The following is a 200,960-nucleotide window of genomic DNA, read 5'->3' as shown; positions in this document are numbered from 1 at the left end:
CCCACCGCTTCACCGTCCGCGCCCGCGACGCCCCCCGCAACACCACCCCCCCCCGCCCCCCCCGCCCCCCCCCCCCCCCCCCCCCCCCCCCCGCGCCCCCGCCCCCCCCCCCCCCCCCCCGGGCGGCCCCCCCCCGGCCCGGGCCGTGTGCTGTCCCTGCGAACCGATCCGGATACTTACGGTGCCGAGTGACCGACAGGCCCGTCCTTCGTTCACCCGTACGGGGGAAAACCCCTCCGTACGGAGGGACACAGATCGGATCGACAGAGGTGTACGCGATGGCCCCACCGGACAACGACGTGCTCTGGGCGCGTTCCCTGCACTGCACCCTGGGCGGCACGGAGGCCCTCAGCGGCGTCTCCCTCGGCGTCCGCGAGGGCGAGATCCTCGCCCTGACCGGTCCCCGGGGCAGCGGCAAGACCACCCTCCTGCGCTGTCTCTCCGGCCAGCTCGTCCCCCGGGAGGGCGAGGTCTGGTTCAACAGCGGCCCCGTGCACACCCTGGCCCCCGCCCAGCGCGAACGGCTCCGCCGCGAGCGCTTCGGCTGGATCGGTCCCGAGCCCGACCTCGTCCCCGAACTCACCGGCTGGGAGAACACCGCCCTGCCCCTGCTGCTGCGCGGGGTCTCCCGCCGCGCCGCGAAGACCACCGCCCTGGAGTGGCTGGACCGGCTCGACGCCGGGGCCTGCGCCCGCAAGCGCCCGGGCGCCCTCACCCGGGCGCAGGGCCAGCGGATCGCCGTCGCCCGCGCCCTCGTCACCACTCCCCCGGTGCTCTTCGCCGACGAGCCCACCGCCTCCCTGCACCGCGCCGACGGCGCCCAGGTGCTGCGCACCCTGACGGCCGCCGCCCGCTCGCACGGCATCACCGTGGTCCTCGCCACCCACGACGCCGAGGTCGCGGCGCTCGCCGACCGGACGGTCGCGCTCCTCGACGGGCGCCGGACCGGCACCGTACCCCCGGCGACCGGGGCGGAGGGCGTCGCCGCGTGCTCGCTCTCCGTCTGACCCGGGGCACCCACCCCCTCGTCCTGGCGCGCCGGCTGCTCGTCGCCGCCGCGTCCGCCGGGGTGGGCTTCCTCCTGCTCTGCACCCTCGGCCACGCCCTCGGACACCCGGAACAGGCCTCGGCGCTCCGGCTCCTCTGGTGCGTCCTGCCGCTCGCCGCCACCGTCCAGTTCGCGGTCGCGGTGGCCCGGACCGACCCCAGCACCCGGCCGCGCCCCGGACTCTCCGCGATCGGCGTCGGACCGGCCCGGCTCACCCTGCTCGCCGCCGCCTCGACGGCCGTCACCTGCGCGCTCGGCTCGGCGGTCGCGCTCCTGCTCTACCTGCACCTGCGCGGCGACCTCACGGGCCTGCCCTTCGACGGGGCGGCCTCCGGACTGCTCGCCGGCGACCAGCCGGTGCCGCTCGCGGCCGTCCTCACCCTGCTCGCGGTCGTCCCCGTGACCGCCTCCGCGGCCGCGGCCCTGGCCCTGCGCCCGCGCCCCGCGCCACCCGTGGAGGACGTCGGGGACGAGGGCATGCCGTCCGGACTTCCGTGGGGCGTCGCCCTGGTCGCGATCGGCCTCGCGGTCGAGACGTACGCGGGCCGGGGCGGCGGCGGGGACGGCCTTCCGCTGCCGGGCCGGTTCGACGGCGGCCCGGCGGCCGTCCTGGTCGGCTGGGTCCTCACCGCGATCGGCCTCGCGACGGCGGGCCCCGCGCTCGTCCACGGCTGCGGGCGCCTCCTCCAGGCGGTCCGCCCGGGCGCCGTCCGGCTGCTCGCGGGCCGCGTCCTGATGGCCGAGTCCCGCCGCATCGGCCGGCCGCTCGGCGTGGTCTGCGCGGTGCTCTCCGGCCTGCTCGCGGCGGCCTCGCTGTACGGGTCGGACAAGGGCTCCGACGCCTTCGGGCCGCTCACCGGCCTGGGCGCCACCCTGATCCTGGCCTGCACCTGCGCCACGCTCCTGACCGCGGCCCTGGAGTCCCGGCAGGGCCGCGCGCCCGTCGCCGAGGCCCTCCTCCGCGTCGGCGCCCCGCCCGCGGCCCTCCGCACGGCGGCCCTCGTCCGCACCGGGACCCTGCTCGCCGTCTTCCTCCCGCTGACGTGGGCGGTGGCGGAACTGGCGGCGCTGCCGCTCAGGAGGTGACCCGGCCCCGTACCGGCGGCGGCGCCCCTCACGAGGTGACCCGGCCCCGTCCGGGTCCCGCGCTCACCTCCGCCAGAACAGGTGGTGCGTGACCGTGCCGCCCGGGCTGGGCACGACGTCGCGGTGGTAGCGGCCGAGGAGTTCGTCGGGCGACTCCCAGAGCCGCGATCCGGCGCCCAGCACCACCGGCGAGACGGCGACGTGCAGGGTGTCGACGAGATCCGCGTCGAGGAACGCGCGGAGGGTGGCCGCCCCGCCGCCGAGCCGCACGTCCTTGCCGTCCGCCGCCTCCCGCGCCGTCGCGAGGGCGGTGGCCGGGTCGGCGTCGAGGAAGTGGAACGTCGTGTCGCCGAGCACGATCGGGGGGCGCGGGTGGTGGGTCAGGACGAAGACCGGGGTGTGGAACGGCGGCTCGTCGCCCCACCAGCCGCGCCACTCGTGGTCCCGCCAGGGCCCGCGCTGGGGCCCGAACTTGTTGCGGCCCATGATCTCGGCGCCGATGTTCCGCCCGTAGTCCCGCGTCAGGTAGTCGTCGAGGCCCCGGCTGCCGCCGGGGTCGGTGCGCCGGGGCCAGCTCGCCGTGGCACCGGCCCAGGCGAACATCGCCTCCGGATCCGCGTGCCCGAAGGGCCGTTCCAGGCTCTGGCCCTCCCCGGCGCCGTAGCCGTCGGACGAGACGTTGAAGTTCTGGACCCTGAGCAGCTGCCCCATGGTGTTTCCTCCCGTGCGGTCGGCGGAGAGCGCCGTACGCGGCCGTATGCACAGGAGACTCCACCGGCGGGCGGAACTCATCGGTCCGGCCCGTGCCCTACGGCGTGTCGTCGCCCAGCACCACCACGTCCTCCGCCCGGAAGGCGATGCCCGTCCCCGCGCCCTCCTCCGGCGCGTCCCGCAGCGGGAGCTCGGCCTCCAGGGGCGGGCCGTCGGCCGGGCGGAGCCGTACGACGACGTGGCTGCCCCGGAAGGTCCGGGACTCCACCGTCCAGGCCGGCGCCTCCCCGGCGGGGACCGGACGCACGCCGCCGGGGCGCACCAGGAGCCGTCGCTCGCCCTGCGGGGAGCCCTCCGGCACCGGGACCCTCCCCCAGGCGGTCTCCGCGACCGTGCCGGAGACCCGGGCGGCCACCACGTTGTCGAAGCCGAGGAAGCGGGCGACGAACTCGGAGGCCGGGCGGCGCCACACCTCCACGGGCGTCCCCGACTGGGCGATCCGGCCGTCCCGCATGACCACGACCCGGTCGGCGAGCGCGAACGCCTCGCCCTGGTCGTGGGTGACGGCGAGGACCGTCGTCCCGAGCCGCCCGAAGAGCTGCCGCAGCTCCACCACGAGCCGCTCCCGCAGGCCCCGGTCGAGCTGGCCGAGCGGCTCGTCGAGCATGAGGAGCCGGGGCCGGGGCGCGAGCGCCCGGGCCAGCGCCACCCGCTGCTGCTCGCCGCCGGAGAGCGCGGCGACGGACCGCCGCTCGGCGCCCGGCAGGCCGACGAGGTCGAGCAGCTCCCGCACCCGCTCCGTCCGCTCGTCCCTCCCGTCCCCCCGCATCCGCAGGCCGAAGGCGACGTTGCCGCCGACGTCCCGCTGCGGGAAGAGCTGGTGGTCCTGGAACATCAGCCCGACGCCCCGCCGGTGCGTCGGCACCCCGGTCTGGTCGGCGCCGTCGAGGAGCACCCGGCCGCTGTCGAGCGGCCGGAGGCCCGCGACGGCCCGCAGCAGCGTGGACTTGCCGCTGCCGCTGGGGCCGAGCACGCACACGGTCTCGTGGTCGGCGACCTCCAGGTCCACGGCGTCGAGCACGGTCCGCGCCCCGAACCGCACGGTCGCCCCGTCGAGTCTCAGCATCAGAACTCCCCGGAGGTCCGGTCGGTGCGGAGCCGTTCGAGCAGCAGCAGGGACACCGCGCACACCACCATCAGAATCGTCGAGAGGGCCATCGCCTGGCCGTAGTTGAGCTCGCCGGGCCGGCCGAGCAGCCGGGCGACCGCGACCGGCAGCGTCGGGCTGTCGGGCCGGGCGATGAACACGGTCGCGCCGAACTCGCCGAGCGAGACCGCGAACGCGAATCCGGCCGCGATCAGCAGCGCCCGCCGCACCAGCGGCAGGTCCACCTCCCGCCAGGCCCGCCACGGCGAGGCGCCGAGCACGGCCGCCGCCTCCCGCAGCCGCTCGTCCACCGCGCGCAGGACCGGCAGCATCGTCCGCACGACGAAGGGGACGCCGACGAGGGCCTGCGCGAGGGGGACGAGGATCCAGCTCGCCCGCAGGTCGAGCGGCGGCTCGTCGAGCGTGATGAGGAAGCCGAAGCCGACGGTGACGGCGGAGACCCCGAGCGGCAGCATGAGCAGCGCGTCGAAGCCCCGGACGAGCCGTCCGGCCCGCCGGGTGAGGGCCGCCGCCGCGAGGCCGCCGATCACGACGGCGACGGCGGTGGCGGGCACCGCGTACCGCAGCGAGTTCCCGATCGCCTCCAGGGGTGGCACCAGGAAGGTCCCGCCCTCGTCGAGCGAGCCGAGCGCCCGGTAGTAGCCGAGCCCGTACCCTCCGGGGCCGGCGAACGACCGCTCCACGAGCACGCCGAGCGGCAGCAGGATCAGCAGCGCCACCGAGACGAGGACGCCGCCGAGCAGCGCCCACTGCCCGGCGCCGCGCGGCCGGCGCGCGGTCCGCTCGGGCGGTACGAGCCGCAGCGCGGTCTCCCGCCGCCGCACCGTCCACGCGTGCAGCCCGAGGATCGCGCCGACCGCGGCGAACTGCACGAGGGTGAGGACGGCCGCCGTCGGCAGGTCGAGCAGCCGGGCGGTCTGCCGGTAGATCTCCGCCTCCAGGGTCGTGTACGCGTCCCCGCCGAGGATCTGCACGACGCCGAAGGAGGTGAAGGTGAAGAGGAAGACCATCAGGGCCGCCGCCGACACGGCCGGGACGAGCGCGGGCAGCGTCACCGTCCGCCAGGCCGTGAGGCGCGAGGCGCCGAGGACCCGGGCGGCCTCCTCCTGGCGCGGGTCGAGCTGCGACCAGAGGCCGCCGACGGTCCGGACGACGACCGCGTAGTTGAAGAAGACGTGGGCGAGGAGGATCGCCCACACGCCGGTGTCGAGCCGCAGTCCCCACAGCTCGTCCGTGAGCCCGTTCCGGCCGACCAGGGCCAGGAACGCCGTGCCGACCAGGACCGTGGGCAGCACGAACGGCACCGTGACCACGGCCCGCAGGACGCTCTTGCCGGGGAAGTCGAAGCGGGCGAAGACGTAAGCGCCGGGCAGCGCGACGAGCAGGGTGAGGCCGGTGGAGGCGAGCGCCTGCCAGGCGGTGAAGCCGAGCACGTCCAGGATGTCCGGCCGGGACAGCACCTCGCCGATCCGGCCGAACCGCCAGTCGCCGCCGGGCCGCAGGCCCCGGTCCACGATGGACACGACGGGCCACGCGAAGAACACCGCGAAGAACGCGACGGGCAGGGCCATGAGCCCCAGCCGCGCCGCGTCCCCGCGCGGGTCGCGCCTTACTTCAGGACGAGCGACGACCACTGCTGGATCCACGCGTCGCGCTTCTCGGCGATCTTCCCGGGCTCCATCGTCTCCGGCTTCTCCACGACCACGCCGTGCTTCGTGAACAGCTCCGGCAGCACCGCGTCCTTCGCCACCGGGTTGACGAACATCTGGAGCGGCATGTCCTCCTGGAACTTCTTCGAGATCAGGAAGTCGATCAGCGCCTTGCCGCCCTCGGGGTTCTTCGCCCCGTTCAGCAGGCCCGCGAACTCCGTCTGCCGGAAGCAGGTGCCGGTGGAGACGCCGGTGGGCGCGACCTTCGGCTGCGGCTCGCCGTACAGCACCTCGACCGGCGGACTGGAGGCGTACGACACGACCAGCGGCCGGTCGCCCTTGGCCTGCTTGCCGCCGGCCGAACCGGAGAACTCCTGGTTGTAGGCGAGCTCCCAGCTGTCGACGGTCTTCACGCCGTTCGCCCTGAGCTTCGACCAGTACGCCTGCCAGCCGTCGTCCCCGTACTTCGCCGCCGTGCCGAGCAGGAAACCGAGCCCCGGGGAGGACCGCTCCGGGTTCTCGACCACGAGCAGGTCCTTGTACTCCGGCTTCGCCAGGTCGTCGAAGGTCACCGGCGGCGCCAGCTTCTTGTCGGCGAAGTACTTCTTGTCGTAGTTGACGCAGATGTCGCCGGAGTCGATCGGCGTCACCCGGTGCTCCTCGTCCAGGTGGTACTCCGCCGGAATCCGGTCGAGCCCCTTCGCCCGGTACCCGACGAAGATCCCGTTGTCGAGGGCGCGGGAGAGCAGGGTGTTGTCGACGCCGAAGAAGACGTCGCCCTGCGGGGAGCCCTTGGTCAGGATCTCCTTGTTGACGGCCTCGCCGGCGTCGCCGGCCTTGAGGACCTTGACGGTGAAACCGGTCTGCTTCGTGAACTCCGCCAGCACCTCCTTGGAGGCGTTGAACGAGTCGTGGCTCACGAGGGTCACGGTCTTCGGCGCGGGCGCGCCGGACTTGCCGGCGCCCTCGCGGACGTCATCGGTGCCGCAGGCGGCGAGGGCCGTGACGGCCAGCGCCGCGACGAGCGCGACGGCGGCCGTCTTCTTGGTGCTCACTGAGATTCCTCCTGGGGGTGACCAGGAAGAGACGCGGCCCTGCCCACGACCGGCGGACCGGACGCGGGCAGGGCGCAACAGCTCGAGTTACGACCGAACTTCCTACCCAGAATGACCTGGGCGAGGTTCAGAGGGTCTGCGGTCTGACGGACACCGCACTCTCAGCGCTGTGGCGCTCCCCTGTCGGAATATGGAGATGTGTTCGAGCTCAGGGTACAAGCTCAGCGCTCGGCGGCGGCCAGCTGTCCACAGGCACCGTCGATCTCCTGGCCCCGGGTGTCCCGCACGGTCACCGGCACGCCGTGGCGGGCGATGGCCTCCACGAACGCCTTCTCGTCCTCCGGACGCGACGCGGTCCACTTCGAACCGGGCGTCGGGTTCAGCGGGATCAGGTTGACGTGGACCCGCCGGCCCTTGAGCAGTCGGCCGAGCAGGTCGCCGCGCCAGGCCTGGTCGTTGATGTCCCGGATGAGGGCGTACTCGATGGAGATCCGGCGCCCGGACTTCTCCGCGTACTCCCAGGCCGCGTCGAGGACCTCCCGGACCTTCCAGCGGGTGTTGACGGGCACGAGGGTGTCGCGCAGCTCGTCGTCCGGGGCGTGCAGGGAGACCGCGAGGCGGCACTTGAAGCCCTCGTCGGCGAAGCGCAGCATCGCGGGCACGAGTCCGACGGTGGAGACGGTGATGCCGCGCTGGGACAGGCCCAGGCCGTCCGGCTCGGGATCGGTGAGGCGGCGGACGGCGCCGACGACCCGCTTGTAGTTGGCGAGCGGCTCGCCCATGCCCATGAACACGATGTTCGAAAGGCGGGCCGGGCCGCCGGGGACCTCGCCGTCGCGCAGGGCGCGCATGCCGTCCACGATCTGGTGCACGATCTCGGCGGTCGACAGGTTCCGGTCGAGACCGGCCTGCCCGGTCGCGCAGAACGGGCAGTTCATCCCGCAGCCGGCCTGCGAGGAGATGCACATGGTCACCCGGTCCGGGTAGCGCATGAGCACCGACTCCACGAGCGTGCCGTCGTGCAGCCGCCACAGGGTCTTGCGGGTGGTGTCGTCGTCGCACGAGATGTGCCGCACCACGGACATCAGGTCGGGCAGCAGCTCCCCGGCCAGCTTCTCCCGCGAGGCGGCCGGGATGTCGGTCCACTCGGCGGGGTCGTGCGCGTACCGCGCGAAGTAGTGCGTGGACAGCTGCTTGGCGCGGAAGGGCTTCTCGCCGATCGCGGCGACGGCCTCCTTCCGCTCGGCGGGCGTGAGGTCGGCCAGGTGCCGCGGCGGCTTCTTGGCTCCGCGGGGGGCGACGAAAGTGAGTTCTCCGGGCTTGGGCATGGTGCTACCAGTGTCGCAGAGATACGAAGAGGGGCCCGCCGTCCTGTGGACAACGGGCCCCTCGTACGAAGAAGCGCAGGTCAGCCGGTGCCGACGAACAGTGCGAGCAGCAGCCACACCACCGGAGCCGTCGGCAGCAGCGAGTCCAGCCGGTCCATGATGCCGCCGTGGCCGGGCAGCAGCGTGCCCATGTCCTTGATGCCCAGGTCACGCTTGATCATCGACTCGCCGAGGTCGCCGAGCGTCGCGCTCGCCGCCACCGCGAGACCGAGGATCAGGCCCTGCCACCAGGCCCCGTCGTCGATCATGAACTGCATGCACAGCGCGCCCGCCGCCATCGCGAACGTCACCGCGCCGACCAGGCCCTCGCGGGTCTTGCCGGGGCTGATCCTCGGCGCCAGCTTGTGCTTGCCGAAGCGCCAGCCGACCGCGTACGCCCCGGTGTCGCTGACCACCGTCAGGAGCAGGAAGGTCAGCACCCGCCACGGGCCGTCGTCCGCGGCGAGCAGCAGCGACACGAACGTCGCCAGGAACGGCACGTAGAACGCGGCGAACACGCCCGCCGTGACGTCCTTGAGATAGCCCTCGGGCGGCTCCGTCATGCGCCACACCAGGATCGCGAGCGCCGTCAGGGCCGTCGCGACCCAGGCGCCCTCGGCACCGCGCACGTAGCCGGCGACGACCATCGCCGCGCCGCCGACCGCGAGCGGCACCAGCGGCGCCTTGATCCGCTTGCGCTCCTGGAGCCGGGAGGTCAGCTCCCACAGCCCGACCACCACGGCGATCGCGACCACCCCGACGAAGGCCGCCTTCCAGATGAACAGCGAGGCGATGATGACGGCGCCGAGACCGACCCCGACCCCTATGGCCGCGCCCAGGTCGCGCCCCGCGCTCTTCTTCTGCCGTGGCGCCGGCGGCGCGGGCGGCGGAGGAGGCGGGGTGCGGCTGGACATGGGCTCCTGCGGGTGCTCGTGCGGGGTCTCGTCGCGGAACAGGGGACCGCTCGGATGAGCGGCCCCCCGGCCGTGACCGTCCTGGAATCCGTCGGCGGGAACGTCGGGCACGATGGGCATGGGGCGAGTCTGCGCCGCCGGGCGCCCCTCGTGGGCGGGACCCGCCGGGGCGGGCCCCTGGTGGGGTCCCCCGCGGCCGGAACCGGCCGGGGCATCCCAGGAAGAGTCGTTCATCAGACCTCGAGCAGCTCGGCTTCCTTGTGCTTGAGCAGCTCGTCCACCTGCGTGACGTACTTCGCGGTGGTGTCGTCGAGCTCCTTCTCCGCGCGACGGCCCTCGTCCTCGCCGACCTCGCCGTCCTTGACGAGCTTGTCGATGGACTCCTTGGCCTTGCGGCGCACCGAGCGGATCGAGATCTTCGAGTCCTCGGCCTTGCCCTTGGCGACCTTGATGTACTCGCGGCGGCGCTCCTCGGTCAGCTCGGGGAACACCACCCGGATGATGTTGCCGTCGTTGCTCGGGTTGACGCCGAGGTCCGAGTCGCGGATCGCCTGCTCGATGTTGCGCAGCGCGCTCTTGTCGAACGGGGTCACCACGGCCATCCGCGGCTCCGGGACGGAGAAGGAGGCCAGCTGGTTGATGGGGGTGATGGCGCCGTAGTAGTCCGCCACGATCTTGTTGAACATCGCCGGGTGCGCACGGCCGGTGCGGATCGCGGCGAAGTCCTCCTTGGCGACCACGACGGCCTTCTCCATCTTCTCCTCGGCCTCGAGGAGGGTCTCTTCGATCACCACTTGCTCCTGCGTGTCGTCGCGTTGTGTCCTGCACGGTGTACGACCGGCAGGGCTCTGTCCATCCCCTTGCGGGGCGGTTCCCGGTTCGGGTCAGGCCCGGGTGCCCTGGTCGCTCACGAGCGTGCCGATCTTCTCACCCTTCACCGCGCGCGCGATATTGCCCTCGGCGAGCAGTTCGAAGACGAGGATCGGGAGGTTGTTGTCCCGGCACAGGGTGACGGCGGTGGCGTCGGCGACCTTGAGGTCGCGGGCGATCACCTCGCCGTACTCGAGCGCGTCGAACTTGACCGCGTCGGGGTTCCGCTTCGGGTCGGAGTCGTACACGCCGTCGACGCCGTTCTTGCCCATGAGCAGGGCCTCGGCGTCGATCTCCAGGGCGCGCTGGGCGGCGGTGGTGTCCGTGGAGAAGTACGGCATGCCCATGCCCGCGCCGAAGATGACGACGCGGCCCTTCTCCAGGTGGCGCACGGCGCGCAGCGGGATGTACGGCTCGGCGACCTGGCCCATGGTGATGGCGGTCTGGACGCGGGAGTCGATGCCCTCCTTCTCCAGGAAGTCCTGGAGGGCGAGGCAGTTCATCACGGTGCCGAGCATGCCCATGTAGTCGGAGCGGGCCCGGTCCATGCCGCGCTGCTGGAGTTCGGCGCCGCGGAAGAAGTTGCCCCCGCCGATCACGATCGCGATCTCCGCGCCGTCGCGGACGACGGCCGCGATCTCACGCGCGATGGCGTGCACGACATCGGGGTCGACGCCCAGGCCGGTACCGCCGGAGAAGGCCTCTCCGGACAGCTTCAGCATGTAGCGGCCGGCCTTTTTGCCGTTGTTGTCGTCGCCCTGTACGGCGCCCTGATTCATGGAGCTCTCCTCGTGCACATACGAAGGAGGCCATTGCCCTGGGTCCTCGCGGTATCCCGTGCGGCAATGGCCTCCTCGTCAGATCTGCGGTCGTCCTGCGCGGGCGCGGACGACTGCTTCAGACCCTACCGGGGTCCGGTGTCCGTCGCGTTCGCGACCGGACTCAGATGCCGACCTTGATGCGGCTGAAGCGCTTCAGGGTGACGCCGGCCTCGTCCAGGATCTGCTGGACGGACTTCTTGTTGTCCAGGGCGTACGGCTGGCCGAGCAGCGTGGCGTCCTTGAAGAAGCCGTTGACGCGACCCTCGACGATCTTGGCGATCGCGGCCTCGGGCTTGCCCTCGGCGCGGGTGGTCTCCTCGGCGATGCGGCGCTCGGACTCGACGACCTCGGCCGGGACGTCCTCACGGGTGAGGTACTTCGGCGCGAAGGCGGCGATGTGCTGGGCGACGCCCTTGGCGACGGCGGCGTCGGCCTTGTCGAACTCGACGAGGACACCGATCTGCGGCGGCAGGTCGGGCATCGTGCGGTGCATGTACGCGGAGACGTAGCCGTCGGCGTACTGCGCGAAGCGGTCGAGGACGATCTTCTCGCCGAGGTTGGCGTTGGCCTCGTCCACGAAGGCCTGCACGGTCTTGCCGGGCTCGATCTCGGAGGCGAGGAGGGCCTCGATGTCGGCCGGGGCGGTCGCGGCCACGTGGGCGGCGAGCGCGTTGGCGACGGCGAGGAACTTGTCGCCCTTGGCGACGAAGTCCGTCTCGCACTTCAGCTCGACGAGGACGCCGGAGGTGTTGTCGTCGGCGATGAGGGAGACCACGGCGCCGTTCTCGGCGGAGCGGCCCTCACGCTTGGCGACACCCTTCTGGCCCTTGATGCGCAGGGCCTCCACGGCCTTGTCGACGTCGCCGTCGGCCTCGTCCAGGGCCTTCTTGCAGTCCATCATGCCGGCGCCGGTGAGCTCGCGGAGCTTCTTGACGTCAGCGGCGGTGTAGTTCGCCATGAGTCTGTTTCTCTCTCGAAGTCTGAAAGATCGGGCGGATCCACGGGAGGACGGCGGGGGCTTCGTGGGCCCCCGCCGTCGTCACCCGAGGATCTGGGTCCTGAAGGGTCAGGCCTGCTCGGCGTCCGCGGCCGGGGCGTCGGCGACGACCTCGGCGGCGACCTCGGACTCGGCGTCCGCGACCTTCTCGGTCTCGGCGGAGGTCTGGACCTCGGCGGCCTCGGCGGCGGCCGGGGCCTCGTCGGCCTTCTTCTCACCCTCGAGCAGGTCGCGCTCCCACTCGGCGAGCGGCTCGCCCTGGGCCTTCTCGCCCGGCTTCGAGTCGCCGGTCGCGGCGCCGGAGCGGGCGATGAGGCCCTCGGCGACGGCGTCGGCGATCACGCGGGTGAGCAGGGTGACGGAGCGGATCGCGTCGTCGTTGCCCGGGATCTTGTAGTCGACCTCGTCGGGGTCGCAGTTGGTGTCGAGGATCGCGACGACCGGGATGTGGAGCTTGCGCGCCTCACCGACGGCGATGTGCTCCTTCTTGGTGTCGACGATCCAGACGGCGCTCGGCACCTTCTGCATCTCGCGGATACCACCGAGGGTCTTCTCCAGCTTGGCCTTCTCGCGGGAGAGGACCAGGAGCTCCTTCTTGGTGAGACCCGAGGCGGCGACGTCCTCGAAGTCGATCTGCTCGAGCTCCTTGAGGCGCTGCAGACGCTTGTAGACGGTGGAGAAGTTGGTGAGCATGCCACCGAGCCAACGCTGGTTGACGTACGGCATGCCGACCCGCGTCGCCTGCTCGGCGATGGCCTCCTGGGCCTGCTTCTTCGTACCGACGAACATGATGGAGCCGCCGTGCGCGACGGTCTCCTTGACGAACTCGTAGGCGCGGTCGATGTACGACAGCGACTGGAGCAGGTCGATGATGTAGATGCCGTTGCGCTCGGTGAAGATGAAGCGCTTCATCTTCGGGTTCCAGCGACGGGTCTGGTGACCGAAGTGGACGCCGCTCTCCAGCAGCTCCCGCATCGTGACGACGGCCATGGCCGTATCTCCTTGGGTTTCTCGGTTGTGTTCCTGACGCCCCGGCGCGCCATGCCCACGAGGGACCGAAAGGCGCTGCCACCGCCTGAGGACCGTGGCGGGGCGTGCGAAGTCGACCCGGTGTCCCGAGTCGCCATAGGAAGTGTACGGGACCCCGGGGGCGGCGGGTGACGGCGCTGTCCACAACCGGTGAGTAGTCCACAGAAACCGTCCGCGGGCCCCACGAACCGGACGCCGGGGAGAGCCTTCCCCCATGCGCTTCGCGACGACCTGGCTCACGACCCTGCTCCTGGCCCTCGGCCCCTTCTGGCCGGTGGGCGGCCCGCCCCCGCCCGAGATCGTCCGCGGCTGGCAGCCCCCACCGGGCCCCTACGCCGCGGGCCACCGCGGCGTCGACCTCGCCGCACCACCGGGCACTCCGGTCCTGGCCCCCGCGGCGGGCACGGTCACCTTCGCGGGTCCGGTCGGCGGCCGGGGCGTCCTCACCCTGGCCCTCCCGGGCACGGGCTCTCCCCCGCTGCGCACGACCTTCTCCCCGGTGACCCCGCTGGTCCCGGCCGGCACCACCGTCGCCGCGGGCACCCCGGTCGCCCGGGTCGCCCCGGGCACCCACTGCCCGGAGACCTGCCTCCACTGGGGCCTCCTCAAAGGCGACCGGTACCTGAACCCGCTGCTCCTGACGAAACGGGGACCGTCGCGGCTGCTGCCGCTGGGGTGAGTTCGGGGTGGGTTCGGGGTGGGGGGGGTGGGGGCGGGGGGCGGGGGGGGAGGGAAGCCCCCGGTTTTTTCGAGCGGTCAGGCCGGGGAGCCGTTGACCCCGTGGAGGGCCATCGTGACCGCCGCCTCGGTGATCTCCGCGGGGTCCTCGGCCGCGCCGAGTTCGAGGCGGCGGACGGCCGCGTCGACGACGCCCTGGAGGAGCATGGCGCCCAGGCGGGGCCGGGGCTGTCCCAGGGCGGCGAGGGCTTCGACGACCATGGTGACGAGGCCGCCGTGGGCGGCGCGGATCTTCTCGCGGGCGCCGTCGTCCAGCTCGCCGGCGGAGATGGCGACGACCGCGCGGTGGCGCCGGTCCCCGACCAGCTCCAGCTGCTTGCGGACGTATGCCTCGACCTTGTCCTGGGGCGTCTCCGCGTCGGCCATGGCCAGCTCGACCTCGGCGGCCCAGACCGGGAAGTCGACGGCGCACAGCTCCTCGACGACGGCGGCGCGCGATCGGAAGTACTCGTAGACCGACGAGCGGGCGAGGCCCGTGCGCTCGGCGAGTGCGGGGAAGGTCAGCGCCTCCGTCCCGCCCTCGGACAGCAGGGAACGCGCGGCGTCCAGCAGGGCGCCGCGCTGCATCGTCCGGTGCTCGGCCACGGAGGCCGCTCGAATCCTGGGCACGGCTCCACTGTACGACCGGACCGCGGCGCTCAGCGTCCCACGTCGGCCAGCTTGGCCCGGAGCTGGAGGACGGATTTGGTGTGGATCTGGCTGACGCGGCTCTCGGTGACGCCGAGGACGTGGCCGATCTCGGCGAGCGTGAGGCCCTCGTAGTAATAGAGGGTGACGACCGTCTTCTCGCGTTCGGGGAGCGTATTGATGGCGCGGGCGAGCAGGCGGCGCAGCTCGCGGTCCTCGGCGATCTCGACGGGGTTGTCGGCGGCCGTGTCCTCCAGCGTGTCCATGAGGGAGAGCCGGTCGCCGCCCTCGCCTCCGACGTGCAGCAGCTCCTCCAGGGCGACCACGTTGGCCAGGGACAACTGGCTGAAAACCGAGTGCAGTTCCTCCAGCGTGATGTCCATCTCCGCGGCGACCTCGCTCTCGGAGGGGGTGCGGCGGAGCTGGGCCTCCAGGGTGGCGTAGGCGCGTTCGACGTTGCGCGCCTTCTGGCGGACGGAGCGCGGGATCCAGTCGAGGGCGCGGAGTTCGTCGATCATGGCGCCGCGGATGCGGGTGATGGCGTACGTCTCGAACTTGATGGCGCGCTCGACGTCGAACTTCTCGATGGCGTCGATGAGGCCGAAGACGCCGGAGGAGACGAAGTCGGCCTGTTCCACGTTGGACGGCAGCCCGACGCTGACCCGTCCCGCGACGTACTTGACGAGGGGCGAGTAGTGCAGGATCAGCTGCTCCCGCAGCCGCTCGTCGCCCGTGTCCTTGTACGACCGCCACAGCTCGTCGAGGGAGGTCGGTGCGGGCGGTCGCACGGTGCCCCGGGCTGCTGGGGGCACCGCAGCGCGGTCAGACCCGGAGGTGTGCTGGGGCATGCGTTGCCTTGAGCCGTTCTGCTGTCGGGTGTGTCGGGGTGGGTGCGGGGGTCGTGGAGGGAATCCCGGTGAGCGTAGCGTGAGTGCGCCGTCGCGGTGAGCGAACAACGGTGGATCGCGCCGCTCCGGGTGGACGCCGTCGACCGCATCTTCGAACGGGGGCCGTGGCGCGGGTCGGCCCCTCGGGTGCGGCCGAGAGGGCTCGGTCGTTCATCGCCTTCACCTTTTCACCCGAATGCTCCGGGTCAAGTACCGCCTCGCCGCGCGTTCGACGCTTGTGTGGCGGTGTTCGTCAACCGCCATCCGTCTCCGTACCGTTCGACGAAGCCGAGGGAGTGGAGTTCGTACAGCTTGGCGAGGGTCTCGTCGGGATGGGTGCCGGCGCGGCGGGCGATGGCGGTGGTCGCGGTCGGACCTCGGGCGGGTACGGCCTCCAGGACGTGTGCCGTGGCGGGGGCCAGGAGGTCCCGGGGCAGGACGGGTCCCCGGCGCTCCGGGGCGAGCTGGCCCATCTCCCCGACGAGTTCGACGATCTCCTCAGCGTCGGTGACGAGGGTGGCGTCCCCGCGCAGGAGTTCGTGGACGCCCGCGGAGAGCGCGCTGGTGACCGGTCCGGGCACGCCCATGGTGTGGCGGCCGAGCCGGGCGGCGGCGCGGGCGGTGGAGAGGGAGCCGCTGCGGTGCTGCGCCTCGACGACGACGGTCCCGCGGGTGAGGGCGGCGATGACGCGGTTGCGGAGGATGAAGCGGCTGGGGGTCGGATGGCTCTCGGGCGGCAACTCCCCTACGACGAGGCCCTGTTCGGTGATGCGCCGGATGAGCCGGTCATGGCCCCGGGGGTAGGGGGCGTCGACGCCGCAGGCGAGGACGGCGACGGTGGCGCCGTCGGCGGCGAGGGCTCCCCGGTGGGCGGCGCCGTCGATGCCGTAGGCGGCCCCGGAGACGACGACCCAGCCCTTTCTCGCGAGGCCGGTGGCGAGGTCGGTGGCGGTGTGGGCGCCGTAGGGGGTGCAGGCGCGGGCGCCGACGAGGGCGACGGAACGCAGGGCCCAGGTGCGCAGGTCGGCGGGGCCCCGGAGCCAGAGGCCGATGGGGCGGGCGTCGCCGAGGTCGTCGAGCTGCCGGGGCCATTCGGTGTCGCCGGGGACGAGGAAGCGGCCGCCGAGGGCGTGGACGGTGTCGAGGTCGCGGGCGGGTTCGGCGGCGGTGGCGCGCAGACGCCAGGAGGTGACGCGTTTGCGACCGGTGCCGGGGAAGGGGTCCTCGCCGGATCGGGAGCCTCCGGGGCAGGGGCATCCGGGGCAGGCGCCGTCGGGGTGAGCGGCGTCGGGGCGGGGATCGCCCGTGGAGCGGGAGTCGCCCGCGTGGCGGGGGCGGTCGCCGGTACGGGTGTGGTCGCCGGTACGGGTGTCACCGTGGGTACGGACGTCGCCGTCGGGCCAGGTGCCGTCGTAGGGGCGGAGGAGTCGTTCGAGGAAGCCGACGGCTCCGTACCGGCGGATCCAGCGGCCGGCGTGCTCGTCGCCGGGTTCGACGGTACGGGTGAGAGCGGCGCGGGCGAGCCGTTCGTCCAGGGGCGCGGTGGAGGCCGCGGGCGCGGTGGGGATCATGCGCGGCCCCCCGTTCCGACGGGCACGCCGCGGGCGACGCCGGTGCGCATCTCCAGGGCGAGGGCGACGTCCCGGCCGTCGGGCCGGTCGTGTCCGGCCAGGTCGGCGACGGTCCAGGCGACGCGCAGGACGCGGTCGAGGCCGCGGGCGGTGAGGAGTCCGCGTTCGATGTCGCGTTCGGCTTCGGCGAGGGCTCCGGGAGCGGCGTGGTAACGGGTGCGGAGCTCGTGGCCGGGGATCTCGCTGTTGACCCTCCAGGGGGTGTCGGCGAGGCGGGCGGCGGCCCGGTCGCGGGCCTCGCGGACGCGCGCGGCGACGGCGGCGGTGGTCTCTCCCCTGCCGCCCTGCCCGAGGAGGTCGGCGCGGGTGACGGGCTCGGCCTCGACGCGGAGGTCGACCCGGTCGAGCAGGGGCCCGGAGAGGCGCGCCTGGTAGCGGCGGACGAGCGAGGGCGGGCATTCGCAGCCGGCGCCGTGCAGGGTGTGCCGTCCGCAGGGGCAGGGGTTGGCGGCGAGGGCGAGGAGGAAGCGGGCGGGGAGGCGGACGACGCCGGCGGCGCGGGCGATGACGACGTGCCCGGATTCGAGGGGCTGGCGGAGCGCGTCGAGCGCCTTGCCCGAGAATTCGGGCGCTTCGTCCAGGAAGAGGATGCCCCGGTGGGCGAGGGAGACGGCGCCGGGCCTGGGGAGGCCGTTTCCGCCGCCGACGAGGGACTGCATGGTGGCGGAGTGGTGGGGCGCGCAGTAGGGGGCGCGGCGGACGAGGGGTTCGCCGGGCGGGAGGATGCCGGCGACGGAGTGGACGGCGGTGACTTCCAGGGACTCCTGCCGGGTGAGCGGCGGGAGGATGCCGGGGAGGCGTTCGGCCAGCATGGTCTTTCCCGCTCCGGGCGGTCCGGAGAGCAGGAGGTGGTGGCTGCCGGCGGCGGAGATCTCCAGGGCGCGGCGGGCGTGGTGCTGGCCGGCGACGTCGGCGAGGTCGGGTCCTTCGGCGGGGTCGGCGGAGAGGCCGGTGCCGATGCCGGCGCCGGGGACGAGGAGGCCGGCGAGCATGGCGTCGGGCCGTCCCTCTTCGGTGGGTTCCTCGTCGGGGACGGGTTCGTCGGTGAGGACGGCGATCAGCTGGCGGAGGCTGCGGACGCCGAGGACGGAGACGCCGGGGACGAGCGAGGCCTCGCCGGCGGTCTGTTCGGGGACGACGACCTGCCGGTATCCGGCGTCGGCGGCGGCGAGGACGGCGGGCAGGATGCCGCGGACGGGGCGGACGCGGCCGTCGAGTCCGAGTTCGCCGATGAGGACGAGGTCGGCGATGGTGCGCGGGTCGATGCGCTCGGCGGCGCCGAGGACGGCCGCGGCGACGGCGAGGTCGAAGCCGCTGCCGCCCTTCGGGACGGATGCCGGGCTGAGGCCGACGGTGAGCTTCTTCTGGGGCCATTCGGCGCCGGAGTTGACGACGGCCGCGCGGACGCGGTCGCGGCTCTCGGTGAGGCTCTTGTCGGGCAGGCCGACGAGGGCGAAGGCGGCGACGCCGGGTTCCAGGTCGGCCTGCACTTCGACGACGACGCCCTCGACGCCGACGAGGGCGACGGAGCAGGTGCGGGCGAACCCCATCTCAGGCCACCCCCCGGGCGTGGGTGAGGACGGGGGCGCCCCGGCGGGGCAGGACGACGCCGACGAGGTCGATGCGGACGCCGCCGGCGGGTGCCAAGGTGCCGCTGCGGTCGAGCCAGCAGTCGGCGAGGCGGCGGAGCCGTTCGGCCTTGCGGGGCGTGACGGCGGCCATCGGGTGTTCGTAGGCGCCGTGGCGCCGGGTCTTGACCTCGCAGATGACGAGGGTGTCGCCGTCGTGGGCGACGATGTCGATCTCGCCGGTCCGGCCGCAGCGCCAGTTGCGGGCGAGGACGCGCATGCCGGTCGCGGTGAGCCGGCGGGCCGCCAGCTCCTCCCCGTACCGCCCGAGCGCGCGGGTGGCGCCGGTTCGGGCGATCGTGCCCGTCGCGCCGGTCGTATCAGCCGTATCAGTCGTGTTCATACGGACCACCTCCGTCACCGACTGTGACGGGGTGGGGCGTTCCGTGTGCGGCGCTGTGGACAGGCGAGGGGCTGTGGAGAACTCCCTCACCCGTGGGGGTGACCCATGAGAGGCCCCGTGGGGATGGTCTTTCTGCGGCGCTGCCGCCGCGGTCCTCAGCTGCCGGGGAGTTCGAGGTCGCTCTTGTTGAGCTCCTCGATGTTCACGTCCTTGAACGTGAGCACGCGGACCTGCTTGACGAACCTGGCCGGCCTGTACATGTCCCAGACCCAGGCATCGGCCATGCTGACCTCGAAGAAGACCTCGCCCTGCACCGAGTGCACCTGCATCTCGTAGTCGTTGGTGAGGTAGAAGCGCCGCTCGGTCTCGATCACGTATTTGAACAGGCCGACGACGTCGCGGTACTCCCGGTAGAGCTTCAGCTCCATCTCGGTCTCGTACTTCTCGAGGTCCTCGGCGCTCATGGCATGTTCCCCTTCAGCCGTGCGTCCCCCCATTGTGCGCCAGTCGTGCGCGCCCCTAGACGATTTCCGGGGCGAGGACGACCGGTGCGGGCGGAGGTCCCTCGTCGAGCAGCGTGCGCAGCAGCTCGGCGAGTCTGGTCGGGTACACCGTCTCACGGGCGGCCGACAGTTCGGCGGAGGTCCACCATCTCAGGCCCGAGAGGCTGCGGGTCTCCAGCTCCGTGAGGGTCCGCGGACCGGGCGCCGCACCGGTCCCGCGGGTGCGGGCGAGGTAGTACCACTCGTCCTGGTCCCAGCGGCGCCCGTCGAAGGGGAAGGAGCAGTGCCGGGTCCAGAGGACGGGTCCGAGGTCGACGTCGGTGATGCCGGTCTCCTCCGCGAGCTCGCGCAGCGCCGCCCTGTCCCGGGTCTCGTCGCCCTCCAGGCCCCCGCCGGGGGTGAACCACCACGAGAGGCCGGGGTCCTCGGGCTCGTGGCCGTGCAGCAGCAGGACGCGGTCGTCGGGGTCGAGCAGGACGACCCGCGCGACCTTCCGCACCACGGTCCCCGCATCCACGTCGGCCCGCACCACGGTCTTCCCGTCCGCACCGGTCCGCACCACGGTCTCCCCGTCCGCGTCGACCCGTCCCACGGTCCCCGCGTCCGCACCGGCCCGCACCACGGTCTCCCCGTCCCCGGTCGGCCCCGGCCCCGCCCCCGCACCTCGTATCCGCTCCGTCACACCCCTGTCCTCTCCCCGGCACCCGCACCGGCACCGGAACCGCCACCGGCCCCGGCCCGCCGTCCGCCGGGTCGTCGGCCCAGGAGCCGCGCCACCGGGCCGTACGCGGCCCCCGCGAAGACCAGTATGCCGCCGGCCGCGATCACCGCGAGGAGGGTCGTGAACGGTCCCGGCGCCGAGAGGCCGCCGGGGAAGCCGGCGAAGCCGGCCGGGCGGTCCAGGAGGCCCTTGGCGGGCCAGACGACGGCGTCGACCCGGGCGACGACCGTGGAGCGGGGCACCGAGCCCTGGCCGGCCTCTTCGAGGTGGGTGCGGGAGTCGAGGGAGGTGTGCCGGTCGTCGCCGAGGAGGAAGAGGCCGTCCCCGGGGACCGTCACGGAGAACTCCTTGTCGGAGGCGGTCTTCCGGCCGTCCATGCCGGGCCCGAGGTACGGCTCGTCGACGGCCCTGCCGTTGACGGTGAGCCGGCCGTCCCCGTCGCAGCAGGCGACGGTGTCGCCGCCGACGGCCACGACGCGCTTGACCATGGGCGAGGAGCCCCACAGGGGGTCGTTGAAGACGACGACGTCGCCGCGCTTCACCTCGGACCCGTCGACCCGCTCGGCGAGTACGCGGGAGTTGACGTCGAGGGTGGGGGTCATGGAGTCGGTGGGGACGGTGTACGGCCGGTAGACCAGGGCTCCCCAGACGAACCCGCCGAGGAAGAGCGCACAGCCGACGGCCACGGCCAGCCCCGACAGCACGCTGCCGAGGCGGCCGTGGCCGTCCTTGGTCCCTATGGTTCCGCTCATGTGCACCCCAGAGGTCTGTCGACGGTCCGGGACGGCACACTACCCGCGGGTGGTTACCCGGCGGTATGACGCGCGAGCTGCTTCTTCCGGCGCCACAGCACCAGCGGGAGCGCTCCGGCGACGCTCGCCGCGCCGAGCGGGGCGGCGGCCACCGCCTTGTTCAGGGCGGGGTCGTCGAAGATGCCGGGCACGGGGAGCGTGGCCCAGCGGGTGACCGGCCAGGCGACGACGACGGCGCGGCCCACGACCAGGTCCTCGGCGACGGTGCCGCCGCCGGGGAGCTCCTGGTGGAAGCGGGAGTCCAGGGAGTTCTGGCGGTTGTCGCCCATGACCCAGATGCGGCCCTCGGGGACCTTGATCGGCCCGAAGGAGTCCTGGCAGGGCACGGAGCCGGGGTAGAGGTACGAGGTCTCGTCGAGCGGCACCCCGTTGAGGACGACCTTGCCGCCCTCCTTGCAGGAGACGGTGTCGCCGCCGACCGCGATGACCCGCTTGATGAGGTCCTTCTCCTCGGCGGACGGCATGAGGCCGATGAAGCTGAGGAACTTCTGCACGACGTTCGGCCTGGGCGTCTCCGCGGTCTCCAGCCAGCCGCCCGGGTCGTGGAAGACGACGACCTCGCCGCGCTCGGGCTCGGAGCCGAACCACGGCGTCAGCTTGTCGACGAGGACCCGATCGCCCTTCTTGAGGGTGTTCATCATCGATTCCGAGGGGATCGAGAACGCCTGCACCAGGAAGGTCTTGATCAGCAGCGCGAGCACCAGCGCGATGCCGACGAGGAGGGGCAGCTCCTTCCAGAAGGAGCGCTGCTTCCTGGGAGCCCTGCCGGACCCGCCCGGCTCGTCGTCGCGCGGCGCGCCGTCGCCGTGCGGCACCCTGTCACCGGTCACGTCGTCACCCGTCACGTCGTCGCCCCTGGCCTCGTCGGCCCTCTTCTCGGGCTCATCGTGTCCGGATCGTGCGCCGACGGCCACATCCCCCACATCCACTCCTCAAGTCCGTGCGAACGCCCGCCCCGGAACAGGGACAGGCCCACCACTCCCATAACGAGCAGAAGTTCCGCAGGGGTCGGGAGCCCGGGCAATCCGTTCAGATTCCGCTGGGACACACTATGCGACGGACCGGACGCCCCACCGGAACCCGCACGGGCGTCCGGAACTCCGGCGAAGACGTCCCGCTCCTCCAGGCTCCGCCAGTGGCCGACGGGCCAGGCGATCACCACGGCGCGCCCCACGACCTGCTCCTCCGCGACGGTGCCGTGGTCCTTCTCGTCGAGGTGGAAGCGGGAGTCGGCCGAGTCCGAGCGGTGGTCGCCGAGGACGAAGATCCGGCCCTCGGGCACCTTCACCTCGAAGGGGATGGTGGACGGCGCGTTCCCCGGATGCAGGTACGGCTCGTCCAGCGGTACGCCGTTGACGGTGAGCCGCCCGTCCTCGCCGCAGCAGCGGACGGTGTCGCCGCCGACGGCCACCACCCGCTTGATGAGGTCCTGTTCGTCGGCCGAGGGCAGCAGGCCGATGAAGGTCAGGGCCTGCTTGGCCTGTTTGACGCCCACGGGGTCGTCGGCGGGGGGCACGGGGTCCTGGTGGAGCCAGTTGCCCGGGTCCTTGAAGACGACGACGTCGCCGCGCTGCGGGCGGGAGCCGAACCAGGGGGTGAGCTTGTCGACGAGGACCCGGTCCTGGATCCGGATCGTCTGCTCCATGGAGCCGGAGGGGATGACGAACGCCTGGACGAGGAAGGTCTTGAGGACGAGGGCGATGAGCACGGCGACCGTGACCAGGATCGGGATCTCCCGGATCGCGGAGCGCTGCCGGCGCCGCTTGACCTTGCGGGCGAGCTTGCGCCGCTCGGCCCGGCCGGGCAGTGCGGGCCCCTGCTCGGGCGCGTGACCGGCCCTGCCGGGCGGCCGGCCCCGGCTACCCACGGCTCCCCGTTCCCGGCGCCGCCGGTCCCGTCGGGTGTCCGCCGGCCGGTGGCGCCGGCACGGCGTCGAAGGCGTCCGTGCCCGCCACCCCGCTCCAGCGGCCGAAGGGCCAGGCGATCCAGTCGGCGCGTCCGACGACCTTGTCGACGGGCACCATGCCGCCGCCGGGGCTGCCCAGGTGGTCCCGGGAGTCGCTGGACTGGCTGCGGTGGTCGCCCATGACCCAGAGCCGGTCCGGGGGGACGACGATGTCGAAGGGAACGCTGGAGGGCTGGTCGCCGGGGACCAGGTACCGCTCCGTGACGACGGCGCCGTTGACGGTGAGCCGGCCGTCCTTGTCGCAGCAGACGACCCGGTCGCCGCCGGTGCCGACGACCCGCTTCACGAAGTCGGTCTCGGCGGGCTCGGCGAGTCCGAGGGCGGCCGCCCCGTCGCGCAGCAGGCCGGTGACGGGGTCGCCCCCGGGCTCCTCCCGCACGAAGGAGCCGGTGCCGTCGAAGACGACGACGTCGCCGCGGCGCGGCTCGTCCCCGAAGCGGTACGCCAGCTTGTTCACCAGGATCCGGTCGTCGACCCGGAGCGTCGGCTCCATGGAGCGGCTGGGGATCAGGAACGGCTGCGCCACGAAGTGGCTCAGGAGCAGCAGGAAGACCACGCAGGCGCCGCCCACGAGCGCCGTGCGCCGCCAGGACGGCGCGCGGTCGGAGTCATCGGAGTCCTCGGAGGGCTCGGAGCCCCCGGGGGCTTCGGAGGGGGCGGGGTCCGCGGAGGCCTCGGAGCTCCCGGAGACCTCGGAGCCCTCGGAAACGCGCGCGGAGCGCGGCCCCTCCTCCGTACCGGGAACCCTGTCGGGTTCCGCGTCGGAGGAGGGGCCGCGCTCCGTGTGCTGTGCTTCGGTGTCCATCGCCGGGCAAGCCTATCCGGCCTGCCTGTGAGGGGAACCGGAAGCGCGGTGCGTGCCGGGAGCCGGGGCTCAGCGGTCGCGCTTCTCCTTGATCTTGGCGGCCTTGCCGCGCAGCTCGCGGAGGTAGTAGAGCTTGGCACGGCGCACGTCACCGCGGGTCACGAGCTCGATCTTCTCGAAGATCGGGCTGTTGACCGGGAAGGTGCGCTCGACGCCGACGGAGAACGAGACCTTGCGGACCGTGAAGGTCTCGCTGACGCCCGAGCCCTGGCGGCGGATGACGACGCCCTTGAACTGCTGGATGCGGGAGCGGTTGCCCTCGATGACGCGCACGTGGACGTTGACGGTGTCGCCCGGACGGAAGGCGGGGAGGTCGGAGCGGAGCGAAGCCGCGTTGACCTGGTCGAGCAGGGAGGCCATGGAGGTCTCTTTCCTCGCTGATGCCACAGGTCATCAGCGGTACGTTCGAAGTGGTTTCCGGGGCCGTGCGCTCCTGGCGGCGTCGTTCCCCCTGTGGCAGGGGCGCGCGCCGGACGGACGGCAGCGGCCTATTCTTCCACGTCCTCGACCCTGCGCCAAAATCGGCCGCCGGGCTCGGGTGCCCACCCCATCATGGAGAGGATCTCCCGGTCCTTCTTGTCGAAGGCGGCCGGGTCGCAGCGCTCGATGAGGTCGGGCCGGTGGGTGGCGGTGCGCCGGAAGGCCTCGTCGCGCCGCCAGCGGGAGATCTTCCCGTGGTGGCCGCTGAGGAGGACGTCGGGGATGCCCCGGCCGCGCCACTCGGGGGGCTTGGTGTAGACGGGGCCCTCCAGGAGGTTGGCCATGGCCCCGGGGGCGAAGGAGTCGTCCCGGTGGGACTCGGCGTTGCCGAGGACGCCGGGCAGCAGGCGGGCGACGGCCTCGGTGACGACGAGGACGGCGGCCTCTCCGCCGGCCAGGACGTAGTCGCCGATGGACACCTCGTAGACCGGCATCCGGGTCGCGTACTCGTCCATGACCCGGCGGTCGATGCCCTCGTAGCGGGCCGGGGTGAAGATCAGCCAGGGCCGCTCGGAGAGTTCGACGGCCAGTTCCTGGGTGAAGGGCCGGCCGCTGGGGGTGGGGACGACGAGGGCGGGGCCGTGGGCGCCGCCCTCGTAGCCGTCGGCGAGGGCCTGGTCGAGCGCGTCGCCCCAGGGCCCGGTCTTCATGACCATGCCGGGGCCGCCGCCGTACGGAGTGTCGTCGACTGTGTTGTGCCGGTCGTACGTCCACGCGCGCAGGTCGTGGACGTGGACGTCGAGCTGTCCGCGCGCGCGTGCCTTGCCGACGAGGGAGACGTTCAGCGGTTCGAGGTACTCGGGGAAGATCGTGACGACGTCGAGCCTCATGCCCGCTCCTCGCCGGACTCCTCGGAGGGACCGGCCCCGTCCTCGCGGGAGGAGGCGATCTCGGCGCGGTCGTCGATCAGGCCGGGCGGCGGGTCGATCACGGCCCGCTGCTCCTCCAGGTCGATCTCGGTGACGATCTCCCCGACGAAGGGGATCATCAGCTCGGTGCCGTCGGGGCGTTCGACGATGAAGAGGTCCTGGGACGGCAGGTGGGAGATCTCGGTGATGCGCCCGATCCCGGTGCCGTCGGCGAGGACCACGTCGAGGTCGATGAGCTGGTGGTCGTAGTACTCGTCCTCCTCCTCGGGCATCTCCGTGGGGTCGACCTCGGCGATGAGGAGGGTGTTGCGCAGGGCCTCGGCGGCGGTGCGGTCGCGGACGCCCTCGAAGCGCAGCAACAGGCGGCCGCTGTGGACGCGGCCGGTCTCGATGGTCAGCGGCCCGGTGGAGGCCGGGTCGGTGAGCAGGACGGCGCCGGGGCCGAGCCTGAGCTCGGGCTCGTCCGTGCGCACCTCGACGGTGACCTCGCCCTTGATGCCGTGGGCGCGCCCGATCCGCGCGACTACCAACTGCACTGCTTCACTCTCTCCTGTCACACGGCTCGTACGACAACGGGCCGGGGCGGGCTCGTAAGCCCTCCCCGGCCCGTGCCGGCACAACTCAAGGTGATGCTGCCGAACTTTTCAGCGGACCTGGTCCACGTCGACGAGGTCGACCCGGATCCCACGGCCGCCGATGGCCCCCACGACGGTGCGCAGCGCACGCGCGGTGCGGCCGTTGCGGCCGATCACCTTGCCGAGGTCGTCGGGGTGCACCCGGACCTCCAGCACGCGGCCCCGGCGCAGGTTGCGCGAGGCGACCTGCACCTCGTCGGGGTTGTCGACGATGCCCTTCACGAGGTGCTCGAGAGCCTCCTCGAGCATGATCAGGCCTCGGTCGACTCGGTGGACTCGGCCTCGGCCTCGTCCGCCTTCTTGTCGGCCTTCTTGGCCTTCGGGGTGATGGCCTCACCCTTGTCGTCGCCGCCCTCGAGGGTCTTCGCGAACTCGTCGAACGAGGCGCGCTTCGCCTCCTTCGTGGCGGGGACGAGCAGGGCCTTCTCGGGGGCCGGGAGGCCCTTGGCCTTCTGCCAGTCGCCGGTGAGCTTCAGGATGGCGAGGACCGGCTCGGTCGGCTGGGCGCCGACGGACAGCCAGTACTGCGCACGCTCGGAGTCGACCTCGATACGCGACGGGTTGTACGTCGGGTGGTAGAGGCCGATCTCCTCGATCGCGCGACCGTCACGGCGGGTGCGGGAGTCGGCGACGACGATGCGGTAGTGCGGCTGGCGGATCTTGCCGAGGCGCTTGAGCTTGATCTTGACTGCCACTGGAGTGGTGTCTCCTGGTCTTGACGTGGTTGGGCACTTGAGATGCCACGTGGGGTTGCGGTACTCGGATGCCCGATGGACGCGTCAGCCGGAGGAGAGAGGGGTCCTGTGCGACTGTCGAGTACAGCTAGCCATTGTGCCACACGCCGCGGGGTCAGTTGGCGGCGCCCACCGTCTCCGGGATGCGGAAGGGCTTGCCGCAGCCGCCGCAGACGATCGGGGCCTGGGCCAGCACCGACGGCACCACGCGCACGTTGCGCCCACAGTCGCAGACGGCCTTGACCCGCACGCCGCCGCCCGAGGAGCCGTGCCGGGCGGCCGGTCCGCGGAAGGAGCGCTTGGTGTCGGCGGCCGTGGCGACCGTGTGGGCCTTGAGGGCGCGCTGGAGCCGTTCGATGGTGGGCCGGTAGCGCCGCCTGGCCTCCGCGTTGAGCGTGACCAGGGAGAAGCCGCTGCTGGCGTGCGGCTCCTCGGGGTGGTCGAGGCCCATCTCCTCGGCGATCGCGAGGAAGCGGCGGTTGTGGTAGCGGCCGGCGCGGGAGGTGTCGCGGACACCTCTGGCGGCGGCGATGCCGTGGACTGCCTCGTGGAGGAGTCGTTCGAAGGAGAGCTCGGCGCCGCAGGCGGACGAGGACTCTCCGATGAGGGATTCGGGCGCGGCAAGGTCGGGCAGCTCGGGGTGGTGCCGCTGAATGTCGGCCCACGCCTGTGCCAGCTCTGCGGCGAGAACAGGTGGTGTCGTGCTCACGTCGGGTACAACGAGCCGGGGTGCCCCCGGGTTCCATTCCGGGGCATCCCAAATATTTTGCACTTACCAGTCAGTTTGCGGGTGATGCGTCCCGACGAGGGCCAGTGCGCCGAACTGCGGAGAAGCCGCGCGGGAGGCGTCAAGCCCGTACGTAGGGGCGCATACGCCCCGGCGCGCGGGGCGTCTGCGCACCGCCCCCGCCCGAAGGGCCCCGGCGCGCGGGCCCTCCTTCGTTCGAAGGGTCCGGGCCCGTGCGCCCTCCCCCGTTCGAAGGAGCCGGGCGCGTGCGCCCCCTCCGTCCGGAGGCCCGGAGCGGGCACGAAGTGTCACGGGGACATTACCGGGTGCGCGTGCGCGGGCGCACACCGCCCCTCCCCCGGACGAATCGGCCCGCCCTGACCACTGGACGCGGCCCCCGATGCGCAGTTCCCTGACTACGGGGGGCTGTCGTCCGAGCACTGATTGGGGCGCTTATCCATGACACCTACGCTCGTCCCGCACCACCCCGCGCGCGACTGGGCCGAGATCCAGGAACGGATGCTCGTCCCCCTCTACGACGCGGTGTACGACCGCCTCGGCGTGGGCGGGAACTCCCGGGTCCTGGGCCTGGGCTGCGGCTCGGGCCTGGCCCTCCTCATGGCGGCCGCGCGGGGCGCCCGGGTGGCCGGCGCGGACCGGGACCACGCGCGCGTGGAGCTGGCCAGGGAGCGGCTCCCGGAGGACGTCGCCGTCACCGACGGGCCGCCGGAGTGCGCCCCGTACGACGTGGTCACCGCCTTCCACGCGACGGACGCCCTGCTCCCGGAGCTGACGGCGGTCACCCGTACGGCCCAGCCGGGCACGACCGTCGTCCTCGCCGGCTGGGGGCCGCCCGAGCGGTGCGCCACGGAGCCGGTCCTCCGGGTCGCGGCCCGGCTCGCCGACCGCCGCCCCTCCTCGGGCCTAGGGCCCGACCTGGACGCGCTCGTGACCGCGGCGGGGCTGCGCCCGGCCGGTTCGGGCCGGGTGGCCTGCCCCTTCGGATACGCCGACGAGGGCAGCGCGGTGCGGGGACTGCTGTCGACGGGCGCCTTCGACGAGGCGGTCCTGGCGACCGACCCCTCCCAGGTGGAGAAGGAGATCGAGGAGGCGCTCGCCCCGTACGTCCGCCCGGACGGGACGGTGTGGATGCCGAACGTCTTCCGGTACGTGATCGCCCGCACGCCCTGAGACCCGTGCGGGCCGCTCCCGTCACGCCCCCGGCGGCTCCGGGTTCGGGCCCGCCCCCGGCTCGGGGCCCGGGGACGGGCGGGCGATGCCGGCCGCGCGGTAGGCCGCGTCCTCCTCCAGCGTCTCGTTCGCCAGGAGGGCCTCGGCCAGGGCGTCCAGCCTGTCCCGGTGGTCGCCGAGCTGCCGCAGCGCCACCTCGTAGCACTCGTCGACGATCCGCCGCATCTCCCGGTCGACGGTGTCGAGGGTCGCGGGGGCCGCCGACAGGCCGTACGCCTGCTGGGCGTCGCCCGGGACGGCGGTGAGGCGGCCGACGCTCTCGCTCATGCCCCAGCGTCCCGCCATGCCCCGGGCGATGGCGGTGACCTGCTCCAGGTCGCTCTCGGCGCCGGTGGTGATCACCCCGAAGACGATCTGCTCGGCCGCCATCCCGCCGAGGGCCCCGACGATCCGGCCGCGCAGGTACTCCTCGGTGTAGGCGTACTTGTCGGCGTCGGGGGTCGACAGGGTGACGCCCAGGGCCCGGCCGCGCGGCACGATGGTGATCTTCCGGACCGGGTCGGCGCCGGGCTGGAGCATGCCGAGCAGGGCGTGGCCGCTCTCGTGGTACGCGGTCCGCCGCCGCTCCTCCTCCGGCATCACGAGGGGCCGCTCCGCGCCGAGCTGGACCTTCTCCAGGGCGTCGGACAGGTCGGACTGCGTGACGGCCTTCCGCGCCCGCTTGACCGCCAGGAGCGCGGCCTCGTTGGCGAGGTTGGCGAGTTCGGCGCCGGTCATGCCGGGGGTCGTGCGGGCCACCTGCGCCAGGTCGACGTCCCCGGCGAGCGGGATCTCCCGGGTGTGGATGCGCAGGATGGCCTCCCGGCCGCCCCGGTCCGGCGGGTTGACGTGGACGATCCGGTCGAAGCGGCCGGGCCGGGTGAGGGCGGGGTCGAGGACGTCGGCGCGGTTGGTGGCGGCGAGGACGACGACCCCCTCGGAGCCGGTGAAGCCGTCCATCTCGGTGAGGATCTGGTTGAGGGTCTGCTCGCGCTCGTCGTGGCCGCCCATGCCGGAGCCGCCGCCCCGGGCCCGGCCGATGGTGTCGATCTCGTCGATGAAGACGATCGCCGGGGCGACCTTGCGGGCCTCGGAGAACAGCTCCCGCACCCGGGAGGCGCCCACGCCCACGATCATCTCGATGAACCCTGAGGCGGAGGCCGAGAAGAACGGCACCCCGGCCTCGCCCGCGACGGCCCGCGCGAGGAGCGTCTTGCCGGTGCCGGGAGGCCCGGCGAGGAGCACGCCGCGGGGCATCTTGGCGCCCATCGCCCGGTAGGCGTCCGGGTTCTTGAGGAAGTCGACGACGTCGTTGAGCTCGCCCTCGACCTCGTCGATGCCGGCCACGTCGGCGAAGGTGGTGCGCTTCCCGGTCTCCAGCTCCACCGGCTTGGGCGGCTGTTTGCGGCCCAGCATGCCGCCGGCGCCGCCCATGCCCGCGCTCATCCGGCGGGCGATGAACACCCAGAGCAGGACGAGCAGCAGCATCGGGGCGAGCGAGAGGAGCAGGTTGGCGAGGAAGCTGCGCTCCTGGACGACCGGCTCGGCGGTGACGACGACGTTCTGCCTGCTGAGCTGCGCCCACAGGTCGTCGTCGGCGAAGGCGGGCCGCTGGGTGGTGAACTTGGTGTAGTCGCCCTCGCCGTCGGGGACGGGCCGCTTGTCCTTCAGCTGCCCCTGGATCGCGTCGCCCTTGGAGTAGATCTTGGTGACGTTCCCGGCGGCGACCTGCTTGTCGAACTCCGTGTACGAGATCGTCGGGCCGTCGCCGTCGTTGAAGAACGACAGGACGATGTTGGTGATCAGGTACACGACGAGGGCGGTGAGGATCAGGCCGCCCCAGCCGCCCGGCATCCGCTTCTTCGGCGACGGGGGCGGCGGGGCCCCTTCCGAGCGCCAGGGCTGGTCGGTCCGGTCGCGCGGGGGTGCGGGGTCGGCCACGTGACTCTCCTCGGGGCGGCAGTGGCCCCAGTATCGGAGACCGGGAGGAACCGGGCATCGCGGGCGGTCCGGAGGGATGAGAAGGGGCCCGGGGCGGTTTCGCGCCGCCCCGGGCCCCTTCTCGTACGGGTTGTCAGCCCATGAACTTCTTGAACTCGTCCGGCAGCTCGAAGTCCTTCGGGCTCTGGCCCGCCCCGGGCAGACCGAAGGCGCCGCCCTGCTGCGCCTGCTCACGGCGCTCGGCGGCGGCCTGCTCCTCGGCCTTCCGCTTCATCGGGTTGCCGCTCTTGCGCTTGCCCTTGGCCTGCTTGACCTGCTTCTTCTGCCGGCCGGGGCCGCCACCCATGCCGGGGATGCCGGGCATGCCCGGCAGGCCGCCGCCCTGGGCCATGCGGGACATCATCTTGCGGGCCTCGAAGAACCGCTCGACCAGGCCCTTGACCGCGCTGACCTCGACGCCGGAGCCCTTGGCGATGCGGGCGCGGCGGGAGCCGTTGATGATCGTCGGGTCCTGGCGCTCGCCGGGGGTCATCGACTTGATGATGGCGGCCGTGCGGTCGACGTCCTTCTCGTCGATGTTGTTGATCTGCTCCTTCATCTGGGCCATGCCCGGGAGCATGCCGAGGAGCTTCGAGATGGAGCCCATCTTGCGGACCTGCTCCATCTGGGCCAGGAAGTCGTCGAGCGTGAACTCCTGGCCCTTCTTCGACGCGAGCTTCGAGGCCATCTTGGCGGCCTCTTCCTCGTCGAAGGTCTGCTGGGCCTTCTCGATGAGGGAGAGCATGTCGCCCATGCCGAGGATGCGGGACGCCATGCGGTCCGGGTGGAACGCGTCGAACTCGTCCAGCTTCTCGCCGTTGGAGGCGAACATGATCTGCTTGCCGGTGACGTGCGCGATGGAGAGCGCGGCGCCGCCCCGGGCGTCGCCGTCGAGCTTGGAGAGCACGACGCCGTCGAAGCCGACGCCGTCGCGGAAGGCCTCGGCGGTGTTGACCGCGTCCTGGCCGATCATGGCGTCGACGACGAAGAGGATCTCGTCGGGGCTGACGGCGTCGCGGATGTCCGCGGCCTGCCGCATCAGTTCCTGGTCGATGCCGAGGCGGCCGGCGGTGTCGACGATGACGACGTCGTAGAGCTTGGTGCGCGCGTACTCGACGGAGTCCTTGGCGACCTGGACCGGGTCGCCGACGCCGTTGCCCGGCTGGGGGCCGTAGAAGGCCACGCCCGCGCGGTCGGCGACGACGGAGAGCTGGTTGACGGCGTTGGGGCGCTGGAGGTCGCAGGCGACGAGCAGCGGGGAGTGGCCCTGGCCCTTGAGCCAGAGGCCGAGCTTTCCGGCGAGGGTGGTCTTACCGGCGCCCTGGAGACCGGCGAGCATGATCACGGTGGGCGCGGTCTTGGCGAACCGGAGGCGGCGGGTCTCGCCGCCCAGGATGGAGACCAGCTCGTCGTTGACGATCTTGATGACCTGCTGGCTCGGGTTCAGAGCCTTGGAGACCTCGGCCCCGAGGGACCGCTCCTTGACGTTCCGGATGAACTCGCGCACGACCGGCAGGGCGACGTCGGCCTCGAGGAGGGCGATACGGATCTCCCGGGCCGCGCTGTCGATGTCCTGCTCGGAAAGGCGACCCTTGCCCCGGAGGTTCTTGAAGGTCGCGCTCAGGCGGTCGGAGAGAGTATCGAACACGGCGCTCGTCGGTCCTTGAGGTCGGGGGCGGAGAATCGCCCTCCAGGGTATCCGGCCCGGCAAAGGAATCGCCCCCGCCCACCGGGAACCGGTGGACGGGGGCGCGTCCCCGGGTCACCCCAGCGCCGTCTCCAGCGTCCTCGCCAGGTCCACCGCCTCCTCGGGCGGCAGCAGGGAGCCGTCCGGGCGGGTCACGTACAGGGTGTCGACGGCGTTGGCGCCCAGGGTGGAGACGTGGGCGCTCCTGACCCGCACCGCCGCTCCCTCCAGGGCGCGGCCGACGCGGTGGAGGAGGCCGGGCGCGTCCTGGGCGCGGACCTCGATGACGGTGGCGAGGCGGGAGTCGGCGGCGGCGACGGTGACGCGGGGCGGCGGGGCGGCGAGGCCCCGGCGCCGGGGGTAGGCCGCCTCGCGTTCGGCGAGGCGGGCGGGGATGTCGAGGGAGCCGTCGAGGGCGCGGACGAGGTCGGCGCGGAGCCGGGCGGCCTCGGGCAGGGAGCCGTACTCGGCGGCGACGCGCCAGTCGAGGACGAGGACGGAGCCGGTGCCGAGGCCGGTGGGGAGGTCGACGGCGCGCAGGTCGGCGGCGCGGACGGTGAGGCGGTGCAGGGCAAGGACGCCGGCGACGGCGGGCAGGACGCCGGGCTGGTCGGGCAGGGCGATGACGAGTTCGACGCCGACGGGCTCGGGGGCCGTGTCGTCCCCGTCGCCCTCCGTCCGGCGCTCGGCCTGGGTGTGGAGGGCGAGGACGGGTTCGCCGGTGCGCAGGGCCTCGACGGCGAGGCGTTCCTGTTCGGCGCTGGGTGCGGCGGCCTCGGGGTCGGGCAGGGGTTCGCCGGCGAGGACGCCCGCGACCCGTTTGACCAGGTCGGCGACGAGGGAGGCGCGCCAGGAGGACCAGGCGGCGGGGCCGGTGGCGAGGGCGTCGGCCTCGGTGAGGGCGTGCAGGAGCTCCAGGGTGCCGAGGGTGCCGACGGCGGCGGCGACGGACTGGACGGTGGCGGGGTCGTCGAGGTCGCGCCGGGTGGCGGTCTCGACGAGGAGGAGGTGGTGGCGGACGGCGGTGGCGACGGTGGCGGTGTCGGTGCGGTCGAAGCCGACGCGGGCGGCGAGGTCGCGGGCGATGGTCTCGCCGGCGACGGAGTGGTCGCCGGGCCAGCCCTTGCCGATGTCGTGGAGGAGGGCGGCGACGAGGAGGAGGTCGGGGCGGCCGACGCGGCGGGTGAGCGAGGCGGCGCGGACGGCGGTCTCGACGAGGTGGCGGTCGACGGTCCAGGTGTGGACGGGGTTGCGCTGGGGGCGGCAGCGGACGCGTTCCCAGTCGGGGAGGAGCCGGGTGACGATCCCCTCGGCCTCCAGGGCCTCCCAGACGGGGACGGTGGCCTCGCCGGCGCCGAGGAGGGTGACGAGCTCCTCGCGGGCCTCGGCGGGCCAGGGCACCGGGAGGGGCTTGGCGGTGGCGGCGAGCCGGCGCACGGCGTGCGGGGAGAGCGGCAGGCCGGACTGGGCGGCCGCGGCGGCGGCGCGCAGGGGCAGGACGGGGTCGCGCTCGGGCCTGGCGGTGCGGGCGAGGACGACCTCGCCGTCCATCTCGACGACGCCCTCGGCCAGCGGGGTGCGTTCGACCGGGGGCTTGCCGCCGGAGCGGCCGAGGAGGGACCGGAGCCGGGGGCGGGCCGAGCGGGCCTTGAGGACGCGGTTGACCTCGCGCCAGGTGACGTCGGTGGCGTACGAGATGGTCCGGGCGGCCTCGTACACCTCGCGGAGCAGGGTGTCGGCGTCGAGGAGGCCGAGTTCGGCGGCGACGGCGTCCTGTTCCTGGAGGGCGAGCCGGTCGGTGGCGCGGCCGGTGGCCAGGTGGAGGGCGTCGCGGGCGTCGAGGAGGGCGCGGCGGGCGCGGTCGAGGCCTTCGCGGGGCGCGTCGGCGAGCCAGGAGGCGGCGACGGCGCGCAGGGCCTGGGCGTCGCGCAGTCCGCCGCGGGCCTCCTTGAGGTCGGGTTCGAGGAGGAACTGGAGCTCCCCCATGCGTTCGGCGCGCTCGCGGCAGAGCTCGTCGAGTTCGGGGAGGCGCTTGGGGGCCTGGTTGCGCCAGTCGGCGAGGACGGTGGTGCGCAGGGCGGCGACGAGTCCGGCGTCTCCGGCGAGGGGCCGGGCGTCGAGGAGGCCGAGGTGGGCCTTGAGGTCGTCGGCGGCGGTGGCGCGGGCCTCGGCGGGGGTGCGGACGGAGTGGTCGAGGGCGAGGCCGAGGTCCCAGACGGGGTACCAGATCCGGTCGGCGAGGGCGGCGATCGCGGCCTTGTCGGCGGTGTCGTCGTGGAGCAGGAGGAGGTCGAGGTCGCTGCGGGGGGAGAGTTCGGAGCGGCCGTAGCCGCCGACGGCGACGAGGGCGGTGCCGCGGGGCGGCGCGGCGGCGGCGAAGAGGCCGGCCAGCCAGTCGTCGGTGAGCCGGGCGAGGGCGGTGCGGCGCGGCGGCCCGGACCGCTCCTTCTCGTGGAGGAGGAGCAGCCGGGCCGCCGCGTAACCGCCGGGTCCCGAATCTTCGTTCTGTGCGCTGACTTCGAGGCTCGTCACCCGGCGGCTCCTCACGTGTTCCTACAGTGCGTCCGGACCGCGCTCGCCGGTGCGGACCCGTACGGCGGTCTCGACCGGCACGCTCCACACCTTGCCGTCCCCGATCTTGCCGGTTCGGGCGGCCTTGACGACGACGTCGACGAGCTGTTCGGCGTCCTCGTCCTCGACGAGGACCTCGATGCGGATCTTGGGGACCAGGTCGACGGTGTACTCGGCGCCCCGGTAGACCTCGGTGTGGCCGCGCTGGCGGCCGTAGCCGCTGGCCTCGGTGACGGTGAGGCCGTGGACGCCGAACGCCTGGAGGGCCTCCTTGATCTCGTCGAGCCGGTGCGGCTTCACGACCGCGGTGATGAGCTTCATGCGTCCACCTTCTTGTTCTGCGTGACGGCCGGGGCGGGGGCGGCGGCGGTGGTGCGGGAGGAGGTGCCGCCGCCGGCGCCGCTGAAGTCGTACGCGGTCTCGGCGTGCTCGACCTGGTCGATGCCGGAGACCTCGTCGTCCTCGCTGACCCGCATCCCGATCGTCCTGTCGACGATCAGGGCGAGGACCGCGGAGACGATCAGAGAGTAGGCGAGGACGGCGAAGACGCCGACGGCCTGCTTGCCGAGCTGCTCCAGGCCGCCGCCGTAGAAGAGGCCCTTGGCGTCGGACTGGACGCCGCCGGTGGCGAAGAGGCCGACGAGGAGGGAGCCGACGACACCGCCGACGAGGTGGACGCCGACGACGTCGAGGGAGTCGTCGTAGCCGAACTTGTACTTGAGGCCGACGGCCATGGCGCAGAGGAGGCCGGCGACGGCGCCGACGGCGATCGCGCCGAGGGGGCTGACGGAGCCGCCGGCGGGGGTGATGGCGACGAGGCCGGCGACCGCGCCGGAGGCGGCGCCGAGGGTGGTGAAGGAGCCGTGGCGGATCTTCTCGTAGGCGAGCCAGGCGAGCATGGCGGCGGCGGTGGCGACCTGGGTGTTGACGAACATCACGGCGCCGACGCCGTCGTCGTTGCCGAGCCAGGAGCCGGCGTTGAAGCCGAACCAGCCGAACCAGAGGAGGGCGGCGCCGAGCATGACCAGCGGGAGGCTGTGCGGGCGCATCGGGTCCTTCTTGAAGCCGACGCGCTTGCCGATGACGATGATGACGCCGAGGGCGGCGGCGCCGGCGTTGATGTGGACGGCCGTGCCGCCGGCGAAGTCGATGACGCCCATCTCGAAGAGCCAGCCGCCGGAGCCCCAGACCCAGTGGGCGACGGGGAAGTACACGACCGTGGCCCAGAGGGTGATGAAGAGGGCCCAGGCGGTGAACTTGACGCGGTCGGCGAGGGCACCGCTGATGAGGGCGGGGGTGATGACCGCGAACATCAGCTGGAAGACGGCGAAGACGTAGACCGGGATGGTGTAGCCGTCCCACAGTTCGGTGATGCCGATGCCGCTGAGGCCGACGTAGTCGGAGGACCAGCCGACGACCGAGCCGACGTCGGTGCCGAAGGCGATGCTGAAGCCGTAGAGCACCCACAGGATCGTGACGATCCCGAGGCTGACGAAGCTCATCATCAGCATGTTGAGGGTGGACTTGACGCGGACCATGCCCCCGTAGAAGAAGGCGAGTCCCGGGGTCATCAGCATGACCAGGGCGGAGCAGATGAGCATGAACCCGGTGTTGGCGGCGGACAGCGCGGGGGCGTCTGCGGCCAGGGTCGTGATGGCTGGTGCCATCGGCGTCTCCTCGTCGTCGGTACGGCCTGTGCGGGGCGGGGCCGGAGAGCGGCCGGCCGTGAGGGGTGGCCGGTTATGGGCCAGAGATTCGCGCAGCGCGGTTTCCGGCGGTGCCGCTCGATGTTTCGGAGCCGTGACGAAGGAGTGGGGCGTGTTACGCGACCGTGAACACCCGGGTCACGGGCGGGTAACGGCGTACTCTCCGCGCGTACGGCGCGGGGCGGGCGTCCGGTGCGGGGCGTGGGACGCGAACCGGCCGCGCCGGCGTCCGTGTGTCCTTGCGGCGGGGGAGCCGAGTCGGGCAGTACGGGACGTCCGGCGCGGCCGGGGTCCTGGGCGGGGCCCCGGGGGCCCGGCGGGAGGGGTCAGACGGCTTCGGCGGCCTCGGGGAGGAGCTGGGCGAGCCGGTCGGTGAGCTGGACGACCTCGGCGACGTCGCCGAAGCCGCGGGCGGCGTGGTCGACGGTCTTGCGGAGCCGGGTGTTGACCCGCTCGGAGCGGATGCTGCGGGCGACGCCGAGGGCCTTCTCGGCGAGGACGACGGACTGCTCGGGCTCGCGCTTGAGGAGGTGGACGGTGGCGAGGCCGATCAGGTTGAGGGCGTACGAGCGCTGGTGGTCGGCGTCCTTCTCGAAGAGCTCGACGGCCCGCTCCATGAGGGGCTCGGCGAGGGAGGCGTACGTCGGGGAGCGTCCGGCGACGTAGGCGAGGTCGCGGTAGGAGTGGGAGTTCTCGCCGTTGAGCTCGGCCTCGGAGAAGAACCCGATCCAGTCGGGCTCGGGCTCGCCCTCCAGGCCGGCGTCGGAGAAGGTGTCCTCGGCCATCCGGACGGCCCGCTTGCACTTGGAGGGCTGGCCCATGTTGGCGTAGGCGCGGGCCTCCATCGCATACAGCATGGCCTGGGTGCGGGCGGTGGCGCAGTCCCGGCTGCCGTACTGGGCGAGGTGGATGAGTTCGAGGGCGTCGTCGGGCCGGCCGAGGTGGATCATCTGGCGGCTCATGGACGACAGGATGTACGAGCCGAGGGGCTTGTCGCCGGCCTCCTTGGCGGCGTGCAGGGCGAGCACGAAGTACTTCTGGGCGGTGGGCTGGAGGCCGACGTCGTAGCTCATCCAGCCGGCGAGTTCGGCGAGTTCGGCGGCGCAGGTGAAGAGGCGCCTGGAGACGTCGGCGGGGTGCGGCTCCTGGAGGAGGTCGGTGACCTCGTGGAGCTGTCCGACGACGGCCTTGCGGCGCAGCCCGCCGCCGCACTGGGCGTCCCACTTGCGGAACATGGCGGTGGTGGACTCCAGGAGGTTGAGCTCGACCTCGGAGAGCCGTTGGGGGCGGCGGGCGTCGGCGAGGGGGACGGGCCGCTCGGCCTCGCCGGCCGGGGTGGGCACGAGCCAGCGCTGCATCGGTTCGATGAGGGAGGGACCCGCGGCGAGGGAGAGGGAGGAGCCGAGGAAGCCCCGGCGGGCGAGCATGAGGTCGCTGCGGGAGAACTCGCTGAGCAGGGCGACGGTCTGGGGACCGGCCCACGGGAGGTCGACTCCGGAGACGGAGGGCGACTGGTGGGCGGCGCGCAGACCGAGGTCCTCGACGGCCACGACGGATCCGAAGCGCTCGGAGAAGAGTTCGGAGAGGATCCGCGGGATGGGCTCGCGGGGCTGCTCGCCGTCGAGCCAGCGGCGCACGCGCGAGGTGTCGGTCGAGATGTGGTGCGCGCCCATCTGGCGCGCCCTGCGGTTCACCTGGCGCGCCAGTTCGCCCTTGGACCAGCCGCTGCGCACGAACCACGAGCCCAGCCGCTCGTTCGGGCGCTTGCCGGCAGTCGTACCGTCTGCGCCGTTGCCGCCCACTGGAACGCCCCCATCCACCTGATTGCCTGTCGTGCGAACCCTTATCAGAATGCCGCCTCTCGCGGCATCCGTCCGGCGTTCGCGCTCCTTCGAACTGGAAACCGGGTTGCCACCGGCATACCCACGCGTGCAGTGCGGCCCACGGTTCGAGTACCGAAAGTAACCCTACGATCACCCCTCTACGAGGGGGAAGCAAGAAACGCCACCATTCGCCACCCCTTCGAATGAACCCACCACCCGTGGAACGCGCTTGACTTGACATGCGACGAACCGGAGTCGGCGGACGGGCGCACGGAGAGGCGCGTGTCCCGGCCCGCGCCACCCCCCGCACGACCGTGCGCCACCCTCGGCCACAGAGCGTGACGGGGTGTGAGGGAGCCGCTCCCGGTCGTAACCACCGGCGCGCTCGACCCGTTGGAGGGGACATGGGTTTCACGATCGGCGGCATTCGTGAGATGCGGTCCGGCGCACGCCGCCGCGGACGCGCCACGGAGTGCACCGCGGTGGCGGAGTACACGGGGCTGTGGGGCTGGGACGTGGTCCCCGGGGCGCGGGCCGTCTCCGGCCGGTGCTCCTGCGGCGATCCGGTGTGCGCGGCCCCCGGGGCGCACCCGCTGTCCTTCGCGGAGCCGGTCCCGGCGGGCGCCGGGCTCGACGACGCCGTCAAGGCGTGGTCGGAGTACCCGGGCGCGGCGCTGCTCCTCCCGGTGGGCCGGGCCTTCGACGTGATCGAGGTGGCGGAGGCGGCGGGCCGGCGGGCCCTGGTCCGCCTGGAGCGCATGGGCCTTCCGCTCGGTCCGGTGTGCGCGACCCCGACCGGGCGGGCGCGGTTCTTCGTGGCGCCGGGGGCGGCGGCCGAGCTGCCGCGGCTCCTGTACCGGATGGGCTGGGACGACGCCGGCCTGGACCTGCACTGCCTGGGCCCGGGCTCGTACGTGACCGCTCCCCCGTCGGACCTGGGCGGCCTCGGGCCGGTGCGCTGGCTGCGGCCCCCGACCCTGGACACGGCGGGCGCGCCGCCGCAGGCGCGGCTGCTGCTCGGCACCCTGGCGTACATCTGCCACCGCACGCACTTCTGAGGTCCGTCCGCATTCCCGAGGTCCCTGCATACTCCTGAGGCCCGTACGCACTCCTGAGGTCTCCGCATACTTCTGAGGCCCGTACGCGCTCCCGAGGCACGTACTCCCGAGGTGCGCACTTCCGCCGGCCGTACGCGAGAGGGCCCCCGCCGATTCCCGGCGGGGGCCCTCTCGCGTGTGCGCGTGGACGCGCGGTCAGTCGCCGATCAGGGCGTCGACGAAGGCGCCCGGCTCGAAGGGGGCCAGGTCGTCCGGGCCCTCGCCCAGGCCGATGAGCTTGACCGGGACGCCCAGCTCGCGCTGGACGGCGACGACGATGCCGCCCTTGGCGGTGCCGTCGAGCTTGGTCAGGACGATGCCGGTGATGTCGACGACCTCGGCGAAGACGCGGGCCTGGATCAGGCCGTTCTGGCCGGTGGTGGCGTCGAGGACGAGGAGGACCTCGTCGAGCGGGCCGTGCTTCTCGACGACGCGCTTGACCTTGCCGAGCTCGTCCATGAGGCCGGTCTTGGTGTGGAGGCGGCCGGCGGTGTCGATGAGGACGACGTCGGCGCCCTCCGCGATGCCCTCCTTGACCGCGTCGAAGGCGATCGACGCCGGGTCGCCGCCCTCCGGGCCGCGGATGGTGCGGGCGCCGACGCGCTCGCCCCAGGTCTGGAGCTGGTCGGCGGCGGCGGCGCGGAAGGTGTCGGCGGCGCCGAGGACGACGGACTTGCCGTCGGCGACGAGGACCCGGGCCAGCTTGCCGGTGGTGGTGGTCTTGCCGGTGCCGTTGACTCCGACGACCATGACGACGCCGGGGACGTCCGCGGGGCTCTCGGTCTTCACCGTGCGGTCGAGGTCGGGGCCGAGGAGGGTGATCAGTTCCTCGCGGAGCAGGCCGCGCAGCTCCTCGGGGGTGCGGGTGCCGAGCACCCGCACGCGCTCGCGCAGCCGCTCGACGAGCTCCTGGGTGGGGGCGACGCCGACGTCGGCGGTGAGGAGGGTCTCCTCGATCTCCTCCCAGGTGTCCTCGTCGAGGTGCTCGCGGGACAGGAGCGTGAGCAGCCCCTTGCCGAGCGAGTTCTGGGAGCGGGCGAGGCGGGCCCGGAGCCGTACGAGACGGCCGGCGGTGGGCTCGGGGACCTCGATCACGGGGGCCGGGGGCTCGGCGACGACCGGGTCCTCGACGGCGGTCGGAGTGCCGGTGGCCTCCTCGGCCGTGGGGAGCTGGACCTCCTCGACCGTGCGGCGTGGTTCTTCCCGCGGTGTCTCCGCCTCCTCGCCGACGTGCGGTTCGGCGGGCGGAGCGGTAATGGTCGGCGGGGTGGACGGCGGCTCGGCCGGGGGCAGCTGCTTCTTCTTGCGGCCGCTGACCACGAGCCCGCTCGTCACGGCGACCGCGACGACCAGAGCGATGACTACAGCAAGGATGAGTTCCATAACGGGTCCAGTATGGCGTCACCCCGGCCGCGGCCCCGGTACTCCCCGTGGGGCACGCCCCCGCGTGCGGGCCGGTCCGCCGTTCGGCGGTGCCGCGCACGGGAACCGCCCCGGTCCGGGGCGCGGGCCTCGGACCGGGGCGGTCTCGACGGACGGGGGAGGGACGGCGGGGGCGGGGCCTTCCGGCCCCGGTCCGCCGGGCGGGCCCCTAGCCCATCTCCTCCAGCGCCTTGCCCTTGGTCTCCTTGACGTACCGGAGCACGAAGGGGATCGAGAGCACGGCGAAGACCGTGTAGATGATGTAGGTGCCGGAGAGGTTCCAGTCCGCGAGGGACGGGAAGCTGGCGGTGATGGCCCAGTTGGCGATCCACTGGGCGGAGGCGGCGACGCCGAGGGCGGCGGCGCGGATCCGGTTGGGGAACATCTCGCCGAGGAAGACCCAGACCACCACGCCCCACGAGAGGGCGAAGAAGAGCACGAAGACGTGGGCGGCGACGAGGGCCACGACGCCCTGGGTGTTGGGCAGCTTGCCGTCGACGAGGTCGGCGGAGAAGGCCCAGGCCTCGAAGGCGAGGGCGATCGCCATGCCGGCGGAGCCGACGAGGGCGAGCGGCCTGCGGCCGACGCGGTCGACCAGGACCATCGCGATCACGGTGCCGATGATGTTGATGATCGACGTGGTGAACGAGTAGAAGAACGAGCTGGACGGGTCGATGCCGACGGACTGCCAGAGGGTCGCGGAGTAGTAGAACGCGACGTTGATGCCGACGAGCTGCTGGAAGACCGAGAGGCCGATGCCGACCCAGACGATGGGCAGGAGCTTGAAGCGGCTGCCGGTGACGAACAGGTCCCAGAAGGTCGACTTGTGCTCGCGGCGCATGGCCTGCTCGATCTCGTTCACCCGGTGGTCCAGGTTCACCTCCTTGCCCTCGACCTCGGCGAGGACCTCCTTGGCCTTGTCGATCCTGCCGACGGAGATCAGGAAGCGGGGGGACTCGGGGATCGCGAAGGAGAGCAGGCCGTAGAGGAGGGCGGGGACGACCATCACGCCGAGCATCCACTGCCAGGCCTCCAGGCCGCCGATCTTGCCGCGCTGGTCGCCGTCGGCGAGCTGGAGGATGCCGTAGTTGACCAGCTGGGAGATGGCGATGCCGATGACGATGGCGGCCTGCTGGAAGGAGCCGAGGCGGCCCCGGTACGCGGCGGGGGCGACCTCGGCGATGTAGGCGGGGCCGATGACGGAGGCCATGCCGATGGCGAAGCCGCCGATGATCCGCCAGAAGGCGAGGTCCCAGAGGGCGAAGGGCAGGGCCGAGCCGACGGCGCTGACGGTGAAGAGGACGGCGGCGATCTGCATGCAGCGGATGCGGCCGATGCGGTCGGCGATCCGGCCGGCGGTGGCGGCGCCGATGGCACAGCCGATCAGGGCGATGGCGATGACCTGGGCGAGGGTGCCGGAACCGATGTCGTACCGGTGGCGGATCGCTTCCACGGCTCCGTTGATGACGGAGCTGTCGTAGCCGAAGAGGAAACCGCCCATCGCGGCGGAGGCCGTGATGAAGATGACGTGACCGAGGTGGTCCGGGTGGGCGGCGCGGCCTTCGGAGGGGGGCGGCGTGGACGCCGGCTCAGTGCTGGTCACATGGACTCCTGGATGCTCCGGCAGCGTTGTCGGGGCGTGGGGGGCGAGCCCTTCAAGTGGCGCACAACTTCGCGCCGCCCACCACTTGAAGGTAAAAGCAACGTTGCAGAGACTATGCCTTCAAGTTTCGAAGTCAAGGGTTCCCCTCCTGTGAATTTGAGGCCAGGGATGCACCCTTTAAGTTCAACTCTTGAAGACGTCTCGACGGTGGTCGGACACGGATCCGCTAACGCAGCCTTTGGCTGATGACCTTGGATACCCCGTCGCCCTGCATGGAAACGCCGTACAGCGCGTCCGCGACCTCCATGGTCCGCTTCTGGTGCGTGATCACGATCAGCTGCGAGGACTCCTGGAGCTCCTGCATGATCCGGATCAGCCGCTGGAGGTTGGTGTCGTCGAGCGCCGCCTCGACCTCGTCCATCACGTAGAACGGGCTGGGCCTGGCCTTGAAGATGGAGACGAGCAGCGCCACGGCCGTCAGCGAGCGCTCGCCGCCGGAGAGCAGCGAGAGCCGCTTGACCTTCTTGCCCGGCGGGCGGGCCTCCACCTCGACGCCGGTGGTGAGCATGTCGTCCGGGTCGGTGAGGACGAGACGGCCCTCGCCGCCCGGGAAGAGGCGCGAGAAGACGCCCTCGAACTCGCGGGCCGTGTCCCGGTACGCCTCGGTGAAGACCTGCTCGACCCGCAGGTCGACCTCCTTCACGACCTGAAGCAGGTCGGCCCGGGTCTTCCGCAGGTCCTCCAGCTGCTCCGAGAGGAACTTGTGCCGCTCCTCCAGGGCCGCGAACTCCTCCAGGGCCAGCGGATTCACCTTGCCGAGCCGGTGGTGGGCCCGCTCGGCGGCCTTCAGCCGCTTCTCCTGCTCCGAACGGACGAACGGCCGGGGCCCGGCGGGCTCCCCGCCCTCCTCCCCCTCGACCACGGGCGGCGGGGGGACGGGCTGGTCGGGGCCGTACTCGGCCACCAGGGCGGCCGCCCCGACGCCGAACTCCTCCAGGGCCTTCGTCTCCAGCTGCTCGATCCGCAGCCGCTTCTCGGCACCGAGGACCTCGCCCCGGTGGACGGAGTCGGTCAGCTTGTCCAGCTCGGCCTTGAGGTCCCGGCCCCGGGCCCTGGCCGCCGTGAGCCCCCGCTCCCGGTCGGCCCTGGCCGCCTCGGCGACCGCCCGCTCCCGTTCGGCGCGGGAGAGCGAGACCTCGACGTGGGCCAGGAGCGTGCGGGCCCCGGCGGCGACCGCGCCGGCGACCTCCGCCTCGTGGCGGAGCCGGACCCGGCGCCGCTCGGCACGCGCGCGTGCCTCCCGTTCCGCGCGGGCGGCCCGGTCGAGGGAGTCGGCCCGTCCGGCGAGCCCCCGGACCCGCTCCTCGTGGGTACGGACCTGGAGCCGGGCGTCCATCTCGGTCTGGCGCGCCCGGGAGCCGTCGGCCGCGAGCCGGTCGCGCGCCGAGGTCTCGGGCTCCTCGTCCCCGCCCTCGTCCGCGGCGGCCTCCTCGGCCACCAGGAGCCGTTCGGCCAGCTCCTCGGCGTCGGCGGTCGCCCGCTCCAGGGCCTCCTGGGCGCGGGCGGCGGCCGCGGCGGCCCGCTCGGCCTCCCCCGCCGCTCCCCTGGCCTGCCCGGCGAGCCGGCCGAGCCGCTGGGCGACGGCGGACTTCTCGCGCTCGGCGGTACGGCGTCGGGCGTCGAGTTCCTCGACGAGCGCGGCGGCGGCGCGGCGGCGCTCGTCGGCCTCCTCCCGGGCGGCGGCCAACTCCTCGCACCGCGCGCCGAGTTCGTCGAGCTCGGCGGCGGCCTCGGTGACGGCGGCCTGGACTTCGAGGAGGCTGGGGGCGCCGGCGGAGCCGCCGTGCGCGAGGTGCGCGCCGAGCAGGTCGCCCTCGGCGGTGACGGCGGTCAGCGCGGGCCGGGTCCTGACCAGGTCCGCGGCCTCGTCCAGGTCGTCGACCACGACGACGCCGGCGAGGAGCCGGCGGACGGCGCCCATGAGGTCGGCGGGGCCCCGGACGAGATCGGCGGCGTACGGGTGTCCGCCGGGCGCGGGGCCCACCGGGCCGGGTCCCCGGTCGTGGTCGGGGTCGTGGTCCGGGTCGTGGTCCGGCTCCTGGGCCCCGGTGAGGAGCAGGGAGGCGCGGCCCGCGTCCTGCTTGCGCAGTAGGCGGAGGGCCTCGACGGCGGCGGCGGGCCCGGCGGCGACCGCGTCGGCCGCCGTGCCGAGGGCGGCGGCGACGGGGACCTCGTACCCGGGGGTGATCGTGAGGAGGTCGGCCGCCGGGCCGAGGAGGCCGGTGAGTCCGGCGGCGAGCAGGGCGCCGGTGCCGTCCTTGCGGCGCAGTCCGAGGGCGAGGGTGTCGTGGCGGGCGCGGGTCGCGGCGCGGCGTCGCTCGGCGGTGTCGAGTGCCTCGCGGGCGGCGCCCAGGGCCGCCTCGGCCCCGGCGAGCCCGCGGCGGGCGGCCTCGTGCCGTTCGGCGTGCCCGGTGTCCTCCGCGTCGAGGCCGTCGACCTCGTCCTTGAGCCGTTCGTACTCCTCCTGGGCGGCGGCGGCCCGTTCGGCGGCCTCGTCCCGGGCGGCGGCGAGCCGGTCGATCTCGGCCCCGGCCGCGGAGGCGCGCGAGCGGGCCGCGTCGACCCGGCCGTGGAGACGGGCCAGGCCCTCGCGCCGGTCGGCGAGGGCGCGGGCCGCGTCCTTGAGGCGGCGTTCCTCGTCGGCCAGGGCCCGCTCCAGGTCGGAGCGGTGGGCGACGGCGTCCTCCAGGGCGCGTTCGGCCGCCTCCAGGGCGGCTTCGAGTTCGGCCTCCTGCTCGCGGACGCGGACCGCCTCGCGCTCCAGGTCCTCGGGGTCGCGGCCGCGCCGCTCCTCGGGGGGTGCGGTGGTGGCGCTCTTCACGCGTGCGTCGGCCAGGGAGACGGTGCCCCGGACGCGCTCGGCGAGCCGGGAGAGGTCGTACCAGGTCTGCTGGGCGCGTTCCAGGCGGGGCACGAGCGCGCGTGCCTCCGCCTCCAGGGCGGCCTCCCGGGCGAGGGCGGCTTCGAGCGCGGTCCCGGTGGCCTCCTTGCGGGCGAGGAGGGCCGCTTCGTCGGCGACCTCGGCGGTGAGCGCCGCCCTGAGGTGGACGAGGTCGTCGGCGAGGAGGCGGAGGCGCGCGTCGCGCAGGTCGGCCTGGATGACGACGGCCCGGCGGGCGACGGCGGCCTGCCGGCCGAGCGGCTTGAGCTGCCGGCGCAGTTCGTCGGTGAGGTCCTGCACGCGCGCGAGGTTGGCCTGCATCGCGTCGAGCTTCCGCAGCGCCTTCTCTTTCCGCTTGCGGTGCTTGAGGACGCCGGCGGCCTCCTCGATGAAGGCGCGGCGGCCCATCGGGTCGGCGTGCAGCACGGAGTCGAGCTGTCCCTGTCCGACGATGACGTGCATCTCGCGTCCGATGCCGGAGTCGGAGAGCAGGTCCTGGAAGTCGAGCAGGCGGCAGGTGTCGCCGTTGATCTGGTACTCGCTGCTGCCGCCGCGGAACATGATCCGGGTGAGGGTGACCTCGGCGTAGTCGATGGGCAGGGCGCCGTCGGAGTTGTCGATGGTCAGCGAGACCTCGGCGCGGCCGAGCGGGGGGCGCCCGGTCGTGCCGGCGAAGATGACGTCCTCCATCTTGCCGCCGCGCAGCGACTTGGCGCCCTGCTCGCCCATGACCCAGGAGAGGGCGTCCACGACGTTGGACTTGCCCGAGCCGTTGGGGCCCACGACACAGGTGATTCCCGGTTCGAACCTCAGTGTGGTGGCCGAGGCGAACGACTTGAATCCGCGGAGCGTCAGGGCCTTGAGGTGCACGTCGGGGACTCTACCGGGGCCCGCGCGTTTCACCCGCGAACGTGCAGGGCAGATCCTCGGATGAGGAAGGGGGAGACATGGGGGACTCCGGGGAAACGGCGGGTGAAAGCAAGAAGGGACGCCGAAGCGCCCCTTGCGTGTTCAGCCGACATGCGTCGAGCTCCATATGCGGCTGTGTGGCGGTCGGCCGCGCCGACCTGTGTGTTTCCCACCTGGCCCCTCGGGGCTGGGTTGTCAGGTGAGCGCAGGCTCCGCCTGGGGTACGTCGAGGTCGATGCTGTCGAGCAGCGACTCTCCCTGGTGCTGAGCGGCGGCAGCGGCGAGCGCGTCGTTCTCGGACTGGATCCGTACCAGCTCGGATTCGAGGTCCTGGACGCGCTGCTGGAGCCGTCGCATCTCGGCGAGGAGTCGCGGGTCGGAGCCGCCGACGTAACCGAGAAGCGCCTTTGCCATGATGGATGGTCCTCCACAATGAGTGACCGACCGAAGCGGTGTGGGTCGTGAGGGATTCGCACCCGCGGTGTTCGGCAGTGACTTGTTGTGCCGGTTCCACTGCCAAACAACTAAGGTGCGCGGGGCTTCCAGAGTCTCACCAAAAAGTTTGACGGTCAACACGATCACGCCCCGTCCGAAGGGACGACCGGGGAGTCCACGGCCGCTCAGGGGGCGGTCGCGCCTCTCGACCCGGCGCTTCGGGGCGTCGCGCTCGATCTCATCGGGCAGCCTTCCACGGTGGGCGATTCTTGGCAACCACCAGGGGCTTTCCCCTTCACACGCCCGTTACGGCGCGTTCGCGCGAGACCCCCGCGGGTCACCGGGAGGGGTCTCGGAGAGTGATCGTCAGCGGATGGCGAATCCGCTGTAGCCGCCGCGCGGGGTGTCCCAGATCTCAGTGACTCCGTCCACGCGTCCGGGTGTGTCGTCGGAGCGGAGCCAGTCGAGCAGACGGTGGCAATTCTCACGCGCCCCTTCGGCCACGACCTGCACCCGGCCGTCGTCGAGGTTGAGGGCGAAGCCCGTCAGGCCGCCGATCTCCAGGGCGTTTGCCCTGGTGAACCAGCGGAAGCCCACTCCCTGTACCCGGCCGCGCACCCAGGCGGTCATCCGTACGTCGTCGCTCATGGCTGCACGCTAACGGGCATCCCGTTCGACGAGCACATCGCCCCCCGCTTCCCACTCGCGTACAGTCCCGACGAACGCGTCCCACCCGTTCGGGCGCGCACCGTTCGGCTGTCGGACCTCGACGGTACCGACCGCAAAGATCAGCAAAGGTCAGCAGGAAAGACCAGCAGGAGGGCAGAGCAATGGGACGCCACCGTCGCTCCGGCGCCGCACCCGCCGCAGAAGACTACGCGGCCGGTACGGGCCGCCGGCACCGGGGTGACCGCCGCAGGCGGCCCGTGCGCACCGGTCTGCTCGGTGCCTCCGCGGCGGTCGCGGTCGGCGCGGCCCTGGTCGCCTCGGGCCTCCTGCCCGGCGGGGACGTGCTGACGGTCGGCAGCACCGACACGGCCGAGCAGCGGTCGGCGTCCCGGCAGGCCCCGCAGCTGACGACGCAGGGCGGGACGACGGGCCCGGCGACCACGGGCGCGGGCTCTGGCTCTGGTTCTGGCTCTGGGAAGTCGTCCACGGCGCCGAAGCAGAGCACGAAACCGGGCGCGGAGCCGAGCCCGAAGCCCTCGAAGACCACCGCCTCCCCGCATGCGAAGCCGAGCGCGAAGCCGAAGCCGAGCGCGACCCCGTCGGCCGGGGCGAAGCCGAAGACCGCGAAGACGGCGGCCCCCCGGCCCGCGAAGACGGCGGGCGCGAAGCCCGCCGCTCCCGAGCCCGCGGCCCCGAAGACCTCGGCCGCGCCCACCACCGAGGCGCCCGCGCCCCGGCCGAAGCCGACCGTCAAGGCGCCGACCCGCAAGGCCGCCGCCTCCACCGCGAACCGGGGCGGCGCCGCCGAGGCGGAGGTCCTGCGCCTGGTCAACGACGAGCGCGCCACGGTGGGCTGCACCCCGGTGACCGTCGACGCGCGGCTCGCCTCGCTGGCGGGCGCGTTCAGCGCGGACATGGCCGCCCGCGGCTTCTTCGACCACACGGACCCCGACGGGGACACCCCGTGGGCGCGCGCCCGGCAGGCGGGCGTCTCGACCCTGGCCGGCGAGAACATAGCCCGCGGCCAGGCGGACGCGGCGGCAGTGATGAAGTCCTGGATGAACAGCGACGGCCACCGCGCCAACATCCTGAACTGCGACTTCAAGACGATGGGCGTGGGCGTGCACTTCGGCGCCGGCGGCCCCTGGTGGACGCAGGACTTCGGCTACTGACCCCCGCTCACACCGCGACGACGCGCGGCGGGCGCTGGCAGCGCGGGCAGAAGTAGCTGGAGCGGTTCATCCAGGCGCGGCGCCGCATCGGGGTGCCGCAGCGGCGGCAGGGCTCGTCCTCGCGGCCGTAGGCGTCCAGGGAGCGGTCGAAGTAGCCGGACTCGCCGTTGACGTTCACGTACAGGCTGTCGAAGCTGGTGCCGCCGACGGCGAGGGCCTCGTTCATCACGTCCCGGATGTGTCCGAGGAGTTCGGCCGAGCGCGGCCGGGTCAGGGTGGCGGTCGGCCGGTCGTAGTGCAGCCGCGAGCGCCAGAGCGCCTCGTCGGCGTAGATGTTGCCGACGCCGCTGATCAGCGACTGGTCCAGGAGGGCCCGCTTGATCGTCGTGCGGCGCAGGCGCAGCGCGCCCTGGAAGGCGGCGTCGTCGAACTCCGGGTCCAGCGGGTCGCGGGCGATGTGCGCGATGACGTCCGGGAGGCCGTCGGGGCTCTGGTCGTGGAGCGAGAGGCCGCCGAAGGTGCGCTGGTCGACGAAGCGGAGTTCGGTGCCGGCCGTGTCGTCGAAGCGGACCCGGATCCGCAGGTGCTTCTCGTCGGCGGCGTCGTGCGGCCGGACGAGGAGCTGACCGCTCATGCCGAGGTGTCCGAGCACGGCCGTCCCGGTGTCGGCCAGCGGCAGCCAGAGGTACTTGCCGCGCCGCCGCGCGCCCTCGACCCGCTGCCCCTTCAGCCGGGCCGCGAAGTCCTCGCCGCCCGCCGGGTGGCGGCGCACGGCCCTGGGGTGCAGCACCTCGACCTCGGTCACGGTCCGGCCGGCGACCCAGCGCTCCAGACCGCGCCGTACGACCTCGACCTCGGGCAGCTCGGGCACGGTGTTCCTCCGGAGTTCTTCGCCGTCTCACGGCTTCTTGGGCGGCCGGATCCACCCTACTGCCGTCCGGACGGGGCGCGGAAAGACGGAAACCCCGCCCGGGGGCGGGGTTTCCCGAAGGCTCGGAAGACGAGCGGGACGAGGGATCAGGCCGAGGCCCGGTCCTTGGCAGGAGAGGGGTCGGCGACCGCTCCCGCCTCGGCCGCGGCCTTCGCCGCCGCCACCCGCTCGTCCGCGGCCGCGCGGATCGCGCGCCACGCGGACTCCGCCGCCTGCTGTTCCGCTTCCTTCTTGCTGCGGCCGGTGCCGGTGCCGTACGAGACACCACCGACGCGGGCGGCAGCGGTGAAGGTCTTCTCGTGGTCCGGGCCCTCCTCGGAGACGAGGTACTCCGGGACGCCCAGGCCCTCGGCCGCGGTGAGCTCCTGGAGGCTGGTCTTCCAGTCCAGGCCGGCACCGAGGTTCGAGGACTTCTCGATCAGCGGGTCGAAGAGCCGGTGCACCAGCTCGGACGCCGCGTCGAGGCCCTGGTCGAGATAGACCGCGCCGATCACCGCTTCGAGGGTGTCGGCGAGGATGGACGCCTTGTCCCGTCCGCCCGTGCCCTCTTCGCCCCGGCCGAGCCGGATGAAGGAGCCGAGTTCGAGTCCGCGGCCCACGTCCGCCAGCGCACGAGAGTTGACCACCGCGGCCCGCAGCTTGGCCAGCTGGCCCTCGGGCAGGTCGGGGTGGGTGCGGTACAGCGTGTCGGTGACCACCAGGCCGAGCACGGAGTCCCCGAGGAACTCCAGGCGCTCGTTGGTGGGCAGACCGCCGTTCTCGTACGCGTACGAACGGTGGGTCAGCGCACGCACCAGAAGGGCGGACTCGAGCCGGTAGCCGAGCCGCCCTTCCAGAAGCGTGTGGGACGAGGCATGGTCCGTCTTGTCGTCCGTCTTGCGGGACTCAGACATTGCGCCTCTCACCAGCCCAATCAGACCGAGAGGACCTGGCGCTTGTTGTAGGTGCCGCAGCTCGGGCACGCGATGTGCTGCAGCTTCGGCTCCTGGCAACGCTCACACGAAACCAGGGTGGGGACCGCAGCCTTCCACTGCGACCGGCGGTGGCGCGTGTTGCTGCGCGACATCTTCCGCTTCGGAACAGCCACGGCTACTTCTCCTGCTTCTCGGCGGCGCTTCGGACGTCCCCGTCAGAGGCTTTGCCGCTCATGTTGTCCTTCTCATCGGTTCCCAGCGAACCGGCGAGTCCCTGCAGTGCCGCCCAACGGATGTCGACGGCGTCGTGGTGGTGGTCCGGGTTCTCGTTCAGGTTGGTCCCGCATTCGGAACACAGACCCGCACAGTCCTCCCGGCACACCGGCTGCATCGGCAGTGCGAGCACCACCGCATCGCGCAGCACGGGTTCGAGGTCGAACATGCCGTCCTCGAGGGGGATCATGTCCTCGCCGTCCTCGGCCTCGTCGTCCGCGGCCGCCCTGGAGCGGCCCCGGTCGTCGGAGTCGGGGTACGAGAACATCTCCTGGAAGTCCACGTCGAGCTCCAGCTCGACGGGCTCCAGACACCTTACGCACTCCCCCTCGGCCGACGCACGGGCGGTGCCTGTGACAAGCACCCCTTCCATGACCGACTCAAGACGGAGATCGATGTCGATCGGCGCGCCCTTGGGCACTCCGATCACTCCTTCGACGCCCATGGCCGCGGGGGCCTCGACCGATCGCGAGATCCGCTGGAGGGCACCAGGACGCCGCCCCAGCTCGTGCGTGTCGAACACGAGGGGGTTGCGGTGGTCGAGGCGCGTGCTCAGGGCTCTTCCTGCTTTCGGATCGTTCTGCGTCGGGGAAGGTTCGTGGGCTGCCGGCCGTGGGCAGCACGGGTCACGGGCATACGCGTGACCGAAGAGCCAGGATACTGGACGCTTCGCCCAGGGCCCAATCCGGGCCCTTCGCCCCCTTCGCGCGCGCCCGCTCCCCTACTGCTGGCCCTGGTCGTACTGCTGCTCGTACCGGCGCAGCTGGTCCAGGTCGATCATGCTCGTGTCGAAGAAGCTGGTCTCGTCGAGCGCGGCGGCCTGCTGGGGCTGGTGGGCCGGCGGGGCGGGCTGCTGGTACGCGTAGGGGTCCTGCTGCTGGTAGGCGTACGGGTCGGCCTGCTGCTGGTACCCGTAGGGGTCCGGCTGCTGCTGGACCTGCTGGTACGCGTAGGGGTCCTGCTGCTGGTACCCGTACGGGTCGGGCTGGTGCTGCGGCGGGGCCGGGACCTGCGCCTGGGCCTGCGCCGGGATCTGGGGGGCGGGCGTCTGCGCCGGCGCGGGGTCGGAGAGCTCCGCGAGGCCGGCCAGGTAGTCGGCGTCGCTGGTGTGGACCGTGCCGCCGAGCCCCTCCTGGGCGGCCATGTGCTCGCCGAGGGCGTCGCTGGCGATCCGGCCGTGCAGCTTCTGCCGGCCCCGCCCGACGGCCTCCAGGGTCTTGCTGAGGACCGCCTCGAAGGCGCCCAGCTTGGCGGCGATGAAGTCATCGGCCCCGCCCTCCCGGTGGATCAGCGTCTGCGGGTCCGCGCCGTCCTCGTCGGCGTACCCGTCCGGACCGATCCCCGGGCCGCGGCCGAGGAGCTTCTCGCGGCCCCGGTCGACGGAGCCGATGGTCTTGTTGAGGACGACCTCGAAGTTGGCGAGCTTGGAGTCGACGTAGTCGTCGGCCTCGGCGCGGACCTCCTCGGCCTCGCGGCGGGCCTCGGAGAGGATCCGGTCGGCCTCCTCCCGCGACTCCCGGGCCACCTGGGAGTCGGAGACGATCGAGCCCCGCTCGGCGTGGGCGGCCTCGATGATCCGCTCGGCCTCCTGGCGGGCCTGCTCGACCATCTGCTCGCGGCCGCCGATCAGCTCCCGGGCCTGGGCGAGGGAGCCGGGCAGGGCCTCCCGCACCTCTTCCAGCAGGGCGAGCAGCTCGGCGCGGTTGACCACGCAGGATGCCGACATGGGCATGGAGCGGGCGCCCTGCACGGTCGCCACGATCTCGTCGAGCTTCTTCTGCACGTCCACCTGGTGCTCGCCACTCTCTACAGCCGATTGGAGAAGGACGGGACGACTGTAAGGGCAGTCGGCGCCCGTCCGACACCAGGTGACGGAGCGTCAGCGGAGGTGGCCGCGCGTCACTTCCGCGCGAGCCGCTCGGTCAGCTGCCCGAGGACCAGCGGCGGGACCAGGTGGGAGACGTCTCCGCCCCAGGCCGCCACCTCCTTGACCAGCGAGGAGGAGAGGAAGCTGTACGTCGGGTTGGTGGGGACGAAGAGGGTCTCCACGCCCGAGAGGCCGTTGTTCATCTGGGCCATCTGGAGCTCGTAGTCGAAGTCGCTGACCGCGCGCAGGCCCTTGACGATGGCGGGGATGTCGCGCTGCTTGCAGAAGTCGACGAGCAGGCCGTGGAAGGACTCCACCTCGACGTTGCCGAAGTCGGCGGTGACCTCGCGGATCAGTTCGATCCGCTCGTCGACCGTGAAGAGACCTTTCTTCGACTGGTTGATCATCACGGCCACGTGTACGACGTCGTACAGCTTGGAGGCGCGGGCGATGATGTCGAGGTGTCCGTTGGTGATGGGGTCGAATGACCCCGGACAGACGGCGCGGCGCAACGTGGGTCCCTCGCTCTCCGGTCCGGTCATCGTGCGTCTTCGCACGTAGAGGCGGCGCGACCGTACCAAAACGTTCCCTCGCCGTAACGACGGGCCCGCAGTGGCTCGAAACCGGCCGGCCAGCCGAATTCCCCGCCTCGGGTGCTGCGCTCCACGGTGACGAGGGCATCCTCGCTCAGCCACCCCTCCGCGCGCAGTGTGAGGAGAATCTCCCGCAGGTCCGCGTCCCCGACGGCGTACGGCGGGTCGAGGAAGACCAGGTCGTACGGGTCGGCGGGGGCCGGTCCGGTGACGATCTGCTCGGCCTTGCCGGTGCGGAGCTCCGCGCCCGGCAGGCCGATCGCCCGGACGTTGTCCCGGATGGTCCTGGCGGCGCGGGGGTCGGCCTCGACGAGGAGGGCGTGGGCGGCGCCCCGGGAGAGCGCCTCCAGGCCGACGGCGCCGGAGCCCGCGTACAGGTCGGCGACCCTGGTCCCGTCGAGGGTGCCGTGGAGCGCCTCCCAGGTGGAGAAGAGGCCCTCGCGCGCCCGGTCGGAGGTGGGGCGGGTGCCGTTGCCGGGCGGCACGGCCAGGCGCCGGCCGCCGGCCGTACCGGCGATCACGCGGGTCATCGGTGTCCTCGTCCTGCGTCGTCCAGTGCGTACGTCTCAGGATATGGCCGCGGTGGGACCGGTGGGCGGTCAGCCCTTCTCCAGGTACTCCTCCCGGTCCTTGTCGAGGAGGGCGTCGAGGGCGGTGCGCAGGCCCGGCTGGGTGGCGAGGTCCGGGTCGGCGAGGACGAGGGCGGTGGCCTCCTCGCGGGCGGCGGCGATGACCTCCTCGTCGTCGATGACGGTGAGGACCCGCAGGGAGGAGCGGACGCCGGACTGGGCCTGGCCGAGGACGTCGCCCTCGCGCCGCTGTTCGAGGTCGATGCGGGAGAGTTCGAAGCCGTCGAGGGTGGAGGCGACGGCGCCGAGGCGCTGCCGGGCGGGGCTCGCCTCGGGCATCTCGGTGACGAGGAGGCAGAGGCCGGGGGCGGAGCCGCGGCCGACGCGGCCGCGGAGCTGGTGGAGCTGGGAGACGCCGAAGCGGTCCGCGTCCGTGATCACCATGGCGGTGGCGTTCGGAACGTTGACGCCGACCTCGATGACGGTGGTGGCGACGAGGACGTCGAGGTCGCCGGCGGCGAAGCGGCGCATGACGTCGTCCTTGTCGTCCGGGTGCATGCGGCCGTGCAGGACGGCGATCCGCAGGCCGGCGAGGGGGCCGGCGCGGAGCTTCTCGGCGACGTCGAGGACGGCGAGCGGGGGCCGCTTCTCGGCGTCGTCCCCCTCGGCGGACTTCGCCTTGGAGGCGGCCTTCTTCCGGTCCTCCTCGTCCCCGATGCGGGGGCAGACCACGTACGCCTGGTGCCCGTTCTCGACCTCCTCGCGGACCCGCTCCCAGGCGCGCGCGAGGAAGTGCGGCTTGTCGGCGGCGGGGACGACGTGACTGGCGATCGGGGAGCGGCCCGCGGGCAGCTGGTCGAGGACGGAGGTCTCCAGGTCGCCGAAGACGGTCATGGCGACCGTGCGCGGGATGGGCGTCGCGGTCATGACGAGGAGGTGCGGGGGCTGCTTGCCCTTGCCGCGCAGGGCGTCGCGCTGCTCGACGCCGAAGCGGTGCTGCTCGTCGACGACGACCAGGCCGAGGTCGTGGAACCGGACCTTGTCCTCGATCAGGGCGTGCGTGCCGATGACGATCCCGGCCTCGCCGGTGACCAGGTCGAGGAGGGCCTGGCGGCGGGCGGCGGCGCCCATGGAGCCGGTGAGCAGGACGACCTTGGTGGCCCGGTCCGCGCCGCCGAGCATCCCCCCCTCGGCCAGCTCGCCCATCATCTCGGTGACGGAGCGGTGGTGCTGCTGGGCGAGGACCTCGGTGGGCGCGAGCATCGCGGCCTGCCCCCCGGAGTCGACGACGGCGAGCATGGCGCGCAGGGCCACCATGGTCTTGCCCGAGCCGACCTCGCCCTGGAGGAGGCGGTGCATGGGGTGGTCGGTGGCGAGGTCGTCGAAGATCTCCTTCGAGACCTTCAGCTGGCCGTCGGTGAGGGTGAAGGGGAGTTTGGCGTCGAAGGCGCCGAGGATGCCGTCGGGGGCGGGCCTCCGGGGGACGGCGGGCAGCTGGGTGTCGGCGTGCCGGCGGCGGGCGAGGGCGACCTGGAGGACGAAGGCCTCGTCCCACTTGAGCCGCTCCCGGGCGGCGGCGATGTCGGCCTTGGTGCGGGGCCGGTGGATCATCCGCAGGGCGTCGGGCAGTTCGGCGAGGCCGCGGCCCTCGCGCAGGGCGTCCGGGAGCGGGTCGACGGCGTCGGTGACGCCCGGCAGGACCGCGTCGACGGCCTTGGCGATCTTCCAGGACTCCAGTTTGGTGGTGGCCGGGTAGATCGGGATGAGGGCCCCGGCCCAGACGTCCACGGCCTCCTCGCGGTCGCCGCGCAGGAGTTCGTACGACGGGTGGGCGAGCTGGAGGCGCCGGTTGAAGAGCGAGACCTTGCCGGCGAACATCGCGCGGGTGCCGGGCAGCAGGTCCTTGTGCGGCTTGTGCACGCCCTTGCCGAAGAAGACCAGCTGGAGGCGGCCGCTGCCGTCGGTGATGGTCACTTCGAGGCGCTGGCCGCGTCCCTTGGAGCCGTTGAAGGTCAGCACGCGGGCGTCGGCGACCTGCGCGACCACCGTGACGTGCTCGTCGAGCGGCAGGTCGGAGAGGGTGGTCAGCTCCCCCCGCTCGGCGTACCGGCGGGGGTAGTGGTGCAGCAGGTCCCCGACCGTGTGCAGGTCGAGCGCCTCGGCCATGACCTTGGCGGTGGCGGGGCCGAGGGACTTCTTGAGTGGTTCGTCGAGCGCGGGCACGCGTTCCATTGCACACCACGGGACCGACAGTCGGGGCGGGGGCTGTGGACGAACCCCGGAACCGGGCCCTATTCCACCCCGATGAGCAGCGGCGGGGCCTCCGCGCCCGCGTGGTACGTGGTGGTGTCGACGGCCAGGTAGCCGCGGCGGACGTGGTGTTCGAGGTCGGCGGCGAGGCCGGGCGGGGTGTCGTCGGCGACGACGAGGGTGACGAGTTCGCCGCCGGCCGAGAGCATCCGGTCCAGGACGGTGCGGGCGGTCTCGGTGAGGTCCTTGCCGATGACGGCGACGTCGCCCTCGATGAGGCCGAGGACGTCGCCGGCCTGGCAGACGCCGGCCGAGGTGAAGGACCGGTGCTCGGCGATGGCGAGTTCGGCGTAGCGGGTGGCTCCGGCGGCGGCGGTCATGGCGACGACGGCCTCGTCGAAGCGCCGGTCGGGTTCGTGGACGGCGAGGGCGGCGATGCCCTGGACGGCGGCCCGGGTGGGGATGAGGGCGACGCGGACGCCCTCGGCCCTGACGCGTTCGGCGGCCGCGGCGGCGGTCTCGCGCAGGTCGGTGTCGTTGGGCAGCAGGACGACCTCGCGCGCGTGCGCCCGCCGGACGGCCTCGACGAGCTCGTCCTCTGCGGGGGGTTCGCCCGGACGGGCCCGCACGGTGGTCGCGCCGGCCTCGGCGCAGAGCCCGGCGAGGCCCTCGCCGGGGACGACGGCGACGATCGCGCGCGGGACGCGTTCCCCGCGTGCAGCGTCGTCTCCGGTGCCGCACGCGGGCGCGTGCCCGTCGCCCTCGGCGCCGCACGCGCGTGCGTGCCCGTCGCCGTCGGCGCCGCACGCGGGCGCGTGCCCCTCGCCGGTCCCGTGCCGGTGCACGTGCGCGCCGTCGGACCCGTGCCGGTCGCCGGACCCGTTCCCGGTCCCCCGCGCGGGGCCGCGTCCCGGCGCGGGCGTCGCGGCGGACGCGAAGTGGGTGATCCGGATGCGGTGGGGCCGGCCGGCCTCGACGCCGGCCTCGACGGCGGCGCCCGCGTCGTCCACGTGCACGTGGACGTTCCAGAGGCCGTCGCCGCCGACGACGACCAGGGACTCCCCCAGCGCGTCGAGTCGGGAGCGCAGCAGTTCGACGGCCGGCCCGTCGGCCTCCAGGAGGTAGATCACCTCGTAGGCGGGGCCGTCCTCGCCGGCGCAGTCCTCGCGGGGGGCGGGCGGCGGGAGCGGCGCGGCCCCGGGACGGTCCGGGGTCCGCCCGGTGACGGTCTCCAGGAGGGCGCCGAGGACGGCCACCAGGCCCTGTCCGCCCGCGTCCACGACCCCGGCGCGTTCGAGCGCGTCGAGCTGGCCGGAGGTGGCCGCCAGGGCGGTCGCGGCCCCCTCGTGGGCGGCGCGGGCCACCTCCACGAGCGTGCCGCCCGCCGCACAGGCCCCGGCGGCGGCGCTCGCCACGGTGAGGACGGTGCCCTCCACGGGGCGGGCGACGGCCCGCCGGGCCTCGCGCGCGGCCTCGGCGAGGGCGCGGGCGAGGTGATCACCGTCACATCCGTCGGCGAGGACGGCCGCCATGCCGCGCAGGAGCTGGGAGAGGATGGTCCCGGAGTTGCCGCGGGCGCCGAGGAGGGCGCCGTGGGCCATGGCCCGTACGGTCTCGGCCGTGTCCGGGGCGGAGGCGGCGAAGACCGCTTCGACGGCCCGGTGGGCGGCTTCCGCCGTCAGGTAGAGGTTGGTGCCGGTGTCCCCGTCCGCGACCGGGTAGACGTTGATCGCGTCGATCTCCTCGCGCTCCCGTGCGAGGGCGTCGAGGGCCCTCGCGCACCAGGTCCGGACCGCTTCGGCGTCGAGCTCGACGAGCTCCTCGTCAGGCTGAAGGGCTCGCGACAACGGGGGGTCCTCCTTCGGCGGTGAGCTCACCGCAGGGTAGACCGGAGGTGTCCCGGGCGTGACCGGGGCCCGGGGCGGGGCCGGCGGGGAACATGGTAGTTTCGTTCCACCGAGGCAGTCGTTGTATGCTGCTTCGGTTGCCCGGTTCAGTCCGGGCCGTTCCCCGGCAAGCCACTTCAGACTCCTGATTCCGGTGCGCCGGATTTCACTGTAATTCTGAAGTCTTTGGAGTGACCCGTGGCTGCCAACTGCGACGTCTGCGGCAAGGGGCCGGGCTTCGGCAACAACATTTCGCACTCGCACCGCCGTACGTCCCGTCGCTGGAACCCGAACATCCAGCGCGTGCGTGCCGTGGTCGGTCGGACGCCGAAGCGGCTCAACGTCTGCACCTCGTGCATCAAGGCCGGCAAGGTCTCGCGCTAACCGCGACGTTCCGTCGTAGCGCAGCCCCTGCGGTTGCCTTGAGAGGCCGGTCCACCTCGGTGGACCGGCCTTTTGCCTTGCCCGGAAACGGGATCGGACTTGAATTCGGACCGGGATCGGGACCGGATTCAGACCGGGGTTCGGATCGGGTCCGGACCGGGACCGGGATCGGATTCGGGTCCGGAGGCGTGTGACGCCCCCGGACCGGCTCAGTCCCTGAACCGCCAGCCGTGGTCGACCGGGCCTATGCCCGCGCCCAGGGCGAATCCCGCGCCGATGGCCCCGGTCACGTACTCCTTGGCCTCCCGCACCGCCTCCGGCACCGTGCGCCCCTTGGCGAGCCCGGAGGCGATCGCCGAGGCGAGCGTGCAGCCCGTCCCGTGGGTGTGCCGGTTGTCGAGGCGCGGGGCGCGGAACCAGTGCTCCTCCTCGCCGTCCGTGAGCAGGTCCACCGCCTCCCCGCCCGCGGGCAGGTGCCCGCCCTTGATCAGGACCCACTCCGGTCCGTACGACAGGATCCCCGCGGCGGCGTTCCTCATGTCGCCCTCGTGCACGACGTGCACGCCGACGAGCTGCGTCACCTCGTCCAGGTTGGGCGTGGCGACGGTGGCGAGGGGCAGCAGTCCGGTGCGGACGGCGTCGAGCGCGGACGCGGCGAGGAGCGGGTCGCCGTGCTTGGAGACCCCCACCGGGTCGACGACGACGGGCGCGCCGCCGGTGTCCGCGAGGAGTTCCGCGACGGTCTCCACGAGCGGGGCGGTGGCCAGCATGCCGGTCTTCACGGCCTGGACGCCGATGTCGTCGACGACGGACCGGTACTGGGCGCGCACGGCCTCCACCGGCAGTTCCCAGACGCCCTGGACGCCCCGCGAGTTCTGCGCGGTGACGGCGGTGAGGACGCTCATGCCGTGGACGCCGAGCGCCAGCATCGTCTTCAGGTCGGCCTGGACGCCCGCGCCGCCGCCGGAGTCGGACCCGGCGACCGTGAGGACCAGCGGCGGCCTCACTCCGTCTCCCCGAAGTGGTCCCAGCCGCCGGCCGCGTGCCAGGGCGCGCCGTCCACGGTGACCTGGGGCAGCGCCGAGGGGTTGAGGACCTCGCCGATGACCTTCCAGCGGGCGGGCAGCTTCACGTCCGGCGGGAAGGTGGCGACGATGGCGTGGTCCTCCCCCCCGGTGAGCACCCACTGCATGGGGTCGACGCCGACGGCCTGGCCGATGTCGTTCATCTGGGTGGGGATGTCGATGAGTCCGGAGCGCAGGTCGATGCGGACCTTGCTGGCCTCCGCGATGTGGCCGAGGTCCGCGATGAGGCCGTCGCTGACGTCGCACATGGCGGTGGCGCCGAGGCCGGCGGCGGCCGGGCCCGCGTGGTACGGCGGTTCGGGCCTGCGGTGGGCCTCGACGAAGGCGCGCGGGGAGCGGAAGCCGCGCGAGAGGACCGCGTATCCGGCGGCGGACCAGCCGAGCCAGCCGGTGTAGGCGACGACGTCGCCGGGCTGGGCGCCGCCCCGGGTGACCGGGTCGTGGTTGCGCAGGTCGCCCAGGGCGGTGATGGAGACCATGATCGTGTCGCCGCGCACGACGTCGCCGCCGACCACGGCGGCGCCCGCGACCTGACATTCGTCGCGCAGGCCGTCCATGAGTTCGGTGGGCCAGGTGACGGGGAGTTCGGCGGGGACGACGAGGCCGAGGAGGAGCGCGGTGGGGACCGCGCCCATGGCGGCGATGTCGGCGAGGTTCTGCGCGGCGGCCTTGCGGCCGACGTCGTACGCCGTCGACCAGTCGCGGCGGAAGTGACGTCCTTCGAGGAGGATGTCCGTGCTGGCCACCACGCGCCGGTCGGGGGCGGAGACGACCGCGGCGTCGTCGCCGGGCCCGATCCGTACCGCCGGGGTGGAGGTGAGCCGGGACGTGAGCTCCCTGATGAGCCCGAACTCGCCCAGCTCTCCGACTGTGCCCTTCACCGCGTCTCACCTCGTGTCTTCGTGCCGGCCGGCGGGCGGGGGCGCGTCTGGGCGCGCCGCGGGTCGCGGGCCGTCACCGTGCTGGGTACCGTCAAGTAGACCGTCAACTTCTGTCCTGCGTACGCCACGCCCCGGGTGTCCCCGGACGCGCGGGTCTCCCCGCGGCCCGCGGCGACGCGGTACCGTGGCGTCCCTTTCTCCCACAAGATCCTCGTGGTCGCCCTGGAGGTTCCGTGGTACAGGCGTACATCCTCATTCAGACCGAGGTGGGCAAGGCGTCGACCGTCGCCGACACCATCTCCAAGATCCCGGGGGTGATCCAGGCCGAGGACGTGACCGGTCCGTACGACGTGATCGTGCGCGCGCAGGCGGACACGGTCGACGAGCTGGGCCGCATGGTGGTCGCCAAGGTCCAGCAAGTGGACGGCATCACGCGCACCCTCACCTGCCCGGTCGTTCATCTGTAGCCCCCGTCTACGCTTGGCCGGTGATGTCTTCCCACCGGCCCTTCGGCCTGCCCGCCGCCGTCGCGGCCGCCGTGCTGCTGCTGGCGTCCGCGGGCTGCTCCCCGTCGGGCGCCCCGGCGTCCGTCGCGGTGCCCAGCCCTCCGGCGGAGGAGGCCGCTCTCTGCCAGGCGCTGGCGAAGGAGCTGCCCGACACCGTGGCGGGGCTGGAGCGGAGTGACCCGGAGCCCGGCTCCGAGTTGACCGCCGGGTGGGGTGACGGAGCGATCGTACTGCGCTGCGGGGTCCCCCGGCCCGAAAAGATGAGCGACGCGAAGGCGCAGGGCGTCTCCGCGAACGGCGTGCGCTGGATGCTGGAGCGGCCGGAGGGCTCGGGCCCCCGGTTCACCTCGGTGTACCGGGAGACGTACGTCGAGGTGGACCTCGACGCGCGGTACGAGCACGACGCCGGACCGCTCGCCGATCTCGCCGCCCCCGTGGCGAAGTCGGTCCCGTGCGCGCTCGAACCGGAGTGCTCCTAGCCGTCTTCCGGCGGGGGCCTTCCGGCGGGCGTCTTCCGGCAGAGGCCTTCCGGCAGCCGTCCTCCGGCGGGCGTCCTCCCGGAGCCGGCCGCGTCCGTGCGCGGCCGGCCCGGCACCGGCTCCGCTAGCGCAGGCCCGTGGAGCGGGTCAGCGCGGCCTGGAGGAGGCGGTCGACCAGCTCGGGGTAGCTCACGCCGCTCTCCTGCCACATGCGCGGGTACATGGAGATGGGCGTGAAGCCCGGCATGGTGTTGATCTCGTTGATGACGAAGTCGCCGTCCTCGGTGAGGAAGAAGTCGGCGCGGACCAGGCCCTCGCAGGAGACGGCCTCGTAGGCGGCGACGGCCAGGCGCTGGATCTCGGCGGTGGCCCCGTCCCCGATGGGGGCGGGCACGATGCCGGAGGCGGAGTCGATGTACTTCGCCTCGAAGTCGTAGAAGTCGTGGTCGGTGACGGGCGGGATCTCGGCCGGCACGCTGGCGCGCGGGCCGTCCTCGAACTCCAGGACGCCGCACTCGATCTCGCGCCCGCGGACCAGCGCCTCCACGATGATCTTGGGGTCGTGGCGGCGGGCCTCCTCGATCGCCTCGTCGAGGCCGGAGAGGTCGTCGACCTTGGTGATGCCGACGGAGGAGCCGCCACGGGCGGGCTTCACGAAGAGCGGCCAGCCGTGGTCGGCGGCGAACTCCACGATCTTCTTGCGGGCGGCGGCCGGGTTCTGCTCCCACTCGCGCGGCCGGACGACCTCGTAGGGGCCGACCGGGAGGCCGAAGGAGACGAAGACCCGCTTCATGTACTCCTTGTCCTGGCCGACGGCGGAGGCGAGGACGCCCGCGCCGACGTAGGGGACGCCGGAGAGCTCCAGGAGGCCCTGGAGGGTGCCGTCCTCGCCGTACGGGCCGTGGAGGACGGGGAAGACCACGTCGACCTCGCCGAGGGCGCGCGGCACGGTGCCGGGCTCGGCGAGGACGACCTCGCGGTTGGCGGGGTCGACGGAGAGGACGACGCCGCCCTGCTCGGACTCGGCCAGGTCGGCGACGTTCGGCAGCGCGCGGTCGGCGATGGCCATCCGCTCCGGGGCGTCGGCGGTGAGCGCCCAGCGCCCGTCCGTCGTGATGCCGATGGGCAGCACGTCGTACTTGTCCCGGTCGATGGCGCTCAGGACGGCGCCGGCCGTGACGACGGAGATGGCGTGCTCGGAGCTGCGTCCGCCGAAGACGACGGCCACGCGCGGCTTGCGGGGGCTCTGGGTGTTCTCGCTCATATCGCGATGAGGGTACCTTGCGGTTCCCGAACTCCTGAGCGCCCCGCCGCGCGCGCGTCCGGGTCGTCGGAGCGCGCGCGGGGCCCGGACCGGCCCCGGCTCAGCGGCGTTCGGGCTTCGCCGAGCGCGACATGAGCTCCTTGAGGGCGACGATCGGCGGCTTGCCCTCGTGGACGATGGAGACGACGGTCTCGGTGATGGGCATGTCGACGCCGTGGCGGCGGCCCAGATCGAGCACCGACTCGCAGGACTTGACGCCCTCGGCGGTCTGCTTGGTGGCCGCGATGGTCTCCTGGAGGGTCATCCCGCGGCCGAGGTTGGTGCCGAAGGTGTGGTTCCGGGAGAGCGGCGAGGAGCAGGTGGCGACGAGGTCGCCGAGGCCCGCGAGGCCGGAGAAGGTGAGCGGGTCGGCGCCCATGGCGAGGCCGAGGCGGGTGGTCTCGGCGAGGCCGCGGGTGATGAGCGTGGCCTTGGAGTTGTCTCCGAGGCCCATGCCGTCCGCGATGCCGACGGCGAGGCCGATGACGTTCTTGACGGCGCCGCCGAGCTCGCAGCCCACCACGTCGGTGTTGGTGTACGGGCGGAAGTACGGGGTCAGGCAGGCGGTCTGGAGCCGCTGGGCAACCGTCTCGTCGACGCAGGCGGCGACGGCGGCGGCGGGCTGCCGGGCGGCGATCTCCTTGGCCAGGTTGGGGCCGGTGAGGACGGCGACGCGCTCGGCGGGGACGTCCGCGACCTCGGTGATCACCTCGCTCATCCGCTTGGCGGTGCCGAGTTCGACGCCCTTCATGAGGGAGACGAGGACGGTGTCGGGGGCGAGGAGCGGCGTCCAGGCGGCGAGGTTGCCGCGGAGGGTCTGGGAGGGGACGACCAGGACGGTGAAGTCGGCGGCCTCGGCGGCCTCGGCCGGGTCGGCGGTGGCCGTGACCGCCGCGGGGAGTTCGACCCCCGGCAGGTAGTCCGGGTTGGCGCGGGTGGCGTTGATCTCCGCGGCGAGCTCGGCGCGGCGGCCCCAGAGGCTCACCTCGCAGCCCGCGTCGGCGAGCACCATGGCGAAGGCGGTGCCCCAGGATCCGTTGCCGAAGACGGCTGCCTTGGTCACTTGGTGCCCCCTTCGGCGGCCTTGCGCCGTTGTTCCAGGCGGGCCCTGCGGTGGTCGTACGGTTCGGCGGGCGCCTTCTCGCCGCGGACCTCCTCCAGGAGGGCGGTGATGGCGGCCATGATGGTCTCGGTGGCCTCGCGCAGCACCTCGGGCGTGGGTTCGAGCCCGTGGAAGCGGGAGAGGTCGACCGGCGGTCCGGCCTGCACGATCAGCGTCTTGCGGGGGAAGAGCCGGACCTTGTTCTGCTTGGCGTACGGCGGCACCGCGAGGTTCGCGCCCCACTGGGCCACCGGGATGACGGGGGCCTTGGTGAGGAGCGCGACGCGGGCGGCGCCGGTCTTGCCGGCCATGGGCCACATCTCGGGGTCGCGGGTCAGGGTGCCCTCGGGGTAGAAGGCGACGCACTCGCCGCGCTCGATGGCGTCGACGGCGGCGCGGAAGGCGTCGAGCGCGTCGGTCGTCTCGCGGTAGACGGGGATCTGCCCGGTGCCGCGCAGCATCGTGCCGACGAAGGAGCCCTTGAAGAGGGCGGCCTTGGCGAGGAAGCGCGGGACGCGGCCGGTGTTGTACTGGTAGTGCGCGTAGGAGAGCGGGTCCAGGTAGGAGTTGTGGTTCACCGCGGTGATGAATCCGCCGTCGGCCGGAACGTGCTCCATGCCGCGCCAGTCCCGCTTGAACAGAACCACCAGGGGGGGTTTGGCGATGACCGCCGCGAGGCGGTACCAGAAGCCGATTCTGCGGCGGGGCACGCGGACACCTTTCTCCGGGACGGGCTGGCAGGGGGTCAGTGTCGCCCCATGCTCCTGCGCTGTCGAGTGACACCGTACGCCCCGGCCCCTCGGGCGGGCCGCACGGGCGGGACAGAATGGTCCGCGATGAACACCGATGCGGACGACGGCTGGTCCCTCGTCGTACCCCTGAAGCCCCTTGCCCTGGCGAAGAGCAGGCTGGCCGCGGCGGCGGGCGCGCGGCTGCGGCCCCGGCTCGCGCTCGCGTTCGCCGAGGACACCGTGGGGGCGGTGCTGGACTGCGCGCGGGTGCGGGAGGCGGTGGTGGTCACCGACGACCCCGCGGCCGGCGGGGTCCTCGCGGCGCTGGGGGCGCGGATCGTGCCGGACGCGCCGGCGGCGGGGCTCAACGCGGCGCTCGCGCACGGGGCGCGGACCGTGCGGGCCCGGCGTCCGCACGCGCGCGTGGCGGCGCTCAACGCGGACCTCCCGGCGCTGCGCCCGGCGGAGCTGTCCCGGGTCCTGGACGCGGCCCGGGCATTTCCGAGGGCATTTCTCGCGGACGCCGCCGAAATCGGCACGACATTCCTCTCGGCTGCTCCGGGAGTGGAATTGGCACCGGCATTCGGGGGCGCGTCGAGGCTGCGGCATTTGTCGTCGGGGGCGGTGGAAATCCGGCTCGCGGGGGTGGATTCCGTACGCCGGGACGTGGACACCGGGGAGGATCTGGCGGCGGCGGGGGAGCTGGGGCTCGGCCCGCGGACGGCCGCCCAATGGCTGCCGGCGGCCGGATAGGCTGCGGTCCATGCAGGCGACCGCGTACACGTACGACCCCGAGACCCGCAGCGGCAGCGTGCTGCTCGACGACGGCACCCCGGTGGAGTTCGGGGCGGAGGCCTTCGCGGCGGGCGGACTGCTGCTGCTGCGGCCGGGCCAGCGGGTGCGGATCGAGACGGAGCCGGGCGGCCCGGGGGGCGGCCCGCGGATCACACTGGTGACGCTCCAGACCTTCTAGGCCCTTCGGGTTCCGGGGCCTTCCGGTTTCAGGTCTCCCGGTCCCCGGGTGTCCCTGTCTTCGGGTCTCCCTGTCCTCGACCCGCCCGGTCTTCGGGTTTCCCTGCCTCGGGTCTCCCTGTCCCCGGGCCTTCCGGTTTCAGGTCTCCCTGTCCTCGGGTCTCCCTGTCCTCGGCCCTCCCGGTCGTCCGCGCCACCGGTCTCCCTGTCCTCGGCCCTCCCGGTCGTCCGCGCCACCGGTCTCCCGGTCTTCGGGTCTCCCGGTCTCCCGCACCCCGGGTCGTCCGCGCCCCGACCCCCCGCGCCCTCCGGCCCTCGCGGGACCTCCCGGTCCGGGCCGGGCCCCGGACGCGCCGCGGGCCGGGCTCCTCGGAGGGAGCCCGGCCCGGCGGATCGTTCCCGCACGTCCTACTTCTTGGCGGCGGTCTTCTTGGCGGTGGTCTTGCGCGCCGTCGTCTTCTTGGCGGGCGCCTTCGTCGCCGTGGCCTTCTTCGCGGCCGGCGCGGTCTTCTTGGCGGCCGAGGTCTTCTTGGCCGAGGCGGCCGTGGTGGTCTTCTTCGCGGCGGCGGAGGTCTTCTTGGCCGCGGCGGTGGTCGCGGTCTTCTTCGCCGGGGTCGCCTTCTTGGCGGCCGCCGTGGTGGTCTTCTTCGCGGGGGTCGCCTTCTTGACGGCGGCCGTGGTGGTCTTCTTCGCCGGGGTCGCCTTCTTCGCGGCGGCCTTCTTGGCGGTGGTGGCCTTCTTGGCGGCGGCCTTCTTCACCGTCGCGGAGGCACCGCCGGTGAGGCTGCCCTTGGGGGCCTTCTTGACGGAGACCTCGCCGCCCTTGGGGAGCTTCTTCGAACCGCTGACCAGGTCCTTGAAGCCCTGACCGGCGCGGAAGCGGGGGACGGAGGTCTTCTTCACGCGCACCCGCTCACCCGTCTGCGGGTTGCGGGCGTAGCGGGCCGGCCGGTCGACCTTCTCGAACGAGCCGAAACCCGTGACGGAGACCCGGTCGCCCCCGACCACGGCACGCACGATGGCGTCGAGCACGTGGTCGACGGCTTCGGCGGCCTGCTGGCGACCGCCCATCTTGTCGGCAATCGCTTCTACGAGCTGCGCCTTGTTCACGTCTTCCCCTTCGGAGACATTGCCAGAACGAAAGTGTTCAAGCTTTTTCGCACGTTAGGCATGTATATACCGCAAATCAAACACGAAACGGTCTAATCACCCTAGTGCCGCAACGCGGAAGAGCCGTTGCGGAGTTCCTGGTGTCAGTCGTCCTCTGGGAATCGGCCCTCGTCGAGGTCCTTCATCAACCGGTCCAGACGCGTCGCCGCGTCCTTGAGATCGTGCTTCGCCGCGGCCGTCACGACCAGCAGCTTCCGGGACAGCGCCATCCTTACGCCCTCCGGGACTTGCAGTGAGCGCACCCTTGTGTGCGCTTCCTTCAATCGGGCGGCGACTGCCTCGTAGAGCTCGAGTTGGCTGTCGCGTTCCATGCACCGATTGTGCCATCTAGGGCGAGTTGTCGCCCGACAGGGGCTCAACAAGCGACTGCGCCCCCCACCGGAGGGTGGGGGGCGCAGTCGTGGAAAAGCGCTGCTCAGACCGTAATTGTACGGGGTTTGTAGGAGGGCCTGGCCGCCTCGTAGGCCGCGATGTCGGCTTCGTTCTGAAGGGTGAGGCTGATGTCGTCGAGTCCGTTCAGGAGGCGCCAGCGGGCGTTCTCGTCCAGCTCGAAGTCGGCGTCGATCCCGGCGGCCAGGACCTTGCGGCGCTCCAGGTCGACGGTGACCTCGGCGGTCGGGTCGGCCTCGGTCAGCTCCCAGAGCGCGTCCACCGTCTCCTGCGGGAGGACCACGGTCAGCAGGCCGTTCTTCAGCGAGTTGCCGCGGAAGATGTCGGCGAAGCGGGAGGAGATCACGGTCTGGAAGCCGTAGTTCTGGAGCGCCCAGACGGCGTGCTCGCGGGAGGAGCCGGTGCCGAAGTCGGGGCCGGCGACCAGGACCGAGGCGCCCTGCCGCTCGGGGCGGTTGAGGACGAACTCGGGGTCCTTGCGCCAGGCCTCGAAGAGGCCGTCCTCGAAGCCGTCGCGGGTGACCTTCTTGAGCCAGTGCGCGGGGATGATCTGGTCGGTGTCGACGTTGCTGCGGCGCAGCGGGACGGCCCGGCCGGTGTGCGTGGTGAAAGCTTCCATGGTTCCTCAGACCCCCGCGGTGGTGACGGCGTCGGACAGGTCGGCCGGGGAGGCCAGATGGCCCAGTACGGCGGTGGCGGCGGCGACCTGGGGCGAGACCAGGTGGGTCCGGCCGCCCTTGCCCTGCCGGCCCTCGAAGTTGCGGTTGGAGGTGGAGGCGGAGCGCTCGCCGGGGGCCAGTTGGTCGGGGTTCATGCCCAGGCACATCGAGCAGCCCGCGTGCCGCCATTCGGCGCCGGCCTCCTTGAAGACCTTGTCCAGACCCTCCTCGACGGCCTGGAGGGCGACCCGGACGGAGCCGGGGACGACCAGCATCCGGACGCCGTCGGCGACCCTGCGGCCCTGGAGGAGGTCGGCGGCGTTGCGCAGGTCCTCGATGCGGCCGTTGGTGCAGGAGCCTACGAAGACGGTGTCGACCTTGATGTCGCGCAGCGGCTGCCCGGCGGTCAACCCCATGTACTCCAGGGCCTTTTCGGCGGCGAGGCGCTCCGAAGCGTCTTCGTACGAAGCCGGGTCGGGGACGTTCGCCGAAAGCGGGGCGCCCTGGCCGGGGTTGGTGCCCCAGGTGACGAACGGCGCCAGGGAGGCGGCGTCGATGACGACCTCGGCGTCGAAGACGGCGTCCTCGTCGGACCTCAGGGTCTTCCAGTACGCGACGGCGGCGTCCCAGTCCTCGCCCTCGGGGGCGTGGGCGCGGCCCTTCAGGTAGGCGAAGGTGGTCTCGTCGGGGGCGATCATGCCCGCGCGGGCGCCGGCCTCGATCGACATGTTGCAGATGGTCATCCGGGCTTCCATCGAGAGCTTCTCGACGGCGGAGCCGCGGTACTCCAGGATGTAGCCCTGGCCGCCGCCGGTGCCGATCTTCGCGATGATCGCCAGGATCAGGTCCTTGGCGGTGACGTCCTCGGGCAGCTCGCCGTCGACCGTGACGGCCATGGTCTTCGGGCGGGCCAGCGGCAGGGTCTGGGTGGCGAGGACGTGCTCGACCTGGCTGGTGCCGATGCCGAACGCCAGCGCGCCGAAGGCGCCGTGCGTGGAGGTGTGGGAGTCGCCGCAGACGACCGTGGTGCCGGGCTGGGTCAGGCCCAGCTGGGGACCCACGACGTGGACGACGCCCTGCTCGACGTCGCCCAGCGGGTGCAGGCGGACGCCGAACTCGGCACAGTTCTTGCGGAGGGTCTCCAGCTGCGCGCGGGAGACGGGGTCGGCGATCGGCTTGTCGATGTCGAGGGTCGGGGTGTTGTGGTCCTCGGTGGCGATGGTGAGGTCGAGGCGCCGCACCTGGCGGCCGTTCTGGCGGAGGCCGTCGAAGGCCTGCGGGCTGGTCACCTCGTGCAGCAGGTGCAGATCGATGAAGAGGAGGTCGGGCTCGCCCTCGGCGCGCCGGACGACGTGGTCGTCCCAGACCTTCTCCGCGAGTGTCCTACCCATCGCTTTCCCTCCGGCCGACGTCTACGCCGGCACAACTAGAGACCCGTTTCGCGGGCCGTTGTGCGGCCGCCTCACCAGAGTGACAAGTTCCTCGGGAAATTGAACTTGCGTTTCACAGAGTGAGACGCGAATATCGTTGCATGGACAACTCTAGCGGCGTAGGCGTTCTCGACAAGGCAGCCCTTGTCCTGGGCGCCCTGGAGTCCGGTCCGGCCACCCTCGCAGGACTGGTCGCGGCGACGGGACTCGCACGGCCCACGGCACATCGTCTCGCCGTGGCACTGGAACACCACCGGATGGTGGCGCGCGACATGCAGGGCCGGTTCATCCTCGGCCCGCGCCTGGCGGAGCTCGCCGCCGCGGCCGGCGAGGACCGCCTCCTCGCGACCGCGGGCCCGGTGCTCACGCATCTGCGCGACGTCACCGGCGAGAGCGCCCAGCTCTACCGGCGCCAGGGCGACATGCGCATCTGCGTGGCGGCGGCCGAGCGGCTCTCGGGCCTCCGGGACACGGTCCCGGTCGGCTCGACGCTGACCATGAAGGCCGGCTCGTCGGCGCAGATCCTGATGGCCTGGGAGGAGCCCGAGCGGCTGCACCGCGGCCTCCAGGGCGCCCGCTTCACGGCGACGGCCCTGTCGGGCGTGCGGCGCCGCGGCTGGGCCCAGTCGATCGGCGAGCGGGAGCCGGGCGTCGCGTCCGTCTCCGCGCCCGTGCGCGGTCCCTCGAACCGCGTGGTGGCCGCCGTGTCGGTCTCGGGTCCCATCGAGCGCCTGACGCGCCACCCGGGCCGCATGCACGCCCAGGCCGTCATCGACGCCGCCGCCCGTCTCTCCGAGGCGCTCCGCCGCAACGGCTGACGCTCCCCCTCTTTCCCGTTCCTCCCGGCCCACCGCTCCAACGCCGCAGCGGTGGGCCGGAGTTGTGTCCGGAGCCGTACGGCGGGGAACAGCGAAGAAGCCCTCCCCCGAAGGGAAGGGCTTCTCCTGTGCGTACCCCCGACCGGATTCGAACCGGCGCTACCGCCTTGAGAGGGCGGCGTGCTAGGCCGCTACACAACGGGGGCCTTGCGGATGAGATCCGCGGGTGCAGATGAAGCTCTGCGAGCTGGCCTACCTGGACTCGAACCAAGAATGACGGTACCAGAAACCGTAGTGTTGCCAATTACACCATAGGCCATGGTGGTTACACCGTACCCCCGACCGGATTCGAACCGGCGCTACCGCCTTGAGAGGGCGGCGTGCTAGGCCGCTACACAACGGGGGCCCTAGCGATCCCACCCGGCCGGAACCGGGTGATGTCACCGCAGATCCACCGGGAGCTACCCAAGTGATCTACAGGATGGATCAGTACCCCCGACCGGATTCGAACCGGCGCTACCGCCTTGAGAGGGCGGCGTGCTAGGCCGCTACACAACGGGGGCCTTGCGGATGAGATCCGCGGGTGCAGATAAAGCTCTGCGAGCTGGCCTACCTGGACTCGAACCAAGACTAACGGAACCAGAAACCGTCGTGCTGCCAATTACACCATAGGCCACCGGGGCAACGTCCCCACCAGGGAGGATCTTGCTCGGCTTGCGCTTTCGGGGCTCTTGCCTTTCGGCTTGTTTCCCTCGGCGCAGGAAGAACATTACCCGAAGGTGGACCGCGCTCCAAAACGGCTATCCGCGCGCAGCAGACCGGGGAGCTGGCCCAGCTCCGTGATCCGCTCCAGCTCGGGCCGTCCGCCGGTGTCCGCGCGGTCCAGCCAGACGCCCATGAGCCCCGCCTCCACCGCGCCCCGGGCGTCGATGTCCGGCTGGTCCCCGACGTACGCCACCTGGTGCGGGGGCAGGCCGAGGGCGGTGCAGGCGGCGTGGAAGGCCTCCGGGGCGGGCTTGGCGACGCCGAGCTCGGCGGCGCACAGGACGGCCTCGAACCGGTCCCGGACGCCCAGGACGCGGAGCTTGCGCTCCTGGTTGCGGATGCTGGAGTTCGACAGGACCGCGTGACGGTAGTCACGGGCGAGCAGGTCGAGCACGGGCACGGTGTCGGGGAAGAGCGCCCAGGCGGCCTCGTAGTGGACGACGTACCGGTCGAACCAGGCGTCGGCCTCGGCGGAGGCGAGCTCCGGCCGGCCGAGGAAGTCGCGGACCCGGTCGCGCCGCTGGTCCAGGAAGTCGCCGCCCTCCCGCTCGAAGCGGCGCCAGTGGAGGACGGTGAGCTCCCGCCAGCGGTCGAGGGCCGCCTCCACCGTGCCGAACCCGTCGAGGAGCCCCTCGGCCGCGAGGTGGCCGCGCATCCCGGCCGCGTCGGCGGTGGCGTAGTCGAAGATCGTGTCGTCGATGTCCCAGAGGACCGCCCGGATGGTCATGGGGCCACGGTACCGACGGCGGGGGTGCGCCGGAGGGCGGCGACCGGATCCGGTCGCCGCCCTCCGGCGTCGTACGAGGGGCGCCGCCTACGCGGTGAGCTTCGCCAGGGCCGCGTCGACGCGGGCCAGGGTCTTCTCCCTGCCCAGGATCTCCAGGGACTCGAAGAGCGGCAGGCCGACCGTGCGGCCGGTGACCGCGACGCGGACCGGGGCCTGGGCCTTGCCGAGCTTGAGGCCGTGGGCCTCGCCGGCGGCCAGGACGGCGTTCTTGAGGGACTCGGGGTCGCTCCAGTCGGCGGCGTCGAGCTTCTCGCGGGCGGTGGCGAGCAGGGCCGCGGGCTCGCCCTTCATCGCCTTGTCCCACGAGGCCTGGTCGAAGACCGGCTCGGGCAGGAAGAGGAAGTCGACGTTGGCCGTGATGTCCGAGAGGACGGTGACGCGGGTCTGGGCGTGCGGCGCGATGGCCTCCCAGGCGGCCCGGTCGAAGTCCTCGGGCGCCCAGTTGGCGTGCGGGGCCCGCAGCCAGGGCTCGCAGGCCTCGGCGAAGGCCTTCACGTCCAGCCTGCGGATGTGGTCGGCGTTGATCGACTCGGCCTTCTTGAGGTCGAAGCGCGCCGGGTTGGCGTTGACGTCGGCGATGTCGAACTTCTCGACCATCTCGGGGATGGTGAAGAGGTCCTGGTCGGCGGAGAAGGACCAGCCGAGGAGCGACAGGTAGTTGAGCAGGCCCTCGGGGAGGAAGCCGCGCTCCCGGTAGAGGTTGAGGGAGGCCTGCGGGTCGCGCTTGGAGAGCTTCTTGTTGCCCTCGCCCATCACGTACGGCAGGTGGCCGAAGGCGGGGATCTCCTTGGCGACGCCCAGCTCGATCAGCGCCTTGTAGAGCGCGATCTGGCGCGGGGTGGAGGAGAGCAGGTCCTCGCCGCGCAGGACGTGGGTGATCTCCATCAGGGCGTCGTCGATCGGGTTGACCAGGGTGTAGAGCGGGGCGCCGTTGGCCCGGAGGATGCCGTAGTCCGGCACGTTCTCCGGGGTGAAGGTGAGCTCGCCGCGGACCAGGTCGGTGAAGGTGATCGGTTCGTCGGGCATCCGGAAGCGGACGATCGGCGTGCGGCCCCCGGCCTCGTACGCGGCCTTCTGCTCGTCGGTGAGGTCGCGGCAGTGGCCGTCGTAGCCGGAGGGACGGCCGGCGGCGCGGGCGGCCTCGCGGCGCTCGTCGAGCTCCTCGGTGGTGCAGTAGCAGGGGTACGCGCGGCCGCCGGCGACCAGCTTGTCGGCGACGTCCTTGTAGATGTCCATCCGCTGCGACTGGCGGTACGGCGCGTGCGGGCCGCCGATCTCCGGGCCCTCGTCCCAGTCGAGGCCGAGCCAGCGCAGCGAGTCGAGCAGCTGCTGGTACGACTCCTCGGAGTCGCGCGCCGCGTCGGTGTCCTCGATGCGGAAGACCATGGTGCCCTGGTTGTGCCGGGCGAAGGCCCAGTTGAAGAGGGCGGTGCGGACCAGGCCCACGTGGGGGTTGCCGGTCGGCGAGGGACAGAAACGGACGCGGATGTTCGCGTTAGCCACGCTTGATCACCTTATTGGTGAGAGTGCCGATGCCTTCGATGGTGACGGCGACCTCGTCGCCGACGTTGAGGGGGCCGACCCCGGCCGGGGTGCCGGTGAGGATGACGTCGCCCGGGAGGAGCGTCATGGCCTCGGTGATGTGGACGACCAGGTCCTCGATGGAGCGGACCATGTCGCTCGTGCGCCCGAGCTGGCGCTGCTCGCCGTTGACCGTGGCCTGGACGGTCAGGTCGCCGGCCTGCGCGAGGCTCAGGCCGGTCTCGACCCAGGGGCCCAGCGGGCAGGAGGTGTCGAAGCCCTTGGCGCGGGCCCACTGCTTCTCGCGCTTCTGGACGTCGCGGGCGGTGACGTCGTTGGCGCAGGTGTAGCCGAAGATCACGTCCTGGACGCGCTCGCGGGGCACCTCGCGGCACATGCGGCCGATCACCACGGCCAGTTCGGCCTCGTGGTGCAGCTCGTCGGAGAAGGAGGGGTACTCGATGGCGTCGCCGGGGCCGATCACCGAGGTGGTGGGCTTGAAGAAGGCGATGGGGACGTCGGGGACCTCGTTGCCGAGCTCGGCGGCGTGCTCGGCGTAGTTGCGGCCGATGGCCACGACCTTGTTGGGGAGCACGGGGGGCAGGAGCCGCACCTTGCTCAGCGGGACCTTGGTGCCGCTGAGTTCGAAGTCGGTGTACGGGATGCCCTTGATGATGTCGAGGACGAGGCCGCCGGACGCGGCGGACTCGGCAGGTCCCTCGCCCTCGACGGCGCCGAAGGCCACGTTGCCGTCGATGGAGAATCTGGCGATGCGCACGAGTGCTGTCGCCCCTCACTTGTACTGGCTGGAGTCTGACGCTCCAGGCTAACGCGGCGAGGGGCCGCCGAACGGCGGGATACGGGCGTACGGGCCGGTGGGGGCGGGGTCCGGGGGCGCCGGTCCCCCGGGTCCGCCGGACAGGTCCTAGCGCGCGACCGTGGCGTACGGGGCGGGCTCGTACGGGGCCGGAGCCTGCATGAGGACGGTGCGGCGCGGGTTGGCCGTGCGGCCGGGCAGCTCGGCCGCGTACTCCGGCCGGGCGCCCCGGCCGAGCTGTGCGGCGTCCGCGAGGTGGACGAGGGTGGAGCGGCGGGGGTTGGCCGTGGTGCGGAGCGTCGTCTTGTTCATCGCGGCGATCAGACCTTGTTCCGGGACGGGCGCCCGTGCGGGCGCGTAAGGGGCGTAAAGCGTCAGGCTAAACATGGGATCCCCTTCGAATGCATGGCTGAGACATCGATCGGCGTGTGAGTTTGCTCACCAACCACGGTATATTCCAGGCATTACGGACAGCGACTCGTCGGCACGGAAAGGGACATTCCGCCATTGAATGTTCTATTCCGCTCCTGATCATGTCGACTGGGACACACGGGGATGCCGTGCCATTGGCACGGAAAAGTCCGAATCCTCCGTGATCATCTTGTACATGGGGTGACGTGCCGTGCACACGTTGTCATAGCCTTTCCGACGCGACACGCGGCCCTTGTTGGAGATCCGGCACTGTGCTGGAATTCCCGCACCGCCGCGGGTTTCAAGCCGGCGCGCAGGAGGCGCGACGCAGCGCCGGCCGAGTGGCGGGACGAAGGGGGAACTGCGCCGGTCACCGACGACCACCTGGGGTGCTCCACACACCCCGATCGACACCGACACCGTCCTCTCCGTTCACCCGGAAGGACGCCTGGTCCAGAGGTTGCGACGCTAGTGCAGGGACGTTTCAAGAGGGATGGCTCGGGGTCTCCCCAGGCCCGCCAGGGCCGAGCGGATGCTCCGGCGGAGCAGGAACCGCGTGCCGGGATCGACCGCGGTCCCTCGGCCTCGCACACCCCCAACCAGGGCCAGGGTCCGTCCGGCGAGGGCGGTGACGGCGCCCGTCGCGCGGGCGCCGCGGCCTCCTCCGCCGAGCCGTCCGCCGCTCCCGCGCCCAAGGCCGAGAACGAGGTCGGCCCCCGAATAGCGCTCCGCAACTGGCGCATCTCCACGCGCCTGGTCGCGCTCCTCACCCTCCCCGTGGTCGCCGCGACCGCCCTGGGCGGCATCCGCATCAGCGAGTCGCTCCAGGACATGGAGCAGCTCGACCACATGCAGCTGCTCACCAAGCTGACCCGTGAGGCCACCGACCTCGCCAAGGCCCTCCAGGCCGAGCGCGACCACTCCGCCGGCCCGCTGGCCAACGGCCGCCCGGTCAGCGACTACCAGGTCGCCAACCCGCGCCGGAAGACGGACCTGGAGCTCAAGGCCTTCCTCGCCGCCACCGAGGAGATCCCCACCTCCGAGGGCGACGAGTCGCTGCGCAGCATCCGCCAGAACGTCAGCCAGATCGCCTCGCAGGTCACCGAGCTGCACGCCATCCGGAGCAGCGCGTACAAGAAGGACGTCTCCAACTCGGTGACGGTCGAGGCGTACAGCCGTCTCATCCGCTCGCTCCTGAGCCTGTCCCAGGACATGGCGCAGGCGACCAGCAACCCCGAGATGATCAAGCGGACCCGCGCGCTCGCCGCGTTCTCGTCCGCCAAGGAGTACGCCTCCATCCAGCAGGCGATCATCGCGGCGGCGCTGCCCCCGAGCGACCGGACGCGCGGCAGGATCGAGCAGGGCGACCGGCTGTACGGCGAGGCCGCGCTCAACAGTGAGAACGTTGAGCTCAAGTCCTTCCAGGCGATCTACAAGTCGACCGGCGGCGACGCCGACGACCTGACGTCGACCCTGAACCGGGGCAACCCGTCGATCACCGCCGCCGACAAGTACGCCGAGCGCGTGCTGACCTCGGACAAGGCGATGGAGAACCCGACCACCAACCCGCGTGGTCACCTGAACTTCACCGACGAGTACGGCACCAAGATCGCCGCCATGGACCGCATCGAGAGCGTCCTGCTCGGCGACATGGAGTCCATGGCCCGTGAGCTGCGGCAGGAGTCGCAGCGCGAGGCCATCATCAACGGTGCGCTGATCCTGCTCGTCCTCGGCGTCTCGCTCGTCGGCGCCTTCGTCGTGGCGCGGTCCATGATCCGCTCGCTGCGCCGCCTCCAGGACACCGCGACCAAGGTCGCCCAGGAACGCCTGCCCGAGCTCGTCAAGCAGCTCTCCGAGTCCGACCCGCAGGACGTCGACACCTCCGTCGAGTCCGTCGGCGTGCACTCCCGGGACGAGATCGGCCAGGTGGCCGCGGCCTTCGACGACGTGCACCGCGAGGCCGTCCGCCTCGCCGCCGAGCAGGCCCTCCTCCGGGGCAACGTCAACGCGATGTTCACCAACCTCTCGCGCCGTTCCCAGGGCCTCATCCAGCGCCAGCTCTCGCTCATCTCCGAGCTGGAGTCCCGCGAGGCCGACCCGGACCAGCTCTCCTCGCTGTTCAAGCTCGACCACCTCGCGACCCGCATGCGCCGGAACGGCGAGAACCTCCTCGTCCTCGCCGGCGAGGAGCCCGGCCGCCGCTGGACCCGCCCGGTCCCGCTGGTCGACGTCCTGCGCGCCGCCGCCTCCGAGGTGGAGCAGTACGAGCGCATCGAGCTGGCCGCGGTCCCGGCGACCGAGGTCGCCGGCCGGGTCGTCAACGACCTCGTGCACCTCCTCGCCGAGCTCCTGGAGAACGCCACCTCGTTCTCCTCCCCGCAGACCAAGGTCCGGGTCACCGGCCACGCGCTGCCCGACGGCCGGGTGCTCGTCGAGATCCACGACACCGGCATCGGCCTCTCCCCCGAGGACCTCGCGGCGATCAACGAGCGGCTCGCCTCGCCGCCCACCGTGGACGTCTCGGTCTCCCGCCGCATGGGTCTGTTCGTGGTCGGCCGCCTGTCGCTGCGACACGGCATCCGCATCCAGCTGCGCCCCTCCGACTCGGGCGGCACCACCGCGCTCGTCATGCTCCCGGTCGACGTCGCCCAGGGCGGCAAGAAGCCCATGCCCAAGCAGGGTCCGGGCGGCCAGGGCGCGATGCCTCCGGGCGCCTCCGCCCCGGGCGGCCGGCTGCCCGGCGGACCCGGCGCGGTCGGCGGACGTCCGGGCCAGGGCGGCGCGCCGTCCTCGGCGGCCGGGCGCCTCGGCGCCGGCGCCAGTGCCGCGCGCGGCCAGGTCGGCGCGGGAAGCGGCCCCCGGGCCGCGCTGCCCGCCCGCGACGGGGCCCCGCTCGCCGGCGGCCCGCAGGGCACGCCGCAGTCCCGCGCGCCGCAGCCGCAGAACGCGCAGTCGGAGCAGACCGGCCGGCTGCCGCAGGTCCCCCAGAACCCGCAGGCGCCCCAGGTCCCCGAGGCCCCGCGCCCGGGTGGCGGCGGCCTCATCGGCGGCGCCGCGAGCGCCATCCCCTCCCGCACGGACGTGTGGGGCAACCAGGGCGCCCCGCAGGCCGGCCCCGGCGCGCAGCAGCAGGCGCCGCAGGGCGGGTACGACTTCCCGCGCGCCGAGCTGCCGGGCGGCAACCCGCAGCAGCAGCGTCCGCAGGCCGCGAGCTGGGGCAACGAGCAGGCCCAGCAGCAGCCGGTGCGCCGTCCGCAGCAGGAGATGTCCCCGCTGGACGCCCCGCGCGGTCACGAGGACCCGGAGACGACGGGCCGGTTCGCGGCCCCGCAGGGACCCGGCTCCACGGGCCAGTTCCCGCGCCCCGACTTCGGCGCCCCGCAGCAGGACCGGCAGCCGCAGGCCCCGCAGGGCTACCCGGGCGGTGCGCAGGACCCGGCGTCCACGGCGCAGTTCCCGCGCCCGGACTTCGGCGCCCCGCAGCAGGGCCCCGGCGCCACCGGCCAGTTCGCCCAGCCGGACTTCGGCGGCCGGCAGGCACCGCAGCAGCCCCAGGCCCCGCAGGGGTACCAGGGCGGCCAGCAGCAGTTCGGCCGGCAGCAGCCCTTCGCGCCGCAGCCGCAGGCCCCGCAGCCCCCGGCGCCGCGCCAGCGGACCGGCGGGAACGACTTCGGCGCCCCGCGTCCGGCCGAGCCGGGCCACCAGCAGCCGCAGCAGCAGCCGCAGCTCCAGCAGCCGCGCCGTCCGGAGGCCCTGCCGCCGGCGAGCGGCGCGGGCGACGGCCGCACGCCGCTGTACGACACGCTGGAGACCAACTGGTTCCACCAGGAGCAGGCGGCCCAGCAGTCCCCGCAGGCCCAGGACCCGGCGCGGACGACGCAGACCCCGGTCGTGCCGCACGCGTCCGCCCCGGCCCCCCACCAGGGCGGCGACCAGGGCGCCGACGGGCGCCAGAACGGCGGGGCCGCCTGGCGGACCTCGCCCAACGACGAGCTGGTGCGCCAGGCCGAGCGGGTCCGCAAGCCCGCGGCCGGCGGCGTCACCACCTCCGGCCTCCCCCGGCGCGTGCCGAAGGCCAACCTCGTACCCGGGACCGCGCAGGAGCAGGCCCACGCGGCCGGCCCCCAGGTCTCGCGTGCACCCGACGACGTCCGCGGCCGGCTCACCAATCTGCGCCGCGGCATTCAGCAGGGCCGTCAGGCCGGTAACTCGACCACGGGTAATCACCACCTCGGTCCGAACCATCAGCAGGAGCGTTAGTTGAACGCGATGAGCCAGGCGGCGCAGAATCTGAACTGGTTGATCACCAACTTCGTGGACAACACCCCCGGGGTGTCCCACACGGTGGTGGTCTCCGCCGACGGACTCCTGCTGGCGATGTCCGAAGGATTCCCCCGCGACCGTGCCGACCAGCTGGCGGCGGTCGCGTCCGGACTGACCTCGCTGACCGCGGGGGCGTCCCGGATCTTCGAGGGCGGTCCGGTCGCGCAGACCGTGGTGGAGATGGAGCGCGGCTTCCTCTTCCTCATGCAGGTCTCGGACGGCTCCTCGCTGGCCGTGCTCGCCCACCCCGAGTGCGACATCGGCCTCGTGGGCTACGAGATGACGCTGCTGGTCGACCGGGCCGGCAGCGTGCTCACCCCGGACCTCCGCGCGGAGCTCCAGGGCAGCCTGCTCCACTAGTGACGGGACCCCCACCCGGACCTCCCGCCCCCCGCACCGAATGACCGACAGGGCGGTACGCCCCTCCGTACCGCCCTGGAAACCGTTCACCGTCCGGCCGCCCCACCCGGCCCCCCACCGGCCCCATCAGACGGCAGAAGTTCTTGCTGTCACGCCCGGAGGATTCATGACCCCGCCCCCCGCCTCTCACGATCCGTACGGCTCCTCAGTCGACGAGTACGGGCACGAGGGCGACCAGCCGCTGGTGCGTCCGTACGCGATGACCGGCGGCCGGACCCGGCCGCGCTACCAGCTCGCCATCGAGGCGCTGGTCAGCACCACGGCCGACCCGGCGCACCTCGCCACGCTGCTCCCCGAGCACCAGCGGATCTGCCACCTGTGCCGTGAGGTCAAGTCGGTGGCCGAGGTGTCGGCCCTCCTGTCGATGCCGCTCGGCGTCGCCAGGATCCTCGTCGCCGACCTGGCGGAGGCCGGCATGGTGGCGATCCACCAGCCGGGCAACGGAGAGACCGGCGGCACGCCGGACGTGACTCTGCTCGAAAGGGTGCTCAGTGGACTTCGCAAGCTCTAGCGGCGGCGCGGCCCGTTCAACCACCAGCGCGAAGATCGTGGTGGCGGGTGGCTTCGGCGTGGGCAAGACCACGTTCGTCGGCGCGGTCTCGGAGATCAATCCGCTGCGTACCGAGGCCGTGATGACGTCCGCCTCGGCGGGCATCGACGACCTCACGCACACGGGTGGCAAGACGACGACGACCGTGGCCATGGACTTCGGCCGCATCACGCTCGACCAGGATCTGATCCTGTACCTGTTCGGCACGCCGGGCCAGGACCGCTTCTGGTTCATGTGGGACGACCTGGTGCGGGGTGCCATCGGCGCCGTCGTGCTCGTCGACACCCGCCGCCTCGCCGACTGCTTCCCCGCCGTCGACTACTTCGAGAACTCGGGCCTGCCGTTCGTCATCGCCCTCAACGGCTTCGACGGCAACCAGCCCTACCAGCCGGAAGAGGTCCGCGAGGCCCTCCAGATCGGCCCCGACACCCCCATCATCACCACCGACGCCCGCCACCGCGCCGACGCCAAGAGCGCGCTCATCACCCTCGTCGAGCACGCCCTCATGGCCCGGCTGAAGTAGGAGGACGGGCCGGGCCGTTGCCCCGCGCCGCCGCCCGGGGGCGGTCTGTGTCGTTCGACACGACCGTCCCCGTGTTCATAACGTTTCGACAGAGAATTGGGGCGCCTCGGACACCCGACGCATCCGATCGGTGTCACTGCGCTCACATGAGCCCCGCTTTTTGGCGGGGCTCGCTCTTTATGCCCGTTTTATTCGCGGTCCGGACCACTGAAAGTAGCGGTGTCCCACTGTTTGGAAGGGACCCCCTTCACGTGCTGCAATTCATGAACTCCCGAGTAGTACGGCCCTGAACGAAACACCGGCACAACGTAGGTGCCGACGCCGAGAGGTTGTTGGTCGAGTGAGGCGAAGCAAGGAAGGCTCCGCGGAGCAGGAGACGCGGGGCAACTTCACACCGCCGTCGCGCACTGCGGTGTCGCCCGCGGACGTGCCCGTGACCCCTCCGCCGCCCGTCCAGGCGTCCGAGGGAAGCTCCAGCAAGCTGTCGCCCCGCAACTGGCGGGTGCCCACCCGGCTGAACGCGATCCTCCTCATACCCGCGCTCGTCGGCCTCGTCATGGGCGGCTTCCAGGTCAAGGGGTCGATCGACACCTGGCAGGAGGCCCAGGACGCCGAGAAGACGGCGCTCATCGTGCGCGCCGCCTCGGAGTACAGCACCGCGCTGCTCAACGAGCGGGACCTCACCGCCGCCCCGCTCCTGGTCGTCAAGACCGAGGAGGACCGCAAGGCCGACGAGGTCGTCCGGGCGTACGCCGCGACCGACGCCGCCCGTCTGAAGTTCGACGAGGCCGTCAAGAACATGCCCTCGGGCCAGGGCCTGGAGCGCCGGCTGCGCCTGTTCAAGGACGAGGAGCCGAAGCTCGCGGCGCTCCGCAAGGACGCGTACGCCGGTCGCTACGACCCGGTGAACACCCAGCTCGCCTACACGGGCGTCCAGCACTACCTGAGCGAGTTCTCCAACGAGCTCGGCCTGGGCACCGGCAACGTCACCGCGTACGGCCGCAGCGTCTACGCCATTCAGCTCTCCAAGGGCGCCGAGTCCCTCCAGCGGTCCATCGGCACCCAGCTCCTCGTCCGGCCCAGCAGCCGGGAGGAGGTCTTCGCCCAGCAGTCCGTGGCGTTCAACTCGTACAACTACCTGGAGCAGATCGCCCTCGGCGAGTTCAGCTCCGGCGGCATGCCCGAGGACGTCGAGCTCCTCAAGAAGGTCATGGCCGGCAAGGCCGCCGAGGGCGCCAAGCAGATGCAGGCCGCCGACGTCGAGCCGCCCAAGGGCAAGGACGGCTCCGTCTACTCCGGCGTGGCCGCCGCGATCGGCACGGCCAAGAGCCCCGAGGGCATCAAGGCCCTGAAGGCCAGGGGAATCACCTCCGAGAGCTGGATGGCGATCGCCACCGCCAAGTTCGAGGGCTACAGCGAGGTCGAGAAGGCCCTCGTCGACAAGGCCGTGAACGAGGCCGTCAAGATCTCCGACGACGCCAAGTCCGACGCCTGGCTGAACGGCGCCATCGTCGTGATCGCGCTGCTGGCCGCCTTCGTCCTCGCCGGAATGATGGCCCGGCAGATGAGCCGCTCGATGCTGACCCTGCGGACCGCCGCCTTCGGCATCGCCGAGCAGCGCCTGCCGATGCTGGTCGACCAGCTGTCCCGCACCGAGCCGGGCCGGGTCGACACCCGCGTCCAGCCGATCCCGATCGACTCCCAGGACGAGATCGGCGAGGTCGCCCGCGCGTTCGACCAGGTCCACCGCGAGGCCGTCCGGCTCGCCGCCGAGCAGGCCATGCTCCGGGGCAACGTCAACGCGATCTTCACCAACCTCTCGCGCCGCAACCAGTCGCTGATCGAGGGCCAGCTGACCCTCATCACCGACCTGGAGAACAACGAGGCCGACCCGGACCAGCTGGAGAACCTCTTCAAGCTGGACCACCTGGCGACCCGCATGCGCCGCAACGGCGAGAACCTCCTCGTCCTCGCCGGCGAGGAGCCCGGCCGCCGCTGGGACCAGCCGGTCCCGCTGGTCGACGTCATGCGCGCCGCCTCCTCCGAGGTGGAGCAGTACGAGCGCATCGAGCTGGCGGGCGTCCCGGAGGCCGAGATCCACGGCCAGGCCGTGACCGACCTCGTGCACCTGCTCGCCGAGCTCCTGGAGAACGCCACCACGTTCTCCTCCCCGCAGACCAAGGTCCGCGTCACCGCGACCCGTCTCCCCGACGGCCGCGTGATGGTCGAGATCCACGACAAGGGCATCGGCCTCACCGCCGAGGACTTCGCGGACATCAACCACAAGCTGGCCAACCCGCCGACCGTGGACGCCGCCGTCTCGCAGCGCATGGGCCTCTTCGTGGTCGGCCGGCTCGCCGACCGGCACGGCATCCGGGTCCAGCTCCGTCCCTCGGGCGAGCAGGCCGGGACGACCTCGCTCGTCATGCTGCCGGACGCGATCACGCACGGCGGTGGCGGCGAGCAGCCGATCCAGGACGACTTCACCGTCTCCCAGATCATCCCGGAGCAGCAGCAGCCCCAGCAGCAGCAGAACGCCTTCGGGAGCGTCCCGGCGCAGCCGATGCTGACCGCGGCCGACCTCGGCTTCGACGACTCGCGCTACGAGCAGCAGCCGGAGGGGGAGCAGCAGAGCCTCGACCCGGTCGACCGCTCGCTGCGGCGCGAGGGGCGGCGGGCCGCCCTGGAGGACCGGGCCCAGAGCGGCGACCGCCCGCTCTTCCGCGACGAGGCGGAGCAGCCGCAGGAGTACGGCCAGGAGGCCGCCCCGGTCCAGGAGTACGCCCAGGGACAGCAGCAGGGCCAGGAGTACGCGACCGGGTACGCCCCCGCGCAGGAGTACGGGCAGCAGCCCCGGCAGCCCCAGGAGTACGGCCAGGAGTACGCGGCCGGCTATCCGCCGCAGGACGGCTACGCCGGGGGCTACGGGGGGCAGCAGCAGGGTTACGAGGCCTACCCGCAGCAGGGCTATGCGGAAGCCTCGTACGACACTCCCGTAACCGAACACCAGCAGTACGACAATGCGTTCGATCCCCAGTCCCACCAGGCGCAGTGGCCGGATCAGAACGCCTACCAGGGCGGTTACGCGCAGGAGTACCGCGCGGAACCGGAATCTGCTCAGGCCGCTCCCGAACAGGCCGCCGACCGCGTAGGCTTCGACCGTCCGGGTCCGACTCCGAACCCCGCCCCGGACGCCGGCCACGCGCTGACCGACGCCGGACTGCCGCGCCGCGGCAGCGTCGCCCCGCCGACGCAGCGGACGCCGCAGCCGGCCGCGCCCGCGCAGCCGGAACAGCAGCAGAGCGAAGCCGAAGGTTCCGAAGCATGGCGCTCGACCAACGACGAGCGCTGGCAGCGGGCCGGAAAGCTCAAGGACCCGAAGGCGGGCGGGGTCACCTCGTCCGGTCTCCCCCGACGCGTCCCGAAGGCCAACCTGGTCGAGGGAACGGCTGAGCAGACCCCGCAGGGCGGCCCCCAGGTCTCCCGCGCACCCGAGGACGTACGGGGCAGGTTGAGCAACCTGCGCCGGGGCGTTCAGCAGGGACGCAGCGCGGGAACGGACACGAACGGATCGGGCCTCGGCCCGGGCAGTACCTACAACCAGGAGCGTTAGTGTGAGCATGAGCCAGGCGGCGCAGAATCTGAACTGGTTGATCACCAACTTCGTGGACAACACCCCCGGGGTGTCCCACACGGTGGTGGTCTCCGCCGACGGACTCCTGCTGGCGATGTCCGAGGGCTTCCCCCGGGACCGCGCCGACCAGCTGGCGGCCGTCGCCTCCGGACTGACCTCGCTGACCGCGGGCGCGTCCCGGATCTTCGAGGGCGGTGCGGTCAACCAGACCGTGGTGGAGATGGAGCGCGGCTTCCTCTTCATCATGTCGATCTCGGACGGCTCCTCGCTGGCCGTGCTCGCCCACCCCGAGGCGGACATCGGCCTCGTGGGCTACGAGATGGCCCTGCTCGTGGACCGCGCGGGCACCGTCCTGACCCCCGACCTCCGGGCGGAACTCCAGGGCAGTCTTCTTAACTGACGGTTCTCAACCAACAGACGGACAGTGCGTTTCGCGCCACCGCCCCGTAAGGTGCGGTGGCGCGGCTCCAAGGGACATGGACCGCGAGGCAGTCGGAGGAGGAAACGTGGGAACACCCCCGGGCGCGAGCCCCTACAACGGTTACGACGCGCACCAGGCACCGCTGGGCGACACCGCGCAGAACCGGTTCAACTTTCCCTCCGCACCGAGCGGACAGGGCGCGTCGCAGCCCTACCGGCAGCCGCACGCCCCGGCGGCGCCCGCCGGCCCGTCCGCCTCGCGCGGCCCGTCCGCCCCGGGCGGTTCGGGCGGGCACAACCCGCTGGTGCGTCCGTACGCGATGACCGGCGGCCGGACCAGGCCGCGTTACCAGCTCGCCATCGAGGCGTTGGTCAGTACGACGGCCGATCCGTCCCGGTTGCAGGGGCAGTTGCCCGAGCACCAGCGGATCTGCCGGCTCTGCTTCGAGATCAAGTCGGTCGCCGAGATCTCGGCACTTCTCTCCATCCCCCTCGGCGTCGCCCGAATCCTCGTCGCCGACCTGGCCGAGGCCGGACTCGTCGCCATCCACCAGCCCGGCGGCGACGAGGCCGTCGGCGGTCAGCCAGACGTGACACTGCTCGAAAGGGTGCTCAGTGGACTTCGCAAGCTCTAGCGGCGGCGCGGCCCGTTCAACCACCAGCGCGAAGATCGTGGTGGCGGGTGGCTTCGGCGTGGGCAAGACCACGTTCGTCGGCGCGGTCTCGGAGATCAATCCGCTGCGTACCGAGGCCGTGATGACGTCCGCCTCGGCGGGCATCGACGACCTCACGCACACCGGCGACAAGACGACGACGACCGTCGCCATGGACTTCGGCCGCATCACGCTCGACCAGGACCTGATCCTGTACCTGTTCGGCACCCCCGGACAGGACCGCTTCTGGTTCATGTGGGACGACCTCGTCCGCGGCGCCATCGGCGCCGTCGTGCTCGTCGACACCCGCCGCCTCGCCGACTGCTTCCCCGCCGTCGACTACTTCGAGAACTCGGGCCTGCCGTTCGTCATCGCCCTCAACGGCTTCGACGGCAACCAGCCCTACCAGCCCGAGGAAGTCCGCGAGGCCCTCCAGATCGGCCCCGACACCCCCATCATCACCACCGACGCCCGCCACCGCGCCGACGCCAAGAGCGCGCTCATCACCCTCGTCGAGCACGCCCTCATGGCCCGGCTGCGGTAGCTGTCCCCAGGCGTTCCGTTCTCCCCCGCCCGGCCCGAAGGCCGCGCCCCCCGGAAGGGGGGCGCGGCCTTCGGCGGTGTACGAACGGCAGCGCGAAGGGCCGGAACCCGGTCTCCACCGGGTTCCGGCCCTTCGCCGTGCTCTCTGGTGCTCCGTGCCGGCTAGCGCCAGCTGTGCGGGGCGCGGAAGCCGTGCTCGCGCTCCAGACGGCGCCAGCCGGCCGCGCTGCGGCCCCGGTGGGCGCCGGCGCCGGCGGCGTCGGCGGACGGCTGGGCGGCGGCGCGGGCGAGGAGGACCGCGGTGATGGCGGCGAGCTCCTCGGGGTCGGCGTGACCCTTCTCGACGCGCAGGAGATGGGCGGGAGTGCTCATGGGAAGGGGCTCCTCTTACTGCGGCGGGTTGCCGTGCTTGCGGGAGGGCAGGTCGGCGTGCTTGGTGCGGAGCATCGCCAGGGACCGGACGAGGACCTGGCGGGTGTCGGCGGGGTCGATGACGTCGTCGACCAGGCCGCGCTCCGCGGCGTAGTAGGGGTGCATCAGCTCGGCCTTGTACTCCTTGACCATGCGGGTGCGCATGGCCTCGGGGTCCTCGGCCTCGGCGATCTGCTTGCGGAAGATCACGTTGGCGGCGCCTTCGGCGCCCATGACGGCGATCTCGTTGGTGGGCCAGGCGTACGTCAGGTCGGCGCCGATGGACTGGGAGTCCATCACGATGTACGCGCCGCCGTACGCCTTGCGCAGGATCAGGCTGATCCGGGGCACGGTCGCGTTGCAGTAGGCGTAGAGCAGCTTGGCGCCGTGCCGGATGATCCCACCGTGCTCCTGGTCCACCCCGGGAAGGAAGCCGGGGACGTCCAGAAGGGTGATGATCGGGATGTTGAAGGCGTCGCACATCTGCACGAACCGGGCCGCCTTCTCGGAGGCCTCGATGTCCAGGACGCCGGCCAGCGTCTGCGGCTGGTTGGCGACGATGCCGACGACCTGGCCGTCGAGGCGGGCGAGCGCGCAGATGATGTTGCGGGCCCAGCGCTCGTGGATCTCCAGGTAGTCGCCGTCGTCGACGAGCTCCTCGATGACCTTGTGCATGTCGTACGGGCGGTTGCCGTCGGCCGGGACCAGGTCGAGCAGGACGTCGGAGCGGCGGTCGGCCGGGTCCTCGGAGGGGACGGCCGGGGGGTTCTCCCGGTTGTTCTGCGGGAGCATCGACAGGAGGTAGCGGACCTCCGCGATGCAGGTCTCCTCGTCGTCGTACGCGAAGTGCGCCACGCCGCTGGTGCCGGCGTGGACGTCGGCGCCGCCGAGGCCGTTCTGGGTGATCTCCTCGCCGGTGACCGCCTTGACGACGTCCGGGCCGGTGATGAACATCTGCGAGGTCTCGCGGACCATGAAGACGAAGTCGGTCAGGGCGGGGCTGTAGGCCGCGCCGCCGGCGCACGGGCCGAGCATCACGCTGATCTGCGGGATGACGCCGCTCGCGCGGGTGTTGCGCTGGAAGATGCCGCCGTAGCCGGCGAGGGCGGAGACGCCCTCCTGGATGCGGGCGCCGGCGCCGTCGTTGAGGGAGACCAGCGGGGCGCCGGCCGCGATGGCCATGTCCATGATCTTGTGGATCTTGGTGGCGTGGGCCTCGCCGAGGGCGCCGCCGAAGATCCGGAAGTCGTGGGCGTAGACGAAGACCGTGCGGCCGTCGACCGTGCCCCAGCCGGTGATGACGCCGTCGGTGTACGGCTTCTTCGCCTCCAGGCCGAAGCCCTGGGCGCGGTGCCGGCGGAGCTGCTCGACCTCGTTGAAGGAACCAGGGTCGAGCAGCAGCTCGATGCGCTCGCGGGCGGTCAGCTTGCCCTTCGCGTGCTGCGCCTCCGTCGCCCGCTCGCTCGGGCCGCTCAGGGCCCGCTCGCGCAGGACGTGCAGCTCGGCCACTCGGCCACGGGCGTCGGCGGGCTCGCTCGGGATCTGGTCCACAACGGTCATGTACCGACCCTACGAAGTCGGACAAGAAAAACTTGCCGTCGACTCCGTACAGTCTCGCGTGTCGATTCCTGGCGGGGCCGGACAGAATCGTGTCCCGTACGTCCCGAGTCAACAGCCGGACACCCCTTGTGTTTGTAGGGGTTCGACATAGACCTCGGTGAGGAACACGCGTCCGCGGGCGGCACCCATCGTACCGGGGTGCCGCCCGCGTTCTTCGCTTCCCTACAACGCCCTCCTCTCCAGGAGGGCGTTCCAGGGGTTCAGCCGCCGCAGTGGAAGCGGGCGCCGCCCCAGTCCGCGTGGTCGTTGCCGTTGCCGTCGCCGCCGTCGTCGACCACCAGGTCGACGTAGGCCGCGCCGGTGACGTCGGCGGTGAGGGGACGGGCGGGGTCCGTGGACGTGAGGACGGGGGACTTCGCCCTCTCCGTGCCGTCCACGAGGACGGCGAACCGGACGCTGCCCCGGCCGACCTGGCTGTCGTCCACCCCGACCTCGGCGGTGAAGGAGGCGCACCGGCCGCCGAGGTAGTAGCGGACGGTGGCGGGGGCGTGGGTGCCCAGGCCCTTGGCGTACGCGACTCCCCCGATCCTCAGCGGGGAGCCGTCCCCGGCGCCGGTCCCGCCGTTGGAGAGGTCGCGCTCGACGGGCCCCCAGCCGCTGGTCGCCGAGGTCCAGTCGTGGTCGCTCGCCCAGGTGTCGGCGGTGGGCGGCGGGGGCAGGGTGCGGACGGTGGCGGCGGCGGTCAGCCTCCGCTCGCCACCGCCGACGGTGTACGTGAGGGAGGCGTTCAGCGGGTACGACCGGTGGGCGGCGTCCACCGGCGGGGTGACCTGCCAGGTGGCGGTGGTCTTTCCGCCGGGCGCGACCGTGCCGAGGTCGACGGGCGCGGCCGGTGCGGCGGTCCAGCCGTCCGGCAGGACGAGGACGGCCCGCGCGCCGGTGGCACCTTCGGCCTCGTCGTTGCCGAAGGTGACGGTGACCCGGTTCGGGCGGCCGGGCTCCAGGGTCTCGGGCGCGGCGACGGCGAGGGTGCCGCAGGCGGCGCGCTCGGAGGCCGGGCCGAGGTCGGTCACGGTGAAGCCGTCGAGGACGAAGTCGGCGCCGTCGGGGGCGTCGGCGCGCTTGCGCAGCCCGGTCCAGGTGTCGCCGCAGCCGGCCGTGACGGTCTCGGTGAAGTGCCCGGTGGTCCGCTGCTGCCCGATCGGGGTGCGGCGGGTCTCGACGGCCGCTCCGGTGCCGCTCGTGCGGTCGTAGCCGGTGACCCACTCGTACGCGCCCGCGTGGCTGGACTGGTAGTCGTACTCCACGCGGTACCGGTGGCCGTCCTCCATCGGGACGGTCCAGGGCGCGGTCCGGTAGACGAGGCCGCTGTTCTCGTCGTGCGACTTGAGCGACTCGGCGCCGCCGATGACGTCGTCGACGAGCTTTCCGTTCCAGCCTGCCTGCGTGTAGGGGGCGTGGAGCTGGGCGATGTGGGTGCGCGGGTCGTTCGTGCCGCCGGAGTCGCCCTTGAGGAAGGGGCCCCAGCCCTGGTCGACGGCCTCGAAGTCCTCGTACGCCGTGGTCCCGGCCCTGGTGGCGGGGGCGTCGGCGACGATCCGGACGTCGTCGATCCGGACGGCGGCGGCGCTGCCGCCCGCGGCCTCGATCCTCAGGGGGGCGGCGCCGCGCGGCGCGGTGAAGGTGACCTTGGCGCGCTGGAGGCGGGTGCCGTTCCAGTCGGAGGCGGCGATCCGGTTCTGGAGCGGGGAGCGCTCGACGGTGACGGACGCGCCGCCGACGGAGAGGGTGGTGGGGCGGGTCTTCCCGGGTTCGACCTCGATGAGGGCGGAGGCGGTGTACCGCTCGCCGGGGGTGAGGCCGGTGATCCGCTGGCCGACCGAGGCGGCGGCGGTGCCGGTGAGCTTCGCGCTGTTGCGGCCCCGCTCGTCGGTGTCACGGGCGACGGTGCCGGTCTTCGTCCAGCCGGCGAGCTCGGCGTCGTTGAAGCCGGGGTCCTTCACCGGGGTGCCCCGGCCCCACTGCGGGTCGGCCTGGGCGGGGGCCTTGTCGGGGTGGAGGACGTAGGCCCGTCCGGCGGTGGCCGTCAGGGTGATCCTCCCGTTCACGGGCCGTACGGTGGCGGTCTTCGCGCGCCCGTTGTCGGTGAGCTCGTACACGGTGTACGAGCGGGCTCCGGCCGGGACCTGCCAACCGGTCGTGCCACCGGCCTTGTTGTAGTGGTAGAGCTTCCTGCCGCCGTCCCAGGGGAGCAGGTAGCTCTCGCCGTCGAGGACCTTGCGGCCGTTCTCGTAGAAGGTGCGGCGGCCGTCCTCGACGGTGCCGCGGACGCCGCCGGTGAAGGTGATGTCGTCACCGTTCCAGCGGGTGATCGTCTGCCGCTGGAGGTACTTGGCGGGCAGGTTCCGCTGCCAGACGTTGGCGGTGAAGGCGTTCCAGTCGGTCTCGCCGGTCCAGCCCTCGAAGTCGACGAGGGCGGTCTGGCCGAGGACCGGGTGGTCGTTCCAGACGTCCTTCTCGCCGTTGCGGATGAAGCGGATGATCTGCGAGTTGAGGCCCTTGTTGGTGGCGCCGCCGTAGTCGAGGTCGTTGGCCCAGTGGGACCAGAGGGAGGAGCGCTCGAACTTGTCGGCCCACTCGGTGGCGACGTTCCAGCCCTGCGCCCGGACGGCCCGCATCGTCTCGTCGGCGATCCAGCCGTGCGTGTAGTAGACGTCGATGTAGAGCGCGGAGAGGTTGGGGTCGGTCTCGTCGCGGAGCTGCTGGAAGCGGCGGGCGAGGTCGCCGCTGTTGAGGTCCCGGCGCTGGTCGATGTAGTAGCTCTGGTTGAGCCAGTTCCAGCCGGGCTTCGTCTTGTCCACGAGGGTCTCGCTGAAGTTCTTCGCCTCGGGGTACGACTCGGTGGCGTTCACGTGGACGCCGAAGCCGGCGTTCCACTTCCTGCCCTCCTTGAGGAGGGTGTTGAGGTCGGCGAGGCCGCCGGCGCGCTTGTTGTAGTTGCCGCCGTAGTCGGGGTGGGCGGAGTCGTGGCCCTCGGAGCCGTACCCCTTGAGCAGCGCGAACTGGCCGAGTCCGTCGGTGGCGAGCGAGATCCGCTTGACGTCGTCGAGGGTGCGCAGGAAGGGGTGGGTGGCCTGGGAGGCGAAGTTGAACGGGATGTGGGCGACGACCCGGCCGGGGGTCTGCTCGCTGCCGGGGGCCTTGATCCCGATCGCGCGGAAGGCGACGGCGCCGTCCTGCCAGTCGACGGTGCCGTCGGCGTTGGCGTCGGGGGTGACGACGACCTTCGCCCAGGGCAGGTCGTCGCCGTTCTCGGGCTCCGGGGCGCCCTCGCCGCGGTGGGTCCACTGGCCGGACCAGACGCCGACGCGGGTCTCGGCGCCGTTCTTGCGGGCCTGGTGCCAGAAGCGGGCGCCGTCGCGGGCGGAGGCGCCGGAGGGCTTGTCGTAGCTGGAGTTGGACTCGACGGCGGCGGCGAGACGGCCGGTGCCGACGATCGCGTAGGTGGCGCCGACGGGGTTCGCGTCGGCCGGGGTGGCGTCGGTGACCCGCGCGAAGACGTCGGCGGTGCGGGTGGAGTCCGGGTCGAGGCGGGTGAAGGCGGTCGAGGCGCCGCCGGTGTCCGAGGAGCCGACGGAGACCAGGTCGTGACCGGGTATGTCGATCGTCCCGACCCGGAAGTCCCCGGTGTCGCGGACGGCGGTGATCCGGAAGGTGGTGGTCCGGCCCTCGACGCCGAGCCGCGCGTCGATCTCGACGCCGGGCAGGTCGGGGAAGACGAGGGTGTACGCGGCGGAGGCGGGCTCCAGGACGGGGTCGCCCTTGGTCCGGACGGTGCGGGCGGTGCCGTTGAGGACCACCTGGGTGACCGGGGCCGTGCTGCCGAGGATCCGGTCCCCGCTCGCGCGGTCGGTGTACGAGAGGACGCGGGGGAAGTCCCGGGCGACGGCGACGGAGAGCTGCCGGGAGGAGAGGACGGCGTCCGCGGCGGCGGTGTCCGTGACGGCGTCCGCGGCGGTCCCGGCGAGCGGGCCCCGGGCATCGGCGGGTCCGGCCAGGGCGAAGACGGCGGAGGAGGCGACGGCGAGCGCGCAGGCCGCACGGATCCTGCGGCCTCGTGGCGAGTGAGGGAGGGGCATGCGCACCAGTTGGCCCCGGCCCGGCGGCACCGTCAACGAGATCGCGCCGCGCGGGCCCCTCCAGTCCAAGAACCCCCTTCGGTTAGTCCAAGTGGCCGGGGAGGGGGTTCGCGGGCTTCCTTCCGGGCGGCCGACGGGGTCGGCGGCCGTCGCGGTTGCGGGTCGGGTCGGGTCGGCTCGTGGCGGTCGAGCCAAAGCGGGCCGGGGCGGGGCGGGGCCGCGGAAGGTCACGGTCCAGGAACATCCCCCATGGATGTTGAATGTTGAACGGAATGGGGTTACAGTCGTTCTCGTTGAAGGTTCAACCAATCCCGAGCAAGGAGCAGTCATGGGTCTCTTCGGCCGCAAGAACACCGAGTCCGCCACCGCCGTCGCCACCCTCCCGGTGGACCCGGCCCTGGCCGCCCTGACCGGCGACTACGCCATCGACCCCGCCCACAGCAGCATCGGCTTCACCGTCCGCCACGCCATGGTCACCAACGTCCGCGGCGGCTTCGCCGAGCACGAGGGCACGCTCACGCTGGACGGGACGGACCCCGGCGCCTCCACTGCCTCGATCGACGTGAAGATCGCCTCCGTCGACACCGGCATCGCCGACCGCGACGCCCACCTGCGCGGCGCCGACTTCTTCGACGCCGAGCGGTTCCCGCTGATGTCCTTCCGCTCCACCCGGGCCGAGCAGCTCGGCGGCGACAAGTACCGGATCACCGGCGACCTGACCATCAAGGACGTCACCCGCCCGCTCTCCATCGACCTGGAGTTCAACGGCACCGCGACGGACGTCTACGGCAACGAGCGCGTCGGCTTCGAGGGCTCCGCCGAGATCCTGCGCTCCGAGTGGGGCCTGACCTGGAACGCGGCCCTGGAGACCGGTGGCGTCATGGTCAGCGACAAGGTCAAGCTGACCTTCGACATCTCGGCGATCAAGAACGCCGCCTGATCCCCTTCCCGGCCGTACGGCCCCACGAGCGCGCCCGCTCGTCCGCCTCCCCCGGCGGACGGCGGGCGCTCGGCGTTTCCGGGCCCGGGCCGGGGATCCGGTCGGGGTCCGGGACCGGGTGGGACTCCGGGCCCGGGTCGGGACTCCGCGGGCGTCAGGCCGTCTTCGCCGCCGCCTCCACCACCGCCGGGACCAGCCGGTCGTTCTCCGGCGCGCCCGGACCGCCCATGAAGGCGAAGCGGCGGCGGGCGTAGCTGTAGGCGAGGCCGGTGGCCGGGTCGGCGAAGGCCTGGGAGCCGGGGGCGCCGCTGTGGCCGACGGCTCCGGCGCTCAGCGCCGGGTAGCGGGTGCCGAGCGGGACGAAGCCGAGGCCGAAGGCGTTCCGCGAGCCCGTGACGAGGTCGGTGCCCTCGGAGTGGATCCGGGCGAACTCGGCGAGGGTGCCGGGGGCGAGGAGCGGGGGCCGGCCGTCCAGCTCGCCCGCGATCGCCGCGTACATCCGGGACAGGCCGCGGGCCGAACCGACGCCGCCGCCGGAGAGCGGCGCCCGGACGTGCACCGCACGGCTGTTGCCGTACTCGACCATGTCCAGCGGCGGATCGGTGCGGAAGCCGAAGGCGACGGCCGCCAGGCTGTCGGGCGCGAACGGGTTCGCGGCGAGGAACGCCTCCTCCTCGGGGGTGTGGACCGCGGGCAGGGCCGGGCGGAAGCGGGTTTCGAGCTCCTCGGGCAGGCCCAGGTAGTAGTCGAGGGCGTACGGCGCGCGGACCCGCTCCTCGAACAGCTCCTGGACCGTGCGGCCGGTGGCCCGCAGGACCACCTCGCCGACCAGGGCGCCGATGACCAGGCCGTGGTAGCCGTGGCCGGTGCCCGGCTCCCAGAAGGGGCGCTGGCCCGCGAGGCGGGCGGCGGCCCTGCGGTCGTCGGCCAGCTCCTCCGGCGAGAGGCCGTCGTCCGTGCCGATCACCCCGGCACGGTGCGAGAGCAGCTGGCGCAGGGTGGTCTCCCCCTTGCCCTCGGCGGCGAACTCGGGCCACCAGGAGGCGACCGTGCGGTCGAGGTCCAGGACGCCGTCCTGCACGAGGAGGGCGGAGACCAGGGCCATGGCGCCCTTGGAGGAGGAGTAGAGGGCGAGCAGGGAGTCCCCGTCGACGCCGTCGCCGCCCCAGAGGTCGACGACGAGGCGGCCCCGGTGGTGGACGGCGAGCTGCGCGCCGCCGTCCCGCGCCTCGTTCGCGGCGATCTCCGCGAACACCTCCCGCACCGGCTCGAAACCGGGCTCCACCGTGCCGTGGACGTGGACGTCGTTCATCGCGTCTCCTCACCCTGCGCGCCGCCGCCGCGACAGTGTTCGCGGGTCGTACCGGTCGTCGACGACGACGTTAACCGCGCCCACTGACAACGGAGTCGGGGAAGCCGGGGCCGGGGCCGGAACCGCGGGCCGGGGCGTTGTCAGTGGCGGCCGTTAGCGTCGGCGGCATGGAATTCCGTATCGACGGCGCCGTATTGACCGACGCCGTGGCCTGGGCCGCGCGCGTCCTGCCGGCCCGCTCACCGATGCCCGTCCTCGGGGGTCTGCTCCTGGAGGCGACGGGGGACGGGCTGCGCGTCTCGGGACTCGACCACGAGGCCTCGGCGCGGATCGAGGTGGAGGCCGAGACGGTCGTGGCGGGCCGGGCGCTGGTCCTGGGCCGGCGGCTGCTCGACATCTGCAGGGTGCTGCCCCGGGGCCGCACCGAGCTCGCCGTGGAGGGCGCCCGCCTCTCGGTCACCTCGGGCGGCGCCCGGTTCGGCCTCTCCCTGCTCCCCCTGGAGGACCACCCGGCGCCGCCGCCGCTGCCCGAGGTGCTCGGCCAGGTCGACGGGGACGCCTTCGCGGCGGCGGTCGGCCAGGTGGCGGTGGCGGCGGGCCGGGACGACTCGCCGCCCGTCCTCACCGGGATACGGCTCTCCCTGGACGGGCCGGTGATGACCCTGGCCGCCACCGACCGCTACCGGTACGCGGTCCGCGCCCTGGAGTGGAGGCCCGGGGCCGGCGCGGACGCGGTGGACGCCGACGTGGTCGTCCCGGCCCGGCGCCTCACGGAGATCGCCCGCTCCCTCGCCGGCGCGGGTCCGGCCCGGCTCGCGCTCGACTCCGGCTCCCTGGGCTTCGAGAGCGGCGGCATGCGCACCACCACCCGGCTGCTCGACGGCCGCCTCCCCCGCCACGACAAGCTCTTCGACCTCGGCGCGCACGCCCTCGCGGTCACCGACCGGGCGCCGCTGACCGAGGCCGTGAAGCGGGTCGCGGTCGTCGCGGAGGGCGACAGCCCGGTCCGGCTGGCCTTCTCCGGCGAGGGCCTGCACCTGCGGGCGGGGTACGAGGACGACGTGGCGTCCCAGCGGCTGCCGGCCTCCCTCGCCGGGGCGGACTCCCTGGCGGTCGCCTTCCACCCCGGCTACCTCCTGGACGCCCTGACGTCCCTGGACGGCCCGGAGGTCCGCTTCCACCTCCTGGGCCCCGGGCAGCGCGCCCTGCTCGCGGACGGTCCCGACCCGGTCCACCGCCATCTGCTGATGTCGGTGAAACCGCTGGTGTGAGACCGGGGCCGGGTGCGCGTCCCGGGGGGTGTCCCGCGCCCTGGGACGCGTGTCGGACGTAGCGCCCTAGAAACCGCCTCCGCCGTCGAAGCCGCCGCCCCCGCCGAAGTCCCCGCCGCCGAAGCCCCCGCCGTCGCCGGACCCGAAGTCCCCGGAGGAGAAGTCGCCGCCCTGGAAGTCGCCGCCGCCGTACTCGGAGGCGTAGGCCGGGGTGGAGAGCACGGAGCCGAGGAGGGTGCCCGCGAGGAGGCCGGGGAGCAGGCCGCCGCCGAAGTAGCCGCCGGCCCACGGACCGTAGGCGGGGCCCGCCTCCCAGTAGGGGCGGCGGCCGGAGTCGGTGTCGACCGTGCGGGCGAGGGGGTCGCGGCCGTCGTCCAGGCGGGCCGCGTCGGCGGCGCAGACCGGGACCTCGCGGGCGGCCCCGCCGGCCGGGGTCCAAGCGCGGTCCTCGGTCGAGGGGCCGTGGCGCGGGTCGAAGAAGCAGGGGGCGCGCCGCTCGGGCAGCGGGCGGCGCTCGCGGCGGGCGGCCAGGACGGCGAGGGAGAAGCGGCCGTCCTCCAGGGCCTCCGTCACCCCGCGCACGTCGTGCGGGCGGGCGGCGGAGCCCATGAGGGACTTGGCCCGGTCGTAGGCGTCGAGGGCGCGTTCGTAGTCGCCGCGCATGGCGTCGTCGGCGCCGGCCTCGGCGGGGTGGAAGTCGAGGCGTTCCAGCTCCTCGCCGAAGGCGGTGATGTCCTCGTCGACGACGACCCGGAGCTTCTCCAGGGCGGCCCGCTCCTCGGCCTCCTTGCGGAGCCGGTTCCGGCGGACGACCGCGTAACCACCCGCGCCGGCCGCGACGACGACGCCGCCGAGGACGGCGAGTCCGGCGACCGGGACCCCGGAGTCGGATCCGGCGGAACCCCAGGAGGAGGGGGCCGAGCCCCGCAGGTCGGGCAGGGCCCGGTCGACGAAGGCGTTCAGCTCGGTGGCCGCGTCCACGTCCGGCGCGCGGACCGAGGCGGCGAGGTCACGGACGGCGGCCGGGGACATCACGGAGGGGTCGACCCCGGCGTCGAACCGGTCGCCCAGCCTCACCGCGTACAGGCCGGTGGCGCCGGTCCGGGCCCGCAGGTCGTCGATGAGCCCCTGCGGCGGGAACTGCGCGTTCGCGGGCAGCACGGCCACGAAGAGGGGCTTGTCCGCGTCCTCGATCTTCCGCGCGAGGGCGTCCGCGTCGGCCTCGGAGAGCTGGTCGGCGGCGCCGGGATCGACGTGGACCGGGCCCTGCCTGAGGGCGGCGGCCGCGTCGGACACGCCCGTGGCCCCGGCGCCCGCGGTGGGCACCAGGACCAGGAGCAGCAGCAGTATCAACCCGCCGAGGGCCGCGGGGCGGGCCAGGGGGTGCCCGGAAAGTCCCGTGCGGCCGGCGGTGCCGACGCGCGCTCCCCCGCGGCCCTTCGGACCCGGGGGCGCCCCCGGCCGCGTCGTCGCCGGTCGGCGCGGCACGCCGCGGCTCCCTCCTGCGCCCTGCGATCGCACGCACCGGGCACCGTCGGCCCTGCCCCGGCCGGCGGACGGCGCTGCTTTCCGGACACCCCCTGGCGGCCTGGTCCTCATATGTCGACGCTACCCGAACGGCGCCGAACGGAACATGAAAGGCCAAAGGCGACTATTCGGCGGGGTCGACCCCCGCCCGGAGCAGGCCGTAGGTGAAGGCGTCCTCCAGGGCCTGCCAGGAGGCGGCGATGACGTTCTCGCCGACGCCGACCGTGGACCACTCGCCGTTGCCGTCGCTGGTGGTGACCAGCACCCGGGTGGTGGACTCGGTGCCGTGGCGGCCCTCCAGGATGCGGACCTTGTAGTCGGTCAGCTCGAACTTGGCGAGCTGCGGGTAGATCCGCTCCAGGCCGACCCGCATCGCCCGGTCGAGGGCGTTGACCGGGCCGTTGCCCTCGGCGGTGGCGACGATCCGCTCGCCCTTGGCCCAGAGCTTCACGGTGGCCTCGTTGGCGTGGGTGCCGTCGGGGCGGTCCTCGACGATCGCGCGCCAGGACTCCGTGCGGAAGTAGCGGCGGGCCCGGCCCTCGGCCTCCTCGCGGAGCAGCAGCTCGAAGGAGGCGTCGGCGGCCTCGTACGTGTAGCCCTGGAGCTCGCGCTCCTTGACCCGCTCGACGACCCGGGAGACCAGCGCCCGGTCGCCGCCCAGGTCGACGCCGAGCTCCTTGCCCTTGAGCTCGATGGAGGCGCGGCCGGCCATGTCGGAGACCAGCATCCGCATGGTGTTGCCGACCCGCTCGGGGTCGATGTGCTGGTAGAGGTCGGGGTCGACCTTGATCGCGGAGGCGTGCAGTCCGGCCTTGTGGGCGAAGGCGGAGACGCCCACGTACGGCTGGTGGGTGGAGGGGGTGAGGTTGACGACCTCGGCGACGGCGTGCGAGATCCGGGTCATCTCGGCGAGGGCGCCCTCGGGCAGCACCCGCTGGTCGTACTTGAGCTCCAGGGCCGCGACGACGGGGAAGAGGTTGGCGTTGCCGACCCGCTCGCCGTAGCCGTTGGCGGTGCACTGGACGTGGGTGGCGCCCGCGTCGACGGCGGCGAGGGTGTTGGCGACGGCGCAGCCGGTGTCGTCCTGGGCATGGATGCCGAGCCGGGCGCCGGTGTCGGCGAGGACGGTGGCGACGACGGCCTGGATCTGGGCGGGGAGCATGCCGCCGTTGGTGTCGCAGAGGACGACGACGTCGGCGCCGGCCTCGTGGGCGGCGCGGACGACGGCCTTGGCGTAGTCCGGGTTGGCCTTGTAGCCGTCGAAGAAGTGCTCGCAGTCGACGAAGACGCGGCGGCCCTGCCCGCGCAGGTGGGAGACGGTGTCGCGGACCATCTCCAGGTTCTCTTCGAGGGTGGTGCGCAGGGCCAGTTCGACGTGCCGGTCGTGCGACTTGGCGACCAGGGTGACGACCGGGGCGCCGGAGTCGAGGAGCGCCTTGACCTGCGGGTCCTCGGCGGCGGAGCCGCCGGCCCTGCGGGTGGCTCCGAAGGCGACGAGCCGCGCGTTCTTGAACGCGATCTCCTGACGGGCGCGGGCGAAGAACTCCGTGTCGCGCGGGTTGGCGCCGGGCCACCCGCCCTCGATGAAGCCGACGCCGAAGTCGTCGAGGTGCCGGGCGATGGTCAGCTTGTCCGCGACGGTGAGGTTGATGCCCTCGCGCTGCGCCCCGTCGCGCAGCGTCGTGTCGAAGACGTGGAAACTGTCGTCGAGGGGTGAGGCCTCGGCGTTCTCCGTGGTCATGGCTGTCATGGCTCCTGTCGGATGTGGCTCCGGAAGGTCTGGCTCCACTTGCCCCCATTCTCGCGCCGCGTCCGCCTCCGGCATGGGTGGGGCCGGAAAACGAAAAAACCCCTCGCGGGTGCGAGAGGTCTGCGCGCGGGTCTGGGGCACGGTGTCCGCCTGCGTGGGGGTCGTTCCACGCCTCAGCGGTCACTGCGGACCGGCGCGCCGCTGCCGATAATCATCGTGGTAGCAGGCACGCCGGAAGTCTGGCACAGGTGACCGCCCCGTGGGGCGGGGGTCTCACGATACGGGCAGGCTGTCCGGTTTCCGCCCGGCCGCGGCGCCGTCGGGGCCCTTCCCGACCCGGCCGAGGTCGATGTCGCGGGTCTCGCGCATCGTGAGGTAGACGACCAGGGAGACGGCCGCGCAGCCGGCGACGTACCAGGAGAAGCCCGACTCGATGCCCGCGTCCTTGAACCAGAGGGCCACGTACTCGGCGGTGCCGCCGAAGAGGGCGTTGGCGACGGCGTACGGCAGGGCGACGCCGAGGGCGCGGACGCCGGTCGGGAAGAGCTCGGCCTTCACGCAGGCGTTGATGGAGGTGTAGCCGGTGACGACGAGGAGCGCGAGGAGGGAGAGGCCGAGGGCCGGCCAGAAGGAGCCCGCGTGCTTGAGCATCGCCATGATCGGCACGGTGAGGAGGGTGGAGCCGACCGCGAAGGTGATGAGGAGGGGGCGGCGCCCGATCCGGTCGGAGAGCCGGCCGGCGAGCGGCTGGAGGCAGGCGAAGACGATCAGGGCGCAGAAGGAGACCAGGGTGGCGGTCTGCTTGGGGAGCCCGGCGGAGTTCGAGAGGTACTTGGTGAGGTAGGTGGTGTACGTGTAGTACGCCACGGTCCCGCCCATGGTGAGCGCGACGACGAGGAAGGCCTCGCGGCGGTGCGCCCAGAGGGCCCTGAGGGTGCCCTGCTGTCCCCGCTCGACGCCGTCGCCCGCGGACTCCTCGTAGACCTCGGTCTCCAGCATGGTGCGGCGCAGGTAGAAGACGACGGCCGCGCCGAGGGCGCCGACGGCGAAGGGGATCCGCCAGCCCCAGGAGTGCAGGGCCGCGTCGGAGAGGGTCTGCTGGAGCAGGAGCAGCAGGCCGAGGCCGAGGACCTGGCCGGCGGTCATCGACACGTACTGGAAGCTGGAGGCGAAGCCGCGGTGCTCGGGGGCGGAGGCCTCGGTGAGGTAGGTGGCGCTGGCCGCGTACTCGCCTCCGACGGAGAGGCCCTGGAGGAGGCGGGCGACCAGGAGGACGGCGGCGCCGCCGTATCCGGCGACCGCGTAGGTGGGGGCGACGGCGATGAGGACGGCGGAGGCGGACATCAGGGTGACGGTGAGGGTGAGGGCCGCCTTGCGGCCCTTGCGGTCGCCGACGCGGCCGAGGAGCCAGCCGCCGACCGGGCGCATGAAGAAGCCGACGGCGAAGATGCCGGCGGTGTTCATCAGCTTGGCGGTGTCGTTGCCCTCGGGGAAGAACGCCCCCGCGAAGTAGGTGGCGAAGCTCGCGTACACGAACCAGTCGAACCACTCGACCATGTTGCCGGCGGAGCCGACCCAGATCTTCTTCCAGTGCTCTCGTCCCATGGGCAGGAACCGTGCCGGAGCACCGGCCCGGCCGACAAGGGCGCAGCGGGCAACGATCCCGTGTACTTGCGTGCGTTACGGTCGCGCGAGCAGCTCCTGCTCGACGAACTCCCTCACGTGTTCGAGGACCCGCTCCCTGCCCGTGCCGGGGAGGCCGACGGCGACGTGCACGCTGAAGCCGTCGAGCAGGGCGCGCGTCCGGGTGGCGAACCGGTCCGGGTCGACCGGCCGGAACTCGCCGCGCGAGACCCCCTCGGCCAGGATCGCGACCAGGTCCCGGTGCCAGGCGCCCTCGATGGCGGCCTGCCGGGCGCGGGCGTCGTCGCCGGCGTCCTGCGAGCGGTTCCAGACCTCCAGCCAGAGGGTCCAGTGCGGGTCGCGCGGCCCCTCGGGCACGTACACGTCCACGTATCCGTCGAGCCGCTCGCGGGCGCTCCCGGGCCGGGAGAGCAGTGCGCCGCGCCGGGCCCCGAGCCGCCCCTCGCTCCACTCCAGGGTCTGGAGCAGGAGTTCGTCCTTGGTGCGGAAGTAGTACAGCAGGTGCCCGCTGCTCATCCCGACCTGCCGTCCGAGCCCGGCCATGGTGAGTCCGTCGAGCCCGCGCTCGGCGATGGTCCCCATCGCGGCGGCGAGCACCTCCTCGCGGGGAGGCGCGGCCTGGTTGCGGCGGCGGGGGCGGGACGGCGGGCTGCTGCTCTGACTCACTCGTACGTTCTACCCGATGGCGGGCCCGGCAGGTCCGGCCGTCAGACCTTCGGCTGCTGCTGGGTGATGCAGTGGATGCCGCCGCCGGCCGCGAAGATCGCGCGGGCGTCGACCAGGACGACCTCGCGGTCGGGGAAGAGGCGGCGGAAGATCTCGGCGGCGAGCTCGTCGTGGGGGTCGTCGAAGGCGCAGAGGATCACGGCGCCGTTGCAGAGGTAGTGGTTGATGTACGAGTAGTCGACCCAGTCGCCCTCCTCGTCCTTGAGGACGGTGGGGGCCGGGATCTCGATGACCTCCAGGAGGCGGCCCCGGGCGTCCCTCCGGGAACCGAGGAGGTCCGCGTACGTCCGGGAGCGCTCGTGGTCGGGGTGGGCCGGATCCCGCTGGCTGTGGACGAGGACCGTGCCGGGGCGGGCGAAGGCGGCGACGATGTCGACGTGGCCCTGGGTGCCGTACGTGCCGTAGTCGGCGGCGAGGCCGTGCGGGAGCCACACGGCCTCGGTGGTGCCGAGCCTGGCGTGGATCTCGGCCTCGACCTGCTCGCGGGTCCACCCGGGGTTGCGGCCGGAGCCGAGCTGGACGGTGTCGGTGAGGAGGACGGTGCCCTCGCCGTCGACGTGGATCGCGCCGCCCTCGTTGACCAGGGGGCTGCTCACGACGGGGACGCCGGCCGCGTCCGCGACGTGGCGGGCGATCGTGGAGTCGTGCTCCCAGCGGGCCCAGTCCTGGGCGCCCCAGCCGTTGAACACCCAGTCCACGGCGGCCAGTCGGGCGCCGTCCGTGACGAAGGTCGGGCCGATGTCCCGCATCCAGGCGTCGTCGAGGTCGCGCTCGACCAGGTCGACGTCCTCGCCGAGGAGCGCGCGGGCGCCCTCCGCGTCGCCGGGGGCGACGACCATCGTCACCGGCTCGAAGCGGCGGACGGCGCGGGCCACCGAGGCCCAGGCGGCGCGGGCGGCGGCCAGCTCCTCGTCACCGGTGAAGGTGGGGTTGGGACGGGGCCAGGCCATCCAGGTGCGCTCGTGCGGGGCCCACTCGGCGGGCATGCGGTACGTCATGATCACGGGTCCTAGCGGGAGGAGAGGCGGTCGGCGGAGACGGGTCCGACCGCCTCGGAGCGGGTCGGGGAGCCGTCGGGCGGGACGGGACCGGTCCGGTCGCGTTCCGCGGGAGTCGGGCGCACGTCTCTGACACCTCCTGTTTGAGCACCACTCTAAATGTTGACGCCGACGCTTCCAAGTAAGGGAGCACGATACGGGCGCAAGTCACATTGAGCACTGCTCTAAATAGCGTCCCGGCCGGTCGCGGACCGCGCCCGGTCACGGCACGGGCGCCGGTTCGTGCGGAGCCTGTGGCGGACCCCGGACGCGGGTGGGACGGCCTCCCCGCGCGGCGACGATGACGACGGCGCCCGCGCGCGGACCGGCTCCGGGCCGGCCCACGGGGGGAGGGGGAACGGCATGGACGCGAAGACGGTCGGGGGCGGTTCGCCGGTCCCGCGGGGCGCCGTCCTGGGCGCGGCCCCGCCGGCGACCGCCGCCCGCCAGGGGGACGCACCGGCACCGAGGGCTCGTGATGCGCCCGGTCGACCGGCTCCGAGGGCGGCCGGTCCGGAAGACGGGCGTCGGGCCGGGGCCGCTCGTGGAACGGCCCCGGCCCGTGCGGGCTCAGCGGCCCAGCTCGTGCATCCAGCCGTGGGCGTCGGCGGCCCTGCCGGTCTGGACGGCGAGGAGCGCCTCGCGCAGCCTCATGGTGACCTCGCCGGGCTCCCCGCCCGACTGGGTCCACTCGCCGCGCTCGGACTTGACGGTGCCGACCGGGGTGATGACGGCGGCGGTGCCGCAGGCGAAGACCTCGGTGAGGGTGCCGTTCTCGCTGTCGGCCTGCCACTGGTCGATGGAGACGCGGCCCTCCTCGGCCTCCAGGCCCAGGTCGGCGGCCAGCTTGAGCAGCGAGTCGCGGGTGATGCCGGCGAGCAGCGAACCGGTGAGGGCCGGGGTGACGATCTTGGGCCTCTCATTGGACCCGGCCCCGTACACGAAGTACAGGTTCATGCCGCCGAGCTCCTCGACCCACTTGTGCTCGACGGCGTCGAGGTAGGCGACCTGGTCGCAGCCCTTGGCCGCCGCCTCGGCCTGTGCGAGCAGGGAGGCCGCGTAGTTGCCGCCGGTCTTGGCGTCGCCGACGCCGCCGGGGACGGCGCGGACGCGGTTCTCCGAGAGCCAGATGGAGACGGGCTTCACGCCGCCGGGGAAGTACGGGCCGGCCGGGGAGGCGATGACGACGAAGAGGTACTCGTTCGCCGGGCGGACGCCCAGGCCGACCTCGGTCGCGATCATGAACGGGCGCAGGTAGAGCGAGGCCTCGCCGCCGTGCGCCGGGACCCACGCCTTGTCGTGCTGGACGAGGACGTCACAGGCCTCGACGAAGGTCTCGACCGGCAGCTCGGGCATGGCGAGGCGGCGGGCGGAGGCCTGGAAGCGGCGGGCGTTGGCGTCGGGGCGGAAGCTGGCGACCGAGCCGTCGGGGCGGCGGTAGGCCTTCAGGCCCTCGAAGATCTCCTGCGCGTAGTGCAGGACGTTGGTGGCCGGGTCGAGCGCGAGCGGGCCGTACGGGACGAGCTGGGCGTCGTGCCAGCCGCGGCCGTCGGTCCACCGGATGGTGACCATGTGGTCGGTGAAGTGGCGGCCGAATCCCGGGTTGGCCAGGATCGCCTCGCGCTCCGCGTCGGACAGCGGGTTGGAGGAGGGCTTGAGCTCGATCGTGGGCGTCGTCATGAGTGCGTGTCCTTCACCGGTCGTGGGGAGAGGACCGCGTGCGTACGCCGCTGTCGGAGACGGCTTGTCCCTGACGGAGTGGACGTCCGACGGTGCCCGCATACGGCGGCCCCGCGTTCGATTATCGCGCGCGGGGACCGGTGCGTGAAACAGGCTGGCGCGGTCCGGGGTTCTTTCGGGTGCGCACCCCGCGGCCGCGCATGGGGCAGCCGCCGGGCGCTGTGCGACCCGGCGGCTGATGTCGTGTGTCAGTCGGCGCGGGTCAGCTCGCTACTCGCGCGGCGAGCGCGTCGCCGATCTCGTCCGTGGTGCGGACGGCGTCGCCCCGCTCGGTGAGGTCGGCCGCGACGGCCTCCTCGACCCGGACGGCCTCGGACTCGTACCCGAGGTGGCGCAGCAGGAGGGCGACGGAGAGGACGGTGGCCGTGGGGTCGGCCTTGCCCTGGCCCGCGATGTCCGGCGCGGAGCCGTGGACCGGCTCGAACATGGACGGGAAGTCGCCGCTGGGGTTGATGTTGCCCGAGGCGGCGACGCCGATGCCGCCGGAGACGGCCGCGGCGAGGTCGGTGATGATGTCGCCGAAGAGGTTGTCGGTGACGATCACGTCGAAGCGGGCCGGGTCGGTGACGAGGAAGATCGTCGCGGCGTCGACGTGCAGGTAGTCGGTGGCGACCTCGGGGAACTCGGCGGCCACCCGGTGGAAGGTGTCCGTCCAGAGGTGGCCGGCGAAGGTCAGCACGTTGTTCTTGTGGACCAGCGTGAGCTTCTTGCGCGGGCGGGCCTGGGCGCGGGCGAAGGCGTCCCGGACCACGCGCTCGACGCCGAAGGCGGTGTTGACCGAGACCTCGGTGGCGACCTCGTGCGGGGTGCCCTTGCGGATGGTGCCGCCGTTGCCCGTGTACGGGCCCTCGGTGCCCTCGCGGACCACGACGAAGTCGATCTCGGGCTGCCCGGCGAGCGGGGTCGCCACGCCGGGGAGCAGCTTCGAGGGGCGCAGGTTCACGTGGTGGTCGAAGGCGAAGCGGAGCTTCAGGAGGAAGCCGCGCTCCAGGACGCCGGAGGGCACCGACGGGTCGCCGATGGCGCCGAGCAGGATGGCGTCGTGCTTCTTGAGGGAGTCCAGGTCGGCGTCGGTGAGGGTCTCACCGGTGGCGTGGTAGCGCGTGGCGCCGAAGTCGTACTCCTCGGTCTCCAGCTTCACGTCCTGGGGAAGGACGGCCGAGAGGACCTTGAGGCCCTGGGCCACGACCTCCTGGCCGATGCCGTCGCCGGGGATGACTGCGAGATCGATGCTGTGAGACATGTCGGCACCCTACTGGTCGTCCCATCGTCTGACACGTCACGTCCATCATGTGGACGAACGTCCGAGGGGGACGGGGCGGATCAGTGGCCGGTGGAGCCGCCGTTGTCACGGCGGTCGAGGGCGCGCTGGAGGGCGGCGGCGGCGTTCTGGCGGGCCTCGTCGGCGGGGCGGGCGGCGGAGTGGCGGACGCGGCGGGCGGTCTGGGCTGCCATGGGGGATCGACTCCTCGAGATCAGTGGTGATCCGGCGTGCGGAGGGGAGCGACGCGCGGGGACCGGGAACGGTCGGCGACGTGCGGGGACCAGTGGTGATCGAAGGCGCCGGAAGGGGCGGGGAGCGCCGCCGCAGGGGTTGCCTGCACGGGGCGTCGCGCTCTCGACCGCCATTCGCTGATGGAGCGAGACGTTCGGCTCCTACAAAGCTAGGGCAGGCCGCCGCATCTGTCTCCACAATTACTCGGACTTCCTACTATCTGAGACGGCGGGGCACCGGGGGTCACCCCGCGACGGCCCGCAGCTCACGGATCAGGGCCCGCACGGCGGGAGAAGAGGCCAGCTCGGGGGTGGTGACGTAGCCCACCGACCGCGTCGGGCGGTCCGGTCCGAGGTCGGTGATCCGCACCGAGGGCGGCGCCCCGACCAGGGAGAGCTCCGGCATCACGGCCATCCCGAAACCGGTGCCCACCATCGAGAGCACCGCCCCGTCGTCCTCGGCCTCCACGGTCGCGGGCGGCAGCCACTCCTGCCCGGCCCACCACTCCCGGGTGTACGAGGTGCAGTTCTCCGTCCAGTCGACCAGCGGGAGCGTGCGCGGCGCCGGGTGCCCGGCCGGGTGCACCAGGGCGTACCCCTCCTCCAGGAGGACGCCGCCGACCAGCTCCGGCGGCACCGGCGAGGTGGTGCCGAGCGTCGCGATCCCCAGGTCGGCCCGCCCGTCGAGGACCTCGCCGGCCGTGCCGCGCCCCACCTCCCGCACGATCCGCACCTCGGGCACGACCTCCGGGTGGCGCGCCGCGAGCCGCCCCAGGGCACGGGGCAGCAGGTGCAGGGCGGCGCTGCGGAAGGCCGCGATCCGCAGCGGTCCGGCGGGGACGGCCGGGGCGTCCGCCGCCGTGCCGCGCACCTCGGCGGCCATCACCTCCAGGAGCCGCAGCACCCGCCGGGCGTACGCGAGGGCCCGCTCCCCGGCCGGGGTCGGGACGGCACCGGTCCGGCCGCGCTCGAAGAGGACGGCGCCCAGCTTGCGTTCGCTGCCGCGCACCGAGTGCGAGACGGCGGACTGGGTCGTGCCGAGGGCGACGGCGGCGGCCGAGAAGCCGCGCTCGCGCCCGACGGCGACGAGGACGCGCAGCTCGTGCGGGGCCAGATCGGCGGCCTTGCTCCCGGACCCGTCCATGCGTGCCGCCCCTTCGTGCGTATCCGCGTGCTTGCGCGCCCGCGTACCCGCGTGCCCGCCCAACTCTGCGCACCCGCGTACCCGCGTGCCCACCCAACTCTGCGCACCCGCGTACCCGCGTGCCCACCCAACTCTGCATACCTGCGCGCACCCGCGTGCCCGCCCACCTCTGCGTACCCGCGCGCCCGAGCACCCGCGTGCCCGCGCACGCGACTCCGTCCCGGAGCCGTCGCGTCCGCCCCCCGCCCGCGCCCATGAGCGGCTCTCATGGATCCGCCGGAGCCATCGACGCTACCCCCTGCCCGGGCCGCCGGCCGCCTCCTACGGTCGGCGGCATGACGAACGACACCATGATCACCGTCCGGCAGACCGCCCGTCCCGCCGGCTTCCCCACCCCCGACCTGTTCTCCTTCACCGAGTCCCCGCTGCCGGTCCCCGGGCCGGGCACCGCGCTCGTCGAGAACCTCCACCTCTCCGTCGACCCGTACCACCGCGAGGCGATGGACACCGACGAGCTGTGGACCCTGGGCTCCCCGATGGAGGGCCGCGCCCTGGGCCGGGTGCTCGACTCGCGCGACCCGTCGCTGCGCCCGGGCGACCTCGTCCTGCACCGCAGGGGGTGGCGCACCCACGCCGTGGTGGCGCCGGGCGAGGCGCGCCGGGTCCCGGACCTCGGCCCCGGCGTCCCGCTCGCCGCGCACCTGAGCCTGCTCGGCGGCACGGGCCTGTCGGCCTACGTGGGCCTGACCCGGATCGCGCGGCTCCGGGCGGGCGAGGACCTGTTCGTCTCGGCGGCGGCCGGCGGGGTGGGCACGGCAGCGGGGCGGCTCGCCCGGCTGCTCGGCGCGGGCCGCCTGGTGGGCAGCGCGGGTTCGGCGCGCAAGGTGGCGTACCTGACGGAGGAGGTCGGCTTCGACGCGGCCTTCGACCACCGCGACGGGCCGGTGGCGGAGTCGCTCGCGAAGGCCGCGCCCGACGGGCTCGACGCGGTGCTGGACGGGGTGGGCGGCGAGCACCTGGAGGCCGCGATCGGCTCGCTGCGCGAGCACGGCCGGATCGCCTGGGTGGGCGCGGTGGCCCAGTATCACTCGCTCTCCGCTCCCCCGGCGGCCCCGCGCAACCTCTTCGACCTGGTCGGGAAGAGCATCCGGCTCGAAGGGTTCCTGGTCCGGAACCACATGGACGCCCTGGAGGAGCTGTACGACCTCGCCGTCCCGGGCCTGCGCGACGGTTCGCTGCCGCTGGACGTGACGGTGACGGAGGGCTTCGAGCACGTCGTGGACGCGTTCCTGGGGATGCTGCGGGGCGAGAACCTGGGGAAGGCGCTCGTCACGGTCTGACTCGGCACCCCCACCCAGGTTGTTTTCCTACCCAGGTGGTGACGTGATGGCCGCAGACCGCAGATCCAGCTGGCTCAAGGGAGTCCTCGACCTGCTCGTCCTCTCCTGCCTGACCGGCGGCGAGAGCTACGGGTACGAGATCGCGAAGGCGCTCGCCGGGGCGGGCCTCGGCGAGATCAAGGGCGGGACGCTCCATCCCGTGCTGAACCGCCTGGAGGAGGCCGGTCTGGTCGAGGCCGAGTTCCGCGCCGGCGAGCGCGGGCCGGGCCGCCGCCACTACCGGCTCGCCGACCCGGGCCGGGCGCATCTGGCGGCCGAGGGCGCGGCCTGGGCGGAGTTCCACCGGGCCGTGGGGACGCAACTGCACACGGGGGGAGCAGCACCACGACCACCGACGCCCACTTCGAGGAGCTGACGGGCGCGCCGCCCGCGGCCGGCGCGTCCGGGGAGCAGATCGACCGGACCGCCGCCGGGCTGCGCGGGCACCTCGCGGAGACGGGGTCCGCGCCGGAGGAGGAGTTCGGGCCCGCCGCGCGGTTCGCGGCCCGGCTCGGCGGGCTCGCCCCGGAGCCCGGGGAGCCGGACGGGGCGGCGGAGCACCGGACGTGGACCGCGGACCTCTTCGACGACCGGCGGATGCCGGCCGTCCACGGGGACCAGGGCCGGGAGGTGGAGTCCCTGGACGCGCTCGGCCGGTTCGTCTGCCGCCGGGCGCCGGGGGCCGCGCTCGCCTGGAAGAACCGCCGCGAGGTGCTCACGGACCGCCGCCGCGCACAGGTCCTGGAGGAGCTGGAGCCGGAGGGCCGGGAGCTGTGCGGGGAGTGGCTGACGTACGGCTGCTTCAAGCGCCCGAAGGCGGCGACCACGGGCCCCGAAGGGGGCCTGGGGGCGCTGCCGGCCCGTCCGCACGGGTGGCTGTTCCTCAGCCGCCGGGGCAAGGCGGTGCCGGCGGTCCGGGCGCTCGCCGTCCTCGGCTGCCCGGCGGTGGCCCTGGCCGGCCTCGGGCTGCCGGGGTACACGATCGCGCTGCTCGGCCTCGGCCATGCGATCGGCATGACGTACACGGCGAAGAAGGAGACGGAGAAGGGCCGCGTCCACGCGGACCGCGCGGCGGCGGGGAACGACGGGCCCTGACGCGCCGTCACGCCCCCGCGTCCCTTCACGTCGTGCCCCCGCACCCCCTTACGTCACGTCGCCGTCCCGCCAGTCGAAGACCAGCGGGGCGGCGGGGTCCGGCAGGGCGCGTCCGCCCGCCGGGCGCAGGAAGACGCCGCCCTCCTCCTCCGGGAGGCGGACGATCCCGCCGGGCGTGAACGCCTCGACGCGCCCCTCCCAGACCCGCCAGCCGCGTCCCCGGTAGAGCGCGGCGCCCTCGTCCGAGGCGGCGAGCGCCCCGAAGGCGTACGCCCCGTCGATCACCCGCTCCAGCTCGGCCATGACCGCCCCGCCGAGGCCCCGGCGGCGCAGGTCGGCCCGGACGGCGACCCCTTCGACGTACCCGACGCGGTGCGAGCGGCCCCCGTGGAGCAGCCGGCGCATGACGACGGCGCCGTGGGCGGCGGTCCCCCGCTCGTCCTCGATCCAGGCGTGGAGGCCGCCGAGGGTGTGGTCCCAGTCCTCGTCGTCGAAGCTTCCCTCGAAGGCGGTGTCGAGCATCTCGCGTACGGAGCGGAGCCGGGCGGCTCCGAGGGCGTGGGTGGGCGCGGTCCTCACGGTCATGCGCGCCACCCTCCCACACCCGCCTAACCACCGAAAGCGAATTGACAGGTTACCTGCGGCCTGCTGGAATCACCCCGTCGACACCTAACCGTTAAAACGACTCAAAGGGGTTAGAAGATGTCCGTGCTGCCGACCCGCCACCGCACCGTCACCGTCCGCGGGCACGAGATCGCCTACCGGGAGGCCGGCCCGGCCGACGCCCCCGCCCTCCTCCTGCTGCACGGCTTCCCCACCAGTTCGCACATGTTCCGCGACCTGATCCCCCTGCTCGCCGACCGCTACCACCTGATCGCCCCCGACCATCTGGGCTTCGGCCGCAGCGCCGCGCCCTCCGCCGACGACTTCCCCTACACCTTCGCCGAACTGGCCTCGCTCACCGCCGGGTTCACCGAGGCCGTCGGCCTGGAGCGGTTCGCGCTCTACGTCCAGGACTACGGCGCCCCCATCGGCCTCCGGCTCGCCCTCGCCCACCCCGGGCGGATCACCGCGATCGTCACCCAGAACGGCAACGCGTACGAGGAGGGGCTCGGCGCCGAGGCCTGGGCCCCGGTCCTCGCCCTGATCGAGGAGCGCACGCCGAAGACCGAGGAGCCGGTCCGCGCCATCCGCTCCCTCGACGGCATCCGGTGGCAGTACGAGACGGGCGTCCCCGCCGAGCACCGCGACCTCCTCAGCCCCGACGCCTGGCACCACGACGCCGCCCTGATGGCCCGGGAGGGACAGGACGGCGTCCAGCTGGACCTGATCGCCGACTACGGCTCCAACTTCGCCCTCTACCCGGCCTTCCAGGAGTACTTCCGCACCTCCCGGGTCCCCCTCCTCGCCGTCTGGGGCGAGGGCGACCGGGTGTTCGTGCCGGCGGGCGCCGAGGCCTTCCGCCGCGACCTCCCGGACGCCGAGGTCCACCTCCTGCCCACCGGCCACTTCGCCCTGGAGACCCACGCGCCGCGGATCGCGGCCCTGATCGACGACTTCCTGACCCGGCGGGTGGCGGAGGGGGAATGAGAACCGCCCCCGGCCCCGGTTGGGGGACCGGGGGCGGGGGCGGTGCCGGGGGCCTGCCCGGAGGGGCAGGGGCCGCTCGCGCGGCGGGCGGGCGTCAGCCCATGTGCGGGTAGCCGTACTCGGTCGGCGGGACCAGCGTCTCCTTGATGGCGCGGGTCAGCGTCCAGCGCATCAGGTTCTGCGGGGCGCCGGCCTTGTCGTCGGTGCCGGAGGCGCGGCCGCCGCCGAAGGGCTGCTGGCCGACGACGGCGCCGGTCGACTTGTCGTTGATGTAGAAGTTGCCCGCGGCGTAGCGGAGCTTCTCCATCGTGTACGCGGCGGCGGCGCGGTCGTTGGCGATGACCGAGCCGGTGAGCGCGTAGTCCGAGACCGACTCCATCTGGGTCAGCATCTCGTCGTACTTCTCGGCAGAGCTGTCGTCGTACACGTGGACCGCGAGGATCGGGCCGAAGTACTCGGTCGTGAAGACCTCGTTCTCCGGGTCGGTGCACTCGATGACGGTCGGGCGGACGAAGTAGCCGACCGAGTCGTCGTAGGTGCCGCCGGCGACGATCGTGCAGCTCGGGTCGGACTTGGCGCGGTCGATCGCCGCCTTGTTCTTGGCGAACGAGCGGTCGTCGATGACGGCGCCGATGAAGTGCGACAGGTCGGTGACGTCACCCATGGTGATGCCGTCGACCTCGGCCGCGAACTCCTCCTTGAAGCCGTCGTTCCAGATCGAGGCCGGGATGTAGGCGCGCGAGGACGCGGAACACTTCTGGCCCTGGTACTCGAAGGAGCCGCGGGTCAGGGCGGTCTTCAGGACGGCGCGGTCGGCGCTGGGGTGGGCGACGACGAAGTCCTTGCCGCCGGTCTCGCCGACGATCCGCGGGTACGAGCGGTAGTTCTCGATGTTGTTGCCGACCGTCTTCCACAGGTGCTGGAAGGTCTTGGTCGAGCCGGTGAAGTGGATGCCGGCCAGGTCGCGGTGGTTCAGGGCCACCTCGGAGACGGCGATGCCGTCGCCGGTCACCAGGTTGATGACGCCCTTGGGCAGGCCGGCCTCCTCCAGGAGCTCCATGAGGAGCACGGCGGCGTGGGTCTGCGTCGGGGACGGCTTCCAGACCACCACGTTGCCCATGAGGGCGGGGGCGGTGGGCAGGTTGCCCGCGATGGCGGTGAAGTTGAACGGCGTGATCGCGTAGACGAAGCCTTCGAGCGGGCGGTGGTCCAGGCGGTTCCAGACGCCCGGCGAGTTGGCCGGCGGCTGCTCGGCCAGGATCTGGCGGGCGTACGCCACGTTGAAGCGCCAGAAGTCGACGAGCTCGCACGGGGTGTCGATCTCGGCCTGCTGGGCGGTCTTGGACTGGCCGAGCATGGTGGACGCGGCCAGCGTCTCGCGCCAGGGGCCCGCGAGCAGCTCGGCGGCGCGCAGGATGATCGCGGCGCGGTCGTCGAAGGACATCGCGCGCCAGGCGGGGGCGGCGGCCAGGGCGGCGTCGATCGCGTCCTGGGCGTCCTGCTGCGTGGCGCCCCGGAAGGTGCCGATGACGGCCCGGTGGTTGTGCGGCTGGACGACCTCGAACTCCTCGCCGCCGCCCAGGCGCTTCACGCCGCCGATGGTCATCGGCAGCTCGCGCGGGTTCTCGGCCAGCTCCTTGAGCTTGAGCTCCAGACGGGCGCGCTCGGGGGAGCCGGGGGCGTAGCCGTGCACCGGCTCGTTGACGGGAGTGGGGACCTGGGTCACAGCGTCCATGAGTCTCGATACTCCTTCGGAGGGGTGGTGGGGCTCAGCCCTTGGTGAGGATGGAGCGGACGAAGAAGAGGAGGTTGGCCGGCTTCTCCGCCAGGCGGCGCATGAAGTAGCCGTACCAGTCGGTGCCGTACGCGGTGTAGACGCGCATGCGGTGGCCCTCGGCGGCCAGGCGGTTCTGCTCCTCGGTCCGGATGCCGTACAGCATCTGGAACTCGTACTCGTCCGGCTTGCGCCCGGCGCGGCGGGCCAGCTCCTGGCCGACGGAGATCAGGCGCGGGTCGTGGGACCCGATCATCGGGTAGCCGGAGCCCTCCATCAGGATCTTCGTGATCCGGACGTACGCCTTGTCGATCTCCGGCTTCTCCTGGATCGCGACGGAGGCGGGCTCCTTGTAGGCGCCCTTCACGATCCGGACGCGGGAGCCGTTCGCGGCGAGGCGGCGGGCGTCGTCCTCGGTGCGGAAGAGGTAGGCCTGGATGACGCAGCCGGTCTGCGGGAAGTCCTTCCGCAGCTCCTCGTGGATGGCGAACATCGAGTCGAGGGTGGTGTGGTCCTCGGCGTCCAGGGTGACGGTGGTGCCGATCTCGGCGGCGGCCTCGACGACCGGCCGGACGTTGGCGAGCGCCAGCTCGTGGCCGCCGTCCAGGGACTGGCCGAACATCGACAGCTTCACGGACATCTCGGCGCGCTCGCCGAGGCCCAGCTCCTTCAGGCGGCCGATCAGCTCCAGGTAGGCGTCCCGGGCGGCGTGCGACTGCTCGACGGTGGTGATGTCCTCACCGACGACGTCGAGGGTGACCTCCAGGCCGCGCTCGCTCAGCTCCCGCACGATCGGGACGACGTCGTCCACGGTCTCGCCGGCGATGAAGCGTGCCACGACCTGCTTGGTCCCGGGCGCGGCCGACACGAAACGGCGCATCTTGTCGCTGCGCGACGCGGCGAGGATCACGGGACCCAGCACGGGGCACCTCCAGAGGGCAAGGGTAGAACGGGGCCGTACCGGTGCGAGGGGAACGAACCGGAACAGCACGGATAACCACTGTGAAACCTACGAATCGGTCCGGTCGTCCGCCACCTACAGCTGTCACGCATCCGTGGCCCGCCTCTCATACATCTGTCTGAGCGGGTGCGAGAATGGGGCGGTGAAGGGCGATTACCAAGACCTGGTGGACGAGATCTCCGCGCTCCTCGGGGCCCCGGCGACGCTGGAGAACCGCGACTTCGGGCTGATCGCCTTCGGCGCCCACGACAGCGACGACGACACCGCGATGGACCCGGTCCGGACCCGGTCGATCCTGACCCGGGGGTCGACCCCGGCGGTCCGCGCCTGGTTCGAGGGCTTCGGCATCACCCGGGCGGAGGGCCCGGTGCGCATCCCCGCCTCCCCGGACGCGGGCGTCTTCCGGGACCGGATCTGCCTCCCCGTACGCCATCGGGGTGTCGTCCTCGGGTACGTGTGGCTGCTCGACGCCGAGCCCGGGCCGCCGCCCGAGCAGCTCGCGGCGGCCATGGAGGTGGCCGCCCGGATCGGCGGGCTCCTCGCCGACGAGGAGCGGGCGGGCGCGGACCTCTCGCGCGAGTTCGCCGCGGCCCTGACCGCCGGGCGCGGCTGGCAGAACGACATGGCCGTCGCGGCCCTGCGGGCGGCCCTGGGCCCCAGCGCGGACGGGCTGCACGCCCTCGTGTGCGTGACCCCGTGGCGGGGGGACGCCCCCTCGGTACGGGCCGTCCCCGGCGCGGCGGCGGTCGCCGCGCTCCCGGACGCCGCCTCCCTCGCCCTCCTCGTCCGGCTGCGCACCGCCGAGGACCCCTCCCCCGCCCGCGCGGCCGCCGAGCGGCTGCGCGGGGACGCCCCGGCCGGGATCGCCACGCCGCGGCGGGGCCTCGCGGAGCTCCCGGCGGCCTGGCGGGAGGCGAGCACGGCGGCCCGCGCCGCGACGGCGCAGCCGAGGCTGGGCCCGGTCGCGGAGTGGGCCGGGATCGGGCCGTACCGGCTCCTGGCGGCGCTCTACCACCCCGAGGTCGACCCGGTCGTCGCGCCGCTGCTGGCCCCCGCCCACACGGAACTGGCCCGCACGGCCGAGGCGTACCTCGACCACGCGGGCCAGGCGGGGCGCACGGCGGCGGCCCTGGGCATCCACCGGCAGACCCTCTACTACCGGCTGTCCCGGGTGGAGCAGCTCACCGGCCTCGATCTGGACGACGGCGAGGACCGGCTGCTGCTCCACATGTCCCTGAAGTCGGCCCGGCTGTAGGGGTTCCCCGGGATCGGACCACGAGCACGGGAGGAGCGTTCGGCGGCCGGGTCCCGCCGACGGGGATCGAGCGCCGGCCGCACGGGGCCGCGGTGCGCAACGACGCCGACGCGGCGACACGAGGGCCGGCGCGCACGGACCTGTTCGTCCTGGCTCCGAAGGCGGAGGTCGACGCCGATCCGGAGCGCGTCCGCCGGCGGTCGCCCCCGGAGCCGGGTCACCGCGCCGTGATCACGCGCGGGATGTCGCCGCCGTGGCACCCGGGCCGGGTGTTCCGCCGCGTCCCGCTCCGGTGGACCGCCGCGTTCCACCAGAACTACGCGGCGCCCCGGCCGCTGGCGGTGAATCCGGGCGGTCCCCGGAAGCGCCTCCCCCGGCACGGAGGCGTCCGTGACGGCACGGCGCCCGGCCGCCGGGCGCTCGTGCGGGACGAGCGGCCGACGACCGGGCGCGGGACGCGGGGTCGTGCGTCAGATCAGGTTGACCGAGCGGGCCGAGTTGGCGCCGATCTCCGCCGAGATCTCCGAGAGCACCGCCGCCGGGACGGTGTCGTCCACGGTGAGCACGACGAGCGCCTCGCCGCCCTCCTCCGCGCGGGAGACCTGCATGCCGGCGATGTTCAGGCCGGCCTCGCCGAGGATCCGGCCGACCGTGCCGACGACGCCCGGGCGGTCCTCGTAGCGCAGCACGACCATGTGGTCGGCGAGCGCCAGGTCCACGTCGTACTCGCCGACGGCGACGATCTTCTGGAGGTGCTTGGGGCCGGCCAGGGTGCCGGAGACCGAGACCTCCTCGCCGCTGCCGAGGGTGCCGCGCACGGTGACCACGTTGCGGTGGTCGGGCGACTCGCTCGACGTGGTCAGGCGCACCTCGACGCCGCGCTCCTGCGCGAACAGCGGGGCGTTGACGTACGACACGGTCTCGTCGACCACGTCCTCGAACACGCCCTTGAGCGCGGAGAGTTCGAGCACCTTCACGTCGTGCTGGGTGATCTCGCCGTAGACCTCGACGTCGAGCCGGGCCGCGACCTCGCCCGCGAGGGCGGTGAAGATCCGGCCGAGCTTCTCGGCGAGCGGCAGACCGGGCTTGACGTCCTCGGCGATGACGCCGCCCTGGACGTTGACCGCGTCCGGGACCAGCTCGCCGGCGAGCGCCAGGCGCACCGAGCGGGCGACGGCGATGCCGGCCTTCTCCTGGGCCTCGTCCGTGGAGGCGCCGAGGTGCGGGGTGCAGACGACCTGGTCGAGCTCGAAGAGCGGGGAGTCCGTGCAGGGCTCCTTGGCGTACACGTCGAGGCCCGCGCCGGCGACCCGGCCCTCCTTGAGCGCCGAGTACAGCGCCTCCTCGTCCACGATCCCGCCGCGCGCGGCGTTGACGATGCGGACGGAGGGCTTGACCTTGTGCAGCGCCTCGTCGCCGATGAGACCGAGGGTCTCCGGGGTCTTCGGCAGGTGGACGGTGATGAAGTCCGCGACCTCCAGGAGCTCGTCCAGGGTCAGCAGCTTCACCCCCATCTGGGCGGCGCGGGCCGGCTGCACGTAGGGGTCGTACGCGACGATCTTCATGCCGAAGGCGGACATGCGCTGGGCGACCAGGACGCCGATGCGGCCGAGGCCGACGACGCCGAGGGTCTTCTCGCTCAGCTCGACGCCGGTGTACTTGGAGCGCTTCCACTCGCCGTTCTTCAGCGCCGTGTTGGCCTGCGGGATGTTGCGCGCGGTGGCGACGAGGAGGCCGCAGGCGAGCTCGGCGGCGGTGACGATGTTGGACGTCGGGGCGTTGACGACCATCACGCCGGCCTTGGTGGCGGCGGAGACGTCGACGTTGTCCAGACCGACGCCGGCGCGGGCGACCACGCGCAGCTTCTGCGCGGCGGCGATGGCCTCGGCGTCGACCTTGGTGGCGGAGCGGACCAGGATCGCGTCCACGTCCGCGATGGCGGGGATCAGCTCGGCGCGGTCGGCGCCGTTGCAGTGCCGGATCTCGAAGTCCGGGCCCAGCGCGTCGACGGTGGCGGGCGACAGCTCTTCAGCGATGAGTACGACAGGTTTCGAGCTCACGTGAGTCCTCACAGGTCCAGTGCGGACGGCCGTCCCGACGGCCGCAGGCGGTGGAGGGGGCTTGCCGCGTGAAAGCGCACGACGCTGTGGGCCTGACGCGTATGTTGTTGAGCAGTGTAGTGGTGCGAAGGCACGGGTCACGCGCCTCGTTGGAAGGATCACCCTTCCGTGGTTGGACGGCGTGTCCAACGACGTGGAACGGGGCCGGACGACGTGTCCGGCCCCGTCCCGGAGGGCTTACGCCTCCTCGTCGTTCACCCAGCTCATGAGCTTGCGCAGCTCCTTGCCGGTGGTCTCCAGGAGGTGCTGCTCGTCCTGGGACTTGTACTCGTTGTACTTCTTCAGACCGCCGTGGTACTCGTCCATCCAGTTCTTGGCGAAGGTGCCGTCCTGGATGTCGGTGAGGACCTTCTTCATCTCGGCCTTGGTGGCGTCGGTGATGATGCGGGGGCCGGTGACGTAGTCGCCCCACTCGGCGGTCTCGGAGACCGACCAGCGCATCTTCTCCAGGCCGCCCTCGTACATGAGGTCGACGATGAGCTTCAGCTCGTGCAGGCACTCGAAGTAGGCGATCTCCGGCTGGTAGCCGGCCTCGACCAGGGTCTCGAAGCCGGCCTTGACCAGCGCCGAGGCACCGCCGCAGAGGACGGCCTGCTCGCCGAAGAGGTCGGTCTCGGTCTCCTCGGTGAAGGTGGTCTTGATGACGCCGGCGCGGGTGCCGCCGATGGCCTTGGCGTACGAGAGCGCCAGGGCGAAGGCGTTGCCGGTCGCGTCCTGCTCGACGGCGGCGATCGCGGGGACGCCGCGGCCCTCCTCGTACTGGCGGCGGACCAGGTGGCCCGGGCCCTTCGGGGCGACCAGGGCGACGTCGACGCCGGCCGGGGGCTTGATGAAGCCGAAGCGGACGTTGAAGCCGTGCGCGAAGAAGAGGGCGTCGCCGTCGTTCAGGTTCGGGGCGATGGACTCCTCGTAGACCTGGGCCTGGATCGGGTCCGGGATGAGGATCATGATGACGTCGGCCTCGGCGGCGGCCTCGGCGGGCGTGACCACGCGCAGGCCCTGCTCCTCGGCCTTGGCCTTGGACTTGGAGCCCTCGTGCAGACCGACGCGGACGTCGACACCCGAGTCACGGAGCGACAGCGCGTGGGCGTGCCCCTGGCTGCCGTAACCGATCACCGCGACCTTGCGGCCCTGGATGATGGACAGGTCGGCGTCGGCGTCGTAGAACAGCTCGGCCACTGGGATTCTCCTTGGTGTGCTGGTGTTGCGTCCCACCGTACGGCGGGCGGGGGAAGGAAGGACGTGCGGTCTCGTCAGACGGACCGGTCGGGGCTCAGGCGGAGCGGTCGAGGGACCGCAGGGACCGGTCGGTGATGGACCGGGCGCCACGCCCTATGGCGATCGTGCCGGACTGGACGAGCTCCTTGACGCCGAACTGCTCCAGCATCTTGAGCATGGCGTCCAGCTTGTCGCTCGAACCGGTGGCCTCGATGGTGACGGCCTCGGGCGAGACGTCCACGGTCTTGGCGCGGAAGAGCTGGACGATCTCGACGATCTGGGAGCGGGTCTCGTTGTCGGCGCGGACCTTCACCAGGACGAGCTCGCGCTGGATCGCGGCGCTGGGCTCGAGTTCGACGATCTTCAGGACGTTGACCAGCTTGTTGAGCTGCTTGGTCACCTGCTCCAGGGGCAGGCCCTCGACGTTGACCACGATGGTGATGCGGGAGATGTCGGGGTGCTCGGTGACGCCGACGGCGAGCGAGTCGATGTTGAAGCCGCGGCGGGAGAACAGGGCCGCGATCCGGGCGAGGATGCCGGGCGTGTTCTCGACGAGGACGGAGAGCGTGTGCTTGGTGGACATGTCGGGGTCTCTTCCTTTTCGCTGTCGCTCTGCGTGCTCAGTCGTCTTCGCCGTCGCCGAAGTCGGGGCGGACGCCCCGGGCGGCCATGACCTCGTCGTTGGAGGTGCCGGCGGCGACCATCGGCCAGACCTGGGCGTCCTCGTGGACGATGAAGTCGACGACGACCGGCCGGTCGTTGATGGCGTTGGCCTCGGCGATGACCTTGTCCAGGTCGGCCGGGTCCTCGCAGCGCAGGGCGACACAGCCCATGGCCTCGGAGAGCTTGACGAAGTCGGGGACGCGGGTGCCCTTGTTCGCCTTCAGCTCGTCGGGACCGGAGTGCAGGACGGTGTTGGAGTAGCGCTGGTTGTAGAAGAGGGTCTGCCACTGCCGGACCATCCCGAGGGCGCCGTTGTTGATGATGGCGACCTTGATCGGGATGTTGTTCAGGGCGCAGGTGGTGAGCTCCTGGTTGGTCATCTGGAAGCAGCCGTCGCCGTCGATGGCCCAGACGGGGCGGTCGGGCAGGCCGGCCTTGGCGCCCATCGCGGCGGGGACGGCGTAGCCCATCGTCCCGGCGCCGCCGGAGTTCAGCCAGGTGGCCGGCTGCTCGTAGTCGATGAAGTGGGCGGCCCACATCTGGTGCTGGCCGACGCCCGCGGTGAAGATCGTGCCCTCGGGGGCGAGCCGGCCGATGCGCTGGATGACCTGCTGCGGCGAGAGGCTGCCGTCCTCCGGCAGGTCGTAGCCGAGCGGGTAGGTCTCGCGCCAGCGGTTCAGGTCGCTCCACCAGGCGGTGTAGTCGCCCCTGTTGCCCTCGCTGTGCTCGGCCTGGACGGCCTGGACCAGGTCGGCGATGACCTCGCGGGCGTCGCCGACGATCGGGACGTCGGCGGCGCGGTTCTTGCCGATCTCGGCCGGGTCGATGTCCGCGTGGACGATCTTGGCGTACGGGGCGAAGCTGTCGAGCTTGCCGGTGACGCGGTCGTCGAAGCGGGCGCCGAGGGCGACGATCAGGTCGGCCTTCTGGAGGGCGGTGACGGCGGTGACGGAGCCGTGCATGCCCGGCATGCCGACGTGCAGCGGGTGGCTGTCGGGGAAGGAGCCGAGGGCCATCAGGGTGGTGGTGACCGGGGCGCCGGTGAGCTCGGCGAGGATCTTCAGCTCGGCGGTGGCGCCGGACTTGATGACGCCGCCGCCGACGTACAGGACGGGCCGCTTGGCGGCGCTGATCAGCTTGGCGGCCTCGCGGATCTGCTTGGCGTGCGGCTTGGTGACCGGGCGGTAGCCGGGCAGGTCGGTCTGCGGCGGCCAGGAGAAGGTGGTCTTCGCCTGGAGGGCGTCCTTGGCGATGTCGACCAGGACCGGGCCGGGGCGGCCGGTGGAGGCGATGTGGAAGGCCTCGGCGATCGTCCGCGGGATGTCCTCGGCCTTGGTGACCAGGAAGTTGTGCTTGGTGATCGGCATCGTGATGCCGCAGATGTCCGCCTCCTGGAAGGCGTCCGTGCCGATGGCCTTGGAGGCGACCTGGCCGGTGATCGCGACCATCGGGACGGAGTCCATGTGCGCGTCGGCGATCGGGGTGACCAGGTTGGTCGCGCCGGGGCCGCTGGTCACCATGCAGACGCCGACCTTGCCGGTCGCCTGGGCGTAGCCGGTGGCCGCGTGGCCCGCGCCCTGCTCGTGGCGGACCAGGATGTGGCGCACCTTCCGCGAGTCCATCAGCGGGTCGTAGGCCGGGAGGATGCAGCCGCCGGGCAGGCCGAAGATGGTGTCCGCGCCCACCTCTTCGAGAGAGCGGATGAGGGACTGCGCGCCCGTGACGTGCTCGACGGGGGTGGGCAGCGCGCCGTTACGGGGCCGCGGCTGCGGATGGTGCCCGGTGGCCTGCTCGGTCATCAGCGTCTCTTCTCGAAGCAGAGGGTTTTTGCGAGGTGTTTTACGAGGGTTTGCGGCGGTTTGAAGGGGAGCCGGTGCAACAAAAAACCCCTCGTGCCGTGAGGCAAGCGAGGGGAGCGCGTCGGGTGCGTTCTCAGCGGGGCCTACGGTGGCCCTGCTTCAGCCGACGCGCTTTCCAAGTACGAGAATTCGGGTGCGCATGGCACTGACCCTCTCCCTCGGCCCTCTTCACTGTCAAGTGGGTGGGACGGGCGTCTCACTATGTGAGCGGATCTGGGGGTGGTTTCCGACACGCACCGAGACCGCTCCGGGCAGCGGGTACTCGTCCCTGACCAGGGCCCTGCGCAGCCGGTACTCGTCGAGCGGGCCCGAGAAGGCCATGCCCTGGGCGTGGGTGCAGCCCATGGCGCGCAGGGCGACGACCTGCTCCGGCACGTCCACGCCGTCGGCGACCGTCCGCATGCCGAGCTCGCCGGCGATGCGGAGCACGCCCCGGGTGATCTTGCGGAGCCGGGCGGACTCGACCACGCCCTCGACGAGCCCCCGGTCCAGCTTCAGCATGTCGACGGGGAGCCGGCGCAGGGCGTTGACCGCCACGTGTCCGCTGCCGAAGCCGTCGAGCGCGATCCGCACCCCGAGCCTGCGCAGCACGGCCAGCCGCTGCTCCAGCTCGTCGAGCGGGATCCGGGGGTCGCTGTCGGCGAGCTCGACGATCAGCGAGCCGGACGGCAGCCCGTGCCGGGTGAGCAGGGACTCGACGGAGCCGAGCGGCAGCGAGCGGTCCAGGAGGCGCCGGGCGGAGAGGCGGATGGAGACCGGCGTGCGATGGCCGATTCCCGCCCGTTCGGCGGCCTGCTCCACGGCCTCTTCGAGGAGCCAGCGCCCGAGCTCGGCGGTCCGGTCGCCGTCGTCGGTGACGCGGAGGTACTCGGCGGGGGTGAAGAGGATCCCCTGGGCGGAGCGCCAGCGGGCCTGGGCGCTGACGGCGGCGATCCGGCCGGTGGCGAGGTCGACGACCGGCTGGTGGAGCAGGGCGAACTCGCCGTCGTGGAGGGCGGTGCGCAGCCGGGCGGCCAGCTCCGTCCGCCGGACGACCTCGGCCTGCATCTGGGGGGCGTAGAGCTCGACGCGGTCCTTGCCGGCGGCCTTGGCGCGGTACATGGCGAGGTCGGCGTTGCGCAGCAGGTCGCCGGCGTCGATGCCGGGCTCGGCGAAGGCGACGCCGATGGAGGCGGCGACCCGCACCTCCTGGCCGCCGTCCAGGCGGTACGGCCGGGAGAGCGTGAGCCGGAGCCGGTCGGCGATCTCCTGGACCTGGTTCCTGCGGGCCGTCCGGTCGCTGCCGCCGTCGCCGAGGATGAGGGCGGCGAACTCGTCGCCGCCGAGCCGGGCGGCGGTGTCCCCGGACCGTACGGAGTCGTGGAGGCGGCGGGCGGCCTGGACGAGGAGCTCGTCGCCGGCCTGGTGGCCGAGGCGGTCGTTGACCCCCTTGAAGCCGTCGAGGTCGATGAAGAGCACGGCGGTGCCGGGGTCGGAGGAGCGGCGGCCGCCGAGGGCCTGCCGGACCCGCCGGGTGAAGAGGGCCCGGTTGGGCAGGTCGGTGAGCGGGTCGTGCTCGGCGTTGTGCTGGAGCTGGGCCTGGAGGCGGACGCGCTCGGTGACGTCCCGGCTGTTGAAGATCAGGCCGCCCTGGTGCCGGTTGACGGTCGACTCGACGTTCAGCCAGTCGCCGCCGCGGCCCGAGCGGAAGCGGCACTCGATCCGGGTGGTCGGCTCGTCGGCGGGCGAGGCGGCCAGGAACCGCCGCACCTCGTGGACGACGGCGCCGAGGTCGTCGGGGTGGATGAGGGCGGCGAGCTCGGTGCCGATCAGCTCGTCGGCGTCCCGCCCGTACACCCCGGAGGCGGCCGGGCTGACGTAGTGCAGCCTGCCGTTGGGCGCGGCGATCATGATGACGTCGCTGGAGCCCTGCACGAGCGACCGGAAGTGGTTCTCCTTGTGGGCCAGCTCGTGGGTGAGGGCGATGTTGTCGAGGAGCATGATGCCCTGCCGCACGACGAGGGCGAGCACCACCGCGCAGCCGGTGAGGACGACGACGCGGTCGACCCGGCGCCCCTCGACCACGTTGTAGAGGATGCCGAGGGTGCAGACGGCGGCGGCGAGGTACGGGGTGAGGGCGGCGAGCGAGCCGGCGACCGGGCGGCTGTGGAGCCCCTGGCCGCGCGCGGCGGCCGCGCCGTCCGGGAGCCGGCGCACCCCCCAGGGCGCGTAGGCCAGCAGCAGGGAGCCCGCGAACCAGCCGGCGTCGAGGAGCTGCCCGGAGGCGTAGTTCTCGCGGAGCAGCGGCGAGGTGAACAGGGCGTCGCACAGGACGGTGAGCGCGAGGGCGGCGATCGCGGTGTTGGTCGCGGAGCGGTTGGCCTGCGAGCGCCGGAAGTGCAGGACGAGCACCATGCTGACGAGGACGATGTCGAGCAGGGGGTACGCGAGGGAGAGCGCGGCGCGGGCGACGGACTCGCCCCCGAAGTGGGCGGTGCGGGCGAGGGCCAGGCTCCAGGAGAGGGTGAGCAGGGAGCCGCCGATGAGCCAGGTGTCGAGCGCCAGGCAGACCCAGCCGGCCCGGTTGGCGGGCTTCTTCGCCAGGACCAGGAGGCCGACGATGGCCGGCGGCGCGAAGAGCAGGAAGAAGAGGTTGGCGACGGAGAAGTCCGGCACCTCGGTGCGCAGGACGACCTCGTACCAGCCCCACACCGCGTTCCCCGCGGCGGCCATGAACGAGGAGAAGGCGAAGAGCAGCCAGGCGGGGCGGGCGCTGCCGCGGTGGGCCCGGGCGTAGAGGTAGCAGGAGACCGCGGCGGTGAGGGCGGCGGCGCTCAGCCCGAAGTCACCCATGAAGAGCGCCAGTTCCGGGGAGCCCCAGCCGAGGGAGGCGCCGGTCGTGTAGCCCGCGCAGAGGAGCCCCAGGGCGATCTGGGCGAGGACCGCCCCGGCGCCGGGTCGTCCGAGGGGCGGGGGCCCCGGGTCCCCGTCGCCGGCGGGGCGGCGCACGAGGACGGCGCCGGGCGCGCTCACCGGGCCCTCCGGCGCCGGGCTCCCGCACGCGGCCGCGTCGTGCGGCCGGGCGGGCGGCTCGTCGGCACCCCCGGGGGCGTGCCCGTCGCAGTCGCGGCGGCCGGGGGCGGCGCCGCGGCCCGGGGGCGCGACGCCCCCGGCCACCGCGCGCCCGCCGGTGTCCGCCGGCCCCGGGGGGCCGGGCGACCGGTGCGGCGCGGCCTGGCCCGGCACCGAGCACACGAGGCCGGCGGCGAGGCGCGGAAGGCCGGCGGACGGGGGCGCCGTCGCGTCGGATCGTCGGTCCTCAGGCCGTGCTCCACCCGTCGCCCCCCTCGGAATCTGATGTCCCGTCACTTCGCTCCCCGGCGTCAGCCCGTACTCGACGCAGTCCCCCGCTCCGGGACGATACACCAGGTTGGTCACTCAGGGACAGGGTCGCAGTACTCTCCGTGACGACCAGGGGAGTTGTGTCCGGCGTGCGCCCGGCGCGCGCCGTCCGGGGCAGCCCGGCGGCGTCCGGCGACGGGCTCCGGGCGCCGCGTCCGGACGGGGCTCAGCCGGTGGTGAGGAGGACGTTGACCGGGTCCTCGCCCGCCGCGAACCGCCGCAGCTGTCCCGCGATCAGCCGCTTGGCCCTCGGCATGAAGGCCGAGGTGGAACCGCCCACGTGGGGGCTGATCAGGACACCGGGAGCGTGCCACAACGGGTGTCCGGCCGGCAGCGGTTCCGGATCCGTGACGTCGAGCGCCGCCGTGATCCTGCCGCTCTCGACCTCCTTGAGCAGCGCGTTCGTGTCGACGACGGGGCCCCGGGCGACGTTCACCAGGAGCGCCCCGTCCTTCATCCGCGCGAGGAACCCGGCGTCGGCGAGTCGCCTGGTGGCGGGCGTGAGCGGGGTGGAGAGGACGACGACGTCGGCCTCCGGCAGGAGGGCCGGCAGGTCGGCCAGGGCGTGGACCGGGCCGCGCCCTGTGGTGCGTGCGGAGCGTGCGACGCGCGCCACCCGCGCGCACTCGAAGGGCGCGAGCCGGTCCTCGATCGCGGCGCCGATCGAGCCGTACCCGACGATCAGGACGGACTTGTCGGCGAGCGCCGGGTAGAAGCCGGCCCGCCACTCCTCGGCGTCCTGGCCGCGCACGAACCCGGGGATCCCGCGCAGCGAGGCCAGGATCAGGGCGAGCGTGAGCTCGGCGGTGCTGGCCTCGTGCACGCCCTTGGCGTTGCACAGGGCGACGCCCGGGCGCAGCGAGCCGATGCCGGGGGTGACGTGGTCGATGCCCGCGGACAGGGTCTGCACGACCCGGACCGAGGTCATCCCGGCGAGCGGCCGGACGGCGATCTCGGAGCCCTTCATGTACGGGACGACGTAGAAGGCGCAGCGCGCGGGATCGGCCGGGAACTCCGGCCCGCCGTCCCAGAAAAGGTAGTTCAGGCCCGACTCGCCCGGCTCGGGAAGATCTTCGATCTCGTCCGCGGGAATCGGAAGCCACACGTCAGCGGTCGTGTCTTCGCATCTCATGTCCGGGAGGCTATGCGAAGAACCCCGCGCCCCATTGGTTACTTTGGGGGGCGGCACAGGGAGGGGTACCGGCAGGTGGAGCGCAGGACTATCGGGGCGACGGCGCTCGACGTGGGTGCGATCGGCCTGGGGTGCATGCCGATGAGCTGGGCGTACAGCCGTTCGCAACAACGCGGGGACCGCTCGCTGCGGACCGTGCACGCGGCCCTCGACGCCGGGGCGAGCCTGCTCGACACCGCCGACATGTACGGCCCGTTCACCAACGAGCTGCTGGTGGGACGGGTGTTGAAGGAGCGTCGGGCGGAGGCGTTCGTCTCGACGAAGTGCGGGCTGCTCGTCGGCGACCAGCACGTGGTGGCCAACGGGCGCCCGGGGTACGTGCGTCGGGCCTGCGACGCCTCGCTGCGGCGGCTCCAGACCGACGTCATCGACCTGTACCAGCTGCACCGGGCGGACCCCGAGGTGCCGGTCGAGGAGACCTGGGGCGCGATGGCCGAGCTGGTGTCGGCGGGCAAGGTGCGGGCGCTCGGGCTCTGCGCCGTCGGCGCCCGGACCGGGCGCCGGGGCACCGGCCGGGACGGTTACGAGGGAACGATCCGGCAGCTCGAACGGATCCAGCAGGTGTTCCCGGTGGCGGCGGTGGAGGCCGAGCTGTCGGTGTGGTCGCAGGAGGCGCTGGCGCGACTGCTGCCCTGGTGCGCGGCCCGGGGCGTCGGCTTCCTGGCGGCGATGCCGCTGGGCAGCGGGTTCCTGACCGGGACGCTGACCCCGGGCGGCGGTTTCGAGCCGGACGACCCGCGGGCCCGGCACCCCCGGTTCACGGCGGAGATGATGGCGGCGAACCAGCCGCTCGTGGCGGGCCTGCGGCGGGTGGCCGCGCGGCACGGGGCGGACGTCACCCCGGCGCAGGTGGCCCTGGCGTGGGTGCTCGGCCGGGGCCGGCACGTGGTGCCGGTGCCGGGGGCGAAGCGGGAGCGGTGGGCGGTGGAGAACGCGGCGGCGGCCTCGCTGCGGCTGACGCCGGAGGACCTGGCGGAGATCGCGTCGCTCCCGGCGCCCCGGGGGTCCTGGGACTGAGCGGCCCGGGACCGGCCCTCCCCCGGGAAGGATCCCGTCGGGGATCCCGTCGGGAACCCCTCCGGGCCGGGAGGTGTTCTCAGGGGTGGGGATGCCGTTCGCCCCGTCGAGCCCGCCGGACCCTCCGAAGGGGAGCGCGCCATGAAACGTCCTGCCGTCGTGAAGGCCCTGGGGGGCGTCGCCGCGCTGGTCCTGGCGGTGGGCTGCTCGCCGGGCGGCGCGTCCTCGGGGAGCGCCGGGGAGCGCCCCCGTACGCCTCCTTCGGCATCGGCCTCCGGGACCGCCGCCGCGCCCCCGGCGGCCGGCCGGGTGGCGGTGGAGGGGACGCTGGCCGAGGGCCTGGAGTCGCCCTGGGGGCTCGCGGAGCTGCCCGGCGGCGACCTGCTCGTCTCCTCGCGGGACGAGCGGACGGTCACCAGGATCGACGGGCGGACCGGAGCCGAGACGCCGCTCGGCGAGGTGCCGGGGGTCGTGCCGGCCGGCGAGGGCGGCCTGCTCGGCCTCGCGGTCCGGGACGGCTGGGTGTACGCGTACCTGACGGCGTCCTCGGACAACCGGATCGTGCGCATGCGGTACGGGGGCGGGGCCGGCGACCGGCTCGGACCGCCGGAGCCGGTCCTGACCGGCATCCCCAAGGGGTTCACGCACAACGGCGGGCGGATCGCGTTCGGCCCCGACGGGATGCTGTACGCGGGGACCGGCGAGACCGGTGACACCGGTCTGGCGCAGGACCGGGGGTCGCTGGGCGGGAAGATCCTGCGGATGACACCCGGGGGGAAGCCGGCGCCGGGCAATCCCTTCCCGGGCTCGCCGGTCTACTCGTACGGCCACCGGAACGTGCAGGGGCTCGCCTGGGACGCGGACGGGCGCCTGTGGGCGGCCGAGTTCGGGCAGAACACCTGGGACGAGCTGAACCTGGTCGGGGCCGGGCGGAACTACGGCTGGCCGGAGGCCGAGGGGCGGGCGGGGAAGGAGGGGTTCACGGACCCGGTGGCCCAGTGGCCGACCTCGGAGGCCTCCCCGAGCGGGATCGCGTACGCGCGGGGAGCGATCTGGATGGCCGGGCTCCGGGGCGAGCGGCTGTGGCGGATCCCGCTCTCCGGCGCGGAACGCTCCGGAGAGCCCGAGGCGTTCCTCGAAGGCGAGTACGGGCGGCTGCGGACCGTGCTCGCGACGGGCGGCGACCGGCTCTGGCTGGTGACGAGCGAGACCGACACCCGGGGGACGCCCGGGCCCGGCGACGACAGGATCCTCCGCCTGCGGGCGGAGTGAGGAGGACGGGGCCGTGTTCGATCCGATGGCGGAGCTCTTCGCGCCGGGGCGCCGGCACACCGAGGAGGAGCGGCAGCGCCTCGCTCCGACCCGGGAGGACCGGGGGACGCGGATCCCGGGCGCCCGCCGATGGACCTGCGGTCGGGGCGGGTGACGACACGGGTCCCCCGCGCGCAGGCGGAGGGGGATCCCGGCGGCGGGCCGGCGGGGCGCGGCGGCCGGGTGGAGGCGGTGGGCGGGGGCGGCGGCCCCGCCGCGGCCGGCGACGCCGAGCTCGGCGGGGACGGGGGAGGCGTGGACGCCGGCCGGGTCGGGTGAGGCGAACGGCTCCTCGGCGGGCCGGCGGCCGGTGCGGCCGGCCGCGCTCGCGGGGGGGGCGGGCCGAAGGCGTCGTCCCCGGGCTGCGCCGGGGCCGGGGACGTTGCCCGGGGGCGCGGGAGGGCCGGGTGCCGGCGCCGCTTCTCGCGACGCCTCCCCCGTCGTCTCCCCGGGCCCCGGCCGCGTCGGACGAGTGCCGCGCGTGCGGGACCCGGGGCCTCGGGCGCTCCTCGAAGGGGTCCGGGCGGGCTCAGGAGCCGGCGGTCGGGAGGGTGAGGAACAGGTCGAAGTAGGTGCCGACCGACAGGAGGAGGCCGAGGCCGCCCAGGACGGCTCCGGCGACGGCGACCGCGCGGACCCAGGCGGGGCGCCGGGGAAGGGCCAGCACGGTGACGGCGACGATCAGGGCGATGAGGGCGAAGACGCCGTTCACCAGGGCGGTGCTGTGCCAGGCGTCGCCGTAGATCTCGCTGATCTGCTGGGTGGGGGTGCCGGAGCCGGAGGTCTTGATCTGCCCGATGAGCGTCTCGCGCTCGGCGACGACCCGGCCGGCCCAGGTGCCGGTGAGTCCGACGGCGGCGAGGGCGAGGGAGACGACGCCGGCGGCGCCGGCACCGACGCCGGTGTCCGCGGCGGGGGCCTCCCCGTCGAGCTCGGGATCCTCGTCGAGGTCCTCGCCCACGCGCTCGCCGAGCGGCTCCGCACCGGCTCCGGAGTCCTCGCCGGCTCCCGTCCCCGCGAGGGTCCCCGCGTCCTCGGCGGCGGCCGCCTCCGCCGCCCCGCCGTCCTTCTCGTCCTGCCCGGTCTTCCCGGTCGTCTTGATGTCCATGCGGCGCACGCTAGGGGCCCCGCATGAGAGCGGTCTTAACGGGCCGGACCCGGGCTACTCCCCCGTCCGCTCCTTCTTCGCCGCGCGCCACTCCGGCGCCAGGACCGACCACAGCTCGGTGTCCGTGCGCGTGCCCCGGTGCGGGTAGTTCTCGCGCAGGACGCCCTCCTTCGTCATCCCGAGGCGGCGGGCGACGGCGAGGCTGGCCCCGTTCTTCGTGGAGGCGTACCACTCGACGCGGTGGATGCCGCGCTCCTCGACCGCCCAGTCGACGAGGATCCGGCAGGCCCGGGTGACCAGGCCCTTCCCGGCGGCGGACGGCTCCAGCCAGCAGCCCGCCTCGGCGGTGCCGCGCGTCACGTCCATGGTCCGGAGCATGACGCCGCCGACGAGGGTGCCCCCGGTCCAGATGCCGAGGATCCGGCCGGCGTCGTTCGCGGCCTTCTCGGCGTAGGAGCGGAGGAAGGAGCGGGCGGAGTCCAGGTCCGTGACGACGTCCGGCAGCCCGATGTGCCGTCCGACGTACTCCCGTCCCCGGTCCATGTGGGCCAGGAACTCCTCGGCCCGCCAGGGCTCCAGGGGCCGCAGCTCGGCGCCGTCGTCACCCAGCGATATCGCGAACATCCTCGTTCTCCTCCGTGGTCGGGACCGTGACGCGCTGTGCGGGGATCCTCGCACGCGCGTCGGCGGCGGCCCGGCACTCCGGGGGTTCGATGCTGATCCGGGGCAGCAGGCGGTCGAGACCCTTCGGCAGCCACCAGTTCGCGCCGCCGAGCAGGTGCATGAGGGCGGGGACCAGGAGGGTGCGCAGGACGAAGGCGTCGAGGGCGACGGCCGCCGCGAGCGCGATGCCGAACATCGCGACGACCCGGTCGCCGGAGAGCACGAACGCCAGGAAGACGGAGATCATGATGACGGCGGCGGAGTTGATCACCCGGCTGGTCTCGGCGAGGCCGACCCGGACCGCCCGCCGGTTGTCGCCGGTCTCCAGCCACTCCTCGTACATCCGGCTGACCAGGAAGACCTGGTAGTCCATGGAGAGTCCGAAGAGGACGGAGACCATGATCACGGGGAGGAAGGGCTCGATCGGTCCGGCGCTGCCGAGGCCGAGGAGTTCGCTGCCCCAGCCCCACTGGAAGACCGTCACGACGACGCCGAAGGCCCCGGCGACGGCCATGACGTTCATGGCGGCGGCCTTGAGCGGGATGCCGATCGAGCGGAAGGCGAGCAGGAGCAGCAGACAGCCGAGGGCGACGACGACGCCGACGAAGAGCGGCAGCTTGCCGACGATGATCTCGGCGAAGTCGTCGTAGGAGGCGGTGACGCCGCCCACGTTCACGTCCAGGGAGGTGCCCGACTCGGCCCTCGGCAGCACGTCCTGGCGCAGCCGGTCGACCAGTTCGCTGGTCGCCTTCGACTGCGGCGAGGAGTCGGGGACGACGGTGAGGACGGCGGTGTCGCCGGAGCCGTTGTACGTGACCGGGGAGACGGCCGCGACGCCCTTGGTCGCGGAGAGCGCGGCCGGCAGCCGGTCGAGGGCGACCCGGTCGTCGGCGCCGTCGAGTCCGGCGACGAGGGTGAGGGGGCCGTTGACGCCGGGCCCGAAGCCCTCGGCCAGCAGGTCGTAGGCCTTCCGGGTGGTCGCGGTGGCCGGGTTGTTGCCCTGGTCGGAGGTGCCGAGGTGGAGCGAGAGGGTGGGCAGCGCCAGGACCGTCATGACGACGGCGGCGACGGCCCCGAGGAGCTTGGGGTGGCGCTCGACGAAGGCGGACCAGCGGGCGGCGAAGCCGGTGGGCAGCTCCGGCTGCGGCCCGTGCTCGGCGAGCGTGCGGCGCTCGCGCCGGGACAGGGCGCGCGTGCCGATCAGGGAGAGCAGCGCCGGGAGGAGGGTGACGGAGGCGGCGACCGTGAGGACGACGGTGAGGGAGGCGGCGACGGCGACGCCGTTGAGGAAGCTCAGCCGCAGGATCAGCATGCCGAGCAGGGCGATGCAGACGGTGGCCCCGGCGAAGACGACGGCGCGGCCGGTGGTGGCGACGGCCGTCTCGGCGGCCTCGGCGACGGACAGGCCGCGTTTGAGGCCCCTGCGGTGCCGGGTGACGATGAAGAGCGCGTAGTCGATGCCGACGCCCAGGCCCACCAGCATCCCGAGCATGGGGGCGAAGTCGGCGACGGTCATCAGGTGGCCGAGCAGCACGATCCCGGAGTACGCGATGCCGACGCCGACGAGTGCGGTGGCGATGGGGAGCGCGGAGGCGGCGAGCGAGCCGAAGGCGAGGAAGAGGACGACGGCCGCGACGGCGACGCCGACGACCTCAGCGACGTGCCCGCCGGGGGCCTCGGTGAGGGCGACGACGGTGCCGCCCAGCTCGACCTGGAGTCCGTCGGTCTCGGCGCCCTTGGCGGTGTCGACGAGGGCCTTCGCCTGGCCCTCGGGGACGTCGTCGGCCTGCTCGGCGAAGGTGACGGTGGCGTAGGCGGTGCGCCCGTCCTCGCTGATCCGGCCCGTCGCGTCCCCGTAGGGGGAGGTCACGGCGGCGACGCCGGGCAGCTCGGCGACCTCGCGGAGCACGCCGGTCATCCGCTCCCGGACGGCGTCGGCGCGGACGCTGCCGCGTTCGGTGTGCCAGACGATGGTGTCGCCGTCGCCGCCGAGGCCGTGGAAGCCCCGTTCGAGGAGGGCGGTGGCGCGGCCGGACTCGGTGCCGGGGACCTCGTAGTCGTTGGAGTACGCGTTCCCCGCGAGGATCGCCCCGGTGCCGGCCCCGCCGAGGGCGAGGAGCCAGAGGAGGACGGCGACGAGGCGGTGCCGGACGCACCACCGGGCGATGGCTGCCAAAGGACGTGCTCCCTGGGTGGTTCGTGGATCTTTCCCGGGAACGGCCCGATAAAGAACGCATGACCTATGTGCGCCCACTCTCGCAGCCAAACGTGATCGTTTGCCCCTTTCGTGTCGATGGTCACAGCGGTGTCGTTCACCGGGGCGCGGGGGCCGGGCGCGAAGGCTCCGGCCCCCGCGCCCGGCGCATCGCGCGCGCTCAGCCGGAGACGCTGGCGCGCCCGTTCTCGATGTGGCCCATGAGCCGGCGGCGGAAGCCTCCGGGGGCGGTCACCTCGACGTCGTACCAGCCGTGCGCGTCGGCGGCCGAGTGGACGACGGTACGGGTCCTCCCCGGCTTCACGGTGACGGTCCGGGTCCAGTCCCCGAGGTCGTCCTCGTCCACGTAGCCCAGCGGCCGGACGGTGAAGGAGACGGGGGCGCGGCCGGTGTTCCGCACGGTGAGGTGCAGGTCGCGGTCGTGGTGGTCGATCCGGGTGGCCAGCTCGGCGCCGCCCGCCGCGGGGCCCTCGAACTCGCGCCGGAAGCCGTTGGGGCCGGTGATCGTGAAGCGGTAGCGGTCGCCCGGGACGGGGACGGTCCACTCCCCCGTACCCCTGACGTCCTTGTGCTGCGGGACGGCGAACTCGCCCGCGTACGGGTAGAGGGCGAAGTGCGCGCTCGCCCTCCCCCGGTTGCTCAGCGCGACCGTGACGGCACCGGCGCGGACGGTGGCGGCGGCGTCCGGCTGGTACGGCAGGGGGCGGGCCGGGCGGGCGCCGGGCTCCTGGACGGGCATCCGCTGCACGGCCGGGGGCTGGGGGCGCCAGCGGCCGGTGAACGGCGGGACCGGGCCGGGGCGCTCGACCTCGGGCTGCCGGCGGCCCCGGTGGAAGTCGAAGGCGGAGGTGAGGTCGCCGGTGACGGTCCGGCGCCAGGGGGTGATGTTGGGCTCGCGGACGCCGGTGAGCTTCTCCAGGAAGCGGATGACGGAGGTGTGGTCGAAGGTCTCGGAGCAGACGTAGCCGCCGACCGACCAGGGGGAGACGACGAGCAGCGGGACGCGGATGCCGAGGCCGGTGGGCTGCCCCTGCCAGCGCTCGTCCGTGGCGTCGGCGGGCGGGACGGGCGGCGGGACGTGGTCGAAGAAGCCGTCGTTCTCGTCGTAGTTGATCAGGACGACGGTGCGGCGCCAGACGTCGGGATGGGAGCCGAGGGCGTCGAGCACCTGGTAGAGGAGGGTGGCGGAGGCGATCGGGGAGGAGGAGCCGGGGTGCTCGGAGTCGATCGCGGAGGGCACCAGGTAGGAGACCTCGGGGAGGGTCCCGGCGGCGACGTCGGCGCGGAAGGCGTCGGCGAGGGTGCCGCTCTCGACGCGGCGGAGCCCGCGCTCGAAGAGGGAGCGCTCGGCCCCGGTGAGCCCCGCGACGCCCTCTTCCAGGAGGCCGAGGAGCCGGGCCCGCTCGGCGGGGTCCTTCGTGCCGCGCACGGCGGCGTAGAAGGACTCCATGAAGGTGTGGCCGCCGGTGCGGGCGAGCGCCTTGCGGGCGATCTTCTTGAAGGTGGTGAAGAACTCGATGTTGTTGTCGGTGAAGTTCTCCCACTCGGTGTACGTCTTCCAGCTCCGCCCGGCGGCTTCGAGCCGCTCGGCGTAGGTGGACCAGCCGTAGCCGGGGTGGGTGGCCTCGGCGTACGCGGCGTTGGTGACGGCCCGGCTGCCGTCGGCCTCGTGACCGGTCCAGCCGGACCAGAGGTGGTTGCGGTTGGGGCTCGTCGAGGTGTGGATCGACGAGTGGTAGGCGTCGCAGACGGTGAAGGTGTCGGCCAGCTCGTAGTGCAGGGGGATGTCGCGGCGGTCGTAGTACGCCATGGTGGCGGCGGTCTTGGCCGGGACCCAGCCGTCCATCCAGCCGCCGTGCCAGGCCTTGGCGCCGCCGCCCCAGGAGTGGTCGAGGTCGCCGATGTACTGGAGGTCCTTCTTCTGCGCCTCGGCGGCGTCCCGGATCGGGAAGGGGAGGACGGTCCTGCCGGCGCCGGCGGGCTGCTCGAAGACCGGGCGGCCGGAGGGCAGTTCGATGGCATTGCGGTCGCCGAATCCGCGGACGCCGCGGAGGGTGCCGAAGTAATGGTCGAAGGAACGGTTCTCCTGCATCAGGACCACCACGTGCCGGACCGCCGAAAGACCCCCGGAGTGGGGCTCCGCGGCCATCGCGGCCTGCAGGGACGGCGGCAGCAGCGATCCGGCCGCGGCGGCGCCGAGGGCGCCTCCGCCCAGTGCGAGGAGCCTTCTGCGGGACATCTCGGACGACAAGACCGACCTCCAGTCGACGGCCAATGGTTCTCCTTCGAGCCATTGGAAGGTTCGTCCGGGACGGTAGTGAGACGGGGTGACCGCGAGAAGACCCGGCGGGGGCGCGGTGGTGAACGTCCAAGGGGGCACGACGGGAATCCAAGCGATTTCCGGCCATGTCGCCGCGCTGCGCGTCACGGGTCCGGGGCCGGGTCCGGGAGGGGGCGAGGGCCGGAGGCCGGGCCCGGGTCCGGGCCCCGGGGCGGGCGGGACCGGTGCTCCAGGGCTCCGGGGCCCGGGGCGGTCCCGCCCGTGCGCAGCCGCGTTGACCCCGGACCCACCCGAACGGCAAGCTGACCCCCAGTCATTCACTGTGCCCTGGGGGAAACTTGAGCAAGACGGCACACCACATCGGTCCCGACTCCGCTCCCGACCGGTACCGGCTCCTCCGGTCCATCGGACGCGGCGGCGAGGCCGTGCTCTATCTCGCGGAGATCGAACTGGCGGGCGGCGTCGAGCCGGTCGTCGTCAAGGTCCTCGACTCGAAGACGACGATCACGCCCGAGATCTTCGAGCGGATCAGCCAGAAGTGGAACGAGCAGGCCGAACTGCTCCGCTTCGTGCACCGGCCGGGCGTCGTCGGCGTGCGGGAGCACTTCCAGGGCCCGCCGATCCACCGGCCCGGCGAGTCCGGGACGATCACCGGCCGGGCCCTGGTGCTCGTCATGAACCACGTCGACGGCCTCGACCTGCGCGACTGGCGGGCCGAGCGCACCCTCGCCTCCCCCGCCGAGCGGCGCGAGGTGATGCGGACCCTGGAGCAGCTCGCGGACGTCCTCGACTGGCTGCACTCCGGGAAGGCCACCCCGTCCGGGCGCACGGTCGTCCACGGCGACCTCTCGCCGGGCAACGTCATGGTGGACGAGCACGGGCAGGCGACCCTCGTCGACTTCGGCCTCAGCAAGCTGACCGCCGACCACCAGACCGCCGAGGTGTGGTTCACCCCCGGCTACGCGGCCCCCGAGATCTTCGACGGCAAGCGCACCCCGGCCACCGACCGCTACGCCTTCGGCGCCATCGCGTACTTCCTGCTCAGCGGGCAGTCCCCGCCGACCGCTCCCGAGCAGCTGGTCGCCGCGCTCCGCGCGCTGCCGCAGATCGCCGGGCTGCCGGAGGACCAGCGGGACCGGGTGCTGAGCATCGCCTCGGCCGACGCCGGGCGGCGCCCGATCTCCCTGTCGTCCTGGGTGAAGGACGTACGGCACGGGGTGGTGTCCACCACGACGACCTCGCGCTCGGCGACGGTCGCGGACGCGGTCCCGGCGGTCGCGGACGCGGTTCCGCCGGCGCCGACCGCTCCGCCGGTCCCGTCCGCCCCGCCCGTCGCGCCGCCGCTGCCCGCGGCCCCGCCGCCGACGGACACGGCCGCCTCCGCCGCGCCGCCCGCCCCGGAGGACCGGCCGCTCGCGGCGCCGCCGGGGCCCGTCGTGACGCCGCCGCCGGTCGCGACCCCGCAGCCGGTGGTCGCCCCGCCCGTCGCCGCCCCGGCGATCCCCGTCGACCCGCGGCACGCCGCGTACGAGCCCACCGCCGCTCCCGGCTTCGGCCCGCCGACGCCTCCCCCGTCGTCGGGCCCCGCCACCGCCGCCACCCCGGCGGCCCCCGAGCCGCGGCGCCGCCGTCGCAAGGGCCCGCTGATCGGCGCCGTGGCCGGTGTCGTCGTGATCGCCGCCCTCGCGGTGGCCGGCGTCCAGCTCCTCGGCGACAAGGGGGGCGACGGCAAGAACACCGCCGCCGACCCGGTCTCCACCTCCCCGGTCGCCACGACGGAACCCACCCCCGACCCCGGCACCGAGAGCCCTTCGGAAGAGCCCACGAGCGAGGCGCCGGCCGAGGACTCCGCCTCCCCCTCGGAGTCGGCGAGCCCGACGGACGACCCCGGCTCGGTGCGGGACCTCCCGGTGGCCGATCTGACCACGCTCGCCTCCGTCAGCGATCCCGACGACTTCACCGTCGGCGCCGCCAAGATCAACACCAAGGAGTACGGCGCCACCCTGATCGGCGACTGCTACGGCGGCGCCTACGTGGAGTACGACCTCAACCGCGAGTGGAAGAGCTTCGAGTTCACCGCCGGGATCGACGACGGCTCGAAGATCGAGTCCGCCCGGGTCGTCGTCTCCGTCGACAACCAGCCCGCCCTCTTCAACGAGACGGTGGAGCTGGGCAAGCCGGTCACGAGGAGCCTGAAGATCGACGGGGCCCTGCGGCTGCGCCTCAAGGTCGAGGCGACCTGCGACGACAGCGGCAACGCCGTCATCGCCGCCCCGCTCCTCAAGCGGTAGCCCGCACGCGAAGCGGCGGCCCCGCACCGGAGTTCCGGTGCGGGGCCGCCGTCGGTACGCGTGCGGGAAGGGGATCAGCCCTCGGAGACGCCCAGCCGCTCCAGGATCAGGTCCTTGACCTTCGCCGCGTCCGCCTGGCCCCGGGTGGCCTTCATGACCGCGCCGACCAGGGCGCCGACCGCCGCGACCTTGCCTCCGCGGATCTTGTCCGCGATCGCCGCGTTGCCCGCGATGGCCTCGTCGACCGCCGCGCCGAGCGCGCCGTCGTCGGAGACGACCTTCAGACCGCGCTTCTCGACGACCTCGTCCGGGGTGCCCTCGCCGGCGAGGACGCCCTCGATGACCTGGCGGGCCAGCTTGTCGTTGAGGTCGCCGGAGGCCACCAGGGCCGAGACCCGGGCCACCTCCGCCGGGGTGATCGCCAGCTCCTCCAGGGAGACGCCCCGCTCGTTGGCGTTGCGGGCGAGCTCGCCCAGCCACCACTTGCGGGCCGAGGCCGCGTCCGCGCCCGCCTCGATCGTGGCGACGATCGGGTCGACCGCGCCCGCGTTGAGGATGGACTGCATGTCCAGCTCGGACACGCCCCACTCCTCGCGCAGCCGGTTGCGGCGCACGCGCGGCAGCTCGGGCAGGCCCTTGCGCAGCTCCTCGACCCACGCGCGGGAGGGGGCCACCGGCACCAGGTCCGGCTCGGGGAAGTAGCGGTAGTCCTCGGCGTTGTCCTTGATGCGGCCGGAGGTGGTGGAGCCGTCGTCCTCGTGGAAGTGACGGGTCTCCTGCACGATCGTCCCGCCGGAGGACAGGACGGCCGCGTGCCGCTGGATCTCGAAGCGCGCCGCGCGCTCCACCGAACGGAGCGAGTTGACGTTCTTCGTCTCCGAGCGGGTGCCGAACTTCTCGGTGCCGTGCGGGCGCAGCGACAGGTTCACGTCGCAGCGCATCTGGCCCTTGTCCATGCGCGCCTCGGAGACGCCCAGCGCGCGGATCAGCTCGCGCAGCTCGGCGACGTACGCCTTGGCGACCTCGGGGGCCCGGTCGCCCGCGCCCTCGATCGGCTTGGTGACGATCTCGATGAGCGGGATGCCGGCCCGGTTGTAGTCGAGCAGCGAGTGCGAGGCGCCGTGGATGCGGCCGGTCGCGCCACCGATGTGGGTGGACTTGCCGGTGTCCTCCTCCATGTGGGCGCGCTCGATCTCCACGCGGAAGACCTCGCCGTCCTCCAGCTGGACGTCCAGGTAGCCGTCGAAGGCGATCGGCTCGTCGTACTGGGAGGTCTGGAAGTTCTTCGGCATGTCCGGATAGAAGTAGTTCTTCCGGGCGAAGCGGCACCACTCGGCGATCTCGCAGTGCAGCGCGAGGCCGATCTTGATCGCGGACTCGACGCCGATCGCGTTGACGACCGGGAGCGAGCCGGGCAGGCCGAGGCAGGTCGGGCAGGTCTGCGAGTTGGCGTCCGCGCCCAGCTCGGTGGAGCACCCGCAGAACATCTTGGTCCGGGTGCCGAGCTCGACATGGACCTCCAGGCCCATGACGGGGTCGTACTCGGCGAGCGCCGCTTCGTACGACAGCAGTTCAGTGACAGTCACGGTGAGACTTTCCCTCTCAGCCCAGCAGGACGTCGTCGTCGCCCAGGCGCTTCAGCTCCCGGTAGAGGATCGCCAGGCCGGTCGCGATCGCGGCGGCGGACACCGCGGCGTCGAGCAGCCGCAGGACGTCGTTGTCGTTGCGGGCCAGCTTGGCCTGCTTGGCGACGCTGACCGCGCCGAAGGCGGTGGTGGCCAGCGAGACGTACAGACCGGTCTTCGACTTCTTGAAGTTCTTGGCCTTCTTTGCCATGGCACTCACAGCGACGGAGCCTCCTCCAGCAACGGGTGTCCCCACTTTTCCACGAAGGCGGCCTCGACGGCGGCTCCGACCCTGTAGAGCCGGTCGTCCTTCAGGGCGGGGGCGATGATCTGCAGACCGACCGGGAGGCCGTCCTCGGGCGCGAGGCCGCAGGGCAGCGACATGGCGGCGTTGCCGGCCAGGTTGGTCGGGATGGTGCACAGGTCCGCGAGGTACATGGCCATCGGGTCGTCGGCGCGCTCGCCGATCGGGAAGGCGGTGGTGGGGGTCGTCGGGGAGACGATCACGTCCACCTCCTCGAAGGCCCTCTCGAACTCGCGGGTGATGAGGGTGCGGACCTTCTGGGCCGAGCCGTAGTACGCGTCGTAGTAGCCGGAGCTGAGCGCGTACGTGCCGAGGATGATGCGGCGCTTGACCTCGTCGCCGAAGCCGGCCTCGCGGGTGAGGGCGGTGACGTCCTCGGCCGAACGGGTGCCGTCGTCGCCGACGCGCAGGCCGTAGCGCATGGCGTCGAAGCGGGCCAGGTTCGAGGAGCACTCGGACGGCGCGATCAGGTAGTACGCCGAGAGGGCCAGGTCGAAGGTGGGGCAGTCCAGCTCGACGATCTCGGCGCCCAGCGACTTCAGCAGCTCGACGGACTCGTCGAAGCGCTGCACGACGCCGGCCTGGTAGCCCTCGCCGCGGAACTGCTTGACGACGCCGACGCGCATGCCGGCGACGGAGCCGTTGCGGGCGGCCTCGACGACCGGCGGGACCGGGGCGTCGATGGAGGTGGAGTCGAGCGGGTCGTGCCCGGCGATCGCCTCGTGCAGCAGCGCCGCGTCCAGGACCGTGCGGGCGCAGGGGCCGCCCTGGTCGAGGGAGGAGGAGAAGGCCACCATGCCGTAGCGGGAGACCGCGCCGTAGGTCGGCTTGACGCCGACGGTGCCGGTGACGGCGGCGGGCTGGCGGATGGAGCCGCCGGTGTCCGTGCCGATGGCGAGGGGGGCCTCGTACGCGGCGAGGGCGGCCGACGAGCCGCCGCCGGAGCCGCCGGGGATCCGGGTGAGGTCCCAGGGGTTGCCGGTCGGGCCGTAGGCGCTGTTCTCGGTGGAGGAGCCCATCGCGAACTCGTCCATGTTGGTCTTGCCGAGGATGACGACGTCGGCGGCCTTCAGGTTCTTGACCAGGGTCGCGTCGTACGGCGGGATCCAGCCCTCCAGCATCTTCGAGCCCACGGTGGTCGGGATGCCGACGGTGGTGAAGATGTCCTTGAGCGCGAGCGGCACACCGGCGAGCGGGCCGAGCTTCTCGCCCCGGGCGCGCTTCTCGTCCACGGCGCGGGCCTGGGCGAGGGCGCCGTCGCGGTCGACGTGCAGGAAGGCGTGGACCTTCTCGTCGACGGCCTCGATGCGGGCGAGGTGGGCCTCGGTGACCTCGACGGCGGTCAGCTCGCCGGCGGCGATCTTCCCGGCGATCTCGGCCGCGGTGAGCGTGATGATGGTGTTGTCCGTCATGACGTGTTAGTCCTCCCCCAGGATCTGCGGCACCTTGAAACGCTGCTGCTCCTGGGCCGGGGCGCCGGAGAGCGCCTGCTCGGGGGTGAGCGACGGACGGACCTCGTCCGCGCGCATGACATTGGTCAGCGGCAGCGGGTGGGAGGTCGGCGGTACGTCTTGGTCGGCGACCTCGGAGACGCGGGCGACCGCGCCGATGATGTCGTCGAGCTGGCCGGCGAAGTGATCGAGTTCTTCGCCCTTCAGCTCCAGACGCGCCAGCCGTGCGAGGTGGGCGACCTCCTCGCGCGTGATGCCAGGCATGCGGATCCTCACGGGGTGAGCTTGATGGTGTGGGTCCATCCTATGGGGCCCGCGCCGTCGCCCGCGCAGTAACCTCCCGCCGCCCCCGCCGGGTCACCCCCGGGGGACGACCTGCCCCGAGGGGTGGTCCAGGTCGGTCGGGGGCGCGAGGTCGGCGGGACGGCGCCAGCCGTGCTCGCCGCGGGCCAGGAGCCAGGCGGTCGCCTCGTCGGGCGGCATGGCGGCGGCGACCAGCCAGCCCTGGACGGCGTCGCAGCCCAGGTCGCGCAGCCGCTCCCAGGTCTCGTCGTCCTCGACGCCCTCGGCGACGACGAGGAGGCCGAGGGAGTGGGCGAGGTCGACGGTGCAGCGGACGATCTCGGCGTCCTCGGTGTCGACGGCGAGCCGGGCGACGAAGGAGCGGTCGATCTTCAGTTCGCTGACCGGCAGCCGGCGCAGGTGGACGAGGGAGGAGTAGCCGGTGCCGAAGTCGTCGAGGGACATCTTGACCCCGTGGCCGGTGAGTCCGTTGAGCGTGTCGGCGGCCCGCTGGGGGTCCTCCAGGAGCACGTGCTCCGTTATCTCCAGCTGGAGGGAGCCGGCCGGGACGCCGTGGCGGGCGAGCCGGGCGGCGACGGCGCCCGCGAAGCCGGGGGTGTGGACGTCGCGCGGCGAGACGTTGACGGCGACCGGGACGTCGAGGCCCTGGGCGCGCCAGCGGGCGACCTGGGCGAGGGCGGTCTCCAGGACGTACTCGGTGAGGTGGGGCATCAGGCCGGAGGTCTCGGCGATGGCGATGAACTCGTCCGGGGGGACCCTGCCGCGCTCGGGGTGGACCCAGCGGACGAGCGCCTCCAGGCCGGCGACCTGGCCGTCGAAGCGGACCTTGGGCTGGTAGTGGAGCTCGACCTCGTGGGCGTCGAGGGCGCGGCGCAGGTCGCCGAGGAGGCCGAGCCGGTCGGGGGTGTTGGAGTCGCGCTTGGACTCGTAGACCTCGACGCCGGTGCGGTCCCGCTTGGCCTGGTACATGGCGACGTCGGCCCGGCGCAGTAGGCCCTCGGCGTCGAGGGCGTGGTCGGGGAAGACGGCGACGCCGGCGCTGGCCTCCAGGACGAGGGTGAGGCCGTCGAGGTCGAGCGGGGAGGAGAGCTCGGCGACGAGGTGGCGGGCGACGCGCTGGGCGCTGGTGGTGGAGTCGGCGGTGGGGAGGAGGACGGCGAACTCGTCGCCGCCGAGCCGGGCGGCCTCGGCGCCGCGGGGCAGGGCGAGGCGGAGCCGGTCGGCGATCTGGAGGAGGAGCCGGTCTCCGGCGAGGTGGCCGAGGGTGTCGTTGACCGAGCGGAAGCGGTCGAGGTCGATGAGGACGAGGGCGGCGCGGACGCCCCGGCCCTCCGCGTCCTCCAGGGCGGTCCAGGCCCGCTCCAGGAGCCACTGGCGGTTGGGGAGGCCGGTGAGCGGGTCGCGGAGCTGCTCCTCGGCGCGGGCGCGGGCGATCCAGAGGGTGGAGTCGAGGGCGATGAGGGGGACGGCGAAGAGCGGCAGGAGGACCGGGCGGCTCGCGGCGACGGCGCAGATGAGCGGGGCGATGCCGAGGAGGGCGACGGCGACGAGGCCCTGCCGGAGGAGGGCGGTGCGGGCGGCGGTGGGCAGTCCGCGGCCCTGGGGGGCGAGCGTGTACCACAGGAGGAGCCGGGTGACCACGAGGTAGGTGGTGGCGGCGAGCGCGATTTCCGGGAGGTCCCCGATCGTCCAGTCGAGGGGCCACCAGGGCTGTTCGACGGTCGGCACGTCGCCGAAGAGGGCGAGGACGAGGGCGGCGGCGCCGACGCCGAGGACGTCGGCGGCGCCGTGCAGCAGGCCCTGTCGCCAGCGGTGGTGGCGGGCGGCGCCGACGAGGGTGACGACGGTCAGGGAGACCAGTCCGGCGGGCACCCAGCCGTACAGCAGGAGGACGGCGAGGGTGAGGGCGGCGCCGGAGCCGGTGCCGCCCCACCAGCGGTCGCGGCCGAGGGCGACCAGGTGGCCGACGATGAGGCCGGCGAGGAGGGCCAGGGACCAGCCGGTGACCCCGCCGGGGAAGAGTCCGTGTCCGGTGGTCAGGGCTCGCTGGAGCCCGGCGGCGAGCACGACGGCCGCGATGCCCACCACGACCGCGGGCAGCCGGGAGGTGGAGCCCCCGGGGGCCGCGCGGCCGTGCGGCCGTGGGACCGGTGCGGCGCTCTCGGTCGGTTCCATTTCCGTCCCTCTCACAGGCGGCGGTGCCGTCGGTGTGCGATGGGCCGCGGGCAGGCGGCCGTCCGTCGTCCGGCCGTCGTCGTCCGGTGCGGGGCCGCCGGCGGGCGGCCGCTCCTCGTGCCACGGGGCCGTTGTCCTGACGCCACGACCGGCAGAGCCCTCGCGCGGCCGTGCAGGACGAGACGCACGGTCACCACACTAGGCCGCCGAGGGCTCCGACGGGCAGCGCTCTCCGTGTCTTGCCCGAATGAGACCTGGCCACCCCTCACGATCTGGTATGCGCCGAACGGGTGATGTCTCCCGGGGCGGAAAGGGGCTATTCGGCACTCTCGGGAAGAGGGACCGCGGCCTCCAGGGCGGCGTCGGGTCCCTGTTCGAGCAGGATCGAGAAGCCTTCCTCGTTCAGAACCGGAACTTTCAGCTGCATCGCCTTGTCGTACTTCGAACCAGGGTTTTCCCCCACCACGACGAAGGAGGTCTTCTTCGAAACGGAACCGGTCACCTTCGCTCCGAGCCGCTGGAGCGACTCTTTTGCGCCATCCCTGGTGAACTTCTCCAGGGTGCCGGTGACCACGACCGTGAGCCCCTCCAGCGGGCGCGGCCCCTCGCCCTCGCCGCCGCCCTCGTCCTCCAGCGCGACTCCGGCGGCCCGCCACCTGCGGACGATCTCGCGGTGCCACTCCTCGGCGAACCACTGCTTCACCGCCGCCGCGATGATCCCGCCGACCCCGTCGACGGCCGCCAGCTCCTCCTCGCTCGCCCGCTCGATCCGCTCCAGGGAGCGGAACTCGCGGGCGAGGGCCGCCGCCGCGACCGGCCCCACGTGCCGGATCGAGAGCCCGTTGATGAAGCGGGCCAGCGGGCGGGTCTTCGCCTGCTCGATGTTCTTCAGCATCGCCAGGGCGTTCTTCTTCGGCTCGCCCTTCTGGTTGGCGAAGACGGTGACGATCTTGTCCTCGCCGGTCTTCGGGTCCCGTTTGGGCAGGCCGCTGCTCGGGTCGAGGACGTACGTCTTGATCGGCAGGAGCCGCTCGATGGTGAGGTCGAAGAGACCGCCCTCGTCCGCGAGCGGCGGCTCGGACGGCTCCAGGGGCCCGGTCAGCGCCGCGGCGGCCACCATGCCGAAGTGCTCGATGTCCAGGCACTGCCGTCCGGCCAGGAAGAAGAGCCGCTCGCGCAACTGGGCGGGGCAGGTCCGGGCGTTCGGGCAGCGGAGGTCGATGTCGCCCTCCTTCATCGGCTTCAGCGGCGTCCCGCACTCGGGGCACTCGGACGGCATCACGAACTCCCGCTCGCTGCCGTCCCGCAGGTCCGCGACCGGCCCGAGGATCTCCGGGATGACGTCGCCGGCCTTGCGCAGCACGACCGTGTCGCCGATCAGGACGCCCTTGGCCCTGACCACCTCCTGGTTGTGGAGGGTGGCGAACTCGACCTCGGAACCGGCCACGGTCACCGGCTCCACCTGCGCGTACGGGGTGACGCGGCCGGTGCGGCCGACGCCGACCTTGATGTCGACCAGCCTGGTGTTGACCTCCTCCGGCGCGTACTTCCAGGCGATGGCCCAGCGCGGGGCGCGGGCCGTGGAGCCCAGCCGGCCCTGGAGCGGGATCTCGTCCAGCTTGACGACGACGCCGTCGATCTCGTGCTCGACGGAGTGCCGGTTCTCCCCGAAGCGCGCGATGAACTCCCGCACCCCGTCGAGCGTGTCCACCACCTCGTTGTGCCGGGCGGTGGGCAGGCCCCACCCGTGGAGCAGCTCGTACGCCTCCGAGAGCCGGGCGATGTCGAAGCCCTCGCGGGCGCCGATGCCGTGCACCACCAGGTGGAGCGGGCGGGAGGCGGTGACCTTCGGGTCCTTCTGGCGGAGCGAACCGGCGGCGGCGTTCCTCGGGTTGGCGAAGGGCTTCTCGCCGGCCTCGACCAGGCGGGCGTTGAGCCCGAGGAAGGCCTCCATCGGGAAGTAGACCTCGCCGCGGACCTCCACGAGGTCCGGGATCCGGTCGCCGCTCAGCCGCTCCGGGACGTCCACGATCGTGCGCACGTTGGGCGTGATGTCCTCGCCGGTGCGCCCGTCGCCGCGGGTCGCGGCCCGGGTGAGGCGTCCGTGCTCGTACGTCAGGTTCACGGCCAGGCCGTCGACCTTCAGCTCGCACAGGAAGTGGTGGTCGGGCGTGCCGACGTCCCGGGCGACGCGCTCGGCCCAGGCGGCCAGTTCCTCGTCGTCGAAGGCGTTGTCGAGGGAGAGCATGCGCTCGCGGTGCTCGACGGCCGTGAACTCGGTCTCGTACTGCCCGGCGACCTTCTGGGTCGGCGAGTCGGGGGTCCGCAGCTCCGGGTACTCCTCCTCCAGCGCCTCCAGGGAGCGCAGCAGCCTGTCGAACTCGCCGTCGCTGATGACCGGCTGGTCCTTCACGTAGTACCGGAAGCGGTGCTCCTCGATCCGCTCGGCCAGGTCCGCGTGCTTCTCCCGTGCCTCGGCGGGCGGGGCCCCCTCGTCGACTGCCACCTTCGTCCGTCCTCCCGTACCTCGGTCCTCGGTCACTCCGGGTTGTCCGCGAGCGACTTCGCAGCCCGGACGCAATGGGCGAGCGCCGCGCGGGCGTGGGCGGGCGAAGCGCCCGCGAGCCCGCACGTGGGGGTGATCACCACGGACTCCGCGAGGGTCCCCGGATTCAGCCCCAGCCTGCGCCACAGCGTCCTGACACCCATGACGCTACCGCCCGGGTCCGACAACGGGCCGTCGGTGGACGGCACCACACCGGCGAAGAGCTTCGTGCCGCCCTCCACGGCCTCCCCGATCGCCTCCTCGTCACGCTCGGTGAGCAGTCCGAAGTCGAAGGAGATCCCGGCGACTCCGGTCCGGCGCAGCAGCGCGAAGGGGACGTCGGGGGCGCAGGAGTGGACGACCACCGGCCCGTCGTGGACCGCGGCCACGTCCCGCAGGGCGCCCTCCACGACCTGCCGGTCCACGGCCCGGTACGTGCGGTAGCCGCTGGCGGTGCGGACCCGACCGCTCAGCACGGCGGTGAGCGAGGGCTCGTCGAGCTGGAGGACCACCCGGGCGCCGGGCACGCGCCTGCGCACCCCGGCCAGGTGCTGCTGGAGTCCTTCGGCGAGCGAGCCCACCAGGTCCCGGCAGGCGCCCGCGTCGCCGAGGGCGGCCTCGCCGCCGCGCAGCTCCAGGGCCGCGGCGAGCGTCCAGGGGCCCACCGCCTGCACCTTGAGCGCGCCCTCGTACCCCTGGGTGAACTCCTCCAGGGCGTCGAGGTCCTCGCCGAGCCAGGAGCGGGCCCGCCGGGTGTCGCGGCCGGGCCGGTCGCTGATCCGCCAGCCGCTCGGCTCCACGTGCGCGTACAGGTCGACGAGCATCCCGATCGTCCGGCCGGTCATGTCGGCGCCGGGCCCGCGCGCGGGCAGCTCCGCGAGGAACGGGAAGTCCTCGAAGGAGCCGGTGACGGTCTTGGCGGCCTCGCGGGCGTCGCCGCCGGGCAGGGACCCGACGCCGGTGGCGGGGCCCCAGGGGAAGTCGTTCTTCTCGGTCGTGTCGCTCACCCGGGAAGCGTACGTCCCGGGGGCCCGGCCCTCTCCGTCAGCGTCCCGGGCCGCCCGGCCCCGCTCCCGCCGTCGCTCCGCCCGTCGTCCCGACGTCAGCGTCCCGGGCGGACGGTGAGGTCGTTGATCTCGGCGTCGCGCGGCAGGTCGAGCGCGGTGAGGATCGCCGTCGCGACCGACTCGGGGTCGATCCACCTCGACGGGTCGTACTCCTTGCCCTCCTGCTGGTGCACCTTCGCCTGCATGGGGCTGGCGGTGCGGCCCGGATAGACCGAGGTGACCCGGACGCCGTGGGCGTGCTCCTCGTGGCGCAGGGAGTCCGCGAGGGCCTTCAGACCGTGCTTGGAGGCGGCGTACGCGCCCCACTCGGCGTGCGCGGCGAGCCCGGCGCCCGAGTTCACGAAGACGACGTGGCCCTGGGAGACCCGCAGTTGGGGCAGGAAGTGGCGGGTGAGCTCGGCCGGGGCGACCAGGTTCACGTTCAGCTGGTGGTGCCAGGTCTTGGGGGTGAGCTCGCCGACCGGCCCGAGGTCGACGACGCCCGCGACGTGCAGCAGGCCGTCCACCCGGTCGGGCAGGCTCTGGTGCGAGAACGCCCAGGACAGCCGGTCCGGGTCCGCGAGGTCCCCGACGAGGGTGCGGGCGCCGGGGAACTCGGCGGCGAGCTCCTTGGCCCGCCCCGCGTCGCGCGCGTGGAGCACGAGGTCGTCCCCGCGCGCGTGGAGGCGGCGCGCGACGGCCGCGCCGATGCCGGAGCCGGCTCCGGTGATCACATGAGTAGCCATGGCCCCATGCTCGCATCAGCGGGAGGCGGTCCCCGCGCCCGCGCCCGTACCGGAGGGGGCCGGTCCCCGTACCGGCCGGCCCCCGCGCTCGCGTCAGCGGGAGGCGATCTCCGCCTCCAGGTGCGCGAGGGCCGCCGCGCCGTCGTCGGCGAAGAAGACGAGGTCGGCGAGGGGGATCGGGAGGAAACCTTCCTCCTCCATGCGCCGGAACTGCTCCTTCAGGCCGTCGTAGAAGCCCGCCGTGTTGAGCAGGACGACCGGCTTGCGGTGCTTGCCGTGCTTCTTCAGCTCCAGGATCTCGGTGGCCTCGTCGAGGGTGCCGGTGCCGCCGACCATGACGACGATCGCGTCGGACTTGGCGAGGAGGAGCGCCTTGCGCCGCGCGAGGTCCTCGGCGACGACCATCTCGTCGGCGTTCGGGCGGGCCTTGTGGGCGAGGAAGTCGACGGAGACGCCGACGATCCGGCCGCCCGCCTCCTGGACCCCGTCCGCGACGACCTTCATCAGGCCGGTGTCGGAGCCGCCCCAGACGAGGGTGTGCCCCGCCTTGCCGAGCAGGGTCGCGAACTCGCGGGCCGGGGCCGTGTACCGCTCGTCGAGCCGGGCGGCGGAGAGGAAGACACAGATGTTCATGGCTTCACCGTAGGCGGTCGCGGAAGAGGTCCGGCGGGCGGCGATGAGTTCTCGGGGCGGCCCCGGTCTGCCCTGCCATGGACGAGGTGAGCAGGTTCGGGGGACGGGTCACGTCACGGGACGGGACGCCGGTCGCGTACGAGCGGTACGGGGACGGGGACGGGCCGCCGCTCGTCCTGGTGGGTGGAGCGCCGGGGGCGGCGGCGGGCGAGCGGGCGCTCGCCGGGCTGCTCGCCCGGAGCTTCCCGGTCGTGGCGTACGCCCGGCGGGGCCGCGGGGGCGCGGTGGAGCGGGAGATCGAGGACCTGGCGGCCGTCCTGGCGGCGGCGGGCCCGGGGGCGGCCGTGCACGGCGCGGGCGCGGGCGGCGCCCTCGTGCTCGCCGCGGCGGCGGCCGGGCTGCCGGTGGGCACGGTGTCGGTGTACGAGCCGGCGCCCACCGGCGCGTCCCTCGGGCGGGTCTCCGCGCGCGTGCTCGTGGTCGACGGGGGCGCCAGCCCGGCGGAGGCCCGGCGCGCGGCCCGCGCCCTGGCGGCGGCCCTCCCCCGGGCCCGGCACCGCACCCTGACGGGCCAGACCCACGAGGTCGCCCCGCACGTGCTGGCCCCGGTCCTGGCGGGGTTCCTGGCCGAATCCCTCGCGGAGGAGCGGGACCTTCCGGGCGGGTCCTAGGGCGTGTGTCGAAAGTAGCGCCGTCTGCCCGGAGGGCAGGCCCGGCGGTGTCCGGGGCCGTGCGTCGCGGGGCGGAGGAGGGAGGCGACGCGGAGCGCCGGCGACCGGCGACGACGCGGCGGGGCGCGGCACCGGACGCCGCGGGCCCGGCGTGATCGGCCAGACACGCCCTGGCCTTGGCCCATGATCACATGTGCCGTGCGGTACACGATCGGCCCGAGGAAGATCGAGGCCTTCGAGCGGTTCGGCCGCCGCTGGACGGAGCTGGTGCGGGCCCGCGGCGGCACGCACCACGGCTGCTTCCTCCCGGCGGAGGGCGCGAGCGACGGGGCCCTGGCCCTGTTCGGTTTTCCCGGCCTGGCCGCCTACGAGGAGTACCGGCGGCTTTTCGGCCGGGACCCCGAGTTCATCGAGGCGGACCGCATCCGCGACGAGAGCGGATGCGTGCTGCGTCACGAGCGCACCTTCATGCGGCCGCTGCTTCCCGGCGACCTCGCGGCGGCCGACACCGACACCGACAGCGTCCCCTGGCCGGCGACCGGAGATCCGGAGGAACCGCCCGGGGCCGGGGACCGGGGCCTGCCGGGCCCCGGGCGGTGACGCGTCAGGCGGTGGCCGGCTCCGTCGTCCGCCGGGTCGTCGTCGCGATCGTCGCCGAGCCCACCACGCGCGTGCCGTCGTACAGCACGATCGCCTGGCCGGGGGCGACGCCCCGGACCGGCTCGTCGAAGGAGACCCGCAGCTCGCCGTCCTCCATCGCCGCGCTCACCGGCGTCTCGCCGCCGTGGGCGCGGAGCTGGGCGGTGTAGCGGCCGGGGCCCTCCGGGGCGGTGCCGCACCAGCGGGGCTTGATCGCGGTGAGGGCGGTGACGTCGAGGGCCTCGACGGGGCCGACCGTGACCGTGTTGTTCACGGGCGAGATGTCGAGGACGTAGCGGGGCTTGCCGTCCGGGGCCGGGTGGCCGATCCGCAGGCCCTTGCGCTGGCCGATGGTGAAGCCGTACGCGCCCTCGTGGGTGCCGACCTTCGCGCCCGCCTCGTCGACGATGTCGCCCTCCGCCTTCCCGAGGCGGGTGGCGAGGAAGCCCTGGGTGTCGCCGTCGGCGATGAAGCAGATGTCGTGGCTGTCGGGCTTCTTCGCGACCGCGAGCCCGCGCCGCTCGGCCTCCGCCCGGATCTCGTCCTTGGTGGTGAGGGTGTCGCCCAGCGGGAACATCGCGTGCGCGAGCTGCTTCTCGTCGAGCACGCCGAGGACGTAAGACTGGTCCTTGGCCATGTCGGAGGCGCGGTGCAGCTCGCGGGTGCCGTCCTCGTGGAGGACGACGGTGGCGTAGTGGCCGGTGCAGACCGCGTCGAAGCCGAGGGCGAGCGCCTTGTCGAGGAGCGCCGCGAACTTGATCTTCTCGTTGCAGCGCAGGCAGGGATTGGGGGTGCGGCCGGCCTCGTACTCCGCGACGAAGTCGTCCACGACGTCCTCGCGGAACCGCTCGGCCAGGTCCCACACGTAGAAGGGGATGCCGATGACGTCGGCGGCCCGGCGCGCGTCGCGGGAGTCCTCGATCGTGCAGCAGCCGCGCGCTCCGGTGCGGAACGACTGCGGGTTCGCGGAGAGGGCGAGGTGCACGCCGGTGACGTCGTGGCCCGCCTCGGCGGCACGGGCGGCGGCGACGGCGGAGTCCACTCCGCCCGACATGGCGGCAAGGACGCGAAGGGGGCGCTGGGGCGGGGTCTGAGTCATAGCCCCACCAGGGTACGGGGCGCCGGGAACCACCGTCGCGGGAGTAAGCGTTCTCGATGGCATGGGGAGCAAGGGGAACAAGGCGGTGGGGCGGCGTGCCGTCCTGCTCGGCGGCGGGGCCGCCGTGGTGGGCACGGCCGTGCTCGCCCGGGAAGAGCTGGCGCGCGCCTGGTGGCGGCTGCCGGGGACGCGGCGGAAGAGGGTGGAGGGGGAGCTCGACCACGCGTCCGCCGAGTGGACGTCGGCGGCGCGGGCGAACTGGCGGCGGGCGGACCGGCCGGACGACTACACGATCGACCGGGTCGTGATCCACGTCGTGCAGGGCAGCTACGCGACCGCCCTGAAGGTCTTCAAGAACCCGGGGCACGGGGCCGCCACGCACTACGTGGTCCGCAAGGACGGGCACGTGGCGCAGATGATCCGGGAGCTCGACGTGGCCTTCCACGCCGGGAACCGGGACATGAACGAGCGGAGCGTCGGCATCGAGCACGAGGGCTTCGTCGACCGGCCGCAGGACTTCACGGCGGCGATGTACGAGGGGTCGGCGCGGCTGACGGCCGACATCTGCGCCCGGCACGGGATACCCGTGGACCGGGAGCACGTCATCGGTCACGTCGAGGTCGAGGGCACCGACCACACCGATCCCGGACCGCACTGGGACTGGGACCGGTACATGCGGCTCGTGCGGGAGGCCTCGAAGAGGCCCGCGTAGCCCGCGCGGGCGCGCGCCGGGGTTCGTCCGGGGCCGGCCGCCGGGGCTCCCGCCGGAAGGGCCCCGGCCCCGGGTCCCCGGGCGGGACCGGTACGCCGGCAGGACCCCGGAGTCCCGGGCGGGGCCCGGAGCCCCCCGGGCCTCAGGTGAGGCCGGCCGTGCGGGCCCGCTCCACCGCCGGGCCGATCGCGTCGGCGACCGCCGCCACGTCCTCCTTGGTGGAGGTGTGGCCGAGGGAGAAGCGCAGGGTGCCCCGGGCCAGGTCGGGGTCGGTGCCGGTGGCGAGCAGGACGTGGCTGGGCTGGGCGATGCCGGCGGTGCAGGCGGAGCCGGTGGAGCAGGCGATGCCGGCCGCGTCGAGCAGCAGGAGCAGCGAGTCGCCCTCGCAGCCCGGGAAGGTGAAGTGGGCGTTGGCGGGGAGCCGGTCGACCGGGTCCCCGCCGAGGACCGCGTCGGGGACGGACGCGCGGACGGCGGTGACGAGCTCGTCGCGCAGGGCGCCGACCTCGCGGGCGAACTCCTCGCGCCGCTCGGCGGCGAGCCGGGCGGCGACGGCGAAGGCGGCGACGGCCGGGACGTCGAGGGTGCCGGAGCGGACGTGCCGCTCCTGGCCGCCGCCGTGCAGGACGGGCACGGGGGTGTGCTCGCGGCCCAGGAGCAGGGCGCCGATGCCGTAGGGGCCGCCGATCTTGTGGGCGGAGACGGTCATGGCGGCGAGCCCGGAGGCGGCGAAGTCGACCGGAACCTGTCCCACGGCCTGGACGGCGTCGGCGTGCAGGGGGACGCCGTACTCGGCGGCGACGTCGGCGAGTTCGCGGACCGGCATGAGGGTGCCGATCTCGTTGTTCGCCCACATGACGGTGGCCAGGGCGACGGTCTCGGGGTCGCGGGCGATCGCCTCGCGCAGGACCTCGGGGTGCACCCGGCCGTGGCGGTCGACGGGCAGGTACTCGACCCGCGCGCCCTCGTGGACGGCGAGCCAGTCGACGGCGTCGAGGACGGCGTGGTGCTCGACCGGGCTGGCCAGGACGCGGACGCGGCGGGGGTCGGCGTCGCGGCGGGACCAGTAGAGGCCCTTGACGGCGAGGTTGTCGGCCTCGGTGCCGCCGGAGGTGAGGACGACCTCGCTCGGCCGGGCGCCGAGGGCGACGGCGAGGGTCTCGCGCCCCTCCTCGACGGTCCGCCGGGCCCGCCGTCCGGCGGCGTGGAGGGAGGAGGCGTTGCCCGTGACGGCGAGGTGGGCGGTCATCGCCTCGATCGCCTCGGGCAGCATGGGCGTGGTCGCGGCGTGGTCGAGGTAAGCCATGGTGGGTCGATTCTACGAGCCCGCCGGGGCGCTCCCGGCGCCTGGCCTGTTTACGCCGTCGCCCCGCCCGGACGCGCCGCCGCCCCCGTCCCCGTGCGGCAAGGACGGGGGCGGCGGCGGCCGGACCGCGCGGGACCCGGGGGCTCAGCCGCGCGGGGCGCGGGCGAGCTGGCGGGACTGGGCGACCAGGCGGTCGGCGCTGTCCCAGACCTCGGCGTCCTCCTCCAGGAAGCCGCCGGCCAGGTTGCGGGTGGTGATGGAGACCCGCAGCGGGCCGGGGGCCGGGCGGCAGCGGACGTGGGTGGTGAGCTCGACGGTCGGCGTCCAGCCCTTGAGGCCCAGCTCGAAGGAGGTCGGCGGCAGGGCGTCGACGGTGAGCAGCAGGGAGAGGGCGTCGGGCTCGCGCCCGTCGGCGAGGCCGAACCAGGCGCGCATCTCGCCCTTGCCCGAGGGGGCGCCGATCGCCCAGCCGACGCAGGCGGGGTCGAGGCGGATGTCGAGCCGCTCGGTGATGGCGGAGGAGCCGGGGAGGTCCGGGGCCGGGCCGTCGGAGGTGCCGAAGCAGTTCTCGATCGGGGCCATCGCCGGGGGCGTCGCGCTGGTGCGGACGTCGTCGGGGAGGGCGTCGAGGTCTCCGTACGAGGCGAGGACGCGGATGCGCTCGACCTCGGTGCCGTCCTCGGCGTACTGGAAGAGCGAGGCCTGCCCGGTGGAGAGGGTCCGGCCGGTGCGGACGGTCTCGGTCCGGATCACCGCGGGGCCGGGCGCGGACGGCGTGAGGTAGTGCGCCGAGATCGTGAACGGGTCGGGGTGCGGGAGGTGGTGGCCGAGGGCGCGGCCGAGCAGGGCGAGGAGGTAGCCGCCGTTGACGGCGTGGATGATCGTCCAGCCGGCGGAGAGGTCGGCGTCGTAGACGCCGGGCTCCCGGAGGGTGACGGCGGTGTCGCGGTCGAACTCGTTCGTGACGACGGCGTGCGGACCGGCGTTCGGCTCGGTGCTCGTGCTCATGGACCCGAAGGTACCGCAGGTTACTACTGAGCGGTAGCTTTCTCCGGCTCCTCGCGGGTGGAGGAGCGGCGGTTCCAGGCGCGGGGCGCGCGCCAGTGGTAGCGCATCGCGAGGAGGCGGAGCGCGAAGGCGGTGAGGACGGCGGCACCGCTCGTGAAGGCGTTGAGGGCGTCGAAGCGGATGCAGAGCACGACCATCGTCGCGCCCACGATCGCCGGGACGGCGTAGAGGTCGCGGTCCCAGCGCAGCAGCGAGGGCACCTCGTTGGCGAGCACGTCGCGCAGGACGCCGCCGCCGACGGCGGTGGCGAGCCCGAGGGCGGCGGAGGAGGTGAGGCCGAGGCCGTAGTCGTACGCCTTCGTCGTCCCCGTCACGCAGAAGAGGCCGAGCCCGGCGGCGTCGAACACGTTGACGGCGGTCTGGGTGCGCTCCACCTGCGGGTGCAGGAAGAAGACGAGGACCGTCGCGACCAGGGGCGTGAGGAAGTAGCCGAGGTCGGTGAAGGCGGCGGGGGGCACGGCGCCGATGATCAGGTCGCGGAAGAGGCCGCCGCCGAGGGCGGTGACCTCGGCGAGGACGGCGATGCCGAAGACGTCGAAGTTCTTCCGGACGGCGAGGAGGGCGCCGGAGATGGCGAACACGAAGATGCCGACGAGATCGAGGGCGTGTTGGACGGAGGGGGTGAACAGGTCGTGGAGCACCGGCCCATTGTCCTGGTCCGGAACCCGTGCCCCTTCCCTCCGGGGGGCCGGGAGAGCCGGAAGGCCGGAGCGGCCGCGATGCGGCGGCTCCGGCCTTCCGGTCGGCGCGTGCTACTTCTCCGACGCCTCGGGATCGTCCGACGCCTCGGGCCCGGCCTTCTCGGGCTCCGGCTCCACGGGCTCCTCCCGCACATCGGGCCCGGCCTTCGCGGGCTCGTCCGAGGCCCCGGGCCCGGCCTTCTCGGGCTCCGGCTCCGGCTTCGCCTCCACCGGCTCGTCCGACGCCCCGGGCTCCGCCTTCCTGCCCGACTCCGGCTCCGGCTCCGGCTCCGGCCCCGACCCCGACTCCGGTGACGTACGGGCCGCCGGGATCGTGTCGGTCTTCCCGGCCGGCACGATCGCGACCGCCTCCGTCCGCTTCACCGTCCCGGCCTCGATCCCGGCCGCGAAGTGGCAGGCCACCTTGTGCCCGTCGCCCAGGTCCACCAGCTCCGGACGCTCCGTCGCGCAGCGGGTCTCCTGCTTCCACGGGCAGCGCGTGTGGAAGCGGCAGCCCGTCGGCGGGTTGGCCGGCGACGGCAGGTCCCCGCGGAGCAGGATGCGCTCGCGGCGGTCCTCGACCTCCGGGTCCGGCACCGGCACCGCCGACATGAGCGCCTTGGTGTACGGGTGCTTCGGCGCCGCGTACAGCGCGTCGCTCGGGGCCTCCTCGACCAGCGCGCCCAGGTACATGACCCCGATGACGTCCGAGATGTGCCGGACGACGGCGAGGTCGTGCGCGATGACCAGGTAGGTCAGGCCGAGCTGCTCCTGGAGCTCCTCCAGGAGGTTGATCACCTGCGCCTGGATCGACACGTCGAGCGCCGAGACCGGCTCGTCGCAGATGATCACGTCGGGTTCGAGCACGAGCGCCCGCGCGATGCCGATGCGCTGGCGCTGTCCGCCGGAGAACTCGTGCGGGTAGCGCGAGAGGGCGTTGGCGGGGAGGCCGACGCGGGCGAGGATCTCCTTGATCCGCTCCCGGCGCTCGTCCTGGTTCGCGCCGATGCCGTGCGCGGCCATGCCCTCGCTGAGGATCGACTCGATGTTCTGGCGCGGGTTGAGGCTGCCCAGCGGGTCCTGGAAGACCATCTGGAGGCGGCGGCGGAACCGGCGCATCTCCTCGTCGGGCAGCTTGGCCAGGTCCGTGCCGTCGAGGACGATCTCGCCGTCGGTGACGTCGACGAGGCGCAGCACGGCCCGGCCGAGCGTCGTCTTGCCGCAGCCGGACTCGCCCACGAGGCCGTACGTCTGGCCGGCCTCGACGTTGAGCGAGATGCCGTCGACGGCGTAGACGTGGCCGACCGTGCGGTTGAAGAGGACGCCCTTCCGGACGGGGAAGTGGACCTTCACGTCGTTGAGTTCGAGCAGGCTCATGCCGGCACCTCCGACTCGGCCTGGGCGGGGAGGACGGGGTTCACGCAGCGGACCCGGTGGTCCTTCGCGCGCGGTTCCGTCAGTTCGGGCGTGCCGGTCAGGCACTCCATCGTGTAGGAGTCGCAGCGGGGCGCGAAGGCACAGCCGTCGGCCCAGGCGATCTTGTCGTTGATGGATCCGCGGATGGGCCGCAGCGGCTCGCCGCGCGGGGCGTCCAGGCGCGGGATGGAGCCGAGCAGGCCGTGCGCGTACGGGTGGGTCGGGTGCGCGAACAGTTCGCGGCGGGCCGCGGACTCCACCGCCCGGCCCGCGTACAGCACGTTGACCTGGTCGCAGAGGCCGGCGACGACACCCAGGTCGTGGGTGATCATCAGCAGGGCGGTGCCCTCCTGGTCGACGAGCTCCTTGAGCAGTTCCAGGATCTGGGCCTGGATGGTCACGTCGAGCGCGGTGGTCGGCTCGTCGGCGATGAGCAGCCGGGGCGCGCACGCCACGGCCATCGCGATGAGCGCGCGCTGGCGCATGCCGCCCGAGAGCTGGTGCGGGTACTCCTTCAGGCGCCGCGCCGGGTCGGGGATGCCGACCCGGTCGAGCAGGTGGGCGGCCTCCTTGCGGGCGGCCTCGCCCTTCATGCCCCGGTGGCGCCGGAGGATCTCGGTGACCTGGACGCCGATGGGGACGACCGGGTTCAGCGAGGAGAGCGGGTCCTGGAAGATCATCGCGAGCCGGCTGCCGCGCATGTCGCGGATCGCCTTCTCGCTCAGGCCCAGCAGGTCGGTGCCGTCGAAGACGGCGCGCCCGCCCACGGTGACGCCCTTGCGCGGCAGCAGGCCCATCAGGGCCAGCGAGGTCACCGACTTGCCGCAGCCGGACTCGCCGACCAGGCCCACGACCTGCCCCTGGTCGACGTCGAAGGAGACCCCGTCCACCGCGGTGGACGGCGTGCGGCCCCGGCCGCCGAAGGTGACGGTGAGTTCTTCAACCGAAAGAAGTGCCATGGGACTTCAGCCTCGCAGCTTCGGGTCGAGGGCTTCGCGCATGGCCTCGCCGAGGAGGGTGAAGCCGAGGGCGGTGATGATGATCCCGACCGCCGGGTAGACGGCCATCATCGGCTCGTTGTCGAAGAACCGCTGCGCCTGGGAGAGCATGACGCCCCACTCCGGGATCGCCGGGTCGGGGTTGCCGAGGCCCAGGTAGGAGAGGGCCGCGGCCTCGATGATGGCGGTGGCGAGGCTGAGCGTCGCCTGCACGATGACGGGGCTCAGCGAGTTCGGCAGGATCTGCGTGACGACGATCCGCTTCTTCCGCACGCCGAGGGCCTTCGCGGCGAGCACGTAGTCCGCGCCGCCCTGGGCGAGCATCGAACCGCGCAGCAGGCGGGCGAAGATCGGGATCTGGACGACGCCGACGGCGATCATCACCGTGGTCAGGGACTGGCCCATGACCGCGGCGATCGAGACCGCGAGGAGCAGCGACGGCAGGGACAGCATGATGTCGATGAAGCGCATCACGACGGTGTCGATCCGCTGGCCCGGCTTGCCGCCGAGGGTCGCGGCGGCGCCGGAGAGCATGCCGACCAGCGCGCCGACGACCAGGCCGATGAGCATCGAGACCACGCCGACGAGGAGGGTCTGCCGGGCGCCGACGAGCATCCGGGAGAACAGGTCGCGGCCCAGGTGGTCGAGGCCGAACCAGTTCTCGCCCCGCATGCCGACGAACTTGCCCTGGTTGGCGAAGACTTCGCCGCGCCAGGTCTGCGCGGTCGGCGAGTAGGGCGCGAACCAGGGGCCGACGACGGCGATCAGGGCGAACAGCGCGATGACGACGGCGCCGATGACGGCCATCTTGTTCGCCCGCAGGCGCCGGAAGGCCTCGCGCCACAGGCTGGCGCCGACGGTGGCCTCGTTCCGCTGGGTGAGCGCCGCGAGGCGGTCGATCTTCTCTGTCTTGGTGCTCACGGTCAGTGCACCCGCACTCTCGGGTCAATGAGGCTGTACGCCAGGTCGACCAGCAGGTTGATGAGGACGTACACCATCGCGATGAACATGATGAAGCCGACGAGCACCGGGTAGTCGCGGGCGTCGATGGAGGTGCGGATGAAGGAGCCGATGCCGCCGAAGGAGAAGACCGACTCGGTGAGGACCGCCCCGGAGAGGAGGCTGCCGGTGAGCAGGCCGATCGCGGTGATCACCGGGAGGAGCGCGTTGCGCAGCACGTGGCGGACGCGGACGACGTTCTTCCCCAGGCCCTTGGACTCGGCGGTGCGGATGTAGTCCTCGCCGAGCACTTCGAGCACGCTGGCGCGGGTCATCCGGACGATGACGGCGAGCGGGATGGAGGCGAGGGTGACGGCCGGCAGGACCAGGTGCATGATCGCGTCCCAGGACGCGTCGAGCTCCCCGGTGAGGAGACCGTCGAGGACGGCGAACCCGGTGACGCTGGTCGCGTCGAGGCCGGTGGAGAGCCGGCCGTAGCTCGGGAAGACGCCCAGTTCGACGGCGAGGAGGCCCCTGAGGATCATGGCGAGGAAGAACACCGGGATGCAGATGCCGACGAGCGATCCGGAGACCGAGGCGACGTCGAGCCAGCCGCCGCGGCGCTTGGCCGCGAGGTAGCCGAGCGGGATGCCGGCGACGACGGCGATGAGGATGGCGGCGACGCCGAGTTCCACGGTGGCCGGGAAGCGCAGCGCGAACTCGTCCCACACCGGCTGTCCGGTCTGGGTGGAGGTGCCGAGGTCCAGGTCCAGGATCCGCTTGAGGAAGCGGCCGTACTGCACCCAGACGGGCTGGTCGAGTCCCAGCGCCCGGTTGATGCGTGCCACTTCGGCTTCGGTCGCCCGCTCGCCCAGGATCGCTGAGGCGGGTCCGCCGGGCAGCCGGTTCAGCCAGAGGAAGAGCAGAACCGACAGGCCGAGCAGGGTGGGTATGAGCTGTAGCAGTCTTCGTACGACGAGTCGCAGCACCCCGCGTGCCCCTTTCTTGCGTGTGCGTGAGAAGCGGGATCCGCCCGGCCACGTCCGACGTGGCCGGGCGAATCCCGCTCGGGTGGCGATTACTTGAAGGAGACCTCGGCGAAGTTCTCCTGCGTCAGCGGGGAGACCTTCGGCGGGTTGACGTTCTTGCCGAACGCGATGGCCGGGGGCGAGGAGGAGATCGGGAGGCCCGGCAGGTACTCCATGATCGCCTCGTTGGCCGCCTTGTAGGCCTCGACGCGCTTGACCGGGTCGGCGATCTTGGAGGCGCCGTTCACGGCGTCGAAGACCTTCGGCTCCTTGAAGCCCCACTGCTTGTCGTACCCGGCGAACCAGGTGCCGATGAAGTTGAAGCCGTCGTTGAAGTCACCGGTCCAGCCGAGCATGTGCAGGTCGCACGAGCCGGCCTCGGTGGCGTCCAGGTAGTCCGGGGCCCACTTCATCGGCTTCGGGGTGACGGTGACGCCGGCCTTCTCCAGGTCGGCCTTCATCAGCTCGAACATGTCCTGCGGAGCGGGCATGTACGGGCGGGTGACCTCGGTCGGGTAGCAGAACTCGACCTTGAGGGCGGACTCGCCGGCGCTCTTCAGGAGCTCCTTGGACTTGTTGGTGTCGAACGCGTACGCCTTCACCTTGTCCGAGTAGCCCGCGATGGTGTCGGGCATGAACTGCGTGGCCACCTTGCCGCCCTCGGGCAGCTGGGTCTTCACGAGGTTCTCGCGGTCGATGGCGTGGGCGATGGCCTGGCGGACCGCGGGCTTCTTCAGCGCCGCGTTCTTCTCCTGGCTCATGCCGACGTAGAAGAGGTTGAAGACGTCGCGCGTCGGGACGTTGTACCCCTCCTTCTCCAGGGTCTTCACGTCCGCGGGCGACACCAGGTCGTAGCCGTCGATGTCACCGGCCTGGAGCGCCTGGCGGCGGCCCTCCTCGGTGTCGATCGTGCGGAAGACCAGGTTCTTCACCTTGGCCTTGTCGCCCCAGTAGTCGTCGAAGCGCTCCAGGGTGACTTCCTTGTTGCCCTTGTTCCACTTCGTGATCCTGTACGGACCGGTGCCGGCGACCGTGCCGGCCTCCTGGCTGTACTTGGGGTACGTGATGGCGTCGCCCTTGGCGGAGGCGTCCTGCTTCTCGTACTCCTTGAGCGCCTTCGGCGAGTGGATCGCGAGGGCCTGGAGGGAGAAGCCGCCGGGGAGCTGCGCGGAGGGCTCGTTGACCTCGATGACCGCGGTGTTCTCGTCCTTCGCCGTGCAGGACTTGTAGTTGGGCTTCGGCGCCTCGGCGTCCTCGTTCTTCGCGAAGCCGCCCATGATGGACTGCCAGTAGTACGAGACCGAGCTGGACTGGTAGGTGCCCTTCCAGTTGAACCAGTGGTCGTAGTTCGCGCAGACGGCGGCGGCGTTGAACGCCTCGCCGTCGTGGAACTTCACGTTCTTGCGCAGGTTGAACGTCCACACCGTGCCGGCGGGGTTGGCGGACCACGTCTCGGCGAGGCCGCCGACGAGCTTGCTGCCTCCCGACTCGTGCTCCAGGAGTGCTTCGAAGGCCTGCCGGGTCACCCGGAAGGTCTCGCCGTCGCTCGCGAGGGCGGGGTCCAGGGAACCGGGGTCACCGGCGCCGGCGAACACGAAGGTGTCCTTCGCACCGCCCTTCGCGCCGTCCTTTCCGCGCTCGCTGGAGCAGCCCGTCGCGACGAGCGCGGCGGCAGCCACCACCGTGATCGCCCGAACGGTACGGGAATTGAATATTCGCATGGGGCCACCCCAGGATCAGCCGTGTGGAGAGGTCTTGACCGGCCGAACACTACCCACGGGCAACGAGCTGGAGAACAGTCCGGATAACGGTGATACCTAGTCGAGACCCGGACACTTGCCAAACCGGGCAGTTCCGGGACAAGTGCGTGGCCTGGGCGAACGCCCCTGGCGTGCGGGCGAGTTAACGGGAGGTGTCACGACCGGACAGATCGGCCATCCCGGTCTTCCGGTCACGCTCGGGGCGGATAGCCGTATCCCGGGGCAGGCGGGGCGGCGTGCGCCTCGCGGTCGTAGAAGGGGCGCGCGTTCGCCCGCAGCCAGAGCGCCACCGGGTCGTACGCGTCGGAGAGGGCGACCGTCGAGACGGGCAGCCCGTCGGGGACGGAGCCGATGGACTGGCGCATCATCGACCGGACCGCGTCGACGGCCGCCGGGGAGGTGTCGTACAGGTCGAGCCCGATGACCAGGTACGGGGAGCCGAGCGCGGGCTGCACCCAGCCGCGGCGCAGCGCCCGGACGGCCGGGGTGCGGTGCGCGTTCTGCGTGATCAGGGCGTAGAACTGCGGGATCTCCAGGGCAGGCTCGGTGACGCGCAGCGGTCCGGCGGGCATCCGGTCGAGACCGGTGGCGATCCGGCGCAGATCGGCCCAGGGGATGCCGACGCCGCCGCCGGGGGCGTGCGGATTCAGCCAGACGCCCCAGCGGTCGGGGTAGAGGGCGCGGGCGATCTCGCGGCCGGTGACCCGCTCGTGGCCGCGGTTCCAGCCGGAGGCGGCGAGCTCCTGGTCGGAGGTGACGCAGGGCGCGTAGCCGAAGCCCTCGACCTCCATGTTCCCGTACTGGGCGTCGGGCGAGCCGGGCGAGCCCTGCCAGAGCAGCATCCGGAGCTCGCCGTCGGCGAGGGCGTGCAGCAGCCGCTCGTACGCGTCGTAGCGTCCGGGCGCCACCTGGCGCAGCATGTGCTCGACCTGACCGGCCGCAGCGGTGCCTGACGCACTCACCCTGGGTCCCGCCCCTCTTCCGTCCACCACGTCTGTGCGGCCGCCGGGTCAGGTGCGGCCGTCGAGTCGGTTCAGCTTAGGGCCCGGCCCGCCGGGCGGGCCCCGAACAGGGTGCCGCTCACACGGCGGCGCGCCGGTAGAAGGGGCGGACCCGCTCCACCATCCAGTCGCCCACCGGGTCCTGCGCCATGTCGAGCAGGATCAGGTTGACCGGCCAGGCGACCTCGACGCGGCCGAGGGCCCGGCCGAGGGCGTCCAGGGGCGCGGTGCGGTCGGGGCCCTCCCAGCGGGAGAGCCGGACGCCGATGAAGAGGGCCGGCTCGGTGCCCTCGACGCTGGCGAGGGCCCGGCGGGCGCTGGTGACGACGCCGGTGGCCTCGAACTCGGCGGAGGCCGCGGCGAGGAAGTCGACGGGGTCGTCCTGCCAGTCGGGCTCGAAGAGCCGGACGCGGCCGCCGGACGCGGGGCCGTCGAGCGGGGTCCGGCCGACGCGGCAGAGCTCGGCGACGGCGGGCGGGGGCAGCGGGACGCCGACGGTGCCGCCGGGGTTCACGGCGATGCCGAGCTGCGGGGGCAGGCCGCGGGCGAAGTCGCGCGCGGGGGCGACGGCGAAGGACATGTGGCCGCCCGCGCAGGCGCGGAACTGCTGCTCGGAGCTGAAGACGGGGACGTAGGCCGCGCCGTCGATCTCCATGGTGGCGAGGTCCAGGTCGGTGCTGTCGGGTCCGCCGCCGTTGGGCAGCGGGATCCAGACCGGGCTGCGGCCCAGCACCTCGACGAGGCGGCCGCCCGCCCCGGGATTGCCGAGCGAGGCGGCAAGGACCTCTTCGAGCTCGTTGCCCGGCCACGTCACGTCCACGGTCCCGTTCCCCTTCTCCGCCCGGCCTGCCGTACCCGGCCGCCCGGCAGCACCCTAACGCCGCCCCGGAGCGGCCGTGGCCGGAAGAGAAGGGTACGGGCGCTCCGGACGCGCCATGCGGGGGGTCAGACCGCCTCCCCGAAGGCGATCGTCCGGAGGGTGTCGGCGGCGTCCCGGTCGAGCAGGGTCGCCGAGGCGCAGCCGTGCGGGAGCCGGCCGGTCTCCGCGGCCCGCAGCAGCCGGCCGACCGCGCGCCGGTGCCGGGCGAAGGCGTACGCGGAGACGCCCCGGCCCCGGGCGTGCTGTCCGGCCCTGGCGGTGTCCGGGGTGACGTCGAGGAGGACCAGGTGCAGGTCGCTCCCCCGGCGGCGGGCCTCGCGGGCGAGCCAGCCGCGCACCCAGGACTGGGTGCCGCAGTCGTGCACGACCACGCTCGCGCCGGAGCGCAGGGCGCGGCGCAGCCCGGCGTAGTGCGCGATCCGGACCAGGGGGCGGTAGAGGGCGTACGGCAGGAGGCGGGGCATCCGGGCCTCCCAGCGCTCCCGGGCGTCCTGGGAGTCGATGCCCCGGCCCCCGGCGGTCCGCCTCATCAGGGTGGACTTGCCGCTGCCGGGCAGCCCGGAGACGACCACGAGGTCCCCGGCCGCGTACACGAGGGCGCGGGGGCCCCGGCCGCCGCGCTCGCGCAGGTCCCGCAGCGCCCGGACCCGGCCCCGGGTCCGGGCGCGGGCCCGTGGAGACGGTATGCCCGTACTCGCCGGATACGCGCCGGTGTGCTGGAACGTCATCGCCTCTCCCCCTGCCGGGCCTCAGGAGACCCTTCCCAAGAAGTGTAAAGAAACGGTAATGGGGCACAAGCGATTTGCCGTGCCGACACCGCGTGCAATGATGTGCGCGCCAGGCGCCCACGGTCGCCTGTACAACCGCATACCGGCCGTTCGAATCCGCGCGGGAGAGTTCCGGACCACGGAGTGGGTGACCACCCGGTGCGTCCGGGCGCCGAAGGAGCAAGACCCTCCCTTGAATCTCTCAGGCCCCGTACCGCGTGGATGAGGCAGATCTGAAAAGCGGGACACCCCGGTGTCCCCACCCAAGGTGCAAGCCGGGATCTCGGTGACGAGATGCCCCCGGTGAACCTCTCAGGTTCCATGACAGATGGGGAGGACGTCCTCGCCCGTCATGTCTTCGTCACCGAACGCCCTTGGGACCCGGGAGCCACCCCATGACCTCTGCCCCCCGCCTCACCGCCCTCGATGCGCTGCATCGCTCCCTGGGCGCGACCATGACCGACTTCGCCGGCTGGGACATGCCGCTGCGGTACGGCAGCGAGCGCGACGAGCACACCGCGGTCCGCACCCGGGCCGGCCTCTTCGACCTCTCCCACATGGGCGAGATCACCGTCACCGGACCGCAGGCCGTCGAGCTGCTCGACTTCGCCCTGGTCGGCAACATCTCCACGGTGGGCACGGGCCGCGCCCGGTACACGATGATCTGTCGCGAGGACGGCGGCATCCTGGACGACCTGATCGTCTACCGCCTGGGCGAGACCGAATACATGGTGGTGGCCAACGCCTCCAACGCCCAGACCGTCCTGGACGCCCTCACCGAGCGCGCGGCCGGCTTCGACGCCGAGGTCCGCGACGACCGCGACGCGTACGCCCTGATCGCGGTCCAGGGCCCGGAGTCCCCCGGCATCCTGAAGTCGGTCACCGACGCCGACCTGGACGGCCTGAAGTACTACGCCGGCCTGCCGGGCACGGTCGCGGGCGTGCCCGCGCTGATCGCCCGCACCGGCTACACCGGCGAGGACGGCTTCGAGCTCTTCCTGAAGCCGGAGCACGCCGAGGGCGTGTGGAGGGCGCTCACCGGGGCGGGCGAGGGCGTCGGCCTGATCCCCTGCGGCCTGTCCTGCCGCGACACGCTCCGCCTGGAGGCGGGCATGCCGCTGTACGGCCACGAGCTGACCACCTCCCTGACGCCCTTCGACGCCGGTCTCGGCCGGGTCGTGAAGTTCGAGAAGACGACGAACGAGGGCCGCTTCGTCGGCCGCGAGGCCCTGGAGAAGGCCGCCGAGCGCGCCGAGACCGCCCCGCCGCGCAGGCTGGTCGGCCTGGTCGCCGAGGGCCGCCGGGTCCCGCGCGCCGGGTTCTCCGTCGTCAAGGACGGCGAGGTCGTCGGCGAGGTCACCTCCGGGGCCCCGTCCCCGACGCTCGGAAAGCCGATCGCGATGGCCTACGTGGACGCGGCGCACGCGGAGCCCGGCACCCAGGGTGTAGGTGTGGACATCCGGGGCACCCACGAGCCGTACGAGGTCGTGGCGCTGCCGTTCTACAAGCGCCAGAAGTGACGAAGTCGTCCCACCGCGCGTCTCACCCCGCAAGACCGACGTTCATCAGCACTCCCCCGATCCAGGAGAATCAGGTCATGAGCAACCCCCAGCAGCTGCGGTACACCAAGGAGCACGAGTGGCTGTCGGACGCCGAGGACGGCGTCGCGACCGTCGGCATCACGGAGTTCGCGGCCAACGCGCTCGGTGACGTCGTCTACGCCCAGCTCCCCGAGGTCGGCGACACCGTCACCGCGGGCGAGACCTGCGGCGAGCTGGAGTCGACGAAGTCCGTGAGCGACCTGTACTCCCCCGTCTCGGGCGAGGTCGTCGCCGCCAACCAGGACGTGGTGGACGACCCGTCCCTGGTGAACACGGCTCCGTTCGAGGGTGGCTGGCTGTTCAAGGTGCGCGTCGCGGGTGAACCGGACGACCTGCTCACCGCCGACGAGTACGCCGCGTTCTCCGCCGGGAACTGAGACCGGGCCCGAAACCCCTTAGGGATCGATTCATGTCGCTTCTGAACACTCCCCTCCACGAGCTGGACCCCGACGTCGCCGCCGCCGTCGACGCCGAGCTCCGCCGCCAGCAGTCCACCCTCGAGATGATCGCCTCGGAGAACTTCGCTCCGGTCGCGGTCATGGAGGCGCAGGGCTCCGTCCTCACCAACAAGTACGCCGAGGGCTACCCGGGCCGCCGCTACTACGGCGGCTGCGAGCACGTCGACGTGGCCGAGCAGATCGCCATCGACCGGATCAAGGACCTGTTCGGCGCCGAGTACGCCAACGTCCAGCCGCACTCCGGCGCCTCCGCGAACCAGGCCGCCCTCTTCGCGATCGCCCAGCCGGGCGACACGATCCTGGGCCTGGACCTGGCCCACGGCGGCCACCTCACCCACGGCATGCGCCTGAACTTCTCCGGCAAGCAGTTCGACGTGGTCGCGTACCACGTGGACGAGGCCGGCCTGGTCGACATGGCCGAGGTCGAGAGCCTGGCCAAGGAGCACCGCCCGAAGGTGATCATCGCGGGCTGGTCGGCGTACCCGCGCCAGCTCGACTTCGCCGAGTTCCGCCGGATCGCGGACGAGGTCGGCGCCTACCTGTGGGTCGACATGGCCCACTTCGCCGGCCTGGTCGCCGCCGGTCTGCACCCGAACCCGGTCGAGCACGCGGACGTGGTGACCTCCACCACGCACAAGACGCTCGGCGGCCCGCGCGGCGGCATCATCCTGGCGAAGAAGGAGTTCGCGAAGAAGCTGAACTCCTCCGTCTTCCCGGGCTTCCAGGGCGGCCCCCTTGAGCACGTGATCGCGGCCAAGGCCGTCTCCTTCAAGGTCGCGGCCTCGGAGGAGTTCAAGGAGCGCCAGCAGCGCACCCTGGACGGCGCCCGGATCATCGCCGAGCGCCTGGTCCAGGACGACGTGAAGGCCCACGGCGTCTCGGTCCTGTCCGGCGGCACGGACGTGCACCTGCTCCTGGTCGACCTGCGCGACTCGGAGCTGGACGGCCAGCAGGCCGAGGACCGGCTCCACGAGGTCGGCATCACGGTCAACCGGAACGCGGTCCCGAACGACCCGCGTCCCCCGATGGTCACCTCGGGCCTGCGCATCGGCACGCCGGCGCTCGCGACCCGCGGTTTCGGGGCCGAGGACTTCCGCGAGGTCGCGGACGTCATCGCCGAGACCCTGAAGCCGGGCTTCGACGCCGAGAAGGCCGAGGCCCTCAAGGCCCGGGTGACCGCCCTGGCGGACAAGCACCCGCTGTACCCCGGCCTGAAGTGATACCGAAGTAATTTCGTACGCTTTTGTTCGTACGGACATCCGGGGCACCGCGCACACTGGAACAACGGGCGCGGTGCCCCGACCCATGTCCCCCGCCCCCACGCCTTCTCTGCACCACCCCGGCAGACAACGACGTCCAGCCCCACAAGGAGTCCTCCCGTGGCCATCTCGGTCTTCGACCTGTTCTCGATCGGCATCGGCCCGTCGAGCTCCCACACGGTGGGCCCCATGCGCGCGGCCCGGATGTTCGCCCGCCGGCTGAAGAACGAGGGCCTGCTGGCCCACACGGCGAAGGTGCGGGCGGAGCTGTACGGCTCGCTGGGCGCCACCGGCCACGGCCACGGCACCCCCAAGGCCGTCCTGCTCGGCCTGGAGGGGAACTCGCCCCGCACGGTGGACGTCGAGCACGCGGACGAGGAGTTCGAGCGGATCAGGGCGAGCGGCCGGATCAGCCTGCTCGGCGCCCACGAGATCCCCTTCGACTTCGACGCCGACCTGGTCCTGCACCGGCGCAAGGCGCTCCCGTACCACGCCAACGGCATGACGGTCTTCGCGTACGACGCGGAGGGCGCACTCGTCCTGGAGAAGACGTACTACTCGGTGGGCGGCGGCTTCGTCGTCGACGAGGACGCGGTGGCCGGCGAGAACCCGATCGTGCCGGACGACACGGTCCTGAAGTACCCCTTCCGCACCGGCGACGAGCTGCTCCGCCTGGCGAAGGAGAGCGGTCTGTCGATCTCCGCGATGATGCTGGAGAACGAGAAGGCCTGGCGCACCGAGGAGGAGATCCGCGCGGGCCTGCTGGAGATCTGGCGGGTCATGCAGTCCTGCGTCTCGCGCGGCATGTCCCGCGAGGGCATCCTGCCCGGCGGCCTGAAGGTGCGCCGGCGCGCGGCGAACTCCGCCCGCAAGCTGCGTTCCGAGGGCGACCCGGCGGCGCACGCCATGGAGTGGATCACCCTGTACGCGATGGCGGTGAACGAGGAGAACGCGGCGGGCGGGCGGGTGGTCACCGCCCCGACGAACGGCGCGGCCGGCATCATCCCCGCCGTGCTGCACTACTACATGAACTTCGTCCCGGGCGCGGACGAGGACGGCGTGGTCCGCTTCCTCCTCGCGGCCGGCGCGGTGGGCATGCTGTTCAAGGAGAACGCCTCGATCTCCGGCGCCGAGGTCGGCTGCCAGGGCGAGGTCGGCTCGGCCTGCTCGATGGCGGCGGGCGCCCTGGCCGAGGTCCTGGGCGGCTCCCCGGAGCAGGTGGAGAACGCGGCCGAGATCGGCATGGAGCACAACCTGGGCCTGACCTGCGACCCGGTCGGCGGCCTGGTCCAGATCCCGTGCATCGAACGCAACGGCATGGCGGCGGTCAAGGCCGTCACGGCGGCGAAGATGTCGATGCGCGGCGACGGCAGCCACCTGGTCTCCCTGGACAAGGTCATCAAGACCATGAAGGAGACGGGCGCCGACATGAGCGTGAAGTACAAGGAGACGGCCCGGGGCGGCCTCGCGGTGAACATCATCGAGTGCTAGGACGCGTCCGGCCCTGATCCGCCGGACACGCCCCGGGGGCCGGTCCGGCGGGCCGGGGCCCGGACGGGCGGCGACCGGGGGTCGCGCGGCCCGTCCGGGCGGGCGGGTCAGGCCTTGCTGAGGTGCGACCAGAACTCGTCCCACGACAGCCGGCCGTCGCCGTTGTCGTCGCGCTGCTTGATGAGCGCCTCGGCGACCGTCTCGGTGACGTTGAAGTCGCCCAGCTGCGCCATCACGCTCTTGTACTCCGCGGCGGTGATGAAGCCGTCCCCGTCCACGTCGTACCGGTTGAATGCCGTGCGTGCCGACTCGATGTCCGCCACTGTTTCCGCCCCTTCATGGTGCTTGTCTGACGGGGGTCAGATTAGCCGTCCCGCCCCCGCCCGCCGCGGGTGGTCCCGGCGGAAGGGGTCGCCGGGCCCCTCGGCACCGGTTGGGGTGGTCCGGGGGTTTTCGTCCACCGATGTCGGTCGTCCAACATGCGGACGACCCCGGGAAACACGCCATGAACCGCATAGTCATTCACTGTTTACAAGGCAGGTGCCACATGTCACCAACGATTCACAGTTAAAGTGTTCACGTTTGCCCGTTTTTGCCCCGCTAGGGACTTTTGGTGATGCGGGCACTTGTCTGACATAGTCGTTGACACGACCCCCATTGACCCGGGCCAGGTCGACAAGGCGGCCGTGGATACACCCCCCCGTCCACGGCGCATCACACGAAAGCCCCCAGCTCGCCCCACCACGGCGCACGGGGGCTTCCGTGCGTCCGGGGCCGGGCCGCCGCGGGGCGGAGGTCACGGGCGGTCCGCGACCCGCATCTCGAACCAGGTCGTCTTGCCGCGCGGCGCCAGGTCCACGCCCCAGCGGTCCGCCAGCTTGTCGACGAGGAAGAGCCCCCGGCCGCTCGTGTCCAGCTCGTGCACCGGCATCAGACAGGGCAGCCCGCGCGAGGGGTCGCGCACCTCGACCCTGATCCGGCCCCGGCCCTTCTGCAAGCGGAGCGCGAAGACCCGGGCGCCGGTGTGCCGGACGGCGTTGCCCACCAGCTCCGAGACCAGGAGGACCGCGTGCTCGGTGAGCTGCGGCCCCAGCGCCCACTGGCGCATCAGCACGTGCTGCGTGAGTCTGCGGGCCACCCACGCGGACTCGGGCCGGGACGGCAACCGGACGTCGCCCTCCGCCGGATTTCCGTACAACTCCACTGCTTCAGCGGCCTGTTGGTCCTCCGCGGTCAGTGACCACCGCTCCGCGGCGGCGCTCGCGCGCTGCCGTGGTCGTTCCCTACCCTCCAGGCCCGCCATGCCCCCCATCATGGCCGCACGGAGCGGCCCGCGGGGGCCGTTCCGCCGGAATCGACCCCCCGGCGGGCCCCCGCGGACCCGTCTTCGGGTCGCTTTCGGTCAGGTCAGCCGAATTTCGCCTTCCCCGGGCCCTCCTCGACGAAGCTGCGCATCCCGCGCTCCCGGTCCTCGGTGGCGAACAGGGCGGCGAACCAGGTGCGCTCGACGGCCAGACCGGTGTCGATGTCGGTCTCCAGGCCCTGGTCGATCGCCTCCTTCGCGGCCCGCAGGGCGACGGCCGGGCCCTGCGCCAGCTTCGCGGCCCACGCGTGCGCCTGCTCGTACACCTCGGCGGCCGGGACGACCCGGTCGACCAGGCCGAGGGAGAGGGCCTCGTCCGCCTTCACCATCCGGCCGGTGAAGATGAGGTCCTTGGCCCGGGAAGGGCCGACGAGGCGGGAGAGGCGCTGGGTGCCCCCCGCGCCCGGGATCAGGCCGAGCAGGATCTCGGGCTGGCCGAGTTTGGCGTTGTCGGCGGCGATCCGGTAGTCGGCGCAGAGCGCCAGCTCGCAGCCGCCGCCGAGCGCGTAGCCGGTGATCGCGGCGACGACCGGCTTGGGGACGCGGGCGACGGCGGTGAAGGCGTCCTGGAGGGCGCGCGAGCGCTTGACCATGGCCACGTGGTCCATGACCTGCATCTCCTTGATGTCCGCGCCGGCCGCGAACACCTTCTCGCCGCCGTACAGGACCACGGCCCGCACGTCGTCGCGGTCGGTCGCCTCCTGGGCGAGCTCGCGCAGCCGGTCCTGCGTGGCGACGTCCAGGGCGTTCATCGGGGGGCGGTCGAGGCGGATCGTGCCGACGCCTTCGGCGACTTCGAGGTTCACAGTCATGGGAGAAGGTTAGGGGTCGTCGACGACGACGGGCCCGGTGCTGTTGCTCACAGCACCGGGCCCCGCCGAGAAGCGCCGGACCGCCTAGGCGGTCCACTCCGACCACGGCATGTTCCAGCCGTTGAGGCCGTTCTCCGGCTTGATCTGCTTGTCCTTGGAGTTCTTCACGACGACCACGTCACCGATGATCGAGCTGTCGTAGAACCAGGCGGCCGGCGTCGAGCCGTCCCCCGCGCCCCGGGTGTCCGAGAGGCCGACGCAGCCGTGGCTGACGTTCTGCGAGCCGAAGGTGCTCTTCGGGGCCCAGTAGTTGCCGTGCACGAAGGTGCCCGAGGTGGACAGGCGCATCGCGTGCGGCACGTCCTTGATGTCGTACTCGCCGCCGAAGCCGACGGTGGCGCCGTTCATCCGGGTCACCTTGTACTTCTCGCTGATGACCATCTGACCGTTGTACGTGGTCGTGGACGGCGCGCCCGCGGTGATCGGCAGCGTCTTGACGATCTTCCCGTCGCGCTCGACCTTCATCGTCTTGGCGGCGGCGTCGACGGTGGAGACCTGGCGGCGGCCGATGGTGAAGGTGACGGTCTTCTTCTGCTTGCCGTAGACGCCGGGGCGGCCCTCGACGCCGTCCAGGTTCAGGTGGACCGTCACCTTGGTGCCGGCCGCCCAGTACTGCTCGGGGCGGAAGTCGAGGCGGTCGTTGCCGAACCAGTGGCCCTCGATCGGGACCGACGGCTCGGCCGTCACCTTGATGGCCTTCTCGACGGCCTCGGGATCGGTGATGCCCCGGGTGAAGTTGATGGAGACCGGCATGCCGACGCCGACGGTCGAGCCGTCCTCCGGCGTGTAGTGGCCGAGGAAGGTGTTCTTCGGGACCAGGGTCGTGAAGGTGGTGTCCTTCGCCGACTCGCGGCCGTCGGCGTCCTTCGCGACGGCGTGCACCTTGTACTGGGTGCCCCCGGCCAGGTGCGCGGTCGGCTGCCAGCTCGCGCCGTCCGCCGCGATCTCGCCCTCGACCGCGGTGCCCTTGGAGTCGGCGACCGTGACCGTGGTCAGCTTGCCCTGCTGGGCGGTCACCTTGAGGGCGCCGCTGGTGGCGACCGAGTCGGCGCCGTCCTTCGGAAGGATCGTCACGACGGCCTGGGAGGCCGTGTTGTCCTGTCGGCCGGCGTCCTGGGCCTGCGGGCCCTTCGCGCCGCCGGCGGCGGTGTCCCCGCCGCCCCCGCCGCAGGCGGTGAGCACCAGGAGCAGCGCCCCCGCCGCCAGGGCCCGGAACCGGACGCCCCCGCGTCGCCGGCCCCTCCCCGTGGTCCCCGCCGGTGCCCCCGATATCGGCTGCCCGTTCACTGTGGTCGTCTCCCCTCGCACGGCCCGGCAACGCCACGGCCCCACCCCCGTGCGCATTCACTCGCGCACACGGCGCTAGATAATCACACCGCAGGACACGAAAGATCCACGCCCATGTCACCGTTCCGTCCCGATCGACGTGCGGGAACGACGGAAGCGGCGGGGGTGGCGGGGGCGACGGGAGCGACGGGGTTCAGCGGAGCGCGGAGCCGGCCTTCCAGCTCTTCCAGTCCGTGTTCCAGCCGCCGAGCCCGTTGTCGGGGGCGACCTTCCGGTCGCGGGAGTTGACCACCTCCACCACGTCGCCGACGAGGGTCCGGTCGAAGAACCAGCCCGCGGGCGAGCGCTCGCTGCCGCCCTTCTCGTCCCGGAGCCCCACGCAGCCGTGGCTGACGTTGGCGGTGCCGAAGGTCTCGGGCGGGGCCCAGTAGTTGCCGTGCAGGAAGGTCCCGGACTCGGTGAGCCGCATCGCGTGCGGCACGTCCTTGATGTCGTACTCGCCGCCGAAGCCGACGGTGGCGCCGTTCATCCGGGTCACGTCGTACAGCTCGGTGACGACCATCTTCCCGTTGTACGTGGTGGTCTTCGGCGCTCCCGCGGTGACCGGCAGGGTGGCCAGGACCTCGCCGTCCCTGCGGACCTCCATGGTGTGCGCGGCGGCGTCCACGACGGAGACCTGGGAGCGGCCGACGGTGAAGCCGACCCTCTTCCGCTGGATCCCGTACACGCCGGGCGCCCCCTCGACGTCCCGCAGGCCGATGTCGACGGTGACCCGGGTGCCGGCGGCCCAGTACCGCTCCGGGCGGAAGTCGAGCCGCTCCTTGCCGAACCAGTGGCCGGAGACCTCCACCGGCGGGTCCGAGGTGATCCGGACGGCGCGCTCGACCGCGGCCCGGTTCTCGACGGGCCGGCTGAAGGTGAAGGAGACGATCATGCCGGTGCCGACCGTGGAGCGGTTCTCCGGCGCGAAGTAGCCGATGAAGCGGGACTCGGGCACCACGGTGCTGAAGGTGGTGTGGCGGGCCGAGCGGCGCCCGTGCGCGTCGAGCGCGACGGCGTCCACGCTGTACTTGGCGGCGGGCGCGAGCCGGCCGGGGGCCGACGGCCGCCAGCGCAGCCCGTCGGCGGAGACCTCCCCGGCGACCTCGGTCCGCCGGCCGTCCTCCACCCGGGCGACGCTCACCCGTTCGAGCCGTCCGCCGTCCACCCGCACCTCGACCGGCCCTCCGGTCGGGACCGCGCGGCTGCCGTCCTCCGGGGTGACCCGGATGACGTCGCCGGGGGCCCGTCCCCTGCCCGGCGGGGAGAGGTCGACGCCCCCGCCGCCGTCCGCTCCGGTGCAGCCCACGAGGCCCGCCAGCAGTCCCGCCACCGCGAGGACGCGCCCCGCCCTCTTCCACACAGATCTCACGCCCGGCCCAACGACGGCCACCCTCCAGGGGAAACGTGCGTGCGGGCCATGTTGGGAGCACGGCCGTGCGGGCAGAACAGGGGGAGAACCTCGCGCGGGGAGCGGTGGCCGGGACGCCACCGCTCCCCGCGTGCGGACCCGACGGAGCCGCGGGAGGCCGGACGGTGGCGAGCGCAGCCGAGCAGGAGGCGGTACAGCAGCGTGCCCTGGAGCGGGCGGGGCCGCCCGTGTGGCCGGGGGCGCCGACGCCCCTGGGCGCCCGCTGCCGGGTCGGGCCCGGCGGGGTCGCGGGTACCAACTTCGCCCTGTGGGCGGGCGGGGCGGAGGCCGTCGAGCTGTGCCTCTTCGACCCGGACGGGACGGAGACGCGGCTGGCGCTGACCGAGCTGACCCACGAGATCTGGCACGGCTTCGTGCCCGGGACCGGCCCGGGGCAGCGGTACGGCTACCGGGTGCACGGCCGCTGGGACCCGTGGACGGGCGCCCGGTGGAACCCGGCGAAGCTGCTCCTCGACCCGTACGCGCGGGCCGTCGACGGCGAGTTCTCCCTGCCGCCCGAGGTGTACGGGCACGTGCGGGACTGGCCGCAGCAGCACGTGGCCGACACCGTCCGCGACGAGCGGGACTCCGCCCCGCACGTCCCCAAGGGGGTCGTCGTCCACGACGACGACGACTGGTCCGACGACCGCAGGCCCAAGACGCCCTGGCAGGACTCGGTCATCTACGAGGTGCACGTCAAGGGCTTCACGAAGCTGCACCCGGGCATCCCCGAGCACCTGCGCGGCACGTACGCGGGCCTCGCGCACCCGGCCGCGGTCGACCACCTCGTACGGCTGGGGGTGACGGCGGTGGAGCTGCTGCCGGTGCACCAGTTCGCGCACGAGGACCACCTGCTGCGGCGGGGCCTGCGCAACTACTGGGGGTACAACTCCGTCGGCTACTTCGCGCCGCACGCCGGCTACTCCTCCTCGGGGACGGCCGGGCAGCAGGTCGGCGAGTTCAAGAAGATGGTGCGGGCGCTGCACGCGGCGGGGATCGAGGTCATCCTCGACGTGGTCTACAACCACACGGCGGAGGCGGGCGAGCTGGGCCCGACCCTCTCCCTGAAGGGCATCGACAACCGGGGCTACTACCGGCTCCAGTCCGACGCCCGCCGGTACGCCGACTACACGGGCTGCGGCAACACCCTGCACGTGGTGCAGCCGCAGGTGCTGCGGCTGATCACCGACAGCCTGCGCTACTGGGTGACGGAGATGGGGGTCGACGGCTTCCGCTTCGACCTGGCGGCGGCGCTCGCCCGCTCCTTCCACGACGTCGACATGCTCTCCCCCTTCCTCGCGGTCATCGCCCAGGACCCGGTGCTGCGCCGGGTGAAGCTGATCGCGGAGCCCTGGGACGTGGGCAACGGCGGTTACCAGGTGGGGGCCTTCCCGCCGCTGTGGACCGAGTGGAACGACCGCTACCGGGACGCCGTGCGGGACTTCTGGCGCGGGGCGCTGCCGGACGTGCGGGACCTCGGCTACCGGCTGTCCGGCTCCAGCGACCTGTACGCCTGGGGCGGGCGCCGGCCGTACGCCTCGGTCAACTTCGTCACCGCCCACGACGGCTTCACCCTGCGGGACCTCGTCACGTACGAGCGGAAGCACAACGAGGCCAACGGCGAGGGCAACCGGGACGGCACCCACGACAACCGCTCCTGGAACTGCGGCGCGGAGGGCGAGACCGACGACCCGGAGACCGGGGCGCTGCGGCTGCGCCAGCAGCGCAACCTGCTCACCACCCTGCTCCTGTCGACCGGGGTTCCGATGCTGGTCTCCGGCGACGAGATGGGCCGCACCCAGGGCGGCAACAACAACGCGTACTGCCAGGACAACGAGATCGGCTGGCTCGACTGGTCGCTGCCGGAGGACCCCGGCCGGGCCCAGCTGCTCGCCCTGTCCCGGCGGCTCCTCGCGCTGCGCCACCGGCACCCGGTGCTGCGCCGCCGGGCCTTCTTCTCCGGCCGGCCGCAGCGGGCGGACGGGCTGCGGGACCTGGCCTGGTTCACGGCCGGGGGGACCGAGATGACGGAGGGCGACTGGTACGCGCGGACGGGGACGCTCGGCCTCTACCTGTCGGGCCGGGACATCCCGGGCCGGGACGCGCGGGGCGAGCGGATCACCGACGACAGCTTCCTCGCCGTCCTGCACTCCGACCACCGCCCCCTGGACTTCCGGCTCCCGGGCCCGCCGTGGGCGGAGACGTACGAACTGGTCGTGGACACGGCCCGCGAGGACCAGTCCGGCCCGCCGGGCACGGTCCACCGGGGCGGGGAGGTGCTCACGGTGGGGGCCCGGTCGGTGGTGCTGCTGCGGGTGTCGAGATGAGGCCGGGGGCGGGGGCGCCGGAGGTCAGCGGAGCCTGACGTAGCAGGTGAAGTCGCCGGTGACGGTGGCTTCGGGGCCGTCGTAGGTGAAGGCGAGGCTCTCGTTCCCCGACACCCAGTACCGGCCGGAGGGCCGTCCGCCGGAGGTCCAGGCGGCGGGCGCCTTCCGGTGGGCCTTCTCGCACCGCTCGGACGCGAGCCGGTCGCCGACCCCCGACGGGTCCCGGCCCTCGAAGGTCTCGTCGATCCGCTCCTGGCCGAAGACCCGCAGGTCCGCGTCCTTGCCGCAGGGCACGGGGCGGACCAGGGACAGGTGGCCCAGGCCGGTGTCGTGGGAGGCGCAGGCGCCGGCCTTCAGGGCGGGCAGGGTGACGGTGACCCGCTCGGCGTCCTCCACGGGCTCCCCGGCGGGCACCGGCGGGACCTTCTGCCCGCCGTGCCCGGTCAGGACGTACTCGGCGCGCAGCGAGGTGACCCCCCGGAGGATCCCCTGCCCGCGGAGGGTGCCCAGCACCGACCCGTAGTCGGCCTCCGCCCGCAGCAGCCGCCCGTCCTCGTCGAGGACCACGGTCAGCGGGACCTCGTCGGCCGCCTTCGTGCCGACGAACGCGTACGCCAGGGAGTGCGGCAGGGCCTCCGCCGCGCCCCGGACGTGGACGTCGACCTCGTACCGGCGCCCGCCGTCCGGAGTGGGGACGGGCTGCCGCTCGGGGTTCGCGTGGCGCACGACCTCGGCGAGGGTGCGCCCCCAGGGGGCCGCCTCGCCCGCGTACTCCATGAAGGTGCCGACGCTGTCGGCGAACTCCATGGAGCCGGAGGCGGCGTAGCGCAGCCAGGTGCCCCGGGAGGTCCGGTAGGAGACGTCGTTCCTCTCCACGGCGTAGACCTGGCGGGCCCGGTCCCCCGGCTCGCGGCCGAGGTCGGCCGCCGCCGCCCCGGGGAAGCCGCGCGGCACGTCCACGGAGCGTTCCACGCGGGCGGTGTCCCGCGCGTAGTCGAGGACACCGGTGACCCGCTCCACGGCGGTGCCGCCGGCCGAGCCGTAGGCGAGGGTGGCGGTGAAGCGGGCGGAACCGGTCGCGGCGGTGGCCCGCGAGGCGGCGGCCAGCTGGTCGTCGAGCCGCTCCTCGAAGACCGGCTTCCCGGTCGGCGGGGCCGCCTTCGCGGCCAGCTCCTCCCCCGTGCCGGCCGTCTGGCAGCCGACGGCCGCGAGCAGCAGCGGCAGCGTGACGGCCGCCGTACGGAATCTCCCGGAGAGTCCCATGTCGTTCTTCCCACCCCATGATCGATGTACGGGGAAGGGATCCTACGGTCCGGTCCCGGGCGGCCGACCACCGGTTTCCACGGCCCGGTCGGCGCGGCCCGGCGCACGGCCGCGCCGCCGCGCGAGGGGGTCGCGGGGCTCAGGAGCGGCCCAGGATCCCCCGCTCGTACCCGGCGGCGACGGCCGCCGCCCGGTCCTTCGCGCCCAGCTTGGCGTAGATGTGGGTGAGGTGGGTCTTGACGGTGGCCTCGCTGATGAAGAGTTCGGCGGCGATGGCGCGGTTGGCGGTGCCCCGGGCGACGAGGGCGAGGATCTCGGCCTCGCGCGCGGAGAGGGTGGTGTCGGCGGGCGGGGCGGCGGGGGTGCGGACGGCGGTGACGAGCCGGGAGGCCACGGCCGGGGAGAGGACGGTACGGCCCCCGGCGGCGGCCCGCACGGCCGCGAACAGCTCCTCGCGCGGGGCGTCCTTGAGGAGGTAGCCGGTGGCGCCGGCCTCGATCGCCGGGAGGGTGTCGGTGTCCGTGTCGTACGTGGTGAGCACGAGGACCCGGGCGCGGGCGCCGTGCCGGGCGAGCGCGGCGATGGCGTCGACACCGCCGCCGCCCGGCATCCGCAGGTCCATGAGGACCACGTCGGGGTCGAGTTCCAGGGCGAGTTCGACGCCCCGGACGCCGTCGGGGGCCTCGCCGAGGACGCGGAAGCCGGAGCCCTGGGCGGCGAACATGCCGCGCAGGCCGTCCCGTACGACGGGGTGGTCGTCGACGATCAGCAGGGTGATGTCGGTCATGGTGTGGCCAACGGTACGCGGGCGGAGACCGCCGTGCCCTCGCCGGGGGCGGTCTCGACGGTGACGGTCCCGGTGAGGCGCTCGGCGCGGGCCCGCATGCCGTCGAGCCCGAACCCGCCGCCGGAGCCGTCCCGTTCGGGCCGGGCGAGCGGGTCGAAGCCGCGGCCGTCGTCCCGTACGTCCAGGGTGATCTCGTCGCCCATGTAGGAGAGGGTGACGCCGGCCCGGGCGGCCCCGGAGTGCCGGGCGGTGTTGGACAGGGCCTCCTGGGCGATCCGCAGCAGGGTGGCGGCGACCTCGTCGTGGAGCGGGGCCTCGGTGCCGGTGACGGTGAACCGGGTGTCGACGCCGGTGCGTTCGGCCCACTCCTCGACGGTCTTGCGCAGGGCGCCGGGGAGGGCGTCGTGCTCCAGGGCGACGGGGCTCAGGTTCCGCACGGAGCGGCGGGCCTCGCCGAGGCCGTGCCGGGCGAGGTCGGCGGCGCGCCTCAGGTGGACCTCGGCACGGTCCCGGTCGGGGGTGGCGGAGGCGGCCTGGAGCTGGGTGACGACCCCGGTGAGGCCCTGGGCGATGGTGTCGTGGATCTCGGCGGCCAGCCGCCGCCGCTCGTCGGCGACCCCGGCCTCCCTCGCCTGGAGGAGGAGTTGGGCGTGGAGGGCGGCGTTCTCGGCGAGGGCCTGTTCGAGGCGCCGGTTGGCGCGGCCGAGCTCCGCGATGGTGGCGGCCCGCTCGGCGGCCTTCTCGGCGTCCTTCTCGGTGAGGTGGGAGAGGCCGACGACGAGGCAGGCGTTCAGGGCGAACAGGCCGCCGAAGGCGAGCCACTGCATGAGGGAGGCGGGCGGCAGACCACCGGACTGGGACCCGGCCATCGTGACGGCGACGAGGAGGAGCCCGGCGCGGGCGAGCCGGCGGGGCAGCAGGTGGACGGCGTCGAAGTAGCCGACGCAGGCGTAGACCGCGAAGAAGGGGTTGAGCCAGGTCAGGGCGAAGGCGAGGGCGGCACGAAGGCCGAAGTACACGGTGGAGGCGGGGCCGGGCGCACCGGGGACGAGGAGGGGGGCGGGGGCTTCCGGGGCGGGGTCTTCCGGGCCGGCGTCGGGGTCGGGGGCGGTCTCTTCCGCGACGCCGGGCGCAGGCCCCGGCTCCCCCCGTACGGGCTCCGGCTTCCCCCGTACGACCCCGGTGCCGGGACGTCCGGGCGTTCGACCGTGGGTCGCGGCGAAGCGCGCGCAGCGGCGGTCCCACAGCAGGTGGAGGAGGAGGGCGACGGCCACCAGGGCGCCGGCGGTCAGCGTCTCCGTGCGGTCCATCAGCGTCCCCGCGGCCGCCCCGGCGATCGCGGTGGCGATGCCGAGCAGCCCGTACGGCCCCCAGCGGAAGAACTGGCGCCGGCGTTCCTCGACGGTGGTCGGCATCGGTTCCGCCCCCTCACTCGCTCACTGCCAGCGGAACCAGCGCGCCGACGCGCCGGTCAGGACGACCGTCCACAGGGTCATGACCCCGAGCGCGGCCCAGCCGGGCCAGCCGCCCGACGCGGCCGTGTCGAGAGCCTCGGAGGCGGCGCCGAAGGGGGTGAGCCCGACGATCCGCTGGAGGGTATCCGGCATGGCCTGGACCGGGACCCAGACCCCGGCGGTGAACATGGCGGGGAAGAAGACGACCGAGCCGACGGCGGTGGCGATCTTCTGCGTGCGGGAGGCCGCGCACACGGTCGCGCCGAGCGCGAGCCCGCTCGCGACGGCGAGCAGCAGGGCGAGCAGGTACCCGGCGGGGTTCCCCGGCAGGGCGACGCCGAAGGCGAGGCGGCCGACCGTGAGCACGAGCAGCGCGGAGACGAGCGCGGCGGCGCCGTGCAGCGCGAGCTGGGCGGCGAGCAGGGCCCCGGGCCGTACGGGAGTGGTGGACATCCGGCGCAGGATGCCGCGCTCGCGGTAGCCGGAGAGGACCGGGGGCATGGCCTGGATCCCGGACATGACGAGGGCGAAGAGGACGGAGACGGGGACGTAGAGGTCGATGACCCGGCGCCCGCCGAGGTCCTCGGAGGCCTCCCGGAAGGAGGGGACCAGGCCGAGGACCACGAGCAGCAGGGTCGGCGAGAGCATCACCCAGAACAGGCTTCCGGGCTCGCGGCCGAAGAGCCGCGCCTCGGTCCTCAGGACGGTCGCGGTGGGGGTGCTCATCGGTGGTCGTCTCCCGTCAGGTCGAGATAGGCGTCGTCGAGGGTGGCGTCGGTGACCCGCAGCTGGTGGGCGGTGACGCCGTGGCGGGCGAGGAGGGAGACGAAGGCGGTGACGGTCTCGTCGGTGCCGCCGACGACCGTCCGCCCGTCGGCGGTCGTGACGGAGACGGCCCCCGGGAGCGCCCGCAGTTCGGCCGGGTCGACCGGGACGCCGGCGGCGAAGGAGATCTCCTTGGCGCTGCCGGAGCGCCCGATCAGCCCCTCGGGGGTGTCGAGGGCGGCGATCCGGCCGCGGTCGAGGACGGCGATCCGGTCGCAGAGGCGCTGGGCCTCCTCCATGAAGTGCGTGACGAGCAGGACGGTCACCCCGGTGTCCCGGACGGCCTCGACGAGCGCCCAGACCTCGCGGCGGGCGCGCGGGTCGAGGCCGGTGGTGAGTTCGTCGAGGACGACGACCCGGGGGCCCCCGATCAGCGCGAGGGCGATGAACAGACGCTGCTTCCGGCCCCCGGACAGCTTCGCGAACCGCACCTTCAGATGGGGCAGGAGCCCGAGCCGCTCGGCGAGCGCGTGCGGGTCGGCGGGCCGCTCGTGGAAGGAGGCGTACAGGTCGAGGGCCTCGCGGACGGTCAGCTTGGGCTGGAGTTCGCTCTCCTGGAGCTGGACGCCGAGGACCCGGGTGACCTCGGCGCGCCGCGCGGCCGGGTCGTACCCGCAGACGCGGACCAGGCCCTCGTCGGGGGTCCGCAGCCCCTCGACGCACTCCACGGTGGTGGTCTTGCCGGCGCCGTTGGGTCCGAGGATCCCGAAGACCTCCCCCTCGCCGACCTCGAAGGAGACCCCGTCGACGACCTTCCGGCCGTCGTAGGACTTGTGCAGTCCCCGCACTTCGATCGCTGCTGTCGTCATGCCCCGAGCCTCCCGGCCGGGGCGGCCCGCCGGTATCGGCCGATCCGCTCGTACCGGCCGTCGTCCGATCGGTTGACGGCGGGTACGACCCGGGGAGCCGCGACCCGGAGGACTGCGGTGCCGCAGGCGGCGGTCCCGGAGGCGGCGGAGGTGGCGGAGGTCCCGGAGGTGGCGGAGGTCCCGGAGGTGGCCGGAAAACCGGATGAGGGGTGTCAGTGGTGAACCGTAAGGTCGGACCTGATGCCCGAGAAACCCTTGCCCCCAGCTGACCCGGCGAACCCGACGGACCCGGCGGACACCGCCGACCGGTCGGCGGTGCGCGTCCTGCTCCGCCTGTGGCCGTACGTACGGCCCGTGCGGGGGCGGCTGTTCACGGCCGCCTTCGTCGCGATAGTCGCCTCCTGTCTGTCGCTCGTCATCCCCCTCGTCCTCAAGTGGCTGGTGGACGGGCCCGTCGCGGACCGGGACCCCGGGGGCGTGTGGCTCGGCGCGCTGTACCTGCTGCTGCTCGGGATCACGGAGGCGGTCCTCTTCGGCTTCCGGCGCTGGCTGGTGGCGCGGCCGCTCGCCGGGGTGGAGGCCCGGATGCGGGCGGACCTGTACGGCAGGCTCCAGCGGCTGCCGATCGCCTTCCACGACCGGTGGGCGTCGGGCCAGCTCCTGTCGCGCGGGACGACGGACCTGATGCTGGTCCGGATGTTCCTCGCCTTCCCGCTGACCTTCCTCCTGGTCAACGGCGTGACGATCCTCGCCGGATACGTCCTGCTGCTCTCCCAGGACTGGTCCCTCGGGCTGGTGCTGCTGACCCCGGTGCTGCCGCTGGTGGTGGTCTGCTCGCTCTTCGAGGGCCGCTACGGCCTGGTGGCGCGCCGGGCCCAGGACCAGGTCGGCGATCTGACGACGATCGTGGAGGAGAGCGTCCTCGGCATCCGGATCGTCAAGGGCTTCGGCCGGCACCGCAGCCAGGCGCGCGCCTTCCGCGAGCTCTCCGAGCGCCTGCGGGGCACCGAGCTCGTCAAGGCCCGGCTGCTCGCCATGATCTGGGCGGTCATCACGGTCGTGCCGGAGCTGGCCATCGGCGCGGCGCTCGTCCTCGGCACGGTGCAGGTCGCGGACGGCGGCCTGTCGGCGGGCACGCTCGTGGCGTTCCTGTCGACGGCGCTCGCGCTGCGCTGGCCGGTGGAGTCGATCGGCTTCCTGCTCGCGATGAGCCAGGAGGCGGCGACGGCGACGGAGCGGTACTTCGAGGTGATGGACGCCGAGGAGGAGCCGGAGACGGCCTCCCCCGGGGCCTCGCGGGCCGACGGCCCGGAGGGGGTGCGCTTCGAGAACGTCACGTTCCGCTACCCGGACGCCCCCGAGGGCGCCCCGCCGGTCCTGGACGGCGTCGACCTGCACATCCGCCCCGGCGAGACGCTGGCCCTGGTCGGCGGCACGGGCTCCGGGAAGACGACCCTCACCGCCCTCGTGCCGCGCCTGCACGAGACGACGGAGGGCCGGATCCTCCTCGACGGCGAGGACATCGCGCTGATGGAGCGGAGCCGCCTCCGCTCCCTGGTGTCGATGGCCTTCGAGGAGCCCACCCTGTTCTCCGCGTCCGTCGGCGAGAACGTCCTGATGGGGGCCGACGGGGCGGCGGGCGAGCCGGAGCTGCGGCGCGCCCTCGCCGTGGCCCAGGCGGACGACTTCGTGGACCGGCTGCCCGAGGCCGCCGCGACCCGGGTCGGCGAGCAGGGCCTGAGCCTGTCGGGCGGCCAGCGGCAGCGGCTCGCCCTGGCCCGCGCGGTGGTCGGCCGCCCCCGCTTCCTCGTCCTGGACGACCCCCTCTCCGCCCTCGACGTGCACACGGAGGCGCGGGTGGAGGCGGCCCTGCGGGAGGTGCTGCGGGAGACGACGGCCCTGGTGGTGGCGCACCGCCCGTCGACGGTGATGCTGGCCGACCGGGTCGCGCTGCTGTCCGGAGGCCGGATCGCGGCCGTGGGCACCCATCAGGAACTGCTGCGGAGCAGCGAGGAGTACGCCTGGCTGATGTCGGGCGAGAAGGAACGGCGATGACGGACACCACGCTCACGAAGCCGCCCGCCACCGTGCCGGACGAGCCGGACCCCTTCGACCGCGACGACCTTCCGGCGCCGCCGGGGGCGACGGGCGCCCTGCTCCGCTCCCTCCTGTCCGCGCACCGCGCGCGGGTCGCGGTCGCCGCGCTCGTCCTCCTGGTCAAGGAGGCGGCGGTCCAGGCGGGCCCGCTGCTCGTCGCGTACGCCATCGACCGCGCCGTTCCGGCCTTCCGCGCGGGCGACCACGGCCCGGTGGTCGCCGTGGCCCTCGGCTACCTCCTCTGCTCGGCCCTCTCGGGCCTCCTCCAGTACGTCTTCGTCCGGGGAGCGGCCCGCGTCAACCAGGACGTCCTCCTGGACCTGCGCGGCCGGATCTTCCGCCACGCGCAGGTCCTCAGCGTCGACTTCCACGAGCGCTACACCTCGGGCCGGCTGATCTCCCGCTCCACCACGGACGTGGAGTCGCTGCGGGAACTGCTCTCGGAGGGCCTCCAGGAGCTGATCGGCGTGGTCCTCTCCTTCGTCTCGATCACCCTGGTCCTGCTCTGGCTGGACCTGGGCATCGGCGCGGTGGCGACGGCGTCCTTCGTCCCGCTCTGCCTCCTGGTGCGGCTCTACCGCCGCCGGGCGGGCCGGGTGTACGGCGAGCGGTCCACCGCGATCGCGGGCGTGATCGTGAAGTTCGCGGAGACGATGAACGGCATCCGCCCGGTCCGCGCGTTCCGCCGCGAACGGACCAACGACGCGGAGTTCGCGGCCCTCAACCACCGCCACGAACGAAGCAACGGCGACGCGCTCCTCGAAATGGCCCGCTACGTGATCGGTTCGCGCCTCGTCGCGAACACGGCAGTGGCCGGAATGTGTCTCTGGGGCGCGTACCGGGTGGCGGAGGGCTCCCTGGAACTGGGCGTCCTGGCGGCGGCCGTCCTCTACATGCGGCGCCTGTACGACCCGATCGACCGCCTGGGCATGTTCCTCAACTCGTACGAGTCGGCGGCGGCGTCCCTCGCCAAGATCGCGGGCCTCCTCGCCCAGGAACCGGGCGTCCCGGAGACGGCGACGCCCCGCGAACTCCCCCGCCGCGAGGGCACTCCGGGCCGGGAGGTGGTCTTCGACGACGTGAGGTTCGCCTACCGCACGGGAGGCGAGGTGCTCCCGGCCTTCGACCTGAGGATCCCGGCCGGCCAGACGGTGGCGGTGGTGGGGGCGACGGGCGCGGGAAAGTCGACCCTGGTCAAGCTCCTGGCCCGCTTCTACGACCCGACGGAGGGCCGGGTCCTCCTCGACGGCGTCGATCTCCGCGACCTCACCACCCCCGACCTGCGGCGCGGGATCGTCATGGTCACCCAGGAGGCGTTCCTCTTCTCGGGCACGGTGGCGGAGAACATCGCGATCGGCCGCCCGGACGCGACGCGCGCGGAGATCGAGGAGGCGGCGCGGGCCATCGGCGCCCACGACTTCGTCGAGGGGCTGCCCGACGGCTACGACACGGACGTGCGCAAGCGCGGCGGCAGGATCTCGGCGGGCCAGCGCCAGCTGGTGGCCTTCGCCCGCGCGCTCCTGGCGGACCCGGCGGTCCTGATCCTGGACGAGGCGACGAGCTCCCTCGACGTGCCCGGTGAAAGGGCGGTCCAGCGGGCCATGGACACGGTCCTGAAGGGCCGTACGGCGGTGGTCGTCGCCCACCGCCTGTCGACGGTCGAGGTGGCGGACCGGGTCCTGGTGATGGAGTCGGGCCGGATCGTCGAGGACGGCCCGCCGTCGGCCCTGGTGACGGGAGACGGCCACTACGCGGGCCTGCACCGGGCGTGGCGGGACAGCCTGGTGGGCTGAGGGAACGTCCCACGGCCGCGAGTTCGCCCCCGCACCCGCGCGGGGGCCGTCGTGGCGGGGGCCGCGTGCGGGACGTGGAGCGTGGTGCGGGGCGCGCGAGAACCGGTCACTCCGCCGGGACCCGCGGGCGCCGTGAATCATGCGGTCCCGAACGCGGCCCCCGGAGCGGGCCCCCCGCCCCCGGAAAACCGGAGTGCGCCCCACCGCCCAACCCCCACGGGCGAAAACGCGCCTCCGGCCGAACACCGCCCCACGCTTGCCCCACAGCTCACGAAACGTCCGCTTAACGAACGCGCCCGTACCAGCAGCGGACGATTTCTGGCCAACTTGCCGTCGCACTCCTGACAGGTCCCCGTCATCCCTGTCACTCTCTCCCCGGCCCCCGAACGAAAGTTCCCGGCGTCACCTGAACGTGCTCAACCGCTCTCCTTGCTCTGCCCGACGGACTCACCCAGGCCCGCCGGTACCCCCCTCGCAAAAGGAGTCCGCGTGAGATCCACGCCCAGCCGTCGTGCCACCGCGACCGGCGCCCTGATAGCCGCCGCCGCCATGCTCGCCGTGAGCGTCCAGACGGGCGCCGCCACCGCGGCCGACACCCCGTTCAGCGCCGCGCCCAAGTCCCAGCAGGGCACCTCGGCGAACCCCGGCAAGCTCCCGGCCGACCTCACCCCCGCCCAGCGCACCGCGCTGATCAAGGCGGCCGACGCCGACAAGGCCGCCACGGCCAAGTCCCTCGGCCTCGGCGCCGAGGAGAAGCTGGTCGTCCGCGACGTCGTCCAGGACCGCGACGGCACGACCCACACCCGCTACGAGCGGACCTACGCGGGCCTGCCCGTCCTCGGCGGCGACCTGGTCGTCGAGGAGTCGAAGGCCGGCGCCCGCCAGAGCGTCACCAAGGCGGTCCGCACGGAGCTGAAGAACGTCGACACGACCGCCAAGGTCGCCCCGGCCGCCGCCGAGAAGCAGGCCGTCGGCCTCGCCCGGGCGGACGGCTCCGAGAAGACCGCCGCCAGCCGCGCCCCGCGCAAGGTCGTCTGGCTCGCCGAGGGCTCCCCGGTCCTCGCGTACGAGACCGTCGTCGGCGGCCTCCAGCACGACGGCACCCCGAACGAGCTGCACGTCGTCACGGACGCCAAGACGGGCGCGAAGCTCTACGAGTGGCAGGCCGTCGAGACCGGCACCGGCAACACGCAGTACAGCGGCCAGGTGACGCTCGGCACCGCGCCCTCGTACACGCTGACGGACACGGGCCGCGGCAACCACAAGACGTACAACCTCAACGGCGGCAGCTCCGGCACGGGGACGCTGTTCACCAACTCCACCGACGTGTGGGGCAACGGCAACCCGTCCAACAAGGAGACCGCGGCCGCCGACGCGCACTACGGCGCCGCGCTCACCTGGGACTACTACAAGAACGTGCACGGCCGCACCGGCATCCGCGGTGACGGCGTCGGCGCGTACTCCCGGGTCCACTACGGCAACGCGTACGTCAACGCCTTCTGGCAGGACTCCTGCTTCTGCATGACGTACGGCGACGGCGCGGGCAACACCAAGCCGCTGACCTCGATCGACGTGGCCGCGCACGAGATGACGCACGGCCTGACCTCGGTCACCGCCAAGCTGGTCTACAGCGGCGAGTCCGGCGGCCTCAACGAGGCCACCTCGGACATCTTCGCGGCGGCCGTCGAGTTCTACGCCAACAACGCCCAGGACCAGGGCGACTACCTGGTCGGCGAGAAGATCGACATCCGCGGCAACGGCACCCCGCTGCGCTACATGGACAAGCCGAGCAAGGACGGCTCGTCCAAGGACGCCTGGTACTCGGGCATCGGCTCGATCGACGTCCACTACTCCTCGGGCCCGGCGAACCACTGGTTCTACCTGCTCTCCGAGGGCAGCGGCACCAAGACGATCAACGGCGTCACCTACGACTCGCCGACCTCGGACGGCCTGCCCGTCACGGGCATCGGCCGGGACAAGGCCGCGCTGATCTGGTTCAAGGCGCTCACCACCAAGTTCGGCTCGAACACCAACTACGCCGCCGCCCGCACGGGCACGGTCGACGTGGCCAAGGCGCTCTACGGCGCCACCAGCCCCGAGGTGACGGCCGTCGAGAACGCCTGGGCCGCCATCAACGTCGGCGCCCGTCCCGGCGGCGGCAACCCCGGTGGCACGGTCTTCGAGAACACCGCCGACGTGTCGATCCCGGACAACGGCGCCGCGGTCACCTCGACGGTCAACGTCACCGGCGTCACCGGCAACGCCCCCAGCAACCTCTCCGTCGGCGTGGACATCGTCCACACCTACAAGGGCGACCTGATCGTCGACCTCGTCGCCCCCGACGGCTCGGTCTACAACCTGCACAACCGCGCCGGCGGCAGCGCCGACAACATCGTCCAGACCTACACCGTGAACGCCTCCTCGGAGGTCGCCAACGGCGCCTGGAAGCTCCGCGTCCAGGACAAGGCCTCGGCCGACACCGGCTACATCAACGCCTTCAAGCTGACCTTCCCGTAACCACCTCGGGAAAGGCCGGAACGAAGTGAAGGACGCCCCGGGGGCAACGCCCCCGGGGCGTCCGCGCGTCCTCCCTAGGGTGGAATGCGTGATCAGGGTGCTGCTGGCGGACGACGAGGCGATGATCAGGGCCGGGGTGCGGGCCATCCTCGCCACCGACCCCGGGATCGAGGTGGTGGCGGAGGCGGGCGACGGGCACGAGGCCGTCGAACTCGCCCGCGAACACCGGCCGGACGTCGTGCTGCTCGACGTCCGGATGCCCCGGCTCGACGGGCTCGCCGCCGCCGAGGAGCTGCGCGGGGCCGTGCCGGGCGCGGCCGTCGTCATGCTCACGACCTTCTCCGAGGACGCCTCCATCGCGCGGGCGCTCGGCTCGGGCGTCGGCGGCTTCCTGCTGAAGTCCGGGGATCCGCGCGAACTGATCGCGGGAGTGCGGGCGGTGGCCGGCGGCGGGGCCGCGCTCTCCCCCGCGGTCGCCCGCCGGGTCATCGACACCCTGGGCGGCGAACGGTTCACGCGCGCCGCCGAGGCACGGGTCCGCCTGGAGCCGCTGACCGGCCGGGAGCGGGAGGTGGTGGCGCTCCTCGGCGCCGGGCTCTCGAACCAGGAGATCGCGGACCGCATGTACGTGGTCGAGGGCACGGTCAAGGCGCACGTGAGCGCGGTCCTGGCCCGCCTGGGCCTGCGCAACCGGGTGCAGCTGGCGGTCCTGGCACACGAGGCGGGCCTGGTCCCGCATGAGTGAACGCCCCTTCCGGCGCCGGCCCCGCACGGGCGAACGCCCCCGCCTGCGCTGGCCCCGCACGGGCGAGCGCCCCCGCCGCCCCGCCCGCGAACACGCCGCCGACACGGCTCTCTGGCTCCTCCTCTGCGTCCCGGTCCTGCTCCGCTCGGACCCGAACGACGGCGGCTCCTGGCCCCTGGTGGCCCTGGGCGTGACGGTCCTCGGCGGCTGCGCCGCGGTGAGCCGGCGGTGGCCGCTGGTGCCGCTCGCCGTCACGGTCGCGACGAGCCTGGCCGTCACCCCGGAGCTGTTCACCCCTTCGTACGGCCCGGCCCTGGTGGCCTTCGCCTACCTGGCGGGGCGGCGGCGGGCGCGGACGCGCGGGGCGCTGTGGCTGTTCGCCGCGATCGCGGCGGCGGGGCTGCTCCTGACCGCGGTCACGGGCACGCCCCTCGGCCAGTGGTTCACCCTCCTGCTCGCGCTGGCCCTCGCGGTCGTGGCGCCCTGGCTGATCGGCCGGTACGCGCACCAGTACGACCGGCTGGTGCGCAGCGGCTGGGAGCTGGCGGACCGGATGGAGCGGGAGCAGGCGGTCGTCGCCGACCGGGAGCGGCTGCGGGAGCGCGCCCGGATCGCGGGCGACATGCACGACTCCCTCGGCCACGACCTGGCCCTGATCGCGCTCCGGGCGGGCGCCCTGGAGCTGGACCGGGACCTCGGCCCGGAGCAGCGGCGGGCTGCGGGCGAGCTGCGGCGCGCGGCGGCGGACGCGACGGCCCGGCTGCGGGACGCCGTCGGCGTGCTGCGGGAGGACGGCGCGACGGCGCCGACGACCCCGCCCGGCGAGACGGTGGAGGAGCTGGTGGCCCGCGCCCGCGCGTCGGGCCTGCCCGTCGCGCTCACCGCGCCACCGATGCCGGCCCCGCCGGGAATGGCGGGCCCCGCCCTGCACCGGGTCGTGCAGGAGGGTCTGACCAACGCGGCCAAGCACGCCCCGGGCGCACCGGTCTCGGTCACGATCGCCCCGGGGCCGGACGAAGGGGCCGTACGGGTCCGGGTGCTCAACGGCCCCGGGACCGCTGCGGCGCCCCTCCCCTCCGGCGGCACCGGCCTCGTCGCCCTCGACGAGCGGGTCCGTCTGGCGGGCGGCTCGCTGGCGCACGGGACGACGGCGGACGGCGGCTTCGCCCTGGAAGCCGTCCTGCCCCGCCGCCCCCCGCCGTCCCCGCCCGCCGCGCCCACCTCCGCGCGGGAGCTGGACCGGGCCCGCCGCGAGGTGCGCAAGGGGCTCGCGCGGGCGATCTGGGTTCCGCTCGCCCTGCTCACCGCGCTCGGCCTGCTGATGGGCGGGGTCGCGCTGTGGACCCAGCACCGGTCGTACCTGGAGCCGGAGGAGTACGCCCGCCTGCGCGTCGGCCAGTCGTACGAGGAGGCCGCCGGGTCCCTGCCCGACCGCCCGCTGGACGGCCCGCCGCACCGCGCGCCCGCCGAGCCGCCCGGCACGGACGAGTGCCGCTACTACCGCACGACGCTGCTCGCCGCCGTCCCGGTGTACCGGCTGTGCTTCGCGTCGGGGCACCTCGCCGACAAGGCCGAGGTGCCCCGGGGCTGATCCGGCGGACCGCTACCGCAGCAGCACCCCCGCCCCCTCCCCCGTCGTCTCCTCCGGCAGGGCCGCCAGGCCCAGTTCGGAGGGGTGGGCGAGGAGGGGGTGGGTGGGCAGGACCCGGACGGTGCAGCCGAAGGAGCCGGTGCGGTCGAGTTCCAGGGTGCCCGCGTACGGGAGGCGGCCCTCCAGATCGGGGCCGCCGGCCGGCTTGAGGGCGACCGTGCGGGGGGCGGTGAGGGTGTCGTCGGCGTCGACCCGGCCGGTGACGGCCTGGACCTCGACGTCGTCGGGGGCGAGCGCGCCGAGGGCGACCCGGACCCGGACGACCGGGGTGGCGCCCAGCTCCGCGTCGGCCACGTCGTCCGCGAGGCCGTCGCCGACCTCGACGCGGTCGACGGTCACCTGGGGCCAGGCCTCCCGGACCCGGGCCTTCCAGGCGGCGAGTTCGCGGGCCCGGTCCGGGGTGAGCGCCCGGCGGGCGGTGGCGGCGGGGGCGTAGAGCCGCTCGACGTACTCGCGGACCATGCGGTCGGCGAGGACCTTGGGACCGAGGTCGGCGAGGGTGCGCCGGACCATCGCCGTCCAGCCGGCCGGGACGCCGTCGGCGCCCCGGTCGTAGAAGCGGGGGGCGACGCGGCGCTCGATCAGCTCGTAGAGGGCGGCGGCCTCCAGGTCGTCGCGGCGCTCCTCGTCGGCGGCGGCCGCGCCGTCGGCGGTGGGGATGGCCCAGCCGAAGTCGGGCTCGAACCACTCGTCCCACCAGCCGTCGAGGACGGAGAGGTTGAGGCAGCCGTTGAGGGCGGCCTTCATGCCGCTGGTGCCGCAGGCCTCCAGGGGGCGCAGGGGGTTGTTGAGCCAGACGTCGCAGCCGGGGTAGAGGCCGCGGGCCATCTCCATGCCGTAGTCGGGCAGGAAGACGATCCGGTGCCGGACCCGGGGGTCGTCGGCGAAGCGGACGAGTTCCTGCACGAGCCGCTTGCCGCCGTCGTCGGCGGGGTGGGCCTTGCCGGCGACGACGAGCTGCACGGGCCGCTCGGGGTGGAGCAGCAGCGACCGCAGCCGGTCCTTGTCGCGCAGCATCAGGGTGAGCCGCTTGTACGAGGGGACGCGGCGGGCGAAGCCGATGGTGAGGACGTCGGGGTCGAGGACGGAGTCGGTCCAGCCGAGTTCGGCGGCGGCCGCGCCGCGCTGCCGCCAGGAGGCCCGCAGCCGGTCCCGCACGTCGGCGACGAGCCGTTCGCGCAGGGTGCGGCGCAGGTCCCACAGCTCCCGGTCGCTCGCGTCGGGGCCGAGCGGGCCGACCTCGGGGGCGACCCAGGTGGGGGCGTGGACGCCGTTGGTGATGGAGGTGATCGGCACCTCGTCGGGGTCGAATCCCGGCCATAGTCCGGCGAACATGGCGCGGCTGACGGCGCCGTGGAGGGTGGAGACGCCGTTGGCGCGCTGGGCGAGGCGCAGGCCCATGGCGGCCATGTTGAAGACGCCGGGTTCGCCGCCGAGGGGGGTCTCGTCGCCGAGGGCGAGGACGCGGCCGGTGTCGACGCCGGGCAGGGCGCCGTCCTCGCCGAGGTGGCGGGCGACCAGGGCGCGGTCGAAGCGGTCGATGCCGGCCGGGACGGGGGTGTGGGTGGTGAAGACGGTCCCGGCCCGGACGGTCTCCAGGGCGCCGTCGAAGTCGAGCCCGTCGCGCTGGAGTTCACGGATGCGTTCGAGGCCGAGGAAGCCGGCGTGGCCCTCGTTGGTGTGGAAGACCTCGGGGGCAGGGTGGCCGGTGAGCCGGGTGTACGTGCGGACGGCGCGGACGCCGCCGATGCCGAGCAGCATCTCCTGGAGGAGCCGGTGCTCGCTGCCGCCGCCGTAGAGGCGGTCGGTGACGCCGCGTTCGCCGGGGGCGTTCTCCTCGACGTCGGAGTCGAGCATGAGCAGCGGGACGCGGCCGACCTGGGCCGTCCACAGGTGGGCGTGCAGGCTGCGGCCGCCGGGGAGGGCGAGGGTGACGCGGGCGGGGGCGCCGTCCGGCTCGCGGAGCAGGGTGACGGGCAGCTCGCCGGGATCGAGGACGGGGTACTGCTCCTGCTGCCAGCCGTCCCTGCCGAGGGACTGGCGGAAGTAGCCGTGCCGGTAGAGCAGGCCGACGCCGATCAGGGGGACGCCGAGGTCGCTGGCGGCCTTGAGGTGGTCGCCGGCGAGGATGCCGAGGCCGCCGGAGTACTGGGGCAGGGCGGCGGCGACGCCGAACTCGGGCGAGAAGTAGGCGACGGCGGCCGGGAGGTCGCCGGACTGCTCCTGGTACCAGCGGGGGGCGTGCAGATAGGCGTCGAGGTCCTCGGCGGCGGCGCGGAGCCGGGCCAGGAAGTCCTGGTCGGCGGCGAGCGCGGCGAGCCGTGGGGCTTCGAGGGCGCCGAGGACCCGGACGGGGTCGGCGCCGGCCCGGGGGCCCGGCCGGGACGGGTCGGCGGCGAGGGAGTCGAAGAGGGCCCGGGTGGGCTCGTGCCAGGACCAGCGCAGGTTGCGCGCCAGGTCGGCGAGGGGTCGAAGGGTGTCGGGGAGGACGGGACGCACGGTGAATCGACGGATTGCCTTCACGCGTTCCACCTTCGCAGGCGAGTACGGACCGGAGCGGACGCACCACGCTGTGTGTCCGGCGTGCCGCTCCGATGGTAGCCCCGACCGGATCGGAGCAACGGGAACCGACGGGTACGGAAACCCCTGTGACGGCCCGTGCGGAAGCAACCTCCCGGTGCCGCAGGGGCGGTGACGGCTTCGTGTCCGACTTCAGCGTTGGCCCGATTTGCTACGACCCGGTAGTTAACAAAGCGCCGGATTGCCCGAGGGTGCACCATGGGAAGGCTCCTCCGGTAACGCCCGGCACGCGCCCGTTCCTGACCCCCTTTCACCCCCTCGGTTCGGCCGTCCGGGTGAACGCGGACGGGAGAGGGCACGCCCCCGACCCGCCGGCCGTCGGCGGAGCTAGAAAGAGCGCACCACCACCCGCACCCCCGTAAACCGTCAGGTGATGCTGTGAATCCGCTCATGGGACGCATTCCCGTCATGGACGTCCGCCCACTGGTCGACTGCGGCCGGCGCCCCGCGAAGGCGGTGGCCGGAGAGACCTTCGAGGTGACGGCGACCGTCTTCCGCGAGGGACACGACGCCGTCGCCGCCAATGTCGTGCTGCGCGGTCCGTCGGGCCGTCCCGGCCCCTGGATCCCGATGCGCGAACTGGCGCCGGGCACCGACCGCTGGGGTGCCGAGGTCACCCCGGACGCCGAGGGGTCCTGGACGTACGCCGTGGAGGCCTGGAGCGACCCGGTCGCCACCTGGCGGCACGCGGCGAAGATCAAGATCCCGGCCGGGATCGACTCCGAACCGGTCCTCGCGGAGGGGGCCGAGCTGTACGAGCGGGCCGCGAAGGGCGTCCCGAAGAAGGGCGGCGGCCGGGAGGCCGTGCTCGCGGCGGCGGACACCCTGCGCGACCCGTCGCGCTCCGCCGCCGTCCGGCTCGCGGCGGCCCTCGCCCCCCGGGTGGTGGAGGTCCTGGACCGCCACCCGCTGCGCGAACTCCTCACCTCCTCGCCGAAGTTCCCGCTCCGGGTGGAGCGCGAGCGGGCCCTGTACGGCTCCTGGTACGAGTTCTTCCCCCGCTCGGAGGGGGCGCGGACGGTCGACGGGCGCACGGTCCCGGGGAACTTCCGGACGGCCGCCGAGCGGCTGCCGGCGGTGGCGGCGATGGGCTTCGACGTGCTGTACCTGCCGCCGGTGCACCCGATCGGCGAGACGCACCGCAAGGGACCGAACAACTCCCTGTCGGCGTCGCCGAGCGACGTGGGCGTGCCGTGGGCGATCGGCTCGCCGGAGGGCGGGCACGACGCGCTCCACCCGGACCTGGGCACCTTCGAGGACTTCGACGCCTTCGTGGCGCGGGCCCGGGAGCTGCGCCTGGAGGTCGCGCTCGACTTCGCGCTCCAGTGCTCGCCGGACCACCCGTGGGTGGAGAAGCACCCGGACTGGTTCCACCACCGCCCCGACGGCTCGATCGCGTACGCGGAGAACCCGCCGAAGAAGTACCAGGACATCTACCCGATCGCGTTCGACAAGGACATGGACGGGATCGTCGAGGAGACCGTGCGGGTGCTGCGGCACTGGATGGACCACGGGATCCGGATCTTCCGCGTCGACAACCCGCACACCAAGCCGGTGGTGTTCTGGGAGCGGGTGATCGGCGAGGTCAACGGGGCCGACCCGGACGTGATCTTCCTGGCGGAGGCGTTCACCCGGCCCGCGATGATGCGGACCCTGGGCGCGATCGGCTTCCAGCAGTCGTACACGTACTTCACCTGGCGCACCACCAAGGAGGAGCTGACGGAGTACCTCACGGAGCTGTCCCGCGACACGGCGGCGCAGATGCGGCCGAACCTGTGGGTGAACACCCCGGACATCCTGCCCGGCCACCTCCAGGAGGGCGGCCGGCCCGCGTTCGAGCTGCGGGCGGTGCTCGCGGCGACGCTCTCGCCGTCCTGGGGCATGTACGCCGGGTACGAGCTGTGCGAGAGCACCCCGCTGCGGGAGGGGAGCGAGGAGTACCTCGACTCGGAGAAGTACGAACTGCGGCCCCGTGACTGGGAGTCGGCGGAGCGCGCGGGGAGGACGATCACCCCGCTGATCACGAACCTGAACCGGATCAGACGCCGCCACCCGGCGCTGCGCCGACTGCGGAACCTGACCTTCCACGACGTGGACAACCCGCAGGTGATCGCGTACAGCAAGCGCTCCGGTTCGAACACCGTTCTGGTGGTCGTCAACCTCGACCCGCACCACACCCAGGAGGCGACGGTCTCGTTGAACATGCCGGAACTCGGCCTCGACTGGCACGAGACCGCGCCGGTGCGCGACGAGCTCACCGGCGAGACCTATCACTGGGGCAGGTCCAACTACGTGCGCCTGGAACCGGGCGTCACGCCCGCGCACGTGCTGGCCCTGCGACCGTCCCCGCAGACCGGAGGGTCACCCACCTCATGACTGTCAACGAGCCCGTCCCCGACACCTTCGAGGACACCCCCGCCAAGGACCGCGATCCCGACTGGTTCAAGCGGGCCGTCTTCTACGAGGTCCTCGTCCGCTCCTTCCAGGACAGCAACGGCGACGGCGTCGGCGACCTGAAGGGCATCACGTCCAAGCTGGACTACCTCCAGTGGCTGGGCGTGGACTGCCTCTGGCTGCCGCCGTTCTTCAAGTCCCCGCTGCGGGACGGCGGCTACGACGTGGCCGACTACACCTCGGTGCTCCCGGAGTTCGGCGACCTGGCCGACTTCGTGGAGTTCGTGGACGCGGCCCACCAGCGCGGCATGCGCGTGATCATCGACTTCGTCATGAACCACACCAGCGACCAGCACGTGTGGTTCCAGGAGTCGCGGCGCGATCCGGACGGGCCGTACGGCGACTACTACGTCTGGGCCGACGACGACAAGCAGTACCCGGACGCCCGGATCATCTTCGTCGACACGGAGACCTCCAACTGGACCTTCGACCCGGTGCGCAAGCAGTACTACTGGCACCGGTTCTTCTCGCACCAGCCGGACCTCAACTACGAGAACCCGGCCGTGCAGAAGGAGATCCTGTCCGCGCTGAAGTTCTGGCTGGACCTGGGGATCGACGGCTTCCGGCTCGACGCGGTGCCGTACCTCTACCAGGAGGAGGGCACCAACTGCGAGAACCTCCCGGCCACCCACGCCTTCCTGAAGCGGGTCCGCAAGGAGATCGACGAGCACTACCCGGACACGGTGCTGCTCGCCGAGGCGAACCAGTGGCCGGAGGACGTCGTCGACTACTTCGGCGACTTCCGGTCGGGCGGCGACGAGTGCCACATGGCCTTCCACTTCCCGGTCATGCCGCGGATCTTCATGGCCGTGCGGCGCGAGTCGCGCTACCCGGTCTCCGAGATCCTGGCGAAGACCCCGGCGATCCCCTCCGGCTGCCAGTGGGGCATCTTCCTGCGCAACCACGACGAGCTGACGCTCGAGATGGTCACGGACGAAGAGCGCGACTACATGTACGCGGAGTACGCCAAGGACCCGCGGATGCGGGCCAACATCGGCATCCGGCGCCGGCTCGCCCCGCTCCTGGACAACGACCGCAACCAGATGGAGCTGTTCACCGCGCTGCTCTTCTCGCTGCCCGGTTCGCCGGTGCTGTACTACGGCGACGAGATCGGCATGGGCGACAACATCTGGCTGGGCGACCGGGACGGGGTGCGCACCCCGATGCAGTGGACGCCCGACCGCAACGCCGGGTTCTCCTCCTGCGACCCGGGGAGGCTCTACCTTCCGGCCATCATGGACCCGGTCCACGGCTACCAGGTGACCAACGTCGAGGCGGGCATGGCCTCGCCATCGTCGCTGCTGCACTGGACGAAGCGGATGATCGAGATCCGCAAGCAGAACCGGGCCTTCGGCACGGGGACGTACACGGAACTGCCGTCCTCGAACCCGGCGGTGCTCGCGTTCCTCCGCGAGTCCCCTCCCGAGGAGGGACAGGACGCCGACCTGGTGCTCTGCGTGAACAACTTCTCGCGGTTCGCGCAGCCGACCGAGCTCGACCTGCGCAGCTTCGCCGGGCTGCACCCGACGGAACTGGTCGGTGGCGTGAAGTTCCCTGCCATCGGGCAACTCCCGTACCTCCTGACCCTCGCGGGCCACGGGTTCTACTGGTTCCGCCTCAAGAAGGCCTGAGACCCCGACGGTTCGGCCACGTCCGCGGCGGGACGGTTTCGCCCGTCCCGCCGGGGGCACTGTGAACGACAGCACGATTCAGGTCCATACGGGCCTTCTTCTCGGGCCCATACGGATCTTCCCTTTCCGACACGTCCCGCACATCCGGACAGTCCAAGCCGCCATCCGGGACACTCTGCGCATTTGAACGTATACGAAACCCAACTGCGCGCCCCGGGGAAAGGACGCGATGCCATGCCGGAGACCGCATCCGACACCCGGGCCCCGGACGCCCTCCTTCCGTCCCTCGCCCCCCTGCTCCACGAATGGCTGCCACGGCAGCGCTGGTTCGCGGGCAAGGGCCGCCGGGTCACCGGATTCACACTGGACGCCGCCACCGAGCTGCTGCCGCCGGACGGCCCGGGGCCCGGCCTCCTCCACCTGCTCGTACGGGTCGAACAGCCGGGCCGGCCGGCCGGTTCGCCCTCCGACTGCTACCAACTGCTCCTGGGCGTACGGACCCAGCTCCCGCCCCGCCTCGCCCCCGCCCTGATCGGGCGGATCCGGCAGGGGCCGCTCGCCGGGCGGGCCGTCTACGAAGGGCTGCGCGACCCGCGGCTCGCCGGGCTCCTCTACGAGCGGCTGCGCACCCCGGGCCGGACCGGCCCGCTGCGCTTCCACGCCACCACCGCCCTGCCGGCCGCGCTCGCGCCGCGCGTGCTCGACGCCGAGCAGTCCAACTCCTCGCTGGTCTACGGGGACGCGTACATCCTCAAGATCTTCCGCCGGGTCAGCCCCGGTGCCAATCCCGACCTGGAGCTGCCGCTCGCGCTCAGCCGGGCCGGCTGCGCCCGGGTGCCCGCGCCGGTCGCCTGGTTCGAGTCGGGGGCCGCGACCCTCGGCGTCCTCCAGCCCTACCTGCGGGACTCCCGGGACGGCTGGCGGCTCGCGCTCGACGCGCTGGCCGACGGGCGGGAGTTCACCACCGAGGCGCGGGCGCTCGGCCGCGCCACCGCCGAGGTGCACCTGGCGCTCGCCGGGGCGCTGCCGACGCGGCGGCTCGGGAAGGCCGAGGCCGAGCTGCTCGCCAACGCGATGGACCGGCGGCTGCACGCGGCGGCGCAGGCCGTGCCGGCGCTGCTGCCGCACGTGCCGGGGCTCCGGGCCGTCTTCACGGCGGCGGTCGGGGCGGCCGGGGCGGGGGCGCTCCAGCGCATCCACGGCGACCTGCACCTGGGGCAGACCCTGCGGGGCTCCGACGGGGCCTGGGCGGTCATCGACTTCGAGGGCGAGCCCGCGAAGCCGCTGGACGAGCGGCGCAGCCCGCAGCCCACGGTCCGGGATGTCGCCGGGATGCTCCGCTCCTTCGACTACGCGGCCCGCACCCACCGCCCGTGGAACGCGGACTGGGCGGCCCGCTGCCGCGCCGCCTTCTGCACCGGCTACGCGGAGGCGGCGGGCGCCGACCCGCGCTCGGACCCGGCGCTCCTCCGCGCCTACGAGACCGACAAGGCGGTGTACGAGGTCGTCTACGAGGCCCGTCACCGGCCGGACTGGCTGCCGGTCCCGATGGCGGCGATCGAACGTCTGGCGGCGATCCCGTGAGTACCCCGTTCGGAGCAGCGGGCCCGTCCTGCGGGCTCCCTCCCACCCGCGGGAACCCCCACCGGCCCCGTTCGGCCGAGTGTCCCGGCGTCCCCGCGGCCCGTTCCACAGGCGTGTTCCGCACCGATCCCCCCTTTCCCTCTCCCGTCCTCCAGGAGGCATCCCCGTGACCGCCCGATCCGCAGGAAAGACGTCCACAGCCAAGAAGGCGCCCGCGTCGGCCACTGCCAGGAAGGCGTCCGCGGCGGACCTGCCCGCCGTGCGGAAGGAGCCCGCGCCGGAGCGGCCCGCCGTACGGAAGGCGCCACCGCTCGACCCGGGCGACCGGGCGCGGCTGCTCGCCGGGGAGCACCACGACCCGCACGGGGTGCTCGGCGCGCACCCGGTGCGCGGCGGGGTGGTGGTGCGGGTGCTGCGCCCGTTCGCCCGCGAGGTCGCGGTCCTCACCAAGGGCCGCCGGATCGCGCTCCACGACGACGGGGACGGCCTCTTCTCGGGGCTGCTGCCACTGCTGCGGAAGGTGCCGGCGTACGAGCTGCGGGTGCGCTACGCGGAGGGCCCCGAGCTGGAGCTCCAGGACCCGTACCGCTTCCTGCCCTCGCTCGGGGACCTCGACCTGCACCTGATCGGGGAGGGCCGGCACGAGGAGCTGTGGACGGCGCTCGGCTCCCGGATCATGACGCACGAGGGCGTGACCGGCACCCGGTTCGCGGTCTGGGCGCCGAACGCGCGCGGGGTGCGGCTCACCGGTGGGTTCACGTACTGGGGCGCGGGCCTGCCGATGCGCTCGCTCGGCTCGACGGGCGTGTGGGAGCTGTTCGTGCCCGGCCTCGGCGAGGGCACGGTCTACAAGTACGACATCACCCGGCCCGACGGCTCGCACACGCTGCGGGCGGACCCGATGGCCCGGCGCACCGAGTGCCCGCCGAACACGGCGTCGATCGTCACCGAGTCGCACCACGTGTGGGGCGACGGGGAGTGGATGGAGCGGCGGGGCGCCCGCCCGGCGCACGAGGCCCCGCTCTCGGTGTACGAGGTGCACCTGGCGTCCTGGCGGCCGGGGCTGACCTACCGCGAGCTGGCCGAGCAGCTCCCCGCCTACGTGCGCGACCTCGGCTTCACGCACGTGGAGCTGATGCCGGTCACCGAGCACCCCTTCGGCGGCTCGTGGGGCTACCAGGTGACCGGGTTCTACGCGCCGACGGCCCGGATGGGCACCCCGGACGACTTCAAGCACCTGGTGGACGCGCTGCACCGGGCGGGGATCGGGGTCCTGATGGACTGGGTCCCGGCGCACTTCCCGAAGGACGACTGGGCGCTCGCCGAGTTCGACGGGCGGCCGCTGTACGAGCACGAGGACCCGCGCCGGTCGCACCACCCGGACTGGGGGACCCTGGAGTTCGACTACGGGCGCAAGGAGGTGCGGAACTTCCTGGTCGCCAACGCCGTGTACTGGTGCCAGGAGTTCCACATCGACGGCCTGCGCGTGGACGCGGTCGCCTCGATGCTCTACCTGGACTACTCGCGCGAGCACGGCGAGTGGGTGCCGAACGAGTTCGGGGGCCGGGAGAACCCGGACGCGGTGGCGTTCCTCCAGGAGATGAACGCGACCGTGTACCGGCGCTGCCCGGGGATCACGACCTTCGCGGAGGAGTCCACGGCCTGGGACGGGGTGACGCGGGCGACGGACCAGGTGGGTCCGGGCGGCTTCGGCGGCCTCGGCTTCGGCATGAAGTGGAACATGGGCTGGATGCACGACTCCCTGGAGTACGTGCAGAAGGAGCCGGTGCACCGGAAGTACCACCACGACGAGATGACGTTCTCGATGGTGTACGCGTACAGCGAGAACTACATCCTGCCGATCTCGCACGACGAGGTGGTGCACGGCAAGCGGTCGCTGGTGTCGAAGATGCCGGGCGACTGGTGGCAGCAGCGGGCCAACCACCGCGCCTACCTGGGCTTCATGTGGGCCCACCCCGGCAAGCAACTCCTTTACATGGGGCAGGAGTTCGCGCAGGGCGGGGAGTGGTCGGCGGACCAGGGCCCGGACTGGTGGCTGCTCGACCCGGCGTACGGGGCGGCGGACGACCACCGGGGCGTGCAGAACCTGGTCCGCGACCTGAACACGGTGTACACGGCGACGCCGTCGCTGTGGGAGCGGGACACCTCGCCGGAGGGGTTCGCGTGGGTGGTCGGGGACGCGGCCGACGACAACGTCTTCGCGTTCCTGCGGTTCGACGGCTTCGGCTCGCCGCTGCTCGCCGTGTCGAACTTCTCGCCGGTGGTGCGGCGGGACTACCGGCTCGGGGTGCCGGACACCTTCGCGGCCTGGACGGAGGTGCTGAACACGGACGCGGGCCGGTACGGGGGCTCGGACGTGGTCGGCACCGACCCTGTGAAGACCGAGTCGGTGCCGTGGCACGGACGGGAGTCGAGCGTGCGGATGACGCTGCCGCCGCTGGCGACGGTGTGGCTCAGGCCGGCTTGAAGGTCACGGCGGGCGTGATCGCGCGGGTCTGATCACACGGGCCTGATCACGCCCAGGCGCTGGGTGGCCCGGGTCAGGGCCACGTACAGGTCGTTCACGCCGTGCGGGGCGCCGGCCCGGATGCCGTCCGGGTCGACGACGAGGACCGTGTCGAACTCCAGGCCCTTGGCCTGCCGGGGGTCGAGGAGGACCACCGGCCGGGTGAGGTCGGGGGCCGGGCCGTGGTCGGCGTCCGGAAGGGCGCCGGCCAGGGCGGGGTGCAGCTCCGGCGGGGCGATCACGGCGAGCCGCCCGTCGGGGCGCCGTTCGGCGGCGACCGCGTCGGCGGTCTCCCTCACCGGGTCCTCGACCGTGCGGTCCCAGGGCTCGACGCCGGTGGAGCGGACCGAGCTCGGCGGCTCGAAGCCGGGGTCGGCCTCGCGCCGCACCTCGGCGGCGACGGCCATGATCTCGGCGGGGGTGCGGTAGTTGACGCCGAGCCGGACCAGCTCCCAGCGGTCCTCCACGTACGGGCCGAGGATGTCCCGCCAGGCGCCGACGCCGGCCGGGTCGCCGGTCTGGGCGGGGTCGCCGACCAGGGTCATCGAGCGGGTGGGGCTGCGGCGCATCAGGAGCCGCCAGGCCATCGCGGAGAGTTCCTGGGCCTCGTCGACGATGATGTGCCCGAAGGCCCAGGTGCGGTCGGCGGCGGCCCGTTCGGCGGCGGTGCGGTGGTCGGCCTCCTCGTGGCGCTCCGCGAACCGCTCGGCGTCGATGACGTCGTGGGCGGAGAGGACCTCGGAGGCGTCCTTGTCCTGTTCCTCCTTGTCCTCGAACTCGTAGGTGCGCGAGGCGTACGAGACGTCGAGGACGCCCTGCGCGTACTGGATGCGCTTCTGCCGCTCGGCCTCCTCGGCGGCACGGAGGGCGGAGTCGTCCTCGCCGAGCAGTTCGGCGGCCTCGTCGAGCAGGGGCACGTCGGCCGGGGTCCAGGCGCCGCCCTCGCGGCGGATCGCGTCGGCGTCGGCGTCCGGCAGGTGGGTCGGCTCGGTGAGGTAGTCCGCGAGGAACTCCCGCGGGGTGAGGGCGGGCCAGAGGGTGTCGAGGGCGGCGTACACCTCGGGGTTGGCGGCGATGCCCTTGGCGAGCAGGGCGATGTCGTCGGGGCCAAGGAAGTTGGGGCCGCCGTACGGGTCGGCGCCGATGCGGTCGGCGAGCTGCGCGGCGAGGGCGTCGAGGATCCGGAAGACGAAGTAGGGGCGGGCGAGGTTGTGCGGGAGGGCGGTCTCGCGGGCCTTGTGGCGGGCCTCCAGGGCCATGTCCCAGTCGACGACCAGGTCGCCGTCCTCGTGCGGGACGACCAGCGGCTCGCCGCGCTCGGGGACCCGCTGGCGGTCCCGCACGGCGGCGGCGAGGGCGTCGGCCATGGCGGCGGAGCCCTTGACGGCGGCGGCGCGGGGGGTGTCGGTGCCGGTGGCGCGGACGCCGGGGAAGAGCTCGGCGGGGGTGGCGAGGAGGACGCCGGTCTCGCCGAGGGAGGGCAGCACGTTGCCGATGTAGCCGAGGAAGGCGGGGTTGGGGCCGACGATGAGGACGGCCCGGCGGGCGAGCTGCTCGCGGTGGGCGTAGAGGAGGTACGCGGCGCGGTGCAGGGCGACGGCGGTCTTGCCGGTGCCGGGGCCGCCCTCGACGACGAGGACGCCGCGGTGCGGGGAGCGGATGATGGCGTCCTGCTCGGCCTGGATGGTCTGCACGATGTCGTGCATGCGGCCGGTGCGGGCGGCGTCGAGGGAGGCGAGCAGCACCTCGTCGGCGTCCCGGTTCTCGTGGCCGGTGCGGGTGGCGTCGGCGAGGTCGAGGACCTCGTCGTGGAGGGCGGTGACCGTGCGGCCGGTGGTGCTGATGTGGCGGCGGCGGGAGAGGCCCATGGGCTCGTACCCGGTGGCGAGGTAGAAGGGGCGGGCGACCTCGGCGCGCCAGTCGACGACGAGGGGGGTGCGGTTCGGGTCGTCCTCGCGGATGCCGAGCCGGCCGATGTGGTGGTCGCGGCCGTCGCGGAAGACGAGCCGGCCGAAGCAGAGGCCGCTCTCCCCCGCGTCGAGCGCGGCGAGCAGCCCGGACCGCTCGGCGACCAGCACGTCCCGTTCGAGCCGGCCCTGGCTGTTGCCGGTGCCGGGGGTGCGCAGGGCGCGGTCGACGGCGGCCTCGGCCTGGTCCCTCAGGTGGTCGAGTCGTGTGTAGAGATCGGTGATGAATTGTTGTTCATTCCGAAATTCCTCGGTTGACAATTCGACTCCCGGCGCGATACAGTACGTTTATTGAGCTTCACCGTGACTCGCAGGCGCACTTGGGTGCGCTTTCTTTATGTGCAGACACGGAATCCATCAATATACGCTCCGCGACACCCCGGCTGTCAATTCCGGTCGGGGTTTTCCCGTTCTCCGCCCGCCGGGTTCCCGGTGAGGTCCTTGTGGAAGTGGACGTCCTCGGCGGCGCGCAGGAGCCTGCCGCCCCGGCCGTCGCGGCGGTGCTCCTCGTGGACCCAGAGCATGTCGATGCCGAGCAGTCCGGCCCAGGTCCGGGCGGTGATCCCGCCGACGACCTCGCCGGTCGCCGGGTCGACGGCCTTCACCGGGAACCCGCTCCGGTCCTCGAGGCTGGTCCCGGTGGCCGCGAAGTCGTACGCGTCGAGCCCCCGGTCGAGGAGCTTCGCCGGCTCGGGGTCGCGGTCCCCGACGGTCAGGCCGGTCGTGTCGTGATCATGATTCATGCCGCCCGAGTCCGGCACGGGCCGCCGGGAGGGCCTCCCGGCGGCGGCGGGTGCGGGAGCCCCGGCGGCTCAGGGGCCGAGGACGTCCTCCAGTTCCTCCAGGAGGCGGCGCTTCGGGCGGGCGCCCACCAGGGACTTCACGGGCTCGCCGGCCCGGAAGGCCATGAGGGTCGGGGTGGCGAGGACCCCGTACCGCACCGTGGTCTCCGGGTTGCGGTCCACGTCGATCTCGACGATCCGGAGGCGTGCGGCCTCCTCCCGGGCGAGCGCGCCGAGCACCGGCTTCAGCTGCCGGCACGGCCCGCACCACTCGGCGGTGAACTTCACCAGGACCGGCAGCCCGGAGCCCAGCACCTCCGTGCCGAAGTCCGCGTCCGTCACCTCGGTCACGCCCGCCGCGTCCGTCGTGTCCGTCGTCATGTCCGTCACTCCTCTTCCTCCGCCGCTTTCTCCGGGGTCAGTTCGCACCGGGGCTCCGGGCCGTGCGGCAGCTCCGCCTCGGCCCGCAGCAGCTGGGCGCCCACCTGCGCGCGCACCGCCCGGAGCTGTTCGATCAGTCCGTCCAGCTCGGCGACCTTCCGCCGGTAGACGGCGATCGACGCGGGGCACGCGTCCCCCGCCGGGTGCCCCGCGCGCAGGCAGTCGACGAACGGCCGCGTCTCCTCCAGCTCGAACCCGAAGTCCCGCAGGGTCCTGATCTGCTGGAGGAGCCGCAGGTCGTCCTCGTCGTACGTGCGGTGCCCCCGGTCCGTGCGCCGGGCGGTCAGGAGCCCCCGGGACTCGTAGTACCGCAGGGTCCGCGTGGTGGTCCCGGCCCGCTCGGCCAGCTCTCCGATGCGCATGCCCCCGACGGTAGGCCTTGACGTCGGCGTCAGGGCA

General features: G+C 73.0%; 169 protein-coding genes, 5 tRNA genes, 1 pseudogene and 2 riboswitches. Of the genes and pseudogenes, 48 read left to right on the top strand and 127 right to left on the bottom strand.

From position 1 onward, the window contains the following. The first annotated feature begins 278 nt into the window (after nt 1–278). Both ACIQKA_RS15370 and ACIQKA_RS15365 read left to right on the top strand, forming a co-directional pair. The gene (locus ACIQKA_RS15370) at nt 279–1,007 is read left to right on the top strand and encodes an ABC transporter ATP-binding protein (RefSeq protein WP_383157347.1); all 729 of its coding nucleotides are present in this window, start codon (nt 279–281) and stop codon (nt 1,005–1,007) included. After that, the gene (locus ACIQKA_RS15365) at nt 989–2,134 is read left to right on the top strand and encodes a hypothetical protein (RefSeq protein ID WP_402541210.1); all 1,146 of its coding nucleotides are present in this window, start codon (nt 989–991) and stop codon (nt 2,132–2,134) included. Before ACIQKA_RS15370 ends, ACIQKA_RS15365 begins: the two co-directional genes overlap by 19 nt. A gap of 63 nt (nt 2,135–2,197) precedes the next feature. Here the strand turns inward: ACIQKA_RS15365 and ACIQKA_RS15360 are convergent, their stop codons facing one another. The 10 genes from ACIQKA_RS15360 to rpsB form a co-directional block, all read right to left on the bottom strand. Then, nucleotides 2,198–2,845 carry a dihydrofolate reductase family protein gene (locus ACIQKA_RS15360; protein ID WP_383157351.1) on the bottom strand — a complete coding sequence of 216 codons (648 nt, stop codon included), beginning with the start codon at nt 2,843–2,845 and terminating at the stop codon, nt 2,198–2,200. Between the two features lie 97 nt (nt 2,846–2,942). After that, entirely contained in the window at nt 2,943–3,971 is a 1,029-nt protein-coding gene (locus tag ACIQKA_RS15355) for an ABC transporter ATP-binding protein (RefSeq protein WP_402541208.1), read from the bottom strand. After that, the gene (locus ACIQKA_RS15350; RefSeq protein ID WP_391095890.1) at nt 3,971–5,584 is read right to left on the bottom strand and encodes an ABC transporter permease subunit; all 1,614 of its coding nucleotides are present in this window, start codon (nt 5,582–5,584) and stop codon (nt 3,971–3,973) included. Before ACIQKA_RS15350 ends, ACIQKA_RS15355 begins: the two co-directional genes overlap by 1 nt. Before the next feature lie 38 nt (nt 5,585–5,622). Beyond that, nucleotides 5,623–6,717 carry a thiamine ABC transporter substrate binding subunit gene (locus ACIQKA_RS15345; protein ID WP_383157355.1) on the bottom strand — a complete coding sequence of 365 codons (1,095 nt, stop codon included), beginning with the start codon at nt 6,715–6,717 and terminating at the stop codon, nt 5,623–5,625. Between the two features lie 81 nt (nt 6,718–6,798). After that, nucleotides 6,799–6,909, bottom strand: a riboswitch (TPP riboswitch). A 29-nt stretch (nt 6,910–6,938) separates the two neighbouring features. Next, nucleotides 6,939–8,045 carry a 23S rRNA (adenine(2503)-C(2))-methyltransferase RlmN gene (gene rlmN, locus ACIQKA_RS15340; protein ID WP_383157358.1) on the bottom strand — a complete coding sequence of 369 codons (1,107 nt, stop codon included), beginning with the start codon at nt 8,043–8,045 and terminating at the stop codon, nt 6,939–6,941. An 80-nt stretch (nt 8,046–8,125) separates the two neighbouring features. Beyond that, on the bottom strand, nt 8,126–9,232 hold the full coding sequence (locus ACIQKA_RS15335) for a phosphatidate cytidylyltransferase (protein WP_391095887.1): 1,107 nt from the start codon (nt 9,230–9,232) through the stop codon (nt 8,126–8,128). Then, a complete protein-coding gene (gene frr / locus ACIQKA_RS15330) occupies nt 9,232–9,789 on the bottom strand; it encodes a ribosome recycling factor (RefSeq protein ID WP_053646719.1) in 558 nt (185 codons plus the stop codon). Before frr ends, ACIQKA_RS15335 begins: the two co-directional genes overlap by 1 nt. Nucleotides 9,790–9,882: 93 nt before the next feature. Then, nucleotides 9,883–10,647, bottom strand: a complete 765-nt coding sequence (gene pyrH / locus ACIQKA_RS15325; protein WP_030217948.1) for a UMP kinase — start codon at nt 10,645–10,647, stop codon at nt 9,883–9,885. 163 nt (nt 10,648–10,810) lie between these two features. After that, entirely contained in the window at nt 10,811–11,647 is an 837-nt protein-coding gene (gene tsf / locus ACIQKA_RS15320) for a translation elongation factor Ts (RefSeq protein ID WP_383157363.1), read from the bottom strand. A 108-nt stretch (nt 11,648–11,755) separates the two neighbouring features. Continuing rightward, a complete protein-coding gene (gene rpsB / locus ACIQKA_RS15315) occupies nt 11,756–12,676 on the bottom strand; it encodes a 30S ribosomal protein S2 (RefSeq protein WP_383157365.1) in 921 nt (306 codons plus the stop codon). A 253-nt stretch (nt 12,677–12,929) separates the two neighbouring features. Here rpsB and ACIQKA_RS15310 point away from each other — a divergent pair, with 253 nt between their 5' ends. Next, a complete protein-coding gene (locus tag ACIQKA_RS15310; protein WP_391095885.1) occupies nt 12,930–13,394 on the top strand; it encodes a peptidoglycan DD-metalloendopeptidase family protein in 465 nt (154 codons plus the stop codon). A gap of 77 nt (nt 13,395–13,471) precedes the next feature. On the opposite strand, the gene ACIQKA_RS15305 is transcribed toward ACIQKA_RS15310, so the two are convergent. From ACIQKA_RS15305 to ACIQKA_RS15225, 17 genes and pseudogenes are all read right to left on the bottom strand, one after another. Further along, the gene (locus tag ACIQKA_RS15305) at nt 13,472–14,020 is read right to left on the bottom strand and encodes a TetR/AcrR family transcriptional regulator (RefSeq protein WP_383157395.1); all 549 of its coding nucleotides are present in this window, start codon (nt 14,018–14,020) and stop codon (nt 13,472–13,474) included. Between the two features lie 71 nt (nt 14,021–14,091). Continuing rightward, complete coding sequence (whiG, locus tag ACIQKA_RS15300) at nt 14,092–14,928, bottom strand: RNA polymerase sigma factor WhiG (RefSeq protein WP_030223055.1); 837 nt, start codon at nt 14,926–14,928, stop codon at nt 14,092–14,094. 245 nt (nt 14,929–15,173) lie between these two features. Beyond that, nucleotides 15,174–16,538, bottom strand: coding sequence for a DNA-processing protein DprA (dprA, locus tag ACIQKA_RS15295; RefSeq protein ID WP_402541203.1), 1,365 nt, complete (start codon nt 16,536–16,538; stop codon nt 15,174–15,176). Further along, nucleotides 16,535–18,148, bottom strand: coding sequence for a YifB family Mg chelatase-like AAA ATPase (locus ACIQKA_RS15290; protein ID WP_391095879.1), 1,614 nt, complete (start codon nt 18,146–18,148; stop codon nt 16,535–16,537). The genes dprA and ACIQKA_RS15290 overlap by 4 nt, the downstream gene beginning before the upstream one ends. 1 nt (nt 18,149) lies before the next feature. Next, nucleotides 18,150–18,569, bottom strand: a complete 420-nt coding sequence (locus ACIQKA_RS15285; RefSeq protein WP_391095877.1) for a YraN family protein — start codon at nt 18,567–18,569, stop codon at nt 18,150–18,152. A gap of 155 nt (nt 18,570–18,724) precedes the next feature. Beyond that, entirely contained in the window at nt 18,725–19,033 is a 309-nt protein-coding gene (locus ACIQKA_RS15280) for a DUF2469 domain-containing protein (protein WP_005311352.1), read from the bottom strand. A 55-nt stretch (nt 19,034–19,088) separates the two neighbouring features. Next, on the bottom strand, nt 19,089–19,589 hold the full coding sequence (locus tag ACIQKA_RS15275; protein WP_390107715.1) for an NUDIX hydrolase: 501 nt from the start codon (nt 19,587–19,589) through the stop codon (nt 19,089–19,091). Nucleotides 19,590–19,750: 161 nt separating this feature from the next. Continuing rightward, entirely contained in the window at nt 19,751–20,545 is a 795-nt protein-coding gene (lepB, locus tag ACIQKA_RS15270) for a signal peptidase I (protein WP_391095875.1), read from the bottom strand. A gap of 53 nt (nt 20,546–20,598) precedes the next feature. Further along, nucleotides 20,599–21,519 carry a signal peptidase I gene (gene lepB, locus ACIQKA_RS15265; RefSeq protein ID WP_383157400.1) on the bottom strand — a complete coding sequence of 307 codons (921 nt, stop codon included), beginning with the start codon at nt 21,517–21,519 and terminating at the stop codon, nt 20,599–20,601. Continuing rightward, nucleotides 21,488–22,472: pseudogene (lepB, locus tag ACIQKA_RS15260) on the bottom strand (signal peptidase I). Before lepB (ACIQKA_RS15260) ends, lepB (ACIQKA_RS15265) begins: the two are co-directional and overlap by 32 nt. After that, nucleotides 22,465–23,376 carry a signal peptidase I gene (gene lepB, locus ACIQKA_RS15255; RefSeq protein ID WP_383432701.1) on the bottom strand — a complete coding sequence of 304 codons (912 nt, stop codon included), beginning with the start codon at nt 23,374–23,376 and terminating at the stop codon, nt 22,465–22,467. Before lepB (ACIQKA_RS15255) ends, lepB (ACIQKA_RS15260) begins: the two are co-directional and overlap by 8 nt. Before the next feature lie 69 nt (nt 23,377–23,445). Then, complete coding sequence (gene rplS, locus ACIQKA_RS15250; RefSeq protein WP_030223083.1) at nt 23,446–23,796, bottom strand: 50S ribosomal protein L19; 351 nt, start codon at nt 23,794–23,796, stop codon at nt 23,446–23,448. A 128-nt stretch (nt 23,797–23,924) separates the two neighbouring features. Further along, a complete protein-coding gene (trmD, locus tag ACIQKA_RS15245; protein WP_386369913.1) occupies nt 23,925–24,746 on the bottom strand; it encodes a tRNA (guanosine(37)-N1)-methyltransferase TrmD in 822 nt (273 codons plus the stop codon). Continuing rightward, nucleotides 24,743–25,321 (bottom strand): ribosome maturation factor RimM, encoded by a 579-nt coding sequence (gene rimM / locus ACIQKA_RS15240; protein WP_402541198.1) that lies wholly within the window; start codon nt 25,319–25,321, stop codon nt 24,743–24,745. Before rimM ends, trmD begins: the two co-directional genes overlap by 4 nt. 108 nt (nt 25,322–25,429) lie before the next feature. Beyond that, nucleotides 25,430–25,669 (bottom strand): RNA-binding protein, encoded by a 240-nt coding sequence (locus tag ACIQKA_RS15235; RefSeq protein WP_020868149.1) that lies wholly within the window; start codon nt 25,667–25,669, stop codon nt 25,430–25,432. A gap of 2 nt (nt 25,670–25,671) precedes the next feature. Next, complete coding sequence (gene rpsP / locus ACIQKA_RS15230) at nt 25,672–26,115, bottom strand: 30S ribosomal protein S16 (RefSeq protein WP_366372224.1); 444 nt, start codon at nt 26,113–26,115, stop codon at nt 25,672–25,674. A 154-nt stretch (nt 26,116–26,269) separates the two neighbouring features. After that, nucleotides 26,270–26,863 carry a hypothetical protein gene (locus ACIQKA_RS15225; protein WP_030223094.1) on the bottom strand — a complete coding sequence of 198 codons (594 nt, stop codon included), beginning with the start codon at nt 26,861–26,863 and terminating at the stop codon, nt 26,270–26,272. Between the two features lie 477 nt (nt 26,864–27,340). Here ACIQKA_RS15225 and ACIQKA_RS15220 point away from each other — a divergent pair, with 477 nt between their 5' ends. Then, complete coding sequence (locus tag ACIQKA_RS15220; protein WP_390107239.1) at nt 27,341–28,072, top strand: class I SAM-dependent methyltransferase; 732 nt, start codon at nt 27,341–27,343, stop codon at nt 28,070–28,072. Between the two features lie 21 nt (nt 28,073–28,093). Here the strand turns inward: ACIQKA_RS15220 and ftsH are convergent, their stop codons facing one another. From ftsH to ACIQKA_RS15190, 6 genes are all read right to left on the bottom strand, one after another. Further along, a complete protein-coding gene (gene ftsH, locus ACIQKA_RS15215; RefSeq protein WP_402541195.1) occupies nt 28,094–30,052 on the bottom strand; it encodes an ATP-dependent zinc metalloprotease FtsH in 1,959 nt (652 codons plus the stop codon). A 133-nt stretch (nt 30,053–30,185) separates the two neighbouring features. After that, complete coding sequence (ffh, locus tag ACIQKA_RS15210; protein ID WP_383155828.1) at nt 30,186–31,739, bottom strand: signal recognition particle protein; 1,554 nt, start codon at nt 31,737–31,739, stop codon at nt 30,186–30,188. A 114-nt stretch (nt 31,740–31,853) separates the two neighbouring features. Continuing rightward, nucleotides 31,854–34,310, bottom strand: a complete 2,457-nt coding sequence (locus ACIQKA_RS15205) for a [protein-PII] uridylyltransferase (protein ID WP_390107243.1) — start codon at nt 34,308–34,310, stop codon at nt 31,854–31,856. A gap of 21 nt (nt 34,311–34,331) precedes the next feature. Beyond that, nucleotides 34,332–34,670: a P-II family nitrogen regulator gene (locus ACIQKA_RS15200; protein ID WP_053644524.1), complete on the bottom strand. Its 339-nt coding sequence runs from the start codon at nt 34,668–34,670 to the stop codon at nt 34,332–34,334. After that, entirely contained in the window at nt 34,667–36,016 is a 1,350-nt protein-coding gene (locus ACIQKA_RS15195) for an ammonium transporter (protein WP_383444742.1), read from the bottom strand. The genes ACIQKA_RS15200 and ACIQKA_RS15195 overlap by 4 nt, the downstream gene beginning before the upstream one ends. 365 nt (nt 36,017–36,381) lie before the next feature. Then, on the bottom strand, nt 36,382–37,857 hold the full coding sequence (locus ACIQKA_RS15190) for a hypothetical protein (protein WP_383155822.1): 1,476 nt from the start codon (nt 37,855–37,857) through the stop codon (nt 36,382–36,384). A 425-nt stretch (nt 37,858–38,282) separates the two neighbouring features. Here ACIQKA_RS15190 and ACIQKA_RS15185 point away from each other — a divergent pair, with 425 nt between their 5' ends. After that, the gene (locus ACIQKA_RS15185) at nt 38,283–38,936 is read left to right on the top strand and encodes a bifunctional DNA primase/polymerase (RefSeq protein WP_383155820.1); all 654 of its coding nucleotides are present in this window, start codon (nt 38,283–38,285) and stop codon (nt 38,934–38,936) included. Nucleotides 38,937–39,131: 195 nt separating this feature from the next. On the opposite strand, the gene ftsY is transcribed toward ACIQKA_RS15185, so the two are convergent. From ftsY to ACIQKA_RS15160, 5 genes are all read right to left on the bottom strand, one after another. Further along, nucleotides 39,132–40,358 (bottom strand): signal recognition particle-docking protein FtsY, encoded by a 1,227-nt coding sequence (gene ftsY / locus ACIQKA_RS15180; RefSeq protein ID WP_402541191.1) that lies wholly within the window; start codon nt 40,356–40,358, stop codon nt 39,132–39,134. A gap of 208 nt (nt 40,359–40,566) precedes the next feature. Beyond that, the gene (locus ACIQKA_RS15175) at nt 40,567–42,000 is read right to left on the bottom strand and encodes a sugar porter family MFS transporter (protein ID WP_383155814.1); all 1,434 of its coding nucleotides are present in this window, start codon (nt 41,998–42,000) and stop codon (nt 40,567–40,569) included. 226 nt (nt 42,001–42,226) lie between these two features. Continuing rightward, entirely contained in the window at nt 42,227–45,811 is a 3,585-nt protein-coding gene (smc, locus tag ACIQKA_RS15170; protein WP_402541188.1) for a chromosome segregation protein SMC, read from the bottom strand. 234 nt (nt 45,812–46,045) lie between these two features. Then, on the bottom strand, nt 46,046–46,264 hold the full coding sequence (locus ACIQKA_RS15165) for a hypothetical protein (protein WP_030220558.1): 219 nt from the start codon (nt 46,262–46,264) through the stop codon (nt 46,046–46,048). 387 nt (nt 46,265–46,651) lie between these two features. Next, nucleotides 46,652–46,933, bottom strand: a complete 282-nt coding sequence (locus ACIQKA_RS15160; protein ID WP_383155809.1) for an acylphosphatase — start codon at nt 46,931–46,933, stop codon at nt 46,652–46,654. Nucleotides 46,934–47,115: 182 nt separating this feature from the next. Here ACIQKA_RS15160 and ACIQKA_RS15155 point away from each other — a divergent pair, with 182 nt between their 5' ends. Further along, on the top strand, nt 47,116–48,126 hold the full coding sequence (locus tag ACIQKA_RS15155) for a CAP domain-containing protein (protein WP_402541185.1): 1,011 nt from the start codon (nt 47,116–47,118) through the stop codon (nt 48,124–48,126). Nucleotides 48,127–48,133: 7 nt separating this feature from the next. Here the strand turns inward: ACIQKA_RS15155 and mutM are convergent, their stop codons facing one another. The 9 genes from mutM to ACIQKA_RS15110 all read right to left on the bottom strand — a co-directional run bounded on the left by mutM (nt 48,134) and on the right by ACIQKA_RS15110 (nt 57,370). Further along, the gene (mutM, locus tag ACIQKA_RS15150) at nt 48,134–48,997 is read right to left on the bottom strand and encodes a bifunctional DNA-formamidopyrimidine glycosylase/DNA-(apurinic or apyrimidinic site) lyase (RefSeq protein ID WP_391095858.1); all 864 of its coding nucleotides are present in this window, start codon (nt 48,995–48,997) and stop codon (nt 48,134–48,136) included. A gap of 146 nt (nt 48,998–49,143) precedes the next feature. Continuing rightward, entirely contained in the window at nt 49,144–49,950 is an 807-nt protein-coding gene (gene rnc, locus ACIQKA_RS15145; RefSeq protein ID WP_366372209.1) for a ribonuclease III, read from the bottom strand. Between the two features lie 20 nt (nt 49,951–49,970). Then, the gene (gene rpmF, locus ACIQKA_RS15140; RefSeq protein ID WP_015036448.1) at nt 49,971–50,144 is read right to left on the bottom strand and encodes a 50S ribosomal protein L32; all 174 of its coding nucleotides are present in this window, start codon (nt 50,142–50,144) and stop codon (nt 49,971–49,973) included. A gap of 2 nt (nt 50,145–50,146) precedes the next feature. Further along, nucleotides 50,147–50,800 carry a YceD family protein gene (locus ACIQKA_RS15135; RefSeq protein ID WP_391095955.1) on the bottom strand — a complete coding sequence of 218 codons (654 nt, stop codon included), beginning with the start codon at nt 50,798–50,800 and terminating at the stop codon, nt 50,147–50,149. Nucleotides 50,801–50,965: 165 nt separating this feature from the next. Further along, complete coding sequence (locus ACIQKA_RS15130; protein WP_383432720.1) at nt 50,966–52,033, bottom strand: cell division initiation protein; 1,068 nt, start codon at nt 52,031–52,033, stop codon at nt 50,966–50,968. Between the two features lie 110 nt (nt 52,034–52,143). Then, nucleotides 52,144–52,623, bottom strand: a complete 480-nt coding sequence (coaD, locus tag ACIQKA_RS15125) for a pantetheine-phosphate adenylyltransferase (protein WP_383155832.1) — start codon at nt 52,621–52,623, stop codon at nt 52,144–52,146. Between the two features lie 26 nt (nt 52,624–52,649). Continuing rightward, nucleotides 52,650–53,234, bottom strand: coding sequence for a 16S rRNA (guanine(966)-N(2))-methyltransferase RsmD (gene rsmD / locus ACIQKA_RS15120; protein ID WP_383155799.1), 585 nt, complete (start codon nt 53,232–53,234; stop codon nt 52,650–52,652). Nucleotides 53,235–53,303: 69 nt separating this feature from the next. Beyond that, entirely contained in the window at nt 53,304–55,505 is a 2,202-nt protein-coding gene (gene recG / locus ACIQKA_RS15115; protein WP_402541182.1) for an ATP-dependent DNA helicase RecG, read from the bottom strand. 59 nt (nt 55,506–55,564) lie between these two features. Next, nucleotides 55,565–57,370 (bottom strand): DAK2 domain-containing protein, encoded by a 1,806-nt coding sequence (locus tag ACIQKA_RS15110; protein ID WP_402541180.1) that lies wholly within the window; start codon nt 57,368–57,370, stop codon nt 55,565–55,567. A gap of 237 nt (nt 57,371–57,607) precedes the next feature. On the opposite strand from ACIQKA_RS15110, the gene rpmB reads away from it, so the two are divergent. Further along, nucleotides 57,608–57,793, top strand: a complete 186-nt coding sequence (gene rpmB, locus ACIQKA_RS15105; protein ID WP_003957616.1) for a 50S ribosomal protein L28 — start codon at nt 57,608–57,610, stop codon at nt 57,791–57,793. A 209-nt stretch (nt 57,794–58,002) separates the two neighbouring features. Here the strand turns inward: rpmB and thiD are convergent, their stop codons facing one another. Both thiD and ACIQKA_RS15095 read right to left on the bottom strand, forming a co-directional pair. Continuing rightward, entirely contained in the window at nt 58,003–58,800 is a 798-nt protein-coding gene (thiD, locus tag ACIQKA_RS15100) for a bifunctional hydroxymethylpyrimidine kinase/phosphomethylpyrimidine kinase (protein WP_402541178.1), read from the bottom strand. Beyond that, nucleotides 58,797–59,759 carry a thiamine-phosphate kinase gene (locus ACIQKA_RS15095; protein ID WP_030220601.1) on the bottom strand — a complete coding sequence of 321 codons (963 nt, stop codon included), beginning with the start codon at nt 59,757–59,759 and terminating at the stop codon, nt 58,797–58,799. The genes thiD and ACIQKA_RS15095 overlap by 4 nt, the downstream gene beginning before the upstream one ends. A gap of 233 nt (nt 59,760–59,992) precedes the next feature. Between ACIQKA_RS15095 and ACIQKA_RS15090 the strand changes: the two genes are divergently transcribed. Together ACIQKA_RS15090 and ACIQKA_RS15085 are read left to right on the top strand one after the other, a co-directional pair. Continuing rightward, nucleotides 59,993–60,226: an Lrp/AsnC family transcriptional regulator gene (locus ACIQKA_RS15090; RefSeq protein ID WP_017947604.1), complete on the top strand. Its 234-nt coding sequence runs from the start codon at nt 59,993–59,995 to the stop codon at nt 60,224–60,226. A gap of 23 nt (nt 60,227–60,249) precedes the next feature. Then, entirely contained in the window at nt 60,250–60,744 is a 495-nt protein-coding gene (locus ACIQKA_RS15085) for a DUF3515 domain-containing protein (protein ID WP_383155830.1), read from the top strand. Between the two features lie 124 nt (nt 60,745–60,868). Here ACIQKA_RS15085 and ACIQKA_RS15080 read toward each other — a convergent pair whose 3' ends face one another. The 3 genes from ACIQKA_RS15080 to ACIQKA_RS15070 all read right to left on the bottom strand — a co-directional run bounded on the left by ACIQKA_RS15080 (nt 60,869) and on the right by ACIQKA_RS15070 (nt 63,859). Continuing rightward, nucleotides 60,869–62,008, bottom strand: coding sequence for a D-alanine--D-alanine ligase family protein (locus ACIQKA_RS15080; RefSeq protein WP_383155790.1), 1,140 nt, complete (start codon nt 62,006–62,008; stop codon nt 60,869–60,871). 100 nt (nt 62,009–62,108) lie between these two features. Further along, on the bottom strand, nt 62,109–63,110 hold the full coding sequence (locus ACIQKA_RS15075; protein WP_402541176.1) for an NAD(P)H-dependent glycerol-3-phosphate dehydrogenase: 1,002 nt from the start codon (nt 63,108–63,110) through the stop codon (nt 62,109–62,111). Continuing rightward, complete coding sequence (locus ACIQKA_RS15070; RefSeq protein WP_383155786.1) at nt 63,107–63,859, bottom strand: lysophospholipid acyltransferase family protein; 753 nt, start codon at nt 63,857–63,859, stop codon at nt 63,107–63,109. Before ACIQKA_RS15070 ends, ACIQKA_RS15075 begins: the two co-directional genes overlap by 4 nt. Nucleotides 63,860–63,985: 126 nt before the next feature. On the opposite strand from ACIQKA_RS15070, the gene cofC reads away from it, so the two are divergent. Together cofC and ACIQKA_RS15060 are read left to right on the top strand one after the other, a co-directional pair. Continuing rightward, nucleotides 63,986–64,633 carry a 2-phospho-L-lactate guanylyltransferase gene (cofC, locus tag ACIQKA_RS15065; protein ID WP_383155784.1) on the top strand — a complete coding sequence of 216 codons (648 nt, stop codon included), beginning with the start codon at nt 63,986–63,988 and terminating at the stop codon, nt 64,631–64,633. Nucleotides 64,634–64,643: 10 nt separating this feature from the next. Then, complete coding sequence (locus tag ACIQKA_RS15060) at nt 64,644–64,853, top strand: hypothetical protein (RefSeq protein WP_376246796.1); 210 nt, start codon at nt 64,644–64,646, stop codon at nt 64,851–64,853. 407 nt (nt 64,854–65,260) lie between these two features. Here ACIQKA_RS15060 and ACIQKA_RS15055 read toward each other — a convergent pair whose 3' ends face one another. The 4 genes from ACIQKA_RS15055 to leuC form a co-directional block, all read right to left on the bottom strand. Then, the gene (locus ACIQKA_RS15055) at nt 65,261–65,962 is read right to left on the bottom strand and encodes an HU family DNA-binding protein (RefSeq protein ID WP_383184796.1); all 702 of its coding nucleotides are present in this window, start codon (nt 65,960–65,962) and stop codon (nt 65,261–65,263) included. Between the two features lie 143 nt (nt 65,963–66,105). Further along, on the bottom strand, nt 66,106–66,333 hold the full coding sequence (locus ACIQKA_RS15050) for a hypothetical protein (RefSeq protein ID WP_015036430.1): 228 nt from the start codon (nt 66,331–66,333) through the stop codon (nt 66,106–66,108). Nucleotides 66,334–66,437: 104 nt separating this feature from the next. Then, a complete protein-coding gene (leuD, locus tag ACIQKA_RS15045) occupies nt 66,438–67,031 on the bottom strand; it encodes a 3-isopropylmalate dehydratase small subunit (protein ID WP_383432730.1) in 594 nt (197 codons plus the stop codon). A 6-nt stretch (nt 67,032–67,037) separates the two neighbouring features. Further along, nucleotides 67,038–68,462, bottom strand: a complete 1,425-nt coding sequence (leuC, locus tag ACIQKA_RS15040) for a 3-isopropylmalate dehydratase large subunit (protein WP_383155777.1) — start codon at nt 68,460–68,462, stop codon at nt 67,038–67,040. 140 nt (nt 68,463–68,602) lie between these two features. On the opposite strand from leuC, the gene ndgR reads away from it, so the two are divergent. Beyond that, complete coding sequence (ndgR, locus tag ACIQKA_RS15035; protein ID WP_189981172.1) at nt 68,603–69,319, top strand: IclR family transcriptional regulator NdgR; 717 nt, start codon at nt 68,603–68,605, stop codon at nt 69,317–69,319. Between the two features lie 133 nt (nt 69,320–69,452). On the opposite strand, the gene ACIQKA_RS15030 is transcribed toward ndgR, so the two are convergent. From ACIQKA_RS15030 to ACIQKA_RS14990, 9 genes are all read right to left on the bottom strand, one after another. After that, nucleotides 69,453–69,525 (bottom strand) — tRNA-Glu (locus ACIQKA_RS15030). Nucleotides 69,526–69,566: 41 nt separating this feature from the next. After that, a tRNA-Gln gene (locus ACIQKA_RS15025) sits at nt 69,567–69,638 on the bottom strand. A 14-nt stretch (nt 69,639–69,652) separates the two neighbouring features. Continuing rightward, nucleotides 69,653–69,725: transfer RNA gene (locus tag ACIQKA_RS15020), tRNA-Glu, on the bottom strand. An 84-nt stretch (nt 69,726–69,809) separates the two neighbouring features. Beyond that, nucleotides 69,810–69,882, bottom strand: a tRNA-Glu gene (locus ACIQKA_RS15015). Between the two features lie 41 nt (nt 69,883–69,923). Beyond that, a tRNA-Gln gene (locus ACIQKA_RS15010) sits at nt 69,924–69,995 on the bottom strand. A gap of 93 nt (nt 69,996–70,088) precedes the next feature. Beyond that, complete coding sequence (locus ACIQKA_RS15005) at nt 70,089–70,811, bottom strand: HAD family hydrolase (protein WP_390107264.1); 723 nt, start codon at nt 70,809–70,811, stop codon at nt 70,089–70,091. Between the two features lie 87 nt (nt 70,812–70,898). Further along, a complete protein-coding gene (gene gltX, locus ACIQKA_RS15000) occupies nt 70,899–72,374 on the bottom strand; it encodes a glutamate--tRNA ligase (protein WP_402541171.1) in 1,476 nt (491 codons plus the stop codon). Next, nucleotides 72,367–73,170, bottom strand: coding sequence for a fumarylacetoacetate hydrolase family protein (locus ACIQKA_RS14995; RefSeq protein ID WP_383153402.1), 804 nt, complete (start codon nt 73,168–73,170; stop codon nt 72,367–72,369). Before ACIQKA_RS14995 ends, gltX begins: the two co-directional genes overlap by 8 nt. A gap of 147 nt (nt 73,171–73,317) precedes the next feature. Next, on the bottom strand, nt 73,318–73,521 hold the full coding sequence (locus tag ACIQKA_RS14990; RefSeq protein WP_383153404.1) for a hypothetical protein: 204 nt from the start codon (nt 73,519–73,521) through the stop codon (nt 73,318–73,320). A 570-nt stretch (nt 73,522–74,091) separates the two neighbouring features. On the opposite strand from ACIQKA_RS14990, the gene ACIQKA_RS14985 reads away from it, so the two are divergent. The 8 genes from ACIQKA_RS14985 to ACIQKA_RS14950 all read left to right on the top strand — a co-directional run bounded on the left by ACIQKA_RS14985 (nt 74,092) and on the right by ACIQKA_RS14950 (nt 84,687). Further along, nucleotides 74,092–77,880, top strand: a complete 3,789-nt coding sequence (locus ACIQKA_RS14985) for a nitrate- and nitrite sensing domain-containing protein (protein WP_402541168.1) — start codon at nt 74,092–74,094, stop codon at nt 77,878–77,880. 9 nt (nt 77,881–77,889) lie between these two features. After that, nucleotides 77,890–78,303 (top strand): roadblock/LC7 domain-containing protein, encoded by a 414-nt coding sequence (locus tag ACIQKA_RS14980; protein WP_053644606.1) that lies wholly within the window; start codon nt 77,890–77,892, stop codon nt 78,301–78,303. 166 nt (nt 78,304–78,469) lie between these two features. Then, nucleotides 78,470–78,874 carry a DUF742 domain-containing protein gene (locus tag ACIQKA_RS14975; RefSeq protein ID WP_121834079.1) on the top strand — a complete coding sequence of 135 codons (405 nt, stop codon included), beginning with the start codon at nt 78,470–78,472 and terminating at the stop codon, nt 78,872–78,874. Further along, the gene (locus tag ACIQKA_RS14970; RefSeq protein ID WP_116158662.1) at nt 78,855–79,436 is read left to right on the top strand and encodes an ATP/GTP-binding protein; all 582 of its coding nucleotides are present in this window, start codon (nt 78,855–78,857) and stop codon (nt 79,434–79,436) included. The genes ACIQKA_RS14975 and ACIQKA_RS14970 overlap by 20 nt, the downstream gene beginning before the upstream one ends. A gap of 340 nt (nt 79,437–79,776) precedes the next feature. After that, nucleotides 79,777–83,049 carry a nitrate- and nitrite sensing domain-containing protein gene (locus ACIQKA_RS14965; protein WP_402541165.1) on the top strand — a complete coding sequence of 1,091 codons (3,273 nt, stop codon included), beginning with the start codon at nt 79,777–79,779 and terminating at the stop codon, nt 83,047–83,049. 7 nt (nt 83,050–83,056) lie between these two features. Further along, nucleotides 83,057–83,470: a roadblock/LC7 domain-containing protein gene (locus ACIQKA_RS14960; RefSeq protein WP_026057603.1), complete on the top strand. Its 414-nt coding sequence runs from the start codon at nt 83,057–83,059 to the stop codon at nt 83,468–83,470. Between the two features lie 106 nt (nt 83,471–83,576). Continuing rightward, on the top strand, nt 83,577–84,125 hold the full coding sequence (locus ACIQKA_RS14955; protein WP_402541163.1) for a DUF742 domain-containing protein: 549 nt from the start codon (nt 83,577–83,579) through the stop codon (nt 84,123–84,125). Continuing rightward, a complete protein-coding gene (locus ACIQKA_RS14950) occupies nt 84,106–84,687 on the top strand; it encodes an ATP/GTP-binding protein (protein WP_015036414.1) in 582 nt (193 codons plus the stop codon). Before ACIQKA_RS14955 ends, ACIQKA_RS14950 begins: the two co-directional genes overlap by 20 nt. Before the next feature lie 161 nt (nt 84,688–84,848). Here ACIQKA_RS14950 and ACIQKA_RS14945 read toward each other — a convergent pair whose 3' ends face one another. The 3 genes from ACIQKA_RS14945 to ACIQKA_RS14935 all read right to left on the bottom strand — a co-directional run bounded on the left by ACIQKA_RS14945 (nt 84,849) and on the right by ACIQKA_RS14935 (nt 90,796). Next, nucleotides 84,849–85,058: an acyl-CoA carboxylase subunit epsilon gene (locus tag ACIQKA_RS14945; protein WP_390107276.1), complete on the bottom strand. Its 210-nt coding sequence runs from the start codon at nt 85,056–85,058 to the stop codon at nt 84,849–84,851. A 15-nt stretch (nt 85,059–85,073) separates the two neighbouring features. Continuing rightward, the gene (locus ACIQKA_RS14940; RefSeq protein WP_383153420.1) at nt 85,074–86,657 is read right to left on the bottom strand and encodes an acyl-CoA carboxylase subunit beta; all 1,584 of its coding nucleotides are present in this window, start codon (nt 86,655–86,657) and stop codon (nt 85,074–85,076) included. Between the two features lie 260 nt (nt 86,658–86,917). Continuing rightward, nucleotides 86,918–90,796: an endo-alpha-N-acetylgalactosaminidase family protein gene (locus tag ACIQKA_RS14935; protein WP_402541161.1), complete on the bottom strand. Its 3,879-nt coding sequence runs from the start codon at nt 90,794–90,796 to the stop codon at nt 86,918–86,920. Between the two features lie 328 nt (nt 90,797–91,124). On the opposite strand from ACIQKA_RS14935, the gene ACIQKA_RS14930 reads away from it, so the two are divergent. Further along, nucleotides 91,125–91,736 (top strand): YceI family protein, encoded by a 612-nt coding sequence (locus tag ACIQKA_RS14930; RefSeq protein WP_383153425.1) that lies wholly within the window; start codon nt 91,125–91,127, stop codon nt 91,734–91,736. 154 nt (nt 91,737–91,890) lie between these two features. Here ACIQKA_RS14930 and ACIQKA_RS14925 read toward each other — a convergent pair whose 3' ends face one another. Then, nucleotides 91,891–93,048, bottom strand: a complete 1,158-nt coding sequence (locus ACIQKA_RS14925) for a serine hydrolase domain-containing protein (protein WP_383444778.1) — start codon at nt 93,046–93,048, stop codon at nt 91,891–91,893. 167 nt (nt 93,049–93,215) lie between these two features. On the opposite strand from ACIQKA_RS14925, the gene dnaN reads away from it, so the two are divergent. Beyond that, nucleotides 93,216–94,319, top strand: a complete 1,104-nt coding sequence (gene dnaN, locus ACIQKA_RS14920) for a DNA polymerase III subunit beta (protein WP_402541158.1) — start codon at nt 93,216–93,218, stop codon at nt 94,317–94,319. Nucleotides 94,320–94,385: 66 nt separating this feature from the next. On the opposite strand, the gene ACIQKA_RS14915 is transcribed toward dnaN, so the two are convergent. The 9 genes from ACIQKA_RS14915 to ACIQKA_RS14875 all read right to left on the bottom strand — a co-directional run bounded on the left by ACIQKA_RS14915 (nt 94,386) and on the right by ACIQKA_RS14875 (nt 105,381). Continuing rightward, the gene (locus tag ACIQKA_RS14915; RefSeq protein WP_402541156.1) at nt 94,386–95,672 is read right to left on the bottom strand and encodes a hypothetical protein; all 1,287 of its coding nucleotides are present in this window, start codon (nt 95,670–95,672) and stop codon (nt 94,386–94,388) included. A gap of 298 nt (nt 95,673–95,970) precedes the next feature. Then, nucleotides 95,971–97,587, bottom strand: a complete 1,617-nt coding sequence (cimA, locus tag ACIQKA_RS14910) for a citramalate synthase (RefSeq protein WP_402541154.1) — start codon at nt 97,585–97,587, stop codon at nt 95,971–95,973. A gap of 282 nt (nt 97,588–97,869) precedes the next feature. Further along, nucleotides 97,870–99,201: an MFS transporter gene (locus ACIQKA_RS14905; RefSeq protein ID WP_383153435.1), complete on the bottom strand. Its 1,332-nt coding sequence runs from the start codon at nt 99,199–99,201 to the stop codon at nt 97,870–97,872. Nucleotides 99,202–99,276: 75 nt separating this feature from the next. Further along, nucleotides 99,277–99,822 (bottom strand): TetR/AcrR family transcriptional regulator, encoded by a 546-nt coding sequence (locus tag ACIQKA_RS14900; RefSeq protein ID WP_383153497.1) that lies wholly within the window; start codon nt 99,820–99,822, stop codon nt 99,277–99,279. A gap of 125 nt (nt 99,823–99,947) precedes the next feature. Further along, complete coding sequence (locus tag ACIQKA_RS14895) at nt 99,948–100,964, bottom strand: agmatine/peptidylarginine deiminase (protein ID WP_402541151.1); 1,017 nt, start codon at nt 100,962–100,964, stop codon at nt 99,948–99,950. Between the two features lie 609 nt (nt 100,965–101,573). After that, nucleotides 101,574–102,683, bottom strand: coding sequence for a branched-chain amino acid aminotransferase (locus ACIQKA_RS14890; protein ID WP_402541149.1), 1,110 nt, complete (start codon nt 102,681–102,683; stop codon nt 101,574–101,576). Between the two features lie 262 nt (nt 102,684–102,945). Continuing rightward, nucleotides 102,946–103,986: a 3-isopropylmalate dehydrogenase gene (locus ACIQKA_RS14885; RefSeq protein WP_376234765.1), complete on the bottom strand. Its 1,041-nt coding sequence runs from the start codon at nt 103,984–103,986 to the stop codon at nt 102,946–102,948. An 80-nt stretch (nt 103,987–104,066) separates the two neighbouring features. Continuing rightward, nucleotides 104,067–104,198 carry a hypothetical protein gene (locus tag ACIQKA_RS14880; protein ID WP_272922254.1) on the bottom strand — a complete coding sequence of 44 codons (132 nt, stop codon included), beginning with the start codon at nt 104,196–104,198 and terminating at the stop codon, nt 104,067–104,069. Between the two features lie 283 nt (nt 104,199–104,481). Further along, nucleotides 104,482–105,381, bottom strand: coding sequence for a LysR family transcriptional regulator (locus ACIQKA_RS14875; protein ID WP_390107288.1), 900 nt, complete (start codon nt 105,379–105,381; stop codon nt 104,482–104,484). Between the two features lie 335 nt (nt 105,382–105,716). Here ACIQKA_RS14875 and ACIQKA_RS14870 point away from each other — a divergent pair, with 335 nt between their 5' ends. From ACIQKA_RS14870 to ACIQKA_RS14860, 3 genes are all read left to right on the top strand, one after another. Then, nucleotides 105,717–106,721, top strand: coding sequence for a zinc-binding dehydrogenase (locus tag ACIQKA_RS14870; RefSeq protein ID WP_383153447.1), 1,005 nt, complete (start codon nt 105,717–105,719; stop codon nt 106,719–106,721). Between the two features lie 46 nt (nt 106,722–106,767). Then, nucleotides 106,768–107,136: a helix-turn-helix transcriptional regulator gene (locus tag ACIQKA_RS14865; protein ID WP_391096768.1), complete on the top strand. Its 369-nt coding sequence runs from the start codon at nt 106,768–106,770 to the stop codon at nt 107,134–107,136. Nucleotides 107,137–107,357: 221 nt separating this feature from the next. Continuing rightward, entirely contained in the window at nt 107,358–107,855 is a 498-nt protein-coding gene (locus tag ACIQKA_RS14860) for a hypothetical protein (RefSeq protein ID WP_402541145.1), read from the top strand. A 48-nt stretch (nt 107,856–107,903) separates the two neighbouring features. Here the strand turns inward: ACIQKA_RS14860 and ACIQKA_RS14855 are convergent, their stop codons facing one another. Then, on the bottom strand, nt 107,904–108,440 hold the full coding sequence (locus ACIQKA_RS14855) for a GNAT family N-acetyltransferase (RefSeq protein ID WP_390107292.1): 537 nt from the start codon (nt 108,438–108,440) through the stop codon (nt 107,904–107,906). 117 nt (nt 108,441–108,557) lie between these two features. Between ACIQKA_RS14855 and ACIQKA_RS14850 the strand changes: the two genes are divergently transcribed. Then, nucleotides 108,558–109,445 carry an alpha/beta fold hydrolase gene (locus ACIQKA_RS14850; protein WP_383153456.1) on the top strand — a complete coding sequence of 296 codons (888 nt, stop codon included), beginning with the start codon at nt 108,558–108,560 and terminating at the stop codon, nt 109,443–109,445. Nucleotides 109,446–109,539: 94 nt separating this feature from the next. Here the strand turns inward: ACIQKA_RS14850 and pruA are convergent, their stop codons facing one another. Further along, on the bottom strand, nt 109,540–111,180 hold the full coding sequence (gene pruA, locus ACIQKA_RS14845; protein WP_383153459.1) for an L-glutamate gamma-semialdehyde dehydrogenase: 1,641 nt from the start codon (nt 111,178–111,180) through the stop codon (nt 109,540–109,542). A 34-nt stretch (nt 111,181–111,214) separates the two neighbouring features. After that, a complete protein-coding gene (locus ACIQKA_RS14840; RefSeq protein ID WP_383434567.1) occupies nt 111,215–112,141 on the bottom strand; it encodes a proline dehydrogenase family protein in 927 nt (308 codons plus the stop codon). A gap of 181 nt (nt 112,142–112,322) precedes the next feature. Between ACIQKA_RS14840 and ACIQKA_RS14835 the strand changes: the two genes are divergently transcribed. After that, nucleotides 112,323–113,435 (top strand): PucR family transcriptional regulator, encoded by a 1,113-nt coding sequence (locus ACIQKA_RS14835; protein ID WP_383153464.1) that lies wholly within the window; start codon nt 112,323–112,325, stop codon nt 113,433–113,435. A gap of 470 nt (nt 113,436–113,905) precedes the next feature. Here ACIQKA_RS14835 and serA read toward each other — a convergent pair whose 3' ends face one another. The 6 genes from serA to ACIQKA_RS14805 form a co-directional block, all read right to left on the bottom strand. Further along, the gene (gene serA, locus ACIQKA_RS14830) at nt 113,906–115,495 is read right to left on the bottom strand and encodes a phosphoglycerate dehydrogenase (RefSeq protein WP_383153466.1); all 1,590 of its coding nucleotides are present in this window, start codon (nt 115,493–115,495) and stop codon (nt 113,906–113,908) included. Nucleotides 115,496–115,732: 237 nt separating this feature from the next. Further along, the gene (gene ilvC / locus ACIQKA_RS14825) at nt 115,733–116,734 is read right to left on the bottom strand and encodes a ketol-acid reductoisomerase (protein WP_365549216.1); all 1,002 of its coding nucleotides are present in this window, start codon (nt 116,732–116,734) and stop codon (nt 115,733–115,735) included. 94 nt (nt 116,735–116,828) lie between these two features. Further along, nucleotides 116,829–117,356, bottom strand: a complete 528-nt coding sequence (ilvN, locus tag ACIQKA_RS14820; RefSeq protein WP_125663775.1) for an acetolactate synthase small subunit — start codon at nt 117,354–117,356, stop codon at nt 116,829–116,831. Between the two features lie 37 nt (nt 117,357–117,393). After that, complete coding sequence (locus ACIQKA_RS14815) at nt 117,394–119,235, bottom strand: acetolactate synthase large subunit (protein WP_402541140.1); 1,842 nt, start codon at nt 119,233–119,235, stop codon at nt 117,394–117,396. 234 nt (nt 119,236–119,469) lie between these two features. Next, the gene (locus ACIQKA_RS14810) at nt 119,470–122,307 is read right to left on the bottom strand and encodes a putative bifunctional diguanylate cyclase/phosphodiesterase (RefSeq protein WP_402541138.1); all 2,838 of its coding nucleotides are present in this window, start codon (nt 122,305–122,307) and stop codon (nt 119,470–119,472) included. Between the two features lie 535 nt (nt 122,308–122,842). Next, nucleotides 122,843–123,808: a 2-hydroxyacid dehydrogenase gene (locus ACIQKA_RS14805; RefSeq protein WP_383153474.1), complete on the bottom strand. Its 966-nt coding sequence runs from the start codon at nt 123,806–123,808 to the stop codon at nt 122,843–122,845. A gap of 75 nt (nt 123,809–123,883) precedes the next feature. Here ACIQKA_RS14805 and ACIQKA_RS14800 point away from each other — a divergent pair, with 75 nt between their 5' ends. The 3 genes from ACIQKA_RS14800 (at nt 123,884) to ACIQKA_RS14790 (ending at nt 126,311) form a co-directional block, all read left to right on the top strand. Beyond that, nucleotides 123,884–124,885, top strand: coding sequence for an aldo/keto reductase (locus tag ACIQKA_RS14800; RefSeq protein WP_383153476.1), 1,002 nt, complete (start codon nt 123,884–123,886; stop codon nt 124,883–124,885). 141 nt (nt 124,886–125,026) lie between these two features. Next, nucleotides 125,027–126,157: a PQQ-dependent sugar dehydrogenase gene (locus tag ACIQKA_RS14795; protein WP_383153478.1), complete on the top strand. Its 1,131-nt coding sequence runs from the start codon at nt 125,027–125,029 to the stop codon at nt 126,155–126,157. A 13-nt stretch (nt 126,158–126,170) separates the two neighbouring features. Next, nucleotides 126,171–126,311, top strand: a complete 141-nt coding sequence (locus ACIQKA_RS14790) for a DUF6191 domain-containing protein (RefSeq protein WP_391096765.1) — start codon at nt 126,171–126,173, stop codon at nt 126,309–126,311. 414 nt (nt 126,312–126,725) lie between these two features. Here ACIQKA_RS14790 and ACIQKA_RS14785 read toward each other — a convergent pair whose 3' ends face one another. From ACIQKA_RS14785 to ACIQKA_RS14770, 4 genes are all read right to left on the bottom strand, one after another. Next, nucleotides 126,726–127,304 carry a hypothetical protein gene (locus tag ACIQKA_RS14785; RefSeq protein ID WP_383434582.1) on the bottom strand — a complete coding sequence of 193 codons (579 nt, stop codon included), beginning with the start codon at nt 127,302–127,304 and terminating at the stop codon, nt 126,726–126,728. A 54-nt stretch (nt 127,305–127,358) separates the two neighbouring features. Then, complete coding sequence (locus ACIQKA_RS14780) at nt 127,359–127,928, bottom strand: GNAT family N-acetyltransferase (protein WP_383153485.1); 570 nt, start codon at nt 127,926–127,928, stop codon at nt 127,359–127,361. Further along, nucleotides 127,906–130,143 carry an MMPL family transporter gene (locus ACIQKA_RS14775; RefSeq protein ID WP_402541134.1) on the bottom strand — a complete coding sequence of 746 codons (2,238 nt, stop codon included), beginning with the start codon at nt 130,141–130,143 and terminating at the stop codon, nt 127,906–127,908. The genes ACIQKA_RS14780 and ACIQKA_RS14775 overlap by 23 nt, the downstream gene beginning before the upstream one ends. A 199-nt stretch (nt 130,144–130,342) precedes the next feature. Further along, nucleotides 130,343–132,421 carry a phosphocholine-specific phospholipase C gene (locus ACIQKA_RS14770; protein ID WP_402541132.1) on the bottom strand — a complete coding sequence of 693 codons (2,079 nt, stop codon included), beginning with the start codon at nt 132,419–132,421 and terminating at the stop codon, nt 130,343–130,345. A 380-nt stretch (nt 132,422–132,801) separates the two neighbouring features. On the opposite strand from ACIQKA_RS14770, the gene ACIQKA_RS14765 reads away from it, so the two are divergent. Further along, nucleotides 132,802–134,754 carry a protein kinase gene (locus tag ACIQKA_RS14765; RefSeq protein WP_402541130.1) on the top strand — a complete coding sequence of 651 codons (1,953 nt, stop codon included), beginning with the start codon at nt 132,802–132,804 and terminating at the stop codon, nt 134,752–134,754. A gap of 74 nt (nt 134,755–134,828) precedes the next feature. Here ACIQKA_RS14765 and gatB read toward each other — a convergent pair whose 3' ends face one another. The 9 genes from gatB to ACIQKA_RS14720 form a co-directional block, all read right to left on the bottom strand. Next, nucleotides 134,829–136,340 (bottom strand): Asp-tRNA(Asn)/Glu-tRNA(Gln) amidotransferase subunit GatB, encoded by a 1,512-nt coding sequence (gene gatB, locus ACIQKA_RS14760; RefSeq protein WP_383157617.1) that lies wholly within the window; start codon nt 136,338–136,340, stop codon nt 134,829–134,831. 16 nt (nt 136,341–136,356) lie between these two features. Next, on the bottom strand, nt 136,357–136,590 hold the full coding sequence (locus tag ACIQKA_RS14755; RefSeq protein WP_163013975.1) for a hypothetical protein: 234 nt from the start codon (nt 136,588–136,590) through the stop codon (nt 136,357–136,359). Between the two features lie 5 nt (nt 136,591–136,595). Next, the gene (gatA, locus tag ACIQKA_RS14750; protein WP_383157614.1) at nt 136,596–138,095 is read right to left on the bottom strand and encodes an Asp-tRNA(Asn)/Glu-tRNA(Gln) amidotransferase subunit GatA; all 1,500 of its coding nucleotides are present in this window, start codon (nt 138,093–138,095) and stop codon (nt 136,596–136,598) included. A gap of 6 nt (nt 138,096–138,101) precedes the next feature. Next, entirely contained in the window at nt 138,102–138,398 is a 297-nt protein-coding gene (gatC, locus tag ACIQKA_RS14745; protein WP_015036350.1) for an Asp-tRNA(Asn)/Glu-tRNA(Gln) amidotransferase subunit GatC, read from the bottom strand. A gap of 93 nt (nt 138,399–138,491) precedes the next feature. Next, nucleotides 138,492–140,612, bottom strand: a complete 2,121-nt coding sequence (locus tag ACIQKA_RS14740; protein WP_383437534.1) for a putative bifunctional diguanylate cyclase/phosphodiesterase — start codon at nt 140,610–140,612, stop codon at nt 138,492–138,494. A gap of 316 nt (nt 140,613–140,928) precedes the next feature. Next, complete coding sequence (gene ligA, locus ACIQKA_RS14735; RefSeq protein ID WP_402541127.1) at nt 140,929–143,118, bottom strand: NAD-dependent DNA ligase LigA; 2,190 nt, start codon at nt 143,116–143,118, stop codon at nt 140,929–140,931. Nucleotides 143,119–143,150: 32 nt separating this feature from the next. Further along, nucleotides 143,151–144,164, bottom strand: coding sequence for a methionine synthase (locus ACIQKA_RS14730; protein ID WP_383157608.1), 1,014 nt, complete (start codon nt 144,162–144,164; stop codon nt 143,151–143,153). 95 nt (nt 144,165–144,259) lie between these two features. Then, the gene (locus tag ACIQKA_RS14725; protein ID WP_383157605.1) at nt 144,260–144,949 is read right to left on the bottom strand and encodes an SDR family oxidoreductase; all 690 of its coding nucleotides are present in this window, start codon (nt 144,947–144,949) and stop codon (nt 144,260–144,262) included. A 93-nt stretch (nt 144,950–145,042) separates the two neighbouring features. Continuing rightward, entirely contained in the window at nt 145,043–145,582 is a 540-nt protein-coding gene (locus ACIQKA_RS14720) for a TIGR00730 family Rossman fold protein (RefSeq protein ID WP_383157603.1), read from the bottom strand. Nucleotides 145,583–145,659: 77 nt separating this feature from the next. Here ACIQKA_RS14720 and ACIQKA_RS14715 point away from each other — a divergent pair, with 77 nt between their 5' ends. After that, nucleotides 145,660–146,253: an alpha/beta hydrolase gene (locus ACIQKA_RS14715; RefSeq protein WP_391096759.1), complete on the top strand. Its 594-nt coding sequence runs from the start codon at nt 145,660–145,662 to the stop codon at nt 146,251–146,253. A 183-nt stretch (nt 146,254–146,436) separates the two neighbouring features. Next, nucleotides 146,437–146,853 (top strand): NIPSNAP family protein, encoded by a 417-nt coding sequence (locus ACIQKA_RS14710; RefSeq protein ID WP_402541123.1) that lies wholly within the window; start codon nt 146,437–146,439, stop codon nt 146,851–146,853. Nucleotides 146,854–146,857: 4 nt separating this feature from the next. Here the strand turns inward: ACIQKA_RS14710 and mnmA are convergent, their stop codons facing one another. Next, entirely contained in the window at nt 146,858–147,991 is a 1,134-nt protein-coding gene (gene mnmA / locus ACIQKA_RS14705; RefSeq protein WP_383157597.1) for a tRNA 2-thiouridine(34) synthase MnmA, read from the bottom strand. A gap of 61 nt (nt 147,992–148,052) precedes the next feature. On the opposite strand from mnmA, the gene ACIQKA_RS14700 reads away from it, so the two are divergent. After that, a complete protein-coding gene (locus ACIQKA_RS14700; protein ID WP_383157595.1) occupies nt 148,053–148,703 on the top strand; it encodes an N-acetylmuramoyl-L-alanine amidase in 651 nt (216 codons plus the stop codon). 142 nt (nt 148,704–148,845) lie between these two features. Here the strand turns inward: ACIQKA_RS14700 and ACIQKA_RS14695 are convergent, their stop codons facing one another. From ACIQKA_RS14695 to ACIQKA_RS14645, 11 genes are all read right to left on the bottom strand, one after another. Beyond that, nucleotides 148,846–150,009, bottom strand: coding sequence for an aminotransferase class V-fold PLP-dependent enzyme (locus tag ACIQKA_RS14695; RefSeq protein ID WP_391096757.1), 1,164 nt, complete (start codon nt 150,007–150,009; stop codon nt 148,846–148,848). Nucleotides 150,010–150,153: 144 nt separating this feature from the next. After that, the gene (locus ACIQKA_RS14690) at nt 150,154–151,017 is read right to left on the bottom strand and encodes a thioesterase family protein (RefSeq protein ID WP_383157591.1); all 864 of its coding nucleotides are present in this window, start codon (nt 151,015–151,017) and stop codon (nt 150,154–150,156) included. 23 nt (nt 151,018–151,040) lie between these two features. Continuing rightward, nucleotides 151,041–151,718: a trimeric intracellular cation channel family protein gene (locus tag ACIQKA_RS14685; protein WP_383157588.1), complete on the bottom strand. Its 678-nt coding sequence runs from the start codon at nt 151,716–151,718 to the stop codon at nt 151,041–151,043. 111 nt (nt 151,719–151,829) lie between these two features. Then, nucleotides 151,830–153,134 (bottom strand): ABC transporter ATP-binding protein, encoded by a 1,305-nt coding sequence (locus ACIQKA_RS14680; protein WP_402541119.1) that lies wholly within the window; start codon nt 153,132–153,134, stop codon nt 151,830–151,832. Next, nucleotides 153,131–154,132, bottom strand: coding sequence for an ABC transporter ATP-binding protein (locus tag ACIQKA_RS14675; RefSeq protein ID WP_383157584.1), 1,002 nt, complete (start codon nt 154,130–154,132; stop codon nt 153,131–153,133). Before ACIQKA_RS14675 ends, ACIQKA_RS14680 begins: the two co-directional genes overlap by 4 nt. A gap of 6 nt (nt 154,133–154,138) precedes the next feature. Beyond that, a complete protein-coding gene (locus tag ACIQKA_RS14670; protein ID WP_383157581.1) occupies nt 154,139–155,092 on the bottom strand; it encodes an ABC transporter permease in 954 nt (317 codons plus the stop codon). 2 nt (nt 155,093–155,094) lie between these two features. Further along, nucleotides 155,095–156,099, bottom strand: a complete 1,005-nt coding sequence (locus ACIQKA_RS14665) for an ABC transporter permease (RefSeq protein ID WP_383157579.1) — start codon at nt 156,097–156,099, stop codon at nt 155,095–155,097. An 89-nt stretch (nt 156,100–156,188) separates the two neighbouring features. After that, on the bottom strand, nt 156,189–157,859 hold the full coding sequence (locus ACIQKA_RS14660; RefSeq protein ID WP_383157576.1) for an ABC transporter substrate-binding protein: 1,671 nt from the start codon (nt 157,857–157,859) through the stop codon (nt 156,189–156,191). Between the two features lie 230 nt (nt 157,860–158,089). Then, complete coding sequence (locus ACIQKA_RS14655; RefSeq protein ID WP_383157575.1) at nt 158,090–158,860, bottom strand: enhanced serine sensitivity protein SseB C-terminal domain-containing protein; 771 nt, start codon at nt 158,858–158,860, stop codon at nt 158,090–158,092. Between the two features lie 118 nt (nt 158,861–158,978). Then, nucleotides 158,979–159,719, bottom strand: a complete 741-nt coding sequence (locus ACIQKA_RS14650) for an enhanced serine sensitivity protein SseB (protein ID WP_383157572.1) — start codon at nt 159,717–159,719, stop codon at nt 158,979–158,981. Nucleotides 159,720–159,844: 125 nt separating this feature from the next. Next, entirely contained in the window at nt 159,845–160,507 is a 663-nt protein-coding gene (locus tag ACIQKA_RS14645) for an AAA family ATPase (protein ID WP_402541114.1), read from the bottom strand. Nucleotides 160,508–160,658: 151 nt separating this feature from the next. Continuing rightward, a riboswitch (glycine riboswitch) is annotated at nt 160,659–160,773 on the top strand. 168 nt (nt 160,774–160,941) lie between these two features. On the opposite strand from ACIQKA_RS14645, the gene gcvT reads away from it, so the two are divergent. The 4 genes from gcvT to ACIQKA_RS14625 all read left to right on the top strand — a co-directional run bounded on the left by gcvT (nt 160,942) and on the right by ACIQKA_RS14625 (nt 165,355). Continuing rightward, entirely contained in the window at nt 160,942–162,066 is a 1,125-nt protein-coding gene (gcvT, locus tag ACIQKA_RS14640; RefSeq protein WP_383157568.1) for a glycine cleavage system aminomethyltransferase GcvT, read from the top strand. A 77-nt stretch (nt 162,067–162,143) separates the two neighbouring features. Then, nucleotides 162,144–162,524 carry a glycine cleavage system protein GcvH gene (gene gcvH / locus ACIQKA_RS14635; RefSeq protein ID WP_030218599.1) on the top strand — a complete coding sequence of 127 codons (381 nt, stop codon included), beginning with the start codon at nt 162,144–162,146 and terminating at the stop codon, nt 162,522–162,524. Between the two features lie 32 nt (nt 162,525–162,556). Further along, nucleotides 162,557–163,825, top strand: coding sequence for a serine hydroxymethyltransferase (gene glyA / locus ACIQKA_RS14630; protein ID WP_383157566.1), 1,269 nt, complete (start codon nt 162,557–162,559; stop codon nt 163,823–163,825). 159 nt (nt 163,826–163,984) lie between these two features. After that, nucleotides 163,985–165,355 carry an L-serine ammonia-lyase gene (locus ACIQKA_RS14625; RefSeq protein WP_383449089.1) on the top strand — a complete coding sequence of 457 codons (1,371 nt, stop codon included), beginning with the start codon at nt 163,985–163,987 and terminating at the stop codon, nt 165,353–165,355. Nucleotides 165,356–165,462: 107 nt separating this feature from the next. On the opposite strand, the gene ACIQKA_RS14620 is transcribed toward ACIQKA_RS14625, so the two are convergent. From ACIQKA_RS14620 to ACIQKA_RS14600, 5 genes are all read right to left on the bottom strand, one after another. After that, nucleotides 165,463–165,678, bottom strand: coding sequence for an EF-hand domain-containing protein (locus ACIQKA_RS14620; protein ID WP_015036303.1), 216 nt, complete (start codon nt 165,676–165,678; stop codon nt 165,463–165,465). Nucleotides 165,679–166,151: 473 nt separating this feature from the next. After that, the gene (locus ACIQKA_RS14615; protein ID WP_402541111.1) at nt 166,152–166,670 is read right to left on the bottom strand and encodes an ATP-binding protein; all 519 of its coding nucleotides are present in this window, start codon (nt 166,668–166,670) and stop codon (nt 166,152–166,154) included. A 92-nt stretch (nt 166,671–166,762) separates the two neighbouring features. Next, complete coding sequence (locus ACIQKA_RS14610; protein WP_383159245.1) at nt 166,763–167,530, bottom strand: enoyl-CoA hydratase/isomerase family protein; 768 nt, start codon at nt 167,528–167,530, stop codon at nt 166,763–166,765. An 84-nt stretch (nt 167,531–167,614) separates the two neighbouring features. Then, complete coding sequence (locus tag ACIQKA_RS14605; protein WP_383159243.1) at nt 167,615–168,877, bottom strand: Ig-like domain-containing protein; 1,263 nt, start codon at nt 168,875–168,877, stop codon at nt 167,615–167,617. Nucleotides 168,878–169,070: 193 nt separating this feature from the next. After that, on the bottom strand, nt 169,071–170,288 hold the full coding sequence (locus tag ACIQKA_RS14600) for an Ig-like domain-containing protein (RefSeq protein ID WP_383436445.1): 1,218 nt from the start codon (nt 170,286–170,288) through the stop codon (nt 169,071–169,073). Between the two features lie 164 nt (nt 170,289–170,452). Between ACIQKA_RS14600 and glgX the strand changes: the two genes are divergently transcribed. Beyond that, the gene (gene glgX / locus ACIQKA_RS14595; protein ID WP_391093173.1) at nt 170,453–172,654 is read left to right on the top strand and encodes a glycogen debranching protein GlgX; all 2,202 of its coding nucleotides are present in this window, start codon (nt 170,453–170,455) and stop codon (nt 172,652–172,654) included. A gap of 24 nt (nt 172,655–172,678) precedes the next feature. On the opposite strand, the gene ACIQKA_RS14590 is transcribed toward glgX, so the two are convergent. The 5 genes from ACIQKA_RS14590 to ACIQKA_RS14570 all read right to left on the bottom strand — a co-directional run bounded on the left by ACIQKA_RS14590 (nt 172,679) and on the right by ACIQKA_RS14570 (nt 177,792). After that, nucleotides 172,679–173,917 carry a hypothetical protein gene (locus tag ACIQKA_RS14590; RefSeq protein WP_402541108.1) on the bottom strand — a complete coding sequence of 413 codons (1,239 nt, stop codon included), beginning with the start codon at nt 173,915–173,917 and terminating at the stop codon, nt 172,679–172,681. 139 nt (nt 173,918–174,056) lie between these two features. Continuing rightward, nucleotides 174,057–174,704: a response regulator gene (locus ACIQKA_RS14585; protein WP_402541106.1), complete on the bottom strand. Its 648-nt coding sequence runs from the start codon at nt 174,702–174,704 to the stop codon at nt 174,057–174,059. Then, nucleotides 174,701–176,119 carry a sensor histidine kinase gene (locus tag ACIQKA_RS14580; RefSeq protein ID WP_402541104.1) on the bottom strand — a complete coding sequence of 473 codons (1,419 nt, stop codon included), beginning with the start codon at nt 176,117–176,119 and terminating at the stop codon, nt 174,701–174,703. The genes ACIQKA_RS14585 and ACIQKA_RS14580 overlap by 4 nt, the downstream gene beginning before the upstream one ends. A gap of 21 nt (nt 176,120–176,140) precedes the next feature. Continuing rightward, nucleotides 176,141–176,884 carry an ABC transporter permease gene (locus tag ACIQKA_RS14575; RefSeq protein WP_402541102.1) on the bottom strand — a complete coding sequence of 248 codons (744 nt, stop codon included), beginning with the start codon at nt 176,882–176,884 and terminating at the stop codon, nt 176,141–176,143. Then, on the bottom strand, nt 176,881–177,792 hold the full coding sequence (locus ACIQKA_RS14570; protein WP_383159226.1) for an ABC transporter ATP-binding protein: 912 nt from the start codon (nt 177,790–177,792) through the stop codon (nt 176,881–176,883). The genes ACIQKA_RS14575 and ACIQKA_RS14570 overlap by 4 nt, the downstream gene beginning before the upstream one ends. Nucleotides 177,793–178,032: 240 nt before the next feature. Here ACIQKA_RS14570 and ACIQKA_RS14565 point away from each other — a divergent pair, with 240 nt between their 5' ends. The 5 genes from ACIQKA_RS14565 to ACIQKA_RS14545 all read left to right on the top strand — a co-directional run bounded on the left by ACIQKA_RS14565 (nt 178,033) and on the right by ACIQKA_RS14545 (nt 186,535). After that, entirely contained in the window at nt 178,033–179,847 is a 1,815-nt protein-coding gene (locus ACIQKA_RS14565) for an ABC transporter ATP-binding protein (protein ID WP_402541099.1), read from the top strand. After that, nucleotides 179,844–181,682, top strand: coding sequence for an ABC transporter ATP-binding protein (locus ACIQKA_RS14560; RefSeq protein WP_383159221.1), 1,839 nt, complete (start codon nt 179,844–179,846; stop codon nt 181,680–181,682). Before ACIQKA_RS14565 ends, ACIQKA_RS14560 begins: the two co-directional genes overlap by 4 nt. 489 nt (nt 181,683–182,171) lie before the next feature. Then, on the top strand, nt 182,172–184,199 hold the full coding sequence (locus ACIQKA_RS14555) for a M4 family metallopeptidase (RefSeq protein WP_383184903.1): 2,028 nt from the start codon (nt 182,172–182,174) through the stop codon (nt 184,197–184,199). A gap of 88 nt (nt 184,200–184,287) precedes the next feature. After that, on the top strand, nt 184,288–184,944 hold the full coding sequence (locus ACIQKA_RS14550; protein WP_383159190.1) for a response regulator: 657 nt from the start codon (nt 184,288–184,290) through the stop codon (nt 184,942–184,944). Then, the gene (locus ACIQKA_RS14545) at nt 184,937–186,535 is read left to right on the top strand and encodes a sensor histidine kinase (protein WP_402541096.1); all 1,599 of its coding nucleotides are present in this window, start codon (nt 184,937–184,939) and stop codon (nt 186,533–186,535) included. The genes ACIQKA_RS14550 and ACIQKA_RS14545 overlap by 8 nt, the downstream gene beginning before the upstream one ends. A 12-nt stretch (nt 186,536–186,547) precedes the next feature. On the opposite strand, the gene glgP is transcribed toward ACIQKA_RS14545, so the two are convergent. Continuing rightward, nucleotides 186,548–189,118: an alpha-glucan family phosphorylase gene (glgP, locus tag ACIQKA_RS14540; RefSeq protein WP_402541094.1), complete on the bottom strand. Its 2,571-nt coding sequence runs from the start codon at nt 189,116–189,118 to the stop codon at nt 186,548–186,550. Between the two features lie 447 nt (nt 189,119–189,565). Between glgP and ACIQKA_RS14535 the strand changes: the two genes are divergently transcribed. From ACIQKA_RS14535 to glgB, 4 genes are all read left to right on the top strand, one after another. Continuing rightward, the gene (locus ACIQKA_RS14535; RefSeq protein WP_402541092.1) at nt 189,566–191,551 is read left to right on the top strand and encodes an alpha-1,4-glucan--maltose-1-phosphate maltosyltransferase; all 1,986 of its coding nucleotides are present in this window, start codon (nt 189,566–189,568) and stop codon (nt 191,549–191,551) included. After that, nucleotides 191,548–193,260, top strand: a complete 1,713-nt coding sequence (gene treS / locus ACIQKA_RS14530; RefSeq protein ID WP_383159183.1) for a maltose alpha-D-glucosyltransferase — start codon at nt 191,548–191,550, stop codon at nt 193,258–193,260. Before ACIQKA_RS14535 ends, treS begins: the two co-directional genes overlap by 4 nt. A 234-nt stretch (nt 193,261–193,494) precedes the next feature. After that, nucleotides 193,495–194,844 carry a maltokinase gene (locus tag ACIQKA_RS14525; RefSeq protein WP_402541089.1) on the top strand — a complete coding sequence of 450 codons (1,350 nt, stop codon included), beginning with the start codon at nt 193,495–193,497 and terminating at the stop codon, nt 194,842–194,844. Between the two features lie 166 nt (nt 194,845–195,010). Further along, entirely contained in the window at nt 195,011–197,332 is a 2,322-nt protein-coding gene (gene glgB, locus ACIQKA_RS14520; protein ID WP_383446571.1) for a 1,4-alpha-glucan branching enzyme, read from the top strand. A 32-nt stretch (nt 197,333–197,364) separates the two neighbouring features. Here the strand turns inward: glgB and ACIQKA_RS14515 are convergent, their stop codons facing one another. From ACIQKA_RS14515 to ACIQKA_RS14500, 4 genes are all read right to left on the bottom strand, one after another. Further along, on the bottom strand, nt 197,365–199,599 hold the full coding sequence (locus tag ACIQKA_RS14515) for a HelD family protein (protein WP_383446574.1): 2,235 nt from the start codon (nt 199,597–199,599) through the stop codon (nt 197,365–197,367). 125 nt (nt 199,600–199,724) lie between these two features. Beyond that, a complete protein-coding gene (locus ACIQKA_RS14510) occupies nt 199,725–200,081 on the bottom strand; it encodes a GNAT family N-acetyltransferase (RefSeq protein WP_402541086.1) in 357 nt (118 codons plus the stop codon). A 69-nt stretch (nt 200,082–200,150) separates the two neighbouring features. Then, nucleotides 200,151–200,501 (bottom strand): thioredoxin family protein, encoded by a 351-nt coding sequence (locus tag ACIQKA_RS14505; protein ID WP_383436487.1) that lies wholly within the window; start codon nt 200,499–200,501, stop codon nt 200,151–200,153. Nucleotides 200,502–200,506: 5 nt separating this feature from the next. Further along, nucleotides 200,507–200,923: a MerR family transcriptional regulator gene (locus ACIQKA_RS14500; RefSeq protein ID WP_383159169.1), complete on the bottom strand. Its 417-nt coding sequence runs from the start codon at nt 200,921–200,923 to the stop codon at nt 200,507–200,509. Nucleotides 200,924–200,960: the final 37 nt, after the last annotated feature.

It is taken from the genome of Streptomyces sp. NPDC092045 (genome assembly GCF_044756005.1).
Taxonomy (GTDB): Bacteria; Actinomycetota; Actinomycetes; order Streptomycetales; family Streptomycetaceae; genus Streptomyces.
Note: the sequence above shows the minus strand (reverse complement) of the source record. Positions and strands in the feature narration are given on the sequence as shown.

What these genes read in the sequence shown, in the direction of transcription:
- ftsY (WP_402541191.1), bottom strand. Translation starts at nt 40,358, where the DNA reads ATGGAACTCATCCTTGCTGTAGTCATCGCTCTGGTCGTCGCGGTCGCC.
- ACIQKA_RS14545 (WP_402541096.1), top strand. Translation starts at nt 184,937, where the DNA reads ATGAGTGAACGCCCCTTCCGGCGCCGGCCCCGCACGGGCGAACGCCCC.
- ACIQKA_RS14575 (WP_402541102.1), bottom strand. Translation starts at nt 176,884, where the DNA reads ATGAGCACCCCCACCGCGACCGTCCTGAGGACCGAGGCGCGGCTCTTC.
- ACIQKA_RS14980 (WP_053644606.1), top strand. Translation starts at nt 77,890, where the DNA reads ATGAGCCAGGCGGCGCAGAATCTGAACTGGTTGATCACCAACTTCGTG.
- lepB (WP_383432701.1), bottom strand. Translation starts at nt 23,376, where the DNA reads ATGGACACCGAAGCACAGCACACGGAGCGCGGCCCCTCCTCCGACGCG.
- ACIQKA_RS15165 (WP_030220558.1), bottom strand. Translation starts at nt 46,264, where the DNA reads ATGGCAAAGGCGCTTCTCGGTTACGTCGGCGGCTCCGACCCGCGACTC.
- ACIQKA_RS14700 (WP_383157595.1), top strand. Translation starts at nt 148,053, where the DNA reads ATGGGGAGCAAGGGGAACAAGGCGGTGGGGCGGCGTGCCGTCCTGCTC.
- ACIQKA_RS15080 (WP_383155790.1), bottom strand. Translation starts at nt 62,008, where the DNA reads ATGAGCGAGAACACCCAGAGCCCCCGCAAGCCGCGCGTGGCCGTCGTC.
- ACIQKA_RS14740 (WP_383437534.1), bottom strand. Translation starts at nt 140,612, where the DNA reads ATGGAACCGACCGAGAGCGCCGCACCGGTCCCACGGCCGCACGGCCGC.
- ACIQKA_RS14975 (WP_121834079.1), top strand. Translation starts at nt 78,470, where the DNA reads ATGACCCCGCCCCCCGCCTCTCACGATCCGTACGGCTCCTCAGTCGAC.
- ACIQKA_RS15155 (WP_402541185.1), top strand. Translation starts at nt 47,116, where the DNA reads ATGGGACGCCACCGTCGCTCCGGCGCCGCACCCGCCGCAGAAGACTAC.
- ACIQKA_RS14755 (WP_163013975.1), bottom strand. Translation starts at nt 136,590, where the DNA reads ATGGCAAAGAAGGCCAAGAACTTCAAGAAGTCGAAGACCGGTCTGTAC.
- ACIQKA_RS14905 (WP_383153435.1), bottom strand. Translation starts at nt 99,201, where the DNA reads ATGGGACGAGAGCACTGGAAGAAGATCTGGGTCGGCTCCGCCGGCAAC.
- ACIQKA_RS14780 (WP_383153485.1), bottom strand. Translation starts at nt 127,928, where the DNA reads ATGTTCGCGATATCGCTGGGTGACGACGGCGCCGAGCTGCGGCCCCTG.
- ndgR (WP_189981172.1), top strand. Translation starts at nt 68,603, where the DNA reads ATGGACAACTCTAGCGGCGTAGGCGTTCTCGACAAGGCAGCCCTTGTC.
- tsf (WP_383157363.1), bottom strand. Translation starts at nt 11,647, where the DNA reads ATGGCGAACTACACCGCCGCTGACGTCAAGAAGCTCCGCGAGCTCACC.
- ACIQKA_RS14680 (WP_402541119.1), bottom strand. Translation starts at nt 153,134, where the DNA reads ATGAGCCTGCTCGAACTCAACGACGTGAAGGTCCACTTCCCCGTCCGG.
- ilvN (WP_125663775.1), bottom strand. Translation starts at nt 117,356, where the DNA reads ATGTCCACCAAGCACACGCTCTCCGTCCTCGTCGAGAACACGCCCGGC.
- ACIQKA_RS14870 (WP_383153447.1), top strand. Translation starts at nt 105,717, where the DNA reads ATGACGAACGACACCATGATCACCGTCCGGCAGACCGCCCGTCCCGCC.
- ACIQKA_RS14945 (WP_390107276.1), bottom strand. Translation starts at nt 85,058, where the DNA reads ATGAGCACTCCCGCCCATCTCCTGCGCGTCGAGAAGGGTCACGCCGAC.
- ACIQKA_RS14695 (WP_391096757.1), bottom strand. Translation starts at nt 150,009, where the DNA reads ATGGCTTACCTCGACCACGCCGCGACCACGCCCATGCTGCCCGAGGCG.
- mnmA (WP_383157597.1), bottom strand. Translation starts at nt 147,991, where the DNA reads ATGACTCAGACCCCGCCCCAGCGCCCCCTTCGCGTCCTTGCCGCCATG.
- ACIQKA_RS14505 (WP_383436487.1), bottom strand. Translation starts at nt 200,501, where the DNA reads ATGACGACGGACACGACGGACGCGGCGGGCGTGACCGAGGTGACGGAC.
- ACIQKA_RS14690 (WP_383157591.1), bottom strand. Translation starts at nt 151,017, where the DNA reads ATGAGCACGAGCACCGAGCCGAACGCCGGTCCGCACGCCGTCGTCACG.
- leuD (WP_383432730.1), bottom strand. Translation starts at nt 67,031, where the DNA reads ATGGAAGCTTTCACCACGCACACCGGCCGGGCCGTCCCGCTGCGCCGC.
- ACIQKA_RS15335 (WP_391095887.1), bottom strand. Translation starts at nt 9,232, where the DNA reads ATGAACGACTCTTCCTGGGATGCCCCGGCCGGTTCCGGCCGCGGGGGA.
- treS (WP_383159183.1), top strand. Translation starts at nt 191,548, where the DNA reads ATGACTGTCAACGAGCCCGTCCCCGACACCTTCGAGGACACCCCCGCC.
- ACIQKA_RS14795 (WP_383153478.1), top strand. Translation starts at nt 125,027, where the DNA reads ATGAAACGTCCTGCCGTCGTGAAGGCCCTGGGGGGCGTCGCCGCGCTG.
- dprA (WP_402541203.1), bottom strand. Translation starts at nt 16,538, where the DNA reads ATGATCCCCACCGCGCCCGCGGCCTCCACCGCGCCCCTGGACGAACGG.
- ACIQKA_RS15050 (WP_015036430.1), bottom strand. Translation starts at nt 66,333, where the DNA reads ATGGAACGCGACAGCCAACTCGAGCTCTACGAGGCAGTCGCCGCCCGA.
- ACIQKA_RS14885 (WP_376234765.1), bottom strand. Translation starts at nt 103,986, where the DNA reads ATGTCTCACAGCATCGATCTCGCAGTCATCCCCGGCGACGGCATCGGC.
- ACIQKA_RS15290 (WP_391095879.1), bottom strand. Translation starts at nt 18,148, where the DNA reads ATGGGGTTCGCCCGCACCTGCTCCGTCGCCCTCGTCGGCGTCGAGGGC.
- ACIQKA_RS14880 (WP_272922254.1), bottom strand. Translation starts at nt 104,198, where the DNA reads ATGGCAGCCCAGACCGCCCGCCGCGTCCGCCACTCCGCCGCCCGCCCC.
- rplS (WP_030223083.1), bottom strand. Translation starts at nt 23,796, where the DNA reads ATGGCCTCCCTGCTCGACCAGGTCAACGCGGCTTCGCTCCGCTCCGAC.
- rnc (WP_366372209.1), bottom strand. Translation starts at nt 49,950, where the DNA reads ATGTCTGAGTCCCGCAAGACGGACGACAAGACGGACCATGCCTCGTCC.
- ACIQKA_RS15285 (WP_391095877.1), bottom strand. Translation starts at nt 18,569, where the DNA reads ATGAACACGACTGATACGGCTGATACGACCGGCGCGACGGGCACGATC.
- ACIQKA_RS14895 (WP_402541151.1), bottom strand. Translation starts at nt 100,964, where the DNA reads ATGACGTACCGCATGCCCGCCGAGTGGGCCCCGCACGAGCGCACCTGG.
- ACIQKA_RS15355 (WP_402541208.1), bottom strand. Translation starts at nt 3,971, where the DNA reads ATGCTGAGACTCGACGGGGCGACCGTGCGGTTCGGGGCGCGGACCGTG.
- ACIQKA_RS14615 (WP_402541111.1), bottom strand. Translation starts at nt 166,670, where the DNA reads ATGATGGGGGGCATGGCGGGCCTGGAGGGTAGGGAACGACCACGGCAG.
- ACIQKA_RS15280 (WP_005311352.1), bottom strand. Translation starts at nt 19,033, where the DNA reads ATGAGCGCCGAGGACCTCGAGAAGTACGAGACCGAGATGGAGCTGAAG.
- ACIQKA_RS14510 (WP_402541086.1), bottom strand. Translation starts at nt 200,081, where the DNA reads ATGAATCATGATCACGACACGACCGGCCTGACCGTCGGGGACCGCGAC.
- ACIQKA_RS14770 (WP_402541132.1), bottom strand. Translation starts at nt 132,421, where the DNA reads ATGTCCCGCAGAAGGCTCCTCGCACTGGGCGGAGGCGCCCTCGGCGCC.
- cimA (WP_402541154.1), bottom strand. Translation starts at nt 97,587, where the DNA reads ATGACCACGGAGAACGCCGAGGCCTCACCCCTCGACGACAGTTTCCAC.
- ACIQKA_RS15200 (WP_053644524.1), bottom strand. Translation starts at nt 34,670, where the DNA reads ATGAAGCTCATCACCGCGGTCGTGAAGCCGCACCGGCTCGACGAGATC.
- pruA (WP_383153459.1), bottom strand. Translation starts at nt 111,180, where the DNA reads ATGGACGCTGTGACCCAGGTCCCCACTCCCGTCAACGAGCCGGTGCAC.
- ACIQKA_RS15305 (WP_383157395.1), bottom strand. Translation starts at nt 14,020, where the DNA reads ATGCAGCGCGGCGCCCTGCTGGACGCCGCGCGTTCCCTGCTGTCCGAG.
- ACIQKA_RS14725 (WP_383157605.1), bottom strand. Translation starts at nt 144,949, where the DNA reads ATGGCTACTCATGTGATCACCGGAGCCGGCTCCGGCATCGGCGCGGCC.
- pyrH (WP_030217948.1), bottom strand. Translation starts at nt 10,647, where the DNA reads ATGAATCAGGGCGCCGTACAGGGCGACGACAACAACGGCAAAAAGGCC.
- lepB (WP_391095875.1), bottom strand. Translation starts at nt 20,545, where the DNA reads ATGAGCGGAACCATAGGGACCAAGGACGGCCACGGCCGCCTCGGCAGC.
- ACIQKA_RS15220 (WP_390107239.1), top strand. Translation starts at nt 27,341, where the DNA reads ATGACACCTACGCTCGTCCCGCACCACCCCGCGCGCGACTGGGCCGAG.
- ACIQKA_RS14990 (WP_383153404.1), bottom strand. Translation starts at nt 73,521, where the DNA reads ATGAACAAGACGACGCTCCGCACCACGGCCAACCCCCGCCGCTCCACC.
- ACIQKA_RS15160 (WP_383155809.1), bottom strand. Translation starts at nt 46,933, where the DNA reads ATGAGCGACGACGTACGGATGACCGCCTGGGTGCGCGGCCGGGTACAG.
- ACIQKA_RS14610 (WP_383159245.1), bottom strand. Translation starts at nt 167,530, where the DNA reads ATGACTGTGAACCTCGAAGTCGCCGAAGGCGTCGGCACGATCCGCCTC.
- ACIQKA_RS14805 (WP_383153474.1), bottom strand. Translation starts at nt 123,808, where the DNA reads ATGAGATGCGAAGACACGACCGCTGACGTGTGGCTTCCGATTCCCGCG.
- ACIQKA_RS14925 (WP_383444778.1), bottom strand. Translation starts at nt 93,048, where the DNA reads ATGAACGACGTCCACGTCCACGGCACGGTGGAGCCCGGTTTCGAGCCG.
- ACIQKA_RS15370 (WP_383157347.1), top strand. Translation starts at nt 279, where the DNA reads ATGGCCCCACCGGACAACGACGTGCTCTGGGCGCGTTCCCTGCACTGC.
- ACIQKA_RS15005 (WP_390107264.1), bottom strand. Translation starts at nt 70,811, where the DNA reads ATGACCATCCGGGCGGTCCTCTGGGACATCGACGACACGATCTTCGAC.
- ACIQKA_RS14715 (WP_391096759.1), top strand. Translation starts at nt 145,660, where the DNA reads ATGGACGAGGTGAGCAGGTTCGGGGGACGGGTCACGTCACGGGACGGG.
- dnaN (WP_402541158.1), top strand. Translation starts at nt 93,216, where the DNA reads ATGGAATTCCGTATCGACGGCGCCGTATTGACCGACGCCGTGGCCTGG.
- ACIQKA_RS15195 (WP_383444742.1), bottom strand. Translation starts at nt 36,016, where the DNA reads ATGGCACCAGCCATCACGACCCTGGCCGCAGACGCCCCCGCGCTGTCC.
- ACIQKA_RS14940 (WP_383153420.1), bottom strand. Translation starts at nt 86,657, where the DNA reads ATGACCGTTGTGGACCAGATCCCGAGCGAGCCCGCCGACGCCCGTGGC.
- ACIQKA_RS14815 (WP_402541140.1), bottom strand. Translation starts at nt 119,235, where the DNA reads ATGACCGAGCAGGCCACCGGGCACCATCCGCAGCCGCGGCCCCGTAAC.
- glyA (WP_383157566.1), top strand. Translation starts at nt 162,557, where the DNA reads ATGTCGCTTCTGAACACTCCCCTCCACGAGCTGGACCCCGACGTCGCC.
- ACIQKA_RS14565 (WP_402541099.1), top strand. Translation starts at nt 178,033, where the DNA reads ATGCCCGAGAAACCCTTGCCCCCAGCTGACCCGGCGAACCCGACGGAC.
- ACIQKA_RS14660 (WP_383157576.1), bottom strand. Translation starts at nt 157,859, where the DNA reads ATGCGAATATTCAATTCCCGTACCGTTCGGGCGATCACGGTGGTGGCT.
- ACIQKA_RS14935 (WP_402541161.1), bottom strand. Translation starts at nt 90,796, where the DNA reads ATGCCCCTCCCTCACTCGCCACGAGGCCGCAGGATCCGTGCGGCCTGC.
- ACIQKA_RS14785 (WP_383434582.1), bottom strand. Translation starts at nt 127,304, where the DNA reads ATGGACATCAAGACGACCGGGAAGACCGGGCAGGACGAGAAGGACGGC.
- ACIQKA_RS15085 (WP_383155830.1), top strand. Translation starts at nt 60,250, where the DNA reads ATGTCTTCCCACCGGCCCTTCGGCCTGCCCGCCGCCGTCGCGGCCGCC.
- gatC (WP_015036350.1), bottom strand. Translation starts at nt 138,398, where the DNA reads ATGCCTGGCATCACGCGCGAGGAGGTCGCCCACCTCGCACGGCTGGCG.
- cofC (WP_383155784.1), top strand. Translation starts at nt 63,986, where the DNA reads ATGAACACCGATGCGGACGACGGCTGGTCCCTCGTCGTACCCCTGAAG.
- ACIQKA_RS14960 (WP_026057603.1), top strand. Translation starts at nt 83,057, where the DNA reads ATGAGCCAGGCGGCGCAGAATCTGAACTGGTTGATCACCAACTTCGTG.
- ACIQKA_RS15350 (WP_391095890.1), bottom strand. Translation starts at nt 5,584, where the DNA reads ATGGCCCTGCCCGTCGCGTTCTTCGCGGTGTTCTTCGCGTGGCCCGTC.
- ACIQKA_RS14585 (WP_402541106.1), bottom strand. Translation starts at nt 174,704, where the DNA reads ATGACCGACATCACCCTGCTGATCGTCGACGACCACCCCGTCGTACGG.
- trmD (WP_386369913.1), bottom strand. Translation starts at nt 24,746, where the DNA reads ATGAGGCTCGACGTCGTCACGATCTTCCCCGAGTACCTCGAACCGCTG.
- ACIQKA_RS14590 (WP_402541108.1), bottom strand. Translation starts at nt 173,917, where the DNA reads ATGGGACTCTCCGGGAGATTCCGTACGGCGGCCGTCACGCTGCCGCTG.
- ACIQKA_RS14560 (WP_383159221.1), top strand. Translation starts at nt 179,844, where the DNA reads ATGACGGACACCACGCTCACGAAGCCGCCCGCCACCGTGCCGGACGAG.
- ACIQKA_RS15360 (WP_383157351.1), bottom strand. Translation starts at nt 2,845, where the DNA reads ATGGGGCAGCTGCTCAGGGTCCAGAACTTCAACGTCTCGTCCGACGGC.
- ACIQKA_RS14645 (WP_402541114.1), bottom strand. Translation starts at nt 160,507, where the DNA reads ATGACGTTCCAGCACACCGGCGCGTATCCGGCGAGTACGGGCATACCG.
- ACIQKA_RS14500 (WP_383159169.1), bottom strand. Translation starts at nt 200,923, where the DNA reads ATGCGCATCGGAGAGCTGGCCGAGCGGGCCGGGACCACCACGCGGACC.
- ACIQKA_RS14875 (WP_390107288.1), bottom strand. Translation starts at nt 105,381, where the DNA reads ATGGACGGGTCCGGGAGCAAGGCCGCCGATCTGGCCCCGCACGAGCTG.
- rsmD (WP_383155799.1), bottom strand. Translation starts at nt 53,234, where the DNA reads ATGACCCGCGTGATCGCCGGTACGGCCGGCGGCCGGCGCCTGGCCGTG.
- ACIQKA_RS15185 (WP_383155820.1), top strand. Translation starts at nt 38,283, where the DNA reads ATGGGTTTCACGATCGGCGGCATTCGTGAGATGCGGTCCGGCGCACGC.
- ACIQKA_RS14675 (WP_383157584.1), bottom strand. Translation starts at nt 154,132, where the DNA reads ATGGCACTTCTTTCGGTTGAAGAACTCACCGTCACCTTCGGCGGCCGG.
- gcvH (WP_030218599.1), top strand. Translation starts at nt 162,144, where the DNA reads ATGAGCAACCCCCAGCAGCTGCGGTACACCAAGGAGCACGAGTGGCTG.
- ACIQKA_RS14525 (WP_402541089.1), top strand. Translation starts at nt 193,495, where the DNA reads ATGCCGGAGACCGCATCCGACACCCGGGCCCCGGACGCCCTCCTTCCG.
- ACIQKA_RS14710 (WP_402541123.1), top strand. Translation starts at nt 146,437, where the DNA reads ATGATCACATGTGCCGTGCGGTACACGATCGGCCCGAGGAAGATCGAG.
- ACIQKA_RS14570 (WP_383159226.1), bottom strand. Translation starts at nt 177,792, where the DNA reads ATGACGACAGCAGCGATCGAAGTGCGGGGACTGCACAAGTCCTACGAC.
- leuC (WP_383155777.1), bottom strand. Translation starts at nt 68,462, where the DNA reads ATGGGTAGGACACTCGCGGAGAAGGTCTGGGACGACCACGTCGTCCGG.
- ACIQKA_RS14850 (WP_383153456.1), top strand. Translation starts at nt 108,558, where the DNA reads ATGTCCGTGCTGCCGACCCGCCACCGCACCGTCACCGTCCGCGGGCAC.
- ACIQKA_RS14900 (WP_383153497.1), bottom strand. Translation starts at nt 99,822, where the DNA reads ATGGGGACCATCGCCGAGCGCGGGCTCGACGGACTCACCATGGCCGGG.
- ACIQKA_RS14535 (WP_402541092.1), top strand. Translation starts at nt 189,566, where the DNA reads ATGGGACGCATTCCCGTCATGGACGTCCGCCCACTGGTCGACTGCGGC.
- gatA (WP_383157614.1), bottom strand. Translation starts at nt 138,095, where the DNA reads ATGACGGACAACACCATCATCACGCTCACCGCGGCCGAGATCGCCGGG.
- ACIQKA_RS14580 (WP_402541104.1), bottom strand. Translation starts at nt 176,119, where the DNA reads ATGCCGACCACCGTCGAGGAACGCCGGCGCCAGTTCTTCCGCTGGGGG.
- ACIQKA_RS14890 (WP_402541149.1), bottom strand. Translation starts at nt 102,683, where the DNA reads ATGACGACGCCCACGATCGAGCTCAAGCCCTCCTCCAACCCGCTGTCC.
- ACIQKA_RS14930 (WP_383153425.1), top strand. Translation starts at nt 91,125, where the DNA reads ATGGGTCTCTTCGGCCGCAAGAACACCGAGTCCGCCACCGCCGTCGCC.
- gcvT (WP_383157568.1), top strand. Translation starts at nt 160,942, where the DNA reads ATGACCTCTGCCCCCCGCCTCACCGCCCTCGATGCGCTGCATCGCTCC.
- ACIQKA_RS14860 (WP_402541145.1), top strand. Translation starts at nt 107,358, where the DNA reads ATGCCGGCCGTCCACGGGGACCAGGGCCGGGAGGTGGAGTCCCTGGAC.
- whiG (WP_030223055.1), bottom strand. Translation starts at nt 14,928, where the DNA reads ATGCCCCAGCACACCTCCGGGTCTGACCGCGCTGCGGTGCCCCCAGCA.
- ACIQKA_RS15310 (WP_391095885.1), top strand. Translation starts at nt 12,930, where the DNA reads ATGCGCTTCGCGACGACCTGGCTCACGACCCTGCTCCTGGCCCTCGGC.
- ACIQKA_RS15235 (WP_020868149.1), bottom strand. Translation starts at nt 25,669, where the DNA reads ATGCTCGAGGAGGCTCTCGAGCACCTCGTGAAGGGCATCGTCGACAAC.
- ACIQKA_RS14855 (WP_390107292.1), bottom strand. Translation starts at nt 108,440, where the DNA reads ATGACCGTGAGGACCGCGCCCACCCACGCCCTCGGAGCCGCCCGGCTC.
- recG (WP_402541182.1), bottom strand. Translation starts at nt 55,505, where the DNA reads ATGGAACGCGTGCCCGCGCTCGACGAACCACTCAAGAAGTCCCTCGGC.
- ACIQKA_RS14865 (WP_391096768.1), top strand. Translation starts at nt 106,768, where the DNA reads ATGGCCGCAGACCGCAGATCCAGCTGGCTCAAGGGAGTCCTCGACCTG.
- rlmN (WP_383157358.1), bottom strand. Translation starts at nt 8,045, where the DNA reads ATGCCCAAGCCCGGAGAACTCACTTTCGTCGCCCCCCGCGGAGCCAAG.
- rpsB (WP_383157365.1), bottom strand. Translation starts at nt 12,676, where the DNA reads ATGGCCGTCGTCACGATGCGGGAGCTGCTGGAGAGCGGCGTCCACTTC.
- ACIQKA_RS14720 (WP_383157603.1), bottom strand. Translation starts at nt 145,582, where the DNA reads ATGAACATCTGTGTCTTCCTCTCCGCCGCCCGGCTCGACGAGCGGTAC.
- ACIQKA_RS15060 (WP_376246796.1), top strand. Translation starts at nt 64,644, where the DNA reads ATGCAGGCGACCGCGTACACGTACGACCCCGAGACCCGCAGCGGCAGC.